The 230,686-nt window shown below is 61.7% G+C and carries 144 protein-coding genes and 2 pseudogenes (1 of these 146 cut by a window edge); 114 read left to right on the top strand and 32 right to left on the bottom strand.

The window, feature by feature from the left end; all coding sequences use genetic code 11:
• Window positions 1-1,065 carry the 3' portion of an SWIM zinc finger family protein gene (locus tag JM946_RS31315; RefSeq protein WP_203168774.1) on the top strand. The gene continues 285 nt to the left of window position 1, outside the view, so 1,065 of the gene's 1,350 nt are visible here — the last part of the coding sequence; its start codon lies off the left edge, out of view; the stop codon is at window positions 1,063-1,065.
• A gap of 12 nt (window positions 1,066-1,077) precedes the next feature.
• Window positions 1,078-3,732, top strand: coding sequence for a DUF6493 family protein (locus JM946_RS18175; protein ID WP_203168773.1), 2,655 nt, complete (start codon window positions 1,078-1,080; stop codon window positions 3,730-3,732).
• Window positions 3,733-3,738: 6 nt separating this feature from the next.
• Here JM946_RS18175 and JM946_RS18170 read toward each other — a convergent pair whose 3' ends face one another.
• From JM946_RS18170 to JM946_RS18145, 6 genes are read right to left on the bottom strand one after another with little or no spacing between them, the layout of a single operon-like run.
• The gene (locus JM946_RS18170) at window positions 3,739-4,680 is read right to left on the bottom strand and encodes a cupin domain-containing protein (RefSeq protein WP_203168772.1); all 942 of its coding nucleotides are present in this window, start codon (window positions 4,678-4,680) and stop codon (window positions 3,739-3,741) included.
• 21 nt (window positions 4,681-4,701) lie between these two features.
• Window positions 4,702-5,724 carry an SMP-30/gluconolactonase/LRE family protein gene (locus JM946_RS18165; protein WP_203168771.1) on the bottom strand — a complete coding sequence of 341 codons (1,023 nt, stop codon included), beginning with the start codon at window positions 5,722-5,724 and terminating at the stop codon, window positions 4,702-4,704.
• A gap of 19 nt (window positions 5,725-5,743) precedes the next feature.
• On the bottom strand, window positions 5,744-6,169 hold the full coding sequence (locus tag JM946_RS18160; RefSeq protein WP_203168770.1) for a hypothetical protein: 426 nt from the start codon (window positions 6,167-6,169) through the stop codon (window positions 5,744-5,746).
• Between the two features lie 14 nt (window positions 6,170-6,183).
• On the bottom strand, window positions 6,184-6,480 hold the full coding sequence (locus JM946_RS18155; RefSeq protein ID WP_203168769.1) for a hypothetical protein: 297 nt from the start codon (window positions 6,478-6,480) through the stop codon (window positions 6,184-6,186).
• A gap of 14 nt (window positions 6,481-6,494) precedes the next feature.
• Entirely contained in the window at window positions 6,495-8,390 is a 1,896-nt protein-coding gene (locus JM946_RS18150) for a pyrroloquinoline quinone-dependent dehydrogenase (protein ID WP_203168768.1), read from the bottom strand.
• Window positions 8,387-9,301 (bottom strand): cupin domain-containing protein, encoded by a 915-nt coding sequence (locus JM946_RS18145; RefSeq protein ID WP_218042966.1) that lies wholly within the window; start codon window positions 9,299-9,301, stop codon window positions 8,387-8,389. Before JM946_RS18145 ends, JM946_RS18150 begins: the two co-directional genes overlap by 4 nt.
• 73 nt (window positions 9,302-9,374) lie before the next feature.
• Here JM946_RS18145 and JM946_RS18140 point away from each other — a divergent pair, with 73 nt between their 5' ends.
• The 3 genes from JM946_RS18140 to JM946_RS18130 all read left to right on the top strand — a co-directional run bounded on the left by JM946_RS18140 (window position 9,375) and on the right by JM946_RS18130 (window position 12,720).
• Window positions 9,375-10,700, top strand: coding sequence for an MFS transporter (locus JM946_RS18140; protein ID WP_230979820.1), 1,326 nt, complete (start codon window positions 9,375-9,377; stop codon window positions 10,698-10,700).
• Window positions 10,701-10,801: 101 nt separating this feature from the next.
• Window positions 10,802-11,941 (top strand): CaiB/BaiF CoA transferase family protein, encoded by a 1,140-nt coding sequence (locus JM946_RS18135; RefSeq protein ID WP_407700579.1) that lies wholly within the window; start codon window positions 10,802-10,804, stop codon window positions 11,939-11,941.
• Window positions 11,938-12,720 (top strand): enoyl-CoA hydratase, encoded by a 783-nt coding sequence (locus tag JM946_RS18130; RefSeq protein ID WP_203168764.1) that lies wholly within the window; start codon window positions 11,938-11,940, stop codon window positions 12,718-12,720. Before JM946_RS18135 ends, JM946_RS18130 begins: the two co-directional genes overlap by 4 nt.
• A 41-nt stretch (window positions 12,721-12,761) precedes the next feature.
• Here the strand turns inward: JM946_RS18130 and JM946_RS18125 are convergent, their stop codons facing one another.
• Window positions 12,762-14,246 carry an NAD-dependent succinate-semialdehyde dehydrogenase gene (locus tag JM946_RS18125; RefSeq protein WP_203168763.1) on the bottom strand — a complete coding sequence of 495 codons (1,485 nt, stop codon included), beginning with the start codon at window positions 14,244-14,246 and terminating at the stop codon, window positions 12,762-12,764.
• Between the two features lie 13 nt (window positions 14,247-14,259).
• On the bottom strand, window positions 14,260-15,489 hold the full coding sequence (locus tag JM946_RS18120; protein WP_203168762.1) for an iron-containing alcohol dehydrogenase: 1,230 nt from the start codon (window positions 15,487-15,489) through the stop codon (window positions 14,260-14,262).
• Window positions 15,490-15,625: 136 nt separating this feature from the next.
• On the opposite strand from JM946_RS18120, the gene JM946_RS18115 reads away from it, so the two are divergent.
• The 17 genes from JM946_RS18115 to JM946_RS18035 all read left to right on the top strand — a co-directional run bounded on the left by JM946_RS18115 (window position 15,626) and on the right by JM946_RS18035 (window position 40,725).
• Window positions 15,626-16,345 carry a GntR family transcriptional regulator gene (locus tag JM946_RS18115; protein ID WP_203168761.1) on the top strand — a complete coding sequence of 240 codons (720 nt, stop codon included), beginning with the start codon at window positions 15,626-15,628 and terminating at the stop codon, window positions 16,343-16,345.
• A gap of 156 nt (window positions 16,346-16,501) precedes the next feature.
• Window positions 16,502-17,893, top strand: coding sequence for an amidohydrolase family protein (locus JM946_RS18110; RefSeq protein ID WP_203168760.1), 1,392 nt, complete (start codon window positions 16,502-16,504; stop codon window positions 17,891-17,893).
• Window positions 17,880-19,211 (top strand): MFS transporter, encoded by a 1,332-nt coding sequence (locus JM946_RS18105; RefSeq protein WP_203168759.1) that lies wholly within the window; start codon window positions 17,880-17,882, stop codon window positions 19,209-19,211. The genes JM946_RS18110 and JM946_RS18105 overlap by 14 nt, the downstream gene beginning before the upstream one ends.
• Before the next feature lie 23 nt (window positions 19,212-19,234).
• Window positions 19,235-19,984, top strand: coding sequence for a gluconate 2-dehydrogenase subunit 3 family protein (locus JM946_RS18100; RefSeq protein WP_203168758.1), 750 nt, complete (start codon window positions 19,235-19,237; stop codon window positions 19,982-19,984).
• Window positions 19,985-20,034: 50 nt separating this feature from the next.
• Window positions 20,035-21,804, top strand: coding sequence for a GMC family oxidoreductase (locus tag JM946_RS30515; RefSeq protein WP_203168757.1), 1,770 nt, complete (start codon window positions 20,035-20,037; stop codon window positions 21,802-21,804).
• A gap of 12 nt (window positions 21,805-21,816) precedes the next feature.
• Window positions 21,817-22,191 (top strand): c-type cytochrome, encoded by a 375-nt coding sequence (locus JM946_RS18090; protein WP_203168756.1) that lies wholly within the window; start codon window positions 21,817-21,819, stop codon window positions 22,189-22,191.
• Between the two features lie 533 nt (window positions 22,192-22,724).
• On the top strand, window positions 22,725-25,571 hold the full coding sequence (locus JM946_RS18085) for a TonB-dependent receptor (protein ID WP_218042962.1): 2,847 nt from the start codon (window positions 22,725-22,727) through the stop codon (window positions 25,569-25,571).
• 86 nt (window positions 25,572-25,657) lie between these two features.
• The gene (locus JM946_RS18080; RefSeq protein WP_203168754.1) at window positions 25,658-27,202 is read left to right on the top strand and encodes a tryptophan halogenase family protein; all 1,545 of its coding nucleotides are present in this window, start codon (window positions 25,658-25,660) and stop codon (window positions 27,200-27,202) included.
• 14 nt (window positions 27,203-27,216) lie between these two features.
• A complete protein-coding gene (locus tag JM946_RS18075; RefSeq protein ID WP_203168753.1) occupies window positions 27,217-27,900 on the top strand; it encodes a SapC family protein in 684 nt (227 codons plus the stop codon).
• Window positions 27,901-27,930: 30 nt separating this feature from the next.
• Complete coding sequence (locus JM946_RS18070) at window positions 27,931-29,142, top strand: alpha/beta hydrolase-fold protein (protein ID WP_203168752.1); 1,212 nt, start codon at window positions 27,931-27,933, stop codon at window positions 29,140-29,142.
• 2 nt (window positions 29,143-29,144) lie between these two features.
• Window positions 29,145-30,215 carry an alpha/beta hydrolase gene (locus JM946_RS18065; protein WP_203168751.1) on the top strand — a complete coding sequence of 357 codons (1,071 nt, stop codon included), beginning with the start codon at window positions 29,145-29,147 and terminating at the stop codon, window positions 30,213-30,215.
• 13 nt (window positions 30,216-30,228) lie between these two features.
• Window positions 30,229-31,245: a cupin-like domain-containing protein gene (locus JM946_RS18060; protein WP_203168750.1), complete on the top strand. Its 1,017-nt coding sequence runs from the start codon at window positions 30,229-30,231 to the stop codon at window positions 31,243-31,245.
• Between the two features lie 14 nt (window positions 31,246-31,259).
• Entirely contained in the window at window positions 31,260-33,941 is a 2,682-nt protein-coding gene (locus JM946_RS18055) for a glycoside hydrolase family 3 C-terminal domain-containing protein (protein ID WP_203168749.1), read from the top strand.
• A gap of 52 nt (window positions 33,942-33,993) precedes the next feature.
• Complete coding sequence (locus JM946_RS18050; RefSeq protein ID WP_407700578.1) at window positions 33,994-35,541, top strand: alpha-N-arabinofuranosidase; 1,548 nt, start codon at window positions 33,994-33,996, stop codon at window positions 35,539-35,541.
• 33 nt (window positions 35,542-35,574) lie between these two features.
• Window positions 35,575-36,273, top strand: coding sequence for a FadR/GntR family transcriptional regulator (locus JM946_RS18045; RefSeq protein ID WP_203168747.1), 699 nt, complete (start codon window positions 35,575-35,577; stop codon window positions 36,271-36,273).
• Window positions 36,274-36,417: 144 nt separating this feature from the next.
• Window positions 36,418-39,306: a TonB-dependent receptor plug domain-containing protein gene (locus tag JM946_RS18040; protein ID WP_407700577.1), complete on the top strand. Its 2,889-nt coding sequence runs from the start codon at window positions 36,418-36,420 to the stop codon at window positions 39,304-39,306.
• A 75-nt stretch (window positions 39,307-39,381) separates the two neighbouring features.
• Window positions 39,382-40,725, top strand: coding sequence for a family 43 glycosylhydrolase (locus JM946_RS18035; protein ID WP_203168745.1), 1,344 nt, complete (start codon window positions 39,382-39,384; stop codon window positions 40,723-40,725).
• Between the two features lie 47 nt (window positions 40,726-40,772).
• On the opposite strand, the gene JM946_RS18030 is transcribed toward JM946_RS18035, so the two are convergent.
• Both JM946_RS18030 and JM946_RS18025 read right to left on the bottom strand, forming a co-directional pair.
• Window positions 40,773-42,365, bottom strand: a complete 1,593-nt coding sequence (locus JM946_RS18030) for an endo-1,4-beta-xylanase (RefSeq protein WP_203168744.1) — start codon at window positions 42,363-42,365, stop codon at window positions 40,773-40,775.
• Between the two features lie 346 nt (window positions 42,366-42,711).
• A complete protein-coding gene (locus JM946_RS18025) occupies window positions 42,712-43,650 on the bottom strand; it encodes a LysR family transcriptional regulator (RefSeq protein ID WP_203168743.1) in 939 nt (312 codons plus the stop codon).
• A gap of 130 nt (window positions 43,651-43,780) precedes the next feature.
• On the opposite strand from JM946_RS18025, the gene JM946_RS18020 reads away from it, so the two are divergent.
• Together JM946_RS18020 and JM946_RS18015 are read left to right on the top strand one after the other, a co-directional pair.
• Window positions 43,781-44,158, top strand: coding sequence for an SDR family NAD(P)-dependent oxidoreductase (locus JM946_RS18020; protein WP_203168742.1), 378 nt, complete (start codon window positions 43,781-43,783; stop codon window positions 44,156-44,158).
• Window positions 44,155-45,093 (top strand): AraC family transcriptional regulator, encoded by a 939-nt coding sequence (locus JM946_RS18015; protein WP_203168741.1) that lies wholly within the window; start codon window positions 44,155-44,157, stop codon window positions 45,091-45,093. Before JM946_RS18020 ends, JM946_RS18015 begins: the two co-directional genes overlap by 4 nt.
• A gap of 5 nt (window positions 45,094-45,098) precedes the next feature.
• Here the strand turns inward: JM946_RS18015 and JM946_RS18010 are convergent, their stop codons facing one another.
• Window positions 45,099-45,854: an SDR family oxidoreductase gene (locus tag JM946_RS18010; protein ID WP_203168740.1), complete on the bottom strand. Its 756-nt coding sequence runs from the start codon at window positions 45,852-45,854 to the stop codon at window positions 45,099-45,101.
• Between the two features lie 245 nt (window positions 45,855-46,099).
• Here JM946_RS18010 and JM946_RS18005 point away from each other — a divergent pair, with 245 nt between their 5' ends.
• Window positions 46,100-46,993 (top strand): AraC family transcriptional regulator N-terminal domain-containing protein, encoded by an 894-nt coding sequence (locus tag JM946_RS18005; RefSeq protein WP_407700573.1) that lies wholly within the window; start codon window positions 46,100-46,102, stop codon window positions 46,991-46,993.
• Window positions 46,994-47,122: 129 nt separating this feature from the next.
• Window positions 47,123-47,815: a type 1 glutamine amidotransferase domain-containing protein gene (locus JM946_RS18000; RefSeq protein ID WP_203168738.1), complete on the top strand. Its 693-nt coding sequence runs from the start codon at window positions 47,123-47,125 to the stop codon at window positions 47,813-47,815.
• Between the two features lie 53 nt (window positions 47,816-47,868).
• Here JM946_RS18000 and JM946_RS17995 read toward each other — a convergent pair whose 3' ends face one another.
• Entirely contained in the window at window positions 47,869-48,774 is a 906-nt protein-coding gene (locus JM946_RS17995) for a LysR family transcriptional regulator (protein ID WP_203168737.1), read from the bottom strand.
• Between the two features lie 141 nt (window positions 48,775-48,915).
• Between JM946_RS17995 and JM946_RS17990 the strand changes: the two genes are divergently transcribed.
• The 4 genes from JM946_RS17990 to JM946_RS17975 are packed head-to-tail and all read left to right on the top strand — an operon-like array spanning window position 48,916 to window position 53,575.
• Entirely contained in the window at window positions 48,916-49,404 is a 489-nt protein-coding gene (locus JM946_RS17990; RefSeq protein ID WP_203168736.1) for a DoxX family protein, read from the top strand.
• A gap of 21 nt (window positions 49,405-49,425) precedes the next feature.
• A complete protein-coding gene (locus JM946_RS17985) occupies window positions 49,426-50,040 on the top strand; it encodes a (2Fe-2S)-binding protein (RefSeq protein ID WP_203168735.1) in 615 nt (204 codons plus the stop codon).
• A gap of 3 nt (window positions 50,041-50,043) precedes the next feature.
• A complete protein-coding gene (locus JM946_RS17980; protein ID WP_203168734.1) occupies window positions 50,044-51,054 on the top strand; it encodes an FAD binding domain-containing protein in 1,011 nt (336 codons plus the stop codon).
• On the top strand, window positions 51,044-53,575 hold the full coding sequence (locus JM946_RS17975; protein ID WP_203168733.1) for a xanthine dehydrogenase family protein molybdopterin-binding subunit: 2,532 nt from the start codon (window positions 51,044-51,046) through the stop codon (window positions 53,573-53,575). Before JM946_RS17980 ends, JM946_RS17975 begins: the two co-directional genes overlap by 11 nt.
• 15 nt (window positions 53,576-53,590) lie before the next feature.
• Here JM946_RS17975 and JM946_RS17970 read toward each other — a convergent pair whose 3' ends face one another.
• Complete coding sequence (locus JM946_RS17970) at window positions 53,591-54,472, bottom strand: NmrA family NAD(P)-binding protein (protein WP_407700576.1); 882 nt, start codon at window positions 54,470-54,472, stop codon at window positions 53,591-53,593.
• A gap of 306 nt (window positions 54,473-54,778) precedes the next feature.
• Between JM946_RS17970 and JM946_RS17965 the strand changes: the two genes are divergently transcribed.
• A complete protein-coding gene (locus JM946_RS17965) occupies window positions 54,779-55,693 on the top strand; it encodes an AraC family transcriptional regulator (RefSeq protein ID WP_203168731.1) in 915 nt (304 codons plus the stop codon).
• Window positions 55,694-55,765: 72 nt separating this feature from the next.
• Here the strand turns inward: JM946_RS17965 and JM946_RS17960 are convergent, their stop codons facing one another.
• Together JM946_RS17960 and JM946_RS17955 are read right to left on the bottom strand one after the other, a co-directional pair.
• Window positions 55,766-56,683: an SDR family oxidoreductase gene (locus JM946_RS17960; protein ID WP_203168730.1), complete on the bottom strand. Its 918-nt coding sequence runs from the start codon at window positions 56,681-56,683 to the stop codon at window positions 55,766-55,768.
• Between the two features lie 20 nt (window positions 56,684-56,703).
• Window positions 56,704-57,471: a MipA/OmpV family protein gene (locus JM946_RS17955; RefSeq protein ID WP_203168729.1), complete on the bottom strand. Its 768-nt coding sequence runs from the start codon at window positions 57,469-57,471 to the stop codon at window positions 56,704-56,706.
• Between the two features lie 103 nt (window positions 57,472-57,574).
• Between JM946_RS17955 and JM946_RS17950 the strand changes: the two genes are divergently transcribed.
• The gene (locus tag JM946_RS17950; RefSeq protein ID WP_203168728.1) at window positions 57,575-58,252 is read left to right on the top strand and encodes a response regulator transcription factor; all 678 of its coding nucleotides are present in this window, start codon (window positions 57,575-57,577) and stop codon (window positions 58,250-58,252) included.
• Complete coding sequence (locus JM946_RS17945) at window positions 58,249-59,634, top strand: ATP-binding protein (RefSeq protein WP_203168727.1); 1,386 nt, start codon at window positions 58,249-58,251, stop codon at window positions 59,632-59,634. The genes JM946_RS17950 and JM946_RS17945 overlap by 4 nt, the downstream gene beginning before the upstream one ends.
• On the opposite strand, the gene JM946_RS17940 is transcribed toward JM946_RS17945, so the two are convergent.
• Together JM946_RS17940 and JM946_RS17935 are read right to left on the bottom strand one after the other, a co-directional pair.
• Window positions 59,594-60,943: an NTP/NDP exchange transporter gene (locus JM946_RS17940; RefSeq protein ID WP_203168726.1), complete on the bottom strand. Its 1,350-nt coding sequence runs from the start codon at window positions 60,941-60,943 to the stop codon at window positions 59,594-59,596. The genes JM946_RS17945 and JM946_RS17940 overlap by 41 nt on opposite strands.
• A 49-nt stretch (window positions 60,944-60,992) precedes the next feature.
• Entirely contained in the window at window positions 60,993-62,033 is a 1,041-nt protein-coding gene (locus JM946_RS17935) for an SDR family oxidoreductase (protein ID WP_203168725.1), read from the bottom strand.
• Between the two features lie 294 nt (window positions 62,034-62,327).
• On the opposite strand from JM946_RS17935, the gene JM946_RS17930 reads away from it, so the two are divergent.
• Window positions 62,328-63,287 (top strand): SDR family oxidoreductase, encoded by a 960-nt coding sequence (locus JM946_RS17930; protein ID WP_203169231.1) that lies wholly within the window; start codon window positions 62,328-62,330, stop codon window positions 63,285-63,287.
• A 33-nt stretch (window positions 63,288-63,320) separates the two neighbouring features.
• Here the strand turns inward: JM946_RS17930 and JM946_RS17925 are convergent, their stop codons facing one another.
• Genes JM946_RS17925 through JM946_RS17915 form a run of 3 tightly spaced genes read right to left on the bottom strand, consistent with a single transcriptional unit; the run spans window position 63,321 to window position 67,388 of the window.
• Window positions 63,321-64,892 (bottom strand): bifunctional aminoglycoside phosphotransferase/ATP-binding protein, encoded by a 1,572-nt coding sequence (locus tag JM946_RS17925; RefSeq protein ID WP_203168724.1) that lies wholly within the window; start codon window positions 64,890-64,892, stop codon window positions 63,321-63,323.
• Window positions 64,893-64,945: 53 nt separating this feature from the next.
• Complete coding sequence (locus JM946_RS17920) at window positions 64,946-66,028, bottom strand: AbrB family transcriptional regulator (protein ID WP_230979816.1); 1,083 nt, start codon at window positions 66,026-66,028, stop codon at window positions 64,946-64,948.
• Window positions 66,029-66,035: 7 nt separating this feature from the next.
• Window positions 66,036-67,388, bottom strand: a complete 1,353-nt coding sequence (locus JM946_RS17915) for a CitMHS family transporter (RefSeq protein ID WP_230979815.1) — start codon at window positions 67,386-67,388, stop codon at window positions 66,036-66,038.
• Between the two features lie 30 nt (window positions 67,389-67,418).
• Here JM946_RS17915 and JM946_RS17910 point away from each other — a divergent pair, with 30 nt between their 5' ends.
• The 16 genes from JM946_RS17910 to JM946_RS17835 all read left to right on the top strand — a co-directional run bounded on the left by JM946_RS17910 (window position 67,419) and on the right by JM946_RS17835 (window position 87,934).
• The gene (locus JM946_RS17910; RefSeq protein ID WP_203168722.1) at window positions 67,419-68,177 is read left to right on the top strand and encodes a GntR family transcriptional regulator; all 759 of its coding nucleotides are present in this window, start codon (window positions 67,419-67,421) and stop codon (window positions 68,175-68,177) included.
• 153 nt (window positions 68,178-68,330) lie between these two features.
• The gene (locus JM946_RS17905; protein ID WP_203168721.1) at window positions 68,331-70,478 is read left to right on the top strand and encodes a TonB-dependent receptor; all 2,148 of its coding nucleotides are present in this window, start codon (window positions 68,331-68,333) and stop codon (window positions 70,476-70,478) included.
• Window positions 70,478-71,875 carry an acyclic terpene utilization AtuA family protein gene (locus JM946_RS17900; RefSeq protein ID WP_218042961.1) on the top strand — a complete coding sequence of 466 codons (1,398 nt, stop codon included), beginning with the start codon at window positions 70,478-70,480 and terminating at the stop codon, window positions 71,873-71,875. Before JM946_RS17905 ends, JM946_RS17900 begins: the two co-directional genes overlap by 1 nt.
• A complete protein-coding gene (locus JM946_RS17895) occupies window positions 71,875-72,186 on the top strand; it encodes a DUF4387 domain-containing protein (RefSeq protein WP_203169228.1) in 312 nt (103 codons plus the stop codon). Before JM946_RS17900 ends, JM946_RS17895 begins: the two co-directional genes overlap by 1 nt.
• A 2-nt stretch (window positions 72,187-72,188) precedes the next feature.
• Window positions 72,189-73,199 (top strand): phosphoglycerate dehydrogenase, encoded by a 1,011-nt coding sequence (locus tag JM946_RS17890; RefSeq protein ID WP_203168720.1) that lies wholly within the window; start codon window positions 72,189-72,191, stop codon window positions 73,197-73,199.
• Window positions 73,200-73,207: 8 nt separating this feature from the next.
• Window positions 73,208-73,984: a class II aldolase/adducin family protein gene (locus JM946_RS17885; protein ID WP_203168719.1), complete on the top strand. Its 777-nt coding sequence runs from the start codon at window positions 73,208-73,210 to the stop codon at window positions 73,982-73,984.
• Between the two features lie 14 nt (window positions 73,985-73,998).
• Complete coding sequence (leuC, locus tag JM946_RS17880) at window positions 73,999-75,414, top strand: 3-isopropylmalate dehydratase large subunit (RefSeq protein WP_203168718.1); 1,416 nt, start codon at window positions 73,999-74,001, stop codon at window positions 75,412-75,414.
• Complete coding sequence (gene leuD, locus JM946_RS17875; protein WP_203168717.1) at window positions 75,404-76,042, top strand: 3-isopropylmalate dehydratase small subunit; 639 nt, start codon at window positions 75,404-75,406, stop codon at window positions 76,040-76,042. Before leuC ends, leuD begins: the two co-directional genes overlap by 11 nt.
• An 89-nt stretch (window positions 76,043-76,131) precedes the next feature.
• On the top strand, window positions 76,132-76,905 hold the full coding sequence (locus JM946_RS17870) for a MipA/OmpV family protein (protein ID WP_203168716.1): 774 nt from the start codon (window positions 76,132-76,134) through the stop codon (window positions 76,903-76,905).
• A 209-nt stretch (window positions 76,906-77,114) separates the two neighbouring features.
• On the top strand, window positions 77,115-77,384 hold the full coding sequence (locus JM946_RS17865; RefSeq protein ID WP_203168715.1) for a hypothetical protein: 270 nt from the start codon (window positions 77,115-77,117) through the stop codon (window positions 77,382-77,384).
• A gap of 88 nt (window positions 77,385-77,472) precedes the next feature.
• Window positions 77,473-79,566 carry a TonB-dependent receptor gene (locus JM946_RS17860; RefSeq protein ID WP_203168714.1) on the top strand — a complete coding sequence of 698 codons (2,094 nt, stop codon included), beginning with the start codon at window positions 77,473-77,475 and terminating at the stop codon, window positions 79,564-79,566.
• Between the two features lie 6 nt (window positions 79,567-79,572).
• On the top strand, window positions 79,573-80,826 hold the full coding sequence (locus tag JM946_RS17855; RefSeq protein ID WP_203168713.1) for a PepSY-associated TM helix domain-containing protein: 1,254 nt from the start codon (window positions 79,573-79,575) through the stop codon (window positions 80,824-80,826).
• A 193-nt stretch (window positions 80,827-81,019) separates the two neighbouring features.
• A complete protein-coding gene (locus tag JM946_RS17850) occupies window positions 81,020-84,067 on the top strand; it encodes a TonB-dependent receptor domain-containing protein (protein WP_203168712.1) in 3,048 nt (1,015 codons plus the stop codon).
• Window positions 84,068-84,117: 50 nt separating this feature from the next.
• Window positions 84,118-85,977 (top strand): DUF3604 domain-containing protein, encoded by a 1,860-nt coding sequence (locus JM946_RS17845; protein ID WP_203168711.1) that lies wholly within the window; start codon window positions 84,118-84,120, stop codon window positions 85,975-85,977.
• Window positions 85,967-86,926: a peptidyl-prolyl cis-trans isomerase gene (locus JM946_RS17840; protein ID WP_203168710.1), complete on the top strand. Its 960-nt coding sequence runs from the start codon at window positions 85,967-85,969 to the stop codon at window positions 86,924-86,926. Before JM946_RS17845 ends, JM946_RS17840 begins: the two co-directional genes overlap by 11 nt.
• A gap of 9 nt (window positions 86,927-86,935) precedes the next feature.
• Window positions 86,936-87,934 (top strand): HupE/UreJ family protein, encoded by a 999-nt coding sequence (locus JM946_RS17835; RefSeq protein ID WP_203168709.1) that lies wholly within the window; start codon window positions 86,936-86,938, stop codon window positions 87,932-87,934.
• A gap of 80 nt (window positions 87,935-88,014) precedes the next feature.
• On the opposite strand, the gene JM946_RS17830 is transcribed toward JM946_RS17835, so the two are convergent.
• Complete coding sequence (locus JM946_RS17830) at window positions 88,015-91,071, bottom strand: prolyl oligopeptidase family serine peptidase (RefSeq protein ID WP_203168708.1); 3,057 nt, start codon at window positions 91,069-91,071, stop codon at window positions 88,015-88,017.
• A 419-nt stretch (window positions 91,072-91,490) separates the two neighbouring features.
• On the opposite strand from JM946_RS17830, the gene JM946_RS17825 reads away from it, so the two are divergent.
• The 17 genes from JM946_RS17825 (at window position 91,491) to JM946_RS17745 (ending at window position 114,407) form a co-directional block, all read left to right on the top strand.
• Window positions 91,491-91,898, top strand: a complete 408-nt coding sequence (locus tag JM946_RS17825) for an NIPSNAP family protein (protein WP_203168707.1) — start codon at window positions 91,491-91,493, stop codon at window positions 91,896-91,898.
• A gap of 105 nt (window positions 91,899-92,003) precedes the next feature.
• Window positions 92,004-92,843: an alpha/beta fold hydrolase gene (locus JM946_RS17820; RefSeq protein ID WP_203168706.1), complete on the top strand. Its 840-nt coding sequence runs from the start codon at window positions 92,004-92,006 to the stop codon at window positions 92,841-92,843.
• A gap of 8 nt (window positions 92,844-92,851) precedes the next feature.
• A complete protein-coding gene (locus tag JM946_RS17815) occupies window positions 92,852-94,795 on the top strand; it encodes a glycoside hydrolase family 127 protein (protein WP_218042957.1) in 1,944 nt (647 codons plus the stop codon).
• A 114-nt stretch (window positions 94,796-94,909) separates the two neighbouring features.
• The gene (locus tag JM946_RS17810; protein ID WP_218042956.1) at window positions 94,910-95,446 is read left to right on the top strand and encodes an RNA polymerase sigma factor; all 537 of its coding nucleotides are present in this window, start codon (window positions 94,910-94,912) and stop codon (window positions 95,444-95,446) included.
• Window positions 95,447-95,456: 10 nt separating this feature from the next.
• Entirely contained in the window at window positions 95,457-96,524 is a 1,068-nt protein-coding gene (locus tag JM946_RS17805) for a FecR family protein (protein WP_218042954.1), read from the top strand.
• Window positions 96,525-96,659: 135 nt separating this feature from the next.
• Complete coding sequence (locus JM946_RS17800; RefSeq protein WP_203168702.1) at window positions 96,660-99,206, top strand: TonB-dependent receptor domain-containing protein; 2,547 nt, start codon at window positions 96,660-96,662, stop codon at window positions 99,204-99,206.
• 64 nt (window positions 99,207-99,270) lie between these two features.
• Window positions 99,271-100,800 (top strand): amidase, encoded by a 1,530-nt coding sequence (locus JM946_RS17795; RefSeq protein WP_203168701.1) that lies wholly within the window; start codon window positions 99,271-99,273, stop codon window positions 100,798-100,800.
• Between the two features lie 89 nt (window positions 100,801-100,889).
• Complete coding sequence (locus JM946_RS17790) at window positions 100,890-101,717, top strand: AraC family transcriptional regulator (protein WP_203168700.1); 828 nt, start codon at window positions 100,890-100,892, stop codon at window positions 101,715-101,717.
• A 102-nt stretch (window positions 101,718-101,819) separates the two neighbouring features.
• The gene (locus JM946_RS17785) at window positions 101,820-102,302 is read left to right on the top strand and encodes a DUF3291 domain-containing protein (protein ID WP_203168699.1); all 483 of its coding nucleotides are present in this window, start codon (window positions 101,820-101,822) and stop codon (window positions 102,300-102,302) included.
• A gap of 231 nt (window positions 102,303-102,533) precedes the next feature.
• Complete coding sequence (locus JM946_RS17780; protein WP_203168698.1) at window positions 102,534-105,608, top strand: TonB-dependent receptor domain-containing protein; 3,075 nt, start codon at window positions 102,534-102,536, stop codon at window positions 105,606-105,608.
• Window positions 105,609-107,009 carry a CapA family protein gene (locus JM946_RS17775; RefSeq protein WP_203168697.1) on the top strand — a complete coding sequence of 467 codons (1,401 nt, stop codon included), beginning with the start codon at window positions 105,609-105,611 and terminating at the stop codon, window positions 107,007-107,009.
• A gap of 12 nt (window positions 107,010-107,021) precedes the next feature.
• Window positions 107,022-108,479: a cysteate racemase gene (cuyB, locus tag JM946_RS17770; RefSeq protein WP_203168696.1), complete on the top strand. Its 1,458-nt coding sequence runs from the start codon at window positions 107,022-107,024 to the stop codon at window positions 108,477-108,479.
• Window positions 108,479-109,786 carry a dicarboxylate/amino acid:cation symporter gene (locus JM946_RS17765; RefSeq protein ID WP_203168695.1) on the top strand — a complete coding sequence of 436 codons (1,308 nt, stop codon included), beginning with the start codon at window positions 108,479-108,481 and terminating at the stop codon, window positions 109,784-109,786. Before cuyB ends, JM946_RS17765 begins: the two co-directional genes overlap by 1 nt.
• Window positions 109,779-110,789 carry an AAA family ATPase gene (locus tag JM946_RS17760; protein WP_203168694.1) on the top strand — a complete coding sequence of 337 codons (1,011 nt, stop codon included), beginning with the start codon at window positions 109,779-109,781 and terminating at the stop codon, window positions 110,787-110,789. The genes JM946_RS17765 and JM946_RS17760 overlap by 8 nt, the downstream gene beginning before the upstream one ends.
• A complete protein-coding gene (locus JM946_RS17755) occupies window positions 110,782-111,696 on the top strand; it encodes a DUF58 domain-containing protein (protein WP_203168693.1) in 915 nt (304 codons plus the stop codon). Before JM946_RS17760 ends, JM946_RS17755 begins: the two co-directional genes overlap by 8 nt.
• A 9-nt stretch (window positions 111,697-111,705) precedes the next feature.
• A complete protein-coding gene (locus tag JM946_RS17750; protein ID WP_322110950.1) occupies window positions 111,706-112,782 on the top strand; it encodes a VWA domain-containing protein in 1,077 nt (358 codons plus the stop codon).
• Complete coding sequence (locus tag JM946_RS17745) at window positions 112,779-114,407, top strand: M81 family metallopeptidase (RefSeq protein ID WP_203168692.1); 1,629 nt, start codon at window positions 112,779-112,781, stop codon at window positions 114,405-114,407. Before JM946_RS17750 ends, JM946_RS17745 begins: the two co-directional genes overlap by 4 nt.
• Window positions 114,408-114,461: 54 nt before the next feature.
• Here the strand turns inward: JM946_RS17745 and JM946_RS17740 are convergent, their stop codons facing one another.
• From JM946_RS17740 to JM946_RS31750, 5 genes and pseudogenes are all read right to left on the bottom strand, one after another.
• Window positions 114,462-115,814: a tetratricopeptide repeat protein gene (locus JM946_RS17740; protein WP_203168691.1), complete on the bottom strand. Its 1,353-nt coding sequence runs from the start codon at window positions 115,812-115,814 to the stop codon at window positions 114,462-114,464.
• Window positions 115,815-115,825: 11 nt separating this feature from the next.
• Window positions 115,826-117,637, bottom strand: coding sequence for a VWA domain-containing protein (locus JM946_RS17735; RefSeq protein ID WP_203168690.1), 1,812 nt, complete (start codon window positions 117,635-117,637; stop codon window positions 115,826-115,828).
• Between the two features lie 39 nt (window positions 117,638-117,676).
• On the bottom strand, window positions 117,677-118,798 hold the full coding sequence (locus JM946_RS17730; RefSeq protein WP_203168689.1) for a HupE/UreJ family protein: 1,122 nt from the start codon (window positions 118,796-118,798) through the stop codon (window positions 117,677-117,679).
• The gene (locus tag JM946_RS30510) at window positions 118,795-119,259 is read right to left on the bottom strand and encodes a LysR substrate-binding domain-containing protein (RefSeq protein WP_230979812.1); all 465 of its coding nucleotides are present in this window, start codon (window positions 119,257-119,259) and stop codon (window positions 118,795-118,797) included. The genes JM946_RS17730 and JM946_RS30510 overlap by 4 nt, the downstream gene beginning before the upstream one ends.
• Window positions 119,260-119,261: 2 nt before the next feature.
• Window positions 119,262-119,726: pseudogene (locus JM946_RS31750) on the bottom strand (LysR family transcriptional regulator); the annotation flags it as partial.
• Window positions 119,727-120,216: 490 nt separating this feature from the next.
• Between JM946_RS31750 and JM946_RS17715 the strand changes: the two are divergent.
• The 6 genes from JM946_RS17715 (at window position 120,217) to JM946_RS17690 (ending at window position 131,469) form a co-directional block, all read left to right on the top strand.
• Window positions 120,217-123,000: a TonB-dependent receptor plug domain-containing protein gene (locus JM946_RS17715; RefSeq protein ID WP_230979811.1), complete on the top strand. Its 2,784-nt coding sequence runs from the start codon at window positions 120,217-120,219 to the stop codon at window positions 122,998-123,000.
• Window positions 122,997-124,139 (top strand): efflux RND transporter periplasmic adaptor subunit, encoded by a 1,143-nt coding sequence (locus JM946_RS17710; RefSeq protein WP_203168685.1) that lies wholly within the window; start codon window positions 122,997-122,999, stop codon window positions 124,137-124,139. Before JM946_RS17715 ends, JM946_RS17710 begins: the two co-directional genes overlap by 4 nt.
• Window positions 124,123-127,287 (top strand): efflux RND transporter permease subunit, encoded by a 3,165-nt coding sequence (locus JM946_RS17705; protein ID WP_203168684.1) that lies wholly within the window; start codon window positions 124,123-124,125, stop codon window positions 127,285-127,287. Before JM946_RS17710 ends, JM946_RS17705 begins: the two co-directional genes overlap by 17 nt.
• A gap of 444 nt (window positions 127,288-127,731) precedes the next feature.
• Complete coding sequence (locus tag JM946_RS17700) at window positions 127,732-129,735, top strand: TonB-dependent receptor (protein ID WP_218042952.1); 2,004 nt, start codon at window positions 127,732-127,734, stop codon at window positions 129,733-129,735.
• A gap of 210 nt (window positions 129,736-129,945) precedes the next feature.
• Window positions 129,946-130,278 carry a hypothetical protein gene (locus tag JM946_RS17695; protein WP_203168682.1) on the top strand — a complete coding sequence of 111 codons (333 nt, stop codon included), beginning with the start codon at window positions 129,946-129,948 and terminating at the stop codon, window positions 130,276-130,278.
• A gap of 84 nt (window positions 130,279-130,362) precedes the next feature.
• The gene (locus JM946_RS17690; RefSeq protein WP_218042950.1) at window positions 130,363-131,469 is read left to right on the top strand and encodes a hypothetical protein; all 1,107 of its coding nucleotides are present in this window, start codon (window positions 130,363-130,365) and stop codon (window positions 131,467-131,469) included.
• A gap of 46 nt (window positions 131,470-131,515) precedes the next feature.
• On the opposite strand, the gene JM946_RS17685 is transcribed toward JM946_RS17690, so the two are convergent.
• On the bottom strand, window positions 131,516-131,863 hold the full coding sequence (locus tag JM946_RS17685) for a hypothetical protein (protein ID WP_203168680.1): 348 nt from the start codon (window positions 131,861-131,863) through the stop codon (window positions 131,516-131,518).
• Between the two features lie 307 nt (window positions 131,864-132,170).
• On the opposite strand from JM946_RS17685, the gene JM946_RS17680 reads away from it, so the two are divergent.
• Genes JM946_RS17680 through JM946_RS17670 form a run of 3 tightly spaced genes read left to right on the top strand, consistent with a single transcriptional unit; the run spans window position 132,171 to window position 135,221 of the window.
• A complete protein-coding gene (locus JM946_RS17680; protein WP_218042949.1) occupies window positions 132,171-132,530 on the top strand; it encodes a hypothetical protein in 360 nt (119 codons plus the stop codon).
• Between the two features lie 58 nt (window positions 132,531-132,588).
• Window positions 132,589-133,740, top strand: a complete 1,152-nt coding sequence (locus tag JM946_RS17675) for a hypothetical protein (RefSeq protein ID WP_203168678.1) — start codon at window positions 132,589-132,591, stop codon at window positions 133,738-133,740.
• The gene (locus tag JM946_RS17670) at window positions 133,737-135,221 is read left to right on the top strand and encodes a hypothetical protein (protein ID WP_203168677.1); all 1,485 of its coding nucleotides are present in this window, start codon (window positions 133,737-133,739) and stop codon (window positions 135,219-135,221) included. The genes JM946_RS17675 and JM946_RS17670 overlap by 4 nt, the downstream gene beginning before the upstream one ends.
• Here the strand turns inward: JM946_RS17670 and JM946_RS17665 are convergent.
• Window positions 135,215-135,763 (bottom strand): hypothetical protein, encoded by a 549-nt coding sequence (locus JM946_RS17665; RefSeq protein WP_203168676.1) that lies wholly within the window; start codon window positions 135,761-135,763, stop codon window positions 135,215-135,217. The genes JM946_RS17670 and JM946_RS17665 overlap by 7 nt on opposite strands.
• Before the next feature lie 118 nt (window positions 135,764-135,881).
• Here JM946_RS17665 and JM946_RS17660 point away from each other — a divergent pair, with 118 nt between their 5' ends.
• Both JM946_RS17660 and JM946_RS17655 read left to right on the top strand, forming a co-directional pair.
• Window positions 135,882-136,268 (top strand): hypothetical protein, encoded by a 387-nt coding sequence (locus JM946_RS17660; protein ID WP_203168675.1) that lies wholly within the window; start codon window positions 135,882-135,884, stop codon window positions 136,266-136,268.
• A gap of 216 nt (window positions 136,269-136,484) precedes the next feature.
• The gene (locus JM946_RS17655; protein WP_203168674.1) at window positions 136,485-138,257 is read left to right on the top strand and encodes a hypothetical protein; all 1,773 of its coding nucleotides are present in this window, start codon (window positions 136,485-136,487) and stop codon (window positions 138,255-138,257) included.
• 5 nt (window positions 138,258-138,262) lie between these two features.
• On the opposite strand, the gene JM946_RS17650 is transcribed toward JM946_RS17655, so the two are convergent.
• Window positions 138,263-139,384 carry a serine hydrolase domain-containing protein gene (locus tag JM946_RS17650; RefSeq protein ID WP_203168673.1) on the bottom strand — a complete coding sequence of 374 codons (1,122 nt, stop codon included), beginning with the start codon at window positions 139,382-139,384 and terminating at the stop codon, window positions 138,263-138,265.
• A 119-nt stretch (window positions 139,385-139,503) separates the two neighbouring features.
• On the opposite strand from JM946_RS17650, the gene JM946_RS17645 reads away from it, so the two are divergent.
• The 15 genes from JM946_RS17645 (at window position 139,504) to JM946_RS17575 (ending at window position 173,325) form a co-directional block, all read left to right on the top strand.
• Window positions 139,504-140,139 carry a DJ-1/PfpI family protein gene (locus JM946_RS17645; protein WP_203168672.1) on the top strand — a complete coding sequence of 212 codons (636 nt, stop codon included), beginning with the start codon at window positions 139,504-139,506 and terminating at the stop codon, window positions 140,137-140,139.
• A 162-nt stretch (window positions 140,140-140,301) separates the two neighbouring features.
• A complete protein-coding gene (locus tag JM946_RS17640; protein WP_203168671.1) occupies window positions 140,302-141,060 on the top strand; it encodes a thioesterase II family protein in 759 nt (252 codons plus the stop codon).
• Window positions 141,061-141,106: 46 nt separating this feature from the next.
• A complete protein-coding gene (locus tag JM946_RS17635) occupies window positions 141,107-142,993 on the top strand; it encodes an ABC transporter ATP-binding protein (RefSeq protein ID WP_203168670.1) in 1,887 nt (628 codons plus the stop codon).
• Between the two features lie 54 nt (window positions 142,994-143,047).
• Complete coding sequence (locus tag JM946_RS17630; RefSeq protein ID WP_203168669.1) at window positions 143,048-144,490, top strand: AMP-binding protein; 1,443 nt, start codon at window positions 143,048-143,050, stop codon at window positions 144,488-144,490.
• Between the two features lie 11 nt (window positions 144,491-144,501).
• Window positions 144,502-144,750, top strand: a complete 249-nt coding sequence (locus JM946_RS17625) for an acyl carrier protein (protein WP_203168668.1) — start codon at window positions 144,502-144,504, stop codon at window positions 144,748-144,750.
• Entirely contained in the window at window positions 144,750-145,691 is a 942-nt protein-coding gene (locus tag JM946_RS17620; RefSeq protein ID WP_218042947.1) for an amidohydrolase family protein, read from the top strand. The genes JM946_RS17625 and JM946_RS17620 overlap by 1 nt, the downstream gene beginning before the upstream one ends.
• Window position 145,692: 1 nt before the next feature.
• Complete coding sequence (locus JM946_RS17615) at window positions 145,693-147,216, top strand: aminotransferase class V-fold PLP-dependent enzyme (protein WP_203168666.1); 1,524 nt, start codon at window positions 145,693-145,695, stop codon at window positions 147,214-147,216.
• A 307-nt stretch (window positions 147,217-147,523) separates the two neighbouring features.
• Window positions 147,524-148,849, top strand: coding sequence for an iron-containing redox enzyme family protein (locus JM946_RS17610; RefSeq protein ID WP_203168665.1), 1,326 nt, complete (start codon window positions 147,524-147,526; stop codon window positions 148,847-148,849).
• On the top strand, window positions 148,849-149,772 hold the full coding sequence (locus tag JM946_RS17605; RefSeq protein WP_203168664.1) for a beta-ketoacyl-[acyl-carrier-protein] synthase family protein: 924 nt from the start codon (window positions 148,849-148,851) through the stop codon (window positions 149,770-149,772). The genes JM946_RS17610 and JM946_RS17605 overlap by 1 nt, the downstream gene beginning before the upstream one ends.
• Window positions 149,769-151,313 carry an FAD-dependent oxidoreductase gene (locus JM946_RS17600; RefSeq protein WP_203168663.1) on the top strand — a complete coding sequence of 515 codons (1,545 nt, stop codon included), beginning with the start codon at window positions 149,769-149,771 and terminating at the stop codon, window positions 151,311-151,313. The genes JM946_RS17605 and JM946_RS17600 overlap by 4 nt, the downstream gene beginning before the upstream one ends.
• On the top strand, window positions 151,300-152,136 hold the full coding sequence (locus tag JM946_RS17595) for a nicotianamine synthase family protein (protein ID WP_203168662.1): 837 nt from the start codon (window positions 151,300-151,302) through the stop codon (window positions 152,134-152,136). The genes JM946_RS17600 and JM946_RS17595 overlap by 14 nt, the downstream gene beginning before the upstream one ends.
• Entirely contained in the window at window positions 152,133-171,287 is a 19,155-nt protein-coding gene (locus JM946_RS17590; protein WP_218042945.1) for a non-ribosomal peptide synthase/polyketide synthase, read from the top strand. The genes JM946_RS17595 and JM946_RS17590 overlap by 4 nt, the downstream gene beginning before the upstream one ends.
• A 15-nt stretch (window positions 171,288-171,302) precedes the next feature.
• Window positions 171,303-171,506 carry an MbtH family protein gene (locus JM946_RS17585; protein ID WP_203168660.1) on the top strand — a complete coding sequence of 68 codons (204 nt, stop codon included), beginning with the start codon at window positions 171,303-171,305 and terminating at the stop codon, window positions 171,504-171,506.
• A 21-nt stretch (window positions 171,507-171,527) separates the two neighbouring features.
• Window positions 171,528-172,526, top strand: a complete 999-nt coding sequence (locus JM946_RS17580) for a TauD/TfdA family dioxygenase (RefSeq protein ID WP_203168659.1) — start codon at window positions 171,528-171,530, stop codon at window positions 172,524-172,526.
• 34 nt (window positions 172,527-172,560) lie between these two features.
• Window positions 172,561-173,325 carry a phytanoyl-CoA dioxygenase family protein gene (locus JM946_RS17575; RefSeq protein ID WP_203168658.1) on the top strand — a complete coding sequence of 255 codons (765 nt, stop codon included), beginning with the start codon at window positions 172,561-172,563 and terminating at the stop codon, window positions 173,323-173,325.
• On the opposite strand, the gene JM946_RS17570 is transcribed toward JM946_RS17575, so the two are convergent.
• Window positions 173,322-173,654: a hypothetical protein gene (locus JM946_RS17570; RefSeq protein WP_203168657.1), complete on the bottom strand. Its 333-nt coding sequence runs from the start codon at window positions 173,652-173,654 to the stop codon at window positions 173,322-173,324. The two genes, JM946_RS17575 and JM946_RS17570, sit on opposite strands and share 4 nt — an antisense overlap.
• A 270-nt stretch (window positions 173,655-173,924) precedes the next feature.
• Here JM946_RS17570 and JM946_RS17565 point away from each other — a divergent pair, with 270 nt between their 5' ends.
• From JM946_RS17565 to JM946_RS17530, 8 genes are read left to right on the top strand one after another with little or no spacing between them, the layout of a single operon-like run.
• Window positions 173,925-187,025 (top strand): non-ribosomal peptide synthetase, encoded by a 13,101-nt coding sequence (locus JM946_RS17565; protein ID WP_203168656.1) that lies wholly within the window; start codon window positions 173,925-173,927, stop codon window positions 187,023-187,025.
• Window positions 187,022-190,282 carry a non-ribosomal peptide synthetase gene (locus tag JM946_RS17560; RefSeq protein ID WP_203168655.1) on the top strand — a complete coding sequence of 1,087 codons (3,261 nt, stop codon included), beginning with the start codon at window positions 187,022-187,024 and terminating at the stop codon, window positions 190,280-190,282. Before JM946_RS17565 ends, JM946_RS17560 begins: the two co-directional genes overlap by 4 nt.
• A gap of 3 nt (window positions 190,283-190,285) precedes the next feature.
• The gene (locus JM946_RS17555; RefSeq protein WP_203168654.1) at window positions 190,286-194,830 is read left to right on the top strand and encodes a type I polyketide synthase; all 4,545 of its coding nucleotides are present in this window, start codon (window positions 190,286-190,288) and stop codon (window positions 194,828-194,830) included.
• 24 nt (window positions 194,831-194,854) lie between these two features.
• Window positions 194,855-198,190 (top strand): non-ribosomal peptide synthetase, encoded by a 3,336-nt coding sequence (locus JM946_RS17550; protein ID WP_203168653.1) that lies wholly within the window; start codon window positions 194,855-194,857, stop codon window positions 198,188-198,190.
• Between the two features lie 20 nt (window positions 198,191-198,210).
• The gene (locus JM946_RS17545; protein WP_203168652.1) at window positions 198,211-204,060 is read left to right on the top strand and encodes a non-ribosomal peptide synthetase; all 5,850 of its coding nucleotides are present in this window, start codon (window positions 198,211-198,213) and stop codon (window positions 204,058-204,060) included.
• A gap of 21 nt (window positions 204,061-204,081) precedes the next feature.
• Window positions 204,082-205,335: an efflux RND transporter periplasmic adaptor subunit gene (locus tag JM946_RS17540; RefSeq protein ID WP_203168651.1), complete on the top strand. Its 1,254-nt coding sequence runs from the start codon at window positions 204,082-204,084 to the stop codon at window positions 205,333-205,335.
• 25 nt (window positions 205,336-205,360) lie between these two features.
• Window positions 205,361-206,125 carry an ABC transporter ATP-binding protein gene (locus JM946_RS17535; RefSeq protein ID WP_230979810.1) on the top strand — a complete coding sequence of 255 codons (765 nt, stop codon included), beginning with the start codon at window positions 205,361-205,363 and terminating at the stop codon, window positions 206,123-206,125.
• The gene (locus tag JM946_RS17530; RefSeq protein WP_203168650.1) at window positions 206,125-208,545 is read left to right on the top strand and encodes an ABC transporter permease; all 2,421 of its coding nucleotides are present in this window, start codon (window positions 206,125-206,127) and stop codon (window positions 208,543-208,545) included. Before JM946_RS17535 ends, JM946_RS17530 begins: the two co-directional genes overlap by 1 nt.
• 137 nt (window positions 208,546-208,682) lie before the next feature.
• On the opposite strand, the gene JM946_RS17525 is transcribed toward JM946_RS17530, so the two are convergent.
• The gene (locus tag JM946_RS17525) at window positions 208,683-210,236 is read right to left on the bottom strand and encodes a POT-type proton-dependent oligopeptide transporter (protein ID WP_203168649.1); all 1,554 of its coding nucleotides are present in this window, start codon (window positions 210,234-210,236) and stop codon (window positions 208,683-208,685) included.
• A 125-nt stretch (window positions 210,237-210,361) separates the two neighbouring features.
• On the opposite strand from JM946_RS17525, the gene JM946_RS17520 reads away from it, so the two are divergent.
• Both JM946_RS17520 and JM946_RS17515 read left to right on the top strand, forming a co-directional pair.
• Window positions 210,362-211,159 carry a TIGR00266 family protein gene (locus JM946_RS17520; RefSeq protein WP_203168648.1) on the top strand — a complete coding sequence of 266 codons (798 nt, stop codon included), beginning with the start codon at window positions 210,362-210,364 and terminating at the stop codon, window positions 211,157-211,159.
• Between the two features lie 877 nt (window positions 211,160-212,036).
• Window positions 212,037-214,157: a TonB-dependent receptor plug domain-containing protein gene (locus JM946_RS17515; protein WP_218042944.1), complete on the top strand. Its 2,121-nt coding sequence runs from the start codon at window positions 212,037-212,039 to the stop codon at window positions 214,155-214,157.
• A 42-nt stretch (window positions 214,158-214,199) separates the two neighbouring features.
• Here JM946_RS17515 and JM946_RS17510 read toward each other — a convergent pair whose 3' ends face one another.
• Entirely contained in the window at window positions 214,200-215,117 is a 918-nt protein-coding gene (locus JM946_RS17510) for a LysR family transcriptional regulator (protein WP_203168646.1), read from the bottom strand.
• 124 nt (window positions 215,118-215,241) lie between these two features.
• Here JM946_RS17510 and JM946_RS17505 point away from each other — a divergent pair, with 124 nt between their 5' ends.
• From JM946_RS17505 to JM946_RS17455, 11 genes and pseudogenes are all read left to right on the top strand, one after another.
• Window positions 215,242-215,640 carry a RidA family protein gene (locus JM946_RS17505; protein WP_203168645.1) on the top strand — a complete coding sequence of 133 codons (399 nt, stop codon included), beginning with the start codon at window positions 215,242-215,244 and terminating at the stop codon, window positions 215,638-215,640.
• 41 nt (window positions 215,641-215,681) lie between these two features.
• A pseudogene (locus JM946_RS17500) lies at window positions 215,682-216,049 on the top strand (nuclear transport factor 2 family protein).
• Between the two features lie 65 nt (window positions 216,050-216,114).
• Window positions 216,115-217,233, top strand: coding sequence for a hypothetical protein (locus JM946_RS17495; protein WP_203168643.1), 1,119 nt, complete (start codon window positions 216,115-216,117; stop codon window positions 217,231-217,233).
• Between the two features lie 27 nt (window positions 217,234-217,260).
• Window positions 217,261-217,872 (top strand): DedA family protein, encoded by a 612-nt coding sequence (locus JM946_RS17490; protein ID WP_203168642.1) that lies wholly within the window; start codon window positions 217,261-217,263, stop codon window positions 217,870-217,872.
• 743 nt (window positions 217,873-218,615) lie between these two features.
• Window positions 218,616-220,838 (top strand): TonB-dependent receptor, encoded by a 2,223-nt coding sequence (locus JM946_RS17485; protein ID WP_203168641.1) that lies wholly within the window; start codon window positions 218,616-218,618, stop codon window positions 220,836-220,838.
• Window positions 220,839-220,890: 52 nt separating this feature from the next.
• Window positions 220,891-223,296, top strand: coding sequence for a S9 family peptidase (locus tag JM946_RS17480; RefSeq protein WP_203168640.1), 2,406 nt, complete (start codon window positions 220,891-220,893; stop codon window positions 223,294-223,296).
• Window positions 223,297-223,309: 13 nt separating this feature from the next.
• The gene (locus JM946_RS17475; protein ID WP_203168639.1) at window positions 223,310-224,656 is read left to right on the top strand and encodes a spinster family MFS transporter; all 1,347 of its coding nucleotides are present in this window, start codon (window positions 223,310-223,312) and stop codon (window positions 224,654-224,656) included.
• Window positions 224,635-226,401: a CocE/NonD family hydrolase gene (locus JM946_RS17470; protein WP_203168638.1), complete on the top strand. Its 1,767-nt coding sequence runs from the start codon at window positions 224,635-224,637 to the stop codon at window positions 226,399-226,401. The genes JM946_RS17475 and JM946_RS17470 overlap by 22 nt, the downstream gene beginning before the upstream one ends.
• The gene (locus JM946_RS17465) at window positions 226,398-227,501 is read left to right on the top strand and encodes an aminotransferase class I/II-fold pyridoxal phosphate-dependent enzyme (protein WP_203168637.1); all 1,104 of its coding nucleotides are present in this window, start codon (window positions 226,398-226,400) and stop codon (window positions 227,499-227,501) included. Before JM946_RS17470 ends, JM946_RS17465 begins: the two co-directional genes overlap by 4 nt.
• 39 nt (window positions 227,502-227,540) lie before the next feature.
• Window positions 227,541-228,542, top strand: a complete 1,002-nt coding sequence (locus tag JM946_RS17460) for a dipeptide epimerase (protein WP_203168636.1) — start codon at window positions 227,541-227,543, stop codon at window positions 228,540-228,542.
• A 2-nt stretch (window positions 228,543-228,544) separates the two neighbouring features.
• A complete protein-coding gene (locus tag JM946_RS17455) occupies window positions 228,545-230,002 on the top strand; it encodes a serine hydrolase (RefSeq protein WP_203168635.1) in 1,458 nt (485 codons plus the stop codon).
• Window positions 230,003-230,686: the final 684 nt, after the last annotated feature.

The following is a 230,686-nucleotide window of genomic DNA, read 5'->3' as shown; positions in this document are numbered from 1 at the left end:
TGTGGCGCCTACATTCGCGCCGACATGCTGCCGGAATCCTATGACGGCGAGGTGACCGGCAAGGGCACGACCAACATCGACTTCAATTCGCCGATGCGCGCCGCCCTCGATAAGGTCAGAGACGCCGGTGGCCTGGCGCTCGCCGTGGGAAGCAACGAGTTCACGATCCGTTCCGCCAGCGGGCAGGCCACTGAGCGGAAGGTGGAGCTGCCGAACCGTTGGTTGCGCGGCATGGTGGAGGTGCAGTCCCAGCAGGCCGGCATGAAACGGCGTTTCGAAGTGTCGGGCGTCGATGCCTTGCGCCTGTTTCGAGGCTTGCCCAAGTCACGCACCTCGCGGTTGTCACTGTGGATTGCTCGCGGCCCATCGGGGTTGTACAGCACGACCCGGCCGGTCGAGCGCGGCGTGCGGGTCATGGACACGACACGCCTGCGGGTGCTGGAAACACTCCTGCCTCATTGCGAAAGTCTCAGTGCTTATGCCGACGATGCCCAGCAGGCGAGCGCCTGGGTGCTGGACTTTGGTGTTGCTCGTCTGACGCTGAGCTTGACTGCCGAACCGTGGCGCGGCTTCTCGGGCGAAGGTCAGGCCCTCTCAGCAATGATGCAAGCAGATGACAGTGCGGTGTCGGCGGTGCTCACGCGCGTTCGTGCTCAATTGCAGTGGCAGGCGGCCTTGGATGTGAACGTGCTCGCGCGCGAGATGAACGTTGCCACTCACGTCGTGAGCGACGCTCTGCGGATCATCGGCGCTTCCGGTCTCGCCGGATACGATGTGCTCGGCGGACATTATTTCCACCGAGTGCTGCCCTTCGATCTATCCATGCTGGAGGACCTGCACCCACGCTTGAAGGACGCCAAGTCGATCCTGCTGGGCGAGGGGGTGAAGGTGCTGAGGCAACGGCCCTTCGAGGCGGAGGTCAAGAGCGGCGATATCCCGCATCATGTGCGTGAAGTGGACCACGAGCTACGTTGCACGTGTGCCTGGTTCGCTAAACACCAGGGTGAGCGCGGTCCCTGCAAGCATGTGCTTGCAGCCGCCACGCTGCGCCACGCCACTCGATAAAGATTTGTTGTGATGACTAGCTTCGTTCCGTCTACGGCGCTGGAGCGTGCTGTGCACGCCGGCGATAGATACGGCATCGCCGGTGTTCTGCATGCGATGACGCCCGAGCAGCTCGATGCCGAAAAGGCCCGCGTGTCGCGCATGCTGAAGCTCATCAGACACGCAGCGAAGCGCAAGCAAGAGCCTTGGGGCGAGTGGGGCGGGCCACCCACGCACGAGCAACGCTATGCCGCTGCAGCAACGGCCATGGTGTTCGGGCATATGAACGCCGCCATCGAGCTCTACTGGCACGTGGGAACGCTGGTCGCCTGGGCGATCGAGTTCAAGCCGCCCGGTGTGGACCTGCTGGTCGAAGCGATTCTGAAGGAAGGTCCGCACGTGATCGAAGACGTGCAGCGGCTGATCGTCGCCGGAGTGGCAGCGCGGCCTGCGAGCGAAGTGTACATCGCCGGCTTGATGCTGCTGTTTCGTCGCGAGCACGACCGGCCTCGGGGCCTCGAGGCGCCGTTCAAAGAAGATCCCGGATTGAAAGACACGCTGTTGCAGATCCTGGACATCGAAGGGACCTCGGTCGCGAATCTGGCCTCGCTCGAGAAACAGTTGGGCGAATGGCGCTGGTCGAACGTGCTGCTCCAACTCAACGCTCTCGGAGTCTATCCAAGGGCCGAGCTGCTGGATCGAACCATCGCTGCGTTGGAGCGCGACTTGAAAGAATCCCGCAGCAACTGGCTCCGAGCTTTTCACCAGAAGCTGGCGCCTACGATCCCCGAGATGAGTCCGCATTGCTCGCGCTACCTGGCTTTGTTCGAAAGCCGGATGCCGACCACGGTGACGCTCGCGCTCGAAGCCGTGCAGCAGCTCGACGACGCCGGATTGATCGCACCGGATCAACTGCTCGGCGCGCTTCGTCGTGTGCTCTCGTCGGCGGTCAAGAAGCATGTGGAAGCGGCGCTCAAGTTGTTGGATCGGTGTGTGAAGCGCGATCCTGCGCTCGCCACCGGGGCGGCCGCCGCGATCGTGCCTGCGCTGGCGCACGAATCCTCCGATGTGCAGAAGCAAGTGCTCCGGCGGTTGGATGAGTGGGGAATGGATGAGGCGACGCGGTCCATGCTGGCGAAGTACCACAACGCCATTTCTCCCATGCATCGAGATGAGCTGCGCCGTCTTGGCGGGCAGGCCGCGCCCGTCAGCGACTCCGTGGAACCCCTGGTAAGCCGTCCTGAGGAGCGTGTCGGTCCATTGGATCCGAGTCGTCGGATTCAACCTATCGCTGCCATCGACGAACTGGTCGATCGTACCTCGTACGTGTTCGAACACAGTTTCGAGCTCGACGAGTGGGAACGCGTGCTGGCCGGGCTCGTGCAGGCCGCGCCCCTCTCCGAAGAGGCGTGCCGGCGCTTCGAACCGGTTGCGGCGCGGCTTCCCCGGTTACAGACACCGCAGGCGTGGGAGATTGGACGCGTGCTGCTCTTGCTGCTCAAGAGCGATCGGCTGCGTGCCAGCCCGACGAGCAGCATGTGGGGACCGAACCTTGCCGACCAGCATTTGACTCGTCGCGTCGAGGACGCGATGAATCTTGCGATACTGGGCAAAGGGCTGGTGCCGTTGAGCACGCCAACTCACATGCGCGGGTTTATCGATGCGCGCCTTCTCATCGAGCGCGTGCGTGCTCACATCGACGCCGGAGTGACCGATTCGGTACATGAGCAGGCGAGCGCGTTGTTGCGGCTGGCGCCGGTGGCGGACGAGCAGGCGGTTGAAGCTGCGCGCGCGCTGCCAGAAAGTGAGTTCACACTTGCGCTACGTTATGCACTCGGGGACAGGATCAGTCGCCTGGAGGAGTCGGCGCTGTTCGCCGCCGCGGCTCGCATCAGGCGAGTGCTCAATGGAAACTCACGCCGCCGTCACGAGTGGTATCTCAGGGGGATCCAGCAGGAAGAGATCACTGAGGATTTCGCGCGCATTACCTTCAAGCGGGTCGAAACGCTTCCGGAGGCGATTCCCGATCCGGTCGCGGCGCTGGAGTTGGAGAACGACCAGCTCGATCGGCGCGGCTGGTTCCAGCGACCGACCATCGGCGGCAGGAATGAAGGTTTCATCCTCTATCATTCGACGCTCGTGCCTTCCGACCTGGATTGTTTCTTTGCCGACGGCGTTACCGAGCTGGCGCACGGTCAGCGCTCCACGGTTCGGCAGAACCTGCCTTACTTGCAGCTGTTGCTCGATCCCACGGTCGAGATGAGTCCGATCGCGACTTTACTTCTGGCGGCTGGCCTGGTGACCGGGAATGCGGGCGAAACGGCCATCGCGGTCGACGCGCTGGTGTGCACTCATCGAGAGGGCCGCCTGGATGTTTCGCTGCTGGCGAAGAGCTTGCCGCCGGTATTGAAAGTCTCTTCCCAGGAACTCACACGCCCCGCCAAGTCCTTTCGCGAGGCGCGGCGTATCGATGCAGCGGTTTCGCCCGTGGTGTTCGAGCTGATCAGGGCCTTGCTCGAGATCAAGCCCGAAGAGCCGCCCAGAGGAACCAATGCATTGTTGGAACTGGCGGTGGAGATCGTCGCGGAGGGTGCGGCGACCTTGACAGAGCAGAGCCGGCAGACGGTGGCGAGGCTCGTGCTGGGAGGCAAGGGCGCCACGCTGCGCAAAGCGCTGCTGAGCAAGTGACGCCGCTCAGTGGGCTTCCGGAGGCTGGAAGTTGTGCATGCCTTCCGGTCGCGGATTGATGGCGAGGCGAGTGGCCATGCCGTTGCCGCCCCAGCTCGCGCGATGCCAGCGGCCCTGCGGTGCGTAGACCACGTCGCCGGGCTCGGCGGTGAAGAACGGAACGCCTTCGATCTGATAATCGATCTTGCCTTCCAGGACCAGCCAGAACTCTGAATAACCGACGTGGAAATGGCCCAGGTTGCTTGCCGGCGGCGGCGCACTGCCCGGTCCACGAATGATGTTCGCGAAGGTCTTGTCGTCCTTGACGAACGGGCCGCCCCGCCCGTTCGCTGCGACCACGGCTTTGTTGAAATCGAGATAAGGCTTGTTGACCTCGTCGTAAGCGCCGCTCCCGGTGAAGCTCACCTTCACATATTTCTTACCGGCCACAGGCGTCGGCGTTTCCTCGAGAGGGAAGAGCGGCACGGCCTGCGCGCCGGTGACTTCGAAACGCAGCGACGGCTCGGAACCGACCGTCTCGATGCTGTAGGGGATCCGATAGGGGACTTGCACCATGAAGCCCCGGCTCGCGACGAAAGGCTCCTGACCATCGATGCTGACGCGCATGCGGCCCGACTGCACGATCCAGAAAACCCGGTCGTCCGCGAAGAACTGTCGCTTGGTCTTCTCGCCGGGCGCCATCGAGATGTAGCGGGCCACGAAATCGCGGTCGCTGACGATGTCCTCCTGCCAGCTGCGTTCGCCGGAATGTTTCGCCAGCACCTCGGAAAGTTTCCAATGCGGCTTGTGAGGTGCGGTCCATTCATTCGCCTGCACTGGTTGAGCCGACCACGCCACGATGGGTTGTGGCCGCTGTGAGGCTTGCTGCGCAAATGCGCCGCTCCCAAAGATCAGCGTTCCGGCTAGCACGCACGTCAGCTGAACCGTCGATCGATCGAACATTCTCATGGCGTCTCCGGATTCTCGAGCTCAGCGTTGATACAGCGGCATGACGCCCGGGGTGCGCAGGGCGATCTTGTAGATGCTCGACGTGGCGGTGATGTAGGCGACCTTGCCTTGCTCGGCAAATGCCAGATTTGCGGCCACTTCAGGCAGGACCAGCTGTCCGAGCACTTTGCCTCGCGGCGTGATGATGCGAATCCCGCCAGGCCCGGTGGTCCAGATGTTTCCTGCGCTGTCCACCTTCAAACCGTCCGGGCCGCCGGGCCTTTTTTCATCCACTCCGTACTGAATCAGCATGCGAGGGTTGCTGACCGCGCCGTCGACGCCGACGTCATAGGCCTTGACGAATCGCTCCGGTCCGAAGTTCGCGACATACAGGGTTTTCCCATCGGGCGAGAAGGCGAGGCCGTTGGGCAAGGTGAGATCCTCGATCACGACCTCGAGCTTGCCGCCCGCCCAGCGATACACGCCGTTGAATGGCAGTTGCTTGGCAGGATCCTTGTCCATGCCGCGCAGGCCGAACGGCGGATCAGTAAACCAAAGCGAGCCATCCGGCGCAAACGCCAGATCGTTCGGACTGTTCAACTGCTTGCCCTGGTAGCGATCCAGCAGCACGGTCGGCTTGAGTTGCGCATCGAGACGGACGATCTTGCGGCCGCCTTGCTGCACCAACAGCACCGAGCCGTCCTGGTCGGTCGCCATTGCGTTCGAGCCCAGGTACGAATCCACCGGAAACGGATCGAGACCGCCGGCGCTCTCGATCAACAACTCCACTTTGCCCCCGGGAGTGACTGCGTACACTTTGTTGTCGCGCAGATCCGAGAACCATAGACGACCCTCGCGCCACATGGGACCTTCGGTGAACTTGAACCCGGTCGCGACGCGCTGGATCGTGGCGTTCGGCGCGATGAGCGCGTCGAGCGCCGGGTCGAGGCGCTCGATGCGAGTGGCCGCGCCATCCGCTGCGAAGGCGGCTGTGGCGACCATGCCTGCCAGGGCGAACGGGGTTCTCTGCAGAACGCGCCGAGCCAGCTCGACGAAATGTCTCATGCGATCTCCCAATGAGTTTTCAAACAGCGTCGGTGAGCAGCACCAGGTAGCCCTTGTCGGTGACGGTGTTTTCGATCATGGGCCAATACTTGGTGTGATCGTCCGAGGCAATCCATTGCTGGCGCAGCTCCTCGCTTTCATAGGTCAACTGGAAACGATAGTTGATGCTCTTGGCGGGCGCCGGGCCGCCTTGAATCACCTTGCGCAGCTTGAGCATCTTCAGATCGATGTAGCCGGGATGTTTCTGCGCCACCGGCTTGAAATGGTTTTGATAGGCGTCGAGCATTTCCTGTTCGCGAGCCGGATCCACGGCGAGATCGCAGTAGAGAACGATGGGCTTGCTGGCCTTGCTCGCCGCTGCCGCCGATCGACCGATCGCACTGGCAGCCATGGCGCTACCGGCGCCGAACCACGCAACCGATTTCAACCAACCTCGTCTGTTCATGAGCATTCCTCGACTCAATGGTTCGATGCTGAGAAGTTCCGAGACAGATAGTCCTGGATGATCTGCATCTCATCCGGCGTCACTTCGGCGCCGCGCGCCGCCATCAGATCCATCACCTCCGCCCACTGTTCCGGCGTCTTGCGCTTGGTCGTGATCATGTAGATGTCGTGACAGCTGACACAGCTGCGTTCAATGAGCTCCAGGCCCGGACCTGCAGGAGGCTCTTCGAGCGCTTGTTGAGCAAGCAGCGGCGCACTCGCGAGGAGGGTCAGTCCGACGATGAGCGTGGTGTGCGTGGTCGATCGAAACATGGTGAGAGCTCGGATCAAGGGAGCGAAAAGGCGGTGACGGTGTCGCTCTCGACCGGGCTGCCCACGAAACCGCCCGTGTTGACCGCGGCGATGAACTGCTTGCCGCTCTTGCCGCGATAGGTCATCGGTGTGCCGTAGATCGAGGCGGGCAGCTTGAAGCTCCACAGCTCGGCGCCGGTGCGCGAGTCGAAGGCGCGAATGCGGTTATCGTCGGTGCCGCCAATGAAGGTCAGGCCACTGGCGGTCAGGATGGGGCCGCCGGCGCTGATGCGGCCCGTGTTCTGTAGATGCTCGGGCAAGTTCTCGCTGATGCCCAAGGTCGAACGCCATGCAATCTTTCCAGTGCTCACGTCGACTGCGACCAGGCTTCCCCACGGTGGTTGCTGACAGGGCAGGCGCGTCTCGTGATTCCAGAAATATACATAGCCGTCCTTCAAGCCCCACGAGCCGTCCGGTCGCTTCGCCAGCTGCTGCGGACTGCCCAGCTCGTTGATATTGACGATGTAGTAGCCGAGCTTCGGATCGAACGCGCCGCCACCCCAATCGACACCGCCGAGGCTGCCAGGAAAGCTCGCCACCGCAGAGTCGCCGCGCAGCGGCTGAAATGCGCGGCTCTCGACGATGTTTTTCTCCTCGATCAGTTGCTCACAGAAGGCGCGATGTTCCGGAGTGAGATCGGCAAGATCGGACATCTTGAATTCCGGTCGCGCAAGCGGCGGTGGCGCGACCGGCATGGGCTGCGTGGGCCAGGGCTTTTCATCCGGGATGTCGGTCTCGGTCGGCACCGGGACTTCTTTGACTTCATGAATCGGCTGGCCCGTCACCCGGTCGAGCACAAACAGCAGGGCGGTCTTGTTCATGACCGCGATGGCGGGAATGATCTTGCCGTTGCGCTTCACCTCCACCAGCGTGGCCGAAGGCAGATCGAGGTCCCAGATATCGTGATGCACTGTCTGGAAGTGCCACAGATATTTCCCAGTCGCCGCATCGACCGCGACGATGGAGTTGCTGAACAGATTGGCGCCTTTACGATCGCCGCCCCAGCGATCGAAGGCCGGCGCGCCGATCGGCAGATAAGCGATGCCGCGCTCGGCATCGAGCACCAGCGGCGTCCAGACATTCACGCCGGAACGACGTTTCCAGCTGTCGCCTTCCCAGGTGTCGTGGCCGAACTCGCCGGGGCGAGGCACCGTGTGAAAGGTCCACACGAGCTGACCGGTGCGCGCATCCCAGGCACGCACGTCACCAGCTGCGCCTAGCGTGGGTGTCTCCTGGACGCGCGAGCCCGTGATGATGAGATGCTTATAAGTAAGAGGCGGCGAGCTCATCCCCAGCGGCGCACGGGGACTGCCGTTCATTACCTCGGGAGTCTTCATATCCACGATGCCGCCGTTGCCGAAACTCGCGATGGGCTTGCCGGTCGCGGCGGACAGTCCGATGAGCTTGCCGCTGCGCGTACCGAAGAAGATCGCCGGCTCCGCATCGCCCATGCCTGGCCAATACTCGACGCCGCGTGTGGAGGGCTGGTCGTGATTGGGCAATTCGTACACCCACAGCTCGCGACCATTGTCCGGATCGAGCGCAACGACTCGCCCGTAGGGCGTGGATACAAACATTCGACCGTTCACGACCAGCGGCGTGGCTTCCGAGGGGATGAACCGGCTGCGCCGTATCGGTATTTCCTCGCCCTCATCGCTGGAGGGCGGAGCAGGCGTCGTGCTTGGCGGCCGCATGTGATAGGTCCACGCGACCTGCAATTTGCCGACGTTTTCCGGCGTGATCTCATCGAGGTGCGAGAAGCGCGTCCCGCCCGCATCACCGTGATAGGTGGGCCAGTCGACCGAGACAGGCGCGCTCGTGCACGCAGTCACCAGGATTCCGATGGCGGTGAGAGCGATGGTTCGCTTCATTGTCGATTCCGAGTAGGCCGGGGTCTTCGGAGCAGATCGGTCTTCGCCGCCATATCTCGCGCGACGCCGATGATCATCAGCTCGAGGGGAGTGCCATTCTCGTTGCTGAAGGATTTCGATTGCTCGAGGTCGACGGCGATGGCGTCGCCACTGCGAATGGCTGCGCGCTCTGATCCGACGCTTGCGCTACCGGCGCCGGCGATCACGTAGTAAACCTCGCTCACATCGGCAAGGCGCTCTGGACCGACGCTCGTGCGCGGCGGAAGGAGCAGGTGATCGACATAAGACCAGGCGGTGAAGAACACACTCGGCTCGAGCACGCGGCGATACTGCACGCGGCCCTTACCGCCATTCATCGCGTCCACAGGTTTCAGCAACTTTCGATCGAGTTGCATCGAGATGAACTGCGGCACCGGGTCGAGCGGCACGCCGACGCGAGCGTCGCCGAGATCGAAGGCGTCGTACGTTTTAGAGGTGCCGACGTTGATATTGAGCCACTGCACCGGCCGATCGGTGGGGTTGTAGATCGCGTGGGAGTGGCCCAGTCGGTTCGGCGCGCCGGCCGGGCCCTTGAGCAGGGAAGTGCGCCCGTCGATGGTGAACTCGGCCTCGCCATCGAGAATGACGAACATCTCTTCGCAATAGTTATGAAAATGCTGGCCGATGCCGCTGCGAGGCTGGATCACGCCGCGATGGAGAAAAATGAAGTTGGTGCTGAGCGCCGCGTCCCCGAGCAGCACGCCGAACTCCATCGAGCCGGCGCCACCGTGCACGGCACTCAACGATCGGAAAGTTGCAGGATCGGTGTGCGCGATGCGCTGAGCCAATGCAGGGCTCGGCGGTTGCGGCGTGTCGGCCGCCATCGATGAGGCGGACACGAGCATGGATGCAATGAAAGCCCGGCCGAGCACCACTCCCCCTTAGCCGTGATATGCACTCACGGCGTTGTCGTCTAATTTCATATCCGATAGCATATACGATATGATGGCCACGGCAACAAGAGTACGGCAGGGGGTTCGCCCCAGCGTGGTCCCGGTCCGCTTCTTGTTGGTGTTTCTGCTGTTTCTGCTCAGCACGGTCGCCTTTCTCGACCGCACCAACATTTCCATTGCGGGCGTGGCGTTAGCCCAGGAATACGCTCTGACCCAGATTCAACTGGGCTGGGTGTTCAGCGCTTTTCTGCTGGGATATGCCGGATTTCAGATTCCGGCCGGGTGGCTCGCGGTGCGTTTGGGGCCCAGAAACATCCTCAGCTTGGGGGTGTTGTGGTGGGGCGTGTTCACCGCGCTGACCGCGCTCGTTCCGCCCACGGCAAGTCATGGGCTGACGATGCTGTTCCTGGTGCGATTGGGATTGGGCATCGGCGAATCCGTCGTGTATCCCGCCGCCAATCAGATCGTGGCTCGCTGGGTTCCCGTACAGGAGCGTGGTAAAGCCAACGGTTGGATCTTCGCTGGCGTGGGCGCCGGCGCCGGACTCACGCCTCCCATATTGAATGCCATCATCGAATCGTACGGCTGGCGCGCGTCGTTCTGGTTCTGCGCCGTCGTGGGATGCATCGTGGGCTTGATCTGGTACATCGTCGCTCGCGACCGGCCGGATCAGCATCCACGGGTCTCGGACGCAGAACTCGAGCACATTCGCGCCGGCATTGACACCTCCAGACCCGCGGCCCGCACGCCCGTTCCCTGGCGACGAATCTTTTCGAACCGCGATGTGTTGGCGCTCACCATCAGCTATTTCACCTTCGGCTACGTGGTGTGGATTTTCTTCAGCTGGTTCTTTATTTATCTTGCCGAGGTGCGCGGCCTGAATCTCAAGACCAGCGCGCTGTACAGCATGCTGCCATTCATTGCCATGACAGTGTGTTGTCTGCTTGGCGGCGTCATCAACGACGCCATCGTGAAGCGTTACGGATTGCGACTCGGACGCTGCGGGCTACCGGTGATCGCATTGTTGCTGACCGCCGTTTTTCTGGTGTTCGGCTCGATTGCCAACAGCGCTACGGTCGCGACGCTGGTGCTCGCCGGCGGCGCTGGCGCTATCTATCTTTCCCAGAGCGCATACTGGTCGGTGACCGCGGACTTCGCGGGTGAGCACGCCGGCGTCGTTTCCGGCGTAATGAACATGGGCTGTCAGGTGGGAGGTGCGATCACCGCCTCGCTGACGCCCTGGATCGCCGCCGAGCTCGGGTGGAAATCCGCCTTCTTCGTGGCCGCGGCGCTGGCTGTGATCGGCGCCGTTGCCTGGTTGCTCGTGGATCCGACACGGACTCTCGAAGATGGGCGCCTGCCGCGATCGGCGGCATGAGGAAAAGAGTTTCAGAAGAGGGGACCGTGGAGACACCGACTCGGAACGACAACAGCAACCTGCCACTGGCGGGGATCCGCGTGCTGGATATCACGCAGGTCATGGCCGGCCCCTTCTGCTGCATGTTGTTGGGCGACATGGGCGCAGATGTAATCAAGATCGAGCCGCCGAAAGTCGGCGATTCCACCCGTCACTCCATGGGCTTCCGTTTGAAAGGCGAGGACAGCCCCGGCTTTCTCGCGCTGAATCGAAATAAACGGAGCATCGCGCTCGATCTGAAGAATCCCGAGCACCGCGATGTGCTCTACGCCCTGGTGAAAACCGCGGACGTGTTGGTCGAGAACGCGCGCCCGGGCGTCGCCGCGCGACTCCGCATGGATTACGAGACGCTATCGGCCATCAACCCACGACTGGTCTATGCGAGCATTTCGGGGTTCGGTCAGACCGGTCCGTGGGCGCAACGTCCGGGTTTCGATCTGATCGCGCAAGCAATGTCGGGAGCGTTGAGCGCCACGGGATTGCCCGGCGAAGAGCCGGTCAAGAACGGCATCCCGGTCGCGGATCTGGGGGCTGGTTTGTTTGCTACGTACGGCATTCTCAGCGCATTGCTGGGCCGGGAGAAATCCGGGCGCGGTCAGTTCATCGACGCCTCCCTGCTGGAAGCTGCGCTCGGCTTGTCGGTGTGGGAGACCACCGAGTTGTGGGGCACCGGCAAGTCTCCACAACCGATCGGCTCGGCCAATCGTATGTCCGCTCCTTATCAGGCCGTGCGGGCCGCCGATGGCTATTTCGTCATCGGCGCTGCAAATCAAAAGCTGTGGCTGACTTTCCTGGAAGTGGTGCAGCGACCGGAGCTGAATGCGGATCCACGCTTTGCCACGAATGCTTCGCGCGTCAGCCATCGAGTCGAGTTGATCGAAGAACTGCGGCCCACCCTGGCCGAGCGCACGGTGCACGAGTGGGTCGAGGCGCTGCTGGCGGCCGGCGTGCCAGCGGGCCCGATCTACAATTACGAGCAGGCGCTCGCGAGCGACCACGTGGCTGCGCGAGAGATGGTCATGAACATTCCACATCCTGTGGAAGGCTCGTTCCGCGCGTTGGGTTTCCCGGTGAAAATGCGCGGCACGCCGCAGCGGGTGCGCCATGCGCCGCCCTTGCTGGATCAGCATGGCGACGAGATTCGCCGCGAGCTGATCGAAGCAGGGCTGCTGCCGGCCTCCTCAAAAAGGACCGCGTCATGAGTGAAGCCAGACTGGTCTATGAGAAGCGCGACGTCGTCGCGCATATTCGCTTCGACAACCCGTCGGCGCACAACGCGCTGACGCATCAAATGTGGTGCGACCTTCGTGATGTCTGCAGACAGATCGCGCAGGATCCTAGCGTGCGTGTCGTGACATTTCGGGGCGTTGGCGGCAAGGCGTTCATCTCCGGCACGGATATCAGCGGCTTCGCCGGCTTTACCTCCGGGCGTGACGGGATCGCGTACGAGCGACACATCGATGAATGTATGGCCGCCGTCGATGCATTGCCGGTCACCACCATCGCGATCATCGAGGGTTGGGCCGTGGGCGGCGGTCTGAATATTTTCAGCGCCGCGGATTTTCGCATCGCCACGCCCGACGCGCGCTTTGCCTCGCCACTGGGCCGAACCATCGCCAATTGTTTGTCCATAAGCAGCTGCGCTCGCATCGCTGGCGCGATCGGCGTCACCATGGCAAAGCGGATGCTGCTGTTGGGAGAAGTTGTCTCCGCGCAGGAAATGATGACCAAAGGCGTGCTCTACAGCGTCGTCGAGCCGGCGGCCATGGACGCTGCAGTGGATGAGCTTTGCCAACGAGCGGCCGCCAATGCGCCGCTCACGACGCGCGCCAGCAAGGAGATGATGCGCCGGCTGAGCTACGCAAATCTGCCGAACGTCGATGACTTGATCGAACAGGTCTACGGCAGCGAGGACTTCAAGCGAGGTGTGGCCAACTTCGTGGCGAAAAACAAAACCGTGCCGCAATGGAGGGGCAGTTGAACGAGGGCGGCCACGGCGCCTCGCTCGTGGCCGCCCATCCATCACCACTCGACGGCGATGTACTTCGCTTCGGTGAACTCGCGGATGCCGTGATGTGATCCTTCTCGTCCCAGGCCGCTCTGTTTCACGCCGCCGAACGGCGCCGCGGCATCCGAGACCAGCCCGCGATTGAGCGCGATCATGCCACTTTCGAGCCGCTCCGAAATGCGCAAGCCGGTTTTGAGATCTCCTGTGTAGATGTAGGAGACCAGTCCGTACTCGGTGTCGTTCGCAAGCTGGACCGCCTCATCGATGGAGTCGAAGGGGACGAGGGCGGCGACCGGGCCGAAGATTTCCTGTTTGAGTATCTCCGCACCTGCCGGGACATCGGCCAGCACGGTTGGCGGATAGAAGAAGCCCGGCCGCGTCGGCGCGGAGCCACCCAACAGCACACGCGCGCCTCGCTTTACGGCATCGGCCACGAGCAATTCGATCTTCTCGACCGCTGCACGGTTGATGAGCGCTCCGCAGCCCGTCTCGGGCGAGCAGCCCTCACCAAGCTTCACGGCGCCCATTCGCGCGACCAGTTGTTTTGTGAACTGCTCGTACACGCCGCGTTGAATATAGAAACGATTCGCTGCGGTACAGGCTTCGCCGCCGTTGCGCATCTTTGCGATCATGGCGCCGGCGATCGCCTCTTCGATGTTGGCATCCTCGAACACCAGGAACGGCGCGTTGCCGCCGAGCTCCATGGAGGAGTTGACGACGGTATCCGCGGCTTCACGAAGCAGCAGTCGACCCACTTCGGTCGACCCTGTGAAAGAGAGCTTTCGTATCCTGCCCTCGTGCAGCATGGCCTTGACGACGGCCGCGGGATCCGAGGTCGTGATGACATTCACAACGCCTGGAGGAATGCCGGCTTCCAGCATGATCTGTGCAACGGCGTATGCGGTCAGCGGTGTTTCTTCGGCGGGTTTGAGAATGCAGGTGCAGCCCGCGGCGAGCGCGGGAGCGATCTTGCGTGTAGCCATCGCGGCCGGGAAATTCCACGGCGTGATCAGCAGCGCTATGCCGATCGGTTGGTACATCACGACGATGCGGTTGGCGCCGCTCGGCGATACGCTGACTTCGCCTTCCAGTCGGACCGCTTCCTCCGCATACCATCGGAAGAACTCGGCAGCATACAGCACTTCGCTCTTGGCATCCGCCAGCGCCTTGCCATTCTCCAGCGATATCAACTGCGCCAGCCATTCGCTGTGGGCAACCATTCGCTCGAAGCACGTGCGCAGCAGTTCGGCCCGCTTTCTGGGCGGCGTCGCTGCCCATCCGGTGGCAGCCTGGGCGGCGGCGTCGATAGCCTGAATCCCATCCTTGATCGTCGCATCCGCGACCGAGGTGAGAAGCTCTCCAGTGGAGGGATTGATCACATCGATGCGCCGGCCTTCGGCGCCTGCGCGCCATTGCTCGCCGATCAAAAGATCAGTGGGGATCTCGCGCACCGGGTTTGCAGAACAAGCTGGTAGCAGATAGTTGTTGGAACTCTTCATAACTCGGTTCAGGTCAGGCGTTGCGAAGTGCGGCCCGGTCGCCGGAATAAGCGGCGGCAGTGATGGCCTGCATCGCCCGCAGGTCCAGCGGTCGCGGATTGTTCTTGACCAGGCGCTGGATCGAGATGGCGCTTTCGGCGGTCCATTGCTGCTGGTCCGCGGCCAACCCGAGATCTTTCAATGTGCGTGGGATGCCAACCGAGCCGAGCAGTCCCGCTACCTCATCGATGAGGATCCGCGACAGATCATCGTTACTGCTGTTGCCATCTCCCAGGCGTAGCATCCGCGCGATCTGCGCGAAGTTATCGACACAAGCGGGCCGGTTGAACTCCATCACATAAGGCAGCAAGGAAGCGACGCCGTCTCCGTGCGCCGTATGCGTGGCGTTTCCAACGGGATACTGGATGGCATGAGCGGCCGCGGTTCCCGCCGTTCCAAAGGCGCAACCGGCCGCCAGCGAGCCCATCATGAGATTCTCGCGCGCCTGCAGATCGTTGCCGTTGATATAGGCAGGATAGAGGCTGTTCCAGATCGAAGAGATCGCGAGCAGCGCGAAATGATCCGAGAGCGCGTTCTTGCCGATGAACACGTGCTGCAATGTCAGATCGGCGCTCGGCGTGCGTGCCAGCGCGGTGAAGGATTCGATCGCGTGAGTGAGCGCGTCGCCGCCCGAGCACGCGGTGAGTCGAGGAGGGCAGCTCAATGTCAGCTCGGGATCGCATACCGCGACTTGAGGAATGATGTGGGGGCTGGCGATGCCGATCTTCATCCCTTTTGCAGTGTCGGCCACGACCGCAACCGGTGTGACCTCAGAGCCGGTGCCCGAGGTCGTCGGCACGGCGATCACCGGGATGACCGGGCCTGGCACCTTGTATTCTCCATAGTAGGAGGAAGGCTCGCCGCCATGAGTGAGCAACACTGCAGCGGCCTTGGCCATGTCCATGCAGCTGCCACCGCCGATGCCGATGACGACGTCCGGTGTGAAACTCGCCGCCGCCCGCACGCAGTCCATGATGGAGTCGATCGGCAGGTCGGGCTGCGTCTGGTCATAAAGAAGAGCGCTCAGCCCTCGTCGCCCCAGATTTCCGATCAGTGCTTGGATCTCTTGATCCGACCCGAGCCTCGGATCGGTGCAGATCAGCACGCGATGGCCGAATTGCTCGGCCACTCCCGCCAGCGCCTGGCGTTGACCGGACCCGAACAGCACGGAGCGAGGCAGCCGCATGGCGCCGAATAGGCTCATTGATGTCTCTCTGCAGAGCCGGCGACGGCCGACTTCGTTGCGACGATCCTATATCATATATGATAGAATTGCCACGGAGGCTGGACGACAATAGGGGCCCTCAACGTCGAGCACCAACGACCGACCCGACATTCCTATGAGCATCGACCCCAAGAGCCCGCCAGTGACACCGGTGGCCGCGCCTTCCACGGAGAGTTCTCGCCAGATCAAGCGGACGTCCGGCTTCGTGGAGGATGCATACGCGCGGATCCGCGAAGACATCATGTCGCTGAAGATCCCGCCGAACACGCGCATCTCGGTGGACAGCATGGCGCGGGAGTTCGGGATCTCGCAGACGCCGATTCGTGAAGCGCTCAGCATGCTCGAGGCGAACGGGCTGGTCACCAAACAGCGCTTCATCGGCTATTGCACGGCGCCGACGCTGAATCGCAAACAGTTCGAAGAGCTGTTCGAAATTCGCATGCTCATCGAGCCCTACGCCGCACGCTGCGCGGCCGAGCGAATGACCGATAAAGCACTGGTCGATCTGTGCGGACTGGCTTTGGAAATGAATCCCGACAAGGCGGCGGAGTCGCGTGCGCTGTACGACCGTTTCGCCGACCAAGACGCCGAGTTTCACGAGCAAATCGCACGCGGCAGCGGTAACGATCTGATCGTGGAGTCGCTTAGGCGCCTGCACATCCATTTGCACATCTTCCGCCTGCGATTCCATCGCGAAGTGACCAATGAAGCGGTCACTGAACACACGCTGGTCACCAAGGCCCTGCAACAGCGCGATCCCGACAAAGCGGCCGCGGCGATGCGCGCTCATCTCGAAAAGTCCTATCAGCGCCTGGTGAAATTCACGCGCGACTAGCCCCGACGACTGCCTCCGCCTCACGCCACCTGGCGCCGCCCGCCAAGATTTGTTACCGATATCATTGACAATCCGACCTCCAGGCCGCGATGATGGCGATATGATATAGGATATAGGCCGTCGGGCGGACACAAGCCTGGCGCCATAGGGGGATGAGTGCAGCTAGCAGTCCGTATCGTCGCCACGTGGCTGGGTTTGGCGGCGCTGTCGGTGGCGCATGCGGCCGCCACGGTGCTCACGAATTTCACTCTTATAGATGGCACCGGCCGGACGCCGGCATCAGCCTCGGCACTCATCGTCGATGACGTCCGGATCGCGTGGGTCGGGCCACGTTCCAGTTTGAAACTTCCCGCCGGCGCGACGGTGCTGGATTTATCCGGGAAGTTCGTGATGCCCGGACTCATCGACAGTCATGTGCATCTCGGGCTGGTCAACGATCTCGCTCAGGACATCAGGTTTTATTCTCGCGAGTCGGTGCAACAGCAGTTGCGTATCTACGCAGCGTATGGCGTCACGGCGGTGCAAGTGCTGGGCACCGATACGGATGTGATCTTCAGCATTCGCGCCGATCAGCGCAAAGCGCAGCCCGAGATGGCCAGAGTGTTCACCTCGGGCCAAGGGCTGGTGTTCAAAGGTTCTTACGGCGGCGTTGCCGGACTCAACCGTCCGGTGGCGAACGAAGCCGAAGCACGCCAGGCGGTGGATGAGCAGGTCGCCAAAGGCGTCGACTTCATCAAATTGTGGGTCGATGACGAGTTCGGCGATCTGCCCTCGCGCATGCCGGCGGAGATCAGCAAGGCCATCATCGATCAGACGCACAAACACGGACTGCGCGCGATCGCGCACATCTTCTACCTGGACAACGCGAAGACGCTGGCCTCGCAAGGCATCGATGGCTTCGCGCACAGCGTACGCGATCGGCCGGTCGATCAGCAGTTGCTGAATGACATGAAACGTCGCGACGTGGCGCAAGTGGCTGCGACCTTGAGCCGCGAAGCTTCGTTCACCTATACGAAGTTGCCGTTCCTCGACGATCCCTTCTTCAGTCGCTCGATCACGCCGGCCGCGCTGGCGACGCTCGCAAGCACCGAACGTCAGCAGCAGCTCGCAGCGGGCAAGCATTTCAGTGAGTACCCGGGCGTGCTCGAGACGGCGTTGAAAAATACTCGCCGCGAAATCGAAGCGGGTGTGCGTTACGGCGTGGGCACCGATAGCGGACCCTCCGGACGCTTCGCCGGCTATTTCCTCCACTGGGAACTGCAACTGATGGTGCAGGCGGGGCTGACGCCGTTGCAGGCGCTCACCGCCGCCACCGGCGTCAACGCTCGACTGATCGGCGCCAAAGATCTGGGAACGATCGAGCCGGGCAAGAGCGCCGATCTCGTCGTGCTCGACGCCGATCCGACTCGTGACATTCGCAATACGCGAACCATTCACTCGGTTTACGTAGCAGGCAAGGCCGTGCCGACCATCTGGTCGCTGTGCACCGGTCGCGCCGCGAACGAATGCAAGGGCGGATCCGAGGGCGGCGCACATGGCGAACGGTGATGCAGTTGCTGTGAAGTCGGCGGCTCCGGCGCTCGATCACGCCGGAGTGGTTGCGCCGACGCGCGTTCGCCACGCGGTGCTGTGGCTCACCGTGGTCGCCTACATGATCACGTACATCGATCGAGTGGTGATCTCGGCGGCGGTGCCTTCGATTCAGGAAGAGTTCGGCTTCTCCATTGTCACCATGGGATGGATCCTGGGCGCGTACCAGCTGTCGTACGCGCTGTTTCAGATTCCGGGCGGTTGGCTTGGGGATCGCTTCGGGCCGCGCCGCGCACTGCCAGCCATTGTGACGTGGTGGTCGGCGTTTACCGCGGCCACTGCGATGACGTGGTCGGCGACGTCGATGATCGTCTGTCGCTTCTTGTTTGGCATGGGAGAAGCGGGCGCGTTTCCTATCGCAACCCGCTCGCTGTCGCGTTGGATGCTGCCGTCCGAGCGAGGCTTCGCACAAGGCATCACGCATGCAGGCTCGAGGCTGGGCGGAGCGCTCACGCCGATCGTGGTGGTGTTCATCATCGCTCATTACGGATGGCGCGCGCCGTTCTACATCTTTGCAGTGCTTGGCATCGTGTGGGCAGCGGTGTGGTACTGGTTCTACCGCGACTCTCCCAACGAACATCGGATGGTCAACAGCGCCGAGCGGGAGTTGATCGCCAACGCATTGGGCAACACGGCGAATCGCTCCAAGATCGTTCCGTGGCGAAGCATTCTGCGCAGTCCGCAGATGTGGCTGCTGTCGGCGATGTATTTCTGTTACGGCTACGACATCGGCATCTTTCTGACCTGGTTCCCGAAATATCTGCATGCCGAGCGAGAGTTCGACCTCCAGCAGATGGGCATCTATGCCAGCTTGCCGTTGCTCGCCGGCGTCGCGGGCGATATCTGCGGCGGCTGGTTTTCGGATCTGGCGCTGAAGCGTACCGGCAATCTCAAGCTGGCGCGCCGCGTGGTGGCCATTCCAGGATTTCTGATCGCCGCCATCACCATTCCGCTCGCCTGTCTCGCGAACGATCCGCTCGTCAGCGTGGGCTGGTTCGCGCTGGCGGTGTTCGGCATTGAACTGACCGTCGGCGTTTCATGGGCCGTGACCCTCGACATCGGTGGAGTTTATGCGGGCTCCGTGTCGGCAGTCATGAACACCTTCGGAAACATCGGCGCGGCGCTCGCTGCGGCGATGACGGGCTATATCGTCACGGCGAGCGGCTGGACGACTGCGTTCTTCGTGCTCGCGGGCTACTCGTTGGTGGCTGCAATACTGTTCACGCGAATCGATGCGTCGAAGCGCGTGTATGAGGATGCTGCCACTGCTTCATAGCGGGGCGGCGACTTGGGGGAATCATGAGTAAAGAAAACGATGCGGAGCCGAAGATCGTGAATCGGCGCGCATGGCTCAAGCTCTTCGGAGCCGGCGCTGCCTCCGGCGTGCTGCCACTCGGCAGCGCGGCCGCAGAAGATTCCGCTGTGGCAGGACATCATGCGACGCATGCGCCCGCAGTTCCTGTCGACGAGCAGGTTCCCGTCTATGAATTTCTCAACGGCGACGAAGCGGCGTTCGTCGAAGCGGCGGTCGATACGCTGATTCCGGCCGACGACGTTGGGCCCGGCGCTCTGGAGTTGGGCGTGGCGGTGTTCATCGATCGACAATTGAACTCGGGCTACGGCCGCGGCGATCGCATGTATCTGCAGGGGCCGTTCATGGAAGGCACGCCGGAGCAGGGCTATCAATTGCGCATGACGCCCAGCGAGCTGTTTCGCAATGGCATTCTGGATGTGAACGCGTACCTGCGGGCGAAGTACAAGCGGCCCTTCGACGCGCTCACCAACGAGGATCGCATCGCTGTGATGACGCAACTGGAGACGGGGCAGATCGAGTTGCCCACGGTGCCGACCGCCATCTTTTTCAATCTGCTGTACGACCTCACCATGCAGGGTTTCTTCGCCGATCCGCTCTACGGCGGCAACAAGGGCAAGGCGTCCTGGAAGATGATCGGCTTCCCGGGCATTGGCGCCATGTATGCGGACAAGATCGAAGCCTGGCGCAACAAGAAATACATGACCGAGCCCATGAGCATCCAGGACCTGCTGTAAAGCGTCGCCCGGACCCGGGAGCGGTTCGCCACACTGATTGCGGAGGTCGAGTGGCCACCAAGTTGAAACCTGTCGATATCGCTATCGTCGGCCTGGGCTGGGCCGGCGGCATTCTCGCCAAGGAGCTGGCGTCCACTGGCTTGAAGATCGTTGCGTTCGAGCGCGGCGGACCGCGCGCCACCAACCCGGATTTCATGGCGCCGCAGGTTCACGACGAGCTGCGTTACTCGCGTCGTCATGAGCTGATCCAGAATCTGCGCAAGGAGACGCTGACGTTTCGTAACGATCCATCTCAACGAGCGTTGCCGATGCGTCAGCTCGGCTCGTTCCTGCCGGGGGAGGGCGTCGGCGGCGCCGGCACGCATTGGTCCGGGCTGCACTGGCGGTGGACGGAGTGGGAGCACAAGATGTACTCCGGCACCGTGGCGAAGTACGGCAAGAGCATCATCCCGGCGGATATGAACTTGCAGGACTTTCCCGTCGACTACCACGAGCTCGAGCCCTACTACGACAAGTTCGAGAAGGTCTGCGGCACCTCCGGCAAGGCCGGCAACCTGCAAGGCAAGAAGATCGAAGGCGGCAATATCTTCGAGGCGCCGCGCGCCAGCGAGTTTCCGAATCCGCCGCTCACGCAGTCTCACAACATGGTGCTGTTCGAGAAGGCGGCGCGCAATCTGGGCTATCACCCGTTTCCGGTGCCGGCGTCCAACGCTTCGCGTCCCTACACCAACCCGGACGGCGTGGCGCTGGGGCAATGTCACTACTGCGGCATGTGTACCGCTTACGGCTGCGAGGCCAACGCGAAGGCCAGTCCCCACTTCACGGTCATACCGCTCGCTTACAAGAATCCGAATTTCGAAGCGCGGACCAACGCCTATGTGATGAAAGTGAATCTCGACTCGCGGCGCAAACGCGCCGTGAGCGTCACTTATCTCGATGCGGGCGGCCGTGAATTCGAGCAACCCGCGGACCTGGTGATCCTCGCCGCCTACGTATTCGGCAACGTGCACCTGATGTTGCATTCGAAGATCGGCAAACCGTACGACTTCAAGCGCAACACCGGCGTCGTCGGACGCAACTACTCGTATCAGTCCATGGGGGGCGTGGGCGCGCTGTTTCCCAAGGGCACGTACTTCAACCCGTTCATGGGATCGGGCGCTTTGGGCACCTGGATCGACGACTTCAACAGCGACAATCCGGATTTCGCCAAGGTTGGATTCATCGGTGGCGGAGGGATCAGCAGCGGCAGCAATAGCGGCGCACCCATCGCCCGCCATCCCGTGCCTCCCGGCTCGCCGCGTTGGGGGGCGGGTTGGAAGAAAGCGGTGGTCGAGACGTATCACCGCATGACGGCGGTGGGCAATCAGGGTTCGGTGATGTCGTATCGCCAGAACTATCTGGATCTCGATCCTACCTATACCGATTCATTTGGCCGCCCCATGCTGCGACTGACCTTCGATTGGCAGGAGAACGAGTTCAGGCAGATGGAGTACGCGCGCGGCATCTGCGCGAGCATCGCCAAGGAGATGGGAGCAGAGCAGGTGCTGAGCCGGCGCGAGCGAGGACGTTATTCCATCGTGCCGTATCAGACCACGCACAACACCGGCGGCACGGTGTTCGGCGACGATCCCCGCACCAGCGCGGTGAACAAGTATCTGCAGTGCTGGGATGTTTCCAATGTCTTCGTGGTGGGATCCAGCGTGTTTCCGCAGAATGCGGGGCGCAATCCGACCGGGCCCGTCGGTGCATTGGCGTACCGATTGGCAGATACGCTCAAGGACCAGTACCTGAAGCGGCCGGAGCGCCTCGTGACCGTTTGAGAGAGGATCAAGGTGAAGAAAGTTGCAATCGCCAGCCTGTGCGCGCTGGCATTCGTTGGCTCCGCTCACGCCGATGGCGACGCCGAAGCGGGCGCCAAAGTATTCGCTCAGTGTTCGGCTTGTCACACCGTCGGAGCGGACGCGCAGAACAGCGTCGGACCGGTGCTGAACGGCGTCGTCGGACGCGCCGCCGGAACTTATCCGGGCTATCGCTACTCATCGGCGATGCGCAGGTCGGGTTTCACCTGGGATGAGGCCACGCTGCAGAAGTATCTGAAGGCGCCGGATCGAACCTTGCCGGGAACGAAGATGGCGTTCCCGGGCATAAGCAGCGACGATGACCTGGATAACTTGATTGCATATCTCAAGCAGCAGACACAGGAGTGAAATTTTTTTTGGAGGGAGTGCACATTGGGACCGGTGTCATGTCATTGGTGATCTAGCTTCCATTAGTGGCGCCGTGTATCGTCCAGGCGCGTGACCCAATGTGAGATTGGAATCTCGCCTCGAGTGAGCGGGATGGTTCCTGCGCTCGCGGCGAGTCGCAATGTTTCTTTTATCTGCGGACTCGCTGGCAGTTCGGCAGCTCATCCTGTTGTTTCGTCCTTGACGGCCCCCCAAGACCGGCGGCCGGACGAATTCGCAAATGTTTTATTTGCGTCATCACGGCGCGTTCGCTTGCAAACATCGAACGAAGAATTCGGTTCGATGTTTCTTTTCATGAACGATGTTTTCTAACTCTCGATTGTTTTCTATCGATTGTTTGCAAACACGTGCGCATGCTTGGATGTTTCTGATCGATCGTCACGTTTTTGATAAAAAACAATTGTACGAGTATTGACGCGCTCGACTCGCGGTGCTTAAGTACGCCGCAAGCACGCCCACACAAAAGGGCGGCAAATCCAAAAGGGGGAAGATCGATGCAGTCGGTGATCAGAAATCGCGCCCTGCATGGCGCAATTTTGGTAGCGCTAGCAAGCTCCATGCCGGTCGAAGCCCAAGAGGGCTCCGCTTCATCCGGCGATGGCAGCAGTCTCGAGGAAGTGGTTGTTACCGGTATCAGGGAATCGCTGCAGCGCAATCTGGATATGAAGCGCGAGGCGACCGGCGTCGTCGATGTGATTTCATCCGAAGACATCGGCAAATTTCCGGATTCGAACGTCGCCGCGTCATTGCAGCGAGTGCCAGGTGTCTCGATCCAACGTGCTGGCACGCGCGGCGAGCCGACTGGCATCACGGTGCGCGGCTTCGGCGGCGACTTCAACGAGACGCTCTACGACGGACGGCGCATTTCAACGGCCTCGGGTCAGCGTTCGGTCGATTTCAGCACCGTGGGCGCGGACTTCGTCGGTGCGCTGAGCGTGATGAAGACGCCGGATGTCACGTTGTCGTCCAGCTCGATCGGCGCGACCGTGAACGTGTTGTTCCCCAAACCCTTCGATCAACCCGGTCCGCGCTTCGTGACCAGCGCGTCGGGATCGATGCAGGACGAAGCCGGCGACGTGAAGCCTACGGTGGGCGCGTTGTTCAGCAATACGTTTGCCGACGACACGCTCGGCTTTCTGGTCGACGCCATCTACACGGACCGAAGCACCGACACCAACCGGGTGTTCGTTTCGGGTTGGGAGGGCGGCCGCTTCGCGCCTTGTCAGTTGACGCCGAGCTGCACCGGGGACCAGTTGGACGATGCCAACAAAACAGTCGTGGGTTGGTGGCAGCAACAGTACGGCGCCGAGCAGTCACAGGTGAGCGACGAGCGCATCGACGGTCGCATCGCGTTCCAATGGCGACCCTCGGATAACGTCCTGCTCACGATCGACGACAACTATTCGCGGCAGAAGATCGTGACCGAGACTTACGGCTTCGCGCTGTGGTTCAACCGCGACGACCTGCGCAACGTGCAGTTCGACAGCAACGGCACGGTGATCGATTTCATCCAGTCGGGCACGCCGATGGATTTGAATGCCAGCATCGCGGAGCAGTTTCGCGAGACCAATCAGACCGGCATCAATCTCAAGATCGACGTGTCGGAGAACTTCAGTCTCGACATCGACGCCTCCTACGCCAAGAGCGAACAGAACCCCGACGGCCAGGGCAGCGACGGCGCGGATATCGGTTACGGCGGCGCGCTGGGCACCGCGCTGGGTGTGCGTGTGCTGGGCGATAGCAGCGATACGTTGCCGCAATTGACGACTTACGGTCCCAACGGCGACCCATCCCGCTATCTGGACCCATCCATCATCGGTTCTCACGTGCTGGTGCGCACCTCCGAAGAAAATACCGATACGATCAAGCAGGCGCGCATCACCGCCACCTGGAAGCAGGACGGCCTGCGTCTGGATGCGGGAACGTCCTATCTCGACGACACTTTCGAGCTCGCCGATCGCAACACGTTCGCCAACAATTTCTGGCAGGCGTGGTCGGGTTACGGCGCGCCTTCGGGTCGCACTTCGGGCGTCGTTGTGCCTACCAACCTTTATCGCGGCACCATCGGGACATCGGGATTCATTCCTGGATTCTCGGGCGCCGGCGCCTTGCCGCCGCAACTGCTCGTGTACAACCCGCGTGCGTTGTACGCCTATCTGCAAGGACTGGGCAATCCACAGACGCAGAACATTCCCGGCTTCAACTACGACTGCTGTGACTACACCGGATCGCTCGATCTCGCGCTCGATCCCGGCACTGTCCAGAACATCGAGGAGAAGACCTGGGCGGCATTCGTGCGCGCCTCGTTCCAGGTCGATGTGGCGGGCAGGCCATTCCATTTCAGCGCCGGCGTGCGTAACGAGCGTACTCACGTCGAATCCGCGGGCCTCGGCCGACTGCCCATCCTCCTGACGCAGAATCCGGCGGATCCGACCCTGCTGTCGACGACCTTCTCGGACACTCAGCCGATCTCGACCAAGAGCAGATATTCCTATCTGCTGCCTAGCCTGGATATGAAGCTGGAGATCACGCCGGACGTTCACGCGCGTTTCGGCGCGTCGCGTACGCTGACCCGGCCGAATATCAACTTCCTGACGCCGGTCTTGAACGTAGGCTCGCTGCCACGCGTCGGGGCACTCACCGCGGAAGGCGGCAATCCGGCGTTGAAGCCGTACCTGTCGGATAACTTCGACTTCGCCGTGGAGTGGTACTACCAGCAGAACTCCTATGCGTCGTTGAACTACTTCATCAAGGATGTGACCAACTTCATCGTGCAGGGTACGCAGCGGCAGACGATCAACGACGTGATCGACCCGACCACCGGCGAGCCCGCCGTGTACACGGTTTCGCAACGGGTCAATGGACCGGACGCGACGGTGGATGGGTTCGAGCTCGCGTGGCAGCACGTGTTCGGCGACACCGGCTTCGGCTTCAACGGCAACGTCACGCTGGTCGATACCGACAAGCCGTACGATCGCTACGATATTTCGCAAAGCGGCTTCGCGGTCACCGGCCTGGCGGACTCGGCCAATTTCGTCGGTTTCTACGACAAGAACGGCTTCGAACTGCGCGTCGCCGCCAACTGGCGCGACGAATATCTGCTGCAGTTCGGCCAGAACCAGAACAACTCCCAGTTCGGCGCCGAGCCCACGTTCGTCAATTCGAGCCTGCAGATCGACGTGAGCACCAGCTACCAGCTCACCGACTATCTGAACGTGTACTTCGAAGCGTTGAACGTCACCAACGATACGATGAGTACGCACGGCCGCTTCGACAATCAATTGCTCGACGTGTTCGCCTATGGACGACGATATGCGCTGGGAGCGCGCTTCCGGATGTAGCGTTGATAGGGGAGGCCTCGACACCCCCTCCGTAGTCGCCTCCCCGTTTTTTACATCGACATCGCGCGACGGTTGATTGACAGACCATGGTGCATGCAGTCAGAAGAATCGTGATCGTCGGTGGTGGCACCGCCGGATGGTTGACGGCGGGTGTCATCGCCGCCAGGCATCGCAGCCGGATTCCGTCGAGCTTCAGCGTGACCTTGGTGGAGTCACCCAACACGCCGATCATCGGCGTGGGGGAGGGGACGTGGCCGACGCTGCGAACCACGCTGTCGCGCATCGGCGTGTCGGAGACCGAGCTGTTTCGCAAGTGTGACGCCGCATTCAAACAAGGCGCGTGGTTCGCCCGGTGGACCACCGGTGCGGCGAACGATGGTTACTACCATCCCCTGATGCTTCCGCAGAGCTTCTCGCACATCAATCTGGTGCCGCATTGGCTGGCGCGAAACGATGGCAGCAGCTTCTGTGATGCGGTGTGCCCGCAAGGCAAGATCTGTGACGACGGCCTGGCGCCGAAGACCATCGCCACCGCCGAGTACGAGGCGGTAGCCAACTACGCCTATCACCTCGACGCCGGAAAGTTCGCGCCGTTCCTGCAGCAGCACTGCTGCGAAAAGCTCGGCGTGCGTCATGTGCTCGCCGATGTGCGGCGTGTTCATCTGAATGACAGCGGCGACATTCGCAGTCTCGAGACCGAGCAGGCTGGCGAGATCGAAGGCGACTTGTTCGTGGATTGCACCGGCTTCAAGGCGCTGCTCATCGGCGAAACGTTGGGCGTGCCCTTCGTGGATTGCAGCGACGTCCTGTTCTGCGATACCGCGCTCGCCGTGCAGGTGCCGTACGAAACCGAAGCAAGTCCGATCGCAACACACACCATCTCAACGGCGCAGTCGGCCGGCTGGATCTGGGACATCGGCTTGCCCACCCGCCGCGGCGTGGGTCATGTCTTTTCCAGTCGTCACATATCGGTCGACGATGCGGAACGCGAGCTGCGTGGGTATATCGGAGCGGCGGCGAAGGATCTGTCCGTTCGCAAGATCCCGATACGCACCGGCCATCGGCAGATTTTCTGGAAGCGCAACTGTGTCGCCATCGGCCTGTCGGCGGGCTTTCTCGAGCCGTTGGAATCCTCGGCCATCGTGCTCATCGAGATGTCGGCCAAGCTGGTCGCCGAGCAGATGCCGGTGTGCCGTGAGGTGATGGACGTCATCGCCGCGCGTTTCAACAACACGACCGAGTATCGCTGGGGCAGGATCATCGATTTCCTCAAGCTGCACTACGCGCTCACTCAGCGCGACGACAGCGCGTTCTGGCGCGACAACCGACTGCCGGAGACCATCCCCGAACGATTGCAGCACCTGATGTTGCTGTGGCGCTATCAGTCGCCCTGGTATCACGACGAGTTCGATCGCATCGAGGAGGTGTTCCCGGCGGCGAGCTATCAGTACGTGCTGTATGGCATGGGCTTTCGCACCGAGCTCGAGCCGCAGATGGTCGAAGGCAGCGCGAACAACGCGCAGCGAGCGATGCGCGAGAACATTGCGCACACGGAAAAGCTGCGAGCGGGATTGCCTCGCCACCGCGATCTGATTCGCAAGATCGTCCAGCACGGGCTGCAGCCGGTGTAGGAGGTCCGTGAAAGATGACCACCCATGAGCTGCTCAATTCTCAGAATCACGCTCAGTTGCGACTGCTACCGCGGCGCGGCGCGGAGCCGCACTTCGTGCAGATCGTGCCGAGTGAGTTCGTCGCCGCGGCGATCGCGTGTCCGATTCTGTTCTCGAAAGATCCCGGCACGGGAGCGTTCTATGCGGGCGTCGCGCTGGGCTTGAAGCCGGGCGAGGCCGCGCTCGAGACCAAAGAGGATCGCGGCGGCTTCGAGCCGCTCAGTCTGCAGCGCGATGGATTTTTCATCTCGGGCGATTGCATCGCCATCGATCGCGGCAACGCGCGCTTCAGCGAGGTTGAAGGCGAGCCGCTGTTCGACAGTGCGCAGCAGCCGAGCACGGCGCTGCGCCGGATGCAGCGCGTGCTCAAGCAGCTGCACGAGGGCATCGAGCAGACGGCTGCGTTGGTGCGCGACCTGAAGGAGCTGAAGCTGATCGAGCCGATCGACATCGCTTTGAGCTTCGATGACGGCGAGCGGCTGACGCTGGAGGGCCTCTACACCGTGAGTCGCGATGCGTTGCGCGATCTCGCCGATGTCGACGTGCTGCGCTTGTTTCGCAGTGGGCATCTGCAGCTGGCGTACACGGTGGCGGGCTCGCTCAATCAACTGTCGGTGCTGGCTCACCTGCGCAATCGCAAACTCGCCGCGGCTCGCTGATCGGTATCAGGAACGATGTTTGGGGGATGTATGAAGTGGATGATGGGGCTTCTGTTCGCGCTCGTGGCGAATCTCTGTCTGGCGCAGGCCGCCGGCGAGTTTCGTCCCGCGAGCAGCAATGTTTGGGACGCGCAGTATCCACGCATAGACGCAGCGGGACGAGTCCAGGTCCGGGTGAAGGCGCCAGAGGCCAGCAAGGTCAGGGTGAACTTCTGGAACGGGCCCAAGCTGGATATGCAGAAGCAGCCGGACGGCTTCTGGACCGTGATCACAGAGCCGCTGGTTCCTGGATTTCATTACTACACATTGATCATCGACGGCGCCGAAGTCTCCGATCCGGGGAGCCATGCCTACTTCGGGGGCACGCGGCATGCGAGCGCGGTCGAGATTCCTGAGCCGGGCTCGACCTACTATTCCATCCAGGATGTGCCGCACGGGCAGGTGCGCGAGGTTTGGTATCACTCGAAGGTCACGGGTAGCTGGCGACACGCGCTGGTCTACCTGCCACCGGGCTACGATGCGCAGACCGACAAGCGCTATCCCGTGCTCTATCTGCAACACGGCGGCGGCGAAGACGAGACGGGCTGGATCCGCCAGGGCCGCGCCAATTTCATTCTCGACAATCTGATTGCCGCCCGCGAAGCCGAGCCGATGATCGTCGTCATGGCGTACGGCTACGCGCGGCGCGCCGGTGTGTCGCCGCCCGACATGAGCGGTGTCGCGTTCGGATCTCCCGAGATGTTGAAAGCCATGCATGAGATGGCTGAAACATTCGAGGACGATGTCACGCAGGCCCTGATCCCGTTCATCGATAAGACCTTTCGCACGCGGGCCGATCGCGATAACCGCGCCATGGCGGGCCTGTCCATGGGTGGCATGCAGACCTTCCATATCACGCTGAATCATCTCGACCTGTTCTCTCACATTGGCGGCTTCAGCGGCGCCGCCGGGCTGCTCGCGCCGGGCAATCGCAAGTTCGATGCCAAGAAGGACTACAACGGTGTGTTCGCCGATGCGGCGGCATTCGCCAAGCGGGTGCATGTGCTCTGGCTCGGTGTCGGCACCGCCGAAGCAGAAAGATTTCGCACTGGCATTCGAGGCCTGCACCAGAGTCTGAACGAGGCAGGCATCGAGCACGTCTACGTGGAGTCGCAAGACACCGACCATGAATGGCAGACCTGGCGCCGCGCTTTGAAGGATTTCGCGCCTCGGCTGTTCAAGCATGGCAAGGGCCGGAGCTGACCATGAGCGACGCTGTTCGGATCCTGGCGTTGCTGTTGAGTGCCTGGACCGCACCTGCTGCGTGGGCTCAGCTACAGACAGACGCGCCGCCGGTGGTCCCTGGCGCCAAGCCGGTCATGGTCGAATCCATCAAGGTCCATGCGCAGGCGCTGGAAGGAAACCTCGAAGGCAATTCAGTCGAGCGTGACGTGCTGGTGTTCCTGCCGCCCAGCTACAAAAAGGAAACGAGTCGACGTTATCCCGTGGTGTACGCGCTCCATGGGTATTCCATCGGCGCCCAGCAGTGGTCGCGCGAGATCCATGCGCCGCAAACCCTCGAGGGCGCGTTTGCCCGAGGAGCAAACGAGATGATCGTGGTGCTCCCCGATTCCAAGACCGTGCACAACGGTTCGATGTACTCGAGCTCGATGACGACCGGGGACTTCGAAGGTTTCATCGCGCGTGACGTGGTCGCTTACATCGATGCGCACTATCGGACCATTCCGGAGCGAAGCAGCCGTGGACTGGCCGGACATTCCATGGGTGGCTATGGAACCACTCGTATCGGAATGAAACACGCCGAGGTGTTCGGCAGCCTGTACATCATGAGCCCCTGTTGCCTGTCGCCGCGCGCGGTTCGAGGCGACGGCGCAGAGTTCGACAAGTTGCTGGAATCGGTGAAGACGTCGGCGGACTCGGCCAAGCTGCCGTTCTTCGCGCGTGCGCAGTTGGCCGCCGCGGCAGCCTGGTCGCCGAATCCGAAGAATCCGCCGCTGTTTCTCGATCTGCCCAACAGCGGTGGCGATGCGCAGGCGGACGTGTTGGCGAAGTGGGCCGCCAATGCGCCACTCGCGTTCGTTCATCAGTACATCGGAAACATCCGACGCTATCACGGAATCGCGCTCGATGTCGGCGATCAGGACCGACTGCGGGCCGATACCGCGAAGCTTCACGATGTGCTGAACGCCTACGGCATCCAGAACACCTTCGAGGTGTACGCCGGCGACCATACCAACAAGCTGGGCGAGCGATTCCAGAATCACGTGCTGCCGTTTTTCAGCGCGAACCTTTGTTTCAAAGCGGGATGCCGTTGATCGGCAGAGCACGATGGCAGCGATCCCCAGAGAAATTGCGGCGCACGACCTCACCGAGCCGAACACATTCCTGCGTGAGGTTGCGGAGCCGTGTCGCCCGGTCGTGATTCGCGGACTGGTCCGTTCGTGGCCCATCGTGCTCGCCGCCACACGCTCTGCCGCGCATTTCAAAGATTACCTTGCGAAGTTCGACAAGGGCGCGCAGGCGGAAGTGTTTGTCGGCGCACCCCACATCGAGGGCAGGTACTACTACAGCGACGATCTGAGCGGATTCAACTTCTCGCGCGAGCGCATGAGCTTCAGCAGCGCTCTCGAGCAAATCGTTGCGACGGCGGGCGGGCCGGGCAAGCCATCGATGTACATGGGCTCGCTGCCCACGGGCCTCTATTTGCCAGGATTCGCGGCCGAGAATTCGTTGTCGCTGCTGAAGGACGAAGTCGAGCCGCGCATCTGGATCGGCCACGCCTCGATTGTTTCGGCTCACTACGACACGATGGACAACATCGCATGCGTGGTGGCGGGCACGCGACGCTTCACGTTGTACGCCCCTGAAACCATCGACCGCCTGTACATCAGTCCCATCGATCACACGATGGCGGGCCAGCCGGTGAGTCTTGCCGCTTCTGCACCCCCAGATGACGAGAGATATCCCCGCTTTCGGGAAGTGCGAGACCAAGCGCTCGTGGCTGAGTTGCACGCGGGAGATGCCATCTATGTGCCGAAGCTGTGGTGGCATCAGGTCGAGGCAACCAGCTCGCTCAATGCCTTGGTGAATTACTGGTGGGACGCCTTCCGCGCCGGCCCGGATGCTCCGGCGGCCGCGCTGCTGCTGAGTTTGATCACCATTTGCGAACGCCCGCCCGCCGAACGACAGGCGTGGAAGGCGTTCTTCGACCACTTTGTGTTTCGGACCAATGGTCATCCGCTGGCGCATCTGCCCGCGAGTCAGCACGGTGTGCTGGGACCGCTGAAGCCGGACAACTATCAAAAGATCTGCGCCAGCGTCATGCAGATGCTGCGCGGAGTGTGAGGAAGAGGAACGGCATGACTTTGCGCTTCATCTCAAGTTGTCTGCTGGCGCTTTGCCTGGCCACGGCGGCAAGCGGTGCGGCGAACGCCGATGCCGACGACGCTTCGCTGCGTGTTCGAGCGGAGCAGAAGGCCGCGGCGTTGGTGGGCCAGCTGACGCTGGATGAAAAAGTGGAGCAGTTGCTCAACACCGCGCCAGCCATTCCGCGCTTGGGCGCTCCCGCCTACAACTGGTGGACCGAATCGTTGCATGGCGCGCTTGGTCCCGTGCCGACCACGAATTTCCCGGAACCGATCGGACTCGCTGCGTCGTTCGACGAGGCGCTGCTGCAAGAAGTGGCCGGCGCCATCAGCGTGGAAGTGCGAGCGCTGCACGCATTGGGCCGCAAGACGGGACGGCTGGGCCGCATTGGCACCGGGCTGAATACCTGGTCACCCAACATCAACATTTTCCGCGATCCGCGCTGGGGACGAGGACAGGAAACCTACGGTGAGGATCCATTTCTGACCGCGCGCTTGGGTGTTGCGTACGTGCGCGGGATGCAAGGTCCCGATCCCGATCGGCCCGACGTGATCGCCTCGCCCAAACACTTCGCCGTTCACAGCGGCCCCGAGTCGACGCGACATCACGCCAATGTGTTCGTCTCGCCGCACGACCTCGAAGATACCTACCTGCCCGCATTTCGTGCGGCGATTGTCGAAGGGCGGGCGGGTTCGATCATGTGCGCCTACAACCGCGTCAACGGCGAACCTGCGTGTGTGAGCAATGAATTGTTACGAGCGCGCCTACGCGACGCGTGGAAGTTCAACGGCTACGTGGTCTCGGACTGCGACGCCGTGCAAGACATCTCCGAGAAGCACGGATTCGCGCCAGATGCAGTAACTGCCGTGGCCGCCGCGCTCAAGGCAGGCGTCGACAACGAGTGCACCAATGCCACGTTGTTCGATCTCGACGGTCTGGGCAACCGCTACAAGCAAGCCTACGAGCGCGGCTTGATCAGCATGCGAGACATCGATCAGGCGCTGATCCGATTGTTCTCGGCTCGCTATCTCAATGGCGATCTGCCCGGACTCGCCGGACGCCCGGCGATCAATACTCCGCCTGCGCCGGTCACGACGCCCGAGCGGGATGCACTCGCATTGAAAGCCGCCGAGAAGACGCTCGTGCTGCTCAAGAACGACGGCGTGTTGCCATTGAAGGGCAGCGAACGGATCGCGGTGATCGGCCCGCACGCCGACGCGACGCGGGTGTTGCGAGGAAACTATTCCTCGGCGCTGTCGAGTCCTCCGATTTCTCTCGTCGACGGATTGCGCCGGGCGATGCCACGCGCCGTCGTGACGCATGTGCCTTGGTCGCCTGCCATCACCGATGGCGACCCGATCCCAACGTCGGCGTTGCGCTCGCCCAGCGGAGAGCCGGGTCTGTTGGCTGAGTACTACGACGCCGACGAGCGTTTGCCGAAGCGCTACGCGACGCACGCGGAATATGCGGAGCGCGCCGGCAAAGTCAAATTCAAGAGCAAACCGACGGTGTCTCGGGTCGAGCCGGGCATCGCCATGCGCGGCAACGAGCACGCGCAACTATCCGACTACTACCGCGTCGTGTGGACGGGTTTTGTAGTGCCGCCCGAGAGCGGAACGTATCGCATCGGTCTGAGCGGTCCGAATGCGGAGCTCATGCTGGACGGCAAGCTGATTGCCCAGCATCGCCATCAGCCGTGGGGTACGCGCTCGGAGATGTCGACGCTCGAATTACAGAAAGGGCGGCGCTATCCGATTCGGGTCACCGCGGAGGCGTTGTTGCTGGCCGGCATTGAAGTGTTGTGGAAACGTGTTTCGACCCAACCCGAAGCCGACCTGCGCGCCGCCGCGGCACAAGCGGATGTGATCGTCGCCGCCGTCGGCCTGAACTCCAATCTCGAAGGCGAAGAGATGAAAGTCGAGCTGGAGGGCTTCTTCGGTGGCGACAAGACTTCGATCGATCTGCCCGCCGATCAGCGCCGGCTGCTCGAGCAGGCCAAGGCGACGGGCAAACCGCTGATCGTGGTGCTCATGAATGGCAGCACGCTCGATGTTTCCTGGAAGCAGGCACATGCGTCGGGACTCATTGAAGCCTGGTACGCAGGACAGGCAGGCGGGCTGGCCATCGGCAACGTGATCGCTGGCAAGACCAACCCGGCCGGACGACTGCCGCTTACGTTCTACCGCAGCGTCGAGGATCTGCCGCCGTTCGAGGATTACTCGATGCAAGGGCGCACCTATCGTTACTTCGAAGGCGCGCCGGTTTATCCGTTCGGCTTTGGCTTGAGCTACTCGAGCTTCGAATACGGCGCTCTGAGCGTGCAACCGATCGACGGCGCGGCCGAAAACGGGCTGCGTGTCACAACCACGATTCGAAACACCAGCAGCCGCGTGGGCGAAGAGGTTGCTCAGCTGTATCTGGATCCCCCGTCGTTCGAAGGCGCACCGCGGCTCGCACTGCGAGGCTTTCAACGTCTGCAGCTGCGTCCAGGCGAGCAGCGATCCGTCACGTTCGAGCTCTCGCGGCGCGATCTGAGTTTCGTGACTCGCGACGGCCAGCGCCAGATTTTCTCGGGCGAACACACTGTGAGCGTGGGATCGGGGCAGCCGGGCACCGGTGTGCCAGTGCAGTCCGGTGTTTTCACGATGACGCGAGTCACTCCGCTGGCGCCGTGAGCGGACCGCTTCGCAAGTAACAAAGGAACGATAGGACGTTGCAATGAAATTCATGTTTTCAGTTCGAGCGCTGCTGATCGGTTTGACGGCGTGTGTCGGTGTGGCCCAGGGCGAGCCGGTCGCAGTGAAGATCGACGCGGACAAGCCGGGCGCCAAGATCGATCGACACCTCTTTGGTCAGTTCGCAGAGCATCTGGGACGAGGCGTGTACGAGGGAGTCTGGGTCGGACCGGACTCGCCGATTCCGAATACACGAGGCATCCGTAACGACGTGGTGGCGGCGCTGAAAGAGCTGCGCGTGCCCAACGTGCGCTGGCCGGGTGGTTGCTTCGCCGACGAGTATCACTGGCGCAACGGCATCGGTCCGCAAGCGGAGCGGCCCGCGACCCTCAATCCCAACTGGGGCGGCGTCATCGAGCCGAATACCTTCGGCACCCACGAGTTCATGGACTTCGTGCAACAGATCGGCGCCGAGGCGTACATCTCGGTCAATGTCGGCTCCGGCACGCCGCACGAGGCGGCCGACTGGTTCGAATACATGACGACCGATCAGCCCACGACGCTGGCGAAGCAACGCGCGGCGAACGGACATCCCGAACCGTACGGCATCTCGTTCATGGGCATCGGCAATGAGAGCTGGGGCTGCGGCGGCTCGATGACCCCAGAACAATATGTGAGCCAGCTGCGCATCTATGCCCGCTACACGCGCAATTACAACGCCAAACATCCGACGCTGAAGATTGCCGTCGGGCCGGATACTGCGGACACCGGCTACACCGAAGCGGTGATGAAAGCCTGGAAGGAGCGCAACTGGAGCTGGGACATCGATGGGCTCTCGTTGCACTACTACACGGTCGGCGGCGGCTGGCCGCCGAAGTTCGACGCCACCGGCTTCGGTCCGAAAGAGTACGCAGCGCTGGTCAAGCACACCTTGCGAATGAACGAGTTGCTGAACACTCACGTCGCGATCATGGACCGGTACGACCCGGAGAAGAAGATCGCGCTGGTCGTCGACGAATGGGGCTCCTGGCTCGCGCCGACGCCCGGCAGCAAGGAAGGATTTCTCGAGCAGCAGAACAGCATTCGCGACGCAGTCATCGCTGCGCTCAACATCAACATGTTCGCTCGAAAGGCGGATCGAGTGCGCATCGCGAACATCGCGCAAATGGTGAACGTGCTGCAGGCCATGATCCTGACCGAGCGGGACAAGCTGGTGCTGACCCCCACGTATCACGTGTTCCACATGTATGTGCCTTTTCAGGACGCGACGTTTCTACCGGTGACGTTCGACGCAGGCAGTTACGTCAACGGCGACATCACCTTACCGCAGCTCGATGCCATCGCCGCCAAGGGCAAGGATGGCAAGACCTGGCTGGCGCTGACCAATGTGGATCCTTCCGCTCCTGCGCAGGTGGAGTTGACCTCGCGCGCCAAGCGCGCCGTGGGAAGAGTTCTTTCGGCGCCGAAGGTCGACAGCGTGAACACGTTCGACGCTCCCAATGCGGTCGCACCGAAGTCACTCGAAGCGAAGGCGCGCGCCGGCAAGATCAATTTGAAGTTGCCGCCGCATTCTGTGGCCGTCGTTGCATTGGAGGAATGAGGCGTTACGGGCGTTGCGCGGGCTCGAGGGACCATGAGCGTCATGATCAGCAACAACGATCGGGCCGAAACGCGAGCCGCATCGCTGAGTGGCAGCATCGCGCGCGACGTAGCTGTAACCATCCTTTCAGGCGACGTGAAGCCTGGCCAGCTCCTGGAAGGAGAGGTGGATGCGTGCTTGCGTCTGCGGGTGTCGCGAACGGCGTATCGGGAAGCAATGCGCATCCTGGTGGCGAAAGGTTTGGTGGAGAGTCGTCGCAGGGCCGGCACCAAGGTGACGTCGGCCGAGCTATGGCACTGGTTGGACCCGGATGTCGTGGGCTGGCTGCTCGGTGTTCAGCGTGGACGACAGGTGTTGCCCTCGATCTACGAATTGCGCAGGGCGATCGAGCCCAGCGCCGCGGCCTTGGCCGCTGAGCGACGCACGGAGCCGCAGCAGCAGGCGATGCGCGCGGCATTGGTAGACATCTATCGGCTTCCTGCTGGGGCAGCCCGGATGTCACAACGTGAGTTTCGTGCGGTGATGTTCGAGTCGGCCGGCAATTGTTTCTTTTCGGCCATGGGCCGAATCATCGACCAGGCGCTCGCCGGGGCAACCGGTCAGCGCGCGCCGCGGCCGACGCACTCGCGGGCGATTGCTGCCAAGTATTCAGAGCTTTTCGCTGCGATCTCGGCGACCGATGTCACCGCTGCGCGCACTGCGATGAGCGAAGTGATCGATCTGGAGATATAGACCGCGATCGAGCGGAGTCGGGCCCTGAGAAACTAAAATCCACGAGAAGAGACCATGTCAAAAAATTTTCGCAAGGACGGCCTCGGTTCATTGATGAAAAGCAGGTCGGGAGGCTTTCGGACGTTGGCGGCCTTCGGGTTGCTGATGCCACTGTCGGTGCAGGCTCAAGTGTCGCCCTCGGATGAGAAGAAGGAGGGCTCGGGCCTCGAGGAGGTGCTCGTCACGGGCACCCGCATCATGTCGACGGGTTACAACGCGCCGACGCCCACCTCGGTGATCAGCGCTGAGCAGCTCACCGCGAACGCCCAGCCCAACATTTTCACCACCGTCGCGCAGTTGCCGTCGCTGCAAGGCTCCACCGGTACGCAGACCAACACCTTCAGCACCTCCAGCGGACAGCAAGGCCTGAGCTCGTTTTCGCTACGTGGCTTGGGTCCGATCCGCACCCTGACGCTGCTCGATGGTCAGCGTGTCGTCGGCGCGAACGTCACGGGCGTGCCCGACGTGAGTTTGTTTCCTCAGCTGCTGATCGAACGCGTCGACGTGGTCAACGGCGGCGCATCGTCTTCCTACGGTTCCGACGCCGTGGGCGGCGTGGTCAACTTTGTCACGAACACGCGCTTCGAAGGCTTCAAGGGGAATGTTCAAGGCGGCATCACCAACTACGACGACAACGAGACCGTCGTCGCTCAGTTCGCCGCCGGCAGCAGCTTCCTCGACGGTCGCCTGCATGCGGTGGGCAGCGTCGAATATCACGACGAAGCAGGTGTGGGCCCGGGTCCTTACGGCGTCGGGCTTGCGGGCGGTCGCGACTGGTTCACGCAGCGAACCCTCGTCAATCGCAACGTGACGAATGATGGATCGCCGCAATACGTCGTGATCGATTACGCCCAGCCTTACAACTACACCAAGTACGGCCTGATCACCTCCGGGCCGCTGCAGGGATGGGCGTTCGACGAAGCCGGCAACCCATTTCAGTTCCAGTACGGCTCCAACGGCGTGCCCGATCGCAACGCGGCCGGCACTGTCAGTGGCTGCCTTCCGGGCTTCTGCGTCGGCGGCGATCTGTCCGGCAATGTCGACTCCGGCCGCACCTTGCAGTCCGATCTGGAGCGCATCAACGGCTACGGCCGACTGGGATTCGACTTCGCGGATGACGACGAAGTGTACGTCACGGTCAACCTGGCCCAGGTGCAGACTCACAATCAGCCCATCAACGGCATGAACCGGCCGAATCTCACCATCCAGTGCGATAACGCCTTCCTGCCGGCGTCGATCCGGGCGATGTGCGCGGCGCCCAACGGCAACCCTGCCGACGCCATCACCAGCTTCCAATACGGAACCAGCAACGCCATCCTGCCGAGCACGCAGGTGTACACCGATCGCCGTCAGTATCGTTTCGTGCTGGGCGCGCTCGGTGGCATGTCCGTGCTGGGCAAGAACTGGAACTACAACGGTTATTACGAGCACGGCGTCAACTTCTCGGACGTCGACGTCAAGAGCATCATGCTGTCGCGACGTTTCAACCAGGCGATCAACGCGATCACGTTGGACGGCAATATCGTTTGCGCCGATCCCGTGGCGCGGGCGAACGGCTGCGTGCCCATCAACATCTTCGGCGGCATGCGGCCTTCGGACGCGGCGTTCAACTACATCATGCCGGCGAAGGGTCCGTATCAGCGCACGCGACAGAATCAGGACGTCGCCAGCTTCAACATCTCCGGTGAGCCGGTCGACCTGTGGGCCGGGCCGCTGGCGATTGCATTGGGCGTCGAGTATCGAAAGGAAGAATACCGCGTTCGCGCCGATGCCTATGGCAACGGCATCCTGCCTCAAGCGGGTATCGAAGGAACGCCATACAACGATGACTATCCGGCCGATCCCGTGCTGCTGGACACCGGCAACAACTGGTATGCGGGCAACTACAAGAACGGCGAGGGCGAGTACAGCGTCAAGGAAGCCTATCTGGAGTTCGACCTGCCGCTGTTCGATACAGAGAGCGTCGGTCGAGCGAACCTCAATGCCGCCTCACGCGTGACCGATTACAGCACCTCTGGAACGATCGACGTTTGGAAGATCGGCGGCACCTGGGATACTCCGCTGGATGGTCTGCGCCTGCGCGCCACCACGTCGCGCGATGCGCGTGCGCCCAATCTTTCGGAGCTGTTCGCGGCGCCGGTCACGACCACGCTGCCGAACTTCCTGGACCCGTTCCGCAACGTCAACGTGCTCGCGATCCAGAACCAGGTCGGCAATCCCGCGCTCACGCCGGAGATCGCCCGCAATACGTCATTCGGTGTGGTGTTATCCGAGCCCGCCTGGCTGCCGAACTTCAGCGTGTCGGTGGACTATTACAAGATCAAGATCGACGACGTGATCTCGAGCCTGAGCGCCAATGACATCGTCAACTTCTGTTTCCGGGGTGTTCTGCCCACCTGTAACGCGTTCAACCTGAACAATCCGAACGGACCGAACTTCATCAACGTGCAGTCGTTCAACTTCGCTTCCATCGAAACTTCCGGGTTCGATATCGAGGCGAGCTATCGGTGGCCGCAGTTGTTCGGTTTGCCCGGTACGTTCACGGTGCGCGGCCTGGCGACGCACATCCGCGAATACATCAGCGACAATGGCCTGCCGGGCACCATCCCGGTGGACACCGCCGGTGTCAACATCGACACCAAGGCGGATTGGAAAGTGCTGGCCATCCAGAGCTACGACACCGACAAGTTCTCGTTCCAGATCCAGGAACGGTGGATCAGCGACGGCGTGTTGGGCAACCAGTACATCGAATGTCAGCCCGGCACCTGCCCGATCTCGACCGTCAATCGACCGACCATCAACAACAATCACGTGGATGGGGCTTTCTACCTGGATATCGGCGGATCGTACGAGATGTTGCCGGGCACGGTTGCCTACTTCAAAGTCGACAACGTGCTCGATGAGCACCCGGCGCGTGTAACGATCTTCAGCAACCCGGCGCTCTATGATGCGCTCGGCCGTGTGTATCGCCTCGGCGTGCGTTTCGAGCTTTGATGTGATCGCGAAGGCGACCCGAGGATTCGGGTCGCCTTTTTTCATGGCTCGGCAAGTTCGGAACCCAGGTGCACCATGACTCTCTCGCTACGTCACTTTCTGCCCGCGGCTGTTGCAGGGCTGCTGCACACCACAGCAGCGTTCGCGACCAATCCGCTGATCATGGATCAGTTCACCGCCGACCCGACGGCGCGCGTGTTCGAGGGCAAGGTCTACGTCTATCCTTCGCACGACATCAAGGCGCCGCCAGGCTACAAAGGCAAGCCGAACTGGTTTGTCATGGAGGATTATCACGTCTTCTCTTCGGAGAATCTGACGGACTGGAAAGATCACGGCGTGATCGTGAAGCAGACGGAAGTGGAGTGGGCCGATCCCGGCGCTTACGCCATGTGGGCGCCGGACGCCGTCTTCAAAGACGGCAAGTATTATTTTTATTTTCCGGCGATCGCGAAGAGCGGCGGGTTCCGCATCGGCGTGGCGATCGCGGACAAGCCCTACGGACCGTTCAAACCCATGCCCACTTACATCGAGGGCGTGCAAGGCATCGATCCGGCCGTGCTCATCGACAAGGACGGCAGCGCCTATCTGTACTATTCCCTGGACAAGATCCTGGTCGCCAGGTTGAAGCCGAACATGCTGGAGATCGAGGGTGAGCCGGCGGTGTTCGACGAACTGCCCAAGAAGGGATTGCAGGAAGGGCCCTTCGTATTCGAACGCAACGGCATCTACTATCTCACCTATCCGCACGTCGCGAACAAGACCGAGCGCCTCGAGTATGCGATGAGCACCTCGCCCATGGGGCCGTTCAAACATGCCGGCGTGATTCTGGACGAAGCGCAGAGCGGTTGCTGGACCGTGCACCACTCCATCCTCGACTACCGGGGGCAGTGGTATCTGTTCTATCACGACAAGGATCTTTCTCCCTCGTTCGACAAGAACCGCGCGATCCGGGCCGACAAGTTGTTCTTCAACGCCGACGGCACGATCCAGAAAGTCACTCCCACCTTGCGCGGTGTCGGCCTGGTGAATGCGAGCAGCGAGATCCAGATCGACCGCTACAGTGCGACCAGCGGGGCAGGGGTCGCGATTTCATTCCTGGACGAAGCAAATCCGCACGCGGGCTGGAGAACCACCTTCAGTGCCGACCAGGCATGGGTGAGATTCGACGAAGTCGACTTCGGCGCGGGTGCTCAGGCATCGATCGAGGTGCGCGTGAAGGCGCCCGCCACGGGGGCGCTCGAACTGCGTTTGGATAAACCAGACGGACCCATGATCGGCCGAGTCGACATCGATCGGGGAACAGCCGATTGGAAGATTGCCAGTGCCGCTGCGAAGGCCATTCCGGCCGGCGTGCACGATCTGTTCGTGACCAGTGCCGGGCCCGAACCCGTCGAAGTGGATTGGGTCAGGATCCGTTGAGAGCAAACAGGCGCCCCTTCAGATAGGGGCGCCCGAGGCAAGGCCGTTCAGCGGCCCAGATAGTTCATCAGCCAGTTCATCGCCGGACGGCGCGTGCCGTTGCTGTAGATCAAGCCGCTGCCAGTGACCCATGTGCTGTCAACGACATATCCCCACAACGTGATGCCCGCCACGGACGGATGGTTGTAGAACAGCGGGAACTGCGTCTGCATGATCTGCAACTGTTCCTGATCGTTGGTCCTGGCGACATCGTACTCCGAGATGTAGATCGGCAGGCCGAGCGCGGCCACCTGGTTCAACTTGTTCTGGATGCTGCTCAGGGACTGGCCCTCCAGGCCGTGGGCCTGCGCGCCCAAGGCGTCGACCACGCCGGCATTGACGGCTGGCGTCGCCATTTGGATGAACGCTTCGGTGTCCCAGCTCAGCACGTTGTAGTCGTTGAGAATCAGGATGGCATTGGGGCAGTACTGTCGCGCCAGCTGGAAGGAGCGAATGATCCAGTTGCTGCCGAACGCGTTCTGCGCATAGGTCGCCGGCGCGTGGCCCGGCGTTGCTTCGTTGACCACGTCGATCATCGCGGTATTCGGATAGCGCGCGCAGTAGTCGCGAATCCATTCCTCGATTTCCGCCGCCTGCTCCGATGCGCTCAGCGAGTTGATCCAGCTCGGCGCCTGATTGCCCCAGACGAAGGTGTGCTGCTTGAACGGGATGTTGTTCGCCATCGCATAGTTATAAGCCTGGTCCAGCCCGCTCCAGTTGTACACGTCCCGCGTTGCTTCGACCGTGCCCCACTTGCCTTCGTTCTCAGGCGTGAGCTGGTCCCAATACTGGGTGAAATCGTTGCGAACGGCGCCATTGGTGGTGATGTTGCCCACGAACATGGCCGGAATGGGACCGGGACCGCCACCGCTGACTGTGCCGAACGCGATCGCGCCGTTACAGTGCAGCCATTCGCTGAAGCCGCCGCCGCCGCAACTGCCATTGGTGTAGAAGCCGGTGTTGGAGCTTTGCGCCTCCGCCTGCCGCGTCTGGCCGTTGACGACGATATAGTCCACCTGCACGTCGCGGTTGCTGCCATCGTCGTTGGTGAATGCCACCGTGATCGCGCCCGTGAGGCTCGTCGACGCAGTGTAGTCCTGATAGCTCGTCGTCAGGGTCCAGGTCGCCACGTTTGTGTTGTCGACACGTAAGCTCAAAGACTCACTGCCGCTAGTGCCTCGCGCGCGAACCGAAATGCTGTTCGCCGAGCTCGAGATGGGTCCATACGCGATGGCGCCATTGCAATGCATCCACTCGCTATTGGAGCCACTTCCGCAACTGCCGTTAGCCCAGACACCGGTGTTGGAACTCTGGTTTTCCGATTGGCGGATACTGCCATTGACGGTGATGTAGTCCACTTGCACGTCGCGACCGCTGGCATCGTTCGTGAAGGCCACCGTGATGTTGCCGGTGAGGTTCGTCGTGGCGGTGTAGTCCTGGTAGCCCGTCGTCAAGGTCCAGGTCGCCACGTTGGTGCTATCGACACGTAGCGAGATGGACTCGCTGCCCGCTGTGCCGCGGGCGCGGACTACGATCGTGGAGTTGCTTTGTGCTTGAGCGAGCGTGAAGTACGCCGTTCCGAGCAGGGTGACAAGCGTCATTGCTGCGACAGCCAGGAACCTCGTGGGAGCTGCAGTCCGTTTCCAGTCCCCGGCGTTGATGCTTCCATGTGCCATTTCATGATCCCCCTTTGGTTGCAGAAGTTACCGCTAACAAAAATCGACTGTGGAGCACCTCCGTTGATTTTTCTGCGTTGAAAGTTGAGCAGGAGAAGGGCTGGGACCACTGCCGGCCGCCGCCGCCCAGGCTTCAACATACCCGGAAGGACATCGCTGTCAATGCCGAATTTCGGCCGGAACAGGCTGCGGACAAGTCATATATTTGGTGGTATTTCCTGCTGTCGCGGAGCGCGGTCGTCCGCTTGGATCGAGGCGGGAGTTCGACCCGTCAGGGGTTGGCGCCGCGCTCGTGGGGCGGCCATTTTCGGCTGACGATGTCACGTCCTGCGGCAACCAGTTGGTCCATGCCGGCCAATAGAGATTTCAACGCGGGTGACTTGTTGTCCTTGCGATATCCCGCGGCGAGATCGATCGTCGGCGCCTTTCCTTTCAAAGGGCGACTCACGACCGACCATGGCAGGACGCGAAGCACATAAGCGGGCAGCAGCGTGACACCGCGAGTGGAAGCGACTAGAGATATGCCCGTGGTGAAGTTGTCGAGAAAGTGCGTGGGTGGTATCACCTTGATGCCTTGCTTTTTGAAGTAGCGATCCACCACATCGCGTAGTACGTGCGGAATGTCCGAGTAGCCGATGAAGTCCTCGCGCTGCAGATCACGTGGATCGATCTCGGATCGAGTCGCCAATCGGTGATCGCTCGGCAGGATGACAGCGATGGGTTCCTGTGCAACGACGCTGTAGGTCACGTCGGGGCGGGGCTCGACGCGGCAGAACCCCACGTCGATGTCGCCACGTTGAACCGCGTCGGCGATATCGGGCGAGAAGTCGCTGGTCACTTTGAGATCGATGTTCTTGAGCTCATCACGCAGCACTGCCGTGACATGAGGCAGCCAGTCGACTTCCTGGCCGGTCAAGAAGCCAGCTGAGAAACTTTGTTTGCCAGGGCGTGCAACCCTGCGTGCGGCAGCGATCGCCTCGGCCGCCTGGCTCAATGCCAGCCGCGCATGATCGAGGAACGCTCGACCCGCCGGCGTGAGCTCGATACCGCGCGCGTGACGGACGAACAGCGCCGCGCCCACTTCGTGTTCCAGATCCCGCAATTGCCGACTCAAGGAGGGCTGGGCGGTGAACAGCCGTTTCTCCGCGGCTACGGTCAGGCTGCCCTCTTCAGCGACCGCCACGAAGTACTTGAGATGCCTGAGCTCCATCGTTGATCCATGCCTGAGAGGTATCGCTGGCGACGATACAAAGTCTTTCTCCCGGCTGCAACGCCGGTCTACATTGGCCCCCGTGGATCGAGGAGATGCTCGACGGATATGGCAGGTCAGGGGAGGAGAGATGACTCGTTTGAGAGGAAAAACGGCCCTTGTGACCAATGCCTCGCGAGCACCGGGCAAAGCCGCGGCCATCGCACTGGCGGATGCCGGCGCCCGTGTACTCATCCACGACCTGCATTCAACCGCCAACGTCGCGCGTATCGTCGAAGCAATCGTTTCGGCTGGCGGCATTGCCCGCGCGGCCGTGGCGGATGTGGCGACTGCCGATGGCGCGAATCAGCTGGCTCGAGTTGTCCGCGCAGTGATCGGCGACCGCCTGGACATCCTGGTCGTCGACGCCGATGCCGTGGAGTCCGGCGCTGCGCTTCCATTGATCGAGCTGCTGCTGCCCATTCTGAATAGCGGCTCCAGTGCGATCGTCCTCGAGCTTCAGTCATGAACCAACTCTTGCTCGACACAGCGCGGCGTTTCTCGGAGTCGCACGCCGACGCGTCCGGCATCGCGGTGACGCCGATCGTCGGTCTGCGCGTCGTTCGTCTCACACGTCCGCGCGCATTCCTGCCGGAAAGCGACCGACCGATGATTTGCCTCGTTTTGCAGGGACGGATGAAAGTTTCGATTGGAACAAGAGCCATCGAAGCTGGCGCAGGTGAGTCAGTGCTGTTCACCTCGGACGTTCCCAGCGTGACCGAAGTATGTCAGGCCAGTCTCCTCGAGCCCTACATCGCGCTGCTCATCGAGCTGGACGCCGCCGTGATCACCAGCCTCGTTTCGGAAATCCATGCGGTGACCACCGAAGGCAGCCCATGGCGGACCGAAAATACGGATGCAGACGTGGCATCGGTCGCGCTGCGCCTGATGAACCTGCTCAGGCATCCCGAATCGATGTCCCTGCTGATCCAGCCTTTGTTTCGCGAACTGCATTACTGGCTGCTTACTGGCAAGCATGGTGCCGCCATCAAGGGTTTGAGCAAGCAGGACTCGGCTGCGCAGCGCGTCGCGCGCGCCATCGCGTTGATCAGAGCGGAGTTTGCCAAGTCACTGCCCATCGATCGGCTGGCCAGCAGGGTTGGCATGAGCGCGTCCGCTTTTCACCACCATTTTCGCGCCGTCACCGCCATGACGCCGCTGCAGTTTCAAAAACGACTGCGGCTCATCGAATCGCGACGTCTGATGCTGTCAGAAGGCCGAAGCGCGAGCAGCGCCGCATTCACCGTCGGCTATCAGAGCGTCTCCCAATTCAATCGAGACTACCGTCGCATGTTCGGGCTGCCTCCGGTGCGCGAGACCGTGCAAGCTCGGAAGGCGGCAGAGCCAACACTGCGCGACTCGCGACGGTCGCGAGGAGATGCCCTCGCGACCGCTGCTGGCTGACCACGCTAGATGGCCTGGCCGCCGGAGACTTCGATCCGTTGAGCCGTGATCCAGCGATTGTCCTCGCTCAGCAGACTCGCGATCATCGGGCCGATGTCATCGGGCACGCCCACGCGACCGAGCGCAATCATGCTGGCAAACTCCTTGTTCAGATCCGGCATGTCGCGAACGGCGCCGCCCAGGAAGTCGGTCGCGATCGCACCAGGCGCCACGGTGTTCACGGTGATGCCGCGAGCGCCCAGCTCCTTTGCCATATAAATGCTCAAGATCTCGACTGCGCCTTTCGCCGCGGAGTACACCGAGAATCCCGGATACGACACGCGAGTCAGACCGGAGGAGAGATTGACGATGCGGCCGCCGTCGGCGAGCACCGGCAAGAGCTTCTGCGTCAGAAAGAAGACGCCCTTGAAGTGCACGTTGACCAGCTTGTCGAACTGAGCCTCGGTGGTTTCCATGATCGAAGCCATTTCGCCGTGGCCCGCGTTGTTGACCAGGTGATCGAAGGTGTCGCGCTGCCAGGTGTCGCGCAGCGTGGTTCGCAGACGCGTGACGAAATCGTCGAACTTCGACACGTCACTGGCGTCGAGTTGCAGCGCCACCGCCTTGGCGCCCAATGCGTTGATCTCGGCAACAACGGCGTCTGCTTCAGCCTTGCGGCTGTGGTAGGTGACAACGACGCCGCCGCCTTTGCGCGCGATGCTGAGGGCCGTATTGCGGCCGAGGCCGCGGCTGCTGCCGGTGACGAGAGTGATCTTGCTCATGTGAGGACTCCAATGTTTGTTTCGGGACGGGGGCAGTATCGGCGCCGCGCTGGAGTCTGGGTTGTCAAAACCTACAAGTTGGTTGTCTGTTTCTACGACGGCGTTTTCAGATTCGAGCGCCGCACTCCTGGAAAAAATGCGCTCATGGGTGCTCGAGAGCCGGGTTATCAAAACCTCTCGGATGTTTGCCCGATCCTACGTCGAACGTTCATGGCGCGAGCCGGCGGCGGTACCATGCTGCAACGATGAACGTCATGCTGCTGAACGCCGTTCGCCGCCACGCCGAGGCAAATGCCGACGAGCGCGGCATCGCTCGCTCGCCGATTCCCGACTTGAGTGTGGTTCGGGCGACCAGACCTTCGGGCCTCGACTACGCAATATCGCGACCGCTCGTTTGTCTCGTCCTGCAGGGGTCGAAGCTGGTCACGACGGGCAGTGGTACGCTGCTCTTCAAGGCGGGAGACTCGTTATTGATCACCGCGGATGTGCCGATAGTGAGCCAGGTCACGCAAGCCAGTCCCTCCGAGCCCTACCTGTCTTTGATTCTCGACATCGACGTGCCACTGGTCTCGGACCTGGCGATGAACATGAAGTCCATTCCGCCCGCTCATGGCGCCCATGTCCGTATGGAGCAGACGGATGAGGAGGTCGCAGAAGCGGCCTTGCGCCTGATGAGACTGATCGAGCGGCCCAGCGCATTGCCCATTCTCAAAGCGCAGTTGCTGCGCGAAATGCACTACTGGTTGTTGGCAGGGCGGCATGGACCGGTCATGCGCCAGCTCGGCTTCCCGGACGGTCATCTGCAGCGCGTGGCGCGTGCGATCGCGGTGTTACGCGCCGAATACGCGAGCTCACTGCGCGTCGAGCGGCTGGCTGCTGCGGCCGGAATGAGCCCATCGTCGTTCTATCAGCATTTCCGCGCCGTGACCTCGCTATCGCCATTGCAATTCCAGAAACAGTTGCGATTGATCGAGGCGCGACGGCTGCTGCTGGCCGATGGCATGTCGGCTCGTAGCGCCGCGTTTGCCGTTGGCTACGAAAGCGTGCCGCAGTTCACGCGCGAGTACCACAGAATGTTTGGTCGTTCACCCGTCAAGGATATTGCGAATCTCAAGCTCGCGGGCAACGCCGCTGCATGAGGACGCGGGATGCCCGCTCGCAGTATCTGGCAAAGTTTGACTCACATCGGGCAACTAACAAGCGTCTCCTCGGAACACACTGGCCACGTCGAATCGCCGACCCAACTGTCCGAAACAAGGAGACGTCACATGAGCAACATTCTGATCGTTCTTTCCGCGGCCCCGATCTGGACGCGCGCCGATGGCAGCCAGTATCAGAGCGGTGTCTGGGCCGAAGAGTTCGTCGTGATGGACGAGGCGTTCATCGGGGAATGCAACGTCGACATCGCGACGCCCGGCGGCGTTGCGCCGACCATCGATCCTCACAGCATGGATCCCGCAGTGGTGGGGCAGGCGAACGTCGATCATTATCGCGCGTACCTCGAGAAGAACAGGGCTCGGCTCGAGAAACCGCTGGTGCTCGCAGCGGTCGATACAAGTCGCTACGACGCGATTGCCATCCCAGGCGGACATGGTCCCGTCGAAGATCTCTACAAAGATCCGGACATGGGCCGCGTTCTGGTCGAGGCGGAGCGTCAGGGCAAGATCATCGCGCCCGTGTGTCACGGCCAGGCGGCGCTGTTGGCCGCGAAGGATGCGAGCGGCAAGTGGTTGTTCGAGGGCCGCCGCATGACCTCTTTCAGCGACGAAGAAGAAGTCGAACTGGGTACGGCGGACAACGCTCCGTGGCTGCTGGCGGACACGCTGCGAAAGATGGGCGCACGCTATGAGAAGGGTCCGAACTGGGGCGTCTTCATCGTCAGGGATCGCAATCTCATCAGTGGTCAGAATCCCGCTTCGACGGCCGCGTTGGCCGCCGCGGTACTCGAAGCGCTGAGATGAGTTGTGAGCTTCGGCCCGGCCTGCGCCACAGGTCGGGCGGAGCCCGCTATCGATCAGAGCCTGCCGTCGCTTTGCGCCGTTCGGAACAACGCGGCCAGCCAGTCGACGAACACTCTTACTCGTCCTGCGAGGTGACGATTGTGCGGATAGAGCACGGAGACGGGCATTTTCGGCGGCGGATAATCCTCAAGGATCGAGACGAGCTGACCCGATCTTATCTGGTGCTGCACTCGGTATCGCGGCACCTGAATCAGCCCCAGGCCGGCGACGCCGGAAGCGGTATAGATTTCTGCGCCTTTGACGAGAACGTCATGGGGAAGCGTAAATTCGCGCACCTCGCCGTCGATGGTGAAATCCAGCGCATAGGGCTGGCCGGTATGTGACGCGGCATAGCCCACCATACGATGTTTGAACAGGTCGTCGGGCGATTCGGGCACGCCGTGCCGTTGCAGATAGCCCGGGCTGGCTAACGTCAACTGCTCAGAGGCAGCCACCTGTCTGCCGACCAGCGAGGAGTCGCTGAGACTGCCCGCTCGCAGCACGCAGTCGACACCTTCCGTGACGAGATCGACCATGCGATCGCTCTCGCGCAGATGCAGTGAGATACCTGGATAGCGTGCGCGGAACTCAGGCAATGCGGGAATGACAAAGAATCGCGCAAGCGTGCCCTGCATGTCCGCGCACACCGGGCCCGTCGGCTCGGTTTCGTGAAAGACGGTCTCGAGCTGATCAAGGTCGGCGAGCAGCTGCGTACAACGACTGTAGTACCGCATGCCGTCGTCCGTTGGCCGGACGGCGCGCGTGGTGCGTTCGAGCAAGCGCACCCCGAGGTGCGTTTCGAGTTCCTGAATGACGCGCGTCGCGCTGGCGCGCGGCATCTGCAGATCCCTGGCCGCATCCGAAAAGCTGGCCCGCTCCACGATCCTGACGAACAGGCGAATGACATCGATTCGATCCATGTCGCAGCTACCGAGCGAGGCCGGCGGCGCCGGCTTCGATTGTTGTTCTGCATGGAATTCTGTTGTTTGGCATTCCAGGTTTCCCGCCAGCAAGCCGAGCTCTATCCTGAAGTCACATCCCGGTGAGTCGAGGAGACCGAGTTGCTCGATACAAAGCAAGCCAGGGCGTCGCAACGGCCGTTGCTGGTCGCTGCGCTCGACCGATTCTATGCACGATCTGGAACACTCGCTTACGTCCTGCTTCGTGTGGCATTCGGCCTCACCATTGTAACCCACGGCATCCCGAAGTTGACCGGCCGCGCCCACGGCTCGATGGCCGATCCATTGCAGGGCTCGACTCATCTGATCGCGAACGTTCTGCACCTGCCTTTCGCGCCCGAGCTTGCGATGTTCGTGGCGCTGCTCGAGACCTTCGGCGGGCTCGCGGTGGCAATCGGCCTCGCAACGCGGCTATTCGCGTCGCTGTTGGCGATCCAGATGGTCTTTATCTGCATTGCGCTCGGTCCGACCTACCCATGGATCGATCGTGGCATCGAATATCCCATCATGCTCGGCTTCGTCGCACTGTTGATTGCCACGCACGGAGCGGTCGCCTGTGCAATCGACCATCGAATCGGGCGTAAGCTCTAACACTTGGAGGCAACCATCCTCATGTCCGAACAGCGACACCAGGGCGTTGTCACATTCACCCGCCGAGAGGTGCTCGAGGCTGGAGCGGTCGCCTCGTTCGCCGGAGTGACGTCATCGAGCGCCGCGGACGCGGCAGCCCCGGCGCGCCAGGCGGAGCACGGAATAACACAGCGTCTCAGCACACGTATCAATGGGACAGCGATGGCGCTCGAGATCGATGCCCGTGCTTCGCTGCTCGATATGCTGCGCGAACGCCTCGGCATGATGGGGACCAAGAAGGGCTGCGATCACGGTCAATGCGGGGCGTGCACAGTCCACGTCGACGGCCGCCGGGTGGCCTCGTGTCTGACACTCGCAGCGAAGGTCGACGGGCGCGAGGTCACCACGATCGAAGGGATCTCCGACGGGAAAACCCTGCATCCGATGCAACAGGCCTTCATCGATCACGACGCACTTCAATGTGGCTATTGCACGCCGGGACAGATCATGGCCGCGATCGCGTGCGTACGTGAAGGACACGCGTCCTCACGCGAGCAGATTCGCGAATACATGAGCGGCAACATCTGCCGCTGCGGCGCTTATATCGGAATCGTAAACGCGATCGAGCAGGCAGCCAGGCAAACGGAGCGAACCTGACTCATGCGTCCGGTAAGATACATCCGCGCTCGTACGGTGCTCGAAGCGGTCGACGCCTTTGCACAGGCGCGCGGGAATGCAAGATACATCGCGGGTGGCACCACTCTTTACGATCTGATGAAGCTCGGGATCGAGCGCCCGACCTGTCTCATCGACATCGCTACGCTCGAGGGCGCCGATCGCATCGACACAGAGGGCGACCGGCTGTTCTTTGGCGCTGGCGCGTTGATGGCGGACGTAGCTGAGACCAGATCGATTGTTCGAGATTATCCGCTGCTTGCGCAGAGTCTTTGGAAAGCGGCTTCGCAACAGTTGCGCAATATGGCCACCGTCGGCGGCAACCTGCTGCAGCGGACACGCTGCCCGTATTTCCGGAACGGCGCGGCCGGCGTCTATCCCTGCAACAAGCGCGATCCGGGCTCGGGATGTGCGGCCATCGGAGGTCTCGATCGCTCACAGGCAGTGCTGGGTGTCAGCGATGCATGCAACGCCGTGTCTCCAGGCGACTGGCCTGTGGCGCTGACTGCGATGAACGCTCGGATCGAGCTTGTCGGGCTGGATGGCGCGCGCACTGTTTCGATCGACGATTTCTACCAGCTACCCGGGTCGACTCCGCACATCGAGTTCGCCATGGCGCCGGGTGAGATCGTCACAGGCATCACGATTCCAAAGACCGATGCTGGTCGCCGCTCCACGTATCACAAGATCCGCGACCGCGAGTCCTATGCCTTCGCGCTCGCGTCCGCTGCAGTCGCTCTATCGATGGACGGAGATGAGGTGCGTCAGGCGCACGTCGCTCTCGGCGGCGTCGCGACTCGGCCTTGGCGCGCCAGTGAAACCGAGGCGCTTTTGCAAGGCCAGACTTTGACCTACGAGCGTGCGCTCGACGCAGCCAGAGCTTCATTCAACGGAGCACGGCCGGGTGCTCATAACAAGTTCAAGATCGAGCTGGGCGCGCGCACCGTCGCCGACGCCATCATGATCGCAGCCAGAGGAACGAACCATGTCGCTTGAGCGCAATCCTGATCGCCCGCGGATCGACGCGCGTGAGAAGGTGCTGGGGAAACCTTTGTTCGCCGCGGATCGGGAAGTGCCGGGCGTGCTGCACGCGATGACCGTTCCGGCTGCGATCGCCAAGGGCGAGATCGAGGCGATCGATATCGAGCAGGCAATGCGGGTTGCTGGCGTCGTTCGCATCTTCACTTATCTCGATTTCCAGGACATCCGGGAGACGCCCGCGACGCGCGGCGGTGGTGGAAATGTGCCGGGCTATCAGCCGATGAAACGAGCTTCAGTGCGCCATCGCGGCGAACCGGTTGCGCTAGTGGTCGCCGAAACCTTGGAAGCCGCGATCGAAGCCGCCGAAGCAGTCAAACCGCGTTACCGTGCGGCTGCATTCTCGGCCTGGCATGACCAAGCCGGCGCCGAGCGCGAGCCGCTCCAGGTGGATCGGGAAGCGGGCGACGCGCCAGGCGCTCTGGCCGCCGCCGCCAGAACAATCGATGTCACCTATCTGCATCCGCAGCAGCACCACAATCCCATCGAGATGATCTCGACTACGGTGAGCTTCGAGAGCGGTCGGATGCTGGTGATGGAAGGCACCCAGAATGCGGCCGCGTTCAAATTCGGTCTGGCCGGCATGCTGGGTCAGGATCCGAACATGCTGGATGCCAGCAGCCCGTATGTGGGCGGCGGATTTGGCCAGAAAAACAACTTGCAGGAACAGACTGCACTGGTGGCCCGGGCTGCGCTGTTGCTGCGGCGACCGGTCAAGCTGGTGATGCCGCGCAGTCAGCTGTTTCATACGGCCACCTATCGCCCGTTCAGCAGCCACCGGATCCGAATCGGAGCGAGCGTGCAAGGCAAACTCGAAGCGGTCCTCTACGATGTCGAACAGCAGAACAGCCGGTTCGATCAATTCGAAGCCGCCCATGGTCAGCACGTGAGCCGCATGTACGCGACATCGAACTGGCGCTCGACCAATCGCAGGGTACGAGTCGATGTTCAATCGCCGGGGCACCAGCGCGCGCCGCACGAGCATCCTTCCAGTTACGCCACCGAATGCGCCTATGACGAACTGGCTCATGCACTCGGCATCGATCCGTTGCAGCTTCGCCTGCTGAATGACGCCGATCTGGATCCGATCACAGGCAAGCCGTTTTCCTCTCGCAGACTGGTCGAGTGCCTGCGGCGTGGAGCCGAGCTGTTCGATTGGGGGCGCCGGCAACACGCAACTCGCTCGATGCGCACGGCGGATGGACAACTGCTTGGCTTGGGTGTGGCGGCCGGAGCTTATAAGGCCGCGGTGTCACCGGCGCTGGCTCGTTTGCGAATTCGCGCGGACGGGAGCACGCACTTGTCGATCACCGGGCAGGAGATGGGGCAGGGGATGCGCAGCGTCGTCGCTGCCGAAGTGATCAATGTATTGAATGTCGATCCGAATCGCTTGACGATTGATATGGGCGAGACCGCGGCCGCGCCTCAGCATCTCACGGCAGGGTCCTGGGGCTGCGCCAGTGCAGCTCCGGCGGCTCGCGCAGTTGCCCTTCGCATGCGAGAGCGCCTTGCCGAACTGGTTGGCATCGAGCAAGCGAACGGCAACGTGCATGAGGCGCTCGCCAGGGTTCGGCGTACGTCACTCGAAGTGGAAGTTGCACATCTTGGACCTGGTCAGCCCAAGACGGTGCTCGATCGAATGAGCCGCGGGTTGCCGGCTGCAGCCGGGCCCGAATATGAGCGCTTCACCGCTTTCAGCTGGATCGCACATTTCGCCGAGGTTCACGTTGAGCCGACGACGTGTCGCATTCGGGTTCCGCGCGTCGTCAGCGTGGTCGATTGCGGAAGAGTCATGAATCATCGAACCGCCACGAGTCAGGTCAGGGGCGGGGTCGTCTGGGCTTTCGGCGCAGCGCTGCGTGAGATCGCAGAGGTCGATCCGCGTTACGGTCGCGTGCTGAACAACGACCTGGCCGACTATGTCGTTCCCGTGAACGCCGATATCGGCGACATCGAGGTGGAATTGCTCGATGAGCCGGATACCCAGCTCAACATTTCGGGCGCGAAGGGCGTCGGCGAGGTCGCGATGGTCGGCGCCACCGCCGCGATCGTGAACGCCGTGCATCACGCCACCGGCAAGCGGGTTCGTCACCTGCCGATCCGCATCGAAGATCTGCTCGAGGCGTCCGCCGAGGGCCAACCGTACCTGCACGAATCGCTTGCGCTCGCCAAACGATTGCGCGACCAGCAGCCCGCAGCTCGAAGCGAGGCCATGCTACGCAAGCTGATCGTAGGACTCGCGGCGGGCACGCCGCCCTATGATGACATGAGTCCCGAGCTTGCCGAGCTCACGCGCCAGCAGCTCCACTTTCTGCAGAAGGATCTGGCATCGCTCGGAGCCGTTCGATCGGTCACGTTCAAAGAAGTCAGCGCCTCGGGCATGGATGTTTATGAGGTCGAGTTCGAGAAGGAGCGTCGGATCGCGGAAGTCCGACTGCGCGCCGACGGGCGAGTCGACGCTGCCTGGATCAACCTGTAGATGCGGGCAGCAGTCTCATGTCACTGCGGGTTTCAGCTCTTCCGTGCACCATTGGCGGAATGTTGTGGGAGTGCTGTTCTCTGGAGTGCGCTTGACCGCATTGTCGAGCCCTTCGTTTTTGGCGCGCGCCATGTCTGTCATGGCCTGCGCCATGGCTTCCGACATGCCGCGCTGAATGGCGCCGGCCCGGTATGCCTCCAACGAGACTTGCTCGAACCGTACCGGCTTGCCAAGCACTTCGGACATGATGCGCGCCATATCCTCGAAGGATAGATCCTCAGGGCCGAGGACCGGCACTTCGCCGCGGCCTTGCCAGGATCGATCGATCAGCAGTCTTGCCGCGACGGAAGCGATGTCGCGCGCCGCGCAACTCGGTAGTTTACGGTCGCCGTCGATGGGCGAGCGGAATACGCCCTGATGTTTGATCGGCTCTGACTGGCGCAGCAGGTTGTCCATGAATGAGGGCATGGTGAGCGCTCGCAGGTTCACGCCGGTGCTTGCGATGAGATCGTCCATCGCGAGCGATGCTGTAACGTACCCGGCATTCGCTGCCATGGGAGTGCCACGACCCAACGCGGAGATACTGACGACTCGGCGCACGCCATGTTTGCTGATCGCCTCGCATGCGGCGCGCGTGAAGTCCACGTAGGCGGCCATCACGCTTTGCGCTCGCGGATCGGGCGGGCACAGCCAGAATACGGAGTCCGCACCCTTAAATGCCCCGTCGACGCTACTGAAGTCGCTGTGCGAACCTTCAACCACCTCAACGTGCGGGCGTGCACGATCTGGCAAGCGGGATGCGTCGCGCACGATCACGCGCACGCGGGCGCCGCTGGTCAGCATATGATCGAGGACTCGGCGGCCAATGTTTCCTGTGGCAGCGGTAACTACGACCACACCCGCAGTAGCCGCGTCACTAGCCGCCACAAGTTGCGAAGCACCTGCCGTCATCAGCATGCCGGCGCCGAGCGCGATCTTGCCGAGAGCGCGGCGTCGGTCCATGTCTTCGATCGTTCGTGGCTCGAAGTCTCGTGTGACTCCATGCTGTTTCGTTCCCGGCATCTCGACCTCGATGTTCATGGCGGCTGATCAACACTGGCGCCGGGGGGATTCGTGGCCGGCGCAGCTAAGGTAGGTCGTTGTGGAACCCGGATCCATGCTAAGACGTCCGAAGTTCTTTCGTGATCGTCCTGGATAGCGCCGATGGATCCTCTTTCGGATGTGTTGTCTCTGCTGAAGCCTCGCAGTTACGTGTCCTCGGGCTTCGACGCGGGCGGGCAATGGGCGATTCAATTTGCCGATCAGCAGGGCTGGATCAAGTGCTATGCCGTCATCGCCGGCGGATGCTGGTTGGCCGTCGAAGGCGTCGACAACGCCGTTCGCCTGCAGAAAGGTGACTGTTTCGTTTTGCCGGCGGGCCGACCTTTCCGGCTGGCGAGCGACCTGGCTGTGCCGTCCGTTGACTCGAGGACTATTTTCCCTCCGGCGCGCGAGGGCGGGGTGGTCACATTCAACGGCGGTGGCGATTTATATCTAGCCGGGAGCCGCTTCGCCGTGAGTGCGAGTCATGCCGGCATGTTGATGCCCATGCTGCCGCCGATTGTTCATGTTCGAAGCGAGTCGGAGCAGGCAGCGCTGCGATGGTCGGTAGAGCGCATGATGCAGGAGTTGCGAGAGCGTGCGCCCGGCAGTTCCTTGGTGGCGCAACATCTCGCTCATATGATGTTGGTTCAGGCGCTGCGTCTCTACATGGCGGAGCATGCTGGAGGCGAGGTGGGCTGGCTATATGCGTTGGCGGACAAGCACCTCAGCGCGGCCCTCAACGCCGTCCATGCGGATCCTGCTTATCGCTGGACATTGAAGGAGCTGGCCGAACGCGCCTGCCTGTCTCGATCGGTCTTTGCTCTCAGGTTCAAAGAGAAAGTCGGCGCTGCGCCGCTGGAATACGTCACCCGCTGGCGAATGCTGCTCGCGAGCGAGCGGCTGGCAAGCTCGGGCGAGCCGATCTCCAGCATCGCGCTGTCGCTTGGTTATGAATCCGAGAGTGCCTTCAGCACCGCTTTCCGGCGAGTCATGGGTTGCTCGCCACGGCAATTTGCACGGAGCGGGCAAGTTTGATCGACCCACTCCAGATCCATCACCGTATCGACTGTGGCAGTCAGCTGGGGCCGTCTGAAGTTCACCGGGCCGTCAGAATTCATGGGCCGTCGCGGTAAGCCGTCGCGACTCGAGCCAGAGCCTTGCAGCGTTGCTCGAATCCAGCGCCTGCGGAGGAACTTTGGCGACGGTGGGATGGCCGCGCATCTCGCCAAGCTTGTCCGGACCGTAATACAGCCCGCCCCGAGCCTGCGTCGAAGTTGCAGCGTAAAGCGCCGGCAATGCGCCCTGCGGCGCCGGTTGAAACAGGAACCACAAGAAGCGACGAAGCATGCCCGCGCCGCTCCACGCGCCGGCGCCATTGATCAACAGATCCGTGCGCGAGATGCCTGGATGCGCCGCGATGCTCTGAATCCCCCAGCCGGAAGCAGTGCTGCGTCGCTGGAGTTCAAATGCAAACATCAGGCAGGCGAGCTTCGATTGGCTGTAAGCCACCATGGGCTTGTAGCCGCGCTCCGACTGCAGATCGTCGAACTGGATCGCACCATCTCGAGCGGCCACGCTCGAGAGAGTGACTACGCGCGGCTCCTTGCCATTGCTCAGCAGTGGCAGAAGCTGGGAGGTCAAAGCAAAGTGGCCCAAGTAGTTGGTGCCGAATTGCAGTTCGAAGCCATCGGCAGTTACCAATCGTTGTGGTGGCATCATCACGGCCGCGTTATTGATCAGCAGGTCGAGGCGCCGCCGCGAGGCACGCAGCCTGTTGCAGAATGTTGCGACGGATTCGAGGCTGGCGAGATCCAGCAACTCGAAACTCACCTTCGCTTGAACGACGCTCCGGCGAATCGATTCGACGGCCGCGGCGCCTTTGGAGAGGTTGCGTCCTGCGATGATGACGTTCGCTCCGGCGCGGGCCAGCGCCAACGCGCACTGAAATCCCAAGCCGCCAGTGCCAGTGACGACGGCCGAACGGCGGTGTTGGGAGGGGATGTCGGAAGCTGTCCAGTTGGCCATGAGACTTGCCCGCGCGAGAGTCAGAAGCGATAGGTCAAGCCGAGGAATGCCGACGCCGCCGTGTCCGACTCGATCAACGGGCTGTCTGCCAGCTCATCGGGCAATGACATATAGCGGACGCTTCCCATCGCAGCCCAGTGATCACCGAGCGGGCGCATGACGGTGACGCCCACTTGGGGGATCAGCACCGCGTCGGGTTTGTAGTCCACCGCGCCGCGAGCGACCTCTTCGTCCAGCGTGCCGTAGTAATAATTGGCGAGATCTTCCGAAAGATAAGCGACGCTCACCAGCGGAGTGACGGTGAACGAACCCGCTTGCACTCGATACGAATAGGTCAGCGAAACTTCCTGGCCTCCGCTGGTGTCCGTGATGTCGCTCACGGCGCGAAACTGCAGCTCGCCAAAGCTGCCTCGCCAGCTCAATCCAAGGCCCGCGTCGAACTGATCGTCGCGGTCTTCCAGCAGATTGCGATCGATGCCGCGGGCGGCCAACTCATCGGCACCGAGGTCGTCCATATCGAACCCGTCGATGCGCAACGCGCCAAGCAGGTCGAAGGAAAACACCGGTCCATGGACGAAGTGGTAACCGCCGGTGGCACCACGAAAAAACACTTTTTCGCCTTCGTAGCTCAGCAGTGGAATCGGGCGCAGGCGAATGTCTTCGCCCGCATAAGGACTGTCGATCGCCGCGGCGCCGACGCCGATGCCCCATCGGGGTGCGTCTCGTTGCTGGGGGAGCGCGACGAGCGGTAAGGCCGTCAGGGTGACGATGGGCAATAACTTGTTCATGAGGGCTGGACCTTTGCGGTGAGTACGGCGACGATGACGTGAGCCGTAGGTTGCGGGTCCGTTTTTAAGAAAGCTTTAATTGCGCCATGACAAAGTTGTCGCCATGGAACCCACAGCCCGGATTTTGTTGGTTGAAGACGATGTGATGTTGGCCGACGCGGTACGCACTGGCCTCAAGGAACAGGCCTGGCGTGTCGACTGGCTCGCGGATGCCGCGAGCGCTCGTCTGGCGCTCATCGATCACAGCTACAGCGCCGTCCTGCTGGATTTGGGGCTGCCGCGCGGCAACGGACTCGAGCTGCTGAAGTTTGTACGCTCGCGCTATGACACCACTCCAGTGCTGATCCTCACGGCAAGGGACAAATTGAGCGAGCGCATCAGTGGACTCGACGCGGGCGCCGACGACTACATCGTCAAACCTTTCCAGCTGGACGAGCTCGCCGCCCGGCTACGGGCTGTGCTGCGCCGTTGCCAGGGTCGCGTTTCGCCGGTGCTGAGGCATCGAGACGTCATGGTGGATCCGGCCAAGCGACTGGTGACACGTGCGGGTGAGGCGGTGGCGCTCAGCGCGCATGAGTACCGCACTTTGTTGACCTTGATGGAGAGTCGCGGCCGAGCTCTGTCTCGCAGCCAGCTCGAGGACGCCGTCTACGGTGGCGACGGCACGATCGAGAGCAACACCATCGCGGTCTACATTCATCAGCTGCGCCGCAAGCTGGGCGAGGACTTCATCAACACCGTGCATGGCTACGGCTATCGAGTGGGAGAGGCGCTCGAATGATCTCTTCACTGCACGGGCGCCTGCTCATCACGATTCTGATCGTGATCTCGCTGATGTGGGGCGCGTGGTTCGCCGGCCAGGTGCTGCAAACCAGGCGGTATCAGGAGGTGATGTGGGACGAAGCCTCGCGCTATACGGCTACACAAATGCTCCTGTCATTGCCGCGAGACGTGGATCTCGCCTCGCAGCCGCCAGGCTTTCGCGTGCCCGAAGGCGTCGAGCCGTGGACGCGCGAGCTTCGCCTGGCCTTTCAGATCTGGTTGAAGAAAGATGGTCGCCTGTTGATGGGGTCCCCGCTCATCGGTCGCACTCCGCTCAAAGCCGATTTTCGCGACGGGCCCGCCGTGGTTCGGATCGATGGCGAACAGTGGCGTGTATTCGCGCTATCCGATGCGGAGAATCTGATCCAGGTGCAGATCGGCAAGCCGCAGAGCGAGTTGGATGCAACAGCGCGCAGTTGGATGCAGTTCGCGCTGCTGATCGCAGCCATCCTGTTCCTCCTGTTGGCGGTGGCGATCTGGTTCGTGATTTGCCTGTCGCTGCGTTCGGTCGAGCGCGTGCAAGCGAGTATCCAGGCGCGCCAGCCGCTCGATCTCGATCCCTTGCCGAACACCGATCTGCCTCGCGAGATCCGACCGCTGGTGGACTCTTTCAACCAGTTGCTGGTTCAGCTCAGCACCGCATTGGAAGGCGAGCGGCGTTTCATAGCGGACGCTGCTCACGAGCTGCGTACGCCGCTGGCCGCTCTTACCACGTACGCTGAGCTGGCGCTGAATGCGCCGGATGGACGCAGCGAGCGAGAGGCGCTGCAGAGGCTCATGCTGGCAGTGAAACGCAGTGCCCGCTTGTCCGAGCAGTTGCTGGATCTCGCTCGCATTGACGCGCGCCCCGATGCCGGTGGCTCGCAATCAGTGGGATTGCACGAGTTGGTGCTCGTGGTTGCGCGCGATTTCGAGGTCATGGCAAGCAAGAAGCATCAGTCTCTGTCCTTGCAAGTCGAGCCATGCACGATCGCAGGGTATGTCGACGAGCTCGGCATCCTCATTCGCAATCTCATCGACAACGCGGTTCGTTACGCGGGCCAGGGTGGGCGTGTGGAAATCACTTGCCGGAACGTGCCGGCGACAGCTGGCGGCGCAGAGCAAGTGCATTTCAAGGTCGCCGACGACGGGCCCGGCGTGCCGGTTGAAGAGCGCGAGAGAATATTCGATCGCTTCTACCGGGTAGCCGGATCGAGCGATCGCGGCAGCGGCATCGGCTTGTCGCTGGTGTCGCGCGCCGCGCAGTTGCATGGAGCCGCGATCGACATCTCAGAGGGCATCGCCGGCCGAGGTTTCGCGGTCACGGTGAGCTTTCCGAGCCAGGCGCTCCAGAGCGAATGAGGTGATCGCGCACCTTCTGTGCGCGTCCCAGCCACATGCCCAGCGCCACCCAGACCAGCGCCAATGGTACGACCACGCTGACCAGTCCACCCATGGCCAGCCCCAACCTTCCGAGCGCACCTTCGGTCTGCGCGCCGGCGACGTCGCCGGCGCGATACACGAAGGTATCGACGAAGGCCTTGGCCTTGTACTTTTCTTCGCAGCTGACCACGGTGAATAGTGCCTCCCGCGCCGGCCGGGCGAGGCCACGCTGCACGGCGCGGTTAGTGGCCTCGAGCAGAATCAGCACCACGAACGAACCGTAGAACGCCAGTCCGATGAAGCCGATCGCGGTGACCGCAGGCAGGATCGCCAGTGCCAAGCCCAGTCCGAAGCGCTCGATGATCTTTCCAGTCAGAGTAAGTTGCAGGATCAGCACCGCGACCTGCGTCCACATGTCGATGTTGCCGAGAATCGCTGAGCGCGCATCCATGCTGTCGGACACCGCTGCGACCATCTGCAGGCGGCTGAAGTAGATGAAGGTCGCGAGCACACTCATCAGCAAGATGTAAGCGGCGATGCCGGTGAGATAGCGCGACCGGAACACCGCGCGCATTCCCGCCCAGGCACTGCCGCCAATGGCCCCGGTCTCACTTGGGGTTACAACCACGGCGGCGGGCATGTCGGTCGTCTGTTCTGATGCTGCACGCAGCAGAAGGCGGGCAGTGGCGAGGGCGAGCAGCAGGAATCCGCCCGCGACCAGAAGCAGGTTGGGTGTGCCCAACGGCTCAGCCAGGTGCGACGTAAGCCAGGGGCCGCAGATTGCACCTAGTGTCCCCCCCACGGAGATCAGCGGGAACAACCGCTTGCCTTGATCGCTGCTAAAGCGGTCGGCGAGCAGCGCCCAGAACACCATGGTCACGAAAAGATTGAAGACGCTGAACCAAACATAGAACACCTGCCCACTGCGCTGGCCCACCGCGCCAGGTGCGAACATCAGCAGCGCCCAGAAGCCGCACAGGCTCAGCACGAAGAAGCCGTAGGTCACGGCGATGAACTGCAGTCGCTGCAGCCGGCTGACAAGCCACCCGAACAAAGGGTTCACCGCCAGAGTCAGCACCGCAGTGCCTATGAACAGCCAACGGATGCCTTCGACACCGCGCTCCATGCCCAACGCATCGCGCGCAGGTCTCAGCAACATCAGCGCAGTCAGGACGCAAAAGAAGAACAAGGCCGCAATTAGCGCCGGGCGGATTTCCTCCCGGCGAAGGTTGAAGAGTGCTTGCAGCAATCGCAGTCGACGCGAGCAGGGTGCAGTAGTTGCATTCATGGAAAGCAGATCTCAGCGTGATTCACGACGCACAAGCGCGCGTTGCTATTCAGTTGGCGAGGCGCGTTGGGAATCGTGTGCCGCTGAGCTCTTCGCTCACTGACCATAAACGGGCCGCTGCCTCGGCGTCGGTCGCGGCGGGCGGCACCTTGGCGAGGCCGAGCGGACCACGCGCTTCGATCAAGCCGGTAGGCCCATAGTACTCACCCCCTTTCGCATCCTCCGCTGTAGCGGCATACAGCGTCGGCAACGCGCCCTGCGCAGCTGTCTGAAAGAAGACTCGCAGGCTGCGGCGAACAAAGCCGCGATGGGCCTGCAGGTTGGTGCGCGATAGTCCCGGATGCGACGCCATGCTCTGCAGCCCCCAACCGGCGGCATCGCTGCGACGTTGCAGCTCGAGCGCGAACACCAGGCAGGCCAGCTTCGATTGGCTGTAGGCGTCGAGCGAATCGTAGGCTTGTTCGAATTGCAGATCCTCGAAGTGAAGCGTGCCGCGGCTGGCGGCGATGCTGGACAAGGTGACCACGCGAGGCGCATCGGCCTTTTGCAATAGTGGCAGCAGCTCCGCGGTCAGCGCGAAGTGGCCCAGGTAGTTGACGGCGAACTGCAGCTCGAAACCTTCCGCCGATATGCTGCGCTCGGGTGGCTCCATGATGCCCGCGTTGTTGATCAATCCGTCGAGTCGGGGCAGAGATGCATTGAGGCGTTCGCCCAGCGCGCGAACCGAAGCGAGATCGCCCAGATCCAGCGCTTCGAATCGAACTCGTGCGTTGGGCGTTTCCTGCCGGATGCTTGCAATCGTTTCTTCGCCCCGCTCCGGATTGCGTGCCGCAATCACGACTTGCGCGCCTGCGGCCGCGAGCGCCTTGGCGCTTTCATAGCCGATGCCGCTAGTCCCGCCGGTAACCAGGAAAATGCGTCCCTTCTGAGAAGGCATATCGGCCAGGCCCCAATTGGGTTTGGGCAGGTTTGGCGCGCTCGAATCAACCGAGGCGCAGGCACTCATTACCAGTAAACCAATCGAGGCAAGGACGGTTCGCCACCGCCGGATTTGTGACTTGTCGGGGCGAGGGAAGTAGCTTGAAAGCATGATGTGTGCGGCCGGAAGTTGTGGGAGGCCGCAGTGTGTGAAAACGATATTAATCTTCGTTTAAGTCGACCCGCTCGAATGAAACACCTGCGCCGCGCTGATGGGCGCGATCGCCTTAAACTCAAATTAATCGCACTCGCCCGACAATGCGACTCAGTGACGGGAGCATCTCCGACCAACATTGAGGACAGCAGAATGAACAACGTACTTGGAATCGAAAACACGCGTGCCAAAGGTTCTGGACAGAAAGGCCGTTTCGCCGCTTTTGGCGCGCTGGTGGCCGGCGCTTTCGTCATGACCGGCGCACTCGCGCAGGGCTCGCCCAAACCCGATTGGAGCGTGGCCGAAATGCCTTCGCAGAAAGGGCGCATCATCCTGATCACCGGCGGAACCAGCGGTATGGGATTTGAGGACGCCAAGGCACTTGCGGCTGCGGGCGCGCAGGTTGTTATCGCGGCGCGTAACTCACAGCGAGGTGAGGAAGCCATCGACCGGATCAGACAGGAGGTGCCGGGCGCCCAGGTGCAGTTCGAACGTGTCGATCTGTCCGATCTCACCTCGGTTCGCGCACTGAGCGAACGCCTCAATGCAACGCTGCCGCGTCTCGATGGACTGATCAACAACGCAGCCATCATGGCGCCGCCGCAGCGTGGGACGTCCGCAGACGGCCTCGAGATGCAGTTCGCGACGAACTACGCCGGGCATTTCGTGCTGACTGCGGAGCTGTTGCCACTGTTGCGAAAGAGCGCTGCTCCTCGGGTGGTCACTCTGTCCAGCGTCGCGGCTACTCGCGGCAGCATCAACTTCGACGATCTTCAATCGAGGCAGGCGTACAACCCCTATGTCGCCTATGCCCAGTCCAAGCTGGCATGCCTGATGTTTGCATTCGAGCTGCAGCGGCGCAGCGATGCCGCAGGCTGGGGCATCCAGAGCCTGGCCGCCCATCCCGGTATCGCGGTGACAGAACTGGTCGCGCGCGGCCCAGGACTCGACAGTGAACAGGGCCGGCAGTGGTCCGCCAATCGCAAGAACATGCAGACCGCAGCACAGGGAGCAGTGCCGACGCTGTATGCCCTTACTTCTTCCGAAGCGCGAGGCGGATCGTACTACGGTCCCACCGGCGAGCAGGAAATCCGTGGGCCGCTCGGCATGGCGACGGTTCCCGCTGCGGCCAAGGATGCCGCTGCTGCCGCCCGACTTTGGACGATCACCGAAGAGATCACTGGGACTCGTTATCCTTCGGTTTCGCGCTGATGCGCGACTGCGATTTCGCGGGTGGGATAAATGTCACGAAGACGGCTGCCCGCGCAGTGCATCGAGAACTTTGGGAACAGCGTCGGCGTCTCGAGTATCCACGGTGATGACTCGCGCTCCCGCTGTCTCGAGTGGCGCATAGTCCCGCAGTTGTGCGCGCAGCACGGACTGATCGGCTTCCGAAGCATCGGCGCCACGTTCCGATCGGGCAGCGACTCGATCCATCAAGGTCGTCGTATCCGCCTGGCATGAGACGAAGACGCATGTGACGAGCATCCGGTCGGCCAGCAAGACGAACAGTTCCCGATCGCGGGGATCCAGAAAAGCGGCATCGACGATTGCGTTGAAGCCGCCTTGCAGGCAGCTTTCCGCGCACTCCATCAATCGCCCGTAGACGCGATGGCTCATCTCGGGAGTGTAGTTGCCTTGTTTGATGCCAGCCTTGGTCGGCGATGCGCCGAACAGGCGCTGTCTTTCCACGTCGGATCGGATGCGAACCGCGTGCAGAGGCGCAACCAACTGTTCGCTCAACCATGACTTGCCGGAACCGGACACGCCATGCATCAGCACCAGCATGGGCTTCGGCCGCTGCGTCAGCTCGACTGCCGTGCGCACGCGGCGACGCATGCGATCCGTGTGATGTTCGACCAGGTGAGGCGATTGCGCAGCGGCGATCGCGTCGACCTTGGCCCGCACCAATGCCCGATACACCGCATAGAAGAGCAGCAGGCGAACGCCTTCGTAGTCGCCGGTGATCTCCAGATAGCGGCTCAACAGTGCGGCTGCGAGGTCCTCGCGGCGGTGGGTGTGCAGATCCATCATCAGAAATGCAAGGTCGTTCATGACATCGATACGCCGCAAGTGCGGATCGAAGTCGATACAGTCGAACGGCACCAGCCGGCCCTCGAAGCGAACAATGTTCGCTGCATGCAGGTCTCCATGGCAGTCCCGGATGCGATGATCGCGGGCGCGCTGCTCGAAGCTCGCCTCGTGCGCATCTATCGCCTTGCGCGTCCAATCCCATAACGAGCGCAGCTCCGGCGTCGCCTGGTTCTGCTCCGTGTATTCGAACAGTTGCTCCAGATTCTCGAGCACGGTGTCATACAGACGCTGCGTGGCCTCCATCGCCTTTGTGCCGGAGAACTCCGGCGTTCGCAGGTGAAAGTCTGCCAGCGCTGCGCCGAGCTGAAGCATTTCTGACAATTGCACATCGCCGCGTTCAAGCAACGCCGGCAGCTCCTCGTTTGCATCGAATTGCTTCAGACAAACTGCGTACTCGATCGCGGCGCCCGTGCCATCCATACGCACCTGGCCATCGGTGCGGGTAATCGGCACGACGCCCAGGTAGAGCTCGGGCGCCATGCGGCGGTTCAGTCGCACTTCTTCATCGCAGTAGTGGCGCCGACGCTCGAGCGTGGAGGTGTCGATGAAGCTCAGCTTGACCGGTTTCTTGATCTTGTAGGCGTGCGAGCCGGTGAGCACCACCCATGAAATATGGGTTTCCACCAGGCGCAGCTCGCTCACCTCGTGGGCAAACGCCGAGGCAACCATCAGTTCTTCGACCCGAAATGGCGGGTTCGAGCCGGGCTCGCCGATATCGCTCATGACATCCTCTTGCATGCTGACAGACGGGGCAGCCTCGCTTGCAAATGACGCGATCAGGGGTGCCGGTGTTCCATCCGACGCGCCAGCCACTTCGCCAGCGCGGGTGCGCCGGCAATGACGATCAGCAGACGGACGAATTGGGATGCCAGAATCAACGGCAGTGACACGTTGGTGCTGGTCGCGATGATCACCGCGGCGTCGATGCCTCCGGGGCTCAATGCGAGGTAGGCCGTCAACGGGTCGGCGCCAGGCAAGAGCTTGCAGAACGCAAGTGACAGCAGGCCGCACAGAACGATCATCGTAACGACTGCCACGAACATCTTGGGCAGGGCCGACAGCGAGTGAATCAACATCTCGCGATTGAAGCTCAAACCGACGTACATGCCCACGGCGCCGAACGCCAGGGCGGCGAGCAGCGGGGGAGTGCTGAGGTGGATCCATCCTGCCGCCTGAAGGGCGGCGCCCGCGAAAGCGGGAATGAATAGCGCCAGGGCGGCTTTCCGAAGGAATATCGACAGCGCCACACCCATTGCGGCGAGCGCTGTCGTCGCGAACAGCGATACCGCCGGAGGCAGTGTCAGCCATTGTGACGTCGCTGCGTTGGACATCTCGTGAGGCGGCGGGAGACTCGGATGTCCGATCGACTTTGCGACCAGGATCGCGGCCAAAGCCACCAGCGCGATACGAGAGTATTGCATGAGGGCCACCACGCGCCGGTCGGCCCCGAAATCATCGGCCAGCAGCACCATCGACGACGCCGCCCCGGGAGACAATCCCCAGATGGCAACAGTCCCCGGCAGCCAACCCGCACGCGTGATCCACCATCCCAGGGCGGCCGCGAGCACCAGGGTGGCGAGACTGAATCCCACCAGGATCATCCAATGCGCGCCGATGATCGCCATGAGCTGAGCGTCGATGGCTTGCGCGATGAGACAACCGAGGATGGCCTGCGCGCCGATGGTGAAACCACGTGGCAGTCGTATATTCGATCCGCTCACCGCGAACACGATGGAAGCAAGCATCGGTCCAAGCAGCAGAGCCGCGGGCACATGAACCGCATCGAGCGCGGTGACCAGCGCAACGGTCAGCACGATCAGTGACAACCACTGAACGCTCGAACGCAAACGGCTGTTCAACAGCGTGTCACTTGATCGGCGCGGCGACGCCAGCGCTCGACAGCGGGATCGCACCGGTCAGCAGTGCCGAGCCGGTCAGAACCAGGCTGGTGAGGACCGCCCACTTCAATGAAAACCGCTGCGCGTCGGCCACATCGACCTTGAGCAATCCACATACCAGATAGATCGGCGCCAGCAACGGACTCAGCGTGTGCACGGGTTGGCCGAGTAACGAAGCGCGTGCAATCGCTTCCGGCGAGATGCCGTAAGCAGCGGCGGTTTGCGCGACGACCGGCAGAATCCCGAAATAGTAGGCGTCGTTGGACATCACAAAGGTCAGCGGCATGCTGACGAGGGCAGTGATCGGCGCCAGCAGCGGACCGATGCTGGCCGGCACGATCGAAAGCGCAGCCTTGGCCATCGCATCCGTCATGCCGGTGCCGTTCAAGATGCCGGTGAACGCGCCGGCCGCGAAGATCAGCACCACGATGTTGACGACGTTTTCGGCGTGCGATGCGAGCCGCTCCTTCTGCTGGCTGAGCCGCGGATAGTTCATCGTCAGCGCAATGGCGAACGAGCCCATCATCAACACGGGCAGCGGCGCGAGGCTCAGGAGCATGCCAAGCACCAGCGCCAATGTGAGTATCAGGTTGGGCCAGAACAGGTGCGGGCGGCGCGCGCTCGAATCCTGCTGCAGCTCCGGAGTCGTCGAAGGAGATGAACCCCCGGCTGCGACTGCAACCGAACCGGCGAGCCGGCGCCTTTCAGACACGCCGAAGTGCCAGGCCATGAGGAGCACCGCCGATAACGCGATCGCCATCGCGGGCAGCAGTGGCAGAAATATATCGTGAAGGTCGGCATGCACCGCGGTCGCGGCGCGAGCCGCCGGGCCGCCCCATGGCACCAGGTTCATGACTGCATTGCTTACGGCCAGCAGCGTGCCAAGAATCAGCGGATTCATGCCGATTCTCCGATACACCGGCAGGAAGGCTGTGATCACGATCAGCGCGGTGGTCGTGCCGTCGCCGTCGAGCGAAACCACCGTGGCGAGCACCGCTGTGCCGATACTGATCCGCACTGGATCTTCCCCGACAGTCGCCAGGACTTTTCGCACCAGCGGATCAAACAGCCCGGCGTCCATTACAATGGCGAAGTACAGCACGGCGAAGCAGAGCATCAACGCGGTGGGCGTCACCTGCAGCACGCCCTCCAACATCATGTCGCCGAGCCCGGGGCCGGCCCCGGCAATCAGGCCAAAACCGATCGGCACGGCGATCAGCGCCGCGACGGCGGACATCTTCTTGGTCATGATGAGCGTCATGAAGGTGACGACCATCGCCGTGCCGAGCACGGCCGGGTTCAGCAGGATGTCGGCGTTCAAGTTCTAATTTTCCTGGAGGATGCAGCAGCGATGGTGGGGCAGACGAACGAAGGCGCGGAGGCGTTGGCCGATCCTCAGCACGCCGAGATGACGACGCACACGGTGCTGTCCAAGCTGCGCGAGCTGATCGTCACCGGACAGATCGCGCCGGAAACACGTTTGCGTGCCGAGGCGCTGGCCGAACAACTCGAGGTTTCCAGAACACCGATACGCAGTGCGCTGGCCTTGCTGTCCGCGGAAGGATTGGTGAACTACAGCGTCAACCGCGGCTACACCGTTCGGCCTGTCACCATTCGTGACATTTTCGATTCGATCGACGTGCGCGCCACGCTCGAGGCGCTGGCGTGTCAACAGTCGGTGGAGCGAGGCTGGAGCGAGGAGGATCTGGGGAGGCTCGAAGCCCTGGTGCAGCAGTCGGGTGCCATCGTCGAGCAGGGCGAGTGGTCCGAGAGCATCGAGCGGCAGTGGTACGAGATCAATCGAACGTTTCATCGCTCGATTCACCATGCCGCCCACAATGCCGTGCTGAGAAACACCATCCGGATGACTCTTATATATCCGCTGTTGGGCGATGTGGCGCGGATCTCTCCCAGTGTTGCCGCTCATGTGCCGCACCGTCTTCGACAATTGCCCGCGACCGTCCCCGAGCACATCCGCGAGTCGCAGCTGCATCACGAAAAAATCGTGCAGGCGATTCGAGCCGGAGACGGCAACGAGGCGGGCCGGCTGATGTCCGAGCACGTCCTGACCACCAAGACGCGCCTGCACGCGGCAGCCACCTTGCGCTGAGTATCATCTTGGGTGGATGCAAAAGTGTCAATAAGAAAATCCAAAGAGAACTAGTTTTGCATCCAAAACGTTGACAGATTGCATCCCGCGCGCCTATCGTGCTCCCACCTGCTGTTCACGGCGGGGCCAGAACAATGACTTTCGGGGGGCAACATGAGTGCGAGCAGCCGACAGTGGTTGGTGTGCGGAGTGGCGGGTGCATTGATGTCCACGGCGAGTCCGGGTCGAGCCCAGTCGGCGCAGCCGGAGTTGGAGGAGGTGCTGGTCACCGCGCAGCGGCGCGGCGAGCGGCTGCAAGATGTTCCGATCACCGTCACCGTGTTGGACGCGGAGCAGGTTCAACACGCTCGCGTGCAACAGATCGGCGATGTCGCGATTCGCACGCCGGGTCTGAGCTTCGACGCCTACCCAGCCTCGCAACCCAGAGTTTTCATTCGTGGCATCGGCTCGTCCGATCGAGGTGCGGCGGGTGATCCGAGCGCTGCCGTTTTTCTCGACGAAGTCTATCTCGGCCGACCTGCCGCGGTGGCGTTCGATGCGTTCGACGTAGAGCGCATCGAAGTTCTGAAAGGGCCGCAGGGAACGCTCTATGGCCGCAACGTCGTCGGCGGCGCCATCAATGTGCTGAGTCGTCGCGCGGATCCATCGGCTTTCGACGCCGGCGCCGAAGTGACCGTCGGCAATTACCGAAGACTCGACGGCGCGGCGTTCGTGAACTCACCGTTGGCCGATGGCAAAGCTGCCATTCGAGCGAGCGGCAGCTGGCGCACTCACGACGGTTACGTGCGCAATACATTCACCGGCAACCGGGTCGAGGATCAGGACACTTCGAGCGCTCGCCTGCAACTCGCTGGACAACCGACGGACAACCTCCGCTTGTCATTGGCGGTCGACGGCACCCGCGATCGTGCCGCGGGCCCTGCACAGCACGTGCTCGACTTAGATGACGGCGCCGATGAGGCGGTGTTCTGGACGGTGGATCGCGACCGGAAACATACCGCGGGAGCGACCGATGGCTATCAGGATCGAGACACCTGGGGCGCACGCGTGCAAGTCGACTGGGATGTCCCGTTCGCCACCCTGACGTATCTGGGTTCCCACCGCGATCTCGATTACAGCACAGGCTACGACTTCGACGGCGGCAATGCCGCCACCAACCTCATCGACATTGCCGGCACGAACGAAGAGAAAAGTCATTTCTACAGCAACGAGCTCCGGATGAGCTCGTTACCCAGCGCCCGCGTCGCGTGGGTCGCGGGACTTTATAATTTTGGCAGCGACACCGATCGGCTGGATGTGCTGGCGCTGAACATCGCGGGCGATGCGCTCGACGAGATCTATACGCAACACGCAACGCTCGACAGCTACGCGGCGTTCGGCGATGTGACCTGGCCGCTGACCGACAGGCTCTCTGTCACGGGCGGCGTGCGCTACTCGCGCGACGAGAAGCTCTACCGTGTATCGAACACCGCCGGCGCCGCCATCGTGCGCGCCGATGAGCGCTTCGACGTGACCGTCGAACGAAGCTACGATGCCATGACCTATCGGGTTGGCGCGTCGTTCAACCTGGCCGACGACCATCTGCTCTACTTCATGGTTTCTCGCGGCTTCAAGAGCGGCGGGTTCCAGGATACGCCGTCGTCGGCAGCGGATGCGGCCGACGACTTCGCACCAGAGTACGCCACGCAATACGAAATCGGGCAAAAGAGCACGTTCGCCGACGGCGCGCTGGTTTGGAACAACACGCTGTTCCTGCTCGACTACACCGATCTGCAGACGCGCCGTGTGCTCGACAACCTCGCCATCGTGACCGACAACGCGGGCGAGGCCACCATTCAGGGATTCGAAACCTATGTGAGCTGGCGAGCTTTCGCCGGCGCGCGCCTGACGGTGAGCTACGCCTACACCGACGCGACCTTCGATGTGTTCAGTCCCGAGCCGGGCGTGGATTACGCCGGCAATCGAATATCGCGGACGCCGGAGCACAAGGTGGTGGTGTCGCCGTCGTATGAATGGTTGCTGCCGCACGGTGCGACCGTGAGCTTCGCGGCCGATTACAGCCACGAGAGCAAGATCTTCGACGACAACTCCAACACCGGACCGGAATTCCGCGAGCCCACGCACTTCGTCGACGCTCGCGTCATCTACACCAGCGTGGATGAACGATGGTCCGTGTCGTTCTGGGGCAAGAACCTGACCGATGAGCTCACGCGCACTTTTCAAGGCACCTTCCTGGGCGCGAACTTCGGCGCGTACAACCCGCCGCGAACTTACGGTGCCACTTTCTCCTGGAACTATTGATGCCAACCGAAATAACAAGAATTGACGGACCCATCCGTATATTCGTCCCCACCGGATCGCTCGGCGCAGGCGCGCGCGAAGAGGAGATCGAAGAGGCGATTGCACGAGGCGCACACGCTATCGCTACCGATGCGGGGTCGACCGACAGCGGAGCGGCGTACCTTGCACTGGGCATCTCGAAGAACAACAGAGGTTCGGTCAAGCGAGACCTCACGCTGTTGATGAAAGCGGCAGCGAAAGCGCGCATTCCGCTGATCGTCGGCAGCTGCGGTCAGGCCGGCGGCGATGCGAACGTCGATTGGACCAAGGCGATCGCACTTGAGGTTGCTGCCGAGCTGGGTCTGAGGCCGCGCATTGCCGTGCTCTATAGCGAGCAAAGCAAGGAGACGCTCAAGGCGAGGAACGCGGCAGGGAAGATTCGCGCACTGCCCCCGCTCGGTGCATTGGACGACGCCACGATCGATTCTTGCGATCACATCGTCGCCGTGATGGGACCAGAGCCTTACATCGCGGCGCTGGAAGCTGGCGCCGATATCGTTCTCGGCGGACGCACGACGGACACGGCTGTGCTCTCATGCTATGCGCTGATGAAAGGAGCGCCGGCCGGCGCGTCCTGGCACGCCGCCAAGGTCGCTGAATGTGGCGCTCAATGCACCACGAATCCCACAGCGGCGGCAGGCGTTCTCATCAGCATCGACGCGGATGGCTTTGAAGTGCAGACACTGGCGCCGGCCAATCACTGCAATCCGCACAGCGTGTCGGCGCACATGCTGTACGAGAACAGCAATCCATTCCTGCTGGCCGAGCCGGGTGGGGTGCTCGATGTGACCGAGGCTGACTACACCGCGTTGGATCCGCGCCGCGTGCGAGTCACTGGCTCGGTATGGCGGCCGCAGCCCTATACCATGAAGCTCGAAGGAGCAGGGCGAGGGCGATATCAAACGCTCATGCTGATCGGCATCCAGGATCCAGACATCCTGGCGCGCGTCGAGGAATTCCACGACAAGATGCTGGCGGCGTTGTATGAGCGCACGCGCAAGACCATCGGTCCGGCGGCAGGCGATTTTCATATCTCATTGCGCATGTATGGGTGGAACGCGGTGTCGGGCGACAAGCCGCCACCAGGAACGCCGGCGCCGCGTGAAATCGGTGTGCTGTTCGTCGCGACCGCCGATACGCAAGAGATGGCGACACAGATCGCCAAAGCGTGCAATCCATACTTTTTCCATTTCCCGCTCGATCTCGACAAGGAGCTGCCGAGTCACGCCTTCGCGTTCTCGCCGGCGGATATCGAGCGCGGGCCGGTGTACGAATTCAAATTGAATCATGTGATCGAGGTGGAGGATCCCTTGGAACTGGTGCGCACTGAGTGGCTCGACCTGCGGGAGCGCCCATGATGGCTACGATCAAGCAGGTTTGCCGGCACGTTCGTTCCAAGAACGCGGGCCCCTTCTGGGTGACCATCGATCTGTTCTTCGATGGCCCGGAGAACTATCGGCGCTATGCCGACTCGTCGGCCCTGGGGCCGGAGCTGATGCAGCGGCTCTACGGCGCCGATCCGCGACTGGTCAGAAGATATCCCGTGCCGAAGCTCCACATGGTGAAAATCTCGTACGCGCGGACCAGCGTCCAGGGCGGCGAAGTCGAGCGCGACATGCATTGCGGACAGCAGTACGTGCGCCTGTTGGACGTCGAGCTGGATGTCTGACCATGCGCAAGGTGATAGTCACACAGCGCTTCTTTGACGAAGCCTCCATGGAGTACCTGCGATCCAACCACTGCGATGTGACCATCGCCAAGTTGCCGCCAGGCAAAGCGGATGGCGAGGTGCCTGAAGCGGTGCTTCGAGAATGGCTGCAAGGGGCGGCTGGCTGGATCGTCGGTCATGCTCGCGTCACGCGCGATCTGCTGCTGGCATTGCCGGACCTGAAGATCGTGTCGCGGCGTGGGGTAGGCTACGAGCGCGTTGACGTCGCTGCGGTTCGGGAGTTAGGGCGCGTCGCTACGATCGCTGCAGGCGGCAACGACGCCACAGTCGCCGACCAGACGATCGGCATGATGTTGGCGCTTGGTCGCCGCTTTCGCGAAGGGCAAGCAGGCATCAATCGAGGCTCGTGGGCGATCCCGCTCGGCACGGATCTTTATCGCAAGACAGTGGGAGTGATCGGTCTCGGGCGAATCGGTCGCGCCGTGGTGAAGCGTCTGGCGGCTTTCGATTGCAAGATCCTGGTCCACGCTCCCCGGCAGGACGCCGAACTCGCAGCACGCCTCGGCTTCGAGTACGCGGCGCTCGATACCATTTTGGCCCAGAGCGACTACGTCACGTTGCACGCACCGCTGACGCCGCAGACCCGGTTTCTGATCCGGCAAGAAACCATCCGCTTGATGAAGCCGACGGCGTTCGTCATCAACACGGCGCGCGGCGGACTGGTCGAAGATCGTGATCTTCTACATGCGCTCGAGAACAAGGAGCTGGCGGGCGCCGGGCTCGACGTATTCATGAGCGAGTCCGATCCGAGCTATCAGCATGTGACCCAGGAGCTGGCCTCCATGCCGAACGTGATCGCTCAGCCCCATTCCGGCGCCTCCACGCGAGAAGGTCTCGATCGGACCAACATGATTGCGGCCCGATGCGTGGTCGCTGTGCTGAACGGCATGAATCCACCTTCCGAATGCATCGTTGCGGACGGCCGCGAGGTTCGATCCGCAGTGGCCCTGTGAGCGAGTTCATGAGCACCCTCAACACACTCTCGATTCCGAGCATCCAGCACCGCGTCTCGGCGGAAGAATGGCAAACGCGCGTCGATCTGGCTGCCTGCTATCGACTCGTCGCACATTTCGGCTGGAGTGATCTGGTGTTTACGCATATCACGGCGCGTGTGCCTGGCGTGCAGGATCAGTTCCTCATCAATCCGTATGGCTTGATGTTCGAGGAGGTGACCGCGTCCTCGCTGGTAAAGATTGGCGTCGCCGGCGAGAAGCTCGACGATTCGCCATTCCCCGTGAACCCGGCGGGGTTCGTCATTCACTCCGCCGTGCATTCGGCGCGCCACGATGCGCAATGTGTGTTGCACGTCCACAGTCTGAATGGCGTTGCCGTGTCGGCGCAGCGCGATGGTGTCCTGCCGATATCGCAGCAGTCGATGTTTGTGCTGGCAAGCCTGGGCTATCACGACTACGAGGGCGTGGCGCTCAATGAGGAAGAAAAGCCGCGATTGACCGCCGACCTGGGCACCAAAACTTTCCTCATGTTACGCAATCATGGCCTGTTGACCGTGGGGCCGAGCATCGCGGATGCGTTTCTCGCGATGTACATCTTCGAAGCCGCCTGCAACATCCAGGTGCGTGCGCAGTCAGGCGGCGCCGGTTTGTCGTTCATCCCTCAGCAGATGATCGCTGGCGCACGGGCGCAGGCGGCAGCTGCGACCCATTCGCTCGGTGGCAAATTGGTATGGCCGGGACTGCTCAGAATGCTCGACAGGCTCGATAGCTCTTACGCGACTTGAGCTGCCACTATCCCATGTCACGAACACTTTACCAGAAGCTGGTCGACAGCCATTGCGTGCTGCGCCTCGATGAGGAGCATGTCCTGCTGTACGCGGACCTGCACATCATGAACGAATACACCAGCCCGCAAGCTTTCGCCGGGCTGAGGGAACGAGGTGCGCCGGTGCGCAGGCCCTGGCAGAACGTCGCCGTGGTCGATCACATCATCCCGACGCATCCACTCAAACAGCGAGTCATTCTGGACGAGGCATCGGCGTTACAGGCGAGCAATCTTGCGCGCAACTGCGAACTCCATGGGATTGCGCTGTTCGATACCAACGATCCATTGCAAGGCATCGAACACGTCATCGCACCGGAACTGGGGATGATCCGGCCTGGAATGGTCGTGTTGTGCGGCGATAGTCACACCACGACGCATGGTGCGTTCGGCGCCCTGGGCTTCGGCATCGGCACCTCCGAAGTGGAGCACGTGCTGGCCACGCAAACGCTGGTTCATCGGGTGGCGAAGAACATGCGCATTCGGGTGGATGGGCGGTTGAGCGTGGGCTGCACCGCCAAGGACCAGGTGCTGCACATCATTGCAAGCATTGGCGCGCAAGGGGCGCGAGGCTATGTCGTGGAGTTCACCGGTGAAGCCGTCGCCGCCTTGTCCGTCGAAGCGCGCATGACCATTTGTAACATGGCGGTGGAGGCGGGCGCGCGTAGCGCATTGATCGCCCCGGACGACAAGACGCTCGACTATGTTTCGACCCGCGCGGTGGACTTGAAGCGGCATCTGCCGCGCGCGGTCGAACTATGGCGAGATCTGTGCTCCGACCCAGATGCGCGTTTCGATGCTGAACATCACTTCGACGCGAGCGAGGTCAGCCCGCGCGTGACCTGGGGCACCAGTCCCGATCAGTCAATCCGTATCGACGAGCGCGTCCCCGATCCGGCGGCAGCAGTGACGCCGCAGCAGCGGGACGCGGCGATCAGGGCGCTTCGTTACATCGGTCTGGAGCCGGGCGCATCGCTCCAAGGGCTGGCGATTGATCGCGTGTTCATCGGCTCCTGCACCAATGCGCGCATCGAGGATCTGCGCGAAGTCGCGAAGGTCGCCCGCGGTCGCAAGGTCGATCCACGGGTACGCGCCATGGTCGTTCCGGGCTCCGGCGCGGTGCGCGATCAGGCAGAGGCGGAAGGCATCGCTGCGGAGCTCATCGCTGCGGGATTCGAATGGCGGCAACCGGGATGTTCCATGTGTCTGGCCATGAATGATGACGTGCTCCGACCGGGCGAGCGGTGTGCATCGACCACCAATCGCAATTTCGAAGGTCGTCAGGGGCGCGCGGGTCGCACTCATTTGATGAGTCCGGCAATGGCCGCCGCCGCGGCGGTTGCTGGATGCATCACCGATGTGCGCCGTTTGGAGCGGGCCGATGAGCGGTAAGCATACGATTGCCGGCGTCGCGGCCGCATTGCCCATCGCCAATCTGGATACCGACCAGATCATGCCCAAGCAGTTCTTGCGGGGCATCGACAAGGCCGGGCTCGATCGAGGTGTCCTTTACGATTTGCGCTTCGATGGCGAGGGCCGGCCGCGTTACGATTTCATCCTGAATCGCGCCGAGTACGCCGACTGTCGGATCCTTGTAGCCGGGGAAAATTTCGGCTGCGGCTCGAGCCGCGAGCATGCGGTGTGGGGCTTGCTTCAGTTCGGAATCCGCGCGGTGATTGCGCCGAGCTTCGGCGAGATATTTCACTCCAACGCCATGAACAACGCGTTGTTGCTCGTTGCCGTCTCTCAGGCCGACGTCGATCGCTTCACGCGCGATGTGGAGCAACCGGCGAGCAATCGCATCGAGATCGATGTCGACCATTTGCAGGTGCGCAGCCGAACTCACGATGTGAAGTTCACGATGTCTGCTCGTCACCGGGCAATGTTTCTTGAAGGGCAGGACTTGATCGGCGCTTCGCTCGTTCACGCCGCGGCCATCGCCGAGTTCGAGCGCAAGCATTGGGATCGACAGCCTTGGTTGCAATCCATCGGCGCGGTGGTTCGCGCTCGGAAGAGTTGAGCTCACGGCGCGATTGAAATATTCCGCAGCCGCGTCTAACGCAAGGGCGAATTCGTCCCTCGTTAGTCACTCCATCCGAGGATGTCTGCTTGAAATATTCCATACCGTATGTCGCGGTGGTTGCCGCGCTCGGCGCGTTCAGTGCGTCGGCCGATGAAAAGTCGTCGCGATGGGGCCTGGGCCTGGGCGCCGTCGTCAGTGACAATCCATACGCCGGGCGAGAAGCTCGTTATCTGCCGATCCCTTTGCTCACCTACGATAGCAATCGTTTGTTTTTTCAGGGGATCACTGCCGGCGTTCATTTGCTGGATACCAGTGCACTGGAGATCGACCTGGTCGCCGAGGGCAATTTCGATGGCATCGACGTCGAAGATCTGGGCGTGCCAGAGCTCGCCCGCAATGGCATCGATCGAGCGCTGCTCGAAGACCGCAAGGACAGCGTCGATGTTGGCTTCGATATGAAGTTTTCCGGACGCTACGGCGAGCTGAATTTTCAGGCGCGCGCCGACGTACTCGACGCGAGCGGAGGCTACGAGGCGGGCGTGAGCTACGGCTATCCCATCGCGCTCAGTGAACGGCTGCAATTGACGCCCGGTGCGGGCGCGAGATGGCAGTCCGCCGACCGCGCCGATTATTACTACGGCATCCTGGATGAAGAAGTCGCGCGCGGCGTCACCAATTACCGCCCCGGCTCCGTTGTGATTCCCGAGGTCGGGCTCGATCTAAGCTACGCTTTCGCCGATCGATGGTTGATGCTCGGCGATATCAAATACCGCGCCCTGCCGAGCAAAGTCGAAGACAGCCCGTTGCTGGACTCGGGGCAGTCGATGGGAGTTTTCATCGGAGTGCTGCGCGCGTTCTAGTCGATGTGACGGACGCCGATGAAATAAGCGTCCGTCTAGACCCGCCGCCTTTGTTCGCTCGGCGGCGGGCATCGGAGCCTGAAGATCCGGCCTGCGCCGATCCTATCTTTTTTCTTCAGAGGCCTGCGGGTTTCTGCACATTTGTGCCGCGGGACGTGCGGATTCTTGCGCCCGAGCGGCGACAAGTCCTTGAGTATCAACGTATAAACATGGCCGCGAGGTCTTTGCAGGTGGATGGACGGCGACACCGGCGAGTCCATATTCTTTTCCCGGGGATCGCAACGACAAACAAGAACACTTATCAGTTGCCGGTGTCGATGGTGATCTTTCGCGGTCGCTATCGCAAATCGTTGTCCCACCCAGCGCCGCTCGAATCGAATGTACCGCTACGTTACGAGTTCGCGCTGCGCGCCGGATCGGTGACGCTGACCTTCCAACGTCCGGCCACCAACCTCGGCGTTGCCGTCACCGCGGCTTGACTCAGCAGTTCGGTGATTGACCGGCTTCGACGCGCCCTGGATAATGAGAACTATTCGCAATGCAGCTGCACATGCGGTTCTCATCGATATGAACAAGAAACTGGCCCTGGCCTGCTTGCCGTTCGTCTGCGGCGCGGCGTTCGCCCAAGAGACAGTCACCGAGTCCTCGTTGGAGACAGTGGTCGTCACGGGCAGTCGCGCGCCCGCCGAGATCTCCGAGATCGCAGCTTCTGTATCCGTCGTCGATGAGCGGCGGATCCGTGAGCAGCTAGCGCTCGATACCAACGTTCTGTCGGTTCTGGATGTCGCCGTCCCGGGGCTCACGGTGAGTCAGGGTGAATTCAGAAATGGCTGCCGTATGAATATCCGAGGGCGTGCGGCGCAGTTCCTGATCAACGGAGTGCCGACCAACGACAACCTTCGCCGCTCCACATGCGGCAGTTTGTTCGGCTTGAGCCCGCACGCCGTCGAGCGCATCGAAGTCGTGAGAGGCTCGACTGCGCTCTATGGCGCTGGCGCGCCAGGCGGTGTAATCAACCTGATCACGCGCGAGGCGCGCTCGAACGAAATCGAAGCCGATGTCGTCGGCCAGTGGAGTTTCAATCCACACGAGCGTGAGGCTTCGCACGAATACAACGTCTACGCCGGGATGGGGCAAAGCCTGGAAGCGTGGGATTACTACGCGGGCGTCGCCTACAACCGCTATGGCGTACGCCGCGACCCGAATGGAACCGTCGTGCCCGGAACGACATTCGATGAAGTCTCGGCGCATGCGTCGCTCGCGACCAGGCTTCAGGACGGCGAGCTGAAGTTCACGGCGTTATTTTTCAAGCAGGATCCGGACGATGTGTATTCCACGGACGGTAGCCAACTTTCCGGAGCGCGCTTTGCGCAGCGGGTCTTCGTTCCCGAGCCCGGCAATCCCTACGAAGAACAAGCCGAAACGACGCAAGCTGTCGTGACCTTGGGTTACACCCATCCCGAGATTCTCGGGCATGCGCTCGACCTTTCCGTCTACTATCACGACGAAGAGTTGATCCAGCGCTCCGCGGAGTATTTCGAGGGTGAAGTCTTCTACTTCGACAGCGACGCCGACAACGAGCGACTCGGGTTCCGGTCGGCGCTGAATCGCACGTTCAAGCTGTCCCAAGGCGATCTCGAACTGGTCTATGGAGTCGACCTGCTGCGGCAGAGCTATTACCGACCGCAGGTCGATCCAGCCAGTGGCGCCGTGATCGGTTATGTGTCGCCGGAAGTCATATTGGATCAATACGCCGCGTTTGCTCAGCCGCGCTGGCAGGTAGGACGGTGGCAGTTCACCGCTGGTGTGCGCCACGAGCGCTTCTCGGGCGAAGTGGGCGACCGCGGGTACGATCCAACGCTGCCGCGAGTCGCGACACCAGGTGAGACGCCGGACTTCGATCTCACCCTGTTCAACGTGGGCGCGATCTACAACCTGACCCAAACCCTGCAAGTCTACGGCGGTTTCAGCCAGGGCGCCGAGATCTCCGAGTTCGGTCGAGCCGCTCGAGGCGCGTCCGATCCGGCGATCATCAATCTCGAGGCGGACGCGTCGGACCAGTATGAAATAGGAGTGCGCGGCAACCTCGGCGCAGTGGCGTTTTCTGCGGCGGCGTTCTACTCGACTTCGGACAAGGCCGCCGATCTGCAGGCCGACCCGAGCTGCGTCGGACAGCCGCTGTGCCCACTGATTCCACTACGCCTCGAGCGCGAACTGTATGGCGCCGAGCTCACCTTCGACTGGCGCGTCCGCGATGATGTGACGGTCGGTTCGCTGCTCACCTATCAGGAAGGCGAAGCGAAGGAGCCGGGCGCGCCCGCCGTTGCATTCGGCGCCGACACGCTTTCGCCGTTGCGGATCACGGGCTACGTAGAGTTTCGGCCATTCGTCGATTGGCAGAATCGCGTGCAGGTCAGCTACATCCATGAGATGGACGAATACGATGCTGCCGAGCAAGCGCAAGGCTTCCTCAACACCGACTCATATACGTTGGTGGATTTCACCAGCAGCTACCCGTTGGGCCGCGGGCGTCTGGCGCTGGGTATCTCCAATCTGCTGAACGAGGAGTATGTCAACGTCACCAACCAGGCGAGCGGCGACTTCTTCTACTACCTTTCCGAAGGTCGTCGCGCGACGCTTGGTTATACCCTGCGTTTCTGAGCTCGCTTGCGCGCTCGCCGCTGGTTCGATTGGCATTCCTGGATCGGCGTCACCGCCGGCTTGCTGCTGTTCGTCATTTGTTGGTCCGGCAGCGTTGCGGTATTCAGCGAAGAGATCGACTGGCTGCTGAATCCCGCCGAGCGTGTCGCGCCAACCGGCGAGATGCGCAGCTGGGGAGAGTGGCAACGGGCCGCCGAGCAGGCTTATCCCGATCTTCGGGTGGATTCCATCATTGCTCCGCGAACGCCCCATGACGCCGCCGAGCTCTGGCTGGAGACGCCGGACGGCAAGCTGCTGCGCACCTACGTGAATCCATACACCGCGGAAGTCACCGGACAGACCGGCTACTTCAATGTGCAACGTTTCTTTCGCAGCCTGCACATGTCGCTGTTCGATCCGGGCGCGCGCGGGTATGGCTACTACTTCGTGATGAGCTTTTCTTTGGTGCTGGTCGCCTCGCTCGTCACCTCGCTCGTCTTCTACAAACGTTGGTGGAAGCGCTTCTTTGTTCTGCACATCCACAGCACCGCGCGTGCGTTCTGGTCCGACCTCCACAAGCTTGCCGGACTGTGGAGTCTCTGGTTCCTGGCGCTAATGGCGATCACCGGGCTGTGGTATCTGGTCGAGTTCGCGGGCGTGGACTTTGGCTATCCCGAGATCACGCCGATGCGAGGGGAGAGCGGAATCGAAACGCTATCGACCGATCAGTTGCTCGAGCACGCGCAAGCGGCTGCGCCGAAGCTTCAGTTCCAGCAGATGTACTTGCCCGGTGGCTACTATGGCGATGTCGGCGTCTTGCATGCGCAAGGCGATGCGGTGCTCGTGCGCAACCGTGCGAACACAGTGGTCGTCGATGCGTCATCCGGCGATCCGCTGCTCGTCAGGACGGCGCGCGATCTGGGGTGGCCTGCTCGCTGGGTCGATACCGCCGATCCACTTCACTTCGGCAATTTCGCAGGACTCATCGGCAAGACCCTATGGTTCTTGTTCGGTTTGTTGATGAGCGGGCTGTCGCTCACGGGAGCGTACCTGCACGTCAGTCGCCAGCAGCGGCATCAATTCATTGTGCCGCGCCGGTGGCCGGTGTTAACCGCATATGCGATCACCATCGCGGCGCTGTGCCTCGCCTGTTTCGGCGCGGTCCGGGAGCATTCGGCGTTCGCACCCATTCCGACCTCGCCATCGGTCTGGATGTTCATCGGCTCGTGGGTCACGGCCACATTGGCGGTGTTGACCGTCTGGATTCACAAGTTGCGTTGACCGGTTCCGGGGAGCAGGGCGTCTTGCCAACACATCGCGCTGGCGAATGTTGCTCACAAGCGTGAGAGTGAATATTGACATCGGTGCGACTTGGTGGCTCACTTGGGAGCATGGCTTGACCGGTCGTGGGTGCTTATTACTAACTCACGAGTGAATTAAAGAAGATCGAGCGGCGACCAACAGGGGGATGAGCATGAAACTCGCGTTATTCGGGGCTGCGGGCCTGGCACTGCTATTCGGTGTGACCGGCGCGGGCCCGGCCGGGGCGCAATCCGTGCCGGCAGGTGTCGATGAAGGAAGCACCCTGACCGAAATCGTGGTCACCGGCTCGCTCATCCGAGGCACCGCGGTGGACACCGCGCTGCCGGTCGAAGTGTATTCACAGGAAGACCTCGAACTGCGCGGCGCGCCCACCGCTCTCGAATTCGCCAAGAGTCTGACCATCGCCGGACCCACCACCGGCGAGTCCTACTATTTCGGCGGACCGACCCTGATCGGCTCGGTCAACTACAACCTGCGCGGGTTGGGCTCCGACAAGACGCTGATCCTGCTGAACGGCCGCCGCATGGACATCAACACAGCGAATATTCCGTCGCTGGCGCTGGCCCGCACCGAAATTCTCAAGGACGGCGCGGCGACGATCTATGGCGCCGACGCCATCGGCGGCGTGGTGAACTTCATCACTCGCGATCGGTTCGTCGGTCTCGATATGAGCGCGCAATACAAGTACATCGATGGCTCGGATGGCGACTATTCCGCGGGCGTCCTCGGCGGCATTGGCGAAGGGCGCGTGAATCTGATCGCATCGGTCGAGTACGAGCATCGTTCGCGACTGCATGCCCTGGAACGGGATTTCACTCGTGATTCGCTCGATCCCACCCGAGCCGGTTACAACCCCGCACCGTGGTCGACTCTGACCAACCTCGCGGGATGGGTGCCGCGTGGCGCACTGCCTGCGGTACCCACCGCCACCATCGATGGTGAATTCGGTGCGCCGGTGGGCGGCATCGTGTCCGACTTCACGCGCCAGTCATGCGAAGCGGTCGGCGGCCGATACGACAACAATTTCACCTGCGCCTACAACTACATCCCCTATTACAACCTGGTCGAAGACAACGACATCTGGCGCGGCTATCTGCAGCTCAATGCGGATGTATTGGACAACATGAAGTTTCATGCCGATGCCTCCTACGCTCGCGTGACTTCGCCGCAGGTCTTCGCATCGCCTGCACAGCCGATGGTGCGAGGCCCGGCGATGGCGACCGGCTCGACGTTTCAGATCTACGTGCCGATCGAGAATCCCTATGCGGCGGAGTTTGCAGCTCGCAACGGTATCGCCGGCGCGTCGGGCTTCACGCCTGTGACGTATCGACTGCTTGGTCACGGCGGCAACTTCGCTTTCGGCAACGGCAAGGGCTTCGGCGTGCCCGATCGCATCGATAACGAAATCTGGCGTCTGTCGGCCGGCGTCAATGGAACATTGGGCGACTGGGCGGGCGTAGCGAAGGATGTGGGTTACGACTTCGCGGTGACTTACAACCATTCGGATGCGTTCAACACTCACCCGGACACGATCGGCTATCGCCTGCAACAAGCGCTCAACGGATTCGGCGGACCGAACTGCCAGGCGGCCGATCTCGATCCCACGCGTTTCGGCACACAGAATCCCGCGGCGGCCGGACAGAACGGCTGCATGTGGTGGAATCCGTTCTCGACTTCGTTCGCAGGTCAGCCCATTCTCGGCTTGAGCAATCCGAACTATGTGGCGGGCGCGGAGAACTCACTGGAGCTGACGCGCTGGTTGTTCAATCCACGCGCCACCCGCACGATCAACGAAAACACCACCGTCGATCTGGTGTTCGACGGCATGAGTGGCGTGCATCTGCCGGGCGGCGAGATCGGCTGGGCATTGGGGGGACAGTACCGCGACGTGAAGAGTCGCGAGGACATCCCCGATCCGATCTATAACGGCAGTCTCGCGTGCGAATGGCCCAGCGAATTCACCAGCGGCAACGGCCCTGGATCGCCGAACCTGCCGGCCTCGCCGGTACCGACCACCGATCCGAACTTCCGTGGCTGTACGCCGGATGCCCCCGGACCCTTCGTGTTGTTTGCCCCGAAGATTCCAGTCTCGCTGGGACGCCATCAATACTCCGGGTTCGCCGAGTTGCGCCTGCCGGTGCTCTCGAACCTGGACTTCCAGGCGGCGGCACGTCACGAGGAATTCGAGGGTGGTCTCGGCGCCACCGTGTACAAGCTCGCGGGTAAATGGAATGTCTGGGGGCCGCTGTCGTTGCGCGGCTCGTATGGCACGAACTATCAAGCACCGCCGCTGAGCGCCGTGCCCGGCGCCGTTACCGTCGCTGCTCGCACTTATACGGCAGCCGCCGGCAACTGGTTGGGTGCGCAGTTCATCACCGATACGAATCTGAAGCCGGAAACGGCGACCGCCAGGAATTTCGGCGTGATCTGGCAGAGCGACGGTTTCGCAGCCGGTCACCAATTCCAGGCCATCGTCGATTACTTCGACATCCGCACCAAGGACAAGATCGATCAGGTCGCCGATCCCAACCAGATCGCGAGCCTGGTGTTCAACGGACCGGGCAACACGATCACGACCTGCGATCCGAGCGTGCAGCCGCTGTTGAATCGCGTGACCTTCAATAACGGATGCACCGTCGGCATGAGCGGCGTTGGCACGTTCTCGTCGATCTCCACGCGCTATGGCAATGGACCCGGCCAGACCACCAACGGCTTCGATTTCCAGAGCCGGTACGACCTGCCGGTCGGTCCCGGCGATCTGTCGCTCGGCCTGAATGCCACGATGATCACCGAGCTGAAGACCGGCCGCACGCTGCTCGACGGCGTGGTCGTTTCGACCGGCGATGACCGCTTGGGCAATCTGAACTTCGCCACTTTCGCGCAGGCCGCGCCCGAATGGCGGGCGAATTTCGATGCCAACTATCGGTTCGATCGTCACAACGTGCGAGCGGCCGTGAACTACGTGTCGGCCGTGCAGGACGAGCGTCCCGGCGTGCAGTATGGCGAGAACGGGGAGGACTTCATCACCGTCGATCTCACCTACCGTTTCGCGTTCAACGAGGGCCTCGCGCTCTCTGCAACCCTGGCGAATGCCTTCGACCGCCATCCGCCGCCAGCTCAGGAAGAGTTCGGCTACGATCCGTGGACTGCGAATCCGCTGGGCCGAACGGCCGAGATCGGCCTCAGGATGACGTTCTGATGGTGGAGCGGGGGGCGATTCTAGCTGTCTCGTTGCTCCTCGCTTCATGCGTGCAGCCGGGACCGACGGATTCGGCGGCAGCGCGGGGCGCGGCGGCAGCTGATGGAACAGCCGCCGCCGCGGCCACTCCCGCCAATCCATTGCGTAATGTCTATTTCGGCGATCTGCATCTACACACGCGCAATTCGTTCGATGCCTACGTATTCAATGTGCGAGCCAGTCCGGAAGACGCGTACGCCTATGCGAAAGGGCAGACGATCAAGCACGCCATGGGCTTCGATCTGCGCCTCAGCCACGCGCCGCTGGATTTCCTAGCGGTGACCGACCACGCCGAGTATCTCGGCGTGGTTCAGGCCATCGATACGCCAGGGACGACGTATTCCAAACTTCCATACGCGCGCGATCTGTTCTCGAACGAGCGCGCCGGCATCCTCGCCGCTTTCGCACGCTTCGCCGAGAGTTTGAGCAGCGGCAAGCGCTTGCCCGAACTTTCGGACCTGTCTGCAACTCGATCGGCATGGCAGGAAACCTTGCGCAGCGCCGAACGCAACAACGAGCCTGGCAAGTTCACGGCTTTCATCGGCTACGAGTTCACATCGATGCCGGAACTGCGCAACCTGCATCGCAACGTCATCTTCTCGAGCGATCGCGCGCCGGCGATGCCGTACTCGGCGCTCGAGTCGCAGAATCCAGAGGATCTATGGCGTTGGATGGAACAGCGGCGCGCCGAGGGCATGGAAGTGCTATCGATTCCTCACAACGGCAATGGTTCCGATGGGACCATGTTCGAGCGGACCCTGTGGAATGGCCAGCCGATCGATCGCGCCTACGCCGAGCTGCGTTCGCGCAACGAGCCGTTGGTCGAAATCACGCAGGCCAAGGGTCAATCCGAAACCATGCCGCTGCTGTCGCCGAACGACGAGCTCGCCGGGTTCGAGTTGATGACTTCGTACATCGGAGTGAGCAAGCAGATCACGAAGTTCGAGGGCGGCTACGCGCGCGACGCTCTGAAGCGCGGCATGGAGATCGAGCGTGAGATCGGCGCCAATCCCTACAAGCTGGGTTTTGTCGCGGGCAGCGACAGTCACAACTCTGCCGGCTCCTACGAAGAAGATCAGTACTTCTCGAAGGTCGGCGCGCTGGATGGATCGCCTGATCGTCGTGGCGCCGTTCCGCCGGCCGACTACAAGAGCTGGGATGAGTTCTATGCGGCGGGCAAGACTGTGCCGGTCAGTTCGACCTGGGGATCGGCGGGGCTCACCGGGATATGGGCGGAGCAGAACACGCGCGAGTCGCTGTTCGCGGCGCTCCGGCGAAAGGAAACATTTGCTACGACGGGCCCGCGCATTCGCGTGCGCCTGTTCGGTGGCTATGAGTTGGATGGAGTGAATCTCGCCACCGACGACGGGGTGCGTCGAGCCTACGAGAATGCAGTGCCAATGGGCGGAGATCTCGTCGGCAAGCCGGGTCACAAGCCCCAGTTCGTGGTGATTGCGATGCGCGATATCCATTCTGCGCCGCTTCAGCGCATCCAGATGGTCAAGGGTTGGCTCGACGCGAGTGGCAAAGCGCACGAGAAGGTCTTCGATGTGGTCTGTTCCGATGGAGGCAAGGTCGACGCCACAACGCAGCGCTGTCCTGACAACGGCGCGACGGTCGATCTGAACACGTGCGAGATCGCTCGCGACAAAGGCGCTGGCCAGCTGCACAGCGGCTGGAGCGATCCCGAGTTCGAACCGGGCCAGCAAGCGTTCTACTACGCCCGGGTGATCGAGAATCCAACATGTCGCTGGTCCACCTGGGATGCGGTCCGCGCCGGAGTCGCACCGAATCCCAGGCTCCCAAAGACGATCCAGGAACGTGCCTATACGTCGCCGATCTGGTTCGTACCGACCAAGCATGTCGACTGACGAGTTCAATGAGCGCGCCGAACGTGGCGCGAAGGCCATGTTGACGCGCGCCATGCGCGAGCCGCTGTTGCAGTTCCTCAGCATCGCCCTGGTCCTGTTTGTCGCAAACCAGTTGATACACGGGAGCAGCGTTCAGATCTCCACTGAGCTCATCACGATCTCGAGGGGGCGGGTGAATCAGCTGGCCGAGAGCTACCGCTTACTCACTGGACGATTGCCGAGCCGTGCGGAGTTGCAGGCGCTCGTGGACGATTTCGCGGACGAGGAAATCGCCTATCGCGAGGCCATCGCCATGGGGCTCGATGCCGATGACACGATTGTCCGTCGACGCATGCGGCAGAAGCTCGAGTTTCTAGCCGAGGAAGCCGAAGCCAGCGAGGAGCCCACGGACGAACAACTTGCGGGATGGCTGGCCGAGCACGCTGCGGACTATCGACTGCCAGAACGGATTTCGTTTCGACAGGTCATGGCGAGCGCCGATGTCCATGGCGCGCGCATGAACGAGGAGGCGGCAGCACTGCTGAAGCAGCTGCGGTCCGGCGCGGATGCGAGCAGGTTGGGCGATCCATCCATGTTGCCATCCACTTTGCCGTCGACGACGCACCAGGGCGTCACTGCGCTTTTCGGCGAGACGTTTGCCGATGCGATTTTCGCGCATACGGGGGAGGGTTGGTTTGGGCCGATCGTTACGCCGCTTGGCGCACACCTCATATCGGTATTGAAGCGAGAACCGGCGCGCACCATGGAGCTCGCAGAGATTCGCGGCAAATTGCGATCCGACTGGATCGAAGCGCGCCGTCGCGACCAGCGCGAGCAGTTCCTGGCCCGGCTGCGCCAACGGTACTCAGTGGCGGTCGAGTGGCCAGAAATGTACCTCGCTCAACCAGCGGCCAGCGACGTATCGAAGATCAGGCATCCCCTCGATACGATTCATACCAGCGGAGAGTAACGCGTGTTGATGCGGACGCTCGTTACGATTGCGATTGCGTTCGCGGTGCTCGTGACGACTTGTGCGCCGGCCTTGGCGCACGAGATTCGTCCCGCCTACCTGCAAATACGTGAAATCGAGTCGTCGACCTACGACGTGCTGTGGAAGACTCCGGCGCAAGGGGACATGCGCCTGGCGCTCAATGCCGTGATGCCCACATCGTGCCGGAATCTTGGTGTGACGCGCGGCACGCTCGTCAATGCCGCCGCCATCGAGCAACAGCGCATCGTTTGCGAAGGAGGGATTGCCGGCAGGCGCATCGTCTTCGAGAATCTCGCAACCACGCTGACCGATGTGATCGTGCGCTTCGAGCCGCTCTCAGGGGCACCCAGGTTGTTGCGAGTCACGGGTGCTACTCCTTTCGTCGAGATTCCCACGCAGCAGTCCGTGTTTGCAATCGCCGCCTCATATTTCAGTTTCGGCGTCGAGCACATTCTGCTGGGATTCGACCATCTGTTGTTCGTGCTCTGCCTCCTGATGCTCATCGACGAGCGCAAGAGCCTGCTGCTCGCCATCACTGCGTTCACGCTGGCGCATTCGCTCACGCTCGCAGGCACGACATTCGGCTGGCTGCGTTTCGCGAGCGCTCCGGTCGAAGCGAGCATCGCCTTGTCGATTGCCTTCCTGGCGGCTGAAATCGTCAAGCAGCGCGCGGGAAGAACGCGCTCGACACAGCTTCACCCGGAGATTGCAGCGTTCGGCTTCGGGCTGTTACACGGCTTCGGTTTTGCCTCGGCGTTGCAGGACATCGGCATGCCCGAGGACGCGCTTCCGTTGGCGCTTGTATCGTTCAACCTGGGCGTGGAAACAGGGCAGATCGTGTTCGTCACTGCCGTGCTGGCGCTGACGGGATTGTGGCAGAGGTACGTTCGGGCATTGCCGCTCTCCCTATATCGAGCGTCGGCTTACATGGCCGGGGTCACCGCGAGCTTCTGGTTCATCGAACGCAGCGTGCGGATCGTGCTTTGAGCGCCAGCCGGCTACTTCGCCTCCGAAAAGGTGATGCCCCCCCATCGACCACCTTCGTAGCGCCGCTCGTTTGCCGGCGCTCATGGATTGGGAAGACGCTTGGCCCACAGCAGTGCGCCCTGATGTTCGACGAACGCACCGGAAATGTTGCCGGCGTCGTCGCGAATAAATTCGACAGGCTCGCCAGAGTCGTGTCGCGAGAACATCGTGTCGCCCTCAGGCACGAGTTCGAGCATTTCGCCGCCGGGTGGCTCGGCGACGACCCTGTCACCTTGCACGCTGATGGTAACGATCGCGCCGGGGGACATTTCGTATTTTCCGGCGACGGCCTGCAGCGCACTTGGCGAAGCGACGCCGCTTTTCGTCGGCGCACGGCGCAGCGCCCATTGCGATGCGGTCTGTGGATCGCGAGCCTTGGTCCAGCGATCATCCGCGCTTCGCCACGAGGCATCGAACACCCCGACGGCGACGTTCGCATCGGCGACATTCGGCGTTCCAGGAGGAGGCCGGCGTCCGTCCTGGATGATCCAATCGAACATCGTCAGCGGATAGCCGAAGACTGTATGCACAAGCTGCGGCCTGAAGAAAAACATTCCGTCCGCCGATGTTGCCGCGATCACGTAAACATAGCGATCCGCGGCTAGCGGGCTGGGATAGATCGCTTGCAGCACCGAGTCCTGGACTGGCCACTTGCGGCCATCGACGACGATGCCATTGCGGGATGCCGAGAAGGGCAGCTTTTTCGCGATCCGTCGCGTGACCGCATTGGCGTCCGCCCCGCCGAGGAGAATCAGTGAATAGGCCTTCTCGTGTTCGGCCGTCACCTCGGTATCCTTCATCATCCGCAGCGGCTGATGTTGCCAGCTGTGCCACTGCCGCGAGAAGGCGTTGGCTCGAGCCTGGATCTGCTCGCGCATGCGTTCCTCCGGCGAGACAGTTCCTACGACCACCACAAACGGAGTGGCGAGCACCGCGGGCAGCGGACCTTCGAGGCCAGCACGTTTATGCAGGCCGGACGAAGCTCGGGTGCCCAGTTCGATGACGCCGCTGGGTTCGCGAGGCTGATGGGTCTGCCCATTCCACACAATCTGGACCTTGCCCATCGGGTCTCGCAGCGATGCGGGGAGATCGAGCGTGAGCGCCGCGACGTTCGATGAATCGATGCGTACCAGACCGGGCTCCAACACCTCCGCTGCAACACGTATGACTTCCGCCGGACGTTGAAAAGTACGGACGCGAATCCAATAGGCGGCCGCGCCGGCGAGATCAGTCGAGCGGATGCGAATGGTCCTCGGGGCAGCGATGCGCCGGTGCGTCAGCATCCAATCCGCGATGGCCGAGTGTTGCCCGAGATCTTCATGAGCCCAGCCCGGCATCTCGTGATAGCGGACGTTGTATCCCCAACGCTGCATCATGCGCGCGGCGTGACGCGAGTGTTCGACGTTCACCGCAGGATCTGCATCGCCATGGACGATCAGCAGCGGGACATGCAACAGGCTCTCGGCGTTTGCAAATGAGCTGCCCCTTTCCAGTGAGAACGCATCCAAGCTCGTCCGCGGCGGCGGTGCGGTGGACGGGCCGCTGATGTTGCTGATACGGAAGTCCCAACCGCCAAAGATGGGCGCGACAGCCGCGAACACATCCGGATGTCTGGTGGCAATTGCCCAGGTGCCGTGGCCGCCCATCGATTCGCCCATCAAATAGACGCGGTCGGCATCGACGGTGAAGCGGCGTTTTGCCTCGTCGAGACAGCGCATGACGTCGCGATCTCCGATCCCCAGATACTGCGCGTTGCCGCGGCCGTGAGGCTCGATCACGATGGTTGCTTTGGTTTCTGCGATCCGGTGATGTCGTTGCTCGATGCTCCACCAGTCGACGTACTCGGGATTGGCGGGATTGAAGCCATGTAACGTCACGATCAAGGGCCATGGCCTGGCGGCGGAATAGTCCGCGGGCAGGTACGCACGGCAGAACTGAGTCGAGCCGTCGATGGCGTCCTCATAGGCGATCCGAACGAAACCGCTGGGGCGCGCTCTTGCAATCCGGCCTTGCGCTTCGAGTTGCAGTTCCTCGAATTCCATCAATGCCGAATGGATCAGTGGCCAGGATGAACGCGAAGCCTTGTCGAGGGCTCCGCCGAGACGATCCTTTGCGAGCGCGGCGAGCATGCGCAGGGAATCGCCGGGCACATCGTCGCTGGCGGCGTCGGCAGCCGCGATCAGTCTATGCGCGGCGGCCATCGGATCGCCTTTGTACCAGGGAAGGTAGCGGACCTGCGTTTGCTGCCAGGCGTCTTGTGTCGAGATGCGAACCTCATAGGCTCCGTCGCGCCAGGCAGTGGCATCGAATCTGACGACTTCACCGCGCGCGCCGGACTGCCGCGCGACCACGTCGCCGCCTGCGGCGATGACCTGCACCACCACGGGCACGGCTTCTTGCTCGGTTTTGAAATGAGTTCTTACTGCGAGCGTGTCGTCCGGCGAGGGCAGCACGGAGGGCGTGACTTCATCGATCCTCCGTAACGCCGAGCCCGGAGGCACTGCGCGTACCGAGAACTGCGACGGGCCGACGCTGGCCTCGTGAAATCGCAGCAACACCAGGTTCTCACCGCGTGTCAGTTCGACTGGGATTCGGTCCTGGTCAGGTGAAAATGCCTCGGCACTTTGTCTGGTGTGAATCAACGTGCCGTTGAGCCATACGGAATACGGGCGGTCACTGCCGATCGAAAGTTCCGCCGGGCCGCCGTCCGTGCTCGACATCGACGCTGCCGCGAAGACGAAGCGATCGACCATTTCATCGCCGTACTCCACGGCACGCGGCGGACTGACGTTCAGATCAGTCACATCGGACCACGCCGTATGCGGCATCCAACGGACGCTCGGAGCTTGTGGCGTTAGGAGTTGTCGGGCCGCAGGTTTGAGTGCAGACGGGTCGACGCTCACCGAGAGTTGGACGTCGACGGGACCGGCGATGAGCCATTGGCGTTGAAAGCGTTCCGAGCCCCGAGCCCACAGGTCCCGCAGCGGCGGCTCGAAGGACGCTGGCGACGAAGTCTGGCTTCCCTGCGCGCCGCAGATCGCCGAGATATATAGCAAGCCGAGCGCCATCGCTCGAACCACCCGCATTCCACGTTGCATCGTCGAGCCTCCGAGGCGCTAATCAACCCAGCAAAAACGGCAGCAAGCGAGGGGCGGAGAAATCCGGCAACCAATGCTCACATTCCCCGCGCGGGCGACTGCCAACAGCGATGAACTGCCAGCCCAGCCGTTCGCTTGCTACCCGGTCTCACTCCCCATCACCGACACAAGTGGTGACCCGTGTGGCCGGCATTCGTGCGCGACACAGCTCCATGATGCGAATCCGCTGCATTGCTGTCGTCGGACGAGGCCATCGACACCCCCGTGACATCATAGCCTGCATGCTTCAGTTTCATGCCAGCAGTATGCTTCCAACTGCCGGTCGCGAGGCCAATGTGACGATCGGTGCTACGATTATCCCAACCGCATCTTGCGGACCTGCTGATTCTCATCATTTGAACAATGCGAGGTACAGTCCCATGAAGTTGCCGTTTCTTGCCGTGATGGCCTTGGCGTTCGGAATGGTCGCAACGTCGCGCGCCGATGAGGACACGTCTCGTGTGTTCGAAATTCGCACCTACACCACGGCCGAAGGCAAGCTGGAAGATCTGCATCGAAGATTTCGTGAGCACACCCTGAAGCTGTTCGAGCGCCACGGCATGGTCAATGTGGCCTACTGGACACCTCAAGATCCGGAGCGGGCGGGCAACACGCTCGTATATCTGCTGGCTCACAAGAGCCGCCAGGCCGCCGCGCAGAGCTGGGCTGCGTTCCTCGCCGATCCCGAATGGAAACAGGTCAGGGCGGCCTCGGAGGCGAACGGCAAGATCGTGCTCAAGGTGGAATCGACGTTCGTTCAGGCCACGGACTACTCGCCGATGAAGTAGCCGGTCGAGAGCCGCGCCGCCAGCCTCACTGGATGCCATCTATTTGTAGGAGTTTATTGCGAGAACCGTGGACGCCCGATAGAGTTGCCGCAGCGATTCGTCGGGATGAAAGCAGTGGCGCATAACAAGATGTACTTTGCGACCACACGAACTGCGGTTCGTGTGTTCGCATTGCTGGTTGCCTTGCTGATCTGTGTTTCTCTGGGGTCCCGCGCCTACGCGGCGAGCGAGAAGTACACGTTTGTGCTCGTTCACGGCGCCACGGCCGGTGGTTGGGAGTGGAAGAGCACAGGCAAGTTCCTCAGCGACGACGGTCACACCGTTTACCGAGCCACGCTCACGGGCCTCGGCGAGCGTGAGCACCTCAACAGTCCCGACATCGATCTGCAGACCCACATCGACGATGTGGTCAATCTGATTCTGTACGAGGACCTGCATGACATCGTGCTCACTGGCCATAGTTACGGGGGCATGGTGATCACCGGTGTGATGGATCGGATTCCCGAGCGGATTCGACACGTCGTGTTTCTCGACGCCGCCGTGCCCGATGACGGCATGTCGCTGTGGGATCTGTTTGGCGGCAGGCAGCAGGATCCCACTCGTTTCGTCGACGGTTTCATGCAAGTGCCTTGGGTCAAGCCCGGCACACCGCCGCCGCACAGCGTGAAGCACTCGATCAAGTGCTTCAACCAGCCGGTCTCTTACAAGAACCCTGCCGCCCTGGCGCTGCCAGTGACCTATGTGGCCTTCATTCCCAAGGACCAGTCTGCCGAGCAGCGAGCGAAGACGGACAAGAGCTGGCAGCGAGCCGTTGCCCGAGGCTGGACCATTCGCACTTTTCCGGGCAGGCACGTCGCTCAACAGGAGGATCCTCGGGGAGTGGCCACGCTGATCGAGCAGTCGGTGAACGATCGCAACCAGCCCTCGGGCAAAGCGGTCAAGTAACATCGCTCATGAAAGAACACGACTGCACAAGCTCGTCTCGCCGCCGCTTCCTCGCTCATGCGAGCCTCATAACCGGCTGGGCTGCAGTGGCGCCGACGCCGGTGTTCGGAATGTCCAAGCAGGCGGACGGGGCGGCTCCCAAGCTGCAAGCGTTCGATATGAGTGCTGTGGATCTGGCCGAGGGGCCGTTCCTGCATGCGCAACGCATGACGGAAGCTTATCTGCTGAAACTCCAGCCGGACCGGATGCTGCACAACTTCCGCGTGAATGCGGGATTAAAGCCGAAGGCGCCGGTTTACGGAGGCTGGGAGTCCGTGGACACCTGGGCGGACATCAATTGTCACGGCCATACTCTCGGCCATTATCTATCGGCGTGCGCGCTCGCGTATCGCTCGACAAATGATAAGCGCTTCAAACAACGCATCGAATACATTGCGGACGAGCTTGCGGCCTGCCAGAAGGCCTCGAGTAGTGGGCTGGTCTGTGCGTTCCCGAAAGGACCCGCGTTGGTCGAAGCGCATTTGCGTGGCGAGAAGATCACCGGCGTTCCGTGGTACACGTTACACAAGATCTTCGCCGGGCTTCGCGATGCGACGTTGATGGCCCACAGCGATACTTCACGCGCCGTACTGCTGAAGTTTGCGGATTGGACGGTCGATGCTACCCGGCCGCTCTCCGATGCGCAGTTCGAGACAATGCTCGACACCGAGCATGGCGGGATGAACGAAGTCTTCGCAGATCTCTACTCGCTGACCGGTAATGCCGATTACCGGCGGATGGCGCAGCGTTTTTCTCACAAGGCCCTGCTGGAGCCGCTCGCCAAGGGCCGGGATCACCTCGACGGTCTGCATGCCAACACTCAAGTCCCGAAGGTCGTCGGTTTTCAGCGCGTCTACGAGGTCACCGGGGATGCCAGGTACAACGACGCTGCGGAATTCTTCTGGAGAACAGTCGCTCTGACGCGCTCGTTCGCGACCGGAGGTCATGGCGACAACGAACACTTCTTCCCGATGGCGGACTTCGCCAGGCACGTCTTCTCCCCCAAGGCGTCCGAAACGTGCTGCCAGCACAACATGCTCAAGCTCACGCGAGCGCTGTTCATGCACGATCCGCAGGCGTGGTATGCCGACTACTACGAGCGCACGCTCTACAACGGCATCCTGGCATCGCAAGATCCGGACAGCGGGATGGCGACCTATTTTCAGGGCGCACGGCCGGGCTACATGAAGCTGTACCACACGCCGGAGGACTCGTTCTGGTGCTGCACCGGCACGGGCATGGAGAATCACGTGAAGTATCGTGATTCGATCTATTTCCACGACGTCAGCTCTCTCTATGTAAACCTGTTCATTCCATCCACCGTGCGTTGGCAAGAGCAGGGCGTGGTGCTGACACAGACAACGAATTTCCCGGAATCAGCCGGGACCCGGTTGAAGCTGCAGCTCGACCAGCCGGCGGAGTTCACGCTCAAACTGCGCCATCCGCGCTGGAGCAAGGCTGCCGTCGTGCTCGTCAACGGCAAAGATGCGGCGCGCTCGAGCACTCCGAGCAGCTATGTCGACGTATCGCGCCAGTGGCGCAGCGGCGATGAGATCGAACTGCAGCTCATCATGGAAGTCGCCACCGACTCGGCGCCGTCGGCCCCGGACATCGTCGCTTTCACCTATGGTCCGCTGGTTCTCGCGGCGGCACTGGGACGTGAGGGGCTGGGCGAGGGCTCGGACATCATCGTCAATGAACGGCGGATCGGGAAGTACAACGATTCACCGTTTACGCCACCACAGTTACGCGGTGATCCCGATACCGTCGCCCGGAGCATCCGTCGTGGTGACACAGCGAATGAATTCTTGCTCGTGTCGGCGGACCAGAAGACTGTGCGACTGATCCCTTACTACCGGATTGCGCACGAGCGCTACGCGACCTATTGGCAGATCGAACCGCCCGCAGGTTGATGTCCTCGAGGCCTAGACGAACTCCGGCCAGGCTGTAACCGTACCTCGATCAGGTATTTTCGCCGCACTGGTATCCACTTTTCGCGCTCGACTACCCTAGCACTACGGAGCGGAATGTCCGTGGAGCGGGAGTCAGTGACCCTGGAAGAAAAACAGGCATTCATAGCCGCCGTCGAGGCACAGCACGGTAGGCGGTTGCGGCGATTCCTATTGGCGCGAGTCCGGAGTGCAGCGGATGCGGCGGACCTGGTGCAGGAGGTGTTCCTGCGCCTGCTGAGGGTGGAAGACCACGAGAGTATCCGAATGCCGGAGGCCTATGTGTTCGCTCTGGCCAACCACGTGCTGTACCAGCATCGCCTTCGCCAGGCCAAGAGCAGCGCGCTCGACATTCTCGACGTGCTGGCCGAGGTGCAAACCGTCCCGGAAAACGACCCGGCCGCGCAGACCGAGACCCAGCAACGCGTGGAGGAATTGGAGCGAGCCCTGAAGGACCTCTCGCCCCGAGCGCAAGCGGCATTGGTGCTGCATCGTCGCGACGGGTTCTCCATCGAGGAAATCGCGGAGCAGTTCGGGGTGTCCCGGCCCATGGCCAAGAAGTATCTGGCCAAGGCGTTGCTGCATTGTCGGCAACGGTTGGAGCCAAAGGAGTGAGGGATCGGGTGTGAGTAAACGTATGAGCGCGGATTTCAACCAGCAGATCTACGAGGAGGCGTGCGATTGGTTCGTCGATATGCGCATGGGCGATGTCGATGCGGCCGGCAAACAGCGTTTCGATGCCTGGGTGCGCAAGTCCCCCGAGCATCTGCGCGCCTATCTGGAGGTCAGCGAAGTCTGGGATGACGCTCCGTTGGTCGACGCCTCGCGGCAGTCGAGCTCGGCGGACCTCGTCGAGCGGGCGCGGAAGGCCAGCGCCGACGTCATTTCCCTGACGAGTACCGGAGCAACTGCCGTCCGCTCACGCCCCGCGGCTCGCTCGCGCCTGCAACTGGCCGCCGCAGCGAGTGTTGCGTTCATCGCGATCGCAGTGGGTTCATTCATCGGATACGAGCGATGGCGTGAGCCCACATATACAACAGAGATCGGGGAGCAGCGCAGCCTGGTGCTGGCCGACGGCAGTCGCGTGCAACTGAACTCTCGCACCCGCCTGAAAGTGCGTTTCACGGAGCGCGCCCGAAATATCGAACTGCTGGAAGGGCAGGCGCTGTTCAATGTAGCCAAGAACCCCCAGCGCCCCTTTGTGGTGACCAGCGGAGATTTCTCCGTCCGCGCCGTCGGCACGGTATTCGACGTCGATCGCAAGCAAAGCGCCACAACGGTCACAGTGCTGGAAGGCAGAGTCGCGGTCAGCTCGCTGGCTGGCACGAGTCCCGAGATCTCCCCAGTGTCCGCCATCCAAGTCGCCCCGCCAGAGATCTTCGTGGATGCGGGCGAGCAGCTGAGGACAGATGACTCCAGCAGTTTTCAACCGGCGCCGGCCAACATTGCCGCGGCAACTGCATGGACACGAGGTTCGCTGGTGCTCTCCGGCTCGCGCCTCGCCGACGTCGTCGAGGAGTTCAATCGTCACAACGCACGCCAGCTGGTCATCGGCGATCCGTCACTGGCGGAGATGCGTATCAGCGGTGTGTATGCTTCCACCGATCCAACGTTGCTGCTGCAGTTCTTACGCGAGCAACCGGCGTTGAGAATCGAGGAGAGCGAGGCGACTGTCGTGATCGCCTTGCGCTGATCGGCTCGTGCGCAACAAATATCTCGAACGTTCCGGTATCCACTTTCCTGCCAGCGGCACCCTATGTCCCCTGTAACGCCATCGTCATGTCGGATGGCGGTCATCAAAAGCCTGGTCACAAGGCGGGGAGTGCTCGTGAAATCGGCAAGCGTGGGTGTGCTGTTACTGTCCGTGGTCGGATTCTCGTTTGCGGCCGAGAGCTGGGCCTCGATCAAACGCTCGACACACATACGTGCTCAGGAGCTGGGCCCGGCGCTGGAAACATTGGCGAGAGAGCATGGCTTCCAGGTGCTCTATCGCACCGAGATCGTCGATACACTGCGTTCCCTGTCGATAGAAGGCGAGCTCAGCACCGACGAAGCGCTGCGTCGCTTGCTGAATGGCACCGGGCTCACGTATCGCGTACTCGGTGACAAGGCGATCACGATCGTACCACTCATCGAGGCAGGACCGGCCGGCGCCACATCGAGCCTGCCTGCGAACGCGACGTCGCGCGAGCGCATGCGCGTCTCTCAGGTGGCGTTTCAGCAGAGCGGCGATAAGCAAGCAGTTCGCGGCGGCGACGCACCCGCTGCCAGATCCACCGGGAGCGGCCTCGAAGAAGTCGTCGTCACCGCGACCAAACGTAAAGAGCGTCTGCGCGACCTGGCCGGCGCAGCATCGGCAACCAGCGGAGTTCAGCTCGCGGCCATCGGCGCGCAGAGCAATGCCGATTATCTGGGCCGCCTGCCCGGCGTTGTCTTCAATGAGGGTACCTCCGGTCAGTCGACCGTGACCATCCGCGGCATCGGCACGACCGCCGGTGTGGACCAGGGGCAGGGGCCGACCGGCTACTTCATCAACGAGGTGCCGTTGTCCGAGCCGAGTTACGCGTCCGGCATTCCGGACATCGATACGTTCGACCTCGATCGGGTCGAAGTGCTGCGCGGTCCGCAGGGCACGCTGTTCGGCTCATCATCGCTCGGCGGCGCCGTCAATTACATCGTCAAGATCGCCGATCCCACGCAGTTCAATGCTGGCACCGAAACCACCGTGCGCAGCATCGACCACTCGGGTGGCGATCTGAGCTACACCGCCAAGGCGATGTTCAATATGCCGCTGATCGCGGACAAGCTGGCGGTGCGTGTCGTCGGTTCGACGCGCACCGACGCCGGTTACATCGACAACGTCGGCACCGGCGTCGACGGCTCGAACGATACCGAAGTGAACGGTGGGCGCGCATCCATCGTGTTCACGCCCTCGGCCTCGACCACGCTGTCGCTGCTGAGCCTGTACCAGGAAAACAAGCTCGAAGATTTCCAAACCGTGCAGAGCACGTTCGGGCCGTACCACCGCTCGACGCGCTTTGCGGTGCCATCGGAATACACCATCGAGCTGCACTCGCTGCGGCTCGAACAGGACGTGAGCTTCGCCAATCTCACTGTGCTCGCGTCCACCCATGACAAAGATCACGTTCTCGACAGCGACGTCTCGTTGTCGAATTCCGTCCGCAACTTCGTGCCCAACGGCGTGCTGTCGCGCGAGGATTTCACGACCAACATGCGAACCATCGAGGCGCGGCTGTCGTCCAAGGACGGCGGCGCGCTCAAGTGGGTGGTCGGCGCGATGTACTCGGATACCGAATCCAGAGTCGCGACGTTGTCGTACGCGCCGGGCGGCTTCGATGCTCTCTCCGCGCGTTACAACCCAGCGCTGCTGGAAGGCGACCTCTTCAACCGCAGCTACAGTTTCCGCAACGGCTACGAAAAAGCGCTGTTTGGTGAAGCGAGCCTGACGTTCGCCGAAGTCTGGACCTTGACGCTGGGCGGCCGGTTGTTCGATACGCGCTATGCGTTGCGCCTGGAGCGTTACGGCATTCAGGCGCCGAACGGCCCCGTGTTCATTCCCGAGCGCGAAGCCCTTGGCGATGGCTTCGTGCCCAAGATCTCGCTCGCATATCGGCCCAATTCGGACCACACGATCTATGCGCTCGCTTCCAAAGGATTCCGTTTCGGCAATCCAAACACCGTGGCGGAGCTGCCGGGCTTCGACACGCCGAGCAGCTGGGACTCCGACGAGCTGTGGAACTACGAGCTCGGCTCTCATAGCTTGCTCATGGACGGCCTGCTGCAGATCGACGCCAGCGTGTTCTACATCGATTGGAAAGACATCCAGGTGCGGTTGGTCCGTCCCGACAACTTCACCTACGGCACGAACGCAGGCACCGCTCGCAGTCGCGGCGTGGAACTTGCTGCGGCGATTCGGCCGATCGATCCGTTGACCTTTACCACCAACGTGACTTATCTCGATGCCGAACTGACGGAAACCGTCATGATCGCCTCGCCGCCGCTGCTCGATGGCACGCAGCTGCCGGGCGCGTCGGAATGGCAGATTTCGAACACCCTGACCTATAACTTCGCTACCGTGCTCTCGCCGAGCGTGATCCTGTCGCACCGCTATCTGTCGGATGCGCCGGAGACGCTGCAGCAGCCGTTCGTTCGCGTGGCCGGATACAACCAGTTCGACGTACGCACCAATTTCGACCTCGGGCGCTTCGATCTCGGCTTGTTTGTCACCAATCTCACGGATCGGCGCGCTGTGACCTTCGGATATGGGATCTTCACCACGGGCACGGGTCGTAACGAGTTCATCAATCGTCCGCGCACGTTCGGCATCACGCTGAATTGGAACTTCAACCCTTGACCGGGGCGGCCGGCTTTCGGCCACGAAACAGGGCTTACCAGTGATGATGGGCGAGCGTACGAAGATGACCAGGCGAGAATTGCTTGCGGCGCTACCGGCAGTGGCGATGGTTGGTGAAACGTTCAGCACACCGGCGCACGGGTCGCAGCAGGGAAGTGACATTCTCGGGATGACGGCTGTCGATCTGGCGGCGGCTATTCGCCGCCGGGACCTGTCGAGTCGGGAGTTGATGGTGGCGCATTTGGCGCGAGTCGACGCGCTCAACCCTAAGTTCAATGCCATCGTTTCGCGTCGCGACGGCGATCTGCTGCTGCGAGAAGCCGCGGCGCTCGATGAAGAGGCAGCCAAAGGTTCGTTTCGCGGACCCCTGCACGGCTTCCCGCATGCAGTGAAGGACACCGCCGCGGCGCGGGGCCTCGCGCATACCCGAGGCTCGCCGATTTTTAGAAACAATGTCGCTGAAGCGGATTCGTTGGTGGTCGCGCGCATGCGTGCGGCGGGCGCGATCTTCACGGGAAAAACCAACGTTCCTGAATTCGCATTGGGCTCGCACAGCTTCAATCCGATTTTCGGTGTGACGCGCAATGCCTACGATCCCAGCAGATCTGCCGGTGGCAGCTCGGGCGGCGGCGCCGTGGCGCTGGCACTGCGGATGATGCCGTTAGCTGACGGCAGCGATTTCGGCGGTTCTCTGCGCAACCCGGCTGCCTGGAACAACGTGTTCGGCTTTCGCCCATCGTTCGGGCGAGTGCCATCCGTGCCTTCGGGCGATGTCTTCGGCCAGACTTTCGCAACCTCGGGACCGATGGCGAGGACGGTGCGCGATACGGCGCTGCTATTGTCGGTGCAAGCAGGCGCGGACCCACGTGCGCCTTTCTCGCTCAAGGAAGATCCCGCCATGTTCGCCACACCGTTGGATCGGCAGTGGCAGGGCAAGCGGATCGGATGGCTCGGCGACCTGGGAGGCGCATTGCCGATGGAGCCGGGCGTGCTGCAAACCTGCGAAAAAGCGCTCGGGGCGTTCCGGGACATCGGCATGTCCGTCGAGGCCACCACGTTAGCCGAACCAGCGGACGCGATGTGGCGGACCGCGGTGACGCTGCGTCACTGGTCCGTTGGCGCCGACCTTCTGCCGCATGCGGACCGGCCCAGCGAGCGGGCGATGATGAAGCCCGAAGCGATCTGGGAAGTGGACGGCTATCGCAAGCTCAGCGCCCGCGACATCACCGAGGCACAGCTGGGGCGCACTCGTATTTTCGAGGCGTTCCGCAGAGCGTTCGAGACATTCGATTTCCTCGTGCTGCCCAGCGCGCAAGTGTTTCCGTTCGATGCCGATCTCCGCTGGCCCACGCAGATCGCCGGCCGGACCATGGACACTTACCATCGCTGGATGGAAGTCACGTTGCCGGTGACCATGGCCGGCCTGCCTGCGCTCTCTGCTCCCGCCGGCTTTGGCGGCCCGAGCAACCTGCCCATCGGCATGCAGATCATCGGTCCCACGCACGCCGACCTGGCGGTGCTCCAGATCGGCCACGCCTACGAGAAAGCCTCGCCGTGGATCGGGCAGACGGTTCCGGCGGCAATTCGGAGCTAGACAAGCAGTCCTGATTCAAGGCCGGAGCCCGGCTACGGTACAATGGCCGCCGTAGCATCCGGGAATCATGGATGTGATGGACGAACAGCGTGGCCACCCTGGTACGAAAACCATCTGAACCGACGTTCTGGCACGACGACACGTTGCCTTTCGTCGAGGCGCGTTCGATCGATGACGGTCGCACCGTCCGTTACGGAAAGCACGCGCATGAAACGTTCTCCATCGGTGTCGTCACGAACGGCCGCTGCATCTATTTGAACGGGAAAACGCGGCAGGCCATCGGTGCTGGCACCGTGGTATTGATGAATCCCGGGGACGCACACGCGTGCAACCCGGACGGTAGCGGCCCCTGGTCCTACCGGATGTTGTACTTCGACGTCTCCTGGCTGACCGCCATCCAGCAGACGCTCGGCAGCAGTTGCAGCGATGGATTTGGACCTTTCCTGGCAACCGCCACGACAGATCCAAGCCTGTATGCCGGGTTATATCGCCTTCATGACGTGCTGACCGATCCGCAAGCGGACAGTCTGAAGAAGCACTGCGAGGCACAGGCATTCATGACGACCGTGCAGCAGGTGCTGAGTCCCGCTCCGAGCTCGCCAAGCCACCGGCATCGAGGTCTGGCGCGCGCGGCGGAATTCATCAGAGATAACTACATGCGCTCGATCAAGCTGGAGGAAATCTGCGCAGCGGCCGATCTATCGCCTTCGTATTTGATCCGCGCTTTCGATGACAAATACGGAATGACACCTCATGCGTACGTGACGAACTGCCGCATCGAGTTCAGCCGCTCGCAACTTCGTCGCGGGCGGCCGATTGCGGAAGTGGCGCTCGCGGCCGGATTCTCCGACCAGGCTCATTTGCAACGAAGCTTCAAGCGACTCGTCGCCGCGACACCGGGCCAGTATCGCAGCTGACCTCCGCCGTGCGTGCCACAGCGGCACAGGGTAATTTTCTTCAAGACGCCTCGCATCCTTGCCCAATACGCTCGCTCCTCGATTTCCGAAGAGGGAGGCGAGATGCAGTACCAGCTGGCCGAAATCAATATCGCGACCTTTCGCGTGCCCATGTCCGATCCCGTGAACGCCGGTTTCGTTGCGGAACTGGATCGCGTCAACGCGCTAGCGGAATCTGCGCCGGGCTTTATCTGGCGATTGGTGGGCGAGGGGAACAACGCATTGGACATTCAGGCGTTCGACAATCCCAATGTCGCGATCAACATGTCGGTGTGGAAGGACGTGGATTCCCTGGCGCGCTTCGTTTATCGCAGCGAGGCTCACCGACAGATCATGCGTCGCCGCCGGGAATGGTTCGATCGAATGGACTTTCACCTGGCGCTGTGGTGGGTCGAGGCGGGACATCGCCCAACGATTGCCGAAGGCAAGGCGCGACTCGATAGGCTGTCACGCATGGGGCCTTCGCCAGATGCGTTCCTGTTCAACAAACCTTTTCCTCCGCCGAATGCGCTGCCGCTTGCTCGCGCAGCAACTGTCGATTTCTAGAGCGCGGAACAGGACCCGCAGGAAAGGCCCGGTCATTCCTGGCGGTTGCAATGCTCCTCGAGCACCTAAACAGGTCGCCACCCGGGACCTGTTGCCTCACCATGAAGCAATCCAGCACGGAGAATAACGGCAGGTTATAGCCAGGGCGCGCCTTTTCATCGCAGTCCTCAAGGGGTGTTGGTTAGCTTTGAGCACGGGGGCCAACACAGCAAAACTTTGGGGAGCTTCGCCGTGTCCAGAGCTACTGAGCCATCATCTTCCCGCAGCGTAGTTGCGCTTGCCGTTGTTGCCGCGCTTGCTCATGCGCAAGCGGCAGGCGCGCAGAACGCCACCGCAGCGGACACGCCGCCGCTGGAGGAAGTCACTGTCACAGGCAGCAGCATCAAGCGCAGCGACGATGCGGCTTTGCCGGTCACCATCGTCAGCCAGGAAGCAATGGAACTGCGCGACGCGGCCACGCCCGTCGATCTGCTGACCGCGATGCCCGCGGTTGTCAACGTTCCCATCAACGACTCGAATCAAGGCGGCGTCAGCGCACGAGGTGACGTTTCTTCGGTGAACCTGCGCGGCATCGGCTCGGGCAACACGCTGGTGTTGTTGAACGGCCGCCGGGTGGCGGCGCACGGCATCTCCTCGACCGAAGACGGTGTGCCGCAGATGTCGGTGAACGTCAACACGCTGCCTGCTCGCGGCTTGGATCGAGTGGATATCCTGCGTGACGGCGCCTCCGCCGTGTACGGTTCCGATGCCGTTGCCGGCGTCATCAACTTCGTCACCGACAGCGACTATGTCGGTAACGAGCTGCAGGTGCAGACCGGCATCACCGAGATCGGCTCGGGCTCCGACATGGGCCTGACGCTCACGCACGGCAACTATGCCTTCGGCGACCGGCTGCACTGGATCTCCACCTTCGACTATCTCAAGCGCGAAGAGCTGAAGACCTCGGACCTGCCGAACGCCACCGACGCCGACAAGCGAGCGGTCGCCGCGCCCGGCTTCGACGCCGCCAACGGTCCGTTCTTCGATCGTAACGCGTCCAGCGGCTTTCCTTCGTTCCGCGTCGGCTCGTCGACTGCCACGATGTATCTCACGCCGATGGAAGGCGGCGTCATCGGCATCAAGAACAGCGCGCCGAGTCGCACCGGCGCCGAGCTCGGCTACTACTATGACACCAACGCCGATGGTTATTCGGTGCCGGAGACAGAGCGGTTCAACTGGTTCAACGCGCTGGATTTCAAGGTCAACGACAGCCTGAGCGCGTTCGGCAACCTGGCCTTGTATCGCGCCGACTCGACCATGGTGCGGCCGCCGGTTGCCTACGGCATCAACTCCGATGCGCCGTTGGTGGTTTCGGCCGACAATCCCTACAACCCGTACGGATCGCGCTTCTACAGTCCGACCGGCGCGCCGAACGCGGACGGCACGCCACGCCTGGTGGGAACGCCGCAATCGGTCACGATCGTTTCCAAACGTTTCACCGATATCGGCCCCGAGACCATCGACGTTGAAACCACGGCGGTGACGGCTACTTTGGGGCTGCGGGGTGACATCGCCCCCGGCTGGTCGTGGGAAACAGGCGCGGTGTATTCGCGCGCCGAAACCAAAGACGACTCGTTGAACGCCGTGCGTGAAACTGCGTTGCATGCGCAGACGGCTCTCACGGACAGCACTGCATACAACCCGTTCGGATATAACTTCGCGGTACAGAACGGGCAGGTGGTTGCGACCACGCCTTATACCAATCCCGAGTCGGTCACCTCTGGGTTCGTGCAGCGTTTCCACCAGGAAGGCCGTAATGTCCTGGCGAGCATCGATGCGCGCGTCAACGGCGAGTTGTGGGACCTGGGCGGCGGTCCGATCGCGATCGCGGTCGGCGCCGAGCATCGCTGGGATGATTACGAACTGGTGCGCCCGCAGTTCGCCGGCAAGAACGGCATCAACGACCTGGGCCTCGATCCGGAAGGCAACGATTTCGTGCAGGCCTCGGCGGCCGGCGACGTGATCGGCGACCGGACCGTGGCCGCGGCGTTCGCCGAAGTCGTGGTGCCGATCGTCGGCTCGATGAACGCCATGCCGGGCATCGAACGCCTGCAACTCGGCGCGTCGATGCGCTACGAGGAATACAGCGACTTCGGCAGCACGTCGAATCCCAAGTTCACGCTCGACTGGCGGCCGGTCGATGCGTTGATGATTCGCGCGTCGTACAACGAAGGGTTCCGCGCGCCGAACCTGAGCGTGATGAACTATCCGACCCGCTTCACCGTCGGTTCGTACTTCGATCCGTATCGCGGTCCGGTTACGGGCCTGCCGGTCGATGGTCAGTTCCAGCGCCAGACCGGTATCGAGGGCAATCAGGACCTGGTGCCGGAGACTGCCGAGGGGCGCACGCTCGGCTTCGTGCTCGACGTGCCGTTCGTCGAGGGCCTGCGCATGTCGGTCGATTACTGGAAGATCGAGCAGGAGAATCTGATCGCGAGCCCCATCGCCGAAGAGATCCGCGCCAACGACGCAGCCATGCTGCTCGCGGCGACGCAAGCCGCGTTGGCCAATGGCGTGCCGTTGGATCAGATCGATCTTGGCAGCGGCACGGAGAATTATGCCGGCGATCCGCTGATCCAGCGCTCCGCCACCATCACCGCCGACGATCGCGCGTTCTTCGCCGCATACAACGCCAGTCGCCCGCAGTCTCAGTGGCTGGCTCCGGTCGGCATTCTCGAGGTCACCTACACGCCGTACTCCAACCTGGCGAGTGCGACCATCGAAGGTTACGACTTCAATATCACTTACAACTCGCCGCGCTTCGACTGGGGTCGGCTGGCAGTGAGCACGGATGCGACTTATCTCGATAAATACGAACGGCAGGCAGGGCCGAACGCGGCGGTGGAAACCCGCTTGGGCAAGAACGGCGCGACCAAGTGGCGCGGCTCGGTGAACGTGTCCTGGTCCAAGGACGACGTCTGGTCGGCCGGCATCAGCGCCTATTACATCGGGGACTACGCGGACACCAGCGCCAGCATCAGCGAGGCGACTTACCAAGCCCTGGGACGGCCGAGCTACGTCTATCCGATCGACGGTGTGTATTTCTGGCGCGTCGATGACTCCGTCACCTTCAACGCCTTCGGCGCCTACACCTTCACGCCGGCCGGCGACAGCTGGCTCAGCGACCTGAACGTGCGCGTCGGCGTCAAGAACCTCACCAACGAGGACGCGCCGCTGACCACCGACACCGCCGGTTACGACTCCGCCGTCTACAACAGCGTCGCCATGGGACGTGTCTGGACCTTGAGACTGACGAAGAACTTCTAAATGAAAAACATCAATCGGATTGCCAAAGCAGTGTTGCTGGGATTGTTGGCCGCCCAGGCGGCGGACGCGGCGTCGCCGTCGCGTCCGGCCCGCGGCTGGGAATCGGCCGCGGGCGAGGAGACCAAAACAGTCTTCGCGCTGACCGGCGACGCCATCATCAATCGCCGCTTGTCGACCTTCCGGGCGCCAGGCGTCGAGGACATGTTCGAGCTGATCCGCGAGGCGGACGTGGCGTTCACCAACTTCGAAACATTGATTCACGATTTCAATCTACCCGGCGCGCAGCAGAGCGGCGGCACCTACATGGGATCGCCGCGCTTCATCACCGATGAGCTGGCGTGGGCCGGCTTCGATCTGCTCGGCCTTGCAAACAATCACGTCAACGACTACGGCGTCGATGGCATGCGCAGCACTGTCGCGGCGCTGGCAAAAACCAACTTCGTCTATGCCGGCGTCGGCGAGAATCTCGCCTTGGCGCGCAAGCCGGGATATCTCGACACGCCGAAGGGCAGGGTGGCGCTGATTTCCACCTCCTCGAGCTTTCCCGCGCCGATCGTCGCTGGCGCGCAGCGCAAGGATATGCCCGGTCGGCCAGGCCTGAATCCGCTGCGCCACACCGTCACGTACACGGTTCCGCAAGGAACATACGACACGCTCTCGACCCTGCGCGGTCCTATGAGCTCGAACATGGGAGAGAGCGCTGCAGGTACGCTGGTGTTTGGCGGCGCCGAGTACGTGGTCGGCGACGAAATCAAGATCAGCTCGAGAGCGAACAAGACCGACCTGGAGGAACTGCAGGCGAGCGTGCGCGATGCAGATCAGCAGGCGGACTGGGTAGTGGTGAGCATCCATGCGCACGAATCCGCCAACCCGAAAGACCGCTGGATGCCGGCCGAGTTCGTGGTGGAGTTCGCGCACGCGATGATCGATGCGGGCGCCGACATGGTGGTTGGTCACGGTCCGCACATCCTGCGCGGCATCGAGGTTTACAAGGGCAAGCCGATCTTCTATTCGCTCGCGAACTTCATTTTCGAAAATGATCTGGTCGAGCTGCAGCCGGCCGACAACTACGAGAAAACCGGGCTGAGCCATGCGTCGCTGCCCAGCGATTACTTCAGCAAGCGTTCCAAGAACGACACGGTCGGATTTCCCGCGGATCGCAAGTACTGGCAGTCGGTGATCGCCGAAGTGGTTTACGACAACGATCGCACGTTGCAGGAAGTGCGCCTGCACCCGGTGTCCCTGGGGTTCGGCCAGCCTCGCAGCAAGCGGGGTCAGCCCTATCCTGCGCCGGCGGCCGATGCCGAGCAGATCTTCAAGGATCTCGCGGAAGTGAGCGCTCCGTTCGGCACCACGGTCAGTTACAAGGCCGGTGTGGGCACGCTCTCCTGGAAGAAGTGACGCGAAAGTTCCATGAGTCTACCAGTGAGGCGCGAACGGTCGTTCGGCATCATCGGCGGCCTGTCGCCCATAGCGGACGCGGATCTGCTCTCCAAGCTGATCGAGGCGACCGAGCGACACGTCGATGCCGGCCAGTTCGAGATCGTGTTCGAACAACGTCCGTTCACGCGCAGCGACGGCCCGAGCGCCGCCAACACGGCGCGCATGCTGTACATCTTCAACAGAATCGACAGCTTCAAGGCGCGAGGCATCGGCACGGTGGTGTTGCCTTGTTTCTTGAGCCACAGCTTCATGGAGGAGCTGAAGGAGAACTCGCCGCTGCCGATCGCGGACATGATCGAGGTGTTGTGCAATCACGTGCGCACGACGTTTCCACGGCAACGTCGCATCGGCGTGCTCACAACGGCGGCGTTGCGTGACAGCGCTTTGTTCGAGCGCTATTTCCGGTCGGAGGAATTCGAGCTGCTGTACGCCCGTCCGCGCGGCGGAGTCGACCTGGTCACGGAAGCCGTTTACGGCAGGGACGGCATCAAGAGCGGCAGCCGCAGTGGATATTCCATCGAGCTGCTGCGCGACGCTTGCGCCGATCTCATCGCGCAGGGCGCGCAATTGCTGTTGCCGGGCGTGACCGAGCTTGCCCTGGTGGCGAATGAGCTGGCCCAGGTGCAGGTGCCGTTGCTCGATCCGCATCGGGTGTATGCACAGCATCTGGTCGCCGATCCCGCGGCCGGGATCGAGCGGCCTTTCAAGCTCGGCGTGGTCGGCGGCGTTGGACCCGCGGCGACGGTCGACTTTCTCGACAAGGTGGTGCGTAACACTCCGGCCGCCCGGGACCAGGATCACTTGCGGTTGCTGGTGGAGCAGAATCCACAGATTCCGGATCGCACCGAACACCTGGTGGGCGACGGCATGGATCCGACGCTGGCGCTGTATGCGACCTGCAAGAAGTTGCAAGCCGGTGAAGCGGATCTCATCGCGATTCCGTGCAACACGGCGCACGCCTTCGTCGAAGCCATTCAATCCGAGCTCGACATTCCCATCATGAACATGCTCACCGTTACGGTGAAGCATATCCGCGAGCTGTTTCCCAAGCTGCGCAAGGTCGGCTTGCTCGCCACCGACGGCACCGTCTCGAGCGGGGTGTACAAACGGGCGTTGGAGGACCACGGCCTGCAGGAAGTCGTGCCCTCGCCGCCGTTGCAGGCGAGAGTGATGAACGCGATCTATGGGCCGCGGGGCGTGAAGGCAGGCTTCACCACCGGCCCCAGCGTAGCCGATGTCGACGCGGCGATCGAAGAGCTGGTCGCGCAGGGCGTCGAGGTCATCGTACTCGGCTGCACCGAGCTGCCGCTGTTGCTGCCCGAGCCGGAGCGCGTCACGGCGAGCGGCAAGCAAGTGACGTTGGTCGATCCGACCGACATTCTCGCCAGACGCTGTGTTTCCGCGGCGATGCTGTGGTCGAGGCGCTGATGACATCCAAGAGGCTCACTGCACTCATCGTCGCCGGCCTGGTGCTGGGCGTCGTGCTCGGCTACGCCGTGCATGCCGGCGCATCCGAAGCGGCCGCCACCGGCTTTGCCGAGGCCATCGGACTGTTGCCGTTCGCGTTTCTACGGCTCATCAAGATGATCATCGCGCCACTGGTGTTTGCCACGCTGGTGGTCGGCATCGCGAAAATGGGTGACATCGCAACGGTCGGCCGGGTCGGCGGCAAGGCGCTGGCGTGGTTCATCGGCGCGTCGCTGATCTCGCTGGTGCTGGGCCTCATCGTTGTGCAGATTTTCGAGCCCGGCAGGGCATTGAACCTGCCGTTGCCCAATGAAGGTGCAAGCTCGGGCATGCAGGCCAGCGGCATGTCGTTGAAAGGTTTCATCGAGCACACGCTGCCGATCAGCGCCATCGACGCCATGGCGCGCAATGAAATCCTGCAAATCGTGGTGTTCTCGCTATTTTTTGGCACGGCGATGGCGGCCCTCGGCGAGCGCAGCCGCGCGCTGGTCGAGGTGCTGGACGCGTTGGCCCAAATCATGCTGAAGGTCACCGGGTACGTGATGAACTTCGCGCCGCTCGCTGTGCTCGGCGCGCTGGCCAGCACGGTGGCGAAAGAGGGTTTGGGCATCATCGGCGTTTACGGTCTGTTCATCGGCGAGTTCTACCTGGGACTTGCGATCTTGTGGGGCATCCTGATTGCGCTCGGCGTGCTGTTCGTAGGGCCGGGCGTGTTGCGCCTGGTGCGCGGCATCCGCGGCCCGGTGCTGCTCGCGTTTTCGACAGCGAGCTCCGAGTCCGCCTATCCACGCACGCTCGAGGAGCTCGAGCGCTTCGGCTGCAGCAATCGCGTGGCGAGCTTCGTACTGCCGGTCGGGTATTCGTTCAATCTCGACGGCTCGATGATGTATTGCACGTTCGCGATCATGTTCATCGCGCAGGCGTACGGCATCGAAGTGAGCATCGCTCAGCAGGTCACCATGATCGCGGTGCTGATGCTCACATCCAAGGGCATCGCCGGCGTGCCACGCGCCTCGCTGGTGGTGGTCGCGGCGGCGCTCACTCAATTCAACTTGCCGGAAGCAGGCATGTTGCTGCTGCTGGGCATCGATCATTTCCTGGACATGGGGCGCTCGGCCACCAACGTGGTAGGCAACAGCATCGCGACCGCTGTGGTGTCTCGATGGGAAGGCGAGCTGCAAGCCTCGGCGCCCGCGCGAGATGAGCCGACGCAGTCCGAGGTCGAAGGCCCCGAACTCGAAATTGATGTGAGACGAAGCAATGCGTAGCGAAAGAGTCAGTCACGTGCACGTCGAGACCGGCCAGCAGGGTGGCGCGCAATGGTCGAGCCGCGTTCGCGGCGAGATCGGCAAGGCGGTGCTCGGACAGCTCGCCATCATCGAGCGGCTGCAGATCGCGTTGCTGACCGGCGGACACGTGCTGCTCGAGGGCATGCCCGGTCTGGCCAAGACGCTGCTGGTGAAATCGCTGTCGCAAGCGCTCGGCATGCAGTTCGAGCGCATTCAGTTCACCCCCGACCTGCTACCGAGCGACATCGTGGGCACGATGGTCTACTCGCCCGGCGACGGCCGCTTCTCGCCGCACCGTGGCCCGATTTTCGCGAATCTGGTGCTCGCGGACGAGATCAACCGTGCTCCTGCCAAAGTGCAGAGCGCCTTGCTCGAAGCGATGCAGGAACGACAGGTCACGCTCGGTGGCGTGACGTATGAGCTGCCCAGCCCGTTCCTGGTCATGGCCACGCAGAACCCGGTGGAGCAGGAAGGCACCTATCCGTTGCCCGAAGCGCAGCTCGATCGTTTCCTGTTCAAGCTGCTGCTGGATTACCCGAGCGAGCTGGAAGAGTTGCAGATGGTGCAGCGCTGGGGCTCCGTCACATCGCATCCCGAGTTGCTGTCGGTCTCCAGTGGCGATGAGCTGCTGCGCCTGAGGCAGCTGGTCGATCGCATCCACGTCGCGGAGTCCGTGCAAGCGTACGTTGTGAAGCTCGTGCGTGCGACGCGCGCCATCGCGTCCGGCGCGCAGAAAACACTTTCGTACGGCGCTTCGCCTCGAGCGTGTCTGGGGTTGTTTCAGGCGAGCAAGGCGCTGGCCTGGTTGCGTGACGCCGATTACGTGACGCCGGCGCTGGTTCAGGAGGTCTTCTCGGACGTCATGCGCCATCGAGTCGGCTTGACGTACGAGGCCGAGTCGCGCGGCCTGTCCGCCGATCGCATTCTCAGAGACATTCTCGATCAGACGCCGGTACCGGAGAGCGGCGGACGCGATGGCTGAGATGTCGGCGCAAGTGACTCCAATGCCTTCGGCGCCGACGGCGCTGCTACAGCGGCTCGAATGGCGAGCGCGGCACGCCGTCAACACGACCGTGAGCGGCGAGTATCGCTCCGCCTTTCGCGGGCGGGGCATGGAGTTCGATCAAGTCGTCAAATACCAATGGGGCGACGATCCGCGCGACATCGACTGGAACGTGACCGCCCGCCTGGGGGAGCCGTATCGCAAGCGTTTCGTCGAAGAGCGGGATCTCACCGTTACTTTCATATTCGAGGATTCGCCGGCGCTTCAGTTCGGATCCGAAGGCCGCACACGACGTGAGACGTTGCTGGAGACGGCCGCGTTACTGATGCTGATTGGCGCCATCAACCGCGACCGCGTCGCCCTGTTGTACAGCGCACCTGGAAAGTCATGGTTTCAGCGCGCGTTGCCCGGTCGCAAAGGCATCATGCGGGTTGCGGCGATGCTGCTGGGCCAGCCGGCGCCATCGCTCGGCGGCCCGGCGAGCTGCCCGTTGCCCTGGTCGTTCGTTAAGAAGACGGCGTCACGCGGTAGCGTGTTGCTGTGGTTTGGCCCATTCGCGCCGCAACGAATGCCCGAGCTGTGGCGTGAGCTGCATTACCGTCACCAAGCTGTGGGCGTACGCGCCGACGATCCGTGGGATGTTGAGCTGCCGCGGAACGAGAGGCTCTCTGCCTACGATCCACTGGCTGGGCGATTGACTCTGCTGAATACCTCATCGAGCGCCGAACGCGCGGCGCACGCCGCCTGGCGTGAGCGTCGCGACGCGTACTTCATGGAAATGTTTCCTCGCAGCGACGATCGGCTGGTGGTCCGCAATGAAGACGATCCGCTGCAGGCCTTGGTCGCGTGGTTTCATCGCCATCGCCACGGCGGCGCCCGGGCCTGAGGCAGCGACGTGAATATCTCCGGCGCAACGTTCCACGATCCTTACTGGTTGCTGCTGCTACTACTGTTGCCGGTAATCGCGTGGCTTCGCCGCCGGCGCAGTGTGCCCGCGCTAGTCGTGCCCGGCGCGCACGAATGGCATTCACCCGGTGCGACATCGTCGGCGCTCTGGCCGATCGTCTGCGCCTATGTCGGCATCGCCCTGCTGGTAGGCGGACTGGCGCGACCGCAGGTGTTCGTTCCCTTGGACGATCACCAGCGGCGCGGCTATGACTTGATCATCGCCATCGATCTGTCCACCAGCATGTACGCCGAGGATTTCCAGCGTGGCGCCACGACGGTCAATCGCTTGCAGGCGGTCAAGCCCATCATTTCCGCCTTCATCAACGAGCGGCCCGACGATCGCATCGGCATCGTCGTGTTTGGCGGTCGCGCTTACACGTTCGCACCGCTGACGTTCGATCATGAATGGCTGCGCAAGCAGAGCGCGCGGCTGTCGATCGGGCTGATCGAAGATGGCACCGCCATCGGCGACGCCATCGGGGTGGCGCTGCGTCGACTGCGCGAGGGCAGGGCCGAAGAACAAGGACGGCACGGATCGTTCATCGTGCTACTGACGGATGGTTCTAGTAACAAGGGCTCGCTCGATCCGCGCCAGGCGGCGCGCCTTGCGGCCGACGAAGGCGTCGCGATCTACACGATCGGAGCCGGAGCCGAAGGGTTGGTGCCCGTCCCCGTGTTCGACTACGCCGGCAATCGCACCGGCACCGAGATGCGCGCATCGGAGATCGACTCGTTGCTGTTGCGTGACGTCGCCGAGAGCACCGATGGATTGTTTTTCCGGGCGACTGACGCCAACGCAGTGCGCGACGCCTTCGCCCGTATCGATGAAGCGCAGAAGGTCGAATTCGCCGCGGCCCCGCCACTGGTCAGCCGCGAGCTGTTTCATGTCTTCGCACTCATGGGCGTCGGGCTGCTCGCGCTCGCATGGTATGAAGCGCATTTTCGTGCCGCGCGAGCCGAGCGTGACATGAGCTCCAACCTGAAGCTTTCCACCACAACCACTCACACAGGAATCGAACCATGAAGATTTCGAGACGCGAGGTCCTGGCAGGCCTCGGTTTGGGGTCAGCCGCCGCCGCGCTGCCGCTGGCGGCGGGTGCACAGTCAGCAGCGCGCTCCAACGCCGCCACCCGCAAGATTCGTATCGCGTGCATGCATTTCTCGCACGAGACGGTGACATTCCTGCCGTATGACACCACGACGGAAGATTTCATTTATGAGGGCTCGCCGGCGCGCGGCGAAGCGCTGTTGTCTGCATCGCCGGAAGGCTACATGGGCGGCTTCGTGAAAGTCGCGCGCGAGCATGCGAACGTCGAGCTGGTCGGCATCGAGTCGCCGCTCGGCTCCAAGAAGGGTTCGGGCTCGGGCTGGATCACCAAGCAGGCGTTCGATCATTTCACCGAACGCATGATCGCGGATCTGAAGGCGCAGGGGCCGTTTGACGGCGCATACCTTTCGCTGCACGGGGCGATGGGCGTGCGGGACGTTGCCAAGCCCGAAGCGACACTGGCGCGCCGTGTGCGCGAAGTGATCGGCCCGAAGGGCTTCATTGCCGGCACCTTCGATCCGCACGGCAACGAGGACGACGAGTTCCTGCGCTACGCCAATCTCGCGTTCTGCATCAAGTACTACCCTCACTACGACGGCCACCTGCAGGGCGAGCGCGCCGCTCGCACGCTCATTCGATGCATTCGCGGCGATTACAAACCGACCACGGCAACCGCCAAACCGCCCATCATCACACCCTCGGTTTTACAATGGACCGGCCAGTCGCCGTGGATGGATCTGGTGCAGCGCGCGCTGGTTTGGGAAGCGCGCGAGCCTGACGTCTATGTGAGCTTCTATTACGGCTTTGCCTTCATGGATGCGGCCGACGCGGGCATGACGTTTCAAGTCATGACCAACGGCGATCCGGAGCTCGCCAGGCACATCGCCGACGACATGGGGCAAACCGCCTGGCGCCTGCGCGACGAGCTGGTCCACGGCACCAAGGTTCATCGTCACAAGGAAGGCGTGGCGCTCGCCAAGCAGGCGATGCAGAAGGGCGCCGTGCCCATCGTGCTCGCCGATCACAGCGATCGCACGGGAGCGGCGACCTGGCTGCTCGGCCAGATCATCGAACAAAAGCTCAGCAACACCTTGATCGGCACCATCGCCGATGAGGACGCGATCAACGCGTTGCGCAAGAAAGGCGTCAAGGTCGGCGACAACTTCGACATGGAAATCGGCGGCAAGCTCGATGTCTCGGCGGGCAAGCCGGTGCGCGTGGTCGGCAAAGTGCACACCGTCAGCGGCGGGCTCACCCGCGGCAGCAGTCAGGCCGGCGGCTCACAACTATGGGTGAGCGTGAAGTTCGGCGACAACAACGTAGTGGTGATCAGCCCTTACCTGAGTCAGATCGTGCAGCCGCAATCGTTCACGCAGCTCGGCATCGATCCGAACCAGTTCAAGGCGTTCGCCATCAAGTCGCGCGTGCATTTCCGGCGTGGCTTCTACGACAGCGGCTATGCGAAGACCATCCTGCTGGTCGAGCCGGACGATCCGTTCGTCGGCACGGTGCGCCTGGAGGCGCTGAACTACAAGCATCTCAAGCTCGACAAGTTCTATCCGTACGGCAAGAACGTGACGTATCCGACCACCAGCACCTGATCGGACACTTTGCAATACGCGGCGGTGGGGAATCCACCGCCGCGTGGCGCTTCATCAGCGCTGCGCGTAGAGCGACATCACAGCCTCGCTGCGAATCCATCCGGAAATCTCCGGTTCGCTACTCACCTCACGCCATCCCAAGAAGCGGCGTCCGGCCACCACGACGGCGCCAGCCGACAGTGGTGATGTTTCTTCCGTAGGCACCAGATCCGTGGGCACGGGAGTCACATTCGCGTTCTGCACGAGAATGGCTGCTTGCGGATGACCGAAAGCGCCATACGCGTTCCAACCGGCGATCGACGCGATCAGGAGCAGCGCTCCGAGGGCGGCGGCACCTCGACCCGTCCACAGCAGTACGTGTCGTGGCAATCGCGAATGCCAGCTGGACGAGTACAAAGAGAGCACCAGAGTGCAACAGCCGGCTGCCGTAACGAGTGAAGCGAACAGCGCGAGGCGCTGCCAGGCCGCGGGCGATAGCAGAGCGGGGGCGCGCTCATACCACGCGCCGGCTAACAAGCGACGCAGGCTTCTATCCACAGACTCGGTTTCTCCCAAAGCGGCGAGCAGTGTTTCGCGGGTCGCCGAACCGGTCGGATGCTGGATAAACGCGGCCACTGCGTGGGCAATCGCCTGGTTCAACTCACCTTCCTGAGTCTGGAAAGCGGCGAGATTGCGATGCGCGGCCCAGTCGTTCCAGTGGCTTTCCAGGGCTGTTCGCGCGGCCTGCGCCACTTCCGGAGCCATCGGTTCCGGAGCTGGCTCGATCAGCGATTCATCGGCGGGCTGCGGCGCTGATTCTTGTTCGGCATTCGCAGCGGCGTTGCTCGCCTGCGAGGGCGAGGACCACGGCACATCGGCAAGCGACTGCGGGCCAAACACCAACACCAGCAGTGCGCAAGCGACCGAAGGCAACCAGTGACTGAGGCGATTGGGAAACAACCGCTCGCGCTTCGGCATGTTCACGGTCGCTGCCGCACTCTTGGCGCGTTCGAGCCAGTCATGCGCAGGTTGCGTGTTGGGCCCGTACAGCCCGTGCTCCGTCGTCTGCCACAGCTCGCGCCATCGAGAGCTCACGGTTCGATCGCCGCTGAGCGCATGCGCTGCTTGTGAGACTTCCCCGACACATGGCGCCGAGGTGCGGACGTTCCAAACGCGCGCGGTGACGCGCAGCCAGGCATGCAAGTGCGCAGGACGAGGCAGCCCGTCCGAGTGCTGCACGACTTTCAGCAAGCGGCGCATTTCCCTGATGCCGGCGCGGCGCACGCGATTCGGACATTCCAGCAAAGCGCGTCGCCACGCAAGCGCCAGCCAGAGCAGCGCCGGAATGCCCAGCGCCAGTGCGACGAACCAGTACGGGTTGAGCGACCAGGGCGTCGCGGCGAGCTCGCCCAGGGGCAGCGGATGCATGTTGAAACCTCTTACCAGTCGAATCGATTCGGATCGGCCTGCGACTCCTCGGGCGCCATCAATTGATGCAGGCGGCCGGGGGAATCACGACGCGCGGCTTCGTCCAGGTTCTTGCGAGTGAGCTTGAGAATCGGATCTTCAGCGTCGCCTCCACTGCTGGAGCGCGCGGCTCTGAGGGCAGCAGCGCGAACCTTCGCCGGCGGTTTCGGCTTCTTGCCTCGTTGCAGGTCCGTGTCGGAGTCGGCGGACATGTCGCCCAGCGCGGCATCCGTCTTGGCGGACGCACCTTCACCGAACGAATCGTTCGCCGATTGCTGGCTGCTGTCGCCGGTGACGATGGGGCGCTCGTTCTCCTCGTCCATGATGGCGTCGGGCGCTTGTGACTTGTCATCCATGGCTTCGGCAGGCGGCGGTTCGAGCATCGCGGTGAGCTGACTTCGGTAGTAAGACCAGTCCGCGATCGACGTGTCGAGCTGCTCGCCTCGATGCGCGGCATCGATCGCGTCGCGAATCACACCTTCGGCGATGGCGACGCCGGTGCGTTGCGCGTCGATGCCATAACGAATGGAGGCTTCGACCATCAAGCGAAGGTCGAACGCGTCGTAGCCATACCGGGCAAGGTGATCGGCGATGGCGCGCAGCCGCTCCGCCGGATTGCTGTCGAACACTTCTTGCACCTGAAATTCCGCTTCGGAATCGAAGTGCGCACGGGCCGGAGGAGGGAGGCTCAGGGCCGCGGCCAGAACGATACAAGCGGCGAGGCGAGCAGGCACGTCGGACGCCTCGGAGGAACCGCCAGCGTCTTCCTTGCGGACCTGGCGCGGCTTGGTTCGCTGCTGAAACTCACGCAGCAGGCTCAGCAAGCCGAACAGGATCGCTGGCAACAGGAACCATTGAAAACGCTCGATGCCGGCGCTGCCGGCCGCGTTGCTCACTCTGCCCTTGCGGCCGGTCTCGACGGTTTGCGCCAGCAGCGCTTTCACGTCCGCGACGTCTCGCAGCGAGCCGCCGTCGAAATATTTACCCTGCGTTCTGCGCGCGAGTGCTTCCAACGTTGCCGGCATCAGCTTGGAATGCACGGCGTCGCCGTTGCTGTCGGCCAGATAGCCGCCATTCTGCAAGTCGGGCACGAACGCGCCGTTGGCGGTGCCGAGGCCGATGGCAACGACGTGAATCTCTCGCTCCGCGAGGCGGCCGAGCCGCTGCTCCCACCCTTCGGTGCTGCTCTCACCGTCGCTGAGCACGACGAGATAACGATCGCGGTCGGCCGTTTCGCTGAAGCCTTCCAGCGCGGCGTCGAGCATCTTCGAATAATCGGAGCCGCCGCGCGGCAGGTAGTCGGTGTCGAGGCTCGGCAGGAATTCCCGGATGATCCGGTAGTCGGGGCTGAGCGGCACTTGTACGAACGCCGAGCCCGCGAACACCACCAGCCCCACGCTCTCGCCCTGCAGGCTGTCGAGCAGATATTCGGTGAGTTGCCTGGCATGATCGAGACGCGAAGGAGCCACGTCTTCGGCGAGCATGCTGCGCGACAGGTCGACGGCGATCATGACTTCGCGCGTGTGACTATACGACTCCGAACTTCCCTCGCCCCAGCGAGGCTGCGCGATTGCAATCAGGGCGAACGCGATCGCGAGCATCGCGAACACGGTAGTGCGCATCTTGGGCGCCGATGCGGAGCGAACCTCGTTGCCTGAAATCTCCACCCGCCGCAGGGCGGGCCAGCGCAGCAACGAATCCCGGCGCGCCATACGACGCAGCAGGATGAACCCAAGCACCGGAAACACCAGCGCCAGCAGCACCCAAGGGCTTCCCCAGCTCATTCAGAGCGATCCTCTAGCTATCTTTGCAGTAGGAGTGGTTCACAGCGCGCGTTGCCACAGCCAGAACATCGCGCATACCGCCGCCAGCGACGAGCCGCCATACACCACGCCGGTCCTGTAAAAACGAGTGGTACGCAACAGGTAGGCGATCGGCAGGAACACCGCCACGATGGCGAGTTGCCCGATCTCCACGCCCAAGTTGAATCCCAGCAGCGTGCGCCACGCCGGTTCGCCTTCCGCATCGATCTCACTCAGCACGTTGGCGAAGCCGAAGCCGTGCAGCAGTCCGAATCCAGATGCAATCCAGACGCCGCTGGCTCCGGCCGTGCGCGGCAGAAGGTTCACGAGCGCGGCCACGACGACGGAGGCGGCGATGGCGGATTCGACCAGCCGGCTGGGCAGCACGATCCAACCCAATGCCGCGCAGCTCAGCGTGATCGAGTGCGCGACAGTGAACGCCGAGACGATGGCGACGACGCGGAGAAAAGGTCCGGAAAAGTCCGTGGCCGCTTCACGGCCGTGAGTGGTGCGCCGGAGCACGGCCGGAATGAGCAGCACCAGCAGGAACAGAATATGGTCGTAGCCGATCCAGATGTGCCAGACGCCCGATTTCAGGAGCTCGACCCACGGTGTCCTGCCGGCATCGGCGCGAGAAAACAGATTGGCTCCGCCAGGGGCGGCGATCAGGGCGCGCTGCGAGCCCAGGCCTTGCCAGATGACTTTCACAACTGCGCGGTGCTCGGGCCGATGCTCGAACAGCAGGGTGTAGTCGACGTCGAGTGACTCCACATCGTCCTGCGCCACGGCCGAGAACTCCGACAGCACGAACGGCTCGCCCTGCCGCGCACCGAAACTCAACTTCTCGAAGCGCATTCCCGGTTTCACGCCGTCAGCCAGGATCCGCAAGTTGGCATCGAGGTATTCCTCGATCTCGGCGCGGCGATGCTCGATCTCCGGCCAGGCGATGCGGCCGTCCCGATCGCTGTCCAAAGTCAGCGCCGCATCGAGATCGAGCAGCGGAACTTGCCACTCGCCGCGCACGCTTGCTCGCTCCACGTGCAGCGACAGCGACGATTCGTGCCCGGATTGAGCACGAGCGCAAGCGACGTGAGCCATGGCTGTCGCAAGCAACAGCAGCAGGATCGTGAACTGGCGGCTCATTGCACGGCGTGCAGCCGGCGCTCTCGATTTCTCAGAGAGCTGATCAGTTCGGCGGCGATCGTTCTCACGGACTGCACGAATGCCCGTTGCACGCTGTTGAGCGGGCCGTCAGCCCGATACACCGCATATAGATTGATCTTCATGATCGGCTCGACCACCCGGGTCTGCAGCTCCGCGCCCGCCGATACTGCGGTGAACGGGTCGACCAAAGCCAGGCCCTCGCCGCTGCACACGATGTCCTTGGCGATTTGGTACGTCTGCACCCAGGTCGAAATGCGCGCCGGCGGATCGAGCTGCTCCAGATAGGCCTGCAACTGGCGGCCGAGCTGATCGGCGCGAGTAATGCCGAGCAGCGTGGTGTTCGACAGCGAATCGATCGAGATCGCTGCAGGGCGGCGGTGCGCGACCAGGTGTCCTTCGGGGCGATCAGCACCAGCGGCCCTTCGCAAAGATGTTCGCAACGGACATCCGGATGCGTGAGCTCCTGCAGAGTGATGCCCACGTCGGCCTCTCGCAGGATGATGGACTTGAGCATCTCGGGTGAATGCTGTGTTGACAGTTCCACAGCGCTTTGCTGGAGCTGCTGCCGCAGGCGCGCCAGTGATTTGGGAATGATGGCGTTTGCGAGGGTCGGCGTGCTGATGGCGCGCAACGGCAGCTTGTCGGCCCGCGCGATGTTCGATACCAGGCGCTGCAGATCGCGCAGTTCCTCGAAGATGCGTTCGATCTGTCCCTGCAGCAGCCGCCCTTCGGGAGTGAGATGCCACTGACCTTTGAGGCGCACGAACAAAGGAAAACCGAGCCGACGCTCCGCCTGTTTCAGCAACTTGGTGGCCGCCGGCTGCGAAATGTTCAGCAGCGAGGCCGCATCCGTCAACGTTCCCGCCTGCAGAATGGCCTGGAACATCTCGATGTAGCGCAGATGCATGCCCCCCAATGAGCCGAGGTCTGGATTGTTATCGCGCAATGTCGATTGCATGCAACTCCCCTGCATCGCCGTCGTGATTCAGCCACCGAGGGTGCAGATTTCATGCCACGCAGCAACGTGACGAGCAGATCGTGCGCCGGTCATTACCTCATGACAGACATATGATTGTCACAACACTGCGGCACGCATGATTTTTTCCGCGTGCACTGAAAAGTCCCTGGCAACTCGCGAGTTGCACTCTTTGAGTGAGAGCGGACCGGCGAAATTGCGATCAAACAGTGCGTGGCGCGCCCGGCGCGTGCGAACACGGTGCGTATAACCCCTCGTTATGCAGGCGAACCGCCTTTTCATGCAGCCCTGGCGCGGCTGTTGCTAGCGTTACTGCATGTATTCATTGCACGAGAGGATTGCGCCATTGTTCCAGCCAGCTCCCAAGATCAGGAGGATCGCCACCCCCATCAAGGGACTGAACGTTCTATTTGCGCTTGCTATGACAACGCCCGCCGCGGCCCAGGAGGTCACCATGGCGGCGGACCAGCAGAGCCCTATTGAAGATGTGGTCGTCACCGGCAGCCGCCTGGCGCGCACCGGCTACGAAACGCCGACGCCGGTCACGGTGATCGGCGAGCAGGACATTCTTTCATCGGGCCAGCCCAACATCGCCGACTTCGTCAACGAGTTGCCTTCGGTATCGGGCAGCAGCGCTCCGTCGACCGCGAATCGCAGCTTGAGCAACGGCGCGGCAGGAATCAGCTCGGTGAATCTGCGCTCGCTCGGCAATGCGCGCACGCTGGTGCTGCTGGACGGCCGGCGCTCAGTGGGCTCGCTCGCGCAGGGAACGGTGGACATCAACACGTTTCCGCAGGGCCTGGTCAAGAACATCGAGATCGTCACCGGCGGCGCGTCGGCCACATACGGCTCCGACGCGGTTTCGGGCGTGGTGAATTTCATTCTCGACAAGACCTACACCGGCGTGAAGTTCAACGTCGAGGGCGGTGAGACTTCGTACGGCGACGATCAGAACTGGCAAGCGACGTTGACTGCGGGCATGCCGCTCGCTGACGGTCGCGGACATTTGCTGTTCAACGCGGAGTCCGCGCACCGCGACGGCGTCTACGGCATGCATCGCGAGTGGGCTGATGATGGCTGGTACATGGTGAACAATCCCGCCTATCAGCCCGGCAACGGCGCGCCTGAATATTTTGTGACCAACAACGCCGGGCAAAGCGTGATGACGCCCGGCGGCATCATCACGAACACCGCGTTGCGCGGCACGTATTTCGGTGTCGGCGGCTCGGTGAATCAGTTCGCGTATGGAGCGACGCGGGATCCGTGGACCATCGGCGGCGACTGGCAGCTCGGTCAGTCCAACCAGCGCACCTCGCTCGAGCCGGAAAGCGAGCGCGAGGGCGCGTTCACTCGCATGTCCTGGGACCTGACCGACAGCACATCGATATTCGGTGAGGCGTCCTGGAATCGCAACAGCGCCAAGCAGTGGGGTGGTGTGCAGTCCGACAAGGGCACGATCATCATCATGGCAGACAACGCATTCATTCCGGAGTCCGTGCGCCAGCAGATCGCCGAGTACAACGCGCTGCCGTCGGCGGACATCACCCAATTCAACCTGGGTTCCTCGAACGCCGACATTCCGACGCGCGAGAGCGATAACGAGCGCACGGTGAAGCGCTTCGTGCTGGGACTGGAAGGCACCTTCATGCTCGGCGCCGAGTGGGATTGGGATACTTATTATCAGCGCGGCGTCACCGACGCCGAGGAGCGGCTGTACTCCGCCCACACGGGGCGATTGCGACTCGCCCAGGACGCGGTCTTGCATCCGGACACCGGCGAGATCGTGTGCCGCTCCTCGATCGCGAACCCGGGCAATGGCTGCGTGCCATTCAATCGCATGGGCATCGGCGTCAACAGTCCGGAGGCGCTGGCCTATTTCATGGGCCATCCGGAGCGCACGCAGAAGTTCGAGCAGGACGTGGCCGCGCTCAACTTCAGCACCGAGGTGAACAATCCGTGGCTCGATCCCATCGGTGTCGCTTTCGGCGTGGAATATCGCCGCGAGGAAATCTCGGGTTACGTGGATTCGCAGTACCAGGAGGGCTGGATCGTCGGCAACTTTCTGCCCACCTTCGGCGATTACACCGTGCGCGAAGCGTACCTCGAGACGTTGGTGTCCCTGCCGTGGAACCTGGAGTTCAATGGCGCGGCGCGCGGCACCGATTACAGCACTTCCGGTTTCGTGACGACTTGGAAGGCGGGGCTCGCATGGGCGCCGCTCGCGGACTTGCGTGCGCGAGTGACACTCTCCCGTGATATCCGCGCGCCGAATCTGGAAGAGTTGTATCAAGCAGGTCGTCGCCGCACCAACTTCGTGACCGATCCATTCTTCAACAATATCTCCCAGCGATTCACGGAAACGACGATGGGCAACGTCGAGCTGCAACCGGAGAAGGCGGATGCATTGACCCTCGGCGTGGTGTATCAGCCCTCGTTCGTGCCAGGCCTGGCGCTGTCCGCCGACTACTACGACATCGAAATCGAAGACGCGATCAGTATGGTGAGCGCGCAGGACATCGTCGATCGCTGCTACGACGGCAATCAAACGTTCTGCGCTGCCTTCACGCGTGACCCCACCTCCGACTCGGGCAACGAGCTGCTGATCACCAACAGTCCGTTCAACTTCGTATCGGAGCGCGCGCGGGGCCTGGATCTGGAAGCAAGCTACCGCTTCGCCTTTTCCGACTTCGGCAGCTCCCTGCCGGGCAACATCACGTTGCGATCGCTGGCCACGCACTACATCGAAATGTCCTCCAACAACGGCGTCGATCCGCCGACCGATCGCGCCGGGCAGAACACCAACGGCGGTCCGCCGGACTGGCAATATCGGCTGTCCGCCGCGTACACGTTGGATCAGCTGACGGTGCAGCTCACCGGACGCGGCATAAGCTCCGGGACCTATGACAATACATATATAGAGTGCACTTCCGGATGCCCGCAGTCGACGGCGTTGAATCGCACCATCAATACCAACCACATCGACGGCGCGCTCTATCTGGACGCATTCGTCGCCTGGACGCTGCAAACCGACACCATGCGCAACCAGATCTTTTTCAAAGTGAACAATCTCACCGACAAGGATCCGGTGGTGGTGGGCCTTGGTCCCGGTGACAGCAGCAATGTCGAGCCAGGTATCAATCGCGCACTGTATGACTATCTCGGGCGTACCTTCCGAATCGGATTTCGTATCGACTGGGGATCATGACGAAAGCAAGTCGGGCGGCGGCGATCGCAGTGGTGCTGCTCGCCGCCGGCTATTGGTGGCATACGCGAGCGCCAGCAAATGTTCCCGCGCCGGCAGGTGGCGGATCCACGGTGCCCGTGACAGTAGTGGAGGCGCAGCGGCGAGACGTTCCTCAACGCATCTCGGCGATCGGCACGGTGCAATCGTTGCACACCGTCGTGCTGCGGCCGCAGGTGTCTGGCGCCATCGTTGAGGTGTCGTTCGAAGAAGGCGAGATGGTCGAACGCGGCGAGTTGCTGGCGCGAATCGACGATCGCTCCATCAAGGCGGCCCTGGCGCAAGCGCAGGCTGAAAAGGCGAGCGGCGAGGCCGATCTGCGCATCGCAGAGCTCGATCTGGCGCGCTACAACAGCCTGCGGGATCGCAGCATCGTTTCGCGCCAGACCATCGAGCAGCAAGCAGCGGTGGTCGAGAAGCTCAAGGCCGCGATTCGAGCCAGCGAAGCACGCATCGAGGCGCAGCGTGTGCAGCTTTCCTTCTCGGAGATTCGTTCGCCGATGCGCGGTCGCATCGGCATCCGGCGGATCGATCCCGGTAATCTGGTGCAGGCGGGCGATGAGCAGGGCCTGGTGATTGTGACTCAGGTCGATCCGATTTCGATTGTGTTCACGGTGCCGCAAGAGATGTTGTCCCGCTTGCGCGCGGCAACCAAGGCGAGCCGGCAGATGCAGGTGACCGCATTCGATCGCGATGGCGGCGAGCCGCTTGCGCACGGCCGCTTGACGACGATCGACAATCAAGTCGATGTTGCGACTGGCACGCTGCGTCTGCGCGCCGAGTTCGACAATGACAGCAACGAGCTGTGGCCCGGGCAATTCGTCACCTTGCAGCTCGAGACTGGCACCACCGCGAACGCGACAGTATTGCCCGCCCAAGCCATACAACAGGGCATGGAGGGCCCCTTCGTGTATCGCGTGCACGACGCAGTCGCGCAACCCGTACCGGTCGTCACCAGCTACCTCGACGATGAGATTGCGGTGATTGCCACCGGCGTCGCACCCGGAGATTCGATCGTGATCGATGGACAGTCGCGGCTCAAACCGGGCACCAAGGTCAAGCCATCTACAGCAGGCGGCGCCGCCGATGTCGCTGGAACCTAAGCACGTGCCTGTGAGTCGCGCACAGGCCAGCCTGGCTCGTGCGACGCTATCGAGCTGGTGCGTGGCGCACCCGATTGGAACGACACTGCTGACGATCGGGTTGATCCTGCTCGGCATCGCTGCATATCCGCTGTTGCCGGTCGCCCCCATTCCGGAAGTGGACCTGCCGACCATCGAAGTGAGCGCGTCGCTGCCGGGCGCGAGCCCGGAAACCATGGCCTCATCGGTCGCGACGCCGTTGGAAGTGCAGCTGAGCGGCGTGCCTGGCATTCGTGAGATGACCTCGAGCAGCTCGCTCGGCCGCACTTCGATCACGTTGCTGTTCGAGCTCGATAAGGATGTCGACGTTGCCGCGCAGGAAGTGCAGGCAGCGATCAATACGGCGGCTGGCAGGCTGCCCGCGGAGCTGCCGAACCTGCCGACCTGGCGCAAATCCAATCCCAATGACAGTCCCATCCTCGGCCTGATGATGCAGTCCGAAGTCATGACGCTGACTGCGCTGAGCGATCTGGCGGAAACGGCGGTGGCGCGGCAGATCAGCCAGATCGGCGGCGTCTCCGAAGTGAATATCTACGGCCAGCGCAAGCCCGCGCTGCGCATCCAAGCCTCGCCCGAAAAGCTGGCGGCGCTGGGACTCACGTTCGCGGATCTGCGCCAGATCGTTCGATCCGGTAGCGTCAACCGCGCCAAGGGCGCGATCTATGGCGAAGGACGGGTTGCCACCCTGGCCACCAACGATCAGATGTTTCGACCGGAGGATTACGCCAATCTGATCGTGGCGTACCGGCAGGGCGCGCCGGTGTTCCTGCGCGATGTGGCGCAGGTCTCGCTCGGGGCGGAGAACGACTACATTGCGTCCTGGCAGAACGGCAAGCCAGGCGTCTATCTCATGGTTCGGCGCCAGCCCGGCGCCAACATCGTCGCCACTGCCGAAGCCGTGCAAGCCGCATTGCCTGCGATTCGCGAACGGCTGCCCGCCAGCGTGGAGCTGGCGGTGCTCAATGACCGGACGCGCACCATCCGTTCCTCCTTGCATGAAGTGCAACTCACGCTGATCGTGACATTCGTGCTGGTCATCCTGGTGATGGGCGCGTTTCTGCGGCAGTTGTCGGCCACGGTGATCGTCGCGTGCGTGTTGATAGTCGCTCTGGTTGCGACGGTTGCTGCGATGTACGTGCTCGGGTTCAGCGTCAACAATCTCACGTTGGTGGCGCTGGTGGTGGCGGTGGGCTTTGTCGTGGACGACGCCATCGTCGTGGTCGAGAACATCCATCGGCGTCTGGAAGCAGGCGAGGGCATGCCGACCGCGGCGCTCAACGGCGCGGCCGAGATCGGTTTCACGGTGGTGTCCATCAGCTTGTCCCTGGTGGCGGCGTTCATTCCTTTGCTGCTCATGGGCGGCGTGGTCGGCCGATTGTTTCGTGAGTTCGCCGGAACGCTCACCGCCGCCATCCTGTTGTCTGTCATTGCATCGCTCACGCTCGCGCCAATGCTCGCTGCGCGCTTCATGAACACGCTGCCGGCGCGTGCGCATGACGAGTCGAGCTTCAGCGATCGTCTTACCGCGGCCTACGATCGGGGCCTCGTTTGGGCCCTCGGTCATCAGCGCGCCGTGCTGGGGATGTTCGGACTCACGATTGCCGTCGCCGTGGTCGGTTACGTGTTCGTGCCGAAAGGGTTCTTTCCGCTGCAGGATACTGCATACGTCTTGGGTTCCTCGCGCGCGGCGGACGATGTTTCCTACTCCAGCATGGTGCGGAAGCATCAAGCGCTCGCCGAGATCCTGAGCCGCGATGACGCGATTCAGGCCATCAGTCACGTGGTCGGCGCCGCGCCGCCGAACCCAAATCTCGCCAATGGACGTTTCTACCTGGTGTTGAAGGATCGCAGCGATCGGGATGTATCGTCGGAGGAGCTGATCGAGCGACTACGTCCGCAGTTGAATCAGATTCCCGGAATCACCCTTGTATTGCGCACCCAGCAGGACATCAATCTGGCCGGTCGCGGGTCGCGCTCGCAGTATCAGTATGTGTTGAGCGGCGCCGACAGTGGCTCGCTGGGAGAATGGGCCAATCGGCTCGCGACGAAGTTGCAAAGCATGCCGCAGTTCCGAGATGTCTCGAACGAGATGCAGCTGCGCGCTGCTGTGACCAAACTCACCATCGATCGGGTCGCGGCCGCGCGATTTGGATTGCGCGCGGAAGACATAGATCAAGTGCTCTACGATGCATACGGCCAACGGCAGATCAGCGAATATCAGAACGAGATCAACCAGTACAAGATCATTCTCGAGGCAGACGCACGGCAGCGCGCTCGGGCCGGGAGCCTGGATCACTTTTATCTGCGCTCGCCGTTGACAGATGCCATGGTGCCGCTCGGCGCGGTGACGCGCGTCGAGCCGCCTTCAGTCGGCCCGTTGAGCATCAGTCACGACGGGATGTTTCCGTCCGCCACGATCTCTTTCAATATGGCGCCGGGCATCGCGTTGGGCGAGGCAGTGAAGTTGATCGCGCAGGCCGAGGCCGAGGTGGGCGCGCCGGCGACGATCAAAGGCGCGTTCAAGGGCACGGCGCAGGCTTTTCAGGAAGCGTTGGCAACTCAGCCCTGGCTCATTCTGGCGGCGCTGGTCACCGTGTACATCATCCTGGGCGTGTTGTACGAAAGCTTCGTGCATCCGTTGACCATCCTTTCGACGCTGCCCTCGGCGGGCGTCGGCGCGATCTTCGCGCTCTGGGCAGTCGGCCAGGACTTTTCCATCATGGCGCTGATCGGCGTGGTGCTGCTGATCGGCATCGTGAAAAAGAACGGCATCCTGCTGGTCGACTTTGCGCTGGAGCGGCAACGCGCGGGCGCAACGCCCACCGAGGCGATCCACGAAGCGTGTCTGGCGCGCTTTCGTCCCATCATCATGACGACAGTTGCCGCGATGCTCGGCGCAGTGCCGCTCATGCTCGGGGTCGGCACGGGATCGGAGCTGCGTCAGCCGCTGGGCATCGCAGTGTTTGGCGGGCTGCTCGCGAGCCAGCTGTTGACGCTTTATACGACTCCGGTGATCTACCTGACGCTCGATCGTATCTTTTCCAGCCGAGCGCCTGCTTCAGAGCAGCCGTCAGCGGCCAATTCCACCCCGGTTCTTGCGGAGAAATAGATAGTGAATGAATCGATGAGGCTCCCGTGCGTACAGGAGGCCTTCGTGGACCTGCAGACCGAGCAGTCCGGATCGAACGATCATGAGCCGCCTTCATCGGCGAGCTACCAGCGGGCTACAAGCACATTTGGCGGCACACGCCCGTCTCGACGCAGCTCGCGTAACGACTGGTCGACTGAAGAACTACGGCGCCTGCGAGAGCTGGCGGCCACCGGTACGCCAGTGAACGCAATTGCCGGAGCTCTGCGACGCACGACTTCAGCTATCAAGAACAAGGCCGGCATGCACGGCATCTCCCTGCGGCCGCGACGGCATGGCTAGCGTTGCGCTGGCGCGCGCTCGCTCGATTCACCACGACAGCAGCATCATTCATTTCGGGGAAGTATGTTACGGACCAGTGTCTTGCGTCGTGCTCTGTTCGCACTGAGCAGCGCTTCATTGCCCTTGGCCAGCTTCGCAGGTGGGGTCCCCACGGCAGTCATCGACGAGGTGTTGGTGAGCGGCCGCTTGGACCGTCTGCAGGGAACGCCGGTCTCTGCCAGCCAAGGTGTGGTGAGCGACGAGCAGCTGTCGCTTCGCCCGGTACTGCGCAGCGGAGAATTGCTGGAGGTGGTGCCGGGACTCATCGTCACCCAGCACAGCGGCGACGGCAAGGCGAATCAGTTCTTTCTACGTGGATTCAACCTGGATCACGGCACCGACCTGGCCACCACCGTCGACGGCGTGCCGGTGAACATGCCGACCCACGGCCATGGGCAAGGCTACACCGATATCAACTTCGTCATTCCCGAGCTGGTGCAGGCGATCGAGTACCGCAAAGGAACGTATTACGCCGAGACCGGCAACTTCTCGGCCGCCGGCGCGGTGAACATGCGCTATCGGCACGAGATGGATGCACCGATGTTGGTTCTGGAGGGAGGCGAGGACAACTACATGCGCGGCGTCGCGGCGGCTGCACCGGAGGTCGGGGGAGGAACGCTCCTGGTCGGAGTGGAATACGCGCACATCGACGGTCCCTGGGTCCTGGAGGAAGATTTCGACAAGCGCAATGCGCTGCTTCGATACAGCCGCGCTGGCAGGGACGGTCGGTTCAGCATCACCGCGCAGGCCTATGAGGGCGACTGGAGATCCACAGATCAAGTGCCGCTGCGCGCCGTGCGCTCCGGTGAAATCGATCGGTTCGGCTTCATCGACCCGACCGATGGCGGATCCACTCATCGATACAGCCTGAGCGCGGATTGGAGCGGATCGCTGGGACCCGGCACCGCGAGCGGGCAGCTCTATGCGCTCGACTACGATCTCGAGCTGATCTCCAACTTCTCCTACTTCACCGATCCCGACCATGGCGACCAGTTCGAGCAGCTCGACGATCGTCGTATCTATGGCGGCAACTGGGAGTGGCGCCGCCCGTTCGATTGGCACGATCGAGGGCAGGAGCTTGCTGTGGGTGTGCAGATCCGGCATGACGATATCGACAAAGTCGGGCTCTATCGAACGATCGCTCGCGAGCGATTCGCTACCGTCCGCGAGGATGCCGTGAAGCAAACCAGCTACGCCGTCTATTCGCGCGTCGATACTCGCTGGAGCGATTACCTGCGCACGACGGCCGGTCTGCGCGCAGATCACTTCGATTTCGACGTGGACGCGAATCTTGCGGCGAACTCCGGAAGCGCGAGCGACTCGCTGCTCAGCCCGAAGCTCGCGGTCGTGCTGGGCCCGTGGCGGAAGACAGAGTTTTTCATGAACGTCGGCCGGGGCTTCCATAGCAATGACGCCCGCGGCACGACCATTCAAGTCGATCCTGCTGACGGAGTTACGCCCGCGCAACGCGTGGACCCGCTGGTGAAGGCGTTGGGCACAGATGTGGGGCTTAGAACGGCGGTTGTGCCCAACATGCAGGTCAGCATCTCGCTGTGGCGTCTGAATCTGGAATCCGAGCTGCTGTTCATCGGCGACGCCGGGACGACGGAGGCGAGCCGCGAGAGCGAGCGGCGCGGAATCGAATTGGCGGCCATTTGGAACCCCGTTCCATGGCTGATCGTCGATGCCGATCTTGCCTGGTCCCGAGCCCGCTTCAGCGATGCCGATCCGGCAGGGGATCGCATCCCGGGCGCGGTCGAGAACGTCGCGTCGCTGGGTGTCGCGATCGATCATCCGAGCGGCTGGTTCGGCGGCGCGCGCTTTCGGCACTTCGGCGCAGCCCCCCTGATCGAAGACAACAGCGTTCGCTCCGAGCCGACCACGCTCGTGAACGTCGAAGCGGGCTATCGCTTTGCTGACCGCTACAAGATCAGCGCGGCGGTTTACAACGTGTTCGACAGCAACGATCGCGACATCACCTATTTCTACGAGTCGCAGCTGGCTGGTGAGAGCGAGCCGGTGAGCGACATCCACTTCCATCCCGTGGAGCCACGGACGGTTCGAGTGACGCTCGGTGTGACCTTCTAGCGCACCTGTCGGATGCCAGAGCTGGCGCGGCCGCTAGTGATGGCGCGTAAACATCCTAGGGACTTTTGTTTCTGCGGCGAGCGCCGCTTCAGTCGTGCACGAGAGAATGTTTGCTGCGGCTGACGCGGGAATTCAGGTTTTCCCCGCTATGTGTCATCGAATCGGCATTGCTACGATCGCTCCGCGCCAATAGGAGAGCCCGGAGTGAACATGAAGTTCCGATCCATCATTGCCGCTACGCTGTTGACGGCTACATCCAATGCCGCGCACGCTTATACAGAATGCACTGGAAATATCACGCGCATCTGGAGCGACGGCACCACGTGGGTGTTTTTCGATACCGGTCTCGTATTTGGAGTGTGGCCTGCCGACGATGAAGCAGGTCCAAACGGCAGCAACCGATCCAAGAACATCCTCGCATTGGCGACGACGGGCATGGTCAGCGAACGATCGATAACGGTTCGCTTCGTCGACGACGGTGTCCCGTGCACCGGCGTACAAACACAGCATAAGGTCTGGGGCGTTTTCCTCAACTCGACCTGACGCTGATTCCAGAATCGATTTTCATCTGCAGCGGTCACCCTCGTTGCAGCCCGGCGTGCGCACGTCAAACGAAAGGGATTGCGAGTGCGTAATTCAATGGCTCGTTGGTTGGCAGGTCTGATTCTGGTCTTCAACGTGTCTCTCGGGGCGGCACAGGAGCAGGTTCCCTGGGAGTACGAGTGGCTGGGAGAAGGCATCGTCTATACACCCAGCGTGATCGCGGATAGGGACGGCACAATTACCGCGTTCATCATCGACAAGGACGATTATTCGATCAAATACCGCCGCTTGTTTACGGATGGAACGTCGAGCGGCTGGGAGTCGCTGGGGCTTATTGCCGCCTCTGATCCCTCAGCCGTCTCTCCGGCGCCCGGACAGATGACAGTCTTCTTTCGCGGGACGGCCGGCGGCGTCGGCTATCGAACGTGGCTAGGGGGTACAGAGTGGGGCCCGCTGGAAGTGCTCTATGGAAATGTGGTGGCGGGCGGTCCAAGGGCGATCGCCATTGGCAATGGTCGGATCGCGGTATTCATCGTTGGCAGCGGCAATCGCATCGAATATCGCCTCTTCGATGGTGCAACATGGAGCGATTGGATAGGTCTGGGCAATTCGTGCAATATCGTCCGCCCAATCTCCTGGGGACCTGGGCATATGGCGGTGTTCGCCCGGTGCGGCGGCAGTCTTCAGTATCGGACCTGGCAGGGCGGCTCGGCATGGGCGCCGTGGCAGGTGATCGAGGGCAATCTCAGCGAGTTCGAAGTGACATCCTGGGGCCCAAACCGCTATGACGTCATTGCGAACGAGTTCAGTTCATCGCCGAAGCGGCTGAAGCGCCTCTGGTTCGATGGAGCGTGGCATTCGGAGGTACTTCCGCACACAGCGCGGAATGTGGGGATCGCGTCTCCGGCCCGCGGAGTCGTCGACTTCTTCTGGCAACGAGTCGGCAGCGGCTTCGACGACGTTTCCCATATGCGGTTGGATCATTCACAATGGTCATCAGTCGTGTCCCTCCCAAGGGACGCCGACGGCAATCCACTCGGTTTCGCCTCCCGAGGCGTCACGCATGTCTTCATCCGCGGCATGCAGTTCGATTACAACTTGCTGCACTTCAAAGCGCCTCCCCGTGGGAACGGGATCGTTCCCTTCACCACGGTCCTTCCTGTGATCAACCATCTGCTGTTGAGCGATTGATGGGCCGGCCTGGACCCATCCGGCGGACTCAAGCCTTCGCTGCGACTCAGCCGAGATCTTCGACGAAGTACACGCTGGCGGTCGACCAATCCGCAAGCGAGCAGGTCTGGTTGGGGTCCTGCATATAAAGACGGACTGTCGTTCCGGCCTTTTGAGCGGCCATGAGAATGGCCTGCCAGCTGCGGCACGCCGCCGCCTTGGTGGTTACGCCTTGGAAGACACCCTCCTGGTGGACGTTACACAGCACCCAGTGTCCTCCGTTCGCCTGGCGGACGTGAAGCGAACCATCGTTCTGAACGGCGACGCTGGTGATGATACCGTCGCAGATGGCGGCGCCCGCATTCGAGCACAGCAACGTCGTCATTGTTGTCGCAACGAGCATATTCTTGAACATATCTGTGTACCTTCCTTGTTGACATGCACGAGAGACGGATCGAAGCAGGGCGCGCGCGGCGGCTTCTATAGTAGCCTTCCATGGCGAGCGCATGATGTTCCATCTGAGTGTTGGTAGTTTCGGGGCTGGTAGATGTTCGTGTCAATGTAAGTCATCGCGGCAGATCCGCAACGGCCTGCTTCAGCAAAAACCTGATTCATCCTGCAGCAGCCGCCTCGGTAATTGACAACCGGTGCGGGCGACAGCAAATTACAGACAGGGCGCTCATGGATTGGCGCGCATCCAAAGAAACAAAGTGAGGGATCACATGTTCGCATTCGGCGCACCCAAACTCGTTCGGAGCGTTCTGGCATCAGTGGGCTTGCTCATCGCGGCCGATGCGTCGGCACTCACCGGCACCATTCAAGAGCTTTATTTTTCAGGGCAAGGAAACTTTCCGGTGCGGATCTTTCTGCACGGAGTAACAGATCCTTGCGGTAACGGTGGCTCCGCCTTCGTGTACTTCGCGCCCGCATATGACAGTCTCGGGCGCGAAACAGCGAACTACAACGTGTACGCAGCCGCACTGATGATGGCCAAAGCTCAAGGCAGCACCGTGGCCTTGGTCGTGGCGCCCGATACAGCCAACCCGTCGTTCTGCAAGCTCGTCGAGTTCGGGATGCATTGAAGCGAATCGGTCCCGGCGCTCACGCAGGGCGCGGACCAATCAGTTGAGGCAACGTGCCATGGATAGCAGATGGATCCTGGGAGGATCGCTGGCGCTGAACGCCGCTTTGATTGCGATCCTGATCTTCGCGAAGGACGGCTCCGATGTTTCCGCGGTGTCCCGGGAAAAAACGGCCGCGACATCACCCAGCGATTCGAGACCGCCGCCCGCTGCGAACACGGAAGAGCTTCGAAGCACGTTGGAGCAACTGCGCGCAAAGGGAATCGAGCCCGGGTTGGTCAAAAAGTTCATGGTTTCGCTCGTGCAAGCGGAGCCCGCGGCGCCTGCCAGGGCATTCTGGGAGCCAAGATTCCGGCAGATCGCAACAGAGGAAGTCGCCCGCTTCGAGCAACAGCAGCGCGCCGAGCAGACGTTGACGACGCTGTTCGGTGCCGAGGCACAGTACGATCCAGCGTTCGCACCCGTTTTCTTGCCACTGCATAAGGATTTCGATTTCCTGTCCGCCGACAAGCTGCGCGGCTTGCAAGCACTCATCGCGCAAGCCAATCGCACTTTGGCGAGCCTGCCCATCGAGCCCGGCTTGAGTGTGAAGCGTTCCGAAGTGATGGCTCAGCTCAATGCCGGCGTCGAGCAGCTACTGGGAGCTGATGAATTTCGAGAGTATGAACTGCGCCGCTCGAGCATCGCTCAGCAGTTGCGAGAGCTGGAGTTCGAGTTGGACGAGTCGGAGTTTCGCCGGATGTTCGCAGTGTACGCGGAGGCGCAGGCGACGCGAGGCGAGTCCGTGGTGCGTATCACAGCCCATGCGGACGACCAAACATCCAGCCAGGTCCGTGAGATCCTCGGCGAGCAACGATTCCGCCAGTACGAGATGAGCCAGGATCCTCGTTACAGGGTGTTGTCTTCTCTGGCGGCCAGCTATCGGGTGCCCGACGCAAACATCGTGCAGGCCTATGCGCTGCTTCGCGAATCGGATGAGCGCGCAGAGTCGCTGCAGAGACAAGGTCCCGTGATGGCCCTCGACGCGCGGGCGAAGTGGGCTGCGGCAGAACGGACTAAGAACGAGCAGCTACGGGCGCTCCTTGGCGAGCCCGCCTACGCGGCGAGCGCCGCCGTGCTGGCAACCGGTGTTCGCAGCCTTGCCCATGCCTCTACGGTTTACCCGACGAACCCCGCCAGGACGGCGGTGCCTATGGGGAGCAAGGAATGAGCAACAAAATCCTGGGTGGGCTGGTTGCGATGGCCTTATGGGCCTTGACCGCTGCGAGTCCCGCCGTAGCGGGCGAGTATCAGGGATTCGCCGATCGTTACAGTGTGCAAGTGGGCGACTTGAACATGGATGGGCGGCAGGATCTGCACCTGAAGTTCAAGCCTCCGGTGCTACCCATCATGCTCGATGACATCGCGATTCCGATCGCGCCTCGGATTCCGGTGCAGGACTTCGTGTTGCAACAGAATTCGAGCGGTGGGTTCACTTTGGTTTCCAATCTCACTGCCGCTCAGCAGGCAACCATCCGCTCGTGGGGCGAAATCGCCGCCCAGCTCATTTATGGAGATTTCAACGTCGATGGCGTGATCGATGTGCTGATCCGTGAAGTATCGAACTTTGTGCCCGGCGCAAAGGACGCCATAGTGTTCGCGCCTTTGAATCACGGGGCAGCTCCCGCGCATGTGCGTAACTGGGACGCGGGCCTCGAATGGTTTGTTCGCGACGTAGTGGGTTGGGTCGAAGATCCCCAACACTACTATGACCCAGGGCTGGTGTATGCCTGCCAACCGCGGCTCGTATGGATTCCGATCTACGAGGGCGACGAGTTCGGCAATGTGTGGTACCGCTGGGAGCCGGTCCAGGTGGTGGTCTGCGGAACCTATCTGGATACGACCAACTACAGCGTGCCGGCGCTCGAGTTCTTGAACGAATTCATCTACTCGCTACGTTTCGGCGATCTCTGGCCGCAGGTCGACGAGGCCCCGCAGGTCTCGCAGATCCTCAAGACCGTACTCGGGATTCCGATCATGCGCGACACGCTGGAAAGCGGCGGCGCGAATTGGGGCGTGGAAAGCAGTCTCGCTCCCGCGCTCATCGATCCGGACTCGCCCGATACTCGCGACAGTTTCTTTGCCCGACTGCGACTGGACAGTCTCTTCAAGGTGTTCCGCAAGCTCGTCATCGACACGTTCTGCGATCCGCCGGGGACGCCGCACAGCTATGAGATGGAGAACAAGGTTTGTCCGGCGGGCGCGGCCGGTTGCACCCAGAGCGACGTGTACTTCGGTGAAATGCTCTATCACCCGGTGACTGGCTACTGGGATCGAAAGCGGCCGTTCATCGACGGGGAGATTGGTTACGCACGCATGGGTTGTACCTGGGAGATTCCCGGGGCGTGCGATCCGCTCAGTCTGCTGGGGTGGAAGGGCGTGGGCATCCTCGATGGCGGTCCCATCCAGGTCACGAGGTACGACGCTGAATATCGATATCAGAATCAGACACTGCCGGGCCACCTGTTCCATTCCGGGACCGTGAACCGATGGAGCCAGCCCGATCCGACCGGAGGCGTGAAGATCCGCACCGTCGGTGGCGGCACGGGCGCGTGTCCGGTAGTGAATGAGCTGGGCGGGCTGTACATCTTCTGGACGCTCGACCGTTTCATCGAATGTCACATCGCCGGCGGCTGTGGCAAAGCTCACTGAAAGCCTGGTGCCACCGGCGATGCAAGCTTGCTTGCATCGTCCGGTTGGTTCATCCGGTCGCACAGCGACTCGAAGCGATCGGGCCACTCCGGATCGATGTATCCCCGCGATTCCGAGCGGTTCTGTTCGGGTTTGGCCCGCACCAGCGCGTACACCTGGCCCGGCAGGCTTCGGCTCAGTCTCCCGTGGAGCTCCTTCAGGGTGGCTAGTGACTCTGGCGTCCAGCTCTGGCTTTGTTCCGAGAGTCGGACCATGAAACATCCCTCTCCGAGCTTCTTGAGCGCCATGCTGAAGCCGTATGTGTGCCCGGGAGGATTCGGTGCGTATTCGAAGGCATCGCCGGTCAGGGGGCGCTCCAGCGGATTGGCGATCGGTTCGTTGGCGGTGGGGTAGTAGACGTCGAGCTTCTTGCCGATGGCGAAGCGGGTGACCTGGCGTTCGAGCGCCACTGCCTCTTGAGGTGATTGTGTTCGGACGCCGATGATCGCAGTCGGAAAGACATAGCTGCCGAAGTACTCGTCGCTACCGCAGCTACTGGTCATAAATGGCAGCAATACAGTGACAGGCAGTAACCAGCGTCGAGGCACGGGAGTATCCCTGATGACCGTCGTGCCCGCATGATAGCGGAGTCGAGAATCGAAAACGCAAGGAGGAGCGGAAATGTCATCGCGCAAACCACTGGTTGAGGGAGTTCGCACGGGTTTGAGTTTTCTGCGGCCGCTGATCTTTGCGGTCGGGGCGCTGTGCACGGCCCAACAGGCTCAGGCCGCGGTGGACTGCGTCGGTAAGGTCGCCAAGGTGCTCCTATACTCGGACGGTACGGTCAACATCGTCGGCCAGTGGCGCGGCGACTATACGTTCGTGTGTAGCACGAGTGGCAGTTTCGGTACTGTGTCCGCGGAGGTCTGTCTGAGCTGGTACGCGACGCTCATGAAAGCCAAGGCGGACAATCTCGATGTAACTGTCTATTACAATACGAACACGGCGTGCTCGGCGCTGCCAACGTATGGCAATAGTCCGGTACCTGTTTACATTGGATTGTTCTGAGCGATGAGCAGCTCGATGTGAGGATGGTGCGCAGGAAGCGCACGAACCAGCCGCAATTCCTGCACCCTCCATGACAGTAATCCATGATGTCTCTGTCTATTGAGGAAACAACGCACACAGTAGATCCGAAACCATAGGCGCAGTCTGTGGGAGTTTCTGCGGTTCCAAGACAGAGGTGTGATGCGGCTACACGCTCTGGCTGGGAAGGATTACACCATGAAACTCGCAGTTCTCCTGCTGCAGAACAGTGATCTCCCACGGGCAACGACCTACAGCCGCGACTGGGTGCACATGCTCGTCAACCACACCACCGGCTTCTTCACCGAGCAGTCGGGCGGCCGGAAGATCATCGAATACCGTGTATTCGACTGGTTCACTCTGCCGATGACAGGCGCCGAGTGGATGAACGCGGGCTTCGGCGTGGGGCCTATCGTGCGACCCATGGTAGAAGCCGGACTGGATGTCGATCTAAGCCACTACACGCATTTCGCGCTGGTCATCGATCGCGCGGATGCCGGGTCGGCCGCGGTCTCGCCGTCACATCCGCAATATGTGCACGTGGCGGCACAGGACTTGGACCCAGCGCTGCTCGCCCATGAGATCGGGCATTTCCTCGGCGCAAATCATGCAAACCTGGACACACCCAGCGGTCCGAGCGAGTACGACGACCAGTTTTGCATCATGGGGCGAGAAGGCGCGAAATATTCCTTCACGCACGCGCCGCTGAATCTAACAGACGCGGCAGGCAACGTGTCCACAGAGCTCTCCGATAGCGGGCCGGGCATGGTGGCGCCAACACTCCTCGGTTGCGGCTGGCTCGATCCTGCCAGCCATGGCGTGGATGTTTCCGCGCCCCTTCAATCCCAACAAGGGCGTGCAGAATTCCGAATCGAGGCGCTGCGCGGTGCGCCTCCGTCGGATCGCCCGAAGCGAGTCTTCGCCTTCGCTTCGGGTGTAACAAACCAATTCCTGACGGTCGAGGCACGTTGGCGCGATGAGTATGACCGTGGCATGCCCGATCCAGGCGAAGGTGGCGCGGGCTGGGTGCTGGCGCATGAGGCAAGCGCGCTCGGACCGGGAACATCCACGACGCTGCTCGCTTCGTTACCTGCACGCCAAGGCGCTTCGGCCTACGTACCGAAGGCGCAACTCGGAATCGCTGTGAAGTCCGTGGATGCGCAAGCGGGAGTGGTGTCTCTCGCTCTGGAGGTGGAGCGCTTCACTTCGCGCTATGCCTCCATTTGGGAGCCGCTCGATGGAGTGGCGTGGCAAGCGCGTCACGGAATCAGCCCCGCCGAGTATCAGCAGACCTTTACCGCACTCGCGACGGAAGGCTATCGATTGGTCGATGTCGACGTGCACTCGAGCAAGGGCAGTCCGCGCTTCAGTGGCATCTGGCGCAAAGAGGGTGGGCCTGCCTGGGAGGCGCGGCACGGGTTGAACTCGGACCAGTACCAGCACACATTCAACGATCTGACCGCTCGCGGATTTCGCCCGCTCTGCGTGAGCGGATATGCCGAGGGCGGGCAGGCGCGCTACGCCGCTGTTTGGTCGAAGGAAGGAGGGCCGGCGTGGATCGCACGCCATGGGCTCGACGCCAATCAGTACCAGAATTTGTTCGGGACGCTTCCGTCGCAGGGCTTTCGGCCGTGGCGGGTCAACGGATACACCGTCGCGGGGCAGGATCGCTTCGCCACGATCTGGCGGCAGACGGGCGGCGAGCGCTGGTTGGCACGGCATGGTTTAACAGCCGATGAGTACCAACGGTTGTTCAACGAACTGGCGTCGCAGGGGTGGCGCCTGATCGACGTGAGCGGCTATGGCGCCAACGGGCAAGACCGTTACGTTTGCATCTGGGAGTTGGTGGGCGGTCCGGCGTGGGAGGCGCGGCACGGCTTGACGCCGTTCCTCCATCAGCAGGAATTCAATGCCCAGATCGGGCGCGGTCACCGCCTCACACGCATCAGTGGGCACAACCCGTTCGGCTAAATCTTTCAGCGATCTCGTTTCGGCTGCGACCGAATCGCAGTCGCCTGTACGATGTCGATCAGCGGATCGTAAGCGTCCCGATGCGTCGTAACGCCGGCGACCGCCGTACGGGTCGATGGTGAGTAGCAGGCCATGATGCCCCAGACGCCCCCATGGCAATAGAGGTCCTGATCGCCGATGCGTTTGGCGAAGATGCCGAGCCGATAGCGCTCGGCGCCTTCATGTTGCCCCGGCCGCAGCATTTCTTGCAGCGTCTCGGGTCGGTCATAGATGCGTCCAGAAAATAGCGCCGAAAAGAAGATCGCGACATCGCGCGCTGACATGACCAGGCCGCCGCTGCCATACAGATCGATGGACGGGTGCACATTCGTCAGCTCCACCTCGTCCACATACTGTCGGGCGCGTGGTCCCGCTGAGGGAGGGGCGACCTCGAGAGATTCCCACCAGGTCGCATTCAGGGGCAGTTTCATGAGCCTCAGCTCACGGCGCACGGCGGTGGCGAGGTCGAGCCCGGTGAGGCGCACGATGATGTCGCCCAAGAGTACATAACCGGTGTCTGAATAGTGAAAAGCTTTGCCAGGTGCGCCGAGCGGGTCGGCATATTCCATGGTGAGGCGCACCTGATCCTCGGGCGTCCAGATCCGGCGCGGCTCGGCAAGCACAGCCTCACGAAAACGATCATCGCTGCTGTAGCTGTCGAGGCCAGCGCTATGGCCGAGCAGATGTCGAATCGTGATCCGCCGTGTATCGAAACCGTCGTTGCGGAGCAGGTTCTCGAGCTTCGGAGAGAGGAGCGAATCGATGGGCGCGTCGAGATCGATGCGATGCTGTTCCCACAGTCGCAGCAGCGTAGCCGCTACCAAGGTTTTGGTGACGCTCGCCACACGCACGGGCGTATCTACCGTCATTGCTCGACCGGTTTCGGCATCGGCTAAACCCGTTGCGGCGGCAGCCGAGCCTTCGACACTGACCACGAAGATCGCCATCGGTCGCGATTGAGCTTTCAACTCCCGCTCGAGCGCCATGCTCACAGGGTCTGCAACTGGCCGGCAGGCGGCGACAGCAGTCAGACTCACTGCCATCGCGACAACGAGCAGCTGCGAGCAGATCAGATGGCGTTGGCTCATATCCGTTCGAACCCACGAGAGAAGCGAATGTTACATTCTCCGAAGGCGAGCGTGGCCGCAGGTTCAACGGGCTGAAGGGTCATGTACTCTATCCGCCACCCCAAGCAGGAGGTCGGACCATGCGAATTCAGTTCCTGATTTTCGATCACGTGGAAGAGCTCGACCTGGTCGGGCCGTGGGAGCTGGTCGGTTCGCTGGCGCAGCGGGGACATTGCGAGCCGCCGGTGCTGGTGTCATTGAATACAATGACACCGGTCGGCGAGCACAAGATGCGCTTCAGTGCCGACGCGCACTACACCGAACGGTTGCAGCCCGACGTCGTGATCATTCCCGGAGGAAGAGGCGCGCGCGAGGCGATGAAAGAGCAGCAGGTGGTCTCGTACGTGCAATGGTTGGGAGGCACCAGCAAAGCCATCTTGTCCGTTTGCACCGGAAGCATTCTGCTGCAGAAGGCCGGACTGCTGCGAGGTCTGAAAGCAACCACACACTGGGCGTTTCTCGATCGGCTGCGCGACGATCCCGATGTGACGGTCGTAGAGGAACGTTTCGTTCGCGATGGGCGCATCTGGACCTCGGCGGGCGTTTCTGCCGGCATTGACATGACGTTTGCATACATCGCCGACACCTTCGGTGCCGCCGTCGCCGCACAGGTGCAACTGGACGTGGAGTATTTTCCGGCGGGACTGGTGTATGGAGAGCCGTTCCGTAGCGAGAGCCTGCCTGGCTACATCCGACGGCTGAATCCAGGCGCCTAGTCTCTCCATCGACGTTAACTAGTCAACCTTTCCGAAAAATATATTCCATGGAATAGGTCGACTCATCCTACGCCTTAAGCGCGCCGCGTCCGCTTGGTGGCGACATCCGTGGTGTCACACCGAAATTGATCCCTTCGTGCGCTTGAGGTAGCTTCTGCGCCCATGTCGAAATGGTTCAAAGAATTTCGGTTGACGGACCAGCCGAGTTGCCGGTTGTTTTGTTTTCCGTATGCCTGTGGCGGCGCTTCGCTGTTTCGCCACTGGCCGAGACTGCTGCCCGCGGATATGGACGTGCTCGGCATGCAGGCGCCCGGCAGGGAATGTCGCTACCAGGAGCCACCGGTCGCTTCGTTGACCGAGAAAGTGGCCATTCTGCGCAGGGAGATCGACAAGTACCTCGACGTGCCGAGCGTGTTCGTCGGACACAGCAGCGGCGCGCTGGTCGCGTTCGAACTGTTGCGATCGCTCGATCACGCGGCGAAGCGGTGTGTGAAGGCCATTGTCATCTCCGCCAAGAGGGCGCCGCATCTGCCGCGCATCAGAGGGCCGATTCACGACTTGCCCTTCGATGAGCTGCTGCAGAAGCTGAGAACGATGGATTCGATCCCAGGCGAATTGCTCGAAGATAGGGCGCTGATGCAACTGTTCACGCCGCTGATACGAGCCGATTTTGCCCTCAGCGAGACGTATCGTTTCATTGCCGCACCCAAGGAGCGCACCAAAGCCGTGCTGTTCTGGGGCCGTGACGATCTCGACGTGTCCAGGCAGTCCATGCTCGAGTGGCAACGTCACTTCAGTCAGGAGATCGAGCTGCACGCGTTCGACGGTCCGCATCTTTTCATTCGGACGCATCATGACCAGTTCGTCGAGCGTCTGGGCTCGATATTGAAGCCGCTGCTGCACAGCCCGGAGCTTGCGTAGTCGGGAACGGAAAGCCGGCGCTGTGTGACGTTCAAGGAAGGACGCAATGACGAACGACGAGAGCCTGGTCAGGTCGATCGAGGAGCGACAGCGTCCCGCGCCTGTCCGGCGAATTTCCGAAGCGGCGCGCACACAGGAAGCGAGCGACCAGCGCGGTTCGTATCAATCCCTGAAGCGGTTGTTTCCCTACCTCAGCAAGTGCAGAGGAGCACTTGCGCTCGGCTTGCTGGCGATGGCCACGGTCGCGATCCTGACCATCTCCTTCGGCCAGGTGATCAAGTGGGTCATCGACAACATCCCCAAGGATGCCGCCGAGGCGCTGCGATTCTCGAACTATGTCGCGGCGATAACCCTAGCCGTGATCGTCATCTACTTCCTGAGCACGTTTGCGCGCATGTACTGCATGCGTCTGGTGGCGATCAAGGTCACCGAAGAGCTGCGCAAAGATGTTTTCAAGAACGTGATCGCCATGGGTGCGAGCTACATCGATCGGCACTCGAGCGGCTCCATCCAGACCCGGATCATCGCCGACACCAGTTCGCTGGGCGAGTTCCTGGCCAAGCAGATTCCGGTATTCGTCAAGTCCTCGATGATGCTGACTGCGGCGCTGATTGCCTGTTTCTTTGTGAATGTCGAGCTGGCCACCGTGGTGCTGATCGGCGTTCCGCTGACGGTGTTGCCGTTCATCCTCGCGTCACGGCCGCTGCGTAAGCTCGCTTCCGTGTGGCAGGCGACCATCGCCGACGCGGGTAGATCGGCCGGAGAAATATTCCGGCGCATCAAGGCAGTGCATGTATTCGATCAGCACACGAACGAGAGCCGGCGATTCTCCGGCAAAGTCGGCCTGGTCGCGCAATGTGACAGGCGCGTAAACCGGCTCATGCTGTTCTTGAACGCGTTGGCCGAATCGCTGTCGCTCGCATGCATCACGGTGCTGTTCTGGTTCGCGTTTCGAGATGTGTTCGCCGGCCGGATGACGTTGGGCGAGTTGATCTCGTTCGGCTTCTATGTCCAGGCGATCCTGATCGCGTCGCGTAACCTGGTGGACATTGGATCGTCATTTCATGTCGCGGCCGGCGTCGCTTCGCGAGTGGTGGACTATCTCGATGCCAAGTCGTCGGTGAGGCTCGACACTGTGCCAGCGACCGCTACGCGCATCGATCTTTCTGGGTCGATCGAGTTTCGAGATGTGCACTTCGCGTATGCGTCCAGGCCCGACACGCCAGTGCTCAAAGGCGTGAACCTGACGGTGCCACCGGGCGGCAAGATTGCGCTCGTCGGCATTTCCGGCTCGGGCAAATCGACGCTGCTCGAGCTGCTGATGCGCATCTACGAGCCGGACAAAGGCAGCATTGTGGTCGGCGGCGCCGACGTGAGGAATATTCCAGTGAGCGAACTGTGCGCCGCCATCGGCTACGTGCCCCAGGAGGATTTCCTCTTGTCCGGCAGCGTCATTGAGAATATCCGATATGGAAATCCGGAGGCGAGCCTCGACGACGCGGTGTATGCCGCCCGGCGCGCGCACGCGCATGGCTTCATCGAGCAACTGCCTAACGGTTACCAGACCGATCTGGGCGAGGTCGGCAGCAGACTTTCGGGCGGACAGCGACGGCGCATCTCCCTGGCGCGGGCGATGCTGCGCAAGCCGCGGATTCTTTTGCTCGATGAGGCTACGACGGCGCTGGACCAGGAGAGCGAGCGGGAGGTGCGCGCGGCGCTCGACCAAGTCAGCGCGAACGCCACGACGGTTATCAAGATCACCCATAGCATCAGAGATGCGATGACGTCCGACACGATCGCTGTGATGGACGAGGGCAGGATCGTGGCGCAAGGCACGCACGCCGGATTGCTGGCGAGCAGTCCTGTATATCGTCGCCTGGCCGCCGAAGAGGAGGAGACGAGTCGGCCCAAGGCGGCGGCAGTCGTGGCGTAGTGTCGCCGCGCGCTTCGAAACGTAGCCAGAACGGAATAACACGGATCGTTGACCATGGATTTCAATGGATTGTTCGAGCGGGCGTCTGGAAATGCCCGCGGCACGCTCAAGGTCAAGCGACTCGACGGCAACATGGTCACCGTGACGCATGCCGACGTGATTCGCGATGCAGAGGCTCTCGCCCAGGGGCTGCAGGATCGAGGTGTCGAACGCGGGCACCTGGTTGGCCTGCAGCTGCCGAACTGCTACGAGTTCATTCTCTGGGACCTGGCCGCGATCCGGATCGGGGCGGTGCTGCAGGTCTTTCCGGAAGAGGTTGATCTCAAGACTGCCGATCCGTCATTCGCCGCGGATCGCTTTGCGCTGTTCATGCACGCGAACCTGTCGTTCGAAAGTCTCGGGCCCGTGGCCCCTGATGCCGACATCATTGACGACCGCGATATCTTGACCAGGGCGTACTCGTCGGGGAGCTCCGGTTACCTCAAGGGCCTGAGTATCAGTCGGCGCGGCACGGAGTTGCTCATCAGCGATTTCATCGATGCATTTGGAATGTCCGAAGCGGACAGCCATCTGCTGTTTCTGCCGCTGTCGAACTACCAGCAACGACTATCCGTTTACGCCTGCCTGTTCGCCGGGATGTCATTGTCGGTGACCGACTTTCCACAGTTGTTTGCAGCGCTGCGCACCGACAAGCCGTCCTTCATCATCGGTCCCCCGGCCATCTTCGAGAATGTTTTCAACGCGTTCAAAGCGGACCCGAACGCCGCGGCCAGCGTGCAGAGGTTCCTGGGCGGGAACATGCGCTTCATGATCACCGGCATGGCGCCGATCCGCACAGAGGTGCTGGAGGCCTTCAATACGCGCTTCGCGCAGACGCTCCTGGAAGCCTATGGCGTGACCGAGACGGGCATGATCGCGTGGAACACGTTCGATGCTCGCCGCCCGGGAACTGTCGGCAAACCCATCCATCCGGAGCACGTGCATCTGATGGAAGACGGCGAGATTGTCATCAAGCGGCCGTCGCCGCTCTCGAATGGCTACTTCTACTCCCGGCAGGGGGAAGGACATCAGGTCTTCAAGACCGACGGCAGCATTCACACCGGCGACATCGGCGAGTTGGATGCGGAGGGATTTCTGACGCTCAAGGGGCGCAAGAAAGAAATCATCGTGACGAACGCCGGGGTGAAGGTGCATCCGGAACAGATCGAGAGCCAGCTTGGGGCCATTCCCGGCGTGCTCCAGGTCGCGGTGCTGTGGTCGCCGGGACGGAAGCAGCTGGCGGCCGTGATCGTCGTCGACGGCGCAAGCGAGGGTGCGCGCCGATCCGTAGCAACGGCGCTACAGGAGTACAACGAGCGCGCCGTCAGCTATCGAAAGATAGGCGCGCACGTCATCACCGACGCGAAGTTCTCGATGGATTCGGGGCTGTTGACGCGGAACTTGAAGTATCACCGCGAGAACATTTATCGGCATTACGCGGACGCGATCGAGCGATGAGGGAATCGAGCATGACCATGGAAAGGCTGGCGCAGATCGTCAATCGCGTGGTGTCGTCGCCGCGCGCCCCGGAGGTGCGCGAGAGCAGCCGGTTCGTCGAAGACCTGGGCTTCTCCTCGGTCAACGCGATCATGCTGATCGCACTGATCGAGCAGGAGTTCGAGATCGATCTGGAGCAGCACATGACGCAGCTGATGCAGATTCAGACGGTCGGCGGGGCGGCTGATTACATTAGCTCGGTCGCGGCGGACGCGAAGTAATGCAACGCCCGCCGGCAATCATCGACGCTCATTGTCATCTGGCTTCGAACAGATGCGTGCCTCGCGAATTCTTTGCGGGAGTCGCGGCCAACATGGCCCGGAGTAGCGCGTTTCAGGGGGTGCCCGTCTCCGTCGACAAGATCACGCAGATGCTCTGGCTGCAGCACGAAGACCATATGGGCGACAAGCTGGTCGCGCAGATGGACGAGGCGGGTATCGCCAGGGCGGTGCTGCTGGTGCCGGACTTCACGTACGTCTTCAAATCGCCGATCGACATCGAGAGCATCGCGCGTCAGCACGTGACAGTCCGCGAGCGCCATCCAGATCGATTTTGGGTGTTTCAAGGCGTCGACCCTCGCTGGGGCAAGGAGGGTTTCGACTTGTTCGAGCGCGCCGTCACGGAGTTCGGCTTCGAGGGCCTGAAGTTATATCCGCCCTGCGGGTTCTCGCCGAGCAGCGAGATCGTCTTTCCGCTGTACGAGATATGTCGACGGCATCGGTTGCCCGTGCTGGTGCACACCGGGCCCACTTCACCGACGCTCGACTTCACGTTCGCCGATCCGTACCTCATCGACAAGGCTGCCAGGGAGTTTCCCGAGGTGAACTTCATCCTGGGGCATGGCGGCGTCAACCTGGTCGAGCAGGCCAAGCTGATGTGCAAGTATCGGCCGAACGTTTATCTGGACATTTCGCCGTTTCCGGTCGTGCTCTGCGATGGAGGCTGGCCGCAGCACCTGACCTCGCTGTTTGCGCAGGGCCTGAATCACAAGATCGTTTTCGGAACGGACTGGCCGGTCCATTCGCTGCAAACGGGCGTGCGGCCGCTGATGGACGAGTTGTTCTCCGAGCGCGGCCCGCTGCGAGCGCTGGAGCAACGCTCGATCGACGGCATCTTCGGGCGGTCCATCGCCGAGCTGGTGGGAAAACCTTACGGGAACTGACATGGCCGCATCGAGCTATGACTTTGCACCATCGGCGGGCGAGTGGATCACGGCGCCCGATGTGCCGCTGGAGCAGTTGAAGGAGCGCTTTGTCGACGTCGAGATTCCTGCCGTGCCCGCTTCGTTCGAAGCATATCGCGAGGCGCTGCGCGACGACCTGTTGCCCTACCTGGTCAATGTGGCGTCGCCGCGCTTCATCGGTCACATGACATCGGCATTGCCCGAGTTCGTGCCGGAAATGAGCCGGTGGATGGCGCAGCTCAATCAGAACGTGGTCAAGATCGAGACGTCAAAGGCGCTCACGCTGCTGGAGCGGCAGGTTCTGGCCAAACTGCATCGGCTGTTCTTCGATCGGCCGCTGTCCGCATATCGTGACATCGTGCAGGACCCGGAGCATGTGTTCGGCGTGTTTGCCAGTGGCGGCAGCACCGCGAACATCGCGGCGTTGTGGTGTGCGAGGAATCGCCGGCTCATCGACGCCGGCATCGGCAAACAGGACCTGGCCAGTATCGGGGCGTTCGAAGCGATCAGGCGTCTTGGATATTCCGGCGCGGCCATCGTCGCATCGCCACTGGCGCACTACTCGATCCGGAAAGCGGTCGCCGTGATGGGACTCGGCGAGCAAAACTTGGTGCTGCTCGAACAGGACGCCGGCCGAAGAGTCTCGCTCGGCGACCTCGAGCAGAAGCTGAGGTGGTGCGAAGAGCACCGAAAACTCGTCATCGCCATAGTTGCGGTCGCGGGAGCGACCGAGACCGGCACCATCGATCCGCTGGCCGACATGGCGCGAATCGCGGCGAAACGCGCCATTCCTTTCCATGTCGACGCCGCGTGGGGCGGCGCTTTCATCTTCTCCGATCGCCACCGCTACTTGCTGGACGGAATATCGCTGGCGGACTCGATCACGTTTTGCGCGCACAAGCAGATGTTCTCGGCGCAGGGCGGCAGCATTTGTCTGTTCCGGGATACCAACGTCGCTCACTGCGCTTCCGTGCACGCCGACTATCAAGCACGTCGTGGCAGCTTCGACATGGGGCAGTATACGTTGGAGGGCTCGCGGCCCGCGGCGTCACTTTTGGTGCATGCCATCCTGCACGTATTGTCGAAACAAGGGTTGGCATGGCTGGTCGACAACAGCATGGAGAAGGTGGCGCATTTCAAGCGCCTGCTCGCGAGCAGCAGCGGTTTCGAGCTGATCGGCGAGCCGCAGACCAATATCGTCAACTATCGTTACATCCCTGTGGCCTTGCGTGGGTATGGTCCCATGTATTCCGAAAGTGAGAGTCGGAAGATCGACGAGGCCGTCGAGGCGATCCAGCAGGAGCAGTTCCTGAGAGGGCGCAGCTTCGTTTCCAGAACCCGGATCTCGGACGGAGGGCGGAAGATCGCGGTATTCCGCGTCGTGCTCTCGAATCCGTTGATCACGCACGACGATCTGCGTGCGGTGCTGGAAGATCAGGAAAATCTGGCGGCGAGCGTCGTCGAAGGAAGGACGCAGACCGAGATCTATCGAAGCGCCGGGTGAACGAGGCGAGAACATACAGCCATCCGAGTGCGCCGAGCACGTGCTAGTGAAAATATATTTTCGCGCGATGTTTTTGTCAGTAACGTTACGTATGCATCGCTTCGGAAATATACAAATGTCACGTGTTGACAGGCCAAGTGGCCATCAGTATGTTGGCCACCGCACGAGCGGGAACTCTCGTTAAACCGTTCCATCAGTTCGGTAGGGAATTCGAACAACCAAAGAATCTGCGCGGCCTGGTCAAAAAACTCCGCGTGAATTCGTGGTCTTCTGCCGGCGAGCAAACGCCGGCAGGCGGGATAGGGACATGCCGGTAGATTACCGTTGGATCACCACGCTGGATGAGCACAGTGGGCGCGCCCTGCTAGAGCTCTATGACGACGCGCTCACTTCCGGTACCTATCTGGGCTATCCGGAACCGATCGAGCCGAGCGAGCGTGTTTCGATCGTGCATCGTTTGAATGACGCGCTCGGCGAGAAGCGCATTCTGCTGTTCGGCATCTACAGCGGCGAGCGACTGGTCGGCACCGCGATACTCACACCGAACAAACTGCCGAACTGCAAACACATCGCCGAGATTTCCAAAGGTGCGATTCACTCGGAGCTGCGGGCCAGCGGTATTCTGCCGGGCGCGCTGTTACATGTCGCCGAGAGAGCCAAGCTCGAAGGCTATGACATGCTCACGCTCGACGTACGAGCGGGAACCGAGCCGCACAGCATCTGGAGCCGGCTGGGCTTCAAGGAATATGGAATCCTGCACGATTACGCACGCGTCGACGGGGAGTCTTTCTCGGGTGCGTACATGTATCAATACACCGACGAGCTGATCGAGCGCCTCGAGGCACTCACGAGGGGGGCGAGCGAAGCGTCGTCCCGGCGCCTTTCATCCAGGAAGGCAACCATGATGCCGGAGGAGGTGTTCAAGGTTGCGCTGCGCGAGGAGCTGATGGCGCGCGTGACGATGACCCATCCCATCATCAAGGAGGTGCTGAGCGGCGAGCCGAACTGGGAGTTGCTGCGCTTCATGACGCTGCAGGGCTACCAGCTCACCAAGCACTTCCTCAGCTACATCGAGATCCTTTATCACCACTGTCCGCGCGGCGTGCACAAGCGACGCCTGCTCTACAACATGTTCGAGGAGGAGACCGGTCGTTTCTCCTCGACCGACAATCACGTGACGTTGATGCAGAACTTCATTCGCGCTATCGGCATCGACGAGCCGACCAGGGACGCGGCGCAGCCGTTGCCGTCCACCAAGCGACTGATCGACTATCGAATGGACCTGGTGAGGAATCGCTACACATTCCACATGGGCGCCGCCGCCGTGATGATCGGCAGCGAAGGCCAGAACCTGGAGACGGCGGCGGGCGATGCGCGACACGACCTGCTCCCCCGAGTCTACGGTTTGACGGCGGACGATCTGAGCTTTTTCTCCGTTCACCAGAAAGAGGATGTCGGGCACGTCAAGGAAGGCATCAGCCTGGTTGCGGCTGTGTGCCAGAACGCTCGCATGCAACAGGAAGCGCTGGAGGCGGTACGGACCACTTGCGACCTGTTCTATGGAATGTACGAGGGCATTTCGGCGCACTGGCATGCGAGTGCAGATCGTCACAACACAGTGAGTGCCGCTTGATGAGCGCGGTCGCACTGCATTCGTTGAGCTTCGAGCTGGGCAACACCCAGCGCGAAGTCCTGTCCATAGACGGCGTGGAAGGGCAGTTCAAGCGCGCCGGCCTGCCGGCCAATACCAAGATGCTGGGCTGCCGTTACTTCTACGAAGCTCGGCAGCCGCTGGAAGAAATGATCTCGGCGACGATGTCGCGAACTCTGGCGGACGCGGCGCTCGATGCGAGCGAGATCGACGCGTTCGTGTTTGCGTCCGCACGCCACACGGCTGAGTCCCTGGATCGATCGTTCGTGCAGCGGCTGCTGCAGAAGCATGGCCTCCAGCGAGCCATGCCGCTGGCGGTTTCGCTGCAAGAATGCTTGTCGCTGCTGACGGCCATCGATGTCGCAACTCGATCCCTGCAGGATGAGGACATGCGCAGCGCGCTTGTCGTGTGCTTCGACGTGACGCCCTCGGATGATGACCGAGTCGCGCCATACGGAGTGCTCAGCGACGCGGCATCCAGCTGCATTGTTTCGAAGGGTCGAAGCGGGCTCCAGATACTGGGCTATGCGAGCGGCTACGACTGGCAGGGCGCCACAGGCACCGATGACTTCAACGTGCGCACTCGGCTGGGCCAAAGCGTGCTCAAGAAATCCTTGCAGCGCGCCGGCCTGCAGCCGCAACAGTTGAGCAAGGTATTCTCGACCAATTTCTTCGAACCGATCTCGAAGGTGTATGCGGCCGCCTTGTCGCTCAAGCAGGTGTACACGCGAACGGCCGCGTCCTATGGCCACTGTGCGTGTTCCGATCCCATCATCAACATGCTCGACTATCTGCACTCCAATCCGGCGGCCAGCGGCGAGCATTTCATGTTGCAGTCCTACGCACCGGGATTCATGGCGATGCTGCCTCTGAGAGCCACGGGTCGCGGCGTCGTCGCGTCATGATGATCGATCTGCACAGCCGCGACAGTGATGCGCCGATCCGATGCGACGTCGCGATCGTCGGCGCCGGCATGGCAGGTCTGTATCTGGCGAGCGAGCTGAAACTGTCGCAGGCGTCGGTCGTGGTGCTGGAGAGCGGCGGTGTCGGATTCTCCGAGCATAGCCAGGCATTGAGTCGCGGGACCGGTCGCATCGTGAACCCCGATGGATCGTCGCGGCGGTTCGACGATTACCTGCACGAATCGCGGGAGCGATATTTCGGCGGCACGGGGAATGTCTGGGGCGGCAAGTGCGCGAAGCTCGAGCGACATGATTTCCGGCAACGTCCGTGGGTTGATTACAGCGGCTGGCCCATCGGGCTCGACGAGTTGGAGCGCTACTACGATCGTGCTTGTTACGCGCTCAATATCCCGACGACGCTGGACGTTACATCCATCTCGCGCGAGCTGCAGGAGCGCCCGGTGCTCACCCGATGCGAGGATGGCGACAACTTCACGACGGCGCTGCGCTGCTTCAGCGGCCTGACGGGAAGCGCGCCAGGAGATTCCTTCGCCGAGTTCAAGCGTCGCGTGGCGAGGCAGCACAACGTTTCCATCTATTTGAACGCGACGGTCACAGATATCCAGTGCTCGGCGAACGTGCAGTCCGTCTCGCGCCTGCACGTCAAGACGAATTCGGGAAAGCAGTGCACTGTGGAAGCGCGGTGCTTCGTTCTTGCGGCTGGAGGGCTCGAGAATCCGCGACTCCTGCTCAATTCCAATAGACAGCAGCCAAACGGGCTGGGGAACGATTGCGACGTCGTCGGCCGTTTCTACAGCGGCCACACGGTTTTCAAGAACGTAGCTCGTGGTGGAAGCGAACCGTGTTTCGCGGTGATGCCAGGTTGCGGGCAGTCATTGGCGCTGTATTCAGACAAAGATCCAACACGTCTGCAGGGCATATTCACGCTCGCCTCCAAGGCGCAGTGGCGAGAAAGAATGATGGGCTTCTCGGTCACGCTCGAGCGCCCTGAGCCGGAGGCGGCGGACGATCATTACCCGTTGTTTTTCATGACGGAGCAGGCGCCGAATCCGCAGAGCCGACTGACGCTCACGGACGACGAGGATGCGTTGGGTTTGCGCCGCCTGCACCTGGAATGGCGCTTCGATCGCAAGGACATCGAGAACTTGAACCGCGGCGTGCGTCTGTTTGCAGGATTCCTCGAGCACTCGAAGCTCGGCAGGCTCAGCGACTCCGATCTGCATTTCGATCCGGCTGCGACGGCGGAACTCAGCCGGCACCACATCGGGGCCACGCGCATGCACGACGATCCGTCGCAAGGCGTGGTCGATCGCGACTGCAAAGTCCATGGAATCGACAATCTGTACGTATGCGGGACCTCGGTGTTTCCCACGGCGGGCCTGGCAAACCCGACGTTGACGGTCATGGCGCTGGCGGCTCGCCTGGGCGACTTGTTGAAGAGCCAGGTTCGCACACTGCGGGCCGTCGATTGGACGACGGATAAGGCAATACTCAGGGAAGGGTGTCACGATGACGGCTGCTAGCATCGCAAGCGCAAGGATCGAACCAACCGAAGCCGCATGTCCGCAGTTCGTGGCGTTTGCCCGGTACACGGCGGCGCGGCTGCTCGAACAGCCCGAGATGATCAGCGATGCCGGCAATCACTTTGCGCAGCTGAACGATCTCATTCTGCAGCTGGAAGCCAGGATTTTTGCAGCCTGCGGCAGTGGCCGCGACACCATTCCCGAAGAGCCGATTGGCAACCTGCTGTGGCTTTTCAATCGCGCCTACCTCGCCTGGGAGACAGAACTCGAGACACGCTTCGTCATGGCGCTGGAGAGTGGCGCCGTGGCCAGCTACCGGGAGTACCTGTTGTATGAGCGGTTTCGCAGGCTGCTGGCCCGCGAGTTCTCCATGGTTCGCATCAGCGCCGCGCCCAAGGCGCTGTTCATTGGCTCCGGGCCTCTGCCGATCAGCGCGATCCTGATGGCGGGCTATCTCGACAGCGCCATCGACTGCGTCGACATCAACGTCGACGCGATCGCGCGCTCGCAAAGCATGATCGATGCGCTCGCCCTGCATGACAGGCTGCGGCCGATCCATCGGGCCGAACCTGCGTATTCGGTCGCGCAGTACGACCTCATCATCATTGCGCTGTTGGCGAAGCCCAAGCGGGTGATTCTCGAAAACATCGCCAGGACCAGGAAGCCCGACGCGCAGATCATCTGCCGGACTTCCTATGGACTGCGCCGGTTTCTGTACGAGCCGCTGGCCGGCCGGGAGGATCTCGCTGGATTCTCCATCGTGGACTCGCGCGTGGCGAGTGGAGGCGACGAGGACACGATTTCGTCGTTGCTGCTCCGATGATTGGTAGCGTGAAGACGGCGGCGATGGCCGCCCGCGATCCATTGCAGGATCGTGAGCTCACCGTCCAGCAACTGCTCCGGCAACTGCAGGAGAAGGACGCCAGCCTCACGCTGGAGAACGGCAAGCTCACGCTGAAGGCGAAACCGGGAACGGTGCCGAAGAGCCTGCTGGACGCGGTACGAAACTACCGCGAAGAGATCGTGGGCTATCTGCAATCGCTGCTCGACAGAACGGTCGATCCAGAGCACGTCGCGGCGCCGATCCCGAGAAGACGACCTGGGGCGCGCATTCCTCTGACCCATGCACAACAGCAGTTGTGGATTCTGTCTCGTTACGCCGAGGCAGACACGACATACAACATGCCACGTGCGTACGTGGTGGAAGGCGCGTTCGACACCAGCAACTTCAAACGCGCCATCGCTTATGTACTGCGCCGGCATGAGATTCTCAGGACGACCTTCGATTATGGTGCGGACGGAGTGCCGGAGCAGATCGTTCACGAGCACTACTCGCTGCCGGTGGTGGAGTTCGACCTGAGAGGTCTGCCGGAACCGCAGCAGCAGACGGAGTTGCAACGCTTGGCGCATGCCGATGCGTCGGCGCCTTTCGATCTCGAGACCCAGTTGCCATTCCGGGTATCGATCATTCCACTGAGCGACCGCGCGTGCGGAGTCCTGGTGAACGTGCACCACATCGCCGCGGACGCTCGCTCGATGGAACTCGTTCGCAAGGAAATGTTCGCGGCCTATGACGCGTACCAACAGGGTGTGGAACCTCGCCTGCAACCGCTGCAACTCCAGTATGGAGATTACGCTTGCTGGCATCGCGAGTTGATGCAGAAGGAGTTCATCGAGAAGCAGCTGGGTTACTGGAGGAAGCAGCTGGCCGATCTTCCCGAGGTGCATGCCTTGCCGCTGAAGGGACCGAGGCAGGCCAAGGTTCAGGGCTCCGGCGCCTCGTTCTGGCAGCACGTTGACGCCGACGTTGCGCAAGGCGCGAGGCAACTGTGCCGGAGCGTCGAGTGCACGCCCTTCATGCTGTTGCACGCGGTGTTCGCCTTGGTCGTCGCCGCCTACAGCGCGCGGCGAGATGTGGTGGTCGGCACGACGATCACCGGCTGCACGCATAAGGAGCTCGAGGCCATGGTCGGCCTGATGGTCAACGTGCTCGTGCTACGTAGCGACGTCGACCCGAACCAGACGTTCGTCGAGTTCATGCGCCGGAACGCGGCAACGATTCTCGAGGCGTATGACAACCAGCACGTGCCTTTCAGCATGCTGGTGAGCGAGCTCAACCCGCCGCGGAGCCAGACGCACAGTCCGCTGTTTCAATTGATGATCAGCTGGCCGGACAAGCAACGCGGCGCCGATCACGAGGCGAGCGACGGGGCGGTCATGCGGCCCATGTCGAAGGGCGGATTCACCCCGAAGAACGAACTCGAGATCGTCATCCACCAGGACGACAAAGGGCTGAGGCTGCGGTGGGACTACCGTCAGGACCTGTTCGACCGGGCGCTGGTCGAGCAGATGTCTGCAACGCTCGCTCGGATACTCAAAGCGGTGACGCGCGATGCCACTTCGCGGGTTTCGGACCTGCTCGCCGATGAGATAGGTGAGACAGGATTGCACGGCAATCACTCGACATCGCAGACCGAGAAAGCATCGCGAGCGCTTGACGCATCTTACGTTGCGGCGGAGACGGAGACCGAAGCTGCATTGGCGAGTATCTGGCAGGAGGTGCTGGATATCGAGTCGGTCGGCGTCGCGACGAATTTCTTCGATATGGGCGGCAATTCGCTGCGCGCCATCCTGATGCTCAACGCTGCGAACGAAACGTTCCAGATCGAGCTCGGCATGACCGAGATCTTCAACTTCAACACCATTCGGGACCTGGCCAGGCACATCGACTCGCTCGACGTGGAGAGCACGGGCGAGGGCATACCCGTGGTTTTGCGGGAGCAATCATTGCCATTGTCGTTCGCGCAGCAACGGCTGTGGTTCATCGATCGATTGGAGGGCGGCGGCGCGCAATACAACATTCCCGCCGGATTGCGACTAAGTGGCGCGTTGAACGTGGACGCGTGGCAGGCGAGCTTGGATGCGATCATCGAGCGCCACGAAATCCTGAGGACCACTTACGCGGCGGTCGACGGTGAGGCCAGACAGGTGGTGCATGCGCCGAGGCCGCTGTCACTTTGGCAGGTGGATCTGTCGTCGTATCCGAAAGAGGTGCAAGCCGAGCGCCTCTCCCAGCTTAGGCGCGAAGAGAGTGGCTACGTCTTCGATCTCGCGAACGAGTTTCCGATTCGCGCCGGCTTGGTTCGCCTCGGCAAACAAGACCACGTGCTACTGCTGAGTCAGCATCACATCGCCTCGGATGCGTGGTCGATGCAGATCCTGATGAGGGAGCTCGAAGCGCTGTACGCGTCGTTCTGCGCCGGCGTGCCGAGTGATCTACCGAAGCTGCCGATTCAATACGCGGACTACGCGCACTGGCAGCGTAGCCGGATGTCCGAGCCGGAGTTCGCTCGCAAGCGCGCATACTGGCAGTCACAACTGGCAGGCATCCCGACGGTGCACAGCTTGCCCCTCGACCGAGTGCGCCCGGCGCAGATGGATTTCACGGGAGACGTGTTCGAGCAGCGCCTGGGCAAGGAGCTGTTGCAGCGGCTGCAAACGTTGGCGGCCCATCACAACGCCAGCCTGTTCATGGTGCTGCAGAGCGCTTTCGCCGCGCTGCTGAGCTACTGGAGCCGCGAACGCGACATCGTGATGGGCAGCCCGATCGCAGGCCGCACCCACAAGGACCTCGAGCCGCTGATCGGCTTCTTCGTCAACACCCTGGTGCTCCGAAGCGAGATCTTGCCGAGCGAGAGTTTCGGTCAGCTGTTGACGCGCAATCGAGCGATGATCCTCGACGCGTTCGAGCATCAGGAAGTGCCGTTCGACATGTTGGTGGAGGAGCTGCAGCCCGAGCGCAGTCTGAGTCACACGCCGGTGTTCCAGATCATGTTCACGCTGAACCATGATCGGGGCGCGACGCAGGCGAATGCTCCGCAGGCGAACGGCCTCCGAAGCCGCGAGTTGGAGTGGGGATCGAGTCGCATCGTCGCGAAGTTCGATCTCACGTTGAACGCCAACGAGCGCTCGGATGGCCTGTCGCTGAATTGGATTTATGCAAAGAGCCTGTTTGACGGCGCGACGTTGAGCCAGCTGGGCGCGGCGTTCGAGCTGCTGCTTGAGCGGGTCACGGCATTCCCTGAGCGGCCCATGTTCGGTACACCGCTGTTGACGCTGGCGAATGTCGAGCGGATATCGTCGTGGCAAGGCCCGAACGCCGACTATCCCTTGATCTGTTTGCACCGGCTGTTCGAGCAGCAGGTGGAGACGACGCCAGAGCGCACGGCGGTGGTGTTCGAGAAAGAGTCGCTGAGCTACGCCGAGCTCAATGCTCGATCCAACCAACTGGCACGCTATCTGTTGGCGCAGAAGTTGCCTGCGGAAAGCTGCATCGGCGTTTGCATCGGCCGCAGCCTGGACATGATCGTCGCGATCATCGCGTCCTTGAAGGCGGGCTGTGCCTATGTGCCGCTCGATCCGACCTACCCTGCGGATCGTCTGTCGTACATCAGCAAGGACAGTGGCGTTGCGTTGGTGCTGTCGCAGTTGCCCCATCGAGACGCGCTGGAATGTGACGTGCCCACCGTCTGCGTGGACGACGCCGCCTTTCAGGATCACGTGCGTGGCTATGGAACGGACGATGTCGATGACGTGCCGGGCTTGTCCCCGCAAAGTCTCGCGTATGTGATCTATACGTCGGGAACGACCGGTCGGCCAAACGGTGTCGCGGTTCCTCATTCCTCGGTGGTGAATCTGGCCAAGAACATGCACGCACTCATCGGGGATGAGTGCCGCGGCGCATGGGGATGGATTGCGTCGTTCGCGTTCGACGGGTCGCTCCAGGCCATCGCCGAGCTCATGCACGGTCGTTCGGTCGTGATCTTCTCCGAGGACGCGCGCCATGATCCGCGAGTGTTGAGTCGTTCGCTCGCCGCGCTGCCGCTCGGGGTGATCGACTGCACGCCTTCCATGCTCGATCTGTGGCTGAGCGTCGGCTTGGGTGAGCTTTTGCCTGACATCGTCGTCGGTGGCGAGCCTGTCAGCGTGGATCTATGGATGCGACTGCTCGAGTGGCAGGATCGTTACGGTCGCCGGGCATTCAATGTATATGGGCCCACCGAGACGTGCGTCGACAGTTGCTGGACTCGAGTCCGCGGTCCGAAACCGAACATCGGCCGGCCGCTCGCGAACGTGCAGCAGTATGTATGTGACGATCAGATGAATCCCGTGCCGCCACTTTGTGTCGGCGAGCTGTACATCGGCGGTGTATGTGTCTCTCGAGGTTATCTGAACCGCTCCTCGCTGACCGCTGCGCGTTTCGTGCCGGATCCATTCAGTGCAGTCGCTGGCGCGAGGCTTTATCGCACCGGCGACCTGGTTCGCTACCTGGACAATGGCGATCTGGAGTATCTCGGACGAACCGACGACCAGGTCAAGATCCGCGGCTTCCGTATCGAGCCCGGTGAAATAGCATCGCAGTTGCTGAAGCTCCCCGAGATCAAGGCGGCCACAGTGGTCGCGCGCGGCCAGGCGAACGACAAGCGACTGATCGCTTACTTCGTTCGCGCCGGCGAGCCTGTCGACATCGCTGCACTCAGGTTGAAGCTCAAGCAACAACTGCCGGACTACCTGGTTCCCGCTGCATTCGTAGAGTTGCAGGCACTGCCGTTGACAGGCAACGGCAAGATTGACAAGCGAGCCTTGCCCGAGCCTCCAACGACAGCAGCGGTCGTTTGCGAACCCTTGAACCAGACCGAAAGGGCGATCGCCGAGATATGGCGCAGGGAGCTCAAGCTCGATCGCATCAGCGTCGATGCAGACTTCTTTTCGGTGGGTGGCCACTCGCTGCTCGCGATTCGCATCGCCAACCGGATCACCGAGCGATTCGGACGAGAGGCGCCGATCAAGGCCTTGTTCGAGCACAACACCATTCGGGATCTCGCCAGGTACATGGACCGGCTGGAAGGCGATGCGGTCGGCAGCATACCGAGAGTTTCTCGGCAGCAAACATTGCCCTTGTCCTTCGCGCAGCAGAGGCTATGGTTCATCGACCGGCTGGAGGGCGGCGGCGCGCAATACAACATTCCTGCGGGACTGCGGCTGAGTGGCGCGCTGAACGTGGAGGCGTTGCAGGCCAGCCTGGACGCGATCATCGAGCGTCACGAAATCCTCAGGACCACCTACGTTGTCGTGGAGGGCGAGGCCAGACAGGTGGTGCATGCGCCGAAGTCGCTGCCGCTGTGGCAAGTGGATCTGTCGTCGTATCCGAAAGAGGTGCAAGCCGAGCGCCTCTCCCAGCTGAGGCGCGAAGAGAGTGGCTACGTCTTCGATCTCACGAATGAGTTTCCGATTCGCGCCGGCCTGGTTCGCTTGAGCGAGCAAGACCACGTGCTACTGCTGACTCAGCATCACATCGCCTCGGATGCGTGGTCGATGCAGATCCTGCTGCGAGAGCTGAATGAGCTGTACGCGTCGTTCTGCGCCGGCGTGCCGAGTGATCTACCGAAGCTGCCGATTCAATACGCGGACTACGCGCACTGGCAGCGCGCTCGGATGGAGGAGCCGGAGTTCGCTCGCAAGCGTGCTTACTGGCAGTCACAACTGGCGGGCATACCGACGGTGCATAGCTTGCCGCTGGACCGAGTGCGCCCGGCGCAGATGGACTTCAAAGGCGACGTATTCGAGCAGCGCCTGGGCAAGGAACTGTTGCAGCGGCTGCAAACGTTGGCGGCACATCACAACGCCAGCCTGTTCATGGTGCTGCAGTGTGCCTTCGCCGCGCTGCTGAGCTACTGGAGCCGCGAACAGGACATCGTGATGGGCAGCCCGATCGCGGGCCGCACCCACAAGGACCTCGAGCCGCTGATCGGCTTCTTCGTCAACACGCTGGTGCTTCGAAGCGAGGTCACGACGTGCGAGAGCTTCGACCAGCTACTGGCGCGCAATCGAACGATGATCCTGGATGCATTCGAGCATCAGGAAGTGCCGTTCGACATGTTGGTGGAGGAGCTGAATCCTGAGCGCAGCCTGAGTCACACACCGGTGTTCCAGGTCATGTTCATGCTGAACCGGCGCGAGCAAAGCAGCGACCTTCAAGAAGCGGCGCCGTCCAGCTTGCGGGGTCGTACGCTCAAGTGGGATACCAGCCACGGCGTCGCGAAGTTCGATCTCACGTTGAATGTCATCGAGCGTGAAGATGAGCTTTCTCTGAATTGGATCTATGCACGGAGCTTGTTCGAGCCCTCGACGTTAGCGAGACTGGCGACGTCGTTCGAGCTGCTGCTTGAACGGATCGTCTCGGCTCCTGCCGAGCCACTATTCGCCGCGCCGTTGCTAACGGCCTCGGATGTCGAGCGCATGTCGTCATGGCAGGGCGCGAGGACGCACTATCCAGCCGTTTGTTTGCACCAGCTGTTCGAGCAGCAGGCAGCGACGACGCCGGAGCGCACGGCGGTGGTGTTCGAGGGAGAGTCGCTAGATTTCGCCGCGCTCAATGCTCGATCCAACCAGCTCGCGCGCTACTTGCGGGCGCAGGGTCTGCCTGCTGAAAGCCGCGTCGGCATTTGTCTCGGTCGCAGCCTGGATATGATCGTCGCGATCCTGGGCACGATGAAGGCAGGCTGTGCTTTTGTGCCCGTCGATCCGACGTATCCTGCGGAACGCTTGTCTTACATCAGCAAAAACAGCGGCGTTGCGTTGGTGCTGACGCAGCTACGTCATCGAGGCGTGTTGGATCGTGACTTGCCTACGGTCTGCTTGGATGACGCCGAGTTCCAGGATCACGTGCATGGTTATGAGACGAACGATGTCGATGTCGTGCCGGGACTCACCCCGCAAAGTCTCGCCTATGTGATCTACACTTCAGGGACCACTGGTCGGCCCAATGGCGTCGCCGTTGCTCATCACTCCGTCGTGAACCTCACGCAGAACCTGCGCGCACTGATCGGCGATGAGCGCGAGGGTGGATGGGGCTGGACCGTTTCCTTCGCGTTCGATGGCTCGCTCAAGGGCATCGCGCAACTCATCGCCGGACGGCCACTGGTTATCTTTCCCGATGAAGCCAGGCTCGATCCGCAGGTGTTGCGACGCTCGCTCGCAACCTTCCCGCTGGCGACCATCGATTGCACGCCGTCCATGCTCGATCTGTGGCTCGGCGTCGGGCTGGGCGAACTGCTTCCGGATCTCGTCATCGGCGGCGAGCCGATCACGGCCGAACTTTGGGCGCGCCTGGTCACGTGGCAGCAGCGTCACGGGCGCAGGGCATTCAACGTCTACGGCCCCACGGAAACATGCGTCGACAGCTGCTGGACCCGGATCAGCGGCTCGAAGCCGATCCTCGGCCGACCGCTCGCGAACGTGCGGCAATATATATGTGACGACCGCATGAACCGGGTGCCGCCGCTTTGCGTCGGCGAGTTGTATATCGGGGGCGTCGGTGTCTCCCGTGGCTATCTGAACCGCTCCTCGCTGACAGCGGCGCGGTTTGTGCCCGATCCGTTCGGCGATACTGCGGGCGCGAGGCTCTACCGCACCGGTGATCTGGTTCGCCATCTCGAGAACGGCGAGATCGAGTATCTGGGACGCGCGGACGATCAGATCAAGATTCGGGGGTTCCGCATCGAGCCCGAAGAGATCGCGTCGCAGTTGCGGCAGCTCTCTGAGATCAAGGCGGCGGCCGTCATCGTACGCGGCACAGCGATCGACAGACAGTTGATCGCTTATTTCGTACCCACCAGTCGCCCCGTCGATGTTGCGCAACTCAAAACTCAGCTGAAGCAGCGACTGCCGGATTACCTGGTCCCCAGCGTCTTCGTCGAGCTGGACGCGTTGCCGTTGACCATCCACGGCAAGGTCGATAAGCGTGCATTGCCTGCGCCGCCAGCAGCAACGGACGTGGGCAGCGAACCAGGCAACGCAACGGAAGCCGGCATCGCTGACATCTGGCGCAAGGAGCTGAAGCTCGAGCGCGTTGGTGTCGACCAGGATTTCTTCACGCTCGGCGGTCACTCGTTGCTGGCGATCCGCGTCGCGAATCGGCTCGCCGAGCGCTTCGGGCGGGACGTGCCGATCAAAGCGCTGTTCGAGCACAACACGATTCGTGCCCTGGCGAAGCACATCGACCTGCTGGATGTCGACGCGACGGGCGCCATACCGGCGGCGCCACGGGACGCACCATTGCCGCTCTCGTCGGCTCAGCAGCGGTTGTGGTTCATCGATCGGCTGGAGGGCGGCAGCCCTCAATACAACATTCCCGCCAGCGTGCGACTGAGCGGCGCAGTGAACGTGCAGGCGTTGCAGTCGAGCCTGGATGCATTGATCGAGCGTCACGAGATTCTGAGGACCACCTACGCGGCGGTGGACGGCGAAGCCAGACAGGTGGTGCATGCGCCGAGGTCGCTGCCACTGTGGCATGTGGACCTGTCCTCGTGCTCGCCGGAGGCTCAGGCCGAGCGCCTGTCTCAGCTGAGACGCGAAGAGAGCGGATACGTCTTCGACCTCGCGACCGAGCTTCCGATTCGCGCAGGCTTGGTTCACCTCGGCGAGCAGGTGCACGTGCTACTGCTGACTCAGCATCACATGGCCTCGGACGGGTGGTCGATGCAGATCCTGATCAGAGAGCTGGATGAGTTGTACGACGCCTGTTGCAATAGCCGATCCGCCAACCTGCCGCCGCTCTCGATTCAGTACGCGGACTACGCGCACTGGCAGCGTTCCCGGATGTCCGAGCCGGAGTTTGCTCGCAAGCGTGCTTACTGGAAGTCACAACTGGCAGGCGTACCGACGGTGCATAGCTTGCCGCTCGACCGAGTGCGCCCGGCGCAGATGGATTTCACGGGCGATGTGTTCGAGCAGCGCCTAGGCAAGGGACTGTTGGAGCGGTTGCAAACGCTGGCGGCACATCACAACGCAAGCCTGTTCATGGTGCTCCAGAGTGCCTTCGCCGCACTGCTGAGCTACTGGAGCCGCGAATCTGACATCGTGATGGGCAGTCCGATCGCAGGCCGCACCCACAAAGACGTGGAGCCGCTGATCGGCTTCTTTGTCAACACGCTGGTGCTCCGAAGCGAGATCTCGCCGAGCGAGAGCTTCGGTCAGCTGCTGACGCGCAATCGAGCGATGATCCTGGACGCGTTCGAGCACCAGGAAGTGCCGTTCGATGTGCTGGTGGAGGAACTGCAGCCCGAGCGCAGCCTGAGCCACACACCCGTGTTCCAGATCATGTTCGCGCTGAACCCACGCGAGCAAAGCGCCGATCAGCAAGAATCGGCGCTGGCTGGCCTGCGTAGCCGTGCGCTCAAGTCATATACCGGCAACGTCATCGCCAAGTTCGACCTGAGCCTCACTGTCAATCAGCGTGCGGACGGGCTATCGCTGAACTGGACGTATGCGAAGAGCCTGTTCGAGGCGCCGACCGTGGCCAGGCTGGCAGCGTCCCTCGAGTTGCTGCTCGAACGCATCGTCGAGGCTCCTGTCGAGCCGTTGTTCCGAGCACCGTTGGTCACGGTCGCGGATGCCGAGCGCATGTCGTCATGGCAGGGCGCATTTACGGACCACCCATATATATGTCTGCACCAGCTGTTCGAGACGCAGGTGGCGATGAGCCCCGAGCGGATGGCGGTGATGTACGAGGGCGAGTCGCTGAGCTATGCAGCGCTCAACGCCCGGGCCAACCAGCTGGCGCGCTATCTATTGTCGCAGCAGCTACCTGCAGAAAGTCGTGTTGGTCTGTGCATCGCCCGCAGCCTCGATATGATCGTGGCGATTCTGGGTACCTTGAAGGCGGGCTGCGCCTATGTGCCGCTCGATCCAACGTATCCGGCCGAACGCCTGTCGTATGTCAGCAAGGACAGCGGACTGGCCCTCGTGCTGACGCAGCTGGACCATCGCGACGTACTGGAATGTGACGTGCCCACGATGTGTCTGGATGATGCCGCATTCCAGGGGCACCTGCGTCGTTATGAGACAAATGACGTCGGCGAACTGCCAGGACTGTGCGCGGGAAGCCTTGCTTACGTGATCTACACCTCGGGCACGACCGGTCGGCCGAACGGCGTGGCCGTGCCTCATCGCTCGGTGGTGAACCTCGCTGAGAATCTGCGCACGCTTATCGGTAATGAATGCGAAGGCGCGTGGGGTTGGGTCGCGTCGTTCGCATTCGATGCGTCGGTGCAGGCCATCGCGCAGCTCGTGAGCGGACGCCCGGTTGTTATCTTTTCCGAGGAAGCTCGGCGCCATCCGAAAGCTCTGCGTCGCACGCTCGAATCGTTCCCGTTGGCGGTCATGGACTGCACGCCTTCCATCGTCGATCTCTGGCTCGGCGTCGGGCTGGGCGAGGTGCTGCCGGATCTCGTCATCGGTGGCGAGCCGATTACCCAGGATCTGTGGGCGCGACTCGTGGAGTGGCAGGAACGTCAAGGGCGCAGAGCATTCAACGTCTACGGCCCGACCGAAACCTGCGTCGACAGCTGCTGGACACCCATTCGCGGGCCGAAGCCGAACATCGGTCGGCCGCTCGCGAACGTGCAGCAATATGTATGTGACGACCGCATGAATCTGGTGCCGCCGTTGTGCGTCGGCGAGTTGTACATCGGCGGCGTCGGTGTTTCGCGCGGTTATCTGGACCGACCCTCGCTGAGCGCGGAGCGATTCGTACCGGATCCATTCGGCGCTGTGTCAGGCGCGAGGCTCTATCGCACCGGCGATCTCGTTCGTTATCTGGCGAATGGGGATCTGGAGTACCTCGGTCGCACGGATGAGCAGGTCAAGATTCACGGCTACCGCATCGAGCCCGCCGAGATAGCCACGCGGTTGCTTCAACTGCGGGAGATCAAGGCCGCGACGGTGGTGGTGCGAGCCGCCGCCGCCGGCCGGCAATTGATTGCATACGTCGTTCCGGCTTGCGCACCTATCGATGCGGCCATGATCAAGGCGCAGCTGAAACAGTGGCTGCCGGACTACATGGTGCCCGCCGTATTCGTCGAGCTGGATGAACTGCCGCTGACCAATCACGGCAAGATCGACAAGCGAGCACTACCTCCGCCGCCAGCGACGGCAGACGTCGTTTGCGATCCATCGAACGAGACCGAAGCCGCGATTGCGGATATCTGGCTCGAGGAGCTGAAGCTCGACCGTGTCAGCACGGATCAGGACTTCTTTGCGTTGGGTGGGCATTCGCTGCTCGCCATCCGCATCGCCAATCGGATAAGGGAACGACTCGGACGAGACGCACCGATCAAGGCTTTGTTCGAGCACAACACGATTCGCGATCTGGCGAAGTACGTCGCTTCGTTGGAAGCGGACGCAAGCCGCATACCGGCCGCGTCACGGGAAGCGCCCTTGCCGCTCTCGTCGGCTCAGCAGCGGCTGTGGTTCATCGATCGTCTGGATGGCGGCAGCCCTCGATACAACATTCCGGCCGGTTTGCGATTGAGCGGTGAGTTGAATGTGGCGGCGTTGCAGTCGAGCCTGGATGCGTTGGTCGAGCGCCACGAGATCCTGAGGACCACTTACGTTGCGGTCGACGGTGAGGCCAGGCAGGTGGTGAATGCGCCGAGGCCGCTGTCACTTCGGCAGGTGGATCTGTCGTCGTATTCGAAAGAGGTGCAAGCCGAGCGCCTCTCCCAGCTGAGGCGCGAAGAGAGTGGCTACGTCTTCGATCTCGCGAACGAGTTTCCGATTCGCGCCCGCTTGGTTCGCCTCGGCGAACAAGACCACGTGCTACTGCTGATTCAGCATCACATCGCCTCGGATGCGTGGTCGATGCAGATCCTGCTGCGAGAGCTGAATGAGCTGTACGCGTCGTTCTGCGCCGGCGTGCCGAGTGATCTACCGAAGCTGCCGATTCAATACGCGGACTACGCGCACTGGCAGCGTAGCCGGATGTCCGAGCCGGAGTTCGCTCGCAAGCGCGCATACTGGCAGTCACAACTGGCAGGCATCCCGACGGTGCACAGCTTGCCCCTGGACCGAGTGCGCCCGGCGCAGATGGATTTCACGGGAGACGTGTTCGAGCAGCGCCTGGGCACTAATTTGTTAGCGGGGTTGCAGAAGGTGGCGGCCCATCACAACGCCAGCCTGTTCATGGTGCTGCAGAGCGCTTTCGCCGCGCTGCTGAGCTACTGGAGCCGCGAACAGGACATCGTGATGGGCAGCCCGATCGCGGGCCGCACCCACAAGGACCTCGAGCCGCTGATCGGCTTCTTCGTCAACACGCTGGTGCTTCGAAGCGACGTCTCGCCGCGAGACAGCTTTGATCAGTTGTTGACGCGCAATCGAACCATGATCCTCGACGCATTCGAACACCAGGAAGTGCCGTTCGATCTGCTGGTGGAGGAACTGCAGCCCGAGCGCAGCCTGAGCCACTCACCCGTGTTCCAGATCATGTTCGCTCTGAACCGGCAGGAGCAAAGCAGCGATCGGCGGGAATCGACGCCGGCTGGGCTGCGTAGCCGTGCGCTCGGGGCGGATCGCAGTGGCGTCGCCAAGTTCGATCTCACCTTGAACGCCACCGAACATGCGGAGGGGCTGTCGCTGCATTGGATTTATGCGACCAGCCTGTTCGAGCGATCGACCGTGGCACGCTTGGCAGCTTCGTTCGAACTGCTGCTGAACCGGATCACAGAGAGCGCCGCCGAGCCGCTGTTCAACGTTCGGATGGTCACGGCGGCCGATGCCGAGCGCCTGTCGTCTTGGCACGGGCCGAAAGCCGATTATCCATCCGTTTGTTTACACCAGCTGTTCGAGGCGCAGGCGGCGGCAGCACCGGAACACATCGCCGTGGTGTTCGAAGGAAGCACGCTGAACTATGGAGCATTGAACGCTCGAGCCAACCAGCTGGCGCGCTATCTACTATCGTTGCATCTGCCCGCCGAAAGTCGGGTCGGTCTATGCATCGCGCGTAGCCTCGACATGATCGTAGCGGTCCTGGGGACGTTGAAGGCCGGCTGTGCCTACGTGCCGCTCGATCCGAGCTACCCAGCGGATCGCCTGTCCTATATCAGCAAAGACAGTGGGCTCGGCTTGGTGCTGACCCAGCTGCCCCATCGTGGCGTGCTGGAATGTGAGGTTCCCGCTGTGTGTCTGGATGACGCTGTCTTCCAGAAACAGTTGTGCACCTATGCGCCGGACGATGTGGATGAAGTGCTGTCGCCCCAAAGTCCCGCTTACGTCATCTACACCTCGGGGACGACGGGTCGGCCGAACGGCGTCGCTGTTCCTCACTGCTCGGTCGTGAATCTGGTTCATTGCTCACTGCCCATGCTCGGTGTGGGTCGTGAGAGCAGGGTACTGCAGTTCGCGACGCTGAACTTCGATGCCGCGAGCTGGGAATGGCCCATGGCGCTGCTGAACGGGGCTTCGTTGCACATCTGCCCCCGGCGGACGATGGCGTCGCCCGACGCGCTCAGTGAGTTCCTCATCGAGCAGCGGATCACTCACGCCGTGTTGCCCCCCGCGCTGCTCGCATACATGCAGCCCGACCGGCCGTACTCGCTGCAAATGTTGATGGTCGGCGGCGAAGCTTGCGAAAAGGCGTCCGCGTGGAAATGGGCCGAGCGCTGGCGCTTGCTGAACGGCTACGGGCCGACCGAAGCGACGGTGTGCGCCACGCTCGCCGAAGTCGGGCCTGGCATGCCGATCACCATCGGCAAACCGCTACCCAACGTGCGCTGTTATGTGCTGAATCATGCGATGAAGGCGGTGCCGCCCGGATGCATCGGCGAGTTGTATATCGGCGGCGCTGGCGTATCGCGCGGCTATCTGAATCGGCCCTCGCTGACGGCCGAGCGATTCGTGCCGGACACTTTCGACGTTGCGCCGGGACGGCGGATGTATCGAACCGGCGATCTCGTTCGATACCTGGACGGCGGCGAACTGGAGTACCTCGGGCGCACGGACGAGCAGGTCAAGATTCGCGGCTTTCGCATCGAGCCGAGCGAGATAGCATCGCAGCTGAGCCAGCTGCCTGAAGTCAAGTCGGCGGCGGTGATCGTGCGCGGAAACGCGAACGACAAACAACTGGTGGCGTACGTTGTCGCGACCTCGCAACTTGTCGACATAGCTCAGCTCAAGTCGCAATTGAAGCAGCGACTGCCGGACTACATGGTGCCCCCGGTGTTCGTTGAGCTGGATGCATTGCCGATGACCGCAAACGGCAAGGTCGACAAGCGAGCATTGCCGGCGCCGCCCACAACGGCGGATGTCGTCTGCGAACCGTTGAACGAAATCGAGGCGGCGATCGCGGAAATCTGGCGCAACGAGCTGAAGCTCAACCGCGTCAGCGTGGATCAGGACTTCTTTGCGTTGGGCGGTCATTCGTTGCTGGCGATACGGATAGTCAACCGGATCGCCGAACGGCTCGGAAGGGATGTTCCGATCAAGGCACTGTTCGAGCACAGCACGATTCGCGATCTGGCCAGCCACATCGCGGCAATGTCGACGGGAGAGTCGGGACCCATTCCGCAGGTTCCACGGGAAGCCGCATTGCCGTTGTCGTCTGCCCAGCAACGATTGTGGTTTATCGATCAGCTCGAAGGCGGCGGCGCGCAATACAACATTCCCGCGGGAATGCGACTGAGCGGTGCAGTGAACGTGCAGGCGTTGCAGTCCAGCCTGGATGCGTTGATCGAGCGTCACGAGATTCTGAGGACCACCTACGCTACGGTGAACGGTGAAGCCAGACAGGTGGTGCACGCGCCGAGGTCGCTGCCACTGTGGCAGGTGGACCTGTCCTCGTACTCGCCGGATGTTCAGGCTGAGCGCCTGTCTCAGCTGAGGCGCGAAGAGAGCGGATTCGTCTTCGATCTTGCGAATGAATTTCCGATCCGCGCCGGCTTGGTTCGCCTCGGTGAGCAAGATCACGCGCTGCTTCTGACTCAGCATCACATCGCTTCGGATGCGTGGTCGATGCAAATCCTGCTGAGAGAGCTCGAAGCCCTATACGACGCTTATCGCGAAGGCCGATCCGCCAACCTGCGGCCACTCTCAGTTCAATACGCAGACTACGCGCACTGGCAGCGCGCTCGGATGGCGGAGCCGGAGTTCGCTCGCAAGCGTGCTTACTGGCAGTCACAGCTGGCGGGCATACCAACGGTGCACAGCTTGCCGCTGGACCGTGTGCGCCCGGCGCAGATGGACTTCACGGGCGGTATGTTCGAGCAGCGTCTGGGCAAGGCACTGTTGGAGCGGCTGCAAACGTTGGCGGCACATCACAACGCCAGCCTGTTCATGGTGCTGCAAAGTGCCTTCGCGGCGCTGCTGAGCTACTGGAGCCGCGAACAGGACATCGTGATGGGCAGCCCGATCGCGGGCCGCACCCACAAGGACCTCGAGCCGCTGATCGGCTTCTTCGTCAACACGCTGGTGCTCCGAAGTGACGTATCGCCACGAGAGAGTTTCGATCAGCTGCTGACGCGCAATCGAGCAATGATCCTGGAAGCGTTCGAACACCAGGAAGTGCCGTTCGATCTGCTGGTGGACGATCTGCAGCCGGAGCGCAGCCTGAGCCACACGCCGGTGCTCCAGATCCTGTTCGCGCTGAACCATGACGAGGCAAGGGCGCCGGTCCGTGAGCTGCTCGGTCGCAGGCTGAAGCGGGATTCCAACGAAGTCGTTGCCAAATTCGATCTCAGCCTGAACGCCCACGAGCGCACCGACGGCCTGGCGCTGACCTGGATCTATGCGACGCGCCTGTTCGAGCCCTCGACACTGGCCACACTGGCGGCATCGTTCGAGCTGCTGCTGGAGCGAATCGTCGAGGCGCCGGAACAGCCCCTGTTCGCCAAGCCATTGGTCACGGCTGCAGATGCCGAGCGGATGTCGGCGTGGCAGGGCGCGGAGGCGAACCACACATATATATGTGTGCATCGGCTGTTTGAGGCGACGGCCGCGGCGACGCCGGAACGCACAGCAGTGGTCTTCGAGGGCGAATCGCTCAGTTTCAAAGAGCTGAATGCTCGAGCCAATCGGCTGGCTCGATATCTCCTCGCACAACGGCTGTCTGCGGAAAGTGCCGTCGGTCTGTGCATCGGTCGCAGCCTGGACATGATCGTAGCCATATTGGGTGTGTGGAAGGCGGGCTGCGCCTATGTGCCGCTTGATCCGACATATCCTGCCGAGCGCCTGTCGTATATCAGCAAGGACAGCGGGCTCGCGTTAGTGCTCACACAGCAACAACATCGAGACGCGCTGGAGTGCGACGTGCCTGTGCTGTGTCTGGATGACGGCGAGTTCCAGGATCGGATACGTGGCTACGGTTCGGGCGACGTGGACGAGGTGACGAGACTCTCGCCGGCCAGCCTCGCCTACGTGATCTACACGTCCGGCACCACCGGTCGCCCAAACGGCGTCGCCGTTGCTCACCAGTCCGTCTTCAATCTCGCCGCGAATCTGCGCGAACTCATCGGCCAGGATGTCACAGCTGCCTGGGGCTGGATCGCATCGTTCGCGTTCGATGCGTCGGTGCAGGCCATCGCGCAGCTCGCCAGCGGGCGGCCGGTAGTGATCTTTCCGGATGAGGCCAGGCGCGATCCGCAGATCCTGGCTCGCCGGCTCGCAGGATTCCCATTGGCAGCGATCGACTGCACGCCTTCGATACTCGAGTCGTGGCTCAGCGTCGGGCTTGGCGAGCAGCTGCCTGATCTCGTCATCGGCGGCGAGCCGATCTCTGCGGAGCTGTGGACGCGACTGCTCGAGTGGCAGAAAGATTGCGGTCGCCGCGCCTTCAACGTCTACGGTCCCACGGAGACATGCGTCGACAGCTGCTGGACTGTAATCGGCGGGCCGAAGCCGAATATCGGACGGCCGCTGTCGAACGTGCAGCAGTACGTGTGCGATGAACGGTTGAACCCGGTACCGCCGCTGTGTATCGGCGAGCTATATGTCGGCGGCGTCGGTGTATCCCGCGGCTATCTGAATCGACCACCGCTGACTGCCGAGCGGTTCGTGCCCGATCCGTTCGCTGGGGCGCCGGGAAGCCGGATGTATCGAACGGGTGACCTGGTTCGCTATCTGCAGAACGGTGAGCTCGAATACATCGGCCGCGTCGACGATCAGGTCAAGATCCGCGGATTCCGCATCGAGTTGAGCGAGATCGAGTCCCGGCTGCATCGGTGTTCCGGTGTTGCCGCCGCTGCCGTCGTCCTTCGGCGACTTGGCGATCGCCAGGCGATCGTTGGCTACATCGTCCCGACGCGCGAAAGCGAGCTGAGCTCCGATGCGCAGCTCGCGTCGGACGAATTCGCAGCAACGCTGCGTGAAGAGCTCAACAACATGCTTCCCGACTACATGGTGCCGGCCTTCTTTGTCACTGTCGCGAAGCTGCCGATCAACGTGCACGGAAAGATCGATCGGCGCAGTCTGCCGACACTGGACCTCGCCGCAGCGGCGCGCGGGGACTATACGCCGCCGCAGAACGAGATCCAGCGATTGCTTTGCGATGTTTGGCAGCGCCTGCTCAGAGTTCCACGAGTCGGCATTGACGAGAATTTCTTTGCGTTGGGCGGGGATTCCATTCTGGCGATGCAGATTGTCGCAGCGGCGCGCAAGGTTGGCGTGAGCATGCGAGTGCGGCAGCTGTTCGAGCATCAGACCATCAGAACGCTGTCGTACTGTGTCGACACGGCCACGCTGCAGGCGCAAGGGAAGTCGTCAATCACTGGTCCGCTGAAGCTGCTGCCCGTGCAGAAGCGGTTCCTGGCGAGTGGGTTGACTAACCTCAATCACTACAACCTGTCGGTACTGCTGGAAACGACCGCTCTCACGGCGTCGGGCGTGCGCGAAATGGTCGGCGCCCTGTACCAACGACACGACGCGTTGCGAATCAGGTTTGAGCGAACAGGCGCCCGGTGGACTGCAGAGCACATGCCGCTCACCGATGATCTGATCGAAGCAGCCGCGCATCACGTGGATCTCAGCTCGGTAGAGACAGCTGCACGCCGTACGCGCATCGAAGCGATGTGTGAAGAATTGCAGCGCTCGCTCGACATCGAGCGAGGCGTTCTGCTGAAGGCAGCGTACTTCGATCTTGGTGGCGGATCGGGCCGATTGCTGCTGATCATTCATCACCTGGTGATGGATTGGGTGTCGTGGCGCATCGTCCTTGCAGACCTGGAGCGGGCGACCCGGCAGGTCACCAGCGGTCAGCCGATCATGATGCCGCCAAAGGTGTGCTCCTATCAGCAGTGGGGAGACGCAATCCACGAGTATGCACATAGCGATGGGCTCGCTGCGGAGCAGGGGTTCTGGCTCGAACAGTTGGCCGACGATGTCGACGACTTCGCTGACGTGCAGCCGCATGCAGGCAGCGCGGAGGGCTCGATCTACAGCTGCGGATTCGAGCTCGATCAGAACGATACGCGATCGCTTCTCACCGACTGCGCACAGCGCTATGGCGCGCGTGCGGACGAGCTGTTGTTATCCGCACTGGCGATCGCCCATGCGGAATGGCGCGATCGATCGCGCTTCCGGGTGGAGGTGCAAGGGCACGGTCGGGAAGAGATTTTTCAGGCGATCGATGTCACGGAAACCGTTGGCTGGTTCACAACCGCGTATCCCCTGATCATCGACGTCGAACCCGCAGACGCAATCGACGCCAACGTTGACCGCGTGAAGCATCGATGCCGCTCCGTGCCCAAGCATGGCTTCGGATTCAACATCCTGACCGAGATTACGAACGATCCGATGCTCTCTCAGCGCGATCGCGCCCGTCGCAGGGACACGATCGGGTTCAACTACCGCGGACGGTTTGACAACAGCATCAACCAGGAGTCGGCATTCACCATTGCGCCGGAGAGCAAGGGCAGCGAGCTGGATCCGCGCGAGGCCTTCCAATCCAGAAACCTCGTGGAAGTGATCGCCATGACCGCTCGCGGCAGATTGTCCGTGAAGCTGATCAGCTCATCACAGTTCCTCGCAGAAACGAAGGCACGCGACCTCCTCAGTGCTTTCGAGCGGGCGCTCGGGAGAATGATCGCAGCAGCGGACGACCCGACCGAAAGCGACCGACAGGATCTGGAAAGCAGCCTTGAAGCATGAGCAAGGAGTGAGAAGATGACCGATACAACGGAAGTGATCTACAAAGCGGTGCTCAACGACGAGGAGCAATACTCCATCTGGCCGGCGGATCGGGACAATCCTCCCGGCTGGCGCGATGCCGGCTGCAGCGGCACCAAGGAGCAATGCCTCGCATACATCGACGAGCATTGGAAAGACATCCGGCCACTGAGCGTACGCAAGGCGTTGGGTGCTGCTTAGGCGGAATGAAGGGAGACTGACATGACTGCCATGACTTGCGAAGAGGTCTCGCGAGTGAGTGCTCTGGCGCAACCGCTCGTCTTTACGCCGAAGGCGCTGGGGCCGAACCTGGCGGCGTGGATTCGCGACAACAGCGATGCACTGAATCGCCAGCTGTATGAACACGGCGCGATTCTGTTTCGCAAGTTCAAGGTGAATGGCGCTCGCGATTTCGAGGATGTGGTGGCTGCGTTGGGCGAACCTATCATCGAGTACAACAATCGCTCCACACCGCGCACGCAAGTCAGAGGCAAGATCTATACGTCCACCGAGTATCCCGCGAGCGAAACCATTCCCCTGCACAACGAAAACTCCTATAGCCACGCCTGGGCGATGAAACTGTTCTTCTTCTGCGTGAAGGCGCCGGAAGTAGGCGGCGAGACTCCGATTGCGGACAGTCGGCGCGTGTACGAGCGGATTGCTCCGGCGGTGCGCGAGGAGTTCATTCGCAAGAAAGTGCGCTACGTCCGGAACTATGGATACCTCGACTTGCCATGGCAAGAGGCGTTCCAGACGGACAACAAGGCGGACGTGGAGCACTCCTGTAAGTCGAATGGTATCGAGTTCGAGTGGTTCGACGATGGTCGCCTGCGGACCTGGCAGACGTTACCCGCAGTAGCGCGCCACCCGGTGACAGGTAAGGATGTCTGGTTCAATCAGGCGCATTTGTTCCATGTGAGCAACCTGGGCAGGGACCTGCAGAGCGCACTGTTGAGCAGCGTCGGCGAAGAGAACCTGCCGCGGAATGCTTATTACGGCGACGGGACGCGCATCGACTCTGCTGCGCTGGACGAGGTTCGGCGCGCGTATGACGCCGAACAGATCGTGTTTCCATGGATGGCAGGTGATGTGCTGCTACTGGATAATATGTTGTTCGCTCATGGCAGAAAGCCATTCTCCGGGGCGCGACAGGTGCTGGTGGGTATGGCCTCCGAGAACAGAGATCACGGCTTGCAGCCCCCGCACGATTTGCCGACGTGATGGGGTACTGCAGGGATTGCAAGAGGTGCAGGGAATGTACACGTTGAATTCGAGCGAACACGCGTTCTTTTCGGAGAACGGGTACCTGTCGATTTCGAACGCGGTCGACGATGCTGCGCTGACCGAACTGCGCTCGCTGTGCCGGCAGTTCATGCAGAACCGAGGCATCGACGAACGTACGCTTTCGGGCGAGAAAGAGGGTGAGCTGCCACTGGTTTGGATCCGCTGCAGCAATCAAGAGCTGGAGCAGTTCGCACGCACTTCGGCGATTTTCGGTTGGGCGCGCCGATGGGCGAGCGAGCTGCTTCAGGTCGACGAAAGTTCGTTGCGGCCCAAGCTCCGGATCTTCTACAAGCGTCCGTTCAGCGAATCCGCTGTCGAGTGGCACCAGGACGAAGCGTTCTACCAGAAGTTCTCCGGCGAGCGGCTCGAGGGCTATCGCAGCTTGAACTGTTGGGTGGCGCTGGACGATGCGGCGCCAGAAAGCGGCACGTTGAAATACATTCCCGGCTCGCATCGCGATGGGCTGGTCGAGCATGACGTGATCCCTACAACGGTGTTCGAGCCGTTGCTGGAAGGCGAGTCGCGTGAGGATGATGAGCAGGCGGGCATCACTTTGCGCACCACCAACCTCGACGAAAAGCGTGCGATATACGCCAGCGTTCCGCGTGGGGGTATCAACATTCATCACTGCAGGACGTTGCACGCCTCCGACGCCAACACCTGCGCCTCGCCGCGGGGCGCGTTCGTGGTGATTTTCCGCCAGGAAGGCGGCGCCGCCGAGCAGAAAGGGGCCTAGTCGAAGGGTTTCAGGGACGAATGGCTACATATATCTATGAAGAGCAGGCGGGGGGCGGGCTGGTCCGACAGGGTTCCGCCGCGCCGTTCCATGCCGTAGCGATCGCGGTAGATGAGATCCAGGATCTCGGCAGCCTGCGTCAGACTGCGGCCGAAGTCGTCGCGAGATACTCGATCATCGGCGCGCCGGGCTCCATCATAAACATCGACGGTGAGGTCAGCTGGTGCGATCTGCCTCGAGATCTTGCCGACACGACGGAACTCCTGCGTTTGGTCTGCGATAGCGCGCTCGTAAAGTACGCGCCCGAGCAGCGGTTCTTCGAGATGCATGTTGTTCCGCCATCGGCCGAGCGTGGATGTCCGCGTGCTCTGGTGTTGTTCATTGCCTCGGCAAGCAGTGCTGATGCACATTCATTGTGCTTGATGGCCAGCGAGATCCTGGTGGGACGCCCTCTCGCGGAACGGCGAGTCCTTCAGTACGAGGCGCTTGCTGACTGGCTCGCTGATGTTAGCGATGACGCCAGCGCTGCGCTCGGCAGAAGATTCTGGGAGAGCAAATCTCCCGCACACGCTGCGCCCTGTGAGCTGGGCATAGAGAGGATGGCGCCCGGCGATCGTCGTCCGATTCCGGCAATCGTCGCATGTGAGATCGACGTTGATCTGGCGCGGCGCTTGCGGCGCCTCGATGATGATTCACTCAGTTGTCATCTGCTGCTTGCGTGGCAGATCGTTCTGCAGCGTCGCCTGGGCGCATCGGCGGTGCCGATGTCCTGTTTCATTTCGGGTCGAGGCTTCGAAAAACTGCAGGCTGTCGTCGGACCGCTGGACGTTGACCGTCCGCTGCTTTTGGAACTGCATGAGGCGACGGTCGCCGGGCAGATCGAGGAGCTGAGGTCGACGCTTGCCGACGCGCAGCTGTGGCAGCAGTTCGCTCCTCGCGCGGCCGATCGTGCCGACGTTTTCGGTTTTGACTATCGGCCTCCAGATCCGCTGCCAGGTGCGGAGCGGCTGGATATCTGCGAGCTGCTCAGCGGCGGCGAAGTCACGAGATTGAAGCTGCAGGCGTTCTGGCAGGATTCAGACCGGCTCGCGGTCAGGTTTCTTCATGATCCGAACATCTATGGTACGCAGGATGTTGCTCGCATCGCTTCGCAATGGAGACACGTGCTTTGGCAGCTTGCATCGAAGGCCACGGAACGCGTGTCGGATCTGGTGCTGGATGCACACTCGAGTCGAACTGCCGAGCGTGCGCGTGCGGAGCATCTGCCGGAAGTCGAAGAGACGTTGCTAGAACGTTTTGAAGGCCATGCGCAGCGTGATCCCCAGCGCACAGCCATCGTGTTCGAGGGCGGGCGGTGGAGCTATGCGGAGGTGAACGAGCGCTCGAATCGACTCGCACGCTCCTTGATGAAGCTGGGGGTTGCGGGTGAAGACACGGTCGCGATCTGTCTGGAGCCTGGCCCTTGGATAGTGTGCGGCATGTTGGCCGCGCACAAGCTGGGTGCGAGCTTCGTGATGGTGGACGGCAGTTGGCCCGCCGGTCGCCTGAGCGATGTGCTCTCGGATAGCGGTGCACGGGTGGTCATCACTGAACAGTTGTATCTCAGCAAGATCGCGGACGCGGAGGCATCGCCGCAGCTTGTTTCAGTGGACCGAGATGCGGACGAGATTGCCGAAGAGGAACCAGGGAACATCGGTCGCCGGGTGTTGCGAGGCGCAGCGGCGTACCAGGTTTTCACGTCGGGCTCGACAGGGCGCCCGAAGGGCGTTGTCGTCAGCCACCGAGCGTTGAGCCATTACGTATGTGGACTTCTGGCTGCACTGTCGGTGGGCGACGAGCCGCTCGAGTGGCTGTCGCTGGCGGCAATGTCGGCGGACTTGGGCTACACGACGCTTTTCGGTGCCTTGTGGAGCGGTGGGAGCATCCGTCTGATGCCGGCCGCGAGCAGCCTGGACGCGCAGGCGCTGGCGCGCTCGCTCGAAGACCGTCCGGTGGATGTGCTGAAGATCGTCCCCGGCCATCTATCGGCGTTGCTCACTGTGTCGAACGCGGCGCGCCTGCTGCCACAACGTTATCTGGTGTGTGGCGGCGAGGAATTGCCGAGGTCTCTGGTGGAAGAAGTGTGGGCACTGAGCCCCCGACTGCGCATCTTCAACCACTACGGCCCGAGCGAGACCACCGTCGGCGCCTTGTGCGGCGAGGTTTCTCGAGCTGATCTGCAATATGCACGCATATCGATCGGTCGACCGCTGAACTATCGAGAAGCGTATGTGCTCGATGCCCGACTGCGCCTGGCCGGCGTCGGCGTTATCGGCGAGCTATACCTCGGTGGCGAAGGCTTGGCCGACGGCTATCGTGGCCGTGCCGGACACACGGCAGAGCGCTTCATCCCGCATCCATGGCGCAACGGTGCTCGTCTCTACAAGACGGGCGACCTGGCACGTCAACGTTCGGATGGGCGCATCGAGTTCCTGGGCCGAAGCGATCATCAGATCAAACGTCGCGGTCACCGCATCGAGCTGGGCGAGATCGAGCAGGTGCTGATGAGGCACGGGCACATTCGTCAGGCCGTGGTGCTGTGGTCGCAACAGCGACTGCTTGGCTACGTCATCGCCGACCTGTCGTCCGAGGAGTTGGAAGCGTACGCCGAATCGTCGCTCATCGAGGTGATGCGGCCGACGCACTGGGTCCGGCTACAGGGGTTTCCGTCGCTTGCGAACGGCAAGGTGGATCGCCAGGCGCTGCTGTCGATCGAGACAGAACAATCGCAACGAGCTGAGATAGCTGCTGCGCGCACCCAGACGGAGTCGCTACTGGTTTCACTCTGGCAGCAGTTGCTGAGGGTCGAGCGCATCGGCATCCACGACAACTTCTTCCGCCTGGGCGGCGACTCGATCATCGTCATCCAGCTCGTGGCGCGTGCTCGCGAGCACGGCCTGAGACTCAGCCCGGCGCAAGTGTTCGAGTACCCAACCGTCGCCCAATTGGCGCAGGTCGGCGAGCATGAGAATACGACGCAGATCAGCCAAGCCGCTGTAGAAGGCGAGATGGGGCTCGCGCCCCGGCAGCTGCGATTCGTGGAGTGCTACGGCAGCGATGCGTGTGACTACCATCGCATCCGGGTGTTGGAGGTGCACCGTGTTTTGGACCGCCACCATTTGGAATCGGCAGTCCGAGCGCTGGTGGCGCATCATGATTCGTTGAGACTGCGGTTTGTTCCCGGTCAACAGTGGATGCAGTATTTCGCGCCGGTCGATCAGATCGATGTGCGATCCATCGTGAACTATGATTCGCTCGATGCGGATACGGGCGCACAGCTGCAGGCCGAGCTGCATCGGGTGATCGGCGAGCACCGATGGCCGGATCTGCAGAGCAGCCTGTTCAAGGTGATCTATCTTGAACGCCCGGGCGCTGGTGGACGGCTCGTGCTGTTGGCGCATCCGCTGATCATCGATGGAGTGTCGTGGCGTTTCCTGCAGGACGACCTGATCGGCGGATATCGACAGCTCCAGCAAGGTGCGTCGCTCGAACTGCCGCTGAAGACACACTCTTATAAAGAGTGGCTTAGACACCTGCAGCAGCAGCGGTTGACGGAGTTCGAGTCGCAGATCGACTACTGGGCTGAGGTCGCGCAGATGCGCGGCGCGGTGCCGCCCGCGGATCATGAAGGTGTTCGAGGCCCAGCAGCGCTGGATACGTTGCGAGTGCACCTGCCGCCGGCGGTCACGCGTCGCTTGTTGCAAGAGTCGAACGCGGCCTACAACACCGAAGTCACCGACCTGTTGGCGGCGTCGCTGTGGCTGGCGCTCTTCGACTGGACGCGAGGTGAGCGTTTCGTCGTCGAGATGGAGTGGCACGGCCGCGAAGAGCAGCGCGAACTGGATGTATCGCGCACCGTAGGTTGGTTCGCGTCGTTGCATCCCGTGGCACTCGAATGCGCGGCGAATGCGGGCGTTGCGGATGTGATCAAGCAGGTGAAGGAGCAACTGCGGGCCGTGCCGGATAACGGCAGCGGTTATGGCGTACTTCGTTACTTGCATCCCGACGCGCAGGTACGCGAGCGGCTCTCGCCGCTCGACCCGCCCGCGATCTTCTTCACCCACCTCGGACAGCTCGACCAGCAGCTGCAACAGACGCAGCCGTTATCCCCTGGAGAGTTGATCGGCGGGGCGCTGAATCGACGGCAGAGGTCCATCCATTCCATCGAGATCCACACGGCGCTTAGCGATCAGCAACTGCTGCTGGAATGCCGTTATGACGGCAGGAAATACGAGGCATCGACGATCGAGCGCTTCGTAGCGCGGTACGCGCACTACATTGAAATGATGGTGGCGCACTGTGCGGACCCGGCACACGGTGGCTTCACGCCTTCGGACTTTCCGATGGCGGGGCTCGAACAAGCACAGTTGGATACGCTGGTCGCATCGGTGCTGTCGGCGGGTGAGAGCAAGGCGGACCTCGTCGACATCTATCCGCTGACGAAGATGCAGCAAGGCATGCTGTCTCGGTCTTTGATCGCCCCGAACTCGGGCGTGTATGTGATCCAGCATGCGGTTGAGCTGCGGGGACCTCTGGATGCAGAAGCCTTGCAGTGGGCGTGGCGTGAAGTCATGCACCGGCACGATGTGTTTCGTACGCAGTTCTGGGGCCTCGGCAGTGACAGGCCACTGCAGATTGTGAAGCTGACCGCGCCGCTGCCCTGGAGGGCATACGACTGGTCGGATCTGTCGGAAGCCGAGCAGTCACAGCGCTTCGATCAGCTGTTGCATGCGACGTCATGTCAGGACTACGACTATGCGAAGGCGCCGTTGATGCGGCTGAGCCTGGTGCGCTTGAGCGCCGAGCATCACCGCTTCATTTGGGACAATCATCATGTACTGGCCGATGGTTGGTCCTCGGGCGTGATCTGGCAGGAGGTGATGCAGCTCTATCGTGCCAAGGTTGACGGCGTACCGGCCGGGTTGCCATTGGTGAGTAGCCGCTACCGCGACTATGTGCGCTGGTTGGCTCAGCGAGACAACACAGCGTCCGAGCGATTCTGGAAAGAGTATCTGTCGGGCGTGGCGGTGACGCCGCTACCGTTCGAAGGCCTCGATGGAATTCAGACGAATACCGGGCGTAGCGAACAGCACTCTGTGGTGCTGGATGCGTCGCTGACCGAGCAGCTGAAAGCGTTGGCGCGCGAGCAGGCCGTCACCCTCAACACGGTGCTGCAGGCGGCGTGGATGCTGCTGTTGTCTGTTTACACCGGCCGGGACGAGGTGACCATCGGCGCGACGATATCGGGCCGTCCGCCGCAGTTGAACGATATCGAGCGCATCGTCGGTGTGTTCTTGAACACGATTCCGGTGCGGGCGGAGATTTCCAAGCAGGCGACCCTGGCGGATTGGTTGCAGTCGCTGCATGCGAACAGCATTGCCTGTGAGCCGCACAGTTACTTCCCGCTGGCGGACATTCAGCGGGTGTGTGGATGCAATGATGCGCAGGGGCTGTTCAACACCCTCATCGTGTTCGACAACCAGCCTCGAGAGGACGCAGATCGGCACGCGGGATTGAAGGTTTCGAGGATCGACGAGGCCTCTTCCTACAACCACTATCCGTTGAGCCTGATCGTCGTCCCAGAGCGTCAGCTGCAGCTCGCATTCAAGTATCACGCTGACTTCTTCACGACTACTCGCATTGCGCAGATGGGCGAGCAACTGGTCGAGCTGTTGCGACAGATGCCGTGGCAGGCGAATCGGCAGTTGGCCGCACTGGAGTATCTGTCCGTCGCCCAGCGCGAGCAGGTGATGGCATGGAGTGGCCAAGGCGAGAGCTTGCAGCGCGTGGAGACGTTGTTGGAGCGCGTGGAAGAACACGCGAAACGCGATTCGGAACGTGCCGCTGTCGTGTTCGCCGGAGGGCAGTGGAGCTACGGTGAATTGAATCGTCGTGCGAACCAGCTCGCGCGCTATCTGATGAAGCTGGGCGTAGCCAGCGAAGAGACGGTCGCTATCTGCGTCGAACCCGGTCCGTGGATGGTGTGCGGCATGCTGGCCGCGCACAAGCTGGGTGCCAGCTTCGTGATGGTCGATGCCACTTGGCCGATCGGCCGACTCTGCGAGGTGCTTGCAGACAGCAACGCACGAGCGGTCATCACCGAGCAATTGCATCTAAGCAAGGTTTCGGACGCAGCGGCCTCGGCGCAGCTAGTGGACCGGGACGCGCACGAGTTCACCGAGGCAGCGGCATCGACGCAGCTAGTTTCAGTGGACCGAGACGCGTACAAGAACGCCGAGGCTGGGACATCGTCGCAGATCGTCTCTGTGGACCGAGATGCGGACGAGATCGCCGAAGAGGATGCAGGGAACATTGGCCGTCCGATGGTGCCGGGCGCAGCGGCGTATCAGGTGTACACGTCGGGTTCGACTGGCCGCCCGAAAGGGGTGGTCATTAGTCACCGCGCTTTGAGTCACTACGTGGGCGGCTTGCTAGCTGAGCTGTCGGTGGACGATGAGCCGCTGGAGTGGCTGTCACTCGCAGCCATGTCAGCAGATCTAGGTTACACCACGATGTTCGGTGGCTTGTGGACGGGTGGAACCATTCGTTTGATGCCGGCCGCGAGCAGCCTGGACGCGCAGGCACTGGCGCGCGCGCTGGAAGATCGTCCGGTGGACGTGTTGAAGATCGTGCCCGGCCACTTAGCAGCGTTGCTGACGGTAGCGAATGCCGCGCGCCTGCTGCCACAACGCTATCTGTTGTGCGGCGGCGAAGAGTTCCCGAAGTCGCTGGTGGAAGAAGTCTGGGCGCTGAGCCCGCAACTGCGCATCCTCAACCACTACGGCCCGAGCGAGACCACCGTCGGCGCCTTGTGTGGCGAGGTGACGAGAGCAGACCTCGCGTACAAACGCGTATCGATTGGCCGACCCCTCAAATATCGCGAAGCGTACGTGCTTGATGCGCAGATGCGCCTGGTGGGCGCCGGCGTCATTGGCGAACTGTATCTCGGTGGCGAAGGCCTGGCCGATGGCTATCGCGGCCGTGGCGGTCAAACGGCAGAGCGCTTCCTCCCACACCCGTGGCGCAGCGGCGCTCGCCTATACAAAACAGGCGACCTGGCGCGTCACCGTGCCGACGGCCGCATCGAGTTCCTGGGCCGAGCCGACCACCAGATCAAACGTCGCGGCTACCGCATCGAACTCGGTGAGATCGAACAGGTGCTGACGAGGCACCCGCGCATCCGCCAGGCCGTAGTCCTGTGGTCGCAGGAGCGATTGCTTGGCTATGTCATCACCGAACTGCCGACCGAAGAGTTAGAAGCGTACACACAATCGTCGCTCATTGAAGTGATGCGTCCGACGCACTGGATACGACTGCAATCGTATCCGCTGCTCGCGAACGGCAAGGTCGATCGCCAGGCGTTGCTGTCGCTCCAGATCGAGAAATCGCAGCGACCTGAGCTGGCCGCTGCGCGCACCCAGACGGAGTCGCTGCTGGTGACCCTGTGGCAGCAGTTACTGAAGGTCGACCGCATCGGCATCCATGACAATTTCTTCCGCCTGGGCGGCGACTCGATCATCGTGATCCAGCTGGTAGCGCGTGCTCGCGAGCGCGGCGTGAAGTTGAGCCCGGCGCAGCTGTTCGAGTACCCAACCATCGCACAATTGGCGCAAGTCGGTGAGCACGAAGACACGACGCAGATCAGCCAGGCTGCAGTCGAAGGCGAGATGCCGCTGGCGCCCCGACAGCGGTGGTTCATGGAGCGTTACGAACAGGACGCTTGCCATCACCACCGCACGCGTGTGCTTCAAGTCAATGGCGTATTGAACCGTGAGCACCTCGAATCGGCGGTGCGGGCGCTAGTCACGCATCATGATGCGTTGAGGCTAAGATTCATTTCCACCGCTTCAGGAGCCGACTCCGTCGGTGATGCAACGTCGGGAGGCTCCTGGGTGCAGCATTTCGCCCCAGTCGACCAGATCGATGTCGGATCCATCATCGACTATCAAGAAATGACAGCCGTCGCGGATGAGCAGTTGCAGGCGAAGCTGCACCAGGTGCTTGCCGCGCATCGGTGGCCGGACCTGAAGAGTGGCCTCTTCAAGGCGATGTACTTCGAAAGGCCCGGCCTGAGCGGGCGCTTGGTGCTGCTCGCACATCCGCTGATCATCGACGGCGTGTCATGGCGCTTCCTGCAGGACGATCTGATCGGCGCATACCAGCAGATCCAGCAAGGCGATTCACTCACGCTGCCGCTGAAGACGCACTCATATAGAGATTGGGTGGACTATCTGGCAAGCAAGAGACTGGCAGCACTGGAACCACAGATCGATCACTGGGCCGAGGTCGCGCAAGCGATCGGCACCGTGCCGCCGGCGGATCTTGAAGAGAGCGGGAACGTCCCAGCAACGGGTTCGGTTTGGAAGCATCTGCCCACGTCGTTAACGCGCCGCTTGTTACAACAGACTAACGCTGCGTACAACACCGAAGTGCGAGATCTGTTGGCAGCGTCGCTGTGGCTGGCGTTGCATGAGTGGACGCGAGGCGAACGCTTCGTCGTCGACATGGAGTGGCACGGACGCGAAGAGCAGGATGATCTGGATGTATCGCGCACGGTCGGCTGGTTCGCCTCGTTGCATCCCGTGGTGCTGGAATCCGTCGGGAATGGGGGCGTTGCGAGTGTGATCAAGCAGGTCAAGGAGCAATTGCGGTCGGTGCCGCATAAAGGCACTGGTTACAGTGTGCTTCGCTACTTGCATCCTGATGCTCAGGTGCGTGAACAACTCACGCCCGTTCAGGCGCCCGCGATTTTCTTCACGTATCTCGGACAGCTCGATCAGCAGCTGTCTGCCCGAGGTGTATTCGCACGTGGTCAGCAACTGGGAAGCTTTGCCGGACCGACGCAGGCGTATGCCTTGGAACTTCATGTTTCGATCAGCGATCAGAAGCTGCTGCTCGACTGCCGATATGAGGGCAGGCGTTACGACACGTCGACGATCGAGCGCTTCGTAGCGCGGTACGCGCACTACATTGAAATGATGGTGGCGCACTGTGCGGACCCGACACACGGTGGCTTCACGCCTTCGGACTTTCCGATGGCGGGGCTCGAACAAGCACAGTTGGATACGCTGGTCGCATCGGTGCTGTCGGCGGGTGAGAGCAAGGCGGACCTCGTCGACATCTATCCGCTGACGAAGATGCAGCAAGGCATGCTGTCTCGGTCTTTGATCGCCCCGAACTCGGGCGTGTATGTGATCCAGCATGCGGTGGAGCTGCGGGGGACTCTGGATGCAGAAGCCTTGCAGTGGGCGTGGCGTGAAGTCATGCACCGGCACGATGTGTTTCGTACGCAGTTCTGGGGCCTCGGCAGTGACAGGCCACTGCAGATTGTGAAGCTGACCGCGCCGCTGCCCTGGCGGGCATACGACTGGTCGGATCTGTCGGAGGCCGAGCAGTCACGGCTCTTCGATCAGCTGTTGCATGCGACGTCATGCCAGGACTACGACTATGCGAAGGCGCCGTTGATGCGGCTGAGCCTGGTGCGCTTGAGCGCTGAGCATCACCGCTTCATCTGGGACAATCATCATGTACTGGCCGATGGTTGGTCCTCGGGCGTGATCTGGCAGGAGGTAATGCAGCTCTATCGTGCCAAGGTTGACGGCGTACCGGCCGGGTTGCCACTGGTGAGTAGCCGCTACCGCGACTATGTGCGCTGGTTGGCTCAGCGAGACAACACAGCGTCCGAGCGATTCTGGAAAGAGTATCTGTCGGGCGTGGCGGTGACGCCGCTACCGTTCGAAGGCCTCGATGGAATTCAGACGAATACCGGGCGTAGCGAACAGCACTCTGTGGTGCTGGATGTGTCGCTGACCGAGCAGCTGAAAGCGTTGGCGCGCGAGCAGGCCGTCACCCTCAATACAGTGCTGCAGGCGGCGTGGATGCTGCTGTTGTCCGTTTACACCGGCCGGGACGAGGTGACCATCGGCGCGACGATATCGGGGCGTCCGCCGCAGTTGAGCGATATCGAGCGCATGGTCGGCGTGTTCTTGAACACGATTCCGGTGCGGGCGGAGATTTCCAAGCAGGCGACCCTGGCGGATTGGTTGCAGTCGCTGCATGCGAACAGCATTGCCTGTGAGCCGCACAGTTACTTCCCGCTGGCGGACATTCAGCGGGTGTGTGGATGCAATGATGCGCAGGGGCTGTTCAACACCCTCATCGTGTTCGACAACCAGCCTCGAGAGGACGCGGATCGATACGCGGGTGTCGAGGTGGCACGAATCGAGGAGTCCTCCTCGTACAACCACTATCCATTGAGCTTGATCGTCGTGCCTCGCCGGTGCTTACGGCTGGCGTTCAAGTATCACGCTGATGCCTTTACCGCCGCTCGCATCAAGCAGATAGGCGAGCAACTGATCGAGCTGTTGCGACAGATGCCACGGCAGGCGGCGCAGCGACTCGGCGCGTTCGAGTATTTGTCAAAGGCGCAGCGCGAGCAGGTGATGACGTGGAGCGGGCAGGGCGCGTCTCTGCAGAACGTCCAGACGTTACTCCAACGTGTGGAGCGTCATGCCGGGGAGAATCCACAACGAACGGCCGTCGCCTTTGCTGGCGGTGAGTGGAGTTACCGAGCGTTGAACGAACGTTCGAACCAGCTCGCGCGCTATCTGATGAAGCTGGGCGTAGCCAGCGAAGAGACGGTCGCTATCTGCGTCGAACCCGGTCCGTGGATGGTGTGCGGCATGCTGGCCGCGCACAAGCTGGGTGCCAGCTTCGTGATGGTCGATGCCACTTGGCCGATCGGCCGACTCTGCGAGGTGCTTGCAGACAGCAACGCACGAGCGGTCATCACCGAGCAATTGCATCTAAGCAAGGTTTCGGACGCAGCGGCATCGACGCAGATCGTTTCTGTGGACCGAGATGCGGACGAGATCGCCGAAGAGGATGCAGGGAACATTGGCCGTCCGATGGTGTCGGGCGCAGCGGCGTATCAGGTGTACACGTCGGGTTCGACTGGCCGCCCGAAAGGGGTGGTCATCAGTCACCGCGCGCTGAGTCACTACGTGTGCGGCTTGCTGGCTGAGCTGTCGGTGGGCGACGAGCCACTGGAGTGGCTATCGCTCGCGGCGATGTCGGCGGACTTGGGTTACACAGCGATCTTCGGCGCCCTATGGACCGGCGGGTCCATTCGTCAGATGCCGGCCGCGAGCAGCCTGGACGCGCAGGCACTGGCGCGCGCGCTGGAAGATCGTCCGGTGGACGTGTTGAAGATCGTGCCTGGCCACTTAGCAGCGTTGCTGACGGTAGCGAATGCCGCGCGCCTGCTGCCACAACGCTATCTGTTGTGCGGCGGCGAAGAGTTCCCGAAGTCGCTGGTGGAAGAAGTCTGGGCGCTGAGCCCGCAACTGCGCATCTTCAACCACTACGGGCCGAGCGAGACCACCGTCGGCGCCTTGTGTGGCGAGGTGACGAGAGCAGACCTCGCGTACAAACGCGTATCGATTGGCCGACCCCTCAAATATCGCGAAGCGTACGTGCTTGATGCGCAGATGCACCTGGTGGGCGCCGGCGTCATTGGCGAACTGTATCTCGGTGGCGAAGGCCTGGCCGATGGCTATCGCGGCCGTGGCGGTCAAACGGCAGAGCGCTTCCTCCCACACCCGTGGCGCAGCGGCGCTCGCCTATACAAAACAGGCGACTTGGCGCGTCACCGTGCCGACGGCCGCATCGAGTTCCTGGGCCGAGCCGACCACCAGATCAAACGTCGCGGCTACCGCATCGAACTCGGTGAGATCGAACAGGTGCTGATGAGGCACCCGGGCATCCGCCAGGCCGTAGTCCTGTGGTCGCAGGAGCGATTGCTTGGCTACGTCATCACCGAAATGCCGACCGAAGAGTTAGAAGCATACGCGCAATCGTCGCTCATCGAAGTGATGCGTCCGACGCACTGGATACGACTGCAATCGTATCCGCTGCTCGCGAACGGCAAGGTCGATCGCCAGGCGTTGCTGTCGCTCCAGATCGAGAAATCGCAGCGACCTGAGCTGGCCGCTGCGCGCACCCAGACGGAGTCGCTGCTGGTGACCCTGTGGCAGCAGTTACTGAAGGTCGACCGCATCGGCATCCATGACAATTTCTTCCGCCTGGGCGGCGATTCGATCATCGTGATCCAGCTGGTAGCGCGTGCTCGCGAGCGCGGCGTGAAGTTGAGCCCGGCGCAGCTGTTCGAGTATCCGACCATCGCGCAGCTGGCGCGAGTCGCCACGAGACAGCAATCGATCAGCGCCGAGCAGGGGCTCGTGACCGGCGAGAGCCGCCTCATTCCCATTCAACGGCGATTCTTCGAGTCGGTGACCGTTGCACCCGAGCACTATCATCAATCGGCCATCTACGAGGTCCACGGGACGCTCGACGAGCAGCTTCTGCTGGGTATCACATCAACTCTGCTGCGTCACCACGATGCTCTTCGCAGCGTCTTTGTGATTCAGGACGGCGAAGTCAGACAACGGTTCCTAAGCTACGACGAAGGGCTTGCACGACAGTCCCTGGTGATCGCAGCGTACGATCCAGGATCGGAGCGGAATGAGCAGCTGGCCTCACAGCTGCAGACGATGCAGCGAAGCTTCAACCTGGCTCATGGACCGCTATTCAGGATCCTGTGGCAGCGAGACGCCGAATCGCGGCATCGGCTGGCATTCGTCTGCCATCATCTGATCGTCGACGCCGTGTCGTGGCATATTCTTCTCGAAGACTTCACGCAGCTATATCGCCTGATGCTTGCGGGCGAGCAGGCGGAGCTCCCAGCAAAGACCTGCTCCTACCTCGAGTGGTCGCGATGGCTGCACGCCGATGCGGGCGCCGGGCGCTGGGACACTCAGCGCGAGTATTGGGAGCGACTGGCGCGCCATCATCCGAAAGCGTTCGTCCAAGATCGCGATGACGGCAACACCGAAGGGAACTCGAAAAAGTACACAACGCGCCTGTCTGCCGCCCACACCGCGGCCCTGCTTACCGAGGTGCATCATGCCTATAACACCGAGGTCAGCGATCTGCTGCTCGGCGCATTGCTGATCGCCGTGAACGAAACGTTCGGCGGCGACAGTCTGCTGCTCGACCTGGAAAGTCACGGTCGAGAAGACCTGGATTCGTCTGTGGACCTGTCGAGAACAGTGGGTTGGTTTACAACCATTTACCCCGTGCTGCTGCGCATGCCCCGCGATGCGGGCGCGGCCCCGATCATCAGGTCGGTGAAGGAGGAGTTGCGCGCGATTCCGAATCATGGCTTCGGCTACGGGATGCTGCGCTACCTGGGCGACGAAGCTGTGCGCACGGCGCTCGGCGCCGCACCGCGGTCGCAGCTGCGTTTCAACTACTTTGGCCGTTTCGATGGCGACAGCGCCGGCCTGCTCGAGAGAGTGAGCACGGTATGCGGTCGAAATCGCAATGAGCAGCAGGACCGGCAGTACCTGTTCAAGATCAACGCGATCGTTTCGCGTGGCATCCTGGCGACGACCTGGGAGTATTCCTCCGGGCAATTTGACGAGGCGACCGTCGTCATCCTCGCGAATCGTTACGAGTCCGCCCTCGAGCGATTGGTGGATCACTGTCGCGGTGAAGCGGCGCAGAGCTTCAGTCCGTCCGACTTCCCAGAGCTCGACATGGAGCAGGCGGAGCTGAACGAGTTCCTGGATGAGCTCGACAAAGTGGTGGTGCTGCAATGACGGGGCAACCATCCGAAGTTCGAGTGCCCGCGGCGTCGATCCGCGAGAACATCGAGGCCATCTATCCGTTGACCCCGATTCAAAAGGGCATGGTGTTTCATTCCCTGTTGAAGCCCGGCTCCGGAGCCTATGTCCTGCAGGATTGCCTGCGTTTGCAGGGGCCGCTGAATGTCGAGGCATTCTGGGGCGCGTGGCAGCGGCTCATCGAACAGTACGCGGTGTTCCGCACGTTCTTTGTCAGGATGGAAACGCAGAAGCCGCTGCAAGTCGTGTTGAAGCAAGTGGCCCTGCCGAGACAGGAGCTGGACTGGACGAACCTCGATGAGCCAGAGAGGGAGAGCCGCCTCGCCAGGCTTCGTTATGACGAGTGGATCGCTGGATTCAACTTCAGCGCGCCCCCGTTGTTTAGATTGATCTTGATACGTTGTGCGACCGACGATTACCGCCTGGTCTGGACGCAGCATCACGCCATTACGGATGGGTGGTCCGGCGCGCTCGTGTGGTCGCAGTGGCGGCGGCTGTATTTCACGGCGTGCAGAGGAGAAGCATCGTTCGCGAATGATTCGGCACCGTCGTTCCACAGCTATGTGAGCTGGCTGGAGCGACAGGACAAGACGGCGGCCGTCGAATTCTGGCGCGACTCCCTGGCGGGCTTCACCGAGCCAGTGGCGCTGCCGCCCGGCCGGGCGCGATCGAGCCTGCCACGGGACGTTCCCAGCCAGGCGACCGCTGAAAGGAGCCTCGGCACGGAGCTGTCGGCGCAGCTCGCGCGGTTCGTTCGCGAACATACCATGACGCTGAGCGTACTGATGCAGGGCATGTGGGCGTATCTTCTGCATCTGTTCAACAACCGCGACGACATCGTTTTCGGCGGCACGGTGTCGGGTCGTCCTCCCGAGGTCGATGGCATCGAGCGGATGATCGGACCGCTCATCAACTCGGTGCCGGTGCGCGTCAGGATCGATGCGAAGCAATCCGTTTCGGAATATCTGCGAGGAATCTTCGAAAGGCAGAAGTCGCGCGCCGCTCACGAATACTTGTCGCTGTTTGACATCCAGAAGTGCAGCCAGGTGCCATCGGGAACGGGCCTCTTCGAAAGTCTGCTGGTGTTCGACAACTATCCGCGCACAGCGGGCATATCCGATGCGTCCAACGAGCCCCTGGTCATCGCGAAGGCCGGCGGATATTCGTACAACCATTATCCGCTGACGCTGATGATCGTGCCGGGCAAAGACATCGCTCTGTCCGCGAAGTACGCGGACGATCGCTATTCTCGAGAGCATGTCGAATACTTCTTGGACGTGCTGGTTGCGTTGCTGACGAGCTGCGTTACCCATCCGGAGCGGCCGCTAGGTGAGTTGGAGTGCCTCTCGGAAGCGCAGCGTGGACAGGTGCTGTCTTGGAGCGGGCAAGGCGAGCGCCTACAGCACGTCGAGACGTTGCCAGAACGTGTCGAACAGCACGCGGCGAGATATTCGCAGCGTACGGCGGTCGTATCCGCTGGCGGCCAATGGAGCTACGGCGAGTTGAACGAACGTTCGAATCAGCTCGCACGGTATCTGCTGAAGCTCGGCGTGCGTAGCGACCAATCGATCGCAGTCTGCGTTGAGCCCAGCGCATGGATGTTGTGTGGGATGTTGGCGGCCCACAAGCTTGGAGCCAGTTTCGTCATGCTGGATGGCAGCTGGCCCGCCACTCGCTTGAATGAAGTCCTCATGGACAGTGACGCCGGAGCAATCATCACGGAGCAGCTCTACCTGAGCAAGATCGCAGACACCGAAGCATCCGCTCAGATTGTGTCGGTGGATCGAGATGCCGAGGACATCGCCCAAGAGGAGTCAGGGAACATCGAGTACCCTGTGTTGCCGGGCCGCGCGGCATATATGGTGTATACCTCGGGTTCGACCGGCCGTCCCAAGGGCGTGGTCGTCAGTCATCGCGCCTTGAGTCACTACGTGTCCGGCCTGCTGGCGCAGCTGTCGGTAGGCGAGGATCCGCTCGAATGGCTGTCGCTCGCGGCGATGTCGGCTGACCTCGGCTACACAACGATGTTCGGCGGACTATGGACGGGTGGCAGCATCCGTTTGATGCCGTCCTCGAGCAGTCTCGATGCAGAGGCGCTGGCGCGATCACTGGAGCAGCGACCGGTGGATGTGTTGAAGATCGTGCCCGGCCATCTGTCGGCGTTGCTGAGCGTATCGGAAGCCGAGCGCGTCTTGCCGCGACGTTACCTGGTGTGTGGCGGAGAAGAGCTTCCGAAGCCGCTGCTGGAGGATGTGTGGTCGCTTCACCCGCAGCTACGCATCTTCAACCATTACGGTCCGAGCGAGACCACTGTCGGTGCGCTATGTGGCGAAGTGACGAGAGCCGACTTTGCCTATGAACGGGTATCGATCGGCCGCCCGCTGAGGCATCGTGAAGCATACGTGTTGGATGCACAGCTGCGCCCGGTCGGTGTAGGCGTGATCGGCGAGTTGTATCTGGGCGGCGAAGGATTGGCCGACGGTTATCGAGGCCGCCCGGGCCAGACGGCAGAGCGCTTCATCCCGCATCCGTCGCGCGACGGCGCTCGGCTCTACAAGACGGGGGACCTGGCTCGATATCGACCGGACGGACGAGTCGAGTTCCTGGGCCGAGGCGATCATCAGATCAAGCGTCGTGGCTATCGCATCGAGCTCGGCGAGATCGAGCAGATGCTGATGAAGCACGAGCGCATCCGCCAGGCCGTGGTGCTATGGTCGCAGGATCGATTGCTCTGCTACGTGATCACCGAGCTGACGCCGGCAGAGCTGGAAGAGTACGCACAGCGGACGCTGATCGAAGTGATGCGCCCGACGCATTGGATCAGGATGCAAACGTATCCCTTGCTCCCGAACGGAAAAGTGGATCGACAGGCGCTGCTATCACGCGAGATCGAGCAAGCTGCGCGCCCCGAACCGGCCGCGCCGCGAACCGCGACGGAGTCACTGCTGGCGTCTTTGTGGCAGGAGCTGTTGAAGGTCGAGCGCATCGGCATCCACGAAAATTTCTTTCGGCTCGGCGGCGATTCGCTGCTCATCATCCGTCTGCATGCGGCCATCAAGAAGGCCGCCGACCGCGATTTGCAGATCGTCGACCTGTTTCAGTACCCGACCATCGAGAAGCAGGCGCAACTGCTGGATCGAGGGCCGCTGTCCATCGGCGAGAGCGCCGAGTTCAAGAACATCACCCGGCGGCTCGCGCGCAGAAGGGTGCAGGTCGACACGGCGCCGGAGTGAGCAATGACAGGCAAGGGAATGCACAAGCGGTTACTGGAATCCGGCATTGCCGTCATCGGCATGGCGGGGCGCTTCCCTGGTGCGCGCAGCCTGGACGAGTTCTGGAGAAACATCCGTAACGGCAAGCTGTCCCTCAGGACGTTCACCGATGCCGAACTCGAGGCGGTGGGCGTGAGCCAGGCGGAGTTGCGCCATCCCAATTACGTCAAGGTCGGCGCCTACATCGACGACATCGATCAGTTCGACGCCGGCTTGTTCGACTTCAGTCCACGGGAGGCGGAGATCACTTCGCCGCAGCAGCGAATCCTGCTCGAGTGCGCCTATCACGCGCTGGAGGACGCGGGCGTCTGCCCCGATAAGTACCGGGGCAACATCGGCGTCTTCACCGGCGTCGGCGTCAGCTCTTATTTCTTCCAGAATCTGATGTCGCATCCGGAGATCGCCCGTGAGCTGGGGCGCAAGACGGTGCAGTTCGGCAATGACCTCACGTTCTCGGCGACCCAGGTCTCCTACAAGCTGAATCTCACCGGGCCGAGCATCAATATCGCCACTGCCTGTTCTACATCGATCGTGGCGATTCATCTGGGGTGCCGCAGTTTGCTCGACTATGAATGCGACATCGCGCTCGCTGGCGCCTCGCAGATTTCCGTCAATCACGACCGCGGATATCTGTATCAGGAAGGAGGGATTCTTTCCCGTGACGGACGGTGCCGGGCATTCAGCACGCAGGCGACGGGCACCGTGAGCGGCAACGGCGCCGGCATCGTGGTGCTCAAGAGATTGGAGGATGCGATCGAGGATCGCGATCACATCAGCGCGGTCATCCTCGGCTCGGCCATCAACAACGACGGCGATGACAAGGTGGGTTATTCGGCGCCGAGCGTTTCCGGCCAGGTCAGAGTCATTGTCGAGGCCCAGGCCGCCGCCGGCGTCGAGCCGGCCGATGTCACCTACGTGGAAACGCATGGCACGGCCACGCCGCTGGGCGATCCGATCGAGGTGGCCGCACTGAGCCAGGCCTTCTCGCTCAGGACGTCGGCCAGACAGTACTGTGGTATTGGGTCGCTCAAGTCGAACCTGGGGCACATGGGCACGGCTGCGGGCATCGGCAGCTTCATCAAGACTGTGCTGGCGTTGAAGCACCGGCAGATCCCGCCATCGATCAACGTCGTCGAGCCCAATCCGCAACTGAATCTGGAGCAGACGCCGTTCTATCTGAATACCAGCTTACGCGCGTGGCCGCCGACGGAGCGCGGCCGCATCGCAGGTATCAGTGGCTTCGGCATGGGCGGTACAAACGCGCACGTCGTGGTGCAGGAGTGGGCGGAACCTTACGAAGAGCGCGCGTCGGGCTCTCGCCCCGAGATTGTCACGTTGTCCGCCCGAACGCCCGCGGCGCTCGAGCAGATGTGCAGAGATCTTCTGGAGTACGTCGCGGATACGCGCTTCGATCTCGCCGATATCGCATACACCCTTGCACTGGGTCGCCGGGAGTTTGCATATCGGATCGCACATGTCGCCACCGACAAACGAGACCTCGCCGCACAACTGACACGAACGATCGGTGCAGGGATAGAACTCTGTCCCGCCAGCGCCAGTTCACGTGTCGTGTTCATGTTTCCGGGTCAGGGTGCGCAGCACGCCAACATGGGCGCAGCACTCTACGCCAACGTGCCGTTTTTCCGAGAACAGATCGAAAGATGTGCAGCCGTGCTGGCGCCTCTGAACGTCGATCTGATGAGTTTGATCTATGGCGACGACGTGGAGCGCATCGCTGCCGGCCTGGAACGCACGGAGAATGCGCAGGTTGCTTTGTTCTCGGTCGAATACGCGACTGCAAGGCTGTGGATGGAGTGGGGAGTTCAGCCTGTGGGCATGATCGGCCACAGTCTCGGCGAGTATGTGGCGGCTTGTATTGCAGGTGTGATGTCGGTGGAAGATGCGCTTGCACTGGTGCTCGCGCGAGGCAGGCTCATGGAAGACACGCCACCCGGCCGCATGATGTCGGTCGAGCTATCGCCCGACGAGCTCGATCCATATCTGTCTGAGAATCTGTGCGTAGCTGCAGTCAACGCCCCGCGCGTTGTCGTGGTTTCCGGTGATCCGGAGTCGATCCACAGCCTCGAGCTTGCGCTCGGAGAAAAACATCTCCAGTGCAAGATCGTGAACGGCCGCAATGGTTTTCACTCCCGATTGTTAGATCCCGTGCTTGGGATGCTCGCGGAACGGGTTGCGCAAATCCGACTGCAACCGCCGAGTATCCCCTTTGTTTCCAATGTCACCGGCGACTGGATCAGCGATGCAGACGCCTGCGATCCGCAGTACTGGGTGCGGCATGCCAGACAGGCGGTGCTGTTCTGGCCCGGCATCCGGACCATCGCGGCCGGAGGCGAGTTCGTCTACCTGGATATCGGTCCGGGCGCAGTGACAAGCTCACTGCTGAGCATGTGCGCGACGGATCCTGCTTTCGCACGGCGGCCCGCGTGTTTCAGATCGTCACCGGGTCCGCGCGAGAACGTCGACGGACATGAGTACATGGTCAAAGCAGTCGCAGGGCTGTGGATGGCGGGCGTCGCCATCGATTGGGAGAACTACTACGGCGGCCGGGAGCTTCGCAAAGTGCCCGCGCCTCTATATCGATTTCAGCGCGAGCGGTACTGGATCGAGGAGAACCGGAGCGCCGGGAAAGCAGCCTCTTATTATCCGGATGCGATGCAGGAGCGACTGCCGGAGGAATGGATCTACGTGCCGCTTTGGAAGCAGATCCCGGCTCCCGCATCAGCCCGCAAGCCTGTGCGTGGCGCTTCTGTGCTTCTGGTGGGCGAAAGTCGTGACTATATGACGGCGCTCTCGCGCTATCTGCTGGAGCATGGCGCACGCGTCACACGCGTGACGCCAGAGTGCGCTGATGATTTCGAGACGACGCTGCAGAGCCTGGCTGCGGAAGGCGCTGCGCCGGACTACATCATTTTTTCTTGCGATCTCTCTCCATACAGCATCGATGATGGATACACCGGGCGTCGCTTCCAACGCTTTCACGACCTATGGTCCTTGCAGAGAGCTGTCGCGAAGATGCAGGCGCACGAGATCCGCGAAACGCGCCTGGTCTGCATCGGAGCCGGTCGCGCCAGCATCCGTGGCGACGAGTTGCTCGATCCGGTGAGCTTCGCGGTCGCGTTGCTCTGCCGAGTCATCGGCCAGGAGTTCGAAAGCACCTCATGCTGTTACGTGGACGTGGACCCCGATCCATCACTCGCGCAACTCGAGGCGCTGGTTGCCGAAGCTTTTTCGGAGTCGAACGAAACGCTCGTTGCCTTGAGAGGGGCGCAGCGCTATGTCGAATACTTTCATCGGCACGAGGTCCAGGCTGCGCCGGAGCCGGCGTCTTTCAGGAAGCGCGGCGTTTACTTAATCACGGGCGGCTTGGGTGGAATCGGCATGCAGCTGGCCCGCTTCCTCGCCGAGAACTATCAGGCGCGGCTGATCCTGCTTGGAAGGAATCCGCTCGTCCGACAAGAGGCGGGCACGCTCGTCGCCATGGATGAAAGCAACGAAGCAATGACATTGCGCAGCGAGCTCAGGGGATTGCAAGCATTGGGCGCCGAGTTGCTGATCGAAGCCGTCGATGTAGCGAACTCCCGTCAGCTTGCAGCCTGTGCTGCAAGGGCCGAGCGAAAATTCGGAGCAATCAACGGCGTCATCCATGCCGCCGGAATCGCAGGCGGCGGTTTTATACAGAAGAAGACCGAGGAGGAGATCGACGGCGTGCTCGCACCGAAGGTGCTCGGCGCGCTCAACCTGCTGGCCTGCTTCCGTAGCAAACCGTTGGACTTCATGTTCCTTTGCTCGTCCCAGAATGCCATCAAGGGCGGCGTTGCGCGTGCCGATTACGGCGCCGCCAATGCGTTCCTGGATGGGCTCGCAGCCCGCGAGGCGACGAAGGTTCCGTTCCCGCTGCAGTCGATCAACTGGTGTCAGTGGCGGGAGACGGGCATGGCCCACAGGAGCCAGCGTTCAAGAGATGACGTCGCGGACGCCAAGTCGCGCGACTCCATCAGCAATGTCGAAGGAACGAAGTTGTTCTCGATGCTGGTGGCTGCCGCTTTGCCGCGGGCGATCGTTTCGAAACGAGATTTCTCCAGCGCCATCGCCGAGCAACCATCGAGTCGTGACTTGCTGAATATGCCGGTGCGCGAGCCGGCCGCCGCGCAACGGCGCCCAGCCCACTTGAGCAGCGATTTCGTGGCGCCGAGGAACGAGCTGGAGGCAGCCATCGCCGGCATCTGGTCGTCCTTGCTGGGCGTGCGGCCGATTGGAGCGCACGATCAGTACTACGAGCTCGGCGGCAACTCGCTGCTTCTGGCGCAGCTGGTGATGCAGTTGTCGCAACGCTTCGACGTGAGAATTTCGTTGCAGCAGGTGCTGGAGGCGCAGACCGTCGCTTCGCAGGCGGAGATGGTGCTCGCGGCCAGAGCCAAGAGCATCCACGTGGCCGAGCTGGATCGCATCCTGGCCGAGTACGACGGCGCAGAGGCGGCCACAGGGTAGCGTCGAGGTTTCCGAGGGAATGGAATGAAAACCAGTGAAGTTGTGTTGGAGAAGATCAGCAGGTTGTCACCGGACCAGCAGGCGTTCGTGGCGGACCGGCTTGCAGGCATCGTGCCTGAGGCTCAACCCGATGCGATCCCGGTGTTCGACAGAAGCGTCGATGCGCCGGCTTCCTATGCACAGCGCGCGCTGTGGCTGGCGATCCAGCTGGATGGGCCGAGCCCGAAGTACAACATGGCCAGCTCGTACGAGCTGCAGGGACCGCTCAACGTCGATGCGCTTCGACAGGCCTTCCGGGACATCGTCGCCAGACACGAGTCGTTGCGGACTACCTTTCGGGAGCAGGACGGAACGGTGTACCAGGTCGTTCATGACGCCGAGACGTTTGGCTTCGATGTCGTCGTGGAGGACTGGAGGTCTTGCGAGATCGTCGAAGACCAGGTCCTGGAGAGGGTTCGCGCCCATTCGCAGTCGTTGCTCGATCTGGTCGAGGGCCCGCTGATTCGCGTCAGCCTGCTGCGGCTTACGGACACCAGCGCACGGTTGCTCATGAACATGCATCACATCATCTACGATGGCTGTTCCAAGGGCCTGCTGTTGAAAGAGCTCTATACACTCTATGACTACTATCGTCACCGAGGGATAGCCCCGTCACGAGCCGTCGACGGACCGTCGCTGCCGGAGCTGCCCATTCAGTATCGGGATTTCTCGGCATGGCAGCAGCGCTCAGTCGCTCTCGATGAGCAACTGGCGTTCTGGAAACGAGCGTTGCAGGGCGCGCCGGAGCTGATCGCGCTGCCGTCGGACTTTCCGCGGTCTCGCAATCACGGCGATGCAGGCAGCAGTGAGCGCCTGCTGCTCGGTAAGGAGCTTTCGGAGAAATGGCTGGATGTCGGCCGCCGACTATCGGCGAGCCCGTTCATGACTGTGCTCGCAACTTTGTCGATTCTGTTGTCGCGCTATAGCGGGCAGTCCGACATTGTGATTGGCACGCCGGTGGACAATCGCACGCGTCGTGAAGTGCAGAAGGTCATCGGCTACTTCCTCAATACCCTCGCGCTCCGCTGCAGCGTCGATGAGCGCATGAGCTTCGAAGCCATCCTTCGTCAGGTCAGGAAGACTTGCATCGAAGCGTATGCCAACCAGGAAGCGCCGTGGGAGCAGGTGGTCCAGGTCGTCAATCCCGCGCGCAGCGTCAGCCACACCCCGCTGTTCCAGGTCATGCTGGTGTTTCAGAACTCAAGCTCGCACGATTTCGTGTTGCCGGAGCTCACGATCACAAAGACGGGCGCCGGCACGTCGACCACCAAATACGATCTGTATCTCACCCTGGTGGAGACGCCCAACGGCCTGGAAGGCTGGCTGACCTACAACACGGCGTTGCTGCGTCGAACGACCATCGAGCGCTTCATCGGCGACTTCAAGGCGCTGGCGCGGGAAGTGTCGGAAGCGCCGGACCTTGCGCTTCGACGCATTCCGATGATGTCGGACACCCAGCGGGATTTTCTCGATCGATGGAATCGGACCGAACGAGCGTATCCGCGGTCGTCGGTCGCCGAGTTGTTCCGGCTGCGCGCACTGGAGCATCCCGGAAAAATCGCGATTCACCACGCTGGCGGTTCGCTTACGTTCGGGACGCTGGAAGAGCAGGCCAACGAGCTGGCGGCACAGATTCGGGAACACGACATCCAGCCCGGCGCGACGATCGCGATCTGCATGCCGCGCTCGCCGGAGATGATCAGCAGCATACTGGCTGTCTTCAAATGCGGCTGCTGTTACGTGCCGCTCGATCCAGCACTGCCAGCATCGCGTCGTGCATTCATTCTGGAAGACGCCCGGCCGCAGCTGATGCTGACCACGTCGCAGGCCTCGGAGTCGCTCCGCGCCGGGCCGATCCCTACGGTCTTTGCCAATGCCCGCTCCAGACCGTTTCGCCCGCCCGTCACAGCAGTGGAAGTCGAGGAAGGCTCGGCGGCGTACATTCTATATACCTCGGGATCTACCGGTGTGCCGAAAGGCGTCATCGGAACGCATCGTGGGTTGCTCAACCGGCTGCAATGGATGTGGGATGAGCTGCCATACGGTACGGACGAAGTGGTTTGTCACAAGACCACGCCTTCGTTCGTGGATTCCATCGCCGAGGTCTGGGGCGCGCTACTGCGAGGCGTTCCCGTCAGCATCTTTCCTCAGGACGAGCATTTCGATCTGTACGAGTTCGTCGAGCATCTTGCGGCTCGCGCAGTTACACGAGTCGTGCTCGTGCCCTCGCTGCTGCAATCGATCCTGCTGTACTACCCGAATCTCGGCGAGAAATTACCGTCGCTACGACATGTCACGGTCAGTGGCGAGGAGTTGCATGGCAGCCTCGTGGAGCTGTTCGCCAGGGCAGCGCCCAAGGCGGAGCTGTTGAATTTGTATGGATCGACCGAAGTGGCGGCGGACGTGACCTATTGCCGCCTGACTGGCAACGCAGGCTCGAGTGAGATCGTGCCCATCGGCAAGCCCATCGCCAACACGCGAATGTATGTATTGGACCATGAGCTGCGACCTTGTCCGATCGGCGTCAAGGGGCAGTTGTACGCGGGCGGTGCCGGGCTGGCGTGGGGTTATCACGGCAAGGCCTCGCTCACGGCAGAACAGTTCATCCCGGATCCGTTTGGGCCGAGCGGTGCGAGGCTCTATCGCACGGGCGACCATGCTCGGTATCTGGACGACGGCAACATCGAGTATCTCGGGCGAGTGGACCAGCAGGTCAAAGTGCGCGGCATCCGCGTGGACCTGCGTGAGATCGAGAGGACACTGCTGTCCCTGCCGTCAGTGGTACAGGCCGCCTGCACCAGCAGTGTCTCGGAAGCGAACGGCGTGGCCATCCACGCCTATGCCTGCATCGACGAAGACGCGTCGGTCAGCCGCCTGTCGCTGGTGACTCAGCTGCGGAACGCGCTGCCCGAGTACATGGTGCCGGCGACGATCGATCTGCTACCGATGCTGCCATTACTGCCGAATGGCAAGGTGGATCGAAAATCGCTTCCGGCGCCGACCCATGGCGACATCGGCGCCGAAGCGTTCTTCGAGCCGTCGACGCAGACGGAGATCGCCATGGCGCAGATCTGGAGCAGCGCTCTGGGCACGCCCAGAGTCGGTCGCAACGCCAACTTCTTCGATCTGGGCGGACATTCGCTGGCGGCGACCAAGGTCGTCGCGGAGGCGCGCAAACGATTTGCGGTGGAGCTGAAGGCGCGCGATGTCTTCGACCTGCTGACATTGGAACGGCTGGCCGCCCGGGTGGACGAGATTCAGGCAGCGACCCGGCTGCTGAGCGCCCGCGACGATGCCGACCTGGAAACCATCGAGATCTGACCTGGCAGCGGAGCCTGACGATGCGAATCGATAACACCCTGCCGGAAGCGAGGATCGACCTCGACGCTCGGCATCAGCCATTCCCGTTGCTGCCCATTCAGCAGTCCTATCTGTTCGCCAGAAACTCGAGCGGCTATCTCGCGGGTATCGCGACCGGGCCGTACTACGAAGTCGAGTTCGATCATCTCGACGTCGCGCGCGTTGAAAAGGCATGGAATCGCTTGATCGAGCGGCACGAGATGCTGCGCGTCGCATTCACCCCCGATGGGGAGCAATACCTGCGCGAGCAACTTGATTACAAAATCCGCTACTACGACCTCACCGGGCGCGATGCCACCGAGGCAGAGCAGGCGCTCCAGCGCATTCGCGACGAGATGCTTCACACCAGTCTGCCGCAAAGCGGACCGCTGTTCGACCTGCGTGTCTCGAGATCGGCTGAGCGAAAGTTCCGCATGCACTTTACGCTCGACATGCTGGGCAGCGACCTCGGCAGCCTCGTGATCATGATCCTCGAGTTCGGCCGCCTCTATGCGGATCCCGATGCGACCCTTACGCCAAAGCAACTCTCCTTCCGAGACTATGCGCTCGCATTTCAAGAGATGTCGGCGAGCGCTGCCTACCTGGCCGATCGGCAATACTGGATGGATCGCCTGGCCGATTTTCCCAACGGGCCGGATCTGCCGCGGCTGCAGGAGCCTGCGGCGGGCACGCAAAGATTTACCCGGCATGCTTTCACACTGACGCCGGATGAGTGGACGCTCGTGAAGCGGCGTTCGCGCAAGCTCGGAGTACCTCCAACCGTGCTGTTGCTGACGGTGTTTGCCGAGATCCTCAGCCGGTGGAGCAGGACCAAGCGATTCGCGGTGAACGTCACGATGATGAACCGGCTGGCAGTGCACGAGGAGGTCGAGCAGCTCGTGGGTGAATTCACCTCGAACATTCTGCTGGAGATCGATGCCTCTCGCGAGGCTTCTTTGGCGGAGCGGGCACGGGCCATCAAAACGCAGCTGAGAGACGACGTCCGACACGGCCTGTTCAGTGGCGTCGAGTTCATCCGCGAGCTGTTGAGAGCGCGCAGCGGTGGATCGGCTGTGCGCATGGACGTTGTGTTCACGAGCTATCTCAGATTCGCGGAGCCGTATCGGAAGAATTACACCTGGCGCAACGACAAGGATCTGAGCACAGCGAAATTGGGATACAACCACACGCGGACCAGCCAGGTCGCCATCGACCATCAGGCCTGCGAGATGTTGGATGGAAGCGCGCTGATCTGGTGGGACTCCGTCGATGAATTGTTTCCACCGCGGTTGATGGATGACATGCTCGAGAGCTACGAGAGCATGCTCCGCAGGTTGTGTACGGAACAAACCGCGTCGGCCGGCATGCTCGACGAGCTGCCGCTGCGCCAACGGAAGATCCGAGAACAGGTGAACGCCGACCGGCAGCCGATAAGCGCTGACCTACTGCATACGTTGTTCCAGCAGCAGGCGGTGAAGACGCCTGCGAATCCTGCGATCCGTACCGACGAGATGGAGATCAGCTACGCACAGTTGGACCGCTGGTCCAACGCTCTCGCGTTGCAGCTCATCGATGCCGGCGCCGCGCCGAACACGTTGATCGGCGTGCTCATGCGCAAAGGTTGGCAGCAGGTGGTCGCGGTTCTTGGGATCCTCAAGGCGGGCGCTGCATACATGCCGCTGGATGCCGATCTGCCGCCGCTGCGGATCACCGGGTTGCTCGAGCAGGGCGAGTGCCGCCTGCTGGTGAAGACACCCGATCTCGGCGCTTCGTGCGCGCCGGAATCGGTCCAGAAAGTATTCGACGTCAGTGTGGAGACGCTTCGCGACCTGCCGTCCGGATCACCGGTGTGTCGCCAATCCATCGAGGACATCGCCTATGTGATCTTCACGTCGGGCTCCACGGGAACGCCAAAAGGCGTGGTCATCGACCATCGCGGCGCCGTCAACACGGTGCTGGACATCAACCGTCGCTTCGGTGTGGGCGAGCAAGATCGCGTGCTGGCGCTGTCGTCACTGGGCTTCGATCTGTCGGTGTACGACATCTTCGGGCTGTTGGCGGTCGGTGGTTGCATCGTCTATCCGCATCACAGCGAGATGAAGAGTCACGACAAGTGGTGGTCGCTGATCCAGCGCCATGGAGTCACGGTATGGAACACCGTGCCCGCGCTGATGCAGTTGCTGGTGGACGATTGCGAGCTTCACAAGTCTCGTCATCTGCACGGGTTGAAGCTGGTGATGATGAGCGGCGACTGGATTCCGGTGTCGCTGCCGGGCCGGATCTTCGACCTGGTCAAGCCGGAATGTCAGGTCATCAGCCTCGGCGGCGCCACGGAGGCTTCCATCTGGTCCATCTACTATCCAATCCGCGAGCGGACCGATAGCTTGCGATCGGTGCCGTATGGCAAGCCGCTCGCAAACCAAAGCTTCCACGTGCTCGATGAGCATCGCCGGCCGTGCCCGGATTGGGTGAGCGGCGATCTGTACATCGGTGGAATCGGCGTCGCGAAGGGCTACTGGAAAGACGCGGAGAAGACGCGCAACAGCTTCGTTACCATCGATGGCGAAGTTCTGTATCGAACGGGCGATCGGGGCCGCTATATCGAGGATGGCAACATCGAGTTCCTCGGCCGCGAGGACAAGCAGGTCAAGATCAACGGGCATCGCATCGAGCTGGGCGAGATCGAGGCCAAGCTTGGCGAGCACGAGGGCGTGCTGGCGTCCATCGTCATTCCCAGCGAAAGCCGGGATCGACTCATTGCCTATGTCGTCCCTGCCGGGCAGGAGGCGGCGCCTTGCGAGCAGAGTACCGTTTCCGGAGCAACGATCAGCGCGCCAGCGGAGCGCGCCCGTTTTGTTCTGGAGCGCAGGGGTGTTCGCAAGCTCGATGCAGGCTACGCGCGTGTCGACCTGGAGCAAACTGCGTCGGCGGCAGATCCGGGTTCGGGGAAGGTTTCCAAGCAGCAGCTGTCCAGACTGCTATCGGTGCTCAAACAGGAGATGTTTGATGACAGCCCGGTGCCGAAGTATCGATATCCGTCCGCGTCGAGTTTGTATCCGGTGCAGCTGTATCTACGCGTGAATGCGGCTGTCGGCGACCTCCTGCCGGGCTTTTATTATTATTCGAGCAGTGAAAACGCTCTGGTCCGCCTGGCCTCGATGCCCGTCCTGCCAGACCGGGGTGGCGACGACGCGGAGCTGCGTGCCTTCTGGCTGGCCGATTTCGCAGCGATTGCGCCGATGTATGAGCATGAGCTGGCGAGGCAGATGACGCTCCTGGAAGCCGGTTACATGCACGCTGCCTTGGTGGAGGAGGCGAACCACCTTGGCCTGGCGCTGGATACCACGTGGCACGGATGGATCGAGGGGCCGTTTTCCGATGAGATGCCGGAGGCTTCGATCCTGCTCGGTTCGGCGCGAATCGATGTAAGGCCACCGGCCCCACGGGGGGAACAATGGACGGTGTTGCAGCGGCAGAGCTTCCGAACGTTCTCAGCCGCTCCGCTTTCGGGGTCGCAACTTTCGTCGCTATTGCGCTTGTTGCCCGTGCGCGATGAATACAGATATCTGTTGTATCTCAGAAGCGGCATCGACGAGTCCATTGCCGGCGGCGCGTGGTATGAATATCACCGCTCGACCGATCGCGTGCGGTTGCTCACGAGCGCCGACGAATCAACCGTAGCAGCGATGTATAACGCGCAGAATGCGCGCACATTCCTGGCATCGGCCCTTTCGTTGCTCATTACCTGTCGAGAACAGGAGAGTCAGCAGGCTGCAGACGCACGAAGGATCGAGGTGGGCCAGATCGGCCAGAGGTTGATGTCACGGTGCTGGCGATTCGGCGTCGGCGTCTGCCCGATCGGTCACATTGAGACGCACGGAGCGACGATTTCTGGCGACGTAGATGTCGTGCACAGCTTCCTCGGTGGCGCGATCGAGCCGCAGCAGTTGGAAAGCTGGCAACCCGAGAACATGCCAGCAGGCGCGCTGTTGACGGAGCGCGCATTGAAAACCTTCCTGCGCCAGAGACTGCCTGCGTACATGGTGCCGAGCGCATACGTTTTTCTGGAGGCGCTGCCGCTGACCGCCACCGGTAAGGTCGATCGCAGGGGTTTGCCGCAGCCGGACGGTATACAGGTCAACGAGGATACTTACGAAGCTCCGCAGACGCCGGTTGAAACGGCGATTGCGAAGGTGTGGATGGAGCACCTCGAGGTTCCGAGGATAGGGCGCACCGACAATTTCTTTTCGCTGGGCGGCAATTCCCTGCTCGCCATGAAAGTGGTCGCGCGCTTGCGAGCTGAGCACGGCCTGGATGTCAATCTGCTGCAGATGTTCGAGAACCCGACCGTCGAGGAGTTCGCGAGGCTCGCCTCACGTACCGGCGTGGCACAGCACGAAGACGAGCTGAATATATTCTCTGTACGGCAGGCCTATCTGTCCCGGCAGACGGGCACGGATCTGCGCTTTCCCGTCAGCCGTGGACAGCAGCAATTGTGCGCTCACGAGCAAATGGCCGGAGCCAGGTCGACTTACAACATCATGTTGACGATGGAGTTTCGCGACGCTCCTGACGCTCACATCCTCGGCGCCGTGTTCCGCTCGTTGCTGGAGCGGCATGAAGTGCTCAACGCCCGGATCAGCGTCGAGGACGGCCGCTTCTGGCAGCGCTTCGTGCCGCAGGATCGGCTGGACGTGCCGGTCGCTTCGGTGCCGGGGAGCAGTCGCGATGAAGTGAGGAAGAATCTGCAGCATTTGCTAAATGTCGAGGCAGAGCAGCCATTCCAGATACTGGGCGGAGCACTGATTCGCTTCCGAATCTTCGGCTTGCGGGACGATGAGCTCGTGGCCACTTTGACCGTGCATCACGTCATCGCCGATTATCTTTCAGTCGAGGTCCTGCAGCGCGACCTGGCCAGCATTTATCGCAATCATCGCCTCGGTGCGGTCGTCGAATCGCGACCACGGAAGCTACACTTTGCGGATTTCGTATTGTGGCAGGAACATTTCCTGGAGACGCAACGAGCGCAGGAGCAGATCGACTACTGGCGACAGCGTCTCGGCAACGTGCCGCGCATGGAGTTTCGGCGCGGGCATGGTGGCGCGACCGGGCAGTTCTGTAAGACACACGCCTACTCGTTGGACCCCGCGGCCGTCGCTGCGCTGAAGGCGGGCAGCCGACGTTCGGATGTCACGACGTTCATGTATGGTATGGCCGCGCTTCATCAGGTGATGGCTGTCCAATGCAACCAGAGCGACATCATTATCGGCACGCCGATCAGCACGCGCGCCGTCCAGGAGCTGGAAGACGTCGTCGGGCTGATGCTCAACACCCTCGCCGTCAGGATCGACGCCGGGCCGGAGTGCTCCGGCGAGCAGCTGCTCACGACCGTCAGGGAGCGCTGCCTGGGCGCGATCAGGAACAGGGAGGTGCCGCATGAGGTGGTACTCAAGAGCCTGCCCGGCCCGCAGCCTCTTTATGCCGGGAATCTCTATCGGGCTCGGTTTGTGTACAGAAACACCGGCGCGGGTGGCGAGCACGGCGACATCGAATTCAAACAGACGCGGCTGGGGCAATCGGACGCCAAGTTCGATCTGCTGGTGACATTGAACGATATCGACGGAACGTTGTATGGTGAGTTCGAATATCGGGATTCGCTCCTGGACGAGCAGACGGCCGCCATCATGGCGGAACAATTCGTACGCGCCTTGGGGTGGTTGACGGAGCATCCGGGCGAGCCCCTCGCGAAACTGAGCGCGGCGCTGCACGACCTGGAGCGGCAGCGCGACCGGCAAGTGAGGGAGCTTGCAAGGCAAAAGCGTCAGCAACAGCTGGATGCATTCATTCGTTAGCAAGGACCGGCCAGACTCGATATGGATTTCGTCCGAGAAGATCTGAAGCGCGACAAGCACAAACGGCGGCTGAGGTATTCGGCGGCCGGCATCAGCGTGCTCGTCGGACTGGCCGTATTCATCGGTACGCTCGAGCCGGCGGCTCCGTCGGTGGAACAAGTGTCTCTATACATCGACACGGTTCGGCGCGGCGACATGCTGTTGCAAGTACGTGGTCCGGGGGTGCTGGTCCCGCGAGAAGTGCGCTGGATTGCTGCGGCGAGCGAGGCGCGAGTGGATCGCGTGGTCGTGAAGCCGGGTGCGCCCGTCGAGCCCGACACCGTACTGGTGGAGATGAGCAACCCAGAGCTTGCACAGCAGGTCATGGAGGCGAAGGCGGCAGTCTCGGCGGCCGAGGCTGATTACGCGGCGTTGAAAGTTGAATTGCAGTCGAACGTACTGAATCAGAGAGCCGTGCTGGCAGCGGCGCAGGCAGAATACGAAGGCGCGCGGTTGGAGGCCGAAGCACGCGAGGATGTGGCCCGACAGGGCATCATTCCAGCCGTTGAATATCGGCGCATGGAGCTGGCGGCAGAGCAGTTGAAAGTGCGCGCTGGAGTGGAGCGCGAGCGTATAACGATCTTGCAGCAGGCGGTCGAGGCACAGCTGCGCGCGGCCACGGTGCGGCTGGAGCAACAGCGTCAGCAATTGACGCTGCGAGAGTCTCAGTACGCGAACTTGCACGTGCGCGCCGGCATCGCCGGAGTGTTGCAGTCGATGGATGTGGAAGTCGGTCAGCGGGTGACGCCAGGAACAAACATTGCTCGCGTGGCGCGTCCGGACGAACTGATGGCCAAACTGCGCATCGCCGAGACGCAGGCAAAGGATATCCGAATAGGGCAGACGGTGGAGATCGACACGCGCAACGGCGTAGCAAAAGGGCGTGTGACTCGGGTCGACCCCGCAGTACAGAACGGCACTGTGCAGACCGATGTCGAGCTCGTCGGTCCCTTGCCTCCGGGCGCGCGGCCGGACTTGTCCGTGGACGGAACGATTCTGATCGAGCGATTGAGCAACGTGCTGCACGTGGGGCGTCCGGCCTTCGGGCAGGCGGGATCGACGCAGCGTCTGTTCCGCGTTCAGCCCGACTCGGCGACCGCGGTCCGCGTCCCGGTGACGCTGGGCAAAGTGTCGGTGAATCAGGTGCAGATCCTGGATGGCTTGAACGTCGGCGATCGCGTGGTGCTGTCCGATACCTCGCAGTGGGACGATTACGATCGCATCGAGCTGGAATGAGCAACTTTCGACCGAGGGAATGGCCATGAAGGATGAGGCGCAGCCGCTGATCCGACTCACGAACCTGAAGAAGATCTACTACACCGACGAGGTCGAGACTCATGCGCTCGCCGGGGTGAACGCCGAGATCGCGCGCGGGGAGTTTGTTTCCATCATCGGGCCCTCCGGTTGCGGCAAGTCGACGCTGCTCAGCATCCTGGGCTTGCTCGATACGCCCACCGAAGGGCGCTACATGCTCAACGGCACCGCCATCGAGGACCTCAGCGCCGCCATGCGAGCGAAGATCCGTAATCGCGAGATCGGCTTCATCTTCCAGGGCTTCAACCTGATCGGCGACCTCACGGTTTTCGACAACGTCGAGCTGCCGCTGACGTATCGCGACGGCATGTCGCGCGCAGAGCGCAAGGAACGAGTACAGGCGTCCCTGGAACGCGTCGGCATGTCACATCGCATGAAGCACTATCCGGCGCAGTTGTCCGGCGGTCAGCAACAACGTGTGGCAGTGGCGCGTGCGCTGGTCGGACAGCCATCGATCCTGTTGGCCGACGAGCCGACAGGTAACCTCGATTCGCGCAATGGCGATGCGGTGATGAAGCTGCTGGAGCAGTTGCATGCGGATGGCGCGACGATCTGCATGGTGACTCACGATCAGCGATTCGCGGTGTGCGCCAAGCGTCGCATCGCGATGTTCGACGGCCAGGTCGTGGATGAGCAGGCGCTCGAGGAGTTGCGCGCCAACGAGTTGCGGCAGCCGCTCTCGGAACAAGCGGCGGCCAGGAGTGCAGTCTGATGCAACCGGTCTTTCAGGAGATGCGCCATGCCTTGCAGAAGCTCCGCAAGGACCTGGGGTTTACGGCACTGGCGGTGCTGACCCTTGGCCTGGGGCTCGGCGCCACGTTGTATATGTTTACTTTCGTGAAGGCGTACCTGCTTTCCTCGTTGCCATTTCCGGACGCGGAGCGCATCGTGCACGTCGAGCAGGTGAACACCCGTCGCGGCGACGACGGCATCGCCATCACCCAGCGCGATTTCGTCGAGTTCGGGCGCGTACAGCAGAGCTTTGTGGAGCTGGCTGCTTTTCATATCGCGAACGTGGGCCTGGCCGATGACGAGCTGCCGACGCGACTGGCGGGGGCATATATCTCGCCGTCCGCCTTCGACGCCATCCAATCCGGCGCTCGCATGGGGCGCGTGCTGTCGCCCGCGGATGCGCAGCCAGGGGCGCCGCCTGTCATCGTGATCGGTAACGACATCTGGAGGAACCGCTACAACAGCGATCCGCAAGTGCTGGGTAAAACCATCCGTGTGAACGGCGTGCCCACCTCCATCGTGGGCGTGATGCCGGAGGGCTTCGAGTTTCCGTTCAACCAGAGTATCTGGATGCCCTTGCAGATCGACATGACGCAGCCGGCCGGTCCCGACAGCCCGAGACTGCAGGTGTTCGGCCGCCTGAAACCCGGCGTCACCTTGGAACAGGCGGCCGCCGAGTTTGCGAACATCTCGAAGTCGCTGGGAGAGATGTACGAAGAGAACAAGAACCTCACCACCGTCATCAAGCCGTTCGAGGATGCCTACATTTCCAAGAGCGCGCGGACGGTGGTGGGTGCGATGTTTGCAGCGGTGTTGTTCGTGCTGCTCATTGCCTGCGCCAATGTCGCCAATCTGATCCTCGTGCGGACCGCTGCTCGACAAAAGGAAATCGCGGTTCGCGCCGCCCTCGGCGCGAATCGTTGGCGCATCGTGACGCACGTACTCACGGAGAGCGTACTGCTCGCAACGCTGGGTGCGCTGATGGCTGCGTTTCTGGCGGAACGTGGGCTCGACATCACCAACCGGGCTCTCATCGCCGCCGACAAGGAGCGCCCGTTCTGGGTGGACCTGAGCATCGACTGGAAGGTCCTGGTGTTTGCCGCCGCGGCCGCCATTCTCACAGGTGTGATCGCGGGCCTGGTGCCGGCGCTGAGCGCGACCCGTACGGACGTGATTCAGTACTTGAAGGACGGCGCGAAAGACACCGGCATGTCGGCATCCAAGATCAGCCGCGCGATGGTGATCGTGGAGGTCGGGTTGTCCTGCATTCTGCTGGTCTGCTCGGGACTGATGATTCGCAGCGTGGTGAATCTGCAGAACGTGGATCTGGGAATCGACAACACGCAGATGCTGACGGGTCGGATCAGCCTGCTCGAAACGAAGTATCCGGACCCGGCGTCGCAGTTGCGGTTCTTCGAGAACCTGGTGGACAGGCTCGAGGCAGACCCGGGGGTTGTCGCTGCTTCCGCGGCCTGGTCTTATCCCGGCATCGACGGCCGACTCACGCCTTACCGTACCCGCGCGATGGCTGGCGCTGAGCCGGACGATCTGCCGCCGACCAACTACGCAGGGGTCATGAGCAACTATCTGGACGTGGTTGGATTGAAGCTGGTGCGAGGCCGTTGGTTCGATTCGCGGGACCGTGCCGATAGCGCGCCCGTCGCGGTGATCGATCAGGGATTTGCCGAGCGCGCCTTTCCCAACGTCGATCCGATCGGACAGGAAATATTGCTCGGCGGTCGTGGCAACACCAATGCGCAGTGGCTCACGATTGTTGGCGTAAGTTCGCGAGTGCTGCTCGATCAGGCGAACGATCCCTATCATCCGGCCGTGTTCGTGCCGCTGTCGCAGGCTCCGTCACGATTCATGACCGTGGCGGTGCGCACGGTGGGCGAGCCGATCAACTTTGCACAGCGTCTGCGGGAGACGGTTTCTGCGCTCGATCCCGACACGCCTGTGTATTGGGTGCGCACGCTCGACGATTGGATATGGGTCGCAAATTTCACGCCGCGACTGGTGTCGATTCTGTTCGGAATATTTGCGCTGATCGCGCTGATTCTCTCGGCCGTCGGCGTCTACGGCGTGCTGGCTTATTCCGTGACCCAGCGCACTCTGGAAATTGGGGTGCGCCGGGCAGTCGGGGCGAGCGGTAGCCGGATCATCAACCTGATCGTAGGGCAGGGCATGCTGCAATTGAGCCTCGGGCTCGGTGTCGGGCTGCTGCTGGCGATGCTGTTCTCTCGCTTTCTCTCGAGCATGTTGCATGGAGTTTCGGCCTTCGATCCGTTCACCCTCGGGTCGGTCGTCGTGGTGCTGATCGCCGTCGGCCTGTTCGCTTCGCTGATGCCCGCGTTGCGCGCGATACGCGTCGATCCGGTCAAGGCATTGCGGAGCGAATGAAACGCTTGCAAACATTCCTTGGAATGCAGTGAAACTCTTGGGCTCGTGCCGCGTTGACTCCACTGTTCGATGCGGCAGGAGGGCCACACGTGAGCAAGAGTTCTGTGCTCGGGTCGTCGGGCGGCGGCTAGCGGCTATCACACCGTGCGATAGTGATCCTGCATAGGATAGTGTCTGGCGTACCAGGCGAAACAGGAGGCGCTCGCCAAGGCGAACAGCGCGAAGAAGAACATCAGGAAGGCGTTCTCACTGAGCCCTGTCGAGGCGATGTGCGAGATCACGGCTTCGTTGCGCACGCTGGCGTTGACGAGCAGCACCCAGAGGTTGCCGACGGTCACGGCGAGATACCAGAACGCCATGATCACGCCTTTCATCGAAGCGGGCGCCTGGCTATAGGCAAACTCGAGACCGGTGGCGGAGACCAGCACTTCGCCGAACGTCAGCAGCGCGTAAGGCAACACTTGCCACGTGATGGACACCGGATCGCCGCCGTCAATGGCCAGCTGGATGGCGCCTGCGGCGATCCAGGCGAGCCCCGAGAATGCGATGCCGAATCCCATCCGGCGCAAAGCGGTCGGCTCGTAGCCGAAGCGGCGTAGCAACGGATAGAGCGCGACGTTGTTGAACGGGATCAGTAACAGCACGAGAATCGGATTGAGCGCTTGCATCTGCGCGGGATGAAACCACTCCGGGCGCGCCATGTGATTCGCCTGCAGGATCCAGGTCGAGGCCTTCTGATCGAACAGCGACCAGAACGGAGTGACCAGCGCGAACACGATCAGAATGCGCAGCACGGCGGCGACGCCGTCGACGGCCTCGTCCGGATGGGTTCTTCTCGCCCGGTCCAACTGCATGCGCGCGCCCCAACCGCCGAAGCCGATGGCGAACACCAGCGCGAGACAGGCCGAAGATACGAATCCGAGCCTGCCGATGTAGGCAAATGCAATCGCGCCAAATAGCAGGCCGGTGGCTGCCACGAACAGGCCACGTCGGCTATCGCCGGGGTCGTGCGCAAACAGCGCGGTCCGCACGACACGCACGAACGAATGCGGATTCGGGGCGGTCGGCGGCACATGAACGTACTTGTGACGGCCCGCCCAGAAGATGGCGGTGGCGATGAACATCAACAGGCCCGGAATGCCGAACGCGACGCTCGCGCCGAACTCACGCAGGAAGATCGGCATCAGCAAGGACGCGAAGAACGAGCCGAAGTTGATGATCCAGTAGAAGGCGTCGAACACCACCTTGGCCAGGTGCTTGTTGGTCTGATCGAACTGATCGCCGACGAACGAGACTACCAGCGGTTTGATGCCGCCGGAGCCGAACGCGATCAGCAACAGCCCGGTGTAGAACCCGGTCCGGTTGTCTTCGAAGATGGCGAGACAGGCATGCCCCAGACAATAGATGAGGGACATCCAGAATACGGTTCGATACTTGCCGAAGAAGCGATCGGCCAGCCATCCGCCCAGCAGCGGGAAGAAGTAAACTCCGATGACAAACGTGTGGAACACATCTTTGGCGATCCCGGCCCGCTCGGCTTCCGGTGCATACAACAACAGGGAGCTGACCAGAAACGGCGTCAGGATGTTGCGCATGCCGTAAAAGCTGAAGCGCTCGCAGCCTTCGTTGCCGATGATGTATGGAATCTGCCGTGGCAGACGCGCTGAAGCTGCAGCTACGGAATCGTTCATGCACCCGGCTCACGCTGGCGACGAAGCGGGCAAAGATAGCAGATGCGGTCGGCGCCTGCAGTCGACTCTCCAATAGCGGCGCCATCGGGTATCCTATAAGGATCTTCCTGGCGGAGCGCTTTCGAATGGCGATGGATGTAGTGGATTACGAGATCTTCGGCGACGACATGCAGTACGTGGAGATCGAGCTCGATCCCGGCGAAGCTGCGATCGGCGAGGCGGGCGCAATGATGATGATGCAGGATGGTATCGAGATGGATACCGTCTTCGGCGATGGCTCCGCTCAGCAGGGTGGGCTGTTCGGCAAGCTGCTCGGCGCCGGCAAGCGCCTGGTGACGGGCGAGTCGCTGTTCACGACCATCTTTCATAACGAGTCGCGGGAAAAACGCCGCGTGGCGTTTGCGGCGCCGTACCCGGGCAAGATCATTCCCGTTACGCTGTCCGAGATGGGCGGGACTTTGATCTGTCAGAAAGACAGCTTCCTCTGCGCAGCTCGCGGTGTGTCGCTTGGCATTGCGTTTCAACGTCGCCTGGGCGCCGGGCTGTTCGGCGGCGAGGGCTTCATCATGCAGAAACTCGACGGCGACGGTATGGTCTTCGTGCATGCCGGCGGCACGCTGATGACGCGCGACTTGCGACCCGGTGAGAAGCTGCGCGTCGATACGGGCTGCGTCGTCGCCCTTGAACCTAGTGTCGACTTCGACATTCAGTATGTCGGCAAGTTGAAGAGTGCGCTGTTCTCCGGTGAAGGATTGTTCTTTGCGACCCTCACCGGCCCCGGCCGCGTTTGGTTGCAGTCCTTACCGTTCTCGCGCCTCGCCAATCGCATCATCGCTTCCGCGCCTGCCGCTGGCGGGCGTCAGGTCGGCGAAGGGTCTGTGCTCGGCTCGCTGGGCGGGCTGCTCGATGGTGACAACAGGTAGCCGACGCTGCCTATCTATCATCGGCAGACGCGGTTTTGTATCGCTTCAACCAGTCGTCGCAATGTCGCTTTCGCATCTTGCAAACTGTTGCGATCGTTGCTGGCGGCTCGCGAATGTCGCATGACCTCACGACGGCGTCATAAACATCGCTTAGTAAGAGAAGGGTCGCGCGCTGAAATTCGTGGCTTGTCTTGCCTTTCCAGGCGGACTGGATCTCGATGCTTGGCGGCGGCCCATCGATCACCGATACGCCGACGTCCCGGTCGCCGAGTCTCACATCGAAATGGACCGCTCCGCCTCCCTCCTGTATGCGCGCGAATCTATCCACGGATTTCACATATCGGCTCGCCGCATCGACGCACGTAGGATCGATTGGATTCGGAGAGCTGATGGTGATCCTGGCGCCGTAGAAAGTCTCGCAGCCGGCGAGAGCACAGGACAAGCCGACGACCAGGCTTGCCCATGCAGGCTTGTTGAATCGGACGATGCTTATCGATTTCATTGTTCGCCGTCCATTGCATGTTGCCGAAAATCTCACACCGCCGGCAGTGCTTGTCAAAACGACAAGCTTTAGCAGATCTGAATTCAGGGGAGGGAATCGTCAGTCCGCCCCTGAAGGAACGATTGCCGCGCCGGGCGAAAAAACTTCAGCGCACGCGCGTCGCTCGCCAGATCCTTGCAAGGCGCCCGTTGGGGCGAGCGACAATCACATAATCCTCGCGGCCGCCCCTGGCTAAACTTCCTGTCATGTTGTGAATCCAGCCGGATCACGACGACTAGAACTCATGTGGGGGAGGGCCGGCGACACGCTTCCGGCTGCCCGCAACTTTCGACTCGCGGGGGCTTGCGTTTCATGCCGGAGCGCCAAGGTTCGTTCATGTCGCGCCGCTTCGGTGGCGGCTGGGGGCTGTTGGCGCTCCTGCTCGATCCGACGCACCTTGCCGCGGCCGAGCCAGTTCGCACCGATCTTCCCGCGCGCACCGGCGGGTCCCAGGAAATAACCGATGAGCCGCCGATCGGCGGCGCGCCGATTCCGGCGCAGCCGGCAAATCCCAGCACGGGAATCATTCGTTACGACGCGGCCTTCTTTGCCGAGTTTCAGCCGACCACCGCGATCGACATGGTTCGCCGCCTGCCGGGATTCACATTCGAGCCCGGCGACAACACCGTGCGCGGGTTCGCGGGTGCGCTGGGCAATGTGCTGATCGACGGACAACGGCCGGCATCGAAGGCGGTGCTGTTGGAAGACGTGTTGCGACGAATCCCTGTCGCCAACGTCGAAGCGGTCGAAGTCATTCGCGGTGGCGCGCCCGGCATCAACATGCAAGGTCAGCCGATCGTCGCAAACGTCGTGCGCAAAGGCGGCAACAGCACCGTGCACGCGGGCGAGCTCATCGGACTGTTTGGATCGGAATACGACCCGGGATATGGAGTGCGTCTGGAGAGCACGCGCAACTCGGATCGATTGTCACTGAGCGGCGCGCTCAATGTTCGAGATGAGCAGCAGTACGGCAGCACCGGCAAAGGCGAACAGATCCGGCGCAACGATCTCGGCGACGTCATTCTCGCCAGCGGCTTCGAAACGGATTGGAGTCAGCGACAGATCCAGGCCAACGGCGCGGTGGAGTATAACAGCGGGCCCAGCCTGCTTCGGATCAACGTCGGCGGCACGACCCAGGATACGGATCAATATGACTTCCTCGTGCCATGGTCCCACGTTCCCCAGACCACTGAAGGCGAGGTGTTTACAAACATTCGCCTCGATCAAGGCGAGGCGGGCATCGATTACGAGCACGTGATCTCCGACGGGATGGTCGGCCGCGTGCTGCTTCTGCAGACGCTGGAGCGGAAGATCATCACGGCGGACGCCACCAACGCCCTGGCTCAGCAGCGATCTGAAGATGAGGCCACGCGGGGCGAGTCCATCCTGCGCAGCTCGTTGACCTATCGATTCTCTCCCACGCTCACGGTGGAGAGCGGCCTGGAGGGCGCCTACAACTTCCTCGAGGTCAATGCGGCGCTGGCGCGTAATGGCGCACCGGTCGATCTGCCAGCGGCGAACGTGAATGTGAAGGAGCGGCGGGGCGAGGTGTTCGTGGATACGCGTTGGAAATTTACACCGCGCGTCGCCGGCGATATCGGCATCCGCTACGAAACATCCACAATCACTCAATCCGGCGACGCCAATGCCGAGCGTACGCTCTCCTATCCGAAGCCACGCGCGGTGCTCACCTGGAATCTCGACGGCAACCTGCAATTGCGCGGACGCGTCGAGCGCACGGTCAGTCAACTCGAGTTCCGCGACTTTGCTTCGCAGGCGTCGCTCGACGCGGACATCATCAATGGTGGCAATGCCGATCTACGGCCAGAGAATGCCTGGGAATTCGAGGCCGCGATCGAGAAACGTTTCTGGGAAGGGGGCGCCGCTCAGCTGGGCTACACGCATGCGCTCGTGAGCGACACCGTCGATTTCGTGCCGGTCGGCAACTTCGATACGCCCGGCAATCTGGGCGACAGCAAGCGAGGCCAGGTCGCCCTTGGCCTGTCGATGCCGCTGCAGCGCCTCGGTCTGCAGGGCACCCAGCTGCGATTCAACAGCACCTGGACCTGGTCGGAGCTCGATGATCCCTACACTCATCGATCACGCCGCATCTCCAAGGACGCGCCGCTCAGCGGCAATGCCGTCATCACCAAGGAATTCGCTGGCCTGAACTCGACGCTCACGCTCGAAGATTCTTACAGCAAGCGCGAGACCTCGTATCGGTTCGACGAGATTCGTACCGAGCACTGGGATCATTTCTTCCGTTTGTACTGGGACTGGATGCCCAAATCCGACACCGTGGTACGTGTGATGTTCAACAACTTCACCGGCCGCCCCCGCAGCCGCTGGCGCACCGTCTACGACGGCAGCCGCGCGTACGGCCAGATCGCCTACCACGAGAACCGTCACATCGACGCGCTGCGGTTCATTCAGCTGCAGGTTCGCAAGACGTTCTGAGGCGCGCGCCAGTACAGCGGTGTGTGAGGTCCGGTGGTTCTCTCATCCCCGTGCAATCGGCGCATGGCGCGCCATCAGCTCGACGATCCAATCGATGAAAACGCGCAGCTTGGCGCTGACATGCCGGTTTGGCGGGAACGCCAGATAGAGCGGCATCGTATCGAGTCGCCAGTCCTGGAACAGCGGCGCCAACTCGCCCCGCGCTACGTGTGCCTCGGACATGTACTTCGGTAGCCATAGAATTCCCATGCCAGCCAGGCCGGCCGCAAGGTAGGCATTGCCGTCATCGAGTGCGACAACATAGCGACCATGCACGTTCAGGCGCTCTTCGTCTCGAGTCATGGCGTAAGGCAATGGCTTGCCGAATCGCCCCCATAAAAATCCCACGATGCGGTGGTGTGAACTTTCGAGCTCGTCTGGGTGCGACGGGGTGCCGGCACGCTTCAGATAAGAGGGCGCTGCATAAACGGCAAGCTGCAGATCACCGACGTGTCGTGCCTGCAGCGATTGATCTTTGAGCTCACCGCCACGCACGACACAGTCCACGTTCTCGCCAATCACATCCACGACGCGGTCGCTGACACCCATGTCGAGCTGAATGTCGGGATACCGTTCGTGAAACGCGGGCAGGGCCGGCACCAGGATCAATCTCGCGAGTGGACTGGGCACATCCACTCGCAAGCGACCTCTCGGCGCGGCTGCGGCGGTGGACACACTGGTCTCCGCATCGTCCAGATCCGCCAACACCCGAACGGACCGCTCGTAGTAGGCCGCCCCATCCGCCGTCACGTTGACTTTACGGGTGGTGCGATTGAGCAGCTTGACGCGCAGTCGCGCTTCCAGTTGCTGGACGAGTTGGGTCACGGTGGTTCTGCTCATGTGCAGCGTCTCGGACGCCTTGGTGAAGCTTCCGGTCTCCACCACTCGAACGAACGCCTGCATCGCATCGAATCGGTCCATAGGTCGATCCTGGCCGGGATTGTTTGGATTGTACAAACAGTGATGCACAGAGTTGGGTGTTTGTCGGTCGCGCGCCGGCGTCTAGAGTGAAGTCGTCGTTAACACCCGTGTTTGGAGCTTTTTCATGGCCACCCGTGACGTCGTTTTTCCCCCTGGTCGCCACGCCCTCTATGACCGCCATCGTTATTCGCCGGCGGTCCGGTCCAACGGCTTCCTGTTCGTTTCGGGCCAGGTCGGCAGCCGCCAAGACGGCTCGCCCGAGCCGGACCTGGCGAAGCAGGTCCGCCTGGCGTTCGACAATCTCCGCGCGATCCTCAAGGCCGCCGGCGCGACGCTCGAGGACGTGGTGGACGCCACCTACTTCGTCGTGGACATGGAAAAGAACTTCGAGACGATCTGGCCGATCGTCCAGGAATCCTGGGGTGAAGCGCCGTACCCGACCGCGACGGCGATCGGCGTGACCTGGCTGACCGGGTTTACGTTCGAAATCAAGGTGACTGTGAAGCTGCCCGCGGCCGCGTGACACACGGTGAGCGCTCAAGCCTCTCGCCGGAGGGGAGTGTGATGGCCGATCTTGCCCGGAACAAGGCGAACGTAATCGCCTTCTATGAGGTGACGTTCAACCACCGCCGACCTCGTTCATCAGTTATTTCGAACGCATGGCGCGTGAGTGGCCGGGCAAGCGGGCGATAGTCAAGCGCGCCATGGCGGAGGGCGACCTTGTCGTCCTCCATTGCTTCGAGCATTGGCCCGGCGATCACGACTATGCGGGCATCGACATCTTTCGGCTCGACCAGGTGGGCAGGATCGTCGAGCATTGGGACGTTCTGCAAGTCAGCCGCCCATTCGAACGGGATGTTTCGAGTTTTTTTGCCTTGGAAGTGAGCGAACGGGCCGATCGAAAGGAACGTTGTACCGGCGTTAGGCGTTGAAACATCCGCGCGCGTGTAATCGGAAAGCGTAGTGATCCGCCCAATTCTCGAACAAGGAGGATGCAATGCTGCATCGGATGTTTCTTGCTGCGCTTTCGGTCAGTGTGGTCTTGCTACCGGCGTCGGGACATGCGGGTGCGGATAAGGGCCCCATCGAGGCCGCATCCTACTGCGTTTACGATCTGGGGCGGTTGCCGGGCCTGCCGGCCGGGGAAACATACCAGGGAGCGCCCGCGATCAACGAGCGCGATGAGATCGTGGGCTGGCAGGCGGTGTCCACCGACCTGACCAATCACGGTTTCATCTGGAGCCGGCGGACAGGGATGCGAGACCTTGGCGTGCTACCCGGGCATGAAAACCTCAATCCCGCAGACATCAGCGACGACCGTATCATCGTCGGCAACGCCTCCAACAGCGATTCGGGAGAAGATGTCGCCTTCGTTTGGACGCCGAGCGCCGGTATCCGGCAGCTGCACGTGTCCTTGGGAGGCATAGAAGCCTTCGCAAGCGGCATCAATCGTCGCGGTCAGATCGCCGGTTCCAGCGAGTTCGGTCCCACTCATCAGCAACGTGCGTTCTTGAGAGAGAAAAACGGTGAGGTGATGGATCTGGGGGCGTTCGCGGACGGGGACGGCAGCAGCGGGGCGAGCGACATCAACGATCGAGGCCAGGTGATCGGAACGAGCACCGGCCCCATCACCGCCGAGGGATTCATATGGGACAAGCGCCACGGAATGCGGCGCCTTGCGCCTTCCAGCTCTTTGGTGATTCTGCCGACCAGAATCAACAACCACGGCGAAGTCGTGGGCGAGACCGTCGCGGATCAAACTCGCGCCTTCAAGTGGACCCGGCGAGATGGCTTGCAGTACCTGCCGACGCTCACTGGGGAAATAACTTATTCGACTGCCACTGGCATCAACGATTGGGGCACCATCGTCGGCGCGTCATCCATCGCGGATGGCCCGCCGCATGCCGTCATATGGTCGCGACGCTCGGGCATTCGGGACCTCAACGATCTGATCGATTCGAGCAGCCCGCTCGCCTCGCGAATCGTACTGGTGATCGCGAGTGCAATTAATGATCGCTCACGGATCGCAGCGATCGGCTATTACACCGATTCACAAGATCCACAGCGTGCATTCATGCTGGAACCCAGGAAACCCGGCGGACCGCCGTGCGAGTGACGAGGTTGGTGCAAGTGGCGGGCACGCATGGTCGAACGCATCGTTGAATTCCTGGAGTCAGCAGGCTACTGGGGCATCCTGCTGCTGATGTTCCTCGAGAATGTGTTCCCGCCGCTGCCCTCCGAGCTGATCATGCCGTTTGCTGGTTTCGCCGCATCCCGAGGCGATCTGAACGGCATCGGCGTCGTTGCGGCGGGCACCCTGGGCTCACTGATCGGCGCGGCGCCCTGGTACTGGGCGGGGCGGGTACTGGGTCGTGAGCGCCTCGCTCGCTGGGCTGGTCGACACGGTCAATGGCTGACCATCTCTGAGCACGACGTGAACGGTGCGTACGAATGGTTCCAACGTCACTGCGGTAAGGCCGTGCTGTTCGGTCGTGTGGTCCCCGCCGTGCGCACGTTGATCTCCGTGCCGGCGGGCATCACTCACATGTCACTGCCGCGCTTCATCTTGTTCACCACGATCGGCAGCACTTTGTGGAATGCTGCTCTGGTGTTCGCCGGATTTCAGCTTGGCGCACAGTACGAGCAAGTCGCGAAGTACATGGACCCGGTGACGAAGGGCATCATCGCTCTGATCCTCGTTACATACGTGTATCGAGTTGTGAAGCTTCGGCGGGAGAAGCGCGCGGGGCGGTGATCATTGCGTTCGATCGTGCTGTGTGGTTATCCGCCACGTCATCAAGTCGCGCGAGAGGAAGTCATACCAGAAGCACTGATTGATGGGCGACCAGTTCAGTAACAAGTCAGATCGATGATGATTGAAGATGCCCGACGCGGGCGGTGCGATCGGGCGCCGTCGCCACGTGAGCTTGTGCTACGAGGCTGCCCAACGCAATGTGGGAGGGGGAGACAAACCGCAGTCTCCACCGTAGCCGCCTTTAAGCAAGGTCCGACGACTTAACTGGCCTTGCATTCGTCCGACACTTGTGGCTCCCGGTCAAAGACGATCGAAGCGTGCCCGCTGCAGGTGAGAGGCAACGACCTTTCCCGAGGATCAGTTATTCCAAGGTCGCTCCGAAGGACTGCTCAGTGGCAATGCGCGAGCCACGCCCCAGTCTATGTGCAAACGGTCTGAGTGTCATCTCGCATTGGCGCTCAATGCCCGACGAGGACTACTTCGAAGACAACGATGCGCGTGGGCGCATTCTTCCGCAGGGCGATGTAAGCGCTCGTCAGACTTGTCGGCATCGTAGCGAGGCAAGTAGAAGGCAGACATGCTGAGTGATCAAGGCGGGGCTCTCTGACGTGAATCGGGGGGGCGTAGCTGAGGATGAACGACTGTCTTCGTGTCTTCCTCTGAGGCACAAGGGCTCAATCTGCTCCTCTTGCCGGTCTAGCCATAGGAAGGTATGGCTCCAACATCCATACAGGGGACCGAGCATGAGAAGAACTATCAGCCTGATGCTTTCCACCGCCGCGATGACGAGCACCGTCGGTGCATGGACTCAGGCTGCTGCCCAGGACGCTGCGTCAGGTTCGGAAGCGGCTGCCACGACCAATGTCACCGGAACCCTTGGTCGCGGAGTGGAAGAAGTCATCGTGTCGGCGCAAAAGGAAGCTGAACGCCTGCAGGATGTGCCAGTTCCGGTAAGCGTCATCTCCGCGGACCAGCTTGCTAGCAACAACCAATTGCGTATCCAGGACTATTACACGAGGAGCCCCGGACTCGGGCTGGCTCTGATCGGAGACGCGGGCGTACCAACCATCGCGATCCGTGGTATTACCACTGGTGGCGTCACCAATCCCACCGTCGCGATTCTTATTGATGACGTGCCCTATGGCTCCTCGACCACCCAGGGCGGCGGCTATCTCGTTCCGGATATCGATCCGAGCGACCTGGCACAGGTTGAAGTTTTGCGTGGTCCGCAAGGCACGCTGTATGGCGCCAGCAGCATCGGAGGTTTGCTGAAGTATGTGACAGTAGACCCAAGTATCGAAGCATTTACCGGGCGTGCCGAGATTGGCTTTTCCGATGTCCGGGGAGGCGGGGATGAGGGATACAACTTTCGAGGCGCAGTGAATATCCCGTTGGGGGATACGTTTGCAATACGAGCCAGCGGATTCACAGGACGTGAAGCGGGCTACGTCGATAATCCCCTCACCGGCGAACAGGACATAAACCGTCGAGACAACGATGGCGGTCGACTTGCCGCGCTTTGGCGTCCATCCGAGCGAGTCTCCGTGAAGCTTACCGCTCTACTTCAAGATAGTGAGCGCCATGGAACCGATGAAGTAGACAAGAGCCTGTCGGGCTTGCAAAGAAACGCGCTTCGCCGCAGCGGCGGGTATGTGAGAGACACGCAAGCTTATGCAGCGACGATCCGAGCCGATCTGGGTCGCGCAGAGATTGTCTCAGCGAGCGGATACAGCATCGACAAGATCGAAACGAATATCGATGTCACTGCTTCGTTCGGTGAATTTGCGAATGCCTCGTTTGGTGTAAGTGGAAGTTCAGCTCCCTTCCATCGCAAAACCGAGAAGGTATCACAGGAGCTCAGGTTGCTCGTTCCCCTGGGAGAGCGAGTCAAATGGATGATCGGCGCCTTCTACACCGACGAGAGAGTGGACGCCACGGGGGACTTCGCTGCAGTAAATCCCGCAGATGGCGGCGTAGTCGGCACCTTACTTACGCTTGCGACTCCAAGTGACTTCACCGAGTACTCAGCGTTCACCAACGTTACGTTTACCTTTACGGATCGTTTCGATGTTCAGCTGGGAGGGCGCCTTAGCCACAATGAGCTGTCGTTTCACACGATCAGATCCGGTGTGTTGCAGCCTATCTTCTTTCCGAATGCGCCCAATGTTCCGGAAGTGAACTCGGAGGACGAGCCGTTCACTTACTTAGTGACGCCGAGGTGGAAGATCTCCCGAGATTTCATGCTGTACGCGAGGTTTGCCTCGGGTTATCGCCCAGGAGGTCCCAATACAACGTGCGGAACGGCGAACATCCCGTGCCAGTTCGGGGCCGATACGACTGAGAACTACGAAATCGGTTTGAAGGGCGCGGTGCTTGAGGGAGCGGTTTCATTCGATGCCTCCATGTACTACATCGACTGGAAAGATGTGCAGCTTTCTTTGAGCACAGGCGCGCTTGGCTTCCAGGACAATGCTGGTGCCGCGAGAAGCCAAGGTGCCGAACTGTCGCTGCAGTCAAATCCCGTCGATGGGCTCACGGTCTCGGCTTGGGTTGCGTTTAGCGAGGCGGAGCTCGCCGAAGACTTTCCGGAAACGCTTTCCAGAATCCGTGGCGCTGAAGGCGACCCGTTGCCTTACAGCAGCCGATGGTCCGGAAATTTTTCGATCGATCAGGAGTTTCCGTTGGGTCGTGCCACGGGTTTCCTTGGGGGCTCGATAAGCTATGTCGGCGAACGTAAGGGGCAGTTCAAGGCGACTCCGGTTCGACAATCGTTTCCCTCGTACACTCAGACTGATCTGAGAGCCGGTGTCGTCTATGAGTCTTGGACGTTGAACATGTTCTGCAACAATGTTTCGGACGAGCGGGGGGTGTTGAGAAGCGGCTTGGATGCCACTGTCCCGAATCCAGACTTGTTCACGTACATACAGCCTCGCACCATCGGATTCTCCGTAACCAAATCCTTCTGATCGGAAGGAATCTCCGCACCATGCAATTTCCAACTAAATGTGAGCATCTTGGATGCTGAAACGCAGGGATAGCGCTGATCTGGCGCACGATTATACGCCTGACAACCCTGGGCAACGGCCGAGTGGCGCTGCTTTGCAGGTGACAGCTGACGATTATGCTCGGGCTGAGCGATTCCTCAGCTGGAATCGAGAGCGGTATGCGCGCAATGCAGACATCCAGCATCAATGGATCGAAGATGAGGAACGGTTCTGGTACATGCGCGTCACGACCGATGGCGATCGATCCTTCGTCGCCATTGACGCCACGACGGGAGAGGAAGCACCCGCTTTTGATCATGGCAAGGTCGCGTCTGCCCTATCGCATGCCATGGGCAAGCACATCAGCCCGAAGAGGCTACCATTCGAGACCTTTCGGTACGTGGAAGGGCGAGCCGCGATTGAGTTGAGCCTGGACGGGATCTCATGGATTTGCCGATTCAGCCCGCCGGGCTGCGAGCGCAAATCGATGGCTGCGTTACCAGGAGAGCTGATATCACCAGACGGCAAGCTGGTGGCCTTTGTTGAGGGTTACAACCTTCGGATTCGTCCGGCGGTTGGTGGCGACGCAATTGCGTTGACGACGGACGGCATGGAGCATTGTGGGTATGCAGGGCTGCCGGAGTTTTGCACGCACGTCGTAAGCGATGCTCGCGAAAGAAAGGCACCCGTACTGCAGGCCGTGTGGTCGCCGGACTCGCGCTTCTTGCTAACTCACCGATTGGACGAGCGGCAGGTGCTCAGCGCACATCTAATTCAGTCGGTACCTGAGGATGGAAGTGTAAGGCCGAAGCTGCACACCTTCCGGTACGCAATGCCAGGGGACGAGCATCTGCCGACCGTTCAATTGGTGCTCGTTGATATCGCCGCGCGATCTTGCATTGACCTTCCGAATGCAAGCCTACCGTGCCTGGTGCAAACACCGTTCGAGAAACGGGACGTTTGGTGGTCGGCCTGCGGCGGCACGGTGTATTACCTGATCAGAGATAGATTCTCGAAGGTGGTTACGCTGTGCAGATTCGATGTGGTAACCGGCGTATCAACCGAGATCCTGCGCGAAACTAGCGATACGCTGGTGCACACCAACGCCAGCACCGTTTTTGACAATCCGCTCGTGAGATCGCTCAGCAATGGGGATGTGATCTGGTATTCGCAGCGTGACGGCTGGGGGCATCTGTATTGGTACGACGGCGCCGGGACACTCCGCAATCAGATTACGAGCGGAGAGTGGGTGGTCCGCAGCATCGTCCGAGTGGATGAGACGAGCAGCACAATTTATTTCACCGCGAGCGGCCGGGAGAGCGGTCGAGATCCCTATTTTCAGCATCTTTACAGCGTCAGAATGGATGGCACCGAACTACGGCTGCTCACACCGGAGGACGCGGACCACAAGTGGCCGCATTTCATATCAAAGTTGTCCCCTGACGACCCGCACACGGAGGCACAGAAGAGACAATTTTCTCGCTCCGGAAGATACTTCGTGGACAACTACTCGCGCCCCGATGTCCCTCCGGTTTTTGTGTTGCGGACCTCGGACGGCAGACTCGTCCGTAAGCTCGAGAGTGCAGACATCTCAGCGCTACATAGGGGGGGCTACGTCTGCCCGGAGCCATTTTGTGTCATGGCTGCCGACGGCATCACGCGCATCTACGGCAATCTATATCGGCCCAGCACATTTGATCCACATCGTAGTTATCCGGTGATCGACGCGAACTATCCGGGCCCGCAGTCGATTCGCACAGGGAAGACTTTCGTAGAGGCAAACTTCGGCAGGTCGGAAGCTCAGAGCCTGGCGGAGCTCGGCTTCATCGTGGTCACCATCGATGGTCGTGGGACGCCAAATCGATCCAAGGCGTTTCTGGACTACTCCTATGGAAGGCTGGAGAAGGCAAGCGACTTGGAAGACCACATCGCGGGCATCCGGGAGTTGGGGGCACGGTACCCATACATCGACCTCGATCGTGTCGGTATCGACGGCGTTTCAGGCGGTGGGTTCGCCGCTGCGTATGCGCTGTTGAAGTATCCGGAGTTCTACAAGGTTGGTGTCTCAGCCGAAGGTAACCACGATCAAAGAGGGTATCTGGCGCCCTGGGGGGAGACCTATCACGGCTCGCCAAGAGAGAGCGATTACTTGAGCTGCAGCACATTGCCCCTTGCGGGCAATCTCAAAGGGAAACTGTTCTTGATGCACGGTGAATTGGATGACAACGTCTCTCCGGCGCTGACGATGAAACTCGTTGATGCGTTGATCACAGCGAATAAGGATTTCGACCTCCTTATCATTCCGAATGCGAACCACGCAGCCTTCTTCAAGTCTCCGTACTTCATTCGGCGCAAATGGGATTTTTTCGTTCGTCACCTGCTGGGTGCTGAGCCGCCCAGCGGGTATTTGCTCCGATCGAGCGAGGGCAGTTCGCCATGAGCGGTGCGGCCGCGTGAGTGACAAGTTCTACAAGAAATATCTGCTTGTCCTGCTATCGCTGATCCTTGCCTTCAATCAGGTGGATCGCCTGGCGCTCGGGCTGGTTTTGCAAGACATCAAAGTGGACCTTGCCCTGACTGATACCCAGCTTGGGCTCCTAAGCGGTATTGCGTTCGCGTTGTTTTACTCCATCATGGGAATTCCGATCGCGCGATGGGCTGATCGCGGCAATCGTGTGACCATCGTGTCGTTGACGACCATGCTGTGGAGTGGCGCTGTCGCGCTATGTGGCGCTGCGGGCAACTTCTTTCAGTTGCTGTTGATTCGAATCGGCGTGGCCGTTGGCGAAGCGGGTTGTGTTCCTCCAGCACATTCGTTCATAGCGGATTACTTCACGCGCGCAGAGCGCCCGCGTGCTGTTGCGCTCTACATGCTCGGCGGGCCGCTGAGCGCAGTGGTTGGGTACTTCATTGCTGGTTGGCTTAATGAGTTCTACGGCTGGCGAGCGACCTTCATCGTGTTGGGGCTGCCTGGTGTCATGCTAGCTGTGCTGGCGCGCTTTACATTACGAGAGCCCCGCACAAGCCGCCGGGCTCACTCGCCGGAGGTCAGCACGCCGGAACGCATTCAGCCTGCTCCAACTCTCAGAGACGTGATGTTCACTCTGTGGACTGACGCGACCTTTAGGCACCTGCTGTTCAGCTTTTCAGTGCTCTACTTCTTTGCCTATGGCATGGCGAAGTGGCAGCCAGCGTTCTTCGTGCGTAGCTTTGGCCTGCAAACCGGCGAGCTTGGAACCTGGTTCTCAATCATCTATGGCATCAGCGGACTGCTGGGTACGTATTGGGGAGGCGAGCTCGCGTCACGCTACGCAAGCAACAAGGAACATGTGCAATTGAAGGCCATGGCTGTTGCGTGCTGCGCTTTCGGAGCCCTGCTGGCGGGAGCATACCTCTCATCCAGCCGCTACGCTGCGTTCGGGCTGATCGGGCTGGCGACACTTGGTGGGACCATGATCAATGGGCCGCTGTTTGCTACGATCCAGACGCTCGTTCCACAACAGATGCGTGCCGTTTCCGTGGCGCTGATCCTGTTGTTTGCCAATTTGATTGGAATGGGTTTGGGCCCGCTGGCGGCGGGCGCTTTGTCCGATGCCTTGCGCCCGATGTTCGGGGAAGAATCGCTCCGCTATGTCTTGTTGCTCTTGTGTCCCGGACAATTGTGGGTAGGGTGGCATCTCTGGCGCGCCAGCCTGACCGTGCGGCAGAGCTTGCAAGCCAGCGCACTTACATCGCAAAGTTGGGGTAAGCAGGGAGAGTCATCGATAATGGACAAGTCATGGAAGAAACACGCGGTATAGGAAGATATCAGGTACAGCTGCGGTGGGGCATAAAGATTCCATTGCGCGATGGCATCTGCCTCAATGCCACCGCCTATATACCTCGCGAACTGCGGGACCCCGCGCCAGCGATATTCACGCTGACTCCCTACATTGGGCAGACGTACCATGACCGAGGGATGTACTTCGCCGCTCATGGATATCCATTCTTGACGGTAGATGTTCGTGGTCGCGGCGACTCGGGCGGCGAATTCAAACCGAACATCAACGAGGCGAAGGATGGTCATGATGTAGTGGAGTGGTTGGCTCAACAGACCTACTGTAATGGGCAGGTAGCCATGTGGGGAGGATCCTATTCAGGGTACGCGCAATGGGCTACCGCGAAGGAGCTGCCACCGCACCTTTCGACCATCGTTCCAGTCGCGTCTCCGTCCATGGGAGTTGATTTTCCTTTCGGCGGCAACATTGCATCGCCATACCTAATGCGATGGCTGACGTTAGTGTGGGGACGAGCCTCGCAGGACAAGATCTTCGCGGATGGAGTTGAATACTGGGACCAACGATTTCGCGAGTGGTACGAATCGGGCAATGCGTTCGAGCAGCTGGACACCTTTCTGGGAAATCCATCGGACGTTTTTCAGGAATGGCTACGACATCCGCAGCCAGATGATTATTGGGACTCCTACAATCCGACATCCGAGCAATACTCCAGAATCGCGCTTCCGGTTCTCTCGATAACCGGTATTTACGACGGCGATCAGCCAGGTGCGATCAGTTACTACCGACAACATCTGAGACATAGCAGAGTTGCCCGCGAAAGGCATTATCTGGTCATCGGTCCTTGGGATCATGCCGGCACGCGGACACCAAGGGCGGAGTTTGGTGGACTGAAGCTGGGACCGGCCAGCGTGATCGACTTGCCTCGACTGCACCTGCAGTGGTACGCATGGACCATGCAGGGTGGACCGAAGCCAGAGTTTCTGCACAACAAGGTTGCGTACTACGTCATCGGAGCGGATAGGTGGCGTTACGCGGAGAGCCTGGATAGCATTACCAGGCGCGTGCAACTCCTGTATTTGCATTCGGCTGGCAATCCGACCGATGTTTTTAGCTCCGGATTCTTGCAGTCGGAACCAGCTAGCAGCGCGCCCGACCAATTTGTTTATGATCCGCGCGACACTCGGCTAGCGCAAGTCGAAGCCTCCGTGGGCTCCAATTATCTGGTTGATCAGAGGATGATTCACGCTGCGGGTGTTTCGCAACTGATCTACCACAGTCAACCATTCCCCAGCGAGATGGAAGTCTCTGGATTCTTCAAACTGTCGGTGTGGCTATCCATCGATCGCCCTGATACGGATGTTCGCGCAACTGTCTACCTGGTGGATGCATTGGGCAGCGCGATGCGCCTGTCGGAGGATCGAATCCGGGCGCGCTACCGTCAAGATCTGCGCAGGGAGGTACTCATCGGAACCAGCGAGCCATTGCGCTACGACTTCGATCACTTCACTTTCGTTGCCGTTAAGATCAGTAAGGGAAGCCGGTTGCGCCTAGTGGTGGGTTCGAACGACTCCATCTACACCCAAAGAAACTTCAATGGCGGCGGCGTCGTGTCGAAGGAATCGGTCAAAGATGCGCGCCCAGTGACCGTAAGGTTGTTTCACGACGGTTCGCACAAGAGCGTTCTCTATGTGCCGCTGGGCGACGATGTGTCGGAAGAACCTGCTTGGGCGCGCAGCGTGGTAACCGATCGCCAGGGCCAAGAATGAACGACACCCTACGGAGCATGATGGGCTCTGCAGTTGGGGCGCAGATCGTCCTCGATGGAAAGCCCTATGTAAACTTCGGTGGCTCATCCTATCTCGGGCTCGCTTCTCACTCGCAGATCATCCAAGCAGGTGTCACGTCACTGCGTCTGCTGGGTTCTGGCCTGCCGCTTTCTAGAGAGCAGCACGTTGTCACGTCCGAACATCGCGAGATCGAAGCAGAGGCGGCGACATTCTTCGGATCGTCGGACGCGCTCTATCTTGGTAGCGGCTACTTCTTCGCGCTAGTTTCCATCGCTGCAATCCGAAATGGTTATCAGGCGATATTTTTCGACGAGTTGGCTCACTACTCATTGCGCGAGGCGATTGCTGCGAGCGGGCTAAGAAGCTGGTCGTTTCGGCACCTCGATACTCAGGATCTCGAGCGCCGAATGAAGCTATACCTGTCCGCCGGTGAGAAGCCAATGATCATCACGGACGGCATGTTCTCGTCGCTCGGCGAAATCGCACCGCTCGACCAGCTTTGGCAGTTGGCATTGTCGTATGGCGGACGTTTGCTCGTGGATGAGTCACATTCGTTCGGTGTGCTGGGTGGGACTGGCAGGGGTGCATGCGAACACCACGGGATCGCCGCTGGAGCTGCGGTGATTGGCGGGTCGCTCGGCAAGGCTTTTGGAACTTACGGCGGCATCGCCCTTGGAACCTCGCATGAGGTCGCCGCATATCGGAAGTCGCCAGCAGCGCGTGGGGCCTCGCCAGGAATGCCGGCTGCTGCGGCGATGTGCGCTGCCAGCCTCAAATATGTACGAGAGCATCCAGAGCTGCTCGCGCGCCTCCGCCAAAACATCCACTACCTTAAGGTTGGCCTCAGAAGGCTCGGGCTCGACGTCGGCGACAGCGCTGCTCCCGTAGCGGCGTTCTCCGTGGGGACAGAGCAATCCATGCGCGAGCTTCAACGATCGCTGCTTGCAAGGGGGCTGTTCGTGTACTACACGACTTATATCGGGGCTACCAAGCAAGGCGCGATTCGCTGCGGCATCTTTGCCGATCATACGCGCGAGCACATGGATCGGCTGCTCGATGGACTGCAACGCCTTCTGTGAGAGCTGCGTGTCACGTATGTCGTTATAAGGAGGAGCAGAATGTCATCGGAAATCCTCGGTCCACTGCGGATGCACGTTGAAGTAGAGCGATGGCCGCTCGTCGCTCCATTCCGGATTGCGGGTTATTCGTTTGAGTTCTTCGATCTGCTGCTGATCACGCTGGAGAAGGACGGGCAGATCGGCCGAGGTGAAGCGGCCGGCGTGCATTACAGGAACGACAAGCCAGACTCCATGCGGCGGCAACTGGAGATGTTGCGCGCTGACATCGAGGTCGGTATCAGCAGGGATTCGGTGCAGCGGATGCTGCCTCCCGGTGGTGCCCGCAACGCACTCGATTGCGCAGTTTGGGATCTGGAAGCAAAGCTCAGCGGTCGTCCCGCATGGGAAATCGCTGGGTTGGAGCTGCCTCGCCCGATCGTGACCACGTTTACATGTGGCGCTGACAGCCCGCAGCAGATGGCGACCGCTGCGTGCCGTTATACGCAGGCTCGAGCGATAAAGCTAAAGCTCACTGGCGAACAGATAGATGCCGCGCGTGTTCGGGAGGTTCGCGCAGCCAGGCAGGATGTCTGGCTCGCAGTCGATGCCAACCAGGGTTTCACACGGAGCTCCTTCGAGCAACTGCTTCCGGTGTTGGTCGAGGCGCGGGTCGAGCTGGTTGAGCAGCCATTTCCCGTTGGTCAAGAGGCGCTATTGAAGGGCTTTCAGTCCCCAATTCCCATCGCGGCAGACGAGAGCGTGCAGTGCCTCGCGGACATGCCTGCTCTTGTCGGTTGCTTTGACGTCGTGAACATCAAGTTGGACAAGTGTGGTGGATTCACTGAGGGCGTGGCGATGGCGCGGGCCGCGAGAGAGCTCGGATTGAAAGCGATGGTAGGAAACATGATCGGGACGTCGCTTGGAATGGCGCCGGCTCACCTTATTGGGCAGATGTGCACGGTAGTGGATCTGGACGGGCCGGTGTTCCTGCGTACCGATCGCAGCCCGAGGGTCGAGTACAGTGAAGGTCTGATTGCTTGCCCGTCCGGGTTGTGGGGCTGAGCATGTCACGCGATATTGCTGCCGAGCTCGAGAAGATCGTAAAACCAGTGCTGCACCTTGGGCGGGTGCCCGGCCTAGCGATTGGTATTGTGCGTGACGGGCGGTTGCTTCTCGCCGAGGGATACGGGTACAGGGACCTGGAAGCGAAGCTCCCGATGACCGCGCGTACAGCGTACCCGATAGCCTCCACTACTAAAGCCATCAATGCGACGACCCTGGGTGTGCTAGTGGACGAGCGCGTGCTTAGCTGGGATCAGCCGGTGCAACGATACGCACCTAATTTCCGCATCAGCGACGCGGCCGCGAGTGCGCAGGTTACGCTTCGGGATCTCCTATCGATGCGGACGGGATTGCCGCGCCATGATTGGGTGTGGATGCATAACTCAATCTCTCGCGCCCAGCTGCTTGAAGCCATGCAGCACCTCGAGATGTCCGCGCCATTTCGTGACCGGTTTCAGTACAACAATCTGAGCGTGTGTGTTGCGGGTCATATCGCAGAGATCGTTACCGGGCAGACATGGGAGTCATTGGTACAGCGGAAGCTGCTGGATCCGGTCGGGATGACCAGTACCAGCTTCAAGGCGCCAGCAGATGACTTCACTCGGTCGTATCACGAAACGATTCGTCGAGAGTTGCTGCGAACGCAACCGTCCCGTTGCGAGGTGACTGCGCCGTCGGGAGGTGCGATCCACTCGACCGTGGAAGACATGACTCGCTGGTTATTGCTCAATATGAATGGGGGAAGGGCGTGCGAGCGTACTGTCATTCACTCGCAGACGCTCGCGCACATCCATGCGCCGCAGATTGGAGTCGGATCAGACCTGTCCGCGCCAAGCCCGAATGCCGCATATGCCATGGGATGGTTTGTCGACACCTATAACGGGCATGCACGGCTGTCGCACGGTGGCTATTTGGACGACGTCAATAGCTCGGTGATGTTGTTTCCAGCCCAGAGAATAGGCGTGGTTTGTTTTCTCAATTTCGGTCCTCCAGCTCTCGCCAGGCTGGTCAATCAGCACGTGTTTGATTTGCTCATGGGGTTACAGCCGGCACAGACCTTGGAGCAGGCGCTCGCTCTCTACGAGAGTAAGATCGAAGGCACATGCCAGCGAAACAATAGCATCCGTCGGGTGGAAAACACTTCGCCATCTCACGTGCTATCCGAGTATGAAGGCAGGTATGAGCACCCTGCTTATGGGATGATTGACATCCGTTACCATCGTGACGGGCTGGAGCTGCATCGCGGTGACCTCGCTCTGAAATTGAACCATTGGCACTATGACGCGTGGGTTGCCGAAGAATCTGATCTATTCCCGATACACGTACCGCACGTATTCGACCGAAGTAGTCGCTTGATGTTCGAATCGAGCCCGGATGGTGAGATCTGCGGCTTGAGCGTTCGGTTCGAGCCGGCCGCGCGCCCGATCCAGTTCTACAAGAGAAGACTGTCCCAACGCTAAGGCACTAGCGCTTAGTAGCGAGCAGGACTCGCGACGGTGTGCACATATCCTCGAATATATGGTGCATGTCGAGATAGTCGGCTTTGACCTCCTTCCCATTTGCCAAACATCCGGGGCTGTCACCTTATCGCCTGACGCGCATTCGGCCGATAGCATAGCGCCTGCTCAGATCGGGCGCTCTCTGCCGGAACCAATGGCGGGCGCCTAATAGGTGGTTGAAATCAGAGCAATTCAGAGTGCCTTCGCCGGGCGTTTATTCATCGCCATGCGCAGCTAGGGGCATTCCCGTAACAAATCTTGGTGAATGTCCCCGCGGGGGGAGGGCGCCTTGATTGCCATCCGTTCGAGTTCCCTGTACCCAGCGTGTCCACAGTTGTGCTGTACCGCAGCTGGGCGTGCTTCCCACGCGTGCGGTACGCACGAACAGCACCGCAGGTTGATGCTTCGGGGGAATTGATGAACGACGCTACTTTCGTCCACGGCAAGTCAGAAGGTGATTCTTCGGAAGCTACAGAGATCCTGCGCAGGAGTGAGGCGCAAGTATCCCGTCAATCACGGGCCCGGGGGGAGTTCGAGGAACAGCTGAACTACTGGGTGGCGCACCTCCGAGGAGCGCCGGGGCTGCTGGAGTTGCCGACGGACCGGCCGAGGCCTGCGACGCAAAGCTTTCGCGGTGGGAGTGTG

The sequence above is a fragment of the Steroidobacter gossypii genome (assembly GCF_016801985.1).
In the GTDB taxonomy this organism is placed as follows: domain Bacteria; phylum Pseudomonadota; class Gammaproteobacteria; order Steroidobacterales; family Steroidobacteraceae; genus Steroidobacter; species Steroidobacter gossypii.
This window is presented reverse-complemented; position numbering and strand designations above follow the sequence as displayed.

Bases quoted from the DNA above. Each gene is read 5' to 3' on its own strand.
- JM946_RS17745 (WP_203168692.1), top strand. From the start codon at position 112,779: ATGAAGATTTCGAGACGCGAGGTCCTGGCAGGCCTCGGTTTGGGGTCA.
- JM946_RS17555 (WP_203168654.1), top strand. From the start codon at position 190,286: ATGACAGGCAAGGGAATGCACAAGCGGTTACTGGAATCCGGCATTGCC.
- JM946_RS18135 (WP_407700579.1), top strand. From the start codon at position 10,802: ATGGCCGGCCCCTTCTGCTGCATGTTGTTGGGCGACATGGGCGCAGAT.
- JM946_RS17705 (WP_203168684.1), top strand. From the start codon at position 124,123: ATGTCGCTGGAACCTAAGCACGTGCCTGTGAGTCGCGCACAGGCCAGC.
- JM946_RS18010 (WP_203168740.1), bottom strand. From the start codon at position 45,854: ATGAGCAAGATCACTCTCGTCACCGGCAGCAGCCGCGGCCTCGGCCGC.
- JM946_RS17535 (WP_230979810.1), top strand. From the start codon at position 205,361: ATGAAGGATGAGGCGCAGCCGCTGATCCGACTCACGAACCTGAAGAAG.
- JM946_RS17860 (WP_203168714.1), top strand. From the start codon at position 77,473: ATGAACAAGAAACTGGCCCTGGCCTGCTTGCCGTTCGTCTGCGGCGCG.
- JM946_RS17945 (WP_203168727.1), top strand. From the start codon at position 58,249: ATGATCTCTTCACTGCACGGGCGCCTGCTCATCACGATTCTGATCGTG.
- JM946_RS17955 (WP_203168729.1), bottom strand. From the start codon at position 57,471: ATGAACAAGTTATTGCCCATCGTCACCCTGACGGCCTTACCGCTCGTC.
- JM946_RS17985 (WP_203168735.1), top strand. From the start codon at position 49,426: ATGTCCGAACAGCGACACCAGGGCGTTGTCACATTCACCCGCCGAGAG.
- JM946_RS17570 (WP_203168657.1), bottom strand. From the start codon at position 173,654: ATGCATCTCGAAGAACCGCTGCTCGGGCGCGTACTTTACGAGCGCGCT.
- JM946_RS17635 (WP_203168670.1), top strand. From the start codon at position 141,107: ATGACGAACGACGAGAGCCTGGTCAGGTCGATCGAGGAGCGACAGCGT.
- JM946_RS17905 (WP_203168721.1), top strand. From the start codon at position 68,331: ATGAGTGCGAGCAGCCGACAGTGGTTGGTGTGCGGAGTGGCGGGTGCA.
- JM946_RS17765 (WP_203168695.1), top strand. From the start codon at position 108,479: ATGACATCCAAGAGGCTCACTGCACTCATCGTCGCCGGCCTGGTGCTG.
- JM946_RS17995 (WP_203168737.1), bottom strand. From the start codon at position 48,774: ATGGATCGAATCGATGTCATTCGCCTGTTCGTCAGGATCGTGGAGCGG.
- cuyB (WP_203168696.1), top strand. From the start codon at position 107,022: ATGAGTCTACCAGTGAGGCGCGAACGGTCGTTCGGCATCATCGGCGGC.
- JM946_RS17625 (WP_203168668.1), top strand. From the start codon at position 144,502: ATGACCATGGAAAGGCTGGCGCAGATCGTCAATCGCGTGGTGTCGTCG.
- JM946_RS17650 (WP_203168673.1), bottom strand. From the start codon at position 139,384: ATGAGCCAACGCCATCTGATCTGCTCGCAGCTGCTCGTTGTCGCGATG.
- JM946_RS17820 (WP_203168706.1), top strand. From the start codon at position 92,004: ATGAAAGCAGTGGCGCATAACAAGATGTACTTTGCGACCACACGAACT.
- JM946_RS17585 (WP_203168660.1), top strand. From the start codon at position 171,303: ATGACCGATACAACGGAAGTGATCTACAAAGCGGTGCTCAACGACGAG.
- JM946_RS17645 (WP_203168672.1), top strand. From the start codon at position 139,504: ATGCGAATTCAGTTCCTGATTTTCGATCACGTGGAAGAGCTCGACCTG.
- JM946_RS17865 (WP_203168715.1), top strand. From the start codon at position 77,115: ATGGCCGCGAGGTCTTTGCAGGTGGATGGACGGCGACACCGGCGAGTC.
- JM946_RS17480 (WP_203168640.1), top strand. From the start codon at position 220,891: ATGCTGAAACGCAGGGATAGCGCTGATCTGGCGCACGATTATACGCCT.
- JM946_RS17505 (WP_203168645.1), top strand. From the start codon at position 215,242: ATGGCCACCCGTGACGTCGTTTTTCCCCCTGGTCGCCACGCCCTCTAT.
- JM946_RS18025 (WP_203168743.1), bottom strand. From the start codon at position 43,650: ATGGAGCTCAGGCATCTCAAGTACTTCGTGGCGGTCGCTGAAGAGGGC.
- JM946_RS17590 (WP_218042945.1), top strand. From the start codon at position 152,133: ATGATTGGTAGCGTGAAGACGGCGGCGATGGCCGCCCGCGATCCATTG.
- JM946_RS17455 (WP_203168635.1), top strand. From the start codon at position 228,545: ATGTCACGCGATATTGCTGCCGAGCTCGAGAAGATCGTAAAACCAGTG.
- JM946_RS17965 (WP_203168731.1), top strand. From the start codon at position 54,779: ATGGATCCTCTTTCGGATGTGTTGTCTCTGCTGAAGCCTCGCAGTTAC.
- JM946_RS17795 (WP_203168701.1), top strand. From the start codon at position 99,271: ATGACCAGGCGAGAATTGCTTGCGGCGCTACCGGCAGTGGCGATGGTT.
- JM946_RS18120 (WP_203168762.1), bottom strand. From the start codon at position 15,489: ATGAGCCTATTCGGCGCCATGCGGCTGCCTCGCTCCGTGCTGTTCGGG.
- JM946_RS17755 (WP_203168693.1), top strand. From the start codon at position 110,782: ATGGCTGAGATGTCGGCGCAAGTGACTCCAATGCCTTCGGCGCCGACG.
- JM946_RS17885 (WP_203168719.1), top strand. From the start codon at position 73,208: ATGAGCACCCTCAACACACTCTCGATTCCGAGCATCCAGCACCGCGTC.
- JM946_RS18060 (WP_203168750.1), top strand. From the start codon at position 30,229: ATGGCAGCGATCCCCAGAGAAATTGCGGCGCACGACCTCACCGAGCCG.
- JM946_RS18000 (WP_203168738.1), top strand. From the start codon at position 47,123: ATGAGCAACATTCTGATCGTTCTTTCCGCGGCCCCGATCTGGACGCGC.
- JM946_RS18170 (WP_203168772.1), bottom strand. From the start codon at position 4,680: ATGAGAATGTTCGATCGATCGACGGTTCAGCTGACGTGCGTGCTAGCC.
- JM946_RS17900 (WP_218042961.1), top strand. From the start codon at position 70,478: ATGCCAACCGAAATAACAAGAATTGACGGACCCATCCGTATATTCGTC.
- JM946_RS17685 (WP_203168680.1), bottom strand. From the start codon at position 131,863: ATGTTCAAGAATATGCTCGTTGCGACAACAATGACGACGTTGCTGTGC.
- JM946_RS18080 (WP_203168754.1), top strand. From the start codon at position 25,658: ATGGTGCATGCAGTCAGAAGAATCGTGATCGTCGGTGGTGGCACCGCC.
- JM946_RS18165 (WP_203168771.1), bottom strand. From the start codon at position 5,724: ATGAGACATTTCGTCGAGCTGGCTCGGCGCGTTCTGCAGAGAACCCCG.
- JM946_RS18070 (WP_203168752.1), top strand. From the start codon at position 27,931: ATGAAGTGGATGATGGGGCTTCTGTTCGCGCTCGTGGCGAATCTCTGT.
- JM946_RS17910 (WP_203168722.1), top strand. From the start codon at position 67,419: ATGGTGGGGCAGACGAACGAAGGCGCGGAGGCGTTGGCCGATCCTCAG.
- JM946_RS17835 (WP_203168709.1), top strand. From the start codon at position 86,936: ATGCGGACGCTCGTTACGATTGCGATTGCGTTCGCGGTGCTCGTGACG.
- JM946_RS17840 (WP_203168710.1), top strand. From the start codon at position 85,967: ATGTCGACTGACGAGTTCAATGAGCGCGCCGAACGTGGCGCGAAGGCC.
- JM946_RS17610 (WP_203168665.1), top strand. From the start codon at position 147,524: ATGCCGGTAGATTACCGTTGGATCACCACGCTGGATGAGCACAGTGGG.
- JM946_RS17925 (WP_203168724.1), bottom strand. From the start codon at position 64,892: ATGAGCGATATCGGCGAGCCCGGCTCGAACCCGCCATTTCGGGTCGAA.
- JM946_RS17620 (WP_218042947.1), top strand. From the start codon at position 144,750: ATGCAACGCCCGCCGGCAATCATCGACGCTCATTGTCATCTGGCTTCG.
- JM946_RS17640 (WP_203168671.1), top strand. From the start codon at position 140,302: ATGTCGAAATGGTTCAAAGAATTTCGGTTGACGGACCAGCCGAGTTGC.
- JM946_RS18040 (WP_407700577.1), top strand. From the start codon at position 36,418: ATGCCACTGTCGGTGCAGGCTCAAGTGTCGCCCTCGGATGAGAAGAAG.
- JM946_RS17520 (WP_203168648.1), top strand. From the start codon at position 210,362: ATGGCGATGGATGTAGTGGATTACGAGATCTTCGGCGACGACATGCAG.
- JM946_RS18030 (WP_203168744.1), bottom strand. From the start codon at position 42,365: ATGACGCTTGTCACCCTGCTCGGAACGGCGTACTTCACGCTCGCTCAA.
- JM946_RS18105 (WP_203168759.1), top strand. From the start codon at position 17,880: ATGGCGAACGGTGATGCAGTTGCTGTGAAGTCGGCGGCTCCGGCGCTC.
- JM946_RS17695 (WP_203168682.1), top strand. From the start codon at position 129,946: ATGAAGTTCCGATCCATCATTGCCGCTACGCTGTTGACGGCTACATCC.
- JM946_RS18065 (WP_203168751.1), top strand. From the start codon at position 29,145: ATGAGCGACGCTGTTCGGATCCTGGCGTTGCTGTTGAGTGCCTGGACC.
- JM946_RS17785 (WP_203168699.1), top strand. From the start codon at position 101,820: ATGCAGTACCAGCTGGCCGAAATCAATATCGCGACCTTTCGCGTGCCC.
- JM946_RS17940 (WP_203168726.1), bottom strand. From the start codon at position 60,943: ATGAATGCAACTACTGCACCCTGCTCGCGTCGACTGCGATTGCTGCAA.
- JM946_RS17830 (WP_203168708.1), bottom strand. From the start codon at position 91,071: ATGCAACGTGGAATGCGGGTGGTTCGAGCGATGGCGCTCGGCTTGCTA.
- JM946_RS17545 (WP_203168652.1), top strand. From the start codon at position 198,211: ATGCGAATCGATAACACCCTGCCGGAAGCGAGGATCGACCTCGACGCT.
- JM946_RS18020 (WP_203168742.1), top strand. From the start codon at position 43,781: ATGACTCGTTTGAGAGGAAAAACGGCCCTTGTGACCAATGCCTCGCGA.
- JM946_RS17560 (WP_203168655.1), top strand. From the start codon at position 187,022: ATGACGGGGCAACCATCCGAAGTTCGAGTGCCCGCGGCGTCGATCCGC.
- JM946_RS18115 (WP_203168761.1), top strand. From the start codon at position 15,626: ATGAGCATCGACCCCAAGAGCCCGCCAGTGACACCGGTGGCCGCGCCT.
- JM946_RS18125 (WP_203168763.1), bottom strand. From the start codon at position 14,246: ATGAAGAGTTCCAACAACTATCTGCTACCAGCTTGTTCTGCAAACCCG.
- JM946_RS17715 (WP_230979811.1), top strand. From the start codon at position 120,217: ATGACAACGCCCGCCGCGGCCCAGGAGGTCACCATGGCGGCGGACCAG.
- JM946_RS17485 (WP_203168641.1), top strand. From the start codon at position 218,616: ATGAGAAGAACTATCAGCCTGATGCTTTCCACCGCCGCGATGACGAGC.
- JM946_RS17850 (WP_203168712.1), top strand. From the start codon at position 81,020: ATGAAACTCGCGTTATTCGGGGCTGCGGGCCTGGCACTGCTATTCGGT.
- JM946_RS17760 (WP_203168694.1), top strand. From the start codon at position 109,779: ATGCGTAGCGAAAGAGTCAGTCACGTGCACGTCGAGACCGGCCAGCAG.
- JM946_RS17510 (WP_203168646.1), bottom strand. From the start codon at position 215,117: ATGGACCGATTCGATGCGATGCAGGCGTTCGTTCGAGTGGTGGAGACC.
- JM946_RS17575 (WP_203168658.1), top strand. From the start codon at position 172,561: ATGTACACGTTGAATTCGAGCGAACACGCGTTCTTTTCGGAGAACGGG.
- JM946_RS18035 (WP_203168745.1), top strand. From the start codon at position 39,382: ATGACTCTCTCGCTACGTCACTTTCTGCCCGCGGCTGTTGCAGGGCTG.
- JM946_RS17740 (WP_203168691.1), bottom strand. From the start codon at position 115,814: ATGCATCCGCTGCCCCTGGGCGAGCTCGCCGCGACGCCCTGGTCGCTC.
- JM946_RS18045 (WP_203168747.1), top strand. From the start codon at position 35,575: ATGAGCGTCATGATCAGCAACAACGATCGGGCCGAAACGCGAGCCGCA.
- JM946_RS18140 (WP_230979820.1), top strand. From the start codon at position 9,375: ATGGCCACGGCAACAAGAGTACGGCAGGGGGTTCGCCCCAGCGTGGTC.
- JM946_RS17810 (WP_218042956.1), top strand. From the start codon at position 94,910: ATGTCCGTGGAGCGGGAGTCAGTGACCCTGGAAGAAAAACAGGCATTC.
- JM946_RS17660 (WP_203168675.1), top strand. From the start codon at position 135,882: ATGTCATCGCGCAAACCACTGGTTGAGGGAGTTCGCACGGGTTTGAGT.
- JM946_RS18150 (WP_203168768.1), bottom strand. From the start codon at position 8,390: ATGAAGCGAACCATCGCTCTCACCGCCATCGGAATCCTGGTGACTGCG.
- JM946_RS17980 (WP_203168734.1), top strand. From the start codon at position 50,044: ATGCGTCCGGTAAGATACATCCGCGCTCGTACGGTGCTCGAAGCGGTC.
- JM946_RS17935 (WP_203168725.1), bottom strand. From the start codon at position 62,033: ATGCTTTCAAGCTACTTCCCTCGCCCCGACAAGTCACAAATCCGGCGG.
- JM946_RS17565 (WP_203168656.1), top strand. From the start codon at position 173,925: ATGGCGCCCGGCGATCGTCGTCCGATTCCGGCAATCGTCGCATGTGAG.
- JM946_RS17730 (WP_203168689.1), bottom strand. From the start codon at position 118,798: ATGAGCCGCCAGTTCACGATCCTGCTGCTGTTGCTTGCGACAGCCATG.
- JM946_RS17550 (WP_203168653.1), top strand. From the start codon at position 194,855: ATGAAAACCAGTGAAGTTGTGTTGGAGAAGATCAGCAGGTTGTCACCG.
- JM946_RS17595 (WP_203168662.1), top strand. From the start codon at position 151,300: ATGACGGCTGCTAGCATCGCAAGCGCAAGGATCGAACCAACCGAAGCC.
- JM946_RS17460 (WP_203168636.1), top strand. From the start codon at position 227,541: ATGTCATCGGAAATCCTCGGTCCACTGCGGATGCACGTTGAAGTAGAG.
- JM946_RS17960 (WP_203168730.1), bottom strand. From the start codon at position 56,683: ATGGCCAACTGGACAGCTTCCGACATCCCCTCCCAACACCGCCGTTCG.
- JM946_RS17600 (WP_203168663.1), top strand. From the start codon at position 149,769: ATGATGATCGATCTGCACAGCCGCGACAGTGATGCGCCGATCCGATGC.
- JM946_RS17525 (WP_203168649.1), bottom strand. From the start codon at position 210,236: ATGAACGATTCCGTAGCTGCAGCTTCAGCGCGTCTGCCACGGCAGATT.
- JM946_RS18130 (WP_203168764.1), top strand. From the start codon at position 11,938: ATGAGTGAAGCCAGACTGGTCTATGAGAAGCGCGACGTCGTCGCGCAT.
- JM946_RS17615 (WP_203168666.1), top strand. From the start codon at position 145,693: ATGGCCGCATCGAGCTATGACTTTGCACCATCGGCGGGCGAGTGGATC.
- JM946_RS17710 (WP_203168685.1), top strand. From the start codon at position 122,997: ATGACGAAAGCAAGTCGGGCGGCGGCGATCGCAGTGGTGCTGCTCGCC.
- JM946_RS17975 (WP_203168733.1), top strand. From the start codon at position 51,044: ATGTCGCTTGAGCGCAATCCTGATCGCCCGCGGATCGACGCGCGTGAG.
- JM946_RS17890 (WP_203168720.1), top strand. From the start codon at position 72,189: ATGCGCAAGGTGATAGTCACACAGCGCTTCTTTGACGAAGCCTCCATG.
- JM946_RS17580 (WP_203168659.1), top strand. From the start codon at position 171,528: ATGACTGCCATGACTTGCGAAGAGGTCTCGCGAGTGAGTGCTCTGGCG.
- JM946_RS18160 (WP_203168770.1), bottom strand. From the start codon at position 6,169: ATGAACAGACGAGGTTGGTTGAAATCGGTTGCGTGGTTCGGCGCCGGT.
- JM946_RS17465 (WP_203168637.1), top strand. From the start codon at position 226,398: ATGAACGACACCCTACGGAGCATGATGGGCTCTGCAGTTGGGGCGCAG.
- JM946_RS18015 (WP_203168741.1), top strand. From the start codon at position 44,155: ATGAACCAACTCTTGCTCGACACAGCGCGGCGTTTCTCGGAGTCGCAC.
- JM946_RS18075 (WP_203168753.1), top strand. From the start codon at position 27,217: ATGACCACCCATGAGCTGCTCAATTCTCAGAATCACGCTCAGTTGCGA.
- JM946_RS18100 (WP_203168758.1), top strand. From the start codon at position 19,235: ATGAGTAAAGAAAACGATGCGGAGCCGAAGATCGTGAATCGGCGCGCA.
- JM946_RS17515 (WP_218042944.1), top strand. From the start codon at position 212,037: ATGTCGCGCCGCTTCGGTGGCGGCTGGGGGCTGTTGGCGCTCCTGCTC.
- JM946_RS17930 (WP_203169231.1), top strand. From the start codon at position 62,328: ATGACCGGCGCACTCGCGCAGGGCTCGCCCAAACCCGATTGGAGCGTG.
- JM946_RS17680 (WP_218042949.1), top strand. From the start codon at position 132,171: ATGTTCGCATTCGGCGCACCCAAACTCGTTCGGAGCGTTCTGGCATCA.
- JM946_RS17815 (WP_218042957.1), top strand. From the start codon at position 92,852: ATGAAAGAACACGACTGCACAAGCTCGTCTCGCCGCCGCTTCCTCGCT.
- leuD (WP_203168717.1), top strand. From the start codon at position 75,404: ATGAGCGGTAAGCATACGATTGCCGGCGTCGCGGCCGCATTGCCCATC.
- JM946_RS17530 (WP_203168650.1), top strand. From the start codon at position 206,125: ATGCAACCGGTCTTTCAGGAGATGCGCCATGCCTTGCAGAAGCTCCGC.
- JM946_RS17775 (WP_203168697.1), top strand. From the start codon at position 105,609: ATGAAAAACATCAATCGGATTGCCAAAGCAGTGTTGCTGGGATTGTTG.
- JM946_RS18005 (WP_407700573.1), top strand. From the start codon at position 46,100: ATGAACGTCATGCTGCTGAACGCCGTTCGCCGCCACGCCGAGGCAAAT.
- JM946_RS17495 (WP_203168643.1), top strand. From the start codon at position 216,115: ATGCTGCATCGGATGTTTCTTGCTGCGCTTTCGGTCAGTGTGGTCTTG.
- JM946_RS17950 (WP_203168728.1), top strand. From the start codon at position 57,575: ATGGAACCCACAGCCCGGATTTTGTTGGTTGAAGACGATGTGATGTTG.
- JM946_RS17630 (WP_203168669.1), top strand. From the start codon at position 143,048: ATGGATTTCAATGGATTGTTCGAGCGGGCGTCTGGAAATGCCCGCGGC.
- JM946_RS17670 (WP_203168677.1), top strand. From the start codon at position 133,737: ATGAGCAACAAAATCCTGGGTGGGCTGGTTGCGATGGCCTTATGGGCC.
- JM946_RS17825 (WP_203168707.1), top strand. From the start codon at position 91,491: ATGAAGTTGCCGTTTCTTGCCGTGATGGCCTTGGCGTTCGGAATGGTC.
- JM946_RS17605 (WP_203168664.1), top strand. From the start codon at position 148,849: ATGAGCGCGGTCGCACTGCATTCGTTGAGCTTCGAGCTGGGCAACACC.
- JM946_RS17470 (WP_203168638.1), top strand. From the start codon at position 224,635: ATGGAAGAAACACGCGGTATAGGAAGATATCAGGTACAGCTGCGGTGG.
- JM946_RS17490 (WP_203168642.1), top strand. From the start codon at position 217,261: ATGGTCGAACGCATCGTTGAATTCCTGGAGTCAGCAGGCTACTGGGGC.
- JM946_RS18085 (WP_218042962.1), top strand. From the start codon at position 22,725: ATGCAGTCGGTGATCAGAAATCGCGCCCTGCATGGCGCAATTTTGGTA.
- JM946_RS18155 (WP_203168769.1), bottom strand. From the start codon at position 6,480: ATGTTTCGATCGACCACGCACACCACGCTCATCGTCGGACTGACCCTC.
- JM946_RS18055 (WP_203168749.1), top strand. From the start codon at position 31,260: ATGACTTTGCGCTTCATCTCAAGTTGTCTGCTGGCGCTTTGCCTGGCC.
- JM946_RS18050 (WP_407700578.1), top strand. From the start codon at position 33,994: ATGTTTTCAGTTCGAGCGCTGCTGATCGGTTTGACGGCGTGTGTCGGT.
- JM946_RS17655 (WP_203168674.1), top strand. From the start codon at position 136,485: ATGAAACTCGCAGTTCTCCTGCTGCAGAACAGTGATCTCCCACGGGCA.
- JM946_RS17895 (WP_203169228.1), top strand. From the start codon at position 71,875: ATGGCTACGATCAAGCAGGTTTGCCGGCACGTTCGTTCCAAGAACGCG.
- JM946_RS18175 (WP_203168773.1), top strand. From the start codon at position 1,078: ATGACTAGCTTCGTTCCGTCTACGGCGCTGGAGCGTGCTGTGCACGCC.
- JM946_RS17735 (WP_203168690.1), bottom strand. From the start codon at position 117,637: ATGAGCTGGGGAAGCCCTTGGGTGCTGCTGGCGCTGGTGTTTCCGGTG.
- leuC (WP_203168718.1), top strand. From the start codon at position 73,999: ATGTCACGAACACTTTACCAGAAGCTGGTCGACAGCCATTGCGTGCTG.
- JM946_RS17540 (WP_203168651.1), top strand. From the start codon at position 204,082: ATGGATTTCGTCCGAGAAGATCTGAAGCGCGACAAGCACAAACGGCGG.
- JM946_RS17675 (WP_203168678.1), top strand. From the start codon at position 132,589: ATGGATAGCAGATGGATCCTGGGAGGATCGCTGGCGCTGAACGCCGCT.
- JM946_RS17665 (WP_203168676.1), bottom strand. From the start codon at position 135,763: ATGACCAGTAGCTGCGGTAGCGACGAGTACTTCGGCAGCTATGTCTTT.